The 223705-nt window shown below is 64.1% G+C and carries 213 protein-coding genes, 1 tRNA gene, 1 pseudogene and 2 riboswitches (1 of these 217 cut by a window edge); of the genes and pseudogenes, 125 read left to right on the top strand and 90 right to left on the bottom strand.

Features of this window, described 5'->3' with window-relative positions:
* From AZSI13_RS01220 to trxA, 4 genes are all read right to left on the bottom strand, one after another.
* Positions 1–32 carry the beginning of a hypothetical protein gene (locus AZSI13_RS01220; RefSeq protein WP_109039359.1) on the bottom strand. The gene continues 1597 nt to the left of window position 1, outside the view, so only the first 32 of its 1629 coding nucleotides appear in the window; its start codon is at positions 30–32; the stop codon falls past the left edge of the window.
* Between the two features lie 111 nt (positions 33–143).
* Complete coding sequence (gene rpmE, locus AZSI13_RS01215) at positions 144–359, bottom strand: 50S ribosomal protein L31 (protein ID WP_109039358.1); 216 nt, start codon at positions 357–359, stop codon at positions 144–146.
* 110 nt (positions 360–469) lie between these two features.
* Positions 470–1732: a transcription termination factor Rho gene (gene rho, locus AZSI13_RS01210; protein WP_109039357.1), complete on the bottom strand. Its 1263-nt coding sequence runs from the start codon at positions 1730–1732 to the stop codon at positions 470–472.
* 289 nt (positions 1733–2021) lie between these two features.
* Positions 2022–2348: a thioredoxin TrxA gene (trxA, locus tag AZSI13_RS01205; RefSeq protein ID WP_109039356.1), complete on the bottom strand. Its 327-nt coding sequence runs from the start codon at positions 2346–2348 to the stop codon at positions 2022–2024.
* A 228-nt stretch (positions 2349–2576) separates the two neighbouring features.
* On the opposite strand from trxA, the gene fdxA reads away from it, so the two are divergent.
* The 6 genes from fdxA to AZSI13_RS01175 all read left to right on the top strand — a co-directional run bounded on the left by fdxA (position 2577) and on the right by AZSI13_RS01175 (position 12416).
* Positions 2577–2900: a ferredoxin FdxA gene (gene fdxA, locus AZSI13_RS01200; RefSeq protein ID WP_109039355.1), complete on the top strand. Its 324-nt coding sequence runs from the start codon at positions 2577–2579 to the stop codon at positions 2898–2900.
* Between the two features lie 21 nt (positions 2901–2921).
* On the top strand, positions 2922–5732 hold the full coding sequence (locus AZSI13_RS01195) for a PD-(D/E)XK nuclease family protein (RefSeq protein WP_109039618.1): 2811 nt from the start codon (positions 2922–2924) through the stop codon (positions 5730–5732).
* Positions 5725–9150 (top strand): exodeoxyribonuclease V subunit beta, encoded by a 3426-nt coding sequence (locus AZSI13_RS01190; RefSeq protein WP_109039354.1) that lies wholly within the window; start codon positions 5725–5727, stop codon positions 9148–9150. The genes AZSI13_RS01195 and AZSI13_RS01190 overlap by 8 nt, the downstream gene beginning before the upstream one ends.
* 166 nt (positions 9151–9316) lie before the next feature.
* Positions 9317–9766, top strand: a complete 450-nt coding sequence (locus AZSI13_RS01185; RefSeq protein WP_109039353.1) for a CBS domain-containing protein — start codon at positions 9317–9319, stop codon at positions 9764–9766.
* A gap of 305 nt (positions 9767–10071) precedes the next feature.
* Positions 10072–11739: a long-chain-fatty-acid--CoA ligase gene (locus AZSI13_RS01180; RefSeq protein ID WP_109039352.1), complete on the top strand. Its 1668-nt coding sequence runs from the start codon at positions 10072–10074 to the stop codon at positions 11737–11739.
* Between the two features lie 83 nt (positions 11740–11822).
* On the top strand, positions 11823–12416 hold the full coding sequence (locus AZSI13_RS01175) for a hypothetical protein (protein WP_109039351.1): 594 nt from the start codon (positions 11823–11825) through the stop codon (positions 12414–12416).
* Between the two features lie 198 nt (positions 12417–12614).
* Here the strand turns inward: AZSI13_RS01175 and AZSI13_RS01170 are convergent, their stop codons facing one another.
* The 16 genes from AZSI13_RS01170 to AZSI13_RS01095 all read right to left on the bottom strand — a co-directional run bounded on the left by AZSI13_RS01170 (position 12615) and on the right by AZSI13_RS01095 (position 26730).
* On the bottom strand, positions 12615–14714 hold the full coding sequence (locus tag AZSI13_RS01170) for a TonB-dependent receptor (protein ID WP_235609587.1): 2100 nt from the start codon (positions 14712–14714) through the stop codon (positions 12615–12617).
* A gap of 213 nt (positions 14715–14927) precedes the next feature.
* A riboswitch (cobalamin riboswitch) is annotated at positions 14928–15187 on the bottom strand.
* Positions 15188–15284: 97 nt separating this feature from the next.
* Entirely contained in the window at positions 15285–15629 is a 345-nt protein-coding gene (locus tag AZSI13_RS01165; protein ID WP_109039349.1) for a ferredoxin, read from the bottom strand.
* 4 nt (positions 15630–15633) lie between these two features.
* Positions 15634–16629: a precorrin-3B C(17)-methyltransferase gene (gene cobJ, locus AZSI13_RS01160; protein ID WP_109039348.1), complete on the bottom strand. Its 996-nt coding sequence runs from the start codon at positions 16627–16629 to the stop codon at positions 15634–15636.
* A gap of 41 nt (positions 16630–16670) precedes the next feature.
* The gene (locus tag AZSI13_RS01155) at positions 16671–17078 is read right to left on the bottom strand and encodes a cobalamin biosynthesis protein (RefSeq protein WP_109039347.1); all 408 of its coding nucleotides are present in this window, start codon (positions 17076–17078) and stop codon (positions 16671–16673) included.
* Positions 17075–17860 (bottom strand): cobalamin biosynthesis central domain-containing protein, encoded by a 786-nt coding sequence (locus AZSI13_RS01150; RefSeq protein WP_109039346.1) that lies wholly within the window; start codon positions 17858–17860, stop codon positions 17075–17077. Before AZSI13_RS01150 ends, AZSI13_RS01155 begins: the two co-directional genes overlap by 4 nt.
* A gap of 2 nt (positions 17861–17862) precedes the next feature.
* The gene (locus AZSI13_RS01145; protein WP_109039345.1) at positions 17863–18342 is read right to left on the bottom strand and encodes a GNAT family N-acetyltransferase; all 480 of its coding nucleotides are present in this window, start codon (positions 18340–18342) and stop codon (positions 17863–17865) included.
* The gene (gene cobI / locus AZSI13_RS01140; RefSeq protein WP_109039344.1) at positions 18335–19114 is read right to left on the bottom strand and encodes a precorrin-2 C(20)-methyltransferase; all 780 of its coding nucleotides are present in this window, start codon (positions 19112–19114) and stop codon (positions 18335–18337) included. Before cobI ends, AZSI13_RS01145 begins: the two co-directional genes overlap by 8 nt.
* 3 nt (positions 19115–19117) lie before the next feature.
* A complete protein-coding gene (cbiE, locus tag AZSI13_RS01135) occupies positions 19118–20398 on the bottom strand; it encodes a precorrin-6y C5,15-methyltransferase (decarboxylating) subunit CbiE (RefSeq protein ID WP_109039343.1) in 1281 nt (426 codons plus the stop codon).
* On the bottom strand, positions 20391–21542 hold the full coding sequence (locus tag AZSI13_RS01130) for a cobalt-precorrin-5B (C(1))-methyltransferase (protein WP_109039342.1): 1152 nt from the start codon (positions 21540–21542) through the stop codon (positions 20391–20393). The genes cbiE and AZSI13_RS01130 overlap by 8 nt, the downstream gene beginning before the upstream one ends.
* A 7-nt stretch (positions 21543–21549) precedes the next feature.
* Positions 21550–22233 (bottom strand): precorrin-8X methylmutase, encoded by a 684-nt coding sequence (locus tag AZSI13_RS01125; protein ID WP_109039341.1) that lies wholly within the window; start codon positions 22231–22233, stop codon positions 21550–21552.
* Between the two features lie 3 nt (positions 22234–22236).
* Entirely contained in the window at positions 22237–23229 is a 993-nt protein-coding gene (locus AZSI13_RS01120; protein WP_109039617.1) for a sirohydrochlorin chelatase, read from the bottom strand.
* A 9-nt stretch (positions 23230–23238) separates the two neighbouring features.
* Positions 23239–24042, bottom strand: coding sequence for a precorrin-4 C(11)-methyltransferase (gene cobM / locus AZSI13_RS01115; RefSeq protein ID WP_109039340.1), 804 nt, complete (start codon positions 24040–24042; stop codon positions 23239–23241).
* Between the two features lie 10 nt (positions 24043–24052).
* The gene (locus tag AZSI13_RS01110; RefSeq protein ID WP_109039339.1) at positions 24053–24964 is read right to left on the bottom strand and encodes an energy-coupling factor ABC transporter ATP-binding protein; all 912 of its coding nucleotides are present in this window, start codon (positions 24962–24964) and stop codon (positions 24053–24055) included.
* A complete protein-coding gene (gene cbiQ / locus AZSI13_RS01105; protein ID WP_109039338.1) occupies positions 24961–25719 on the bottom strand; it encodes a cobalt ECF transporter T component CbiQ in 759 nt (252 codons plus the stop codon). Before cbiQ ends, AZSI13_RS01110 begins: the two co-directional genes overlap by 4 nt.
* Positions 25709–26056, bottom strand: a complete 348-nt coding sequence (locus tag AZSI13_RS01100) for an energy-coupling factor ABC transporter substrate-binding protein (protein ID WP_109039337.1) — start codon at positions 26054–26056, stop codon at positions 25709–25711. Before AZSI13_RS01100 ends, cbiQ begins: the two co-directional genes overlap by 11 nt.
* Positions 26053–26730 (bottom strand): energy-coupling factor ABC transporter permease, encoded by a 678-nt coding sequence (locus AZSI13_RS01095; RefSeq protein ID WP_109039336.1) that lies wholly within the window; start codon positions 26728–26730, stop codon positions 26053–26055. Before AZSI13_RS01095 ends, AZSI13_RS01100 begins: the two co-directional genes overlap by 4 nt.
* A 135-nt stretch (positions 26731–26865) precedes the next feature.
* Positions 26866–27080, bottom strand: a riboswitch (cobalamin riboswitch).
* A 181-nt stretch (positions 27081–27261) separates the two neighbouring features.
* Between AZSI13_RS01095 and ahpC the strand changes: the two genes are divergently transcribed.
* Both ahpC and ahpF read left to right on the top strand, forming a co-directional pair.
* A complete protein-coding gene (gene ahpC, locus AZSI13_RS01090) occupies positions 27262–27831 on the top strand; it encodes an alkyl hydroperoxide reductase subunit C (protein WP_109039335.1) in 570 nt (189 codons plus the stop codon).
* 235 nt (positions 27832–28066) lie between these two features.
* Positions 28067–29629, top strand: coding sequence for an alkyl hydroperoxide reductase subunit F (ahpF, locus tag AZSI13_RS01085; RefSeq protein WP_109039334.1), 1563 nt, complete (start codon positions 28067–28069; stop codon positions 29627–29629).
* 211 nt (positions 29630–29840) lie between these two features.
* Here the strand turns inward: ahpF and AZSI13_RS01080 are convergent, their stop codons facing one another.
* From AZSI13_RS01080 to AZSI13_RS01060, 5 genes are all read right to left on the bottom strand, one after another.
* Positions 29841–31133 carry a diguanylate cyclase gene (locus AZSI13_RS01080; RefSeq protein WP_109039333.1) on the bottom strand — a complete coding sequence of 431 codons (1293 nt, stop codon included), beginning with the start codon at positions 31131–31133 and terminating at the stop codon, positions 29841–29843.
* Complete coding sequence (locus tag AZSI13_RS01075) at positions 31130–31888, bottom strand: ABC transporter substrate-binding protein (protein ID WP_109039332.1); 759 nt, start codon at positions 31886–31888, stop codon at positions 31130–31132. The genes AZSI13_RS01080 and AZSI13_RS01075 overlap by 4 nt, the downstream gene beginning before the upstream one ends.
* A gap of 460 nt (positions 31889–32348) precedes the next feature.
* Positions 32349–33545, bottom strand: coding sequence for an amino acid aminotransferase (locus AZSI13_RS01070; protein WP_109039331.1), 1197 nt, complete (start codon positions 33543–33545; stop codon positions 32349–32351).
* Between the two features lie 171 nt (positions 33546–33716).
* On the bottom strand, positions 33717–36263 hold the full coding sequence (locus tag AZSI13_RS01065) for a transporter substrate-binding domain-containing protein (RefSeq protein ID WP_109039330.1): 2547 nt from the start codon (positions 36261–36263) through the stop codon (positions 33717–33719).
* A gap of 131 nt (positions 36264–36394) precedes the next feature.
* Positions 36395–37111: a DUF554 domain-containing protein gene (locus AZSI13_RS01060; RefSeq protein WP_109039329.1), complete on the bottom strand. Its 717-nt coding sequence runs from the start codon at positions 37109–37111 to the stop codon at positions 36395–36397.
* A gap of 125 nt (positions 37112–37236) precedes the next feature.
* Here AZSI13_RS01060 and AZSI13_RS01055 point away from each other — a divergent pair, with 125 nt between their 5' ends.
* From AZSI13_RS01055 to AZSI13_RS01045, 3 genes are read left to right on the top strand one after another with little or no spacing between them, the layout of a single operon-like run.
* Positions 37237–38115: a LysR family transcriptional regulator gene (locus tag AZSI13_RS01055; RefSeq protein ID WP_235609586.1), complete on the top strand. Its 879-nt coding sequence runs from the start codon at positions 37237–37239 to the stop codon at positions 38113–38115.
* 46 nt (positions 38116–38161) lie between these two features.
* A complete protein-coding gene (locus tag AZSI13_RS01050) occupies positions 38162–39247 on the top strand; it encodes an RNA methyltransferase (protein WP_109039328.1) in 1086 nt (361 codons plus the stop codon).
* Complete coding sequence (locus AZSI13_RS01045) at positions 39244–39729, top strand: hypothetical protein (protein WP_109039327.1); 486 nt, start codon at positions 39244–39246, stop codon at positions 39727–39729. Before AZSI13_RS01050 ends, AZSI13_RS01045 begins: the two co-directional genes overlap by 4 nt.
* A 70-nt stretch (positions 39730–39799) precedes the next feature.
* On the opposite strand, the gene AZSI13_RS01040 is transcribed toward AZSI13_RS01045, so the two are convergent.
* A complete protein-coding gene (locus AZSI13_RS01040) occupies positions 39800–40774 on the bottom strand; it encodes a ParB/RepB/Spo0J family partition protein (protein WP_109039326.1) in 975 nt (324 codons plus the stop codon).
* A 593-nt stretch (positions 40775–41367) separates the two neighbouring features.
* Between AZSI13_RS01040 and ilvB the strand changes: the two genes are divergently transcribed.
* Positions 41368–43086, top strand: a complete 1719-nt coding sequence (gene ilvB, locus AZSI13_RS01035; RefSeq protein WP_109039325.1) for an acetolactate synthase large subunit — start codon at positions 41368–41370, stop codon at positions 43084–43086.
* Position 43087: 1 nt separating this feature from the next.
* Positions 43088–43405: an acetolactate synthase small subunit gene (gene ilvN / locus AZSI13_RS01030; protein ID WP_109039324.1), complete on the top strand. Its 318-nt coding sequence runs from the start codon at positions 43088–43090 to the stop codon at positions 43403–43405.
* An 82-nt stretch (positions 43406–43487) separates the two neighbouring features.
* Here the strand turns inward: ilvN and AZSI13_RS01025 are convergent, their stop codons facing one another.
* Positions 43488–44657, bottom strand: coding sequence for a mandelate racemase/muconate lactonizing enzyme family protein (locus tag AZSI13_RS01025; protein WP_109039323.1), 1170 nt, complete (start codon positions 44655–44657; stop codon positions 43488–43490).
* A 137-nt stretch (positions 44658–44794) separates the two neighbouring features.
* Between AZSI13_RS01025 and AZSI13_RS01020 the strand changes: the two genes are divergently transcribed.
* Positions 44795–45682, top strand: coding sequence for a LysR family transcriptional regulator (locus tag AZSI13_RS01020; RefSeq protein WP_109039322.1), 888 nt, complete (start codon positions 44795–44797; stop codon positions 45680–45682).
* Between the two features lie 47 nt (positions 45683–45729).
* On the opposite strand, the gene AZSI13_RS01015 is transcribed toward AZSI13_RS01020, so the two are convergent.
* The gene (locus tag AZSI13_RS01015) at positions 45730–46668 is read right to left on the bottom strand and encodes a LysR family transcriptional regulator (protein WP_165833259.1); all 939 of its coding nucleotides are present in this window, start codon (positions 46666–46668) and stop codon (positions 45730–45732) included.
* A 106-nt stretch (positions 46669–46774) separates the two neighbouring features.
* Here AZSI13_RS01015 and AZSI13_RS01010 point away from each other — a divergent pair, with 106 nt between their 5' ends.
* From AZSI13_RS01010 to AZSI13_RS01000, 3 genes are read left to right on the top strand one after another with little or no spacing between them, the layout of a single operon-like run.
* Complete coding sequence (locus AZSI13_RS01010) at positions 46775–48313, top strand: efflux transporter outer membrane subunit (protein ID WP_109039320.1); 1539 nt, start codon at positions 46775–46777, stop codon at positions 48311–48313.
* Entirely contained in the window at positions 48310–49482 is a 1173-nt protein-coding gene (locus tag AZSI13_RS01005; RefSeq protein WP_109039319.1) for an HlyD family efflux transporter periplasmic adaptor subunit, read from the top strand. Before AZSI13_RS01010 ends, AZSI13_RS01005 begins: the two co-directional genes overlap by 4 nt.
* A complete protein-coding gene (locus AZSI13_RS01000; RefSeq protein WP_109039318.1) occupies positions 49479–51071 on the top strand; it encodes a DHA2 family efflux MFS transporter permease subunit in 1593 nt (530 codons plus the stop codon). The genes AZSI13_RS01005 and AZSI13_RS01000 overlap by 4 nt, the downstream gene beginning before the upstream one ends.
* 13 nt (positions 51072–51084) lie before the next feature.
* On the opposite strand, the gene AZSI13_RS00995 is transcribed toward AZSI13_RS01000, so the two are convergent.
* The 3 genes from AZSI13_RS00995 to AZSI13_RS00985 are packed head-to-tail and all read right to left on the bottom strand — an operon-like array spanning position 51085 to position 52979.
* Positions 51085–51453: a DUF1304 domain-containing protein gene (locus AZSI13_RS00995; protein ID WP_109039317.1), complete on the bottom strand. Its 369-nt coding sequence runs from the start codon at positions 51451–51453 to the stop codon at positions 51085–51087.
* 43 nt (positions 51454–51496) lie between these two features.
* Positions 51497–52393 (bottom strand): GIDE domain-containing protein, encoded by an 897-nt coding sequence (locus AZSI13_RS00990; protein WP_109039316.1) that lies wholly within the window; start codon positions 52391–52393, stop codon positions 51497–51499.
* A 13-nt stretch (positions 52394–52406) separates the two neighbouring features.
* Complete coding sequence (locus AZSI13_RS00985) at positions 52407–52979, bottom strand: LemA family protein (RefSeq protein ID WP_109039315.1); 573 nt, start codon at positions 52977–52979, stop codon at positions 52407–52409.
* 140 nt (positions 52980–53119) lie between these two features.
* Between AZSI13_RS00985 and AZSI13_RS00980 the strand changes: the two genes are divergently transcribed.
* The 3 genes from AZSI13_RS00980 (at position 53120) to AZSI13_RS00970 (ending at position 56497) form a co-directional block, all read left to right on the top strand.
* On the top strand, positions 53120–53548 hold the full coding sequence (locus tag AZSI13_RS00980) for a universal stress protein (RefSeq protein WP_109039314.1): 429 nt from the start codon (positions 53120–53122) through the stop codon (positions 53546–53548).
* A 211-nt stretch (positions 53549–53759) separates the two neighbouring features.
* Positions 53760–56126, top strand: a complete 2367-nt coding sequence (locus tag AZSI13_RS00975) for a heavy metal translocating P-type ATPase (RefSeq protein ID WP_165833267.1) — start codon at positions 53760–53762, stop codon at positions 56124–56126.
* A 164-nt stretch (positions 56127–56290) separates the two neighbouring features.
* Positions 56291–56497, top strand: coding sequence for a heavy-metal-associated domain-containing protein (locus tag AZSI13_RS00970; RefSeq protein ID WP_109039313.1), 207 nt, complete (start codon positions 56291–56293; stop codon positions 56495–56497).
* A gap of 89 nt (positions 56498–56586) precedes the next feature.
* Here the strand turns inward: AZSI13_RS00970 and feoB are convergent, their stop codons facing one another.
* The 7 genes from feoB to AZSI13_RS00935 all read right to left on the bottom strand — a co-directional run bounded on the left by feoB (position 56587) and on the right by AZSI13_RS00935 (position 63407).
* Positions 56587–58374, bottom strand: a complete 1788-nt coding sequence (feoB, locus tag AZSI13_RS00965) for a ferrous iron transport protein B (protein WP_109039312.1) — start codon at positions 58372–58374, stop codon at positions 56587–56589.
* A gap of 7 nt (positions 58375–58381) precedes the next feature.
* On the bottom strand, positions 58382–58630 hold the full coding sequence (locus AZSI13_RS00960) for a FeoA family protein (protein WP_109039311.1): 249 nt from the start codon (positions 58628–58630) through the stop codon (positions 58382–58384).
* Positions 58631–58742: 112 nt separating this feature from the next.
* Entirely contained in the window at positions 58743–60188 is a 1446-nt protein-coding gene (locus AZSI13_RS00955) for a 4Fe-4S binding protein (RefSeq protein ID WP_109039310.1), read from the bottom strand.
* Complete coding sequence (locus AZSI13_RS00950; protein ID WP_109039309.1) at positions 60164–61018, bottom strand: FTR1 family protein; 855 nt, start codon at positions 61016–61018, stop codon at positions 60164–60166. The genes AZSI13_RS00955 and AZSI13_RS00950 overlap by 25 nt, the downstream gene beginning before the upstream one ends.
* Positions 61019–61028: 10 nt before the next feature.
* Entirely contained in the window at positions 61029–61376 is a 348-nt protein-coding gene (locus tag AZSI13_RS00945; protein WP_109039308.1) for a cupredoxin domain-containing protein, read from the bottom strand.
* 9 nt (positions 61377–61385) lie between these two features.
* Positions 61386–62852: a carbohydrate porin gene (locus AZSI13_RS00940; RefSeq protein WP_109039307.1), complete on the bottom strand. Its 1467-nt coding sequence runs from the start codon at positions 62850–62852 to the stop codon at positions 61386–61388.
* A gap of 3 nt (positions 62853–62855) precedes the next feature.
* Positions 62856–63407 (bottom strand): iron transporter, encoded by a 552-nt coding sequence (locus AZSI13_RS00935; protein ID WP_109039306.1) that lies wholly within the window; start codon positions 63405–63407, stop codon positions 62856–62858.
* 472 nt (positions 63408–63879) lie between these two features.
* Between AZSI13_RS00935 and AZSI13_RS00930 the strand changes: the two genes are divergently transcribed.
* Positions 63880–65211, top strand: coding sequence for a DUF2325 domain-containing protein (locus tag AZSI13_RS00930; RefSeq protein WP_109039305.1), 1332 nt, complete (start codon positions 63880–63882; stop codon positions 65209–65211).
* A 33-nt stretch (positions 65212–65244) separates the two neighbouring features.
* Here the strand turns inward: AZSI13_RS00930 and AZSI13_RS00925 are convergent, their stop codons facing one another.
* The 9 genes from AZSI13_RS00925 to AZSI13_RS00885 form a co-directional block, all read right to left on the bottom strand.
* Positions 65245–66168: a C-GCAxxG-C-C family (seleno)protein gene (locus AZSI13_RS00925; RefSeq protein WP_109039304.1), complete on the bottom strand. Its 924-nt coding sequence runs from the start codon at positions 66166–66168 to the stop codon at positions 65245–65247.
* 327 nt (positions 66169–66495) lie between these two features.
* The gene (locus AZSI13_RS00920) at positions 66496–67761 is read right to left on the bottom strand and encodes an EAL and HDOD domain-containing protein (protein ID WP_109039303.1); all 1266 of its coding nucleotides are present in this window, start codon (positions 67759–67761) and stop codon (positions 66496–66498) included.
* Positions 67762–67764: 3 nt separating this feature from the next.
* Positions 67765–69009, bottom strand: coding sequence for an EAL and HDOD domain-containing protein (locus tag AZSI13_RS00915; RefSeq protein WP_109039302.1), 1245 nt, complete (start codon positions 69007–69009; stop codon positions 67765–67767).
* A gap of 9 nt (positions 69010–69018) precedes the next feature.
* A complete protein-coding gene (locus AZSI13_RS00910; RefSeq protein ID WP_109039301.1) occupies positions 69019–70413 on the bottom strand; it encodes a phosphomannomutase/phosphoglucomutase in 1395 nt (464 codons plus the stop codon).
* Between the two features lie 31 nt (positions 70414–70444).
* Positions 70445–71437, bottom strand: a complete 993-nt coding sequence (locus AZSI13_RS00905; protein ID WP_109039300.1) for a hydrolase — start codon at positions 71435–71437, stop codon at positions 70445–70447.
* The gene (locus AZSI13_RS00900) at positions 71437–71865 is read right to left on the bottom strand and encodes a nuclear transport factor 2 family protein (protein WP_109039299.1); all 429 of its coding nucleotides are present in this window, start codon (positions 71863–71865) and stop codon (positions 71437–71439) included. Before AZSI13_RS00900 ends, AZSI13_RS00905 begins: the two co-directional genes overlap by 1 nt.
* Positions 71866–71870: 5 nt before the next feature.
* On the bottom strand, positions 71871–72878 hold the full coding sequence (gene waaF / locus AZSI13_RS00895) for a lipopolysaccharide heptosyltransferase II (RefSeq protein WP_109039298.1): 1008 nt from the start codon (positions 72876–72878) through the stop codon (positions 71871–71873).
* 26 nt (positions 72879–72904) lie between these two features.
* Positions 72905–73093 carry a zinc-finger domain-containing protein gene (locus AZSI13_RS00890; protein ID WP_109039297.1) on the bottom strand — a complete coding sequence of 63 codons (189 nt, stop codon included), beginning with the start codon at positions 73091–73093 and terminating at the stop codon, positions 72905–72907.
* Positions 73094–73120: 27 nt separating this feature from the next.
* Entirely contained in the window at positions 73121–74041 is a 921-nt protein-coding gene (locus AZSI13_RS00885) for a branched-chain amino acid transaminase (protein WP_109039296.1), read from the bottom strand.
* A 66-nt stretch (positions 74042–74107) separates the two neighbouring features.
* Between AZSI13_RS00885 and AZSI13_RS00880 the strand changes: the two genes are divergently transcribed.
* Genes AZSI13_RS00880 through mnmA form a run of 3 tightly spaced genes read left to right on the top strand, consistent with a single transcriptional unit; the run spans position 74108 to position 76274 of the window.
* Positions 74108–74560 (top strand): NUDIX hydrolase, encoded by a 453-nt coding sequence (locus AZSI13_RS00880; RefSeq protein ID WP_109039295.1) that lies wholly within the window; start codon positions 74108–74110, stop codon positions 74558–74560.
* Positions 74557–75153: a hypothetical protein gene (locus AZSI13_RS00875; protein WP_109039294.1), complete on the top strand. Its 597-nt coding sequence runs from the start codon at positions 74557–74559 to the stop codon at positions 75151–75153. Before AZSI13_RS00880 ends, AZSI13_RS00875 begins: the two co-directional genes overlap by 4 nt.
* The gene (gene mnmA / locus AZSI13_RS00870) at positions 75150–76274 is read left to right on the top strand and encodes a tRNA 2-thiouridine(34) synthase MnmA (protein WP_109039293.1); all 1125 of its coding nucleotides are present in this window, start codon (positions 75150–75152) and stop codon (positions 76272–76274) included. The genes AZSI13_RS00875 and mnmA overlap by 4 nt, the downstream gene beginning before the upstream one ends.
* Before the next feature lie 59 nt (positions 76275–76333).
* Here the strand turns inward: mnmA and AZSI13_RS00865 are convergent, their stop codons facing one another.
* Together AZSI13_RS00865 and AZSI13_RS00860 are read right to left on the bottom strand one after the other, a co-directional pair.
* Positions 76334–77947: a methyl-accepting chemotaxis protein gene (locus AZSI13_RS00865; protein WP_109039292.1), complete on the bottom strand. Its 1614-nt coding sequence runs from the start codon at positions 77945–77947 to the stop codon at positions 76334–76336.
* Positions 77948–78231: 284 nt separating this feature from the next.
* Positions 78232–78840 carry a glutathione S-transferase gene (locus tag AZSI13_RS00860; protein WP_109039291.1) on the bottom strand — a complete coding sequence of 203 codons (609 nt, stop codon included), beginning with the start codon at positions 78838–78840 and terminating at the stop codon, positions 78232–78234.
* A 202-nt stretch (positions 78841–79042) separates the two neighbouring features.
* On the opposite strand from AZSI13_RS00860, the gene purB reads away from it, so the two are divergent.
* The 4 genes and pseudogenes from purB to AZSI13_RS00845 all read left to right on the top strand — a co-directional run bounded on the left by purB (position 79043) and on the right by AZSI13_RS00845 (position 81777).
* Positions 79043–80410, top strand: coding sequence for an adenylosuccinate lyase (purB, locus tag AZSI13_RS00855; protein WP_109039290.1), 1368 nt, complete (start codon positions 79043–79045; stop codon positions 80408–80410).
* A gap of 13 nt (positions 80411–80423) precedes the next feature.
* Positions 80424–80681, top strand: coding sequence for a hypothetical protein (locus tag AZSI13_RS17155; RefSeq protein WP_133247240.1), 258 nt, complete (start codon positions 80424–80426; stop codon positions 80679–80681).
* Positions 80682–80738: 57 nt separating this feature from the next.
* Complete coding sequence (locus tag AZSI13_RS00850) at positions 80739–81056, top strand: DUF2322 family protein (RefSeq protein ID WP_109039289.1); 318 nt, start codon at positions 80739–80741, stop codon at positions 81054–81056.
* Positions 81057–81307: 251 nt separating this feature from the next.
* Positions 81308–81777 (top strand): annotated as a pseudogene (locus AZSI13_RS00845) (cytochrome c).
* Positions 81778–81877: 100 nt separating this feature from the next.
* Here the strand turns inward: AZSI13_RS00845 and AZSI13_RS00840 are convergent.
* From AZSI13_RS00840 to queA, 6 genes are all read right to left on the bottom strand, one after another.
* A complete protein-coding gene (locus tag AZSI13_RS00840) occupies positions 81878–82627 on the bottom strand; it encodes a cytochrome b/b6 domain-containing protein (RefSeq protein WP_109039288.1) in 750 nt (249 codons plus the stop codon).
* Positions 82628–82740: 113 nt separating this feature from the next.
* Positions 82741–83688: a protein translocase subunit SecF gene (secF, locus tag AZSI13_RS00835; RefSeq protein ID WP_109039287.1), complete on the bottom strand. Its 948-nt coding sequence runs from the start codon at positions 83686–83688 to the stop codon at positions 82741–82743.
* Positions 83689–83706: 18 nt separating this feature from the next.
* Entirely contained in the window at positions 83707–85575 is a 1869-nt protein-coding gene (gene secD / locus AZSI13_RS00830) for a protein translocase subunit SecD (protein ID WP_109039286.1), read from the bottom strand.
* A 62-nt stretch (positions 85576–85637) separates the two neighbouring features.
* Positions 85638–85970, bottom strand: coding sequence for a preprotein translocase subunit YajC (gene yajC / locus AZSI13_RS00825; RefSeq protein ID WP_109039285.1), 333 nt, complete (start codon positions 85968–85970; stop codon positions 85638–85640).
* Between the two features lie 87 nt (positions 85971–86057).
* The gene (tgt, locus tag AZSI13_RS00820; protein ID WP_109039284.1) at positions 86058–87176 is read right to left on the bottom strand and encodes a tRNA guanosine(34) transglycosylase Tgt; all 1119 of its coding nucleotides are present in this window, start codon (positions 87174–87176) and stop codon (positions 86058–86060) included.
* A gap of 134 nt (positions 87177–87310) precedes the next feature.
* Positions 87311–88345 carry a tRNA preQ1(34) S-adenosylmethionine ribosyltransferase-isomerase QueA gene (gene queA, locus AZSI13_RS00815; RefSeq protein ID WP_109039283.1) on the bottom strand — a complete coding sequence of 345 codons (1035 nt, stop codon included), beginning with the start codon at positions 88343–88345 and terminating at the stop codon, positions 87311–87313.
* A gap of 208 nt (positions 88346–88553) precedes the next feature.
* Here queA and AZSI13_RS00810 point away from each other — a divergent pair.
* Positions 88554–88638, top strand: a tRNA-Leu gene (locus AZSI13_RS00810).
* 486 nt (positions 88639–89124) lie between these two features.
* Positions 89125–90039, top strand: a complete 915-nt coding sequence (locus AZSI13_RS00805; protein ID WP_109039282.1) for a 1,4-dihydroxy-2-naphthoate polyprenyltransferase — start codon at positions 89125–89127, stop codon at positions 90037–90039.
* 42 nt (positions 90040–90081) lie between these two features.
* On the opposite strand, the gene cobA is transcribed toward AZSI13_RS00805, so the two are convergent.
* The gene (gene cobA, locus AZSI13_RS00800; RefSeq protein ID WP_109039281.1) at positions 90082–90879 is read right to left on the bottom strand and encodes a uroporphyrinogen-III C-methyltransferase; all 798 of its coding nucleotides are present in this window, start codon (positions 90877–90879) and stop codon (positions 90082–90084) included.
* A 223-nt stretch (positions 90880–91102) separates the two neighbouring features.
* On the opposite strand from cobA, the gene AZSI13_RS00795 reads away from it, so the two are divergent.
* From AZSI13_RS00795 to AZSI13_RS00755, 9 genes are all read left to right on the top strand, one after another.
* On the top strand, positions 91103–92740 hold the full coding sequence (locus AZSI13_RS00795) for a cytochrome D1 domain-containing protein (protein ID WP_109039280.1): 1638 nt from the start codon (positions 91103–91105) through the stop codon (positions 92738–92740).
* A gap of 76 nt (positions 92741–92816) precedes the next feature.
* Complete coding sequence (locus AZSI13_RS00790; protein ID WP_109039279.1) at positions 92817–93164, top strand: c-type cytochrome; 348 nt, start codon at positions 92817–92819, stop codon at positions 93162–93164.
* Positions 93165–93561: 397 nt separating this feature from the next.
* Complete coding sequence (locus AZSI13_RS00785; RefSeq protein ID WP_165833258.1) at positions 93562–95802, top strand: TonB-dependent receptor; 2241 nt, start codon at positions 93562–93564, stop codon at positions 95800–95802.
* A 1-nt stretch (position 95803) separates the two neighbouring features.
* Positions 95804–97039: a sialidase family protein gene (locus tag AZSI13_RS00780; RefSeq protein ID WP_109039277.1), complete on the top strand. Its 1236-nt coding sequence runs from the start codon at positions 95804–95806 to the stop codon at positions 97037–97039.
* Positions 97039–97548 (top strand): TlpA disulfide reductase family protein, encoded by a 510-nt coding sequence (locus tag AZSI13_RS00775; protein ID WP_109039276.1) that lies wholly within the window; start codon positions 97039–97041, stop codon positions 97546–97548. The genes AZSI13_RS00780 and AZSI13_RS00775 overlap by 1 nt, the downstream gene beginning before the upstream one ends.
* Entirely contained in the window at positions 97545–98252 is a 708-nt protein-coding gene (locus AZSI13_RS18125) for an energy transducer TonB (protein ID WP_109039275.1), read from the top strand. Before AZSI13_RS00775 ends, AZSI13_RS18125 begins: the two co-directional genes overlap by 4 nt.
* A 23-nt stretch (positions 98253–98275) precedes the next feature.
* On the top strand, positions 98276–98995 hold the full coding sequence (locus AZSI13_RS00765; RefSeq protein WP_109039274.1) for a MotA/TolQ/ExbB proton channel family protein: 720 nt from the start codon (positions 98276–98278) through the stop codon (positions 98993–98995).
* A 10-nt stretch (positions 98996–99005) separates the two neighbouring features.
* Positions 99006–99419, top strand: a complete 414-nt coding sequence (locus tag AZSI13_RS00760) for a biopolymer transporter ExbD (RefSeq protein WP_109039273.1) — start codon at positions 99006–99008, stop codon at positions 99417–99419.
* A 96-nt stretch (positions 99420–99515) separates the two neighbouring features.
* Complete coding sequence (locus tag AZSI13_RS00755) at positions 99516–99911, top strand: hypothetical protein (protein WP_109039272.1); 396 nt, start codon at positions 99516–99518, stop codon at positions 99909–99911.
* A 101-nt stretch (positions 99912–100012) separates the two neighbouring features.
* Here the strand turns inward: AZSI13_RS00755 and AZSI13_RS00750 are convergent, their stop codons facing one another.
* From AZSI13_RS00750 to AZSI13_RS00740, 3 genes are read right to left on the bottom strand one after another with little or no spacing between them, the layout of a single operon-like run.
* On the bottom strand, positions 100013–100510 hold the full coding sequence (locus AZSI13_RS00750; protein ID WP_109039271.1) for a copper chaperone PCu(A)C: 498 nt from the start codon (positions 100508–100510) through the stop codon (positions 100013–100015).
* 34 nt (positions 100511–100544) lie between these two features.
* Positions 100545–101168, bottom strand: coding sequence for an SCO family protein (locus tag AZSI13_RS00745; protein ID WP_109039614.1), 624 nt, complete (start codon positions 101166–101168; stop codon positions 100545–100547).
* A gap of 7 nt (positions 101169–101175) precedes the next feature.
* Positions 101176–101652, bottom strand: a complete 477-nt coding sequence (locus tag AZSI13_RS00740) for a hypothetical protein (protein ID WP_109039270.1) — start codon at positions 101650–101652, stop codon at positions 101176–101178.
* Positions 101653–102016: 364 nt separating this feature from the next.
* On the opposite strand from AZSI13_RS00740, the gene nosZ reads away from it, so the two are divergent.
* The 14 genes from nosZ (at position 102017) to nfsB (ending at position 115597) form a co-directional block, all read left to right on the top strand.
* Complete coding sequence (nosZ, locus tag AZSI13_RS00735) at positions 102017–104125, top strand: Sec-dependent nitrous-oxide reductase (RefSeq protein ID WP_235609585.1); 2109 nt, start codon at positions 102017–102019, stop codon at positions 104123–104125.
* Positions 104106–104303, top strand: a complete 198-nt coding sequence (locus AZSI13_RS17805; RefSeq protein WP_235609584.1) for a hypothetical protein — start codon at positions 104106–104108, stop codon at positions 104301–104303. Before nosZ ends, AZSI13_RS17805 begins: the two co-directional genes overlap by 20 nt.
* Positions 104304–104385: 82 nt before the next feature.
* Positions 104386–104697, top strand: coding sequence for a c-type cytochrome (locus tag AZSI13_RS00730; RefSeq protein ID WP_109039269.1), 312 nt, complete (start codon positions 104386–104388; stop codon positions 104695–104697).
* Between the two features lie 137 nt (positions 104698–104834).
* The gene (locus tag AZSI13_RS00725) at positions 104835–105566 is read left to right on the top strand and encodes a c-type cytochrome (protein WP_109039268.1); all 732 of its coding nucleotides are present in this window, start codon (positions 104835–104837) and stop codon (positions 105564–105566) included.
* A 203-nt stretch (positions 105567–105769) separates the two neighbouring features.
* On the top strand, positions 105770–106753 hold the full coding sequence (locus tag AZSI13_RS00720; RefSeq protein WP_109039267.1) for a hypothetical protein: 984 nt from the start codon (positions 105770–105772) through the stop codon (positions 106751–106753).
* The gene (gene nosD / locus AZSI13_RS00715) at positions 106750–108150 is read left to right on the top strand and encodes a nitrous oxide reductase family maturation protein NosD (protein ID WP_109039266.1); all 1401 of its coding nucleotides are present in this window, start codon (positions 106750–106752) and stop codon (positions 108148–108150) included. Before AZSI13_RS00720 ends, nosD begins: the two co-directional genes overlap by 4 nt.
* The gene (locus tag AZSI13_RS00710; RefSeq protein WP_109039265.1) at positions 108147–109028 is read left to right on the top strand and encodes a 4Fe-4S dicluster domain-containing protein; all 882 of its coding nucleotides are present in this window, start codon (positions 108147–108149) and stop codon (positions 109026–109028) included. The genes nosD and AZSI13_RS00710 overlap by 4 nt, the downstream gene beginning before the upstream one ends.
* 1 nt (position 109029) lies before the next feature.
* A complete protein-coding gene (locus AZSI13_RS00705) occupies positions 109030–109995 on the top strand; it encodes a NapH/MauN family ferredoxin-type protein (protein WP_109039264.1) in 966 nt (321 codons plus the stop codon).
* Between the two features lie 190 nt (positions 109996–110185).
* The gene (locus AZSI13_RS00700; protein ID WP_109039263.1) at positions 110186–111055 is read left to right on the top strand and encodes an ABC transporter ATP-binding protein; all 870 of its coding nucleotides are present in this window, start codon (positions 110186–110188) and stop codon (positions 111053–111055) included.
* Entirely contained in the window at positions 111052–111486 is a 435-nt protein-coding gene (locus AZSI13_RS00695) for a protein NosL (RefSeq protein ID WP_109039262.1), read from the top strand. The genes AZSI13_RS00700 and AZSI13_RS00695 overlap by 4 nt, the downstream gene beginning before the upstream one ends.
* Before the next feature lie 18 nt (positions 111487–111504).
* The gene (locus tag AZSI13_RS00690; protein WP_109039261.1) at positions 111505–112332 is read left to right on the top strand and encodes an ABC transporter permease; all 828 of its coding nucleotides are present in this window, start codon (positions 111505–111507) and stop codon (positions 112330–112332) included.
* Positions 112332–112859: a TlpA disulfide reductase family protein gene (locus AZSI13_RS00685; RefSeq protein ID WP_109039260.1), complete on the top strand. Its 528-nt coding sequence runs from the start codon at positions 112332–112334 to the stop codon at positions 112857–112859. Before AZSI13_RS00690 ends, AZSI13_RS00685 begins: the two co-directional genes overlap by 1 nt.
* Positions 112860–113101: 242 nt before the next feature.
* Positions 113102–114811 carry a YbaL family putative K(+) efflux transporter gene (gene ybaL / locus AZSI13_RS00680; RefSeq protein WP_109039259.1) on the top strand — a complete coding sequence of 570 codons (1710 nt, stop codon included), beginning with the start codon at positions 113102–113104 and terminating at the stop codon, positions 114809–114811.
* 132 nt (positions 114812–114943) lie between these two features.
* Complete coding sequence (gene nfsB, locus AZSI13_RS00675) at positions 114944–115597, top strand: oxygen-insensitive NAD(P)H nitroreductase (protein WP_109039258.1); 654 nt, start codon at positions 114944–114946, stop codon at positions 115595–115597.
* A gap of 92 nt (positions 115598–115689) precedes the next feature.
* Here the strand turns inward: nfsB and icd are convergent, their stop codons facing one another.
* Together icd and AZSI13_RS00665 are read right to left on the bottom strand one after the other, a co-directional pair.
* Positions 115690–116916, bottom strand: a complete 1227-nt coding sequence (gene icd, locus AZSI13_RS00670) for an NADP-dependent isocitrate dehydrogenase (RefSeq protein WP_109039257.1) — start codon at positions 116914–116916, stop codon at positions 115690–115692.
* A 283-nt stretch (positions 116917–117199) separates the two neighbouring features.
* A complete protein-coding gene (locus tag AZSI13_RS00665; RefSeq protein WP_109039256.1) occupies positions 117200–119440 on the bottom strand; it encodes an NADP-dependent isocitrate dehydrogenase in 2241 nt (746 codons plus the stop codon).
* A 201-nt stretch (positions 119441–119641) separates the two neighbouring features.
* On the opposite strand from AZSI13_RS00665, the gene aceK reads away from it, so the two are divergent.
* The 13 genes from aceK to AZSI13_RS00600 all read left to right on the top strand — a co-directional run bounded on the left by aceK (position 119642) and on the right by AZSI13_RS00600 (position 134759).
* A complete protein-coding gene (gene aceK, locus AZSI13_RS00660) occupies positions 119642–121429 on the top strand; it encodes a bifunctional isocitrate dehydrogenase kinase/phosphatase (RefSeq protein ID WP_109039255.1) in 1788 nt (595 codons plus the stop codon).
* Between the two features lie 3 nt (positions 121430–121432).
* A complete protein-coding gene (locus AZSI13_RS00655; RefSeq protein ID WP_109039254.1) occupies positions 121433–122146 on the top strand; it encodes a pseudouridine synthase in 714 nt (237 codons plus the stop codon).
* Positions 122085–122264 carry a hypothetical protein gene (locus tag AZSI13_RS00650; RefSeq protein ID WP_109039253.1) on the top strand — a complete coding sequence of 60 codons (180 nt, stop codon included), beginning with the start codon at positions 122085–122087 and terminating at the stop codon, positions 122262–122264. Before AZSI13_RS00655 ends, AZSI13_RS00650 begins: the two co-directional genes overlap by 62 nt.
* Positions 122265–122439: 175 nt before the next feature.
* Entirely contained in the window at positions 122440–122814 is a 375-nt protein-coding gene (locus AZSI13_RS00645) for a DUF192 domain-containing protein (protein WP_235609608.1), read from the top strand.
* Entirely contained in the window at positions 122811–123371 is a 561-nt protein-coding gene (locus tag AZSI13_RS00640) for a chorismate lyase (protein WP_109039252.1), read from the top strand. The genes AZSI13_RS00645 and AZSI13_RS00640 overlap by 4 nt, the downstream gene beginning before the upstream one ends.
* A 47-nt stretch (positions 123372–123418) precedes the next feature.
* On the top strand, positions 123419–124006 hold the full coding sequence (locus AZSI13_RS00635; protein ID WP_109039251.1) for an SRPBCC family protein: 588 nt from the start codon (positions 123419–123421) through the stop codon (positions 124004–124006).
* Between the two features lie 157 nt (positions 124007–124163).
* Complete coding sequence (locus AZSI13_RS00630) at positions 124164–124469, top strand: STAS domain-containing protein (protein ID WP_165833257.1); 306 nt, start codon at positions 124164–124166, stop codon at positions 124467–124469.
* 88 nt (positions 124470–124557) lie between these two features.
* Entirely contained in the window at positions 124558–128370 is a 3813-nt protein-coding gene (locus AZSI13_RS00625) for a response regulator (protein WP_109039249.1), read from the top strand.
* A 32-nt stretch (positions 128371–128402) separates the two neighbouring features.
* Positions 128403–129455, top strand: coding sequence for an HD domain-containing phosphohydrolase (locus AZSI13_RS00620; protein ID WP_109039248.1), 1053 nt, complete (start codon positions 128403–128405; stop codon positions 129453–129455).
* A complete protein-coding gene (locus AZSI13_RS17670) occupies positions 129442–130569 on the top strand; it encodes a SpoIIE family protein phosphatase (RefSeq protein ID WP_109039247.1) in 1128 nt (375 codons plus the stop codon). Before AZSI13_RS00620 ends, AZSI13_RS17670 begins: the two co-directional genes overlap by 14 nt.
* Positions 130566–131177, top strand: a complete 612-nt coding sequence (locus AZSI13_RS00610; RefSeq protein WP_109039246.1) for a biliverdin-producing heme oxygenase — start codon at positions 130566–130568, stop codon at positions 131175–131177. Before AZSI13_RS17670 ends, AZSI13_RS00610 begins: the two co-directional genes overlap by 4 nt.
* 22 nt (positions 131178–131199) lie before the next feature.
* On the top strand, positions 131200–132645 hold the full coding sequence (locus tag AZSI13_RS00605; RefSeq protein ID WP_235609583.1) for a sigma-54 dependent transcriptional regulator: 1446 nt from the start codon (positions 131200–131202) through the stop codon (positions 132643–132645).
* Complete coding sequence (locus AZSI13_RS00600; protein ID WP_109039245.1) at positions 132633–134759, top strand: cache domain-containing protein; 2127 nt, start codon at positions 132633–132635, stop codon at positions 134757–134759. The genes AZSI13_RS00605 and AZSI13_RS00600 overlap by 13 nt, the downstream gene beginning before the upstream one ends.
* Positions 134760–134783: 24 nt before the next feature.
* Here AZSI13_RS00600 and AZSI13_RS00595 read toward each other — a convergent pair whose 3' ends face one another.
* From AZSI13_RS00595 to fdhE, 3 genes are all read right to left on the bottom strand, one after another.
* Positions 134784–135884: a hypothetical protein gene (locus AZSI13_RS00595; RefSeq protein ID WP_109039244.1), complete on the bottom strand. Its 1101-nt coding sequence runs from the start codon at positions 135882–135884 to the stop codon at positions 134784–134786.
* 27 nt (positions 135885–135911) lie between these two features.
* Entirely contained in the window at positions 135912–137033 is a 1122-nt protein-coding gene (locus AZSI13_RS00590) for a DUF4034 domain-containing protein (RefSeq protein WP_109039243.1), read from the bottom strand.
* Between the two features lie 194 nt (positions 137034–137227).
* Positions 137228–138100, bottom strand: coding sequence for a formate dehydrogenase accessory protein FdhE (gene fdhE, locus AZSI13_RS00585; protein WP_109039242.1), 873 nt, complete (start codon positions 138098–138100; stop codon positions 137228–137230).
* A gap of 495 nt (positions 138101–138595) precedes the next feature.
* Between fdhE and fdnG the strand changes: the two genes are divergently transcribed.
* From fdnG to AZSI13_RS00540, 10 genes are all read left to right on the top strand, one after another.
* Entirely contained in the window at positions 138596–141649 is a 3054-nt protein-coding gene (gene fdnG / locus AZSI13_RS00580; RefSeq protein WP_109039241.1) for a formate dehydrogenase-N subunit alpha, read from the top strand.
* Between the two features lie 13 nt (positions 141650–141662).
* Positions 141663–142556 carry a formate dehydrogenase subunit beta gene (gene fdxH, locus AZSI13_RS00575; protein WP_109039240.1) on the top strand — a complete coding sequence of 298 codons (894 nt, stop codon included), beginning with the start codon at positions 141663–141665 and terminating at the stop codon, positions 142554–142556.
* Positions 142553–143173, top strand: a complete 621-nt coding sequence (locus AZSI13_RS00570) for a formate dehydrogenase subunit gamma (RefSeq protein WP_109039239.1) — start codon at positions 142553–142555, stop codon at positions 143171–143173. The genes fdxH and AZSI13_RS00570 overlap by 4 nt, the downstream gene beginning before the upstream one ends.
* 99 nt (positions 143174–143272) lie before the next feature.
* A complete protein-coding gene (gene fdhD, locus AZSI13_RS00565) occupies positions 143273–144226 on the top strand; it encodes a formate dehydrogenase accessory sulfurtransferase FdhD (protein ID WP_109039238.1) in 954 nt (317 codons plus the stop codon).
* Positions 144227–144239: 13 nt separating this feature from the next.
* Positions 144240–145274, top strand: a complete 1035-nt coding sequence (moaA, locus tag AZSI13_RS00560; protein WP_109039237.1) for a GTP 3',8-cyclase MoaA — start codon at positions 144240–144242, stop codon at positions 145272–145274.
* Between the two features lie 285 nt (positions 145275–145559).
* Positions 145560–146102, top strand: a complete 543-nt coding sequence (locus AZSI13_RS00555) for a HEPN domain-containing protein (RefSeq protein WP_109039611.1) — start codon at positions 145560–145562, stop codon at positions 146100–146102.
* A gap of 89 nt (positions 146103–146191) precedes the next feature.
* Positions 146192–147631, top strand: a complete 1440-nt coding sequence (locus tag AZSI13_RS00550; protein WP_109039236.1) for an SEFIR domain-containing protein — start codon at positions 146192–146194, stop codon at positions 147629–147631.
* A 73-nt stretch (positions 147632–147704) separates the two neighbouring features.
* On the top strand, positions 147705–148055 hold the full coding sequence (locus AZSI13_RS17140) for a hypothetical protein (RefSeq protein WP_133247239.1): 351 nt from the start codon (positions 147705–147707) through the stop codon (positions 148053–148055).
* A 234-nt stretch (positions 148056–148289) separates the two neighbouring features.
* Positions 148290–148961: a dihydrodipicolinate reductase C-terminal domain-containing protein gene (locus AZSI13_RS00545; RefSeq protein WP_109039235.1), complete on the top strand. Its 672-nt coding sequence runs from the start codon at positions 148290–148292 to the stop codon at positions 148959–148961.
* A 181-nt stretch (positions 148962–149142) separates the two neighbouring features.
* Positions 149143–149778, top strand: coding sequence for a carbonic anhydrase (locus tag AZSI13_RS00540; protein ID WP_109039234.1), 636 nt, complete (start codon positions 149143–149145; stop codon positions 149776–149778).
* A 227-nt stretch (positions 149779–150005) separates the two neighbouring features.
* Here AZSI13_RS00540 and leuE read toward each other — a convergent pair whose 3' ends face one another.
* The 5 genes from leuE to xseA all read right to left on the bottom strand — a co-directional run bounded on the left by leuE (position 150006) and on the right by xseA (position 154802).
* Positions 150006–150659, bottom strand: coding sequence for a leucine efflux protein LeuE (gene leuE, locus AZSI13_RS00535; protein ID WP_109039233.1), 654 nt, complete (start codon positions 150657–150659; stop codon positions 150006–150008).
* Between the two features lie 89 nt (positions 150660–150748).
* Entirely contained in the window at positions 150749–151753 is a 1005-nt protein-coding gene (gene clpX, locus AZSI13_RS00530) for an ATP-dependent Clp protease ATP-binding subunit ClpX (protein ID WP_109039232.1), read from the bottom strand.
* A 57-nt stretch (positions 151754–151810) separates the two neighbouring features.
* Complete coding sequence (locus AZSI13_RS00525; protein ID WP_109039231.1) at positions 151811–152527, bottom strand: 2'-5' RNA ligase family protein; 717 nt, start codon at positions 152525–152527, stop codon at positions 151811–151813.
* A 177-nt stretch (positions 152528–152704) separates the two neighbouring features.
* On the bottom strand, positions 152705–153292 hold the full coding sequence (locus tag AZSI13_RS00520; RefSeq protein ID WP_109039230.1) for a superoxide dismutase: 588 nt from the start codon (positions 153290–153292) through the stop codon (positions 152705–152707).
* Positions 153293–153404: 112 nt separating this feature from the next.
* A complete protein-coding gene (gene xseA, locus AZSI13_RS00515; RefSeq protein WP_109039229.1) occupies positions 153405–154802 on the bottom strand; it encodes an exodeoxyribonuclease VII large subunit in 1398 nt (465 codons plus the stop codon).
* 399 nt (positions 154803–155201) lie between these two features.
* Between xseA and AZSI13_RS00510 the strand changes: the two genes are divergently transcribed.
* From AZSI13_RS00510 to AZSI13_RS00475, 8 genes are all read left to right on the top strand, one after another.
* The gene (locus AZSI13_RS00510; RefSeq protein ID WP_109039228.1) at positions 155202–155807 is read left to right on the top strand and encodes a MotA/TolQ/ExbB proton channel family protein; all 606 of its coding nucleotides are present in this window, start codon (positions 155202–155204) and stop codon (positions 155805–155807) included.
* A 13-nt stretch (positions 155808–155820) separates the two neighbouring features.
* Complete coding sequence (locus tag AZSI13_RS00505; protein ID WP_109039227.1) at positions 155821–156240, top strand: biopolymer transporter ExbD; 420 nt, start codon at positions 155821–155823, stop codon at positions 156238–156240.
* A gap of 4 nt (positions 156241–156244) precedes the next feature.
* Positions 156245–157336: a tetraacyldisaccharide 4'-kinase gene (gene lpxK, locus AZSI13_RS00500; RefSeq protein WP_109039226.1), complete on the top strand. Its 1092-nt coding sequence runs from the start codon at positions 156245–156247 to the stop codon at positions 157334–157336.
* The gene (locus AZSI13_RS00495; RefSeq protein ID WP_109039225.1) at positions 157287–157463 is read left to right on the top strand and encodes a Trm112 family protein; all 177 of its coding nucleotides are present in this window, start codon (positions 157287–157289) and stop codon (positions 157461–157463) included. Before lpxK ends, AZSI13_RS00495 begins: the two co-directional genes overlap by 50 nt.
* A gap of 20 nt (positions 157464–157483) precedes the next feature.
* The gene (gene kdsB / locus AZSI13_RS00490) at positions 157484–158263 is read left to right on the top strand and encodes a 3-deoxy-manno-octulosonate cytidylyltransferase (RefSeq protein WP_109039224.1); all 780 of its coding nucleotides are present in this window, start codon (positions 157484–157486) and stop codon (positions 158261–158263) included.
* 195 nt (positions 158264–158458) lie between these two features.
* The gene (gene adk, locus AZSI13_RS00485; RefSeq protein ID WP_109039223.1) at positions 158459–159112 is read left to right on the top strand and encodes an adenylate kinase; all 654 of its coding nucleotides are present in this window, start codon (positions 158459–158461) and stop codon (positions 159110–159112) included.
* 16 nt (positions 159113–159128) lie between these two features.
* Positions 159129–160397 carry a 6-phosphofructokinase gene (locus tag AZSI13_RS00480; RefSeq protein ID WP_109039222.1) on the top strand — a complete coding sequence of 423 codons (1269 nt, stop codon included), beginning with the start codon at positions 159129–159131 and terminating at the stop codon, positions 160395–160397.
* A 119-nt stretch (positions 160398–160516) separates the two neighbouring features.
* Positions 160517–162586 (top strand): sodium-translocating pyrophosphatase, encoded by a 2070-nt coding sequence (locus AZSI13_RS00475; RefSeq protein ID WP_109039221.1) that lies wholly within the window; start codon positions 160517–160519, stop codon positions 162584–162586.
* A 397-nt stretch (positions 162587–162983) separates the two neighbouring features.
* Here AZSI13_RS00475 and AZSI13_RS00470 read toward each other — a convergent pair whose 3' ends face one another.
* From AZSI13_RS00470 to AZSI13_RS00460, 3 genes are all read right to left on the bottom strand, one after another.
* Positions 162984–164312, bottom strand: coding sequence for a ferric reductase-like transmembrane domain-containing protein (locus AZSI13_RS00470; protein WP_109039220.1), 1329 nt, complete (start codon positions 164310–164312; stop codon positions 162984–162986).
* 43 nt (positions 164313–164355) lie between these two features.
* On the bottom strand, positions 164356–165051 hold the full coding sequence (locus AZSI13_RS00465; RefSeq protein ID WP_109039219.1) for a DUF599 domain-containing protein: 696 nt from the start codon (positions 165049–165051) through the stop codon (positions 164356–164358).
* Between the two features lie 100 nt (positions 165052–165151).
* Complete coding sequence (locus AZSI13_RS00460) at positions 165152–165790, bottom strand: HNH endonuclease (RefSeq protein WP_109039218.1); 639 nt, start codon at positions 165788–165790, stop codon at positions 165152–165154.
* Positions 165791–166336: 546 nt separating this feature from the next.
* Between AZSI13_RS00460 and AZSI13_RS17425 the strand changes: the two genes are divergently transcribed.
* Positions 166337–166762 (top strand): TonB family protein, encoded by a 426-nt coding sequence (locus AZSI13_RS17425; RefSeq protein WP_165833256.1) that lies wholly within the window; start codon positions 166337–166339, stop codon positions 166760–166762.
* 114 nt (positions 166763–166876) lie between these two features.
* Here the strand turns inward: AZSI13_RS17425 and AZSI13_RS00450 are convergent, their stop codons facing one another.
* Complete coding sequence (locus AZSI13_RS00450) at positions 166877–167425, bottom strand: NUDIX hydrolase (protein WP_109039216.1); 549 nt, start codon at positions 167423–167425, stop codon at positions 166877–166879.
* A 281-nt stretch (positions 167426–167706) separates the two neighbouring features.
* Between AZSI13_RS00450 and motA the strand changes: the two genes are divergently transcribed.
* The 24 genes from motA to motD all read left to right on the top strand — a co-directional run bounded on the left by motA (position 167707) and on the right by motD (position 195432).
* Positions 167707–168564, top strand: a complete 858-nt coding sequence (gene motA / locus AZSI13_RS00445; protein WP_109039215.1) for a flagellar motor stator protein MotA — start codon at positions 167707–167709, stop codon at positions 168562–168564.
* Between the two features lie 24 nt (positions 168565–168588).
* On the top strand, positions 168589–169536 hold the full coding sequence (gene motB / locus AZSI13_RS00440) for a flagellar motor protein MotB (protein ID WP_109039214.1): 948 nt from the start codon (positions 168589–168591) through the stop codon (positions 169534–169536).
* A gap of 51 nt (positions 169537–169587) precedes the next feature.
* A complete protein-coding gene (locus AZSI13_RS18280; protein ID WP_109039213.1) occupies positions 169588–170808 on the top strand; it encodes a methyl-accepting chemotaxis protein in 1221 nt (406 codons plus the stop codon).
* A gap of 30 nt (positions 170809–170838) precedes the next feature.
* Complete coding sequence (locus AZSI13_RS00430; RefSeq protein WP_109039212.1) at positions 170839–171204, top strand: response regulator; 366 nt, start codon at positions 170839–170841, stop codon at positions 171202–171204.
* A 49-nt stretch (positions 171205–171253) separates the two neighbouring features.
* The gene (locus AZSI13_RS00425; RefSeq protein ID WP_109039211.1) at positions 171254–173770 is read left to right on the top strand and encodes a chemotaxis protein CheW; all 2517 of its coding nucleotides are present in this window, start codon (positions 171254–171256) and stop codon (positions 173768–173770) included.
* A 16-nt stretch (positions 173771–173786) separates the two neighbouring features.
* Entirely contained in the window at positions 173787–174290 is a 504-nt protein-coding gene (locus tag AZSI13_RS00420) for a chemotaxis protein CheW (protein ID WP_109039210.1), read from the top strand.
* Positions 174291–174388: 98 nt separating this feature from the next.
* On the top strand, positions 174389–177241 hold the full coding sequence (locus tag AZSI13_RS18340) for a methyl-accepting chemotaxis protein (RefSeq protein WP_109039209.1): 2853 nt from the start codon (positions 174389–174391) through the stop codon (positions 177239–177241).
* Positions 177242–177314: 73 nt separating this feature from the next.
* Positions 177315–178193 carry a CheR family methyltransferase gene (locus AZSI13_RS00410; RefSeq protein WP_109039208.1) on the top strand — a complete coding sequence of 293 codons (879 nt, stop codon included), beginning with the start codon at positions 177315–177317 and terminating at the stop codon, positions 178191–178193.
* A complete protein-coding gene (cheD, locus tag AZSI13_RS00405) occupies positions 178168–178815 on the top strand; it encodes a chemoreceptor glutamine deamidase CheD (RefSeq protein ID WP_109039207.1) in 648 nt (215 codons plus the stop codon). Before AZSI13_RS00410 ends, cheD begins: the two co-directional genes overlap by 26 nt.
* Positions 178816–178829: 14 nt before the next feature.
* Complete coding sequence (locus AZSI13_RS00400; protein ID WP_109039206.1) at positions 178830–179864, top strand: chemotaxis response regulator protein-glutamate methylesterase; 1035 nt, start codon at positions 178830–178832, stop codon at positions 179862–179864.
* An 80-nt stretch (positions 179865–179944) separates the two neighbouring features.
* A complete protein-coding gene (locus AZSI13_RS00395) occupies positions 179945–180250 on the top strand; it encodes an STAS domain-containing protein (RefSeq protein ID WP_109039205.1) in 306 nt (101 codons plus the stop codon).
* Positions 180251–180257: 7 nt separating this feature from the next.
* A complete protein-coding gene (locus AZSI13_RS00390; RefSeq protein ID WP_165833255.1) occupies positions 180258–182018 on the top strand; it encodes a SpoIIE family protein phosphatase in 1761 nt (586 codons plus the stop codon).
* Between the two features lie 299 nt (positions 182019–182317).
* Positions 182318–183286, top strand: a complete 969-nt coding sequence (locus AZSI13_RS00385) for a chemotaxis protein (protein WP_109039203.1) — start codon at positions 182318–182320, stop codon at positions 183284–183286.
* Between the two features lie 20 nt (positions 183287–183306).
* The gene (locus AZSI13_RS00380) at positions 183307–184245 is read left to right on the top strand and encodes a chemotaxis protein (protein WP_109039202.1); all 939 of its coding nucleotides are present in this window, start codon (positions 183307–183309) and stop codon (positions 184243–184245) included.
* 18 nt (positions 184246–184263) lie between these two features.
* Positions 184264–184653: a chemotaxis response regulator CheY gene (gene cheY, locus AZSI13_RS00375; protein ID WP_109039201.1), complete on the top strand. Its 390-nt coding sequence runs from the start codon at positions 184264–184266 to the stop codon at positions 184651–184653.
* A gap of 3 nt (positions 184654–184656) precedes the next feature.
* The gene (gene cheZ, locus AZSI13_RS00370) at positions 184657–185523 is read left to right on the top strand and encodes a protein phosphatase CheZ (RefSeq protein ID WP_109039200.1); all 867 of its coding nucleotides are present in this window, start codon (positions 184657–184659) and stop codon (positions 185521–185523) included.
* 11 nt (positions 185524–185534) lie between these two features.
* Positions 185535–187424, top strand: a complete 1890-nt coding sequence (locus AZSI13_RS00365) for a chemotaxis protein CheA (protein WP_201262272.1) — start codon at positions 185535–185537, stop codon at positions 187422–187424.
* A 198-nt stretch (positions 187425–187622) separates the two neighbouring features.
* Positions 187623–188762 carry a flagellar biosynthesis protein FlhB gene (gene flhB / locus AZSI13_RS00360; protein ID WP_109039199.1) on the top strand — a complete coding sequence of 380 codons (1140 nt, stop codon included), beginning with the start codon at positions 187623–187625 and terminating at the stop codon, positions 188760–188762.
* Complete coding sequence (flhA, locus tag AZSI13_RS00355) at positions 188755–190839, top strand: flagellar biosynthesis protein FlhA (protein ID WP_109039198.1); 2085 nt, start codon at positions 188755–188757, stop codon at positions 190837–190839. Before flhB ends, flhA begins: the two co-directional genes overlap by 8 nt.
* Positions 190836–192230: a flagellar biosynthesis protein FlhF gene (flhF, locus tag AZSI13_RS00350; protein ID WP_109039197.1), complete on the top strand. Its 1395-nt coding sequence runs from the start codon at positions 190836–190838 to the stop codon at positions 192228–192230. Before flhA ends, flhF begins: the two co-directional genes overlap by 4 nt.
* Positions 192223–193113, top strand: a complete 891-nt coding sequence (locus AZSI13_RS00345; RefSeq protein ID WP_109039196.1) for an AAA family ATPase — start codon at positions 192223–192225, stop codon at positions 193111–193113. The genes flhF and AZSI13_RS00345 overlap by 8 nt, the downstream gene beginning before the upstream one ends.
* A gap of 13 nt (positions 193114–193126) precedes the next feature.
* Positions 193127–193867 carry an RNA polymerase sigma factor FliA gene (locus AZSI13_RS00340; RefSeq protein WP_109039195.1) on the top strand — a complete coding sequence of 247 codons (741 nt, stop codon included), beginning with the start codon at positions 193127–193129 and terminating at the stop codon, positions 193865–193867.
* Positions 193860–194600 carry a flagellar motor protein gene (locus tag AZSI13_RS00335; protein WP_109039194.1) on the top strand — a complete coding sequence of 247 codons (741 nt, stop codon included), beginning with the start codon at positions 193860–193862 and terminating at the stop codon, positions 194598–194600. The genes AZSI13_RS00340 and AZSI13_RS00335 overlap by 8 nt, the downstream gene beginning before the upstream one ends.
* Before the next feature lie 4 nt (positions 194601–194604).
* Positions 194605–195432, top strand: a complete 828-nt coding sequence (motD, locus tag AZSI13_RS00330) for a flagellar motor protein MotD (RefSeq protein ID WP_109039193.1) — start codon at positions 194605–194607, stop codon at positions 195430–195432.
* A gap of 96 nt (positions 195433–195528) precedes the next feature.
* On the opposite strand, the gene AZSI13_RS00325 is transcribed toward motD, so the two are convergent.
* The 3 genes from AZSI13_RS00325 to flgA form a co-directional block, all read right to left on the bottom strand.
* Positions 195529–195993, bottom strand: a complete 465-nt coding sequence (locus AZSI13_RS00325; protein ID WP_165833254.1) for a flagella synthesis protein FlgN — start codon at positions 195991–195993, stop codon at positions 195529–195531.
* A gap of 43 nt (positions 195994–196036) precedes the next feature.
* Positions 196037–196330 (bottom strand): flagellar biosynthesis anti-sigma factor FlgM, encoded by a 294-nt coding sequence (gene flgM / locus AZSI13_RS00320; protein ID WP_109039191.1) that lies wholly within the window; start codon positions 196328–196330, stop codon positions 196037–196039.
* A gap of 138 nt (positions 196331–196468) precedes the next feature.
* Positions 196469–197164 carry a flagellar basal body P-ring formation chaperone FlgA gene (flgA, locus tag AZSI13_RS00315; protein WP_109039190.1) on the bottom strand — a complete coding sequence of 232 codons (696 nt, stop codon included), beginning with the start codon at positions 197162–197164 and terminating at the stop codon, positions 196469–196471.
* A gap of 213 nt (positions 197165–197377) precedes the next feature.
* Here flgA and flgB point away from each other — a divergent pair, with 213 nt between their 5' ends.
* The 12 genes from flgB to AZSI13_RS00255 are packed head-to-tail and all read left to right on the top strand — an operon-like array spanning position 197378 to position 208635.
* Complete coding sequence (gene flgB / locus AZSI13_RS00310) at positions 197378–197791, top strand: flagellar basal body rod protein FlgB (RefSeq protein WP_109039609.1); 414 nt, start codon at positions 197378–197380, stop codon at positions 197789–197791.
* Positions 197792–197802: 11 nt separating this feature from the next.
* Positions 197803–198210: a flagellar basal body rod protein FlgC gene (gene flgC, locus AZSI13_RS00305; RefSeq protein ID WP_109039189.1), complete on the top strand. Its 408-nt coding sequence runs from the start codon at positions 197803–197805 to the stop codon at positions 198208–198210.
* 21 nt (positions 198211–198231) lie between these two features.
* Entirely contained in the window at positions 198232–198918 is a 687-nt protein-coding gene (locus AZSI13_RS00300) for a flagellar hook assembly protein FlgD (RefSeq protein WP_109039188.1), read from the top strand.
* 15 nt (positions 198919–198933) lie between these two features.
* Positions 198934–200328 carry a flagellar hook protein FlgE gene (gene flgE, locus AZSI13_RS00295; protein ID WP_109039187.1) on the top strand — a complete coding sequence of 465 codons (1395 nt, stop codon included), beginning with the start codon at positions 198934–198936 and terminating at the stop codon, positions 200326–200328.
* Positions 200329–200385: 57 nt separating this feature from the next.
* Positions 200386–201129, top strand: coding sequence for a flagellar basal-body rod protein FlgF (flgF, locus tag AZSI13_RS00290; protein WP_109039186.1), 744 nt, complete (start codon positions 200386–200388; stop codon positions 201127–201129).
* Positions 201130–201144: 15 nt separating this feature from the next.
* On the top strand, positions 201145–201927 hold the full coding sequence (gene flgG / locus AZSI13_RS00285; protein WP_109039185.1) for a flagellar basal-body rod protein FlgG: 783 nt from the start codon (positions 201145–201147) through the stop codon (positions 201925–201927).
* Positions 201928–201944: 17 nt separating this feature from the next.
* Positions 201945–202613 carry a flagellar basal body L-ring protein FlgH gene (locus AZSI13_RS00280; protein WP_109039184.1) on the top strand — a complete coding sequence of 223 codons (669 nt, stop codon included), beginning with the start codon at positions 201945–201947 and terminating at the stop codon, positions 202611–202613.
* A gap of 46 nt (positions 202614–202659) precedes the next feature.
* Positions 202660–203769 (top strand): flagellar basal body P-ring protein FlgI, encoded by a 1110-nt coding sequence (locus tag AZSI13_RS00275; protein ID WP_109039608.1) that lies wholly within the window; start codon positions 202660–202662, stop codon positions 203767–203769.
* Positions 203770–203810: 41 nt separating this feature from the next.
* A complete protein-coding gene (gene flgJ / locus AZSI13_RS00270; protein WP_109039183.1) occupies positions 203811–204854 on the top strand; it encodes a flagellar assembly peptidoglycan hydrolase FlgJ in 1044 nt (347 codons plus the stop codon).
* Positions 204855–204911: 57 nt separating this feature from the next.
* Positions 204912–207134: a flagellar hook-associated protein FlgK gene (gene flgK, locus AZSI13_RS00265; RefSeq protein ID WP_109039182.1), complete on the top strand. Its 2223-nt coding sequence runs from the start codon at positions 204912–204914 to the stop codon at positions 207132–207134.
* Between the two features lie 29 nt (positions 207135–207163).
* The gene (flgL, locus tag AZSI13_RS00260; protein ID WP_109039181.1) at positions 207164–208159 is read left to right on the top strand and encodes a flagellar hook-associated protein FlgL; all 996 of its coding nucleotides are present in this window, start codon (positions 207164–207166) and stop codon (positions 208157–208159) included.
* A complete protein-coding gene (locus AZSI13_RS00255) occupies positions 208159–208635 on the top strand; it encodes a hypothetical protein (protein ID WP_109039180.1) in 477 nt (158 codons plus the stop codon). The genes flgL and AZSI13_RS00255 overlap by 1 nt, the downstream gene beginning before the upstream one ends.
* 38 nt (positions 208636–208673) lie before the next feature.
* Here the strand turns inward: AZSI13_RS00255 and fliR are convergent, their stop codons facing one another.
* From fliR to fliF, 14 genes are all read right to left on the bottom strand, one after another.
* Entirely contained in the window at positions 208674–209459 is a 786-nt protein-coding gene (gene fliR, locus AZSI13_RS00250; protein WP_109039179.1) for a flagellar biosynthetic protein FliR, read from the bottom strand.
* Complete coding sequence (gene fliQ / locus AZSI13_RS00245; protein WP_109039178.1) at positions 209456–209725, bottom strand: flagellar biosynthesis protein FliQ; 270 nt, start codon at positions 209723–209725, stop codon at positions 209456–209458. Before fliQ ends, fliR begins: the two co-directional genes overlap by 4 nt.
* Positions 209722–210477, bottom strand: a complete 756-nt coding sequence (fliP, locus tag AZSI13_RS00240) for a flagellar type III secretion system pore protein FliP (RefSeq protein ID WP_109039607.1) — start codon at positions 210475–210477, stop codon at positions 209722–209724. Before fliP ends, fliQ begins: the two co-directional genes overlap by 4 nt.
* A gap of 2 nt (positions 210478–210479) precedes the next feature.
* Positions 210480–210947, bottom strand: a complete 468-nt coding sequence (gene fliO / locus AZSI13_RS00235; protein WP_235609581.1) for a flagellar biosynthetic protein FliO — start codon at positions 210945–210947, stop codon at positions 210480–210482.
* Between the two features lie 174 nt (positions 210948–211121).
* On the bottom strand, positions 211122–211568 hold the full coding sequence (gene fliN, locus AZSI13_RS00230) for a flagellar motor switch protein FliN (protein WP_109039176.1): 447 nt from the start codon (positions 211566–211568) through the stop codon (positions 211122–211124).
* Positions 211561–212565: a flagellar motor switch protein FliM gene (gene fliM, locus AZSI13_RS00225; RefSeq protein WP_109039175.1), complete on the bottom strand. Its 1005-nt coding sequence runs from the start codon at positions 212563–212565 to the stop codon at positions 211561–211563. The genes fliN and fliM overlap by 8 nt, the downstream gene beginning before the upstream one ends.
* Before the next feature lie 25 nt (positions 212566–212590).
* Positions 212591–213124, bottom strand: coding sequence for a flagellar basal body-associated protein FliL (fliL, locus tag AZSI13_RS00220; protein ID WP_109039174.1), 534 nt, complete (start codon positions 213122–213124; stop codon positions 212591–212593).
* 58 nt (positions 213125–213182) lie between these two features.
* Positions 213183–214238 carry a flagellar hook-length control protein FliK gene (locus AZSI13_RS00215; protein WP_109039173.1) on the bottom strand — a complete coding sequence of 352 codons (1056 nt, stop codon included), beginning with the start codon at positions 214236–214238 and terminating at the stop codon, positions 213183–213185.
* A gap of 74 nt (positions 214239–214312) precedes the next feature.
* A complete protein-coding gene (gene fliJ, locus AZSI13_RS00210) occupies positions 214313–214765 on the bottom strand; it encodes a flagellar export protein FliJ (RefSeq protein WP_109039172.1) in 453 nt (150 codons plus the stop codon).
* Between the two features lie 50 nt (positions 214766–214815).
* Positions 214816–216231 carry a flagellar protein export ATPase FliI gene (fliI, locus tag AZSI13_RS00205; protein ID WP_109039171.1) on the bottom strand — a complete coding sequence of 472 codons (1416 nt, stop codon included), beginning with the start codon at positions 216229–216231 and terminating at the stop codon, positions 214816–214818.
* Between the two features lie 21 nt (positions 216232–216252).
* Entirely contained in the window at positions 216253–216939 is a 687-nt protein-coding gene (locus AZSI13_RS00200) for a flagellar assembly protein FliH (protein WP_109039170.1), read from the bottom strand.
* 12 nt (positions 216940–216951) lie between these two features.
* Entirely contained in the window at positions 216952–217953 is a 1002-nt protein-coding gene (gene fliG / locus AZSI13_RS00195) for a flagellar motor switch protein FliG (protein ID WP_109039169.1), read from the bottom strand.
* Positions 217943–218584 carry a flagellar M-ring protein FliF C-terminal domain-containing protein gene (locus tag AZSI13_RS18120; RefSeq protein ID WP_268807482.1) on the bottom strand — a complete coding sequence of 214 codons (642 nt, stop codon included), beginning with the start codon at positions 218582–218584 and terminating at the stop codon, positions 217943–217945. The genes fliG and AZSI13_RS18120 overlap by 11 nt, the downstream gene beginning before the upstream one ends.
* Entirely contained in the window at positions 218538–219665 is a 1128-nt protein-coding gene (gene fliF, locus AZSI13_RS18115) for a flagellar basal-body MS-ring/collar protein FliF (RefSeq protein ID WP_268807481.1), read from the bottom strand. The genes AZSI13_RS18120 and fliF overlap by 47 nt, the downstream gene beginning before the upstream one ends.
* A 177-nt stretch (positions 219666–219842) precedes the next feature.
* On the opposite strand from fliF, the gene AZSI13_RS00185 reads away from it, so the two are divergent.
* The 4 genes from AZSI13_RS00185 to AZSI13_RS17785 form a co-directional block, all read left to right on the top strand.
* Positions 219843–221048 (top strand): PAS domain-containing sensor histidine kinase, encoded by a 1206-nt coding sequence (locus AZSI13_RS00185; protein ID WP_109039168.1) that lies wholly within the window; start codon positions 219843–219845, stop codon positions 221046–221048.
* 9 nt (positions 221049–221057) lie between these two features.
* The gene (locus tag AZSI13_RS00180) at positions 221058–222503 is read left to right on the top strand and encodes a sigma-54 dependent transcriptional regulator (RefSeq protein ID WP_109039167.1); all 1446 of its coding nucleotides are present in this window, start codon (positions 221058–221060) and stop codon (positions 222501–222503) included.
* A gap of 52 nt (positions 222504–222555) precedes the next feature.
* Entirely contained in the window at positions 222556–222879 is a 324-nt protein-coding gene (gene fliE, locus AZSI13_RS00175; RefSeq protein ID WP_109039166.1) for a flagellar hook-basal body complex protein FliE, read from the top strand.
* 150 nt (positions 222880–223029) lie between these two features.
* The coding region (locus AZSI13_RS17785; protein ID WP_235609580.1) for a tetratricopeptide repeat protein at positions 223030–223705 on the top strand (676 nt) is incomplete at its 3' end.

The following is a 223705-nucleotide window of genomic DNA, read 5'->3' as shown; positions in this document are numbered from 1 at the left end:
CAGGGGTGGCGCGGTGCAGGGCGGTCGATCATGGCCGGGAGCGGGAGGCGTGTCGGAAGTCTGGCTTGGGAATAAAGCAAAAAAGGCAGCCTGGGGCTGCCTTTTTTCTGCGCGGCGCCGGGCGCCGGTTTGTCCGGAAAAGCTTAGGCGGACTTGCGCAGGTTGCCGAACTTCTGGTTGAACTTTTCAACGCGGCCGGCGGTGTCCACAATCTTCTGCTTGCCGGTGTAGAACGGGTGGCAGGAGGAGCAGACTTCAATGGTCAGCGGCTTGCCCATGGTGGACTTGGTGGTGAAAACGCTGCCGCAGGAGCAGGTGACCTGGATGTCGTTGTATTCGGGGTGGATACCGGGCTTCATGGTGTGTCCTTTCGAGTCTCTCGGCCGGCGGATGTGACCGGCCCCTGGAAAACGCGGGATTATCCCTGAACTTTCCAGCGGTTGCAAATTTTTGTCGGGGGCGGGGTGGCTTAGCGGCCGCCGCGCATGGCGTCGAAGAACTCGCCGTTGGCCTTGGTGGCCTTGACCTTGTCCAGCAGGAATTCCATCGCTTCCAGGTCGTCCATGTTGTAGAGCAGTTTGCGCAGCACCCACATCTTCTGCAGCACGTCGGGCTTCAGCAGCAACTCTTCGCGACGGGTGCCGGAGCGGTTCACGTTGATGGCCGGGTAGATGCGCTTCTCGGCCATGCGGCGATCCAGGTGGATTTCCATGTTGCCGGTGCCCTTGAACTCTTCGTAGATCACGTCGTCCATGCGGGAGCCGGTTTCCACCAGGGCGGTGGCGATGATGGTGAGGGAGCCGCCTTCCTCGATGTTGCGGGCAGCGCCGAAGAAACGCTTCGGCTTCTGCAGGGCGTTGGCGTCCACGCCGCCGGTTAGCACCTTGCCGGAGGCGGGCTGCACGGTGTTGTAGGCGCGGGCCAGGCGGGTGATGGAGTCGAGCAGGATGACCACATCCTTCTTGTGCTCCACCAGGCGCTTGGCCTTCTCAATGACCATTTCGGCGACGATGACGTGGCGGGTGGCCGGTTCGTCGAAGGTGGAGGCCACCACTTCGCCGCGCACCGTACGCTGCATTTCCGTCACTTCTTCGGGGCGCTCGTCGATGAGCAGCACGATCAGCTGCACGTCGGGGTGGTTGGCGGTGATGGCGTGGGCGATGTGCTGCAGCATCACCGTCTTGCCGGATTTCGGCGGGGCCACCAGCAGACCGCGCTGGCCCTTGCCGATGGGGGCGATCATGTCGATGACGCGGGAGGTGGTGTTCTCCTCGGCGCGAATCGGCCGCTCCAGGTGCAGGTGGGCGGAGGGGTGCAGGGGCGTCAGGTTCTCGAAGAGAATCTTGCTCTTGCAGGCTTCCGGCGCCTCGTAGTTGATCTTGTCTACCTTGACCAGGGCAAAGTAGCGCTCGCCATCCTTCGGGGTGCGGATCTCGCCCTCGATGGTGTCACCGGTGTGCAGGTTGAAGCGACGGATCTGGGAGGGGGAGACGTAGATGTCGTCGGTGCTGGCCAGGTAGGAGGTTTCCGGGGAACGCAGGAAACCGAAGCCGTCGGGCAGCACTTCCAGCACGCCGTCACCGAAGATGCTCTCGCCCTTCTTCGCATGTTTCTTCAGCAGGGCGAAAATCAGCTCCTGCTTGCGCAGCCGGTTGGCGCCCTCGATTTCATTGGTCGTCGCCATTTCCAGCAATTGGCTGACGTGGAGGTTTTTCAGTTCGGATAGATGCATGGCGTAGGGGAAGTGTCGAGCTTCAGGAAGGGCGCCGGGAGGCCGCGTTGAGGCGACGGGACGTGACGATGGGAGCGGAGAAAGGGTAGGGATCGTGGGCGCGGTTTGGGGCCGGGCCCGGTCAGGGCTGGAACGACAGGTGCGGGGGACGGAATTGCTTGCCCGGAGAACCCGGAGCGTTGCAGCCTGAAAGTCTGAAGGGATGTCGGGCGCTTTGGTCTTTGCGTATTCCCCGGAGGGGCGCCGCGATCTTTTGGCTCAGAACTTTCAGGCTGGGAGCGTAATGGCTTTACAGATTGCTGTCAATAAAGGCAGCCAGCTGGGATTTGGACAGGGCGCCGACCTTGGTGGCCTCGACATTGCCGCCCTTGAACAGCATCAGGGTGGGGATGCCGCGGATGCCGTATTTGGCGGGGGTGTTCTGGTTGTCGTCAATGTTCAGCTTGGCGACCTTGAGCTTGCCGGCGTATTCGGTGGCCACTTCGTCCAGGATCGGGGCGATCATCTTGCAGGGGCCGCACCATTCGGCCCAGTAGTCCACCAGCACGGGTTGCTGGGACTGCAGCACTTCGGCCTCGAAGCTGTCGTCGGTGACGTAATGGATGTGTTCGCTCATGGAAAAAAGCCTCGTCGGGAGTCTAACTCTTTGGGGATTCGGGGGAAAATGCCTGGCCCCGGCTGGGGTGGGCAGGTTGGAACGGGGCTATCCTAACGAAAAACCCCGGGCATGGGAAGTTGCCATAAACTTCGCCTCCCGGTCTCCGACACGGTGGCCGGGGCAGGGTTCCCGCCTTGTTTTCATCAGGCAGGTCAGGATTCCGTCATCCGATATCCGGAGGCCCCCATGGCATATGTCGTCACCGAGAACTGTATCCGTTGCAAATACACCGATTGCGTGGATGTCTGCCCCGTGGACTGCTTTCGTGAAGGGCCGAATTTCCTCGCCATCGACCCGGAAGAATGCATTGATTGCTCCCTCTGTGTTCCGGAATGCCCGGCCGAAGCCATCTTTGCCGAAGACGACGTTCCCCTGGCCCAGCGCCACATGATTCCCCTCAACGCCGAACTGGCCCGCCAATGGCCTGCCATTACCGCCCGCCACGCAGCCCCGCCCGATGCCGATGACTGGAACGGTCAGACCGGTAAATTTCCCCTGCTGGAGCGTTGAGTCCATTTTCTGATGTCCGCCATGAGCTCATTCCTGACCCAAGAAGCCCTCCCTGCCGGGCCCGATTTCCTTCCCCGCGTTGCTGCCCGTCTGCTCGAACAGGGTGCGGCCCGGGGGCTTGGCCTCAATCTTTCAGGCCTGCGGGTCTGTGTGCCCGGCCTCCCCCTGGCCTCCCTGTTGCGGCGCGAGCTCGGCCGGGTGGCGGGGCAAGCCCTGCTGTTGCCGGTATGCGACACCTTGGCCCGCTGGGCCGGTGCCCAGCCCCAGGACCCGGCCCCCTTGCCCGACAGCCAGCGCCTCCTGCTCTTGCGCAGCGCCCTGGCCGAGCGGGGCTGGTTCGACGACGGCATCCTCTGGGGCGTGGCCGCCGAGATGGCGGCCCTCTTCGATGAACTGACGACCCACGCCCTGGCCCTGCCGGAAGACGAAGGCGCCTTCCTGGCCCAGCTGGAAGCGGCCTACCACCTGCGCAGCAGCGTTCCCCTGGCCTTCGAGGCCCGTGTGGTGCATGAACTGTGGCGGGTTCTGGCCGGGCTTGGCCGACCCGACGCACCCGGCGCCTATGCCCTGGCTCTGGCCCGCCTGGCCGGCACGGCGACTGCCCCCCTGGCGGTGGTGCTGGATGGCCCGCCGGAAAATCTGCCCCCCGCCGAACGGGCCTTCTACACCCGTTACGCCGAATCCCAGCCCGTGCAACTGTTTTATCCCCTGGCCCGGCAGCATGATGATGCCCCCCTGATGACCGTGCTGGCCGCTGCCTGGCCCCCCGTTGCCGGCAACGAGGAGGGTGCGCCCTTGCTGGAACGTGCTGCGGCCGCCGCGGGGGCCCAGCCCGCCAGCCCTCTGGCGGGGCACTTGCAGATTCTTGCTGCCCGGGGCCGGGAGCAGGAGGCTCGGGGCGCTGCCGCCCAGGTGCTGCAATGGCTGCAGGCCGGCAAGCGGCGTATCGCCCTGATCGCCCAGGATCGCCTGGTGGCGCGTCGGGTGCGGGCCCTGCTGGAGCGGCGCCAGGTACTGGTGGCCGACGAAACGGGCTGGAAACTCTCCACTTCCCGAGCCGGTGCCGTGCTCGACGGTCTCCTGGAAACCCAGGCCGGCGGTGCCTATTACAAGGACGTGCTGGACCTGCTGAAATCCCCCTTCCTCTTTGCCGGACAGCGGGACAACGCGCGCAAGGCCGCGGTTTTCGCCCTGGAGCGCCTGGTGCGGCGCAGCGGCATCCGTGCCGGCCTCTCGCCCATGCGCCACGTGCTGGGGGCAGTGGAACAGCCCACGGCGGCTCAGGCTCGGGCCAAGGAACTGCTTGATCGCCTGGAGGCCGCCCTCAAACTCCTGGCTGGCCGAGAACAGGCCCTGCCGGAGTGGCTGGGGCGCCTCGACAAGGCCCTGGATGCCCTGGAGGCCCGGCCCCGCCTGCTGGCCGATGCGGCCGGCGCGGTCATCCTGGATCTCATTGGCCGGCGCCGGGAGGAGCTGGCGGAGAGCCGGGACCGTTTCTCCTTCCACGTCTTTCGCGACTGGCTCAACCGGGAGCTGGAGAGCGAAGTGTTCCGCGACCTCTCCATTGATAGCCCGGTGTTCATGACCCACCTGGCCGCCACCCGGCTGCGGCCCTTTGAGGCCGCCGTGCTGCTGGGGGGCGACGCCGGCCGGCTGAAGCCCACGGAACCCTCCGCCGCCTTCTTCAACCAGGGCGTGCGCCAGGAACTGGGGCTGCCCACCCGGGCCGTTGCCCAGGAACGCCTGCGGGCCGACCTGGCCCTGCTCCTGGCCCATGTTCCCGAAGTCACCGTCACCTGGCAGGCCGAGCGGGATGGCGAGCCCCAGCTACTGGCGCCCGAGCTGGACCGGCTGGCCGCCCTGCACCGCTTTGCCTGGCAGGTGGAATTGCAGGGCAGCGTCGCGCCCCTGGCCGATCCGCCGGAAGGTGACGACGCCCGGCCCGGCCCCAGTCGCCAGCGCCGCCCGGTGGTGCCTGTCGACGCCCTGCCAACGCGCATCTCCGTCAGCGGCTACAGCGCCCTGGTGGGCTGCCCCTATTGCTTCTTTGCCCGCCATGTATTGCGCCTCAACGAACTGGATGAAGTCAGCGAGGAAATGGAAAAGCGGGATTACGGCCTGCTGGTGCACAAGGTGCTGGAACGCTTCCACGCCCAGCACCCGGTCCTTGCCAAAGTGCCGCAAGACGAGGCCCTGGCCGCCCTGCAGCGCCTCACCCAGGAGGTCTTCGCCGGTGCCCTGGCCCACAACTACCTGGCCCTGGGCTGGCGCCTGCGCTGGGAAAGGCGCCTGTCTGCCTACCTCGCCTGGCAGCGGGAGCGGGAACAGCAGGGCTGGCTTTGGCAGGCGGCGGAAACGGAACAGCGGCGCAGCTTTGCCCTGGCTGACGGCGGCACGGTGGAGCTGTACGGCCGCATCGACCGTACCGACAGCGGGCCGGACGGCCTGTCTCTGCTCGATTACAAGACCCGCAGCCGCCAGTCCATCAAGGCCGGCCTGGCGGAAGACCTGCAACTGGCGGCCTATGCCGCCCTGGTGGGAGAAGATGCCGCCGAAGCCGCCTACGTGGTGCTGGACGACGACAAGGTGGAAGCCCTGGCTGCCAGTGCCGACCTGCAGGCCGATGCCCAGGCCCAGGTCACCCGCCTGGTGCGGGTCATGGAAGGTCTACGGTCTGGCGCGCCCCTGCCCGCCCACGGCGCCGAGGGCCTTTGCGCCTATTGCGAAATGGCCGGCCTGTGCCGGCACGAACATGTGAACGAGATGTCCGATAACGTTGCCAACGCTGCCGATACTGGCATGGCCGGCGCCGGGGAGGCCTGCCATGACTGATCCCCGCCAACTGGTTCTGGATGCCCTGGACCCCCACCGCTCGGTGGTGGTTGAAGCCTGCGCCGGCAGCGGCAAGACCTGGCTGCTGGCCTCCCGCATCGTCCGCCTGCTGCTGGAAGGTGCCGCCCCCGGCGACATCCTGGCCATCACCTTTACCCGCAAGGCGGCCCGGGAAATCGAGGAGCGCGTCATGGGCTGGCTGCGGGATCTGGCGGCCATGCCTGAAGCCGAGGCCGTCCAGTTCCTTGCCGAGCGCGGCATGACGGCGGATGCGGCCCTGCTGCGCCGGGCCCGGGGCCTTTACGAACGGGTGGCCGATGCCCAGCCGCCCCTTTCCGTACACACCTTCCACGGCTGGTTCCTACAGCTGGTGGCCGCCGCACCCCTGGCCTCCGGCCTGGCCGGCAGCAGTCTGGTGGAATCCAGCGGCCGCCTGCTGGAAGAACTGTGGCAGAGCTTTGCTGCCGAACTTCAGGCCGACCCTGAAGGCGAGCTGGCCGGCCACTTCACCGCCCTCCTGCAAATCGCTGGTCTGGATGGCACCCGGGGCCTGCTGATGCGCCTGGTGGGGCGGCGGGCCGAGTGGCTCAGCTACACCGGTGGCCGCCCGGATGGCGTGGCCCATGCCCTTGAGGAACTGCAGACCCTCCTGGGGGTTGGCGAACCAGGAGAGGGCCTGGCGGCCTTCTTCGTGGCCGACTGGGAGGCGGATTTCCATGCGTACCTGGGTTTTCTCGAGCAAAGCGACACCAAGACCGACCAGGCCCTGGTGGTCCCCCTGCGCGGTGCCCTGCAACCAGGGGTGGCGCCCGAGGCTGCCTTCGAGGCCCTGGGTGGCGTGCTCCTGACCCAGAGTGGCACCCTGCGGGCGCGCAAGCCGAGCGGTGCTCTGGACAAGCGTTTCGGCAGTGACGGCGCGGCCCGCTTCCTGGCCCTACACCAACGCCTGGGAGAATCCATCCTGGCCACCCGTGAGGTGTTGCGTGCCGAGCAGATCCTTGCCTTCAACCGTCATGGCCTGAGCCTGGGCGCTGCTTTTCTCGAACGCCTGGAAAAGCACAAGCAGGCCCGCCGCCTCATTGATTTTGTCGACGCCGAATGGCAGGTGCTGCAACTGCTGCGGGACGATTCCCACGCCGCCTTCCTGCAGGCCCGGCTGGACGCCCGCTACAAGCACATCCTGCTGGACGAGTTCCAGGACACCAACCCCCTGCAGTGGCAGATCCTCCTCGCCTGGCTGGATGCCTACCGCCCGGGGGATGGCCTGGAGCCGCCCCGCCTGTTCCTGGTGGGGGACCCGAAGCAATCCATCTACCGTTTTCGTCAGGCCGAGCCCCGGCTCTTCGCCACGGCGGCGGATTTTCTCGAAGCCAACTTTTCTGCCCGCCGCCTGGCCCAGGACGCCACCCGGCGCAACGCCCCGGCGGTGGTCGAAGTGGTCAATGCCCTGTTCGGCGCCGAGCCGGCCTTTACGGGCTTCCGCCCCCAGGATTCCCTGGCCGCCGGCCTGCCGGGGCGGGTGGAACTGCTGCCCCTGGTCAATCTCGCCGAAGAGGGGGAGGCGGCGGAAGGGGAAGGCGGCGAAGCCGCCGCCCAAAACGACCTTGCCGGCCTGCGTAATCCCCTGACCACCCCGGCTGCCACCGCCGGCGATCCGCGACGGGAGGAAGAGGCCGCCCGGCTCGCCGCCCGCCTGCTGGAGCTCAAGGCCACCCTGCCGGTGCGGGATGGTGGGGGGGAGCGCCCCCTGCGCTGGGGCGACGTCATGCTGCTGGTGCGCAAGCGCACCCAGTTGGCCGCCTACGAGCGGGCCCTCAAGGCCGCCGGCATTCCCTACCTGGCGGCCTCCCGCGGGGGGCTACTGCACACCCTGGAAGCCCGGGACCTGGCCGCCCTGCTGGAGTTCCTGGTGCTTCCCGCCGCCGACCTGGCCCTGGTGCAGGTGCTGCGCAGCCCCATTTGTGCCGTGGACGAAGCGGACCTGTTGATACTGGCTACCCTGGGGCCCGGTTCCTGGTGGGAGCGTCTGACGGGCCTGGCGATGCGGGGCGAGGCGCCGCCGCGCCTGGCCCGGGCCCATGGCCTCCTGGCCGGCTGGCTGGCGGCGGCCGACGTGCTGCCGGGCCACGATCTGCTGGACCGGGTCTTCCACGAAGGGGAAGTCCTGGCCCGTTACCGGGAGGCGGTGCCCGAGGCCCTGTGGCCCGGGGTGGAAGCCAATCTCCTGGCCCTGCTGCAACTGGCCCTGGACCTGGATGGTGGCCGCTATCCCAGCCTGCCCCGCTTCCTCGACGAACTGACCCGCCTGCGGGAAGCCGACCCCGATGAAGCGCCGGACGAAGGCATCGTCGAAGCGAGTGATGGCCAAGGCGGCGACGACGACCAGGGCCGGGTGCGCATCCTCACCATCCACGCCGCCAAGGGCCTGGAGGCGCCGCTGGTCTGGCTGCTTGATGCCAACACCGGCGCCGGTGGCCAGGCCGATGCCTGGAACCTGCTGGTGGATTGGCCGCCGGAGGCGGAGCGGCCCACCCATCTTTCCCTCTACGGCCGCAAGGACGAGCGGGGCGCCGCCCGGGAACCGCTGTTTGCCGGCGAAGCCGCCCTGGCCGAGCGGGAGGAACTGAATCTGCTCTATGTGGCCATCACCCGGGCCAAGCAGATGTTCGTCGCCAGCGGCAGCGCCCCCAAGGGCGGCCGCACCGGGGGCGAGTCGCCGGAGAACAGCCCCTATCAGCGCCTGTTGCGGGCTCTGGAGAAGCTGGCCGGGCCGGTGGAGGCTGGCATGTCGCCTGCTTACGGTGATCTGGTGGTCGGAGGACATGTCGGCCAGGCGGTGATTGAAAATGCCGCAGCCTCTGATCCGTCGCCCTGCCTCCTGCCTGGGGCGCCGGCTGCCGATCTCTTTTCTGAATTGCCCGAGCTCCCGCCCATCGGCGAGCGCCGCCTGGGGCCGGGGGACGATGCCCTCCATGGCATCCTCCTGCATGGCTGTCTCGAACGGCTGACAGCGGGCCTGCCTCTGGAGCCCGACTGGTGGCGCCGGGCTGGCGGGGCCACGGCCACGGAGGCTGGCGCTGCAGAAGCAGTGCGGGTCGCCGAGCGGCTGATGGCGATGCCTTCCCTGGCCTTCCTTCTCGATCCTGCCCTGCCTGCCCGCAACGAGGCGGAAATCTGTGATGGCGAGGGCCGGGTGAAGCGGGTGGATCGTCTGGTGGAAACGCCGGAGGCGGTGTGGGTGGTGGATTACAAAAGCTCTGGTGCCGACACCAAGCGCCTGGCCGAATACCGGCGGCAGGTGGCGGAGTACCGGGAGCTGCTGACGCCCCTTTATGCGCCGCGGCCGGTGCGCGCCGCCCTGCTGTTCGGCGACGGCGAACTGCGGGAGGTCGAGGAAAACCTGACGGATCTGCCCTGACTTGCCCGGAAATCCGGGGCCGTTTGGGGTAAACGCCACTTTCCCTTGGGCGGGGGATGCACTACCATCCACGGACTGAGCAGAACCCTGCCGATTCCGGGGCCCTCCCCGGGGGCCGGAAATCTATAAGCGAACAATCAGCGAAACTGCGACGAGGGGAACGAACATGCATGTGCGGGACATTCTGGCGATCAAGGGCACGGTGCTTTTCACCACCATGCCCCATCAGACCCTGGACAACGCCGTGGCCACCATGGCCGAGAACGACGTAGGCTCCCTGGTGGTGATGGGGGGCGGCAAGATGGTGGGCATGCTCACCTTCCGCGAGGTCCTCAAGGCCGTGCACAAGGTGCAGGGCAAGCTGGACGGGGTGAAGGTGGAAGACGTGATGCTCAAGGCGCCCATCGTTGCCACGCCGGACATGGAAACCAATGAGCTGCGCCATCTGCTCATCGACCACCACCAGCGTTATGTCCCGGTAATGGACGGCACCACCCTGATGGGCGTGCTCTCCTTCCTGGACGTGGCCAAGTCCGTGCTGGAAGAGCAGAACTTCGAGAACAAGATGCTCAAGAACTACATCAAGAACTGGCCGGACGAGGAAGGCACCGCCTGACCCTGGCCGGCTGCTGATGCCGACACCACTGCCCGCCGCGCGGAAACGCCGGCGGGCAGTGTGCGTTTACCGGCCGCGACAGCCTGCCCGGTCAGGCGCCAGCCCTTGCTGACTCCTTTTGAAAACCCTGTGATGACCAGGGTTTTGGCGGCTTGTTGGCAACTTCCGGGCACTTCCTGAGGGGAAACCCTGTCCCTCTACCAAGGGCGCCAAAGTCGGGTTACAATGAATTCAAACGGTCGTTTGAACCGTTCGCATAAACCGATAAAAATACCCTTGGCCCAAGCCATAGGAGGAGACTCGAAATGGAAAAGATCTGGCTGCGGAGCTATCCGCAGGACGTGCCGGAATTCATCAACGTCGATGAATTCCAGTCCCTGGGGCAACTCTTCGAGCAGAGCTGTGCCCAGTATCGGGAGCGGGTGGCCTACATCAACATGGGGGTCGGCATCACCTATGGCGAGCTGGACCGCCTTTCCCGGGATTTCGCCGCCTATCTGCAAGGGGCGCTGAAGCTGCCCCAGGGGGCCCGCGTCGCCCTGATGATGCCCAACCTGCTGCAATACCCGGTGTGCATGTTCGGCGCCCTGCGGGCCGGCTATGTGGTGGTGAATTGCAATCCCCTCTACACCCACCGGGAACTGGAGCACCAGCTGAAGGATGCCGGGGCCGAGGCCATCGTCATCGTCGAGAACTTCGCCCAGACCCTGCAGCAGGCCATGCCCCAGTTGCCGCAACTGAAGCACGTGGTGGTCACCTCCCTGGGGGACATGCTGGGCCTGGCCAAGGGTACCGTGGTCAATTTCGTCGTGCGCAACGTCAAGAAAATGGTGCCGGCCTGGAGCCTGCCCGGCCACGAAAAATTCAAGGCCGCCATGGCCCGGGGTAAGGGGGTGGCGCTACGCCCGGTGCACATCGGCCACGATGACATCGCCTACCTGCAATACACCGGCGGCACCACCGGCGTGGCTAAGGGGGCCATGCTGCTCCACCGCAACATCATCGCCAACCTGCAGCAGGCCCACGCCTGGATCGAGCCCTTCCTACACAAGGACCAGCAGCTCATTATCACCGCCCTGCCGCTGTACCACATCTTCTCCCTGACGGCGAACTGCCTGACCTTCCTCAAGATCGGCGCCACCAACGTGCTGATCACCAATCCCCGGGACATTCCCGGCTTCGTCAAGGAACTGGGGCAGTACAAGTTCACCGTTATCACTGGGGTCAATACCCTGTTCAACGCCCTACTCAACAACCCGGATTTCGCCAAGGTGGATTTCTCTGCCCTGCGCGCAGCCCTGGGGGGCGGCATGGCGGTGCAGAAGGCAGTGGCCCAGAAGTGGAAGCAGGTCACCGGCAAGCCCCTCATCGAAGCCTACGGCCTCACCGAAACCTCGCCGGCGGCCACCATCAATCCCCTGGACCTGCCTGAATTCAACGGTGCCATCGGCCTGCCCATCTCCTCCACCGAAATCGCCATCCGCGATGACCAGGGCAACGACCTCTCCATTGGCCAGGCGGGGGAAATCTGCATCCGTGGGCCCCAGGTGATGAAGGGCTACTGGCAGCGGCCGGAGGAAACCCAGATGGTCTTCTACGGCGACGGCTTCCTGCGTACCGGCGACGTGGGGGTGATGGACGAAAAAGGCTTCGTGCGCATCGTGGACCGCAAGAAGGACATGATTCTGGTCTCCGGCTTCAACGTCTATCCCAACGAGGTGGAGGCCGTGGTGGCCATGCACCCCGCCGTGGTGGAAGTGGCGGCCGTAGGCGTGCCCGACGAGCGTTCCGGCGAAGCGGTGAAGGTCTTCGTGGTGGTGAAGGACAAGTCCGTCACCAAGGAAGCCATCATTGCCCACTGCAAGGAAAACCTCACCGGCTACAAGGTGCCCCACCTGGTGGAATTCCGCGACGAACTGCCGAAGACCAATGTGGGCAAGATCCTGCGCCGGGCCTTGAAGGAAGCCGCCTGATCCTCTAGCCCCGGGAGCCGGGCGCCAGCCTGGCATCCCTTTTGCAATAAGCCTCCGTAAAGAATTTCAGCGGAGGCTTTTTCATGTTCGTGAGCGGCACCTCGCTCGCCCTGCCCCAGGCGGCCTACCAGGCCCAGGCCCGGGCGGGGAATACGCCGGAATCGGCGTCCCAACAGGCCTTGCCGAGCCTTGCCTCGGTACTGGGCCGGATCTCGGGCGGCACTCTGGATAGCCGCCCGGTAGACGGCGGCCAGGTGGAGGCAGCACGGCAGTGGATGTCTTCCGAAGTGGCGAGTTTTGCCGCCGAGGTCGGCAAGAAATTCCGCGACGAAGGCATCCGCACCTCGCCGGAACCCATGCTGGCCGTGGGCTCCGATGGTCAGGTGACGGTGGTGAACAACCAGCCCGACCGCATCCAGATCGAGCGCCTCTTCGCCAACGATGCCGAACTGACCCGGCGCTTCACCTCCCTGGCCGCCGCCGCGGAAACCGTGCAGACGGCAGACAAGCAACAGGAATTCACCGAGCAGTACCAGGCTCTGGCCAGCGATCCGAAGGCCCAGAAGGCCCTTCTGGCGGAGCAGGCCAACAGCGCCGGCAGCCTGCGCTTCCATCTGGTGCTGACGCCCCACGGGCCCGAATATTTTTTCCCCGGGGTCTTGCGCGCTTCGGCCTGACGTGCCCATCGGCTGGCCTGCCTTTTTTTGCGGCAGTGCAAGGTAAACCCAGTGCTGATGCGGCCTTGGGGGGTGTGTCCCCAAGCCCCCCACAGGGTTATCCACAGGAATTGTGGATGAGTGGAAAGGTGGGGGCACAAAAAAAGGGCTGCATTGCGGCCCTTTTGTCTTGCTACAAAGCGCAGCGGCGGAACCGGCTCAGAACTTCATCCGCAGGCCCAGGCGCAGGGTGCGGGGCTCCAGAGGGTGCACCAGGCGCCCGTCGATGCCGTTGCCGCCGTTGCAGGCGAAGCCGTCGGCGCGAGAGCAGGCACCGCCCCAGTATTCGATGTCGTTGGCCTGACGGTCGAACAGGTTGAGGATGTCCAGCGTGACTTGGGTTTTGCTATCCAGTCGATACCCCATTTTCAGATTGGCCATCCAGAAGGCGGTGGATTTCTCCGTGCCCGTTTCCTCCAGGGCATAGGCCCCCAGGTAGCGCAGGCGCAGGCCGCCGAACCAGGAGCCCTGCTGGTCGTAGCTGAAGGCCAGGGAGGCAGTGAGGGGAATGGCGTTGGGCACCCGGTCACCGCCGTTCACCGGCTCCCGGAAACGGGCCCGGGACAAGGCCAGATCCGCATCAATCAGCCAGCCGCTCCCCAGGGCGAAGTAGTTGGCCCATTCCACGCCATAGCGACGGGAGGCCCCCTTGGGCTCGGTGATGCCCTCGTCGCCGATGAACACCAGTTCCGAATCCAGATTCATGCGCCACAGGGAAAGGCTGCTCTGCCAGCCCGGCATGACGGTGGTGCGCAAGCCCACTTCGCTGCCCTGGGTGCGCACCAGCAGGGGCACAGCCGCCATGGGGTTGCCGCTCTTCGGGTCGGTGCGGCCGGTGGCCCCCCGGGCGTCGTTGCTGTGGAAGCCCCGGCCCCAGTTGGCGTAGTACTCGGTGTTGCCTTGGGCGCCGAACGGCCCCAGCACCAGGCCCAGCTTGGGACTGGTCTGGCTACCGCTGACCTTGCCGCCATTGCTCATGTTGAAAGTACCGGCCAGGGGCGTCACCTCGGCCTCGATGCGGTCATGGCGCAGGCCCAGGGAGGTGCGCAGCCAGGGCAGCCACTGGGTCTTGGCTTCGCCGAAGATGGCCGTGGCGGTTTGCCGGATGCGGTCCTGGCGCACCGTGTTGGTCCGCTGGCGCAGTACCGTGTCGTAGAGGCCGACGCTGTCGATGTCGTCCCGGCGCAACTGGCCCCCCAGGGTGATTTCGGTATTGCGGGCGGCGGGGCCGAGGAACCAGCTGCGGCTGGCCTGGCCGCCCCGCACGGTGCGCTTGTCCGCCTGTTCGTGCTGGTCGCCCTGGGGGCCGTTGATGAAGCCCGAGGGACTGCTGAAGAGGTTGAGGCCGTAGTCGATGACGTAGGCGCTGGCCTTGGTGGCCGTATCGGCGCCGAATTGCTGGCCGGTGGCCGCCCACTCGCCGGAGAGGCTGTAGCGGTGGGTGGTGCCGCCGTCCCGGGGCAGCAGGGTGCCGTAGCGGCGGATCTCGCCGGAGAGAATGGCCCGTTCCGGCACATGTTCGGTGGCCGTCCAGCGGGCCTCGTAGGCCAGGGCGGAAATGGCGAAGCCGTCCGTGGCCGTGCCGGAGGAGAGGCGCAGCACCGCATTGTGCCGGCCGAGGCGCTCCGGCTGATCCCAGGGGCCGTCATTGCCGGAGACTTCCAGGGCGCCGAGCAGGGTGAGCTGCCCCAACTCCTTGCTGCCGGCGGTGAGCAGGCGGCGGTAGCCGTTCTGCCCGATGCCCAGGTCGGCGAAGCCTTCCACCCGGCGCCGGTAGTCGATGCGGGCCGAGCCGGTGGCAGAGAAGTCCCCGTCCTCCACGGCGTAGACGCCCTTGCGGTATTTCACGCCACTGACCAGTTCCGGCATGAGGAAATTGAGGTCCATGTAGCCCTGGCCGTGGGCGTGGCTGACCATGTTCACCGGCATGCCCAGAACGGTGGTGGTGAAGTCGCTGCCATGGTCCAGATTGAAGCCCCGCAGAAAATACTGGTTGGCCTTGCCGTCGCCGGAGTGCTGGGTGACCACCAGGCCGGGCACGGTTTCCAGCACTTCGGCCGGGCGCAGCAGGGGCCGGTTGGCCAGCTGCTCCGCGGTGACCGTGCCTTCCGTGGCCGAATCGGCGATGCCGACCAGGTTGTGCTGGTCGGCATGGACCGACACTTCCTGAAGGGTTTGCACGCCACCGGCCTGGGCCTGGGTGGCGGCCAGCAGGAAGGCCAGGGTGGTGAGACGATGGTGCCGTGGCCGGGCAGCCAACGGGGCGGTCGGGCCGCCAGGGCCAATAGGGCTAATAGGGCCAATAGGTTGAACCGAGGTCAAGCGGGTGTTTTGCATGAAAGACTCCCTTGGGGCGATCCGGCCGATCTCGGGAGCGGGCAGGGGAAGACAAGGCGTCAGCCTGCCTTCCATCGCGGCCCGGCTCCGTCTGCATCCCCGCAGCCGGTCGCCTGGTTTGGCGCCCCTCCCGGGGCACCCTGAATATCAGCAGGCCGGTCTCCGGGCTCGCGAGTCTTGAGCGGTCGCCTTCCCATGGGGCAGGCCCGGCGGAGCGTTGCTCCGATGGATCCGCGGACCACAGTGGCTGCGCCTTCCGGAGAGGAAGGGGCATGACCGTTCCGCACTCGCTTACCGTTGCGGGGGCAGCCAGGGCTTGGCAGCGAAGATATCGCCGCGCACCCTGTTCCCGTTTCACCCGCGTTGCCGCGGGCACCTGCTGGTTGGTGTTGCTACTGGCCCGGAGTGCAACTGATCAATGCCGCGGCCTCCGGGCGGGGCCGCTGCTGTGCTTGTTGTGGTGTGCCTTTGCGTCTGCCGAAGCCAGGTCGGCTAGGCGCATTCTCCCGGGCCCTGGTGGAATACCAGCTCCGCTACCGGCTCGCCGTCCCGCAGATGCTCGCTGACGATGCGGTCCATGTTTTCCGAGGTGACGTTGTAATACCAGGTGCCATCTGGCTGCACGCACATCACCGGGCCGCCGCGGCAGGCGGCGAAGCAATTGACGCGGGAACGCTTGACCCGCGCCTCGCCCTCAGTGAGCCCGGCCGCCCGGAGCTTCTCGCCCAGGCTGTCGAAGAGGGCCTGGCCCTCGCCGTTCTCGGTGCAGCGGGGGCCGGTGCACACCAGCAGATGGCGGCGGTAGGCGCCGATCTTGGGTTTGATCACGTCGCTCATGGGCTCAGGCCTCGGCGCCCGTTTCTTCCTCGTCCTCGGCTTCGGGACCGGCGGCCAGGGCGGCGGCGATGTAGTCCTCGGGCAGGCGGTATTCCACAGCCAGTTCGGCGGCGCTCTTGCCGCTGTCGCGGATGGCTGCCAGCCAGCCGTTGAGGCCGGTGGACAGCGACCGGCCGGCTTGTTCGCCGCCCTTGGTGGAGCGTTCACCCTCGGCCACGTCGTACTTGTTGGCATAGCCCCGGGGCGTGACCATCAGGCCGTCCCGGATGAAGGTGTTGGAGTTGCCGATGAGCACGGTGGACAGCATGCCGATGTCGGCCTCGGCCATCTTCTCCAGGGTGGTGAATTCCAGGCGCTGCTTGGGGCGGAAGGCGCTCTTGACGATGGCCACCGGGGTCTTGGGATCGCGGTGGCGCAGGAAGATGCGCTGGGCTTCCTGGATCTGGCGGGTGCGGCGGCCGCTCTTGGGGTTGTACAGGGCCACCACGAAATCGGCGTAGGCCACCGCATCCAGGCGGCGGGCGATGGTGGGCCAGGGCGTGAGCAGGTCGGAGAGGGAGATGGCGCAGAAGTCGTGGGTCAGGGGCGCGCCCACCAGGGCGGCGCAGGTGTTGAGGGCGGAAGCGCCCGGCACGATTTCCACCTCGATGTCCGATTCCGGGGTCCAGCCAGCCTGGAACAGCACTTCGAAGGTGGGGCCGGCCATGCCGTACACGCCGGCGTCGCCGGAGGAAATCAACGCCACCTTCTTGCCCTGTTTGGCCCGCTCCAGGGCTTCGATGGCCCGGTCCAGTTCCTCGGTCATGGACTTCTTGATCACTTCCTTGCCTTCGATCAGGTCGGCCACCAGGCGCACGTAGGTGACGTAGCCGATGATGGTGTCGGCTTCGGCGATGGCGGCCCGGGCGCGGCCGGTCATGTGTTCCACGGCGCCGGGGCCCAGGCCCACCAGCATGATCTTGCCGGTCTTGGCCGGGGCGTTGGTTTGAATGTCGGTCATGAAATCGTTCCTCGGAAATTCAGTGAATGCAGTGGTCGGGCTCAGGGCAGCAGGGCGATGGAAACGGTGGCGTTGCGCCCGTCTGGTCCCCGCAGCTTGTGTTTTTCGATCAGCAGCCGGCTCATGTCGGTGCCGGCGGCCAGCAGGGCGGCAGCCTCCGAGACGGAGGGCGTGCCGGTGTATTTGCGTACCGTCTCCGACGGATTGGGCACGGGCACGGTGGCCAGCACTTCCGGCGGGTAGAAGGTGAGGGTGAGGCCGAAGCGTTCGGCAAAAGCCAGCAGGCCCACCTCGTCCGCCTTCAGGGTGATGCTGGCGCCGGCCGCCACCTGTTCCGGGGCGAGGCCGGCGGCGGCCAGGGCTTCCTGCACGGCTTGTGCAATGGTCGCCTCCGGGGTGCCCCGGTCGCAGCCCAGGCCCAGCGCCACTCTGCGGCTGCCCAGGCTCAAGCGCCTAGCTCCACGGGCGGCCGGTAGGTGACCAGGCGGCCTGCCAGGCGGGGCGCCAGTTCCGGCGGCAGGGGACGGTGGCTGATCCACAGTACGGCGGCGAAGGCCTGCAGGTCCACGTCTTCCAGGCGGCTGAACTGCTTGATGTTGGCGGGCACCGGGCCGCTGCGGCCGTTGGCGTGGCGCGGCCACCAGTCGGGGCTGCCGGCTTCCTGCACCAGGGCCACGGGTTCGTCGTTCACCACGGCGGCGCTGGCCTTCACCACTTCGTCGTGGGTGGCCTCGAAGGTCCAGCCCAGCTCCCGGCCCAGCAGGTCCACGCCCAGGGTCTGGCGGGAATCGGAGGCGGTGGTGAGTACCGGGGTGGCGCCCAGGCTGGCCGCCAGCGTGCCGGCCAGGGCGTTGGCGCCGCCCAGGTGGCCGGAGAGCATGGGAATGGCAAAGCGCCCGGCCTCGTCGATCACCACCACCCCCGGGTCCTGTTCCTTGTCCTTGAGGTGGGGGGCGATGAGGCGCACCAGGGCGCCCAGGGAAACGATGGCAACGATGCCGTCGAAGTTGGCGAAGAGGGCGGGAATCTGGTCGCCGGTCTTGCCGCTGTAGGTGGTTGCTGCGCCAGGAGTGTTGGCAACTGCAGCTTCCGCCTCGGCCCGGAATTTCTCCGGGGCGAACAGGCGGGCGCCGGGCAGGGCCGCCACCACCTTGCCCGCCAGGGCGATGCCGTGGCGGGTGATGGAGACGACGGCGATTCTCTCGTTGGGGAAGGGGAGGTGTTGGGTCATTTTTATTGTGAAGTTGCTGCCGGGTTGGGGAAAGGCGGGTGTTGCATCGGCACATAACGCACGCCGTTGCGCTGCTGAGCTTCGGCGGTGGGCGTAAAGCCCAGGCGTTGATAGACCGGTACTGCGTATTCGGAGGAATTGACCGTCCCCGGCATAGCCGGATCGAGGTGGGATTCCAGGGCCTGCCACAACTGGCGGGCGATGCCCCGGCCATGGGCGGCGGGGGCGACGAACAGGTGATGCAGGTGGGCCGGCCGGTGTAGCGTCACAACGCCGAGCAGCTGGCCCTGCTCCTCGGCGCACAGGTAGAGGTAGTCCCCATCGCAGAGCAGGCCGGCAATGGCAGCCGGACTGAAGGTGGCGAGGAAGGGCTGGGCCGCCGGGGCGCTGCCATCGGCGACGAAGTAATGGGTCAGGCTGCCGATGAGGGCAGCAATGGCCTCACTATCCGCCGGCGTGGCAGGACGGATCAGTTCAGGCACTGACCGCTTCCTTGCGCTTGCGGCAGCCCCGGCGCAGTTCGCCGCGCTGGCGCTTGGGGTTCTGCACCAGCATGAGGGAGAGGTAATTCACCTTCTCGCCCTTGAGGGAGGCCACGTCGCGCACGATGCGCTCGTCGGGGGAACCCACCTTCTCGATGAAGCAGCTGGTGGACAGCAGCTCGCGCCGTTCCAGCAGCTCCAGCACCTCATCCACCAGGGGCTTCACCTTGAGCAGCACCAGGGTGTCGAACTCGTCCAGCAGGTGGTCGATGACCTCCACGCCGTAGGCGGCGGGGATCACCGCCAGGGTCTCGTCTTCCTCGGCCAGGGTGGTGCCGGTGGTGGCAGCGGCGGCGGCAAAGGAGGAGACGCCGGGGATGGTTTCCACCTCAACTTCCGGCACCAGCTCCCGCACCACCCGGGCCAGGTGGCCGAAGGTGGCGAAGGTGGAGGCATCGCCTTCCACCAGGAACACCAGGTCCCGGCCTTCGCCCAGCAGTTCCACGGTACGGGCGGCGGCCCGGGCCCAGGCCTTGGTCAGGATCTCGGCATCCCGGGTCATGGGGAACACCAGTTCCTCGGCGTCGGCGGGCACGTCCAGGCCGCCCCGGGTGACGATGGAGAGGGCGTAGGAGCTTTCCTCGGCCTTCTTCACCGGGTAGAGCCAGCGGGCATTACCGTTGAGCACGGCCCAGGCGCGGCGAGTGATGAGGTCGGGGTCGCCGGGACCCAGGGAGGCGCCGATGAGGCGGCCGTATTTTTTGTCGGTCATGGTTTAGCTCTTCTTTGCGGTGACGATCCAGATCGGGTTCTGGGCGGCCATGCGGTGCATGTCCAGGATGGGCTGGCTGCGGCTGGCCTGGAGCTGGGTGACGTCCCAAGTTGCTCCGGAGGCTGCCAAAGCCGTAGTGGCGGTGGCCAGGTTTTCCAGAGTGACGAAGTTCATCACCAGACGGCCATGGGGCTTGAGGCGACCCAGGATCAGGTCGATGAGGGCCGCCAGTTCGCCGCCGGAACCGCCGACGAACACTGCATCCGGGTCGGGCCAGGTCTCCAGCCCTTCCGGTGCCTTGCCGTGGCGCAGGGTGTAATTGGTGGCCTGGAAACGCAGGGCATTTTCTTTCGCGTTGGCGGCATCGCCCTCGTTCTTTTCGATGGCATAGACGTGGCCGTGGCGGCACAGGCGGCTGGCCTCCAGGCCGACGGAGCCGGAACCGGCGCCGATGTCCCACACCACGCTGTCGGGCTTCAAGCCCAGCTTGGCCAGGGATAAAGCCCGGGCTTCCAGCTTGGTGATGAGGCCCTTCTCGGGCTGACGCTGGACGAAGTCCAGGTCGTCGAAACCGAAGATGGCGCGGGGGGCAGCCACCTGGCGTTCCACCAGCACCACATTGGGGTCGGGGAAAGTCATGGCGGCGGCCTGTTCCAGGGATAGGTCGGGGAACAGCTGTTCCTCCGGCAGGGCCAGCTTGGCGGCCACCGAGAGGCGGACCTCCTCGCCATAGCCCGCGGCCAGCAGCGCCCGGGCCAGGCGGGCCGGGTTGTTGTCCGGGCCGGTGAAGGCGGCCACCTTGGGGTATTCGGCGATGGCGCGGATCAGCTTGTAGAGGCCGTTCTCCGGCGTGGTGCCGAACTGCCATTCGCCCGCATCGGCGGTGTGGCAGGTGGAGATGCGGTAGTCCTGCCAGGGCCGCTGGAAGCGGGCGAAAGCCAGTTGCAGGGTGGAGGGGGCGGGCAGCACGGTGACCGCGTCGGCTCCCAGCTTGCCCACCAGATAGCTGGCCATGCCGTGGCAGAGGGGGTCGCCGGTGGCCAGCACGACAGTGTGCAGGCCGTCAGTGGCTGCTTGTTGAATCCAGCCGGGCACCTGGCCCAGCTTGCCGTCCATGTCCTTCAGGGAGGCGCTGGCGGGCAGGTGGGCTTGCACCAGGGCCAGGGTGCGGCCGGCGCCGACGATAAGGCCGGCAGATTGCAGGCCGTGGCGGGAAGAATCGGGCAGGCCGGCCCAGCCGTCGTCCAGGATGCCAAGGACGGTGCAGTACGCTTGTTTAGACACTTTCGCCCTCTTCGACGCGGCAGATGAACTGGCCTTCGAAATCGCAGACCAGCACGGTGAGTTGGTAGGGACCCGGGTGGCAGGCCCGCAGGCTCTGCATGGCGTGGATGGCCAGGGCCCGGTGGAAGGGCACGGTGAGGCCCAGCAGGGCCAGTCGCTCGGCGGCGAAGCGGGCCGTCTCGGCGTTGCGGATTTCCTCCACCAGATCGGCGGGGGCGCCCACTTCGGTGGCGCAGGCGGCCAGCAGGTCCCGGTCGATCTCCTGCTTCCAGGCGTGGGTCACGGCCAGGCCCTGGCCCATCTTGGTCAGCTTGCCCACCATGGCCCCGATGTAGACGTGCTGCATCTGGCGCTTGATGGCGCTCTGGAAGGCGGCTTTGACGAAGTCGCCCATCTGCACGAAGCAGGATTCCTCCAGCTGGGGCAGCTGCTTCATGGCGAACTTTTCGGTGCGGCCGCCGGTGGTGAACACCACGCTGGTCTGGCCCTGACGCGCCGCCACGTCCACCGCCTGGACCACACTGGCGCGGAAGGCGGCGGTGGAATAGGGGCGGACGATGCCGGTGGTGCCGAGGATGGAGATGCCGCCCAGAATGCCCAGGCGGGCATTGAGGGTCTTCTTCGCCATCTCCTCGCCGCCGGGTACGGAGATGGTCACTTCCAGGCTGTCGCCGGCTTCGAGAATGGGGGCGCCGGCCCGGGCCACGTTGTCGCTGATGTTGCGCCGGGGCACCGGGTTGATGGCCGGGCCGCCCACTTCCAGGCCCAGGCCTTCCTTGGTCACGATGCCGACGCCGGGTCCGCCCTTGAGGATGACCTTGCCCTGGCCGTCGGCAATGCGCACCACGTCGGCGGTCATGTGGGCGCCGTGGGTGGCGTCCGGATCGTCGCCGGCGTCCTTGATGCTGACGGCGTGGGCATGGTCGCCGTCCACGGCACCGTTGTTGATGGCGAACTCCTGCTCGTTGCCGTTGGGCAGGCGGCAGACGATCTTCTCCGGCACCCGGCCCTGGACCAGGCCCAGGGTGGCGGCCACTGCCGCCGCCGCCGAGTTGGCGCCGGTGGTGAAGCCGGTGCGGTTGCCCCGCTCCCGCTTGGCCGTGCCCTTGCGGACCTTCTCTGCCTTGGGTGAATCCGTGCTCATGCCAGGCTCACGCTGCGGCCTTTTTCTGCTCGGCTTCGGCCAGGGAAAGCAGGGCGTGGATGGCCGCTACCACCAGGGTGGAGCCGCCCTTGCGGCCCTTGATGGCGACCCAGGGCACCTCGGTGACGGTCATCAGCAGGTCCTTGGATTCAGCGGCGGAGACGAAGCCCACGGGCATGCCGATGACCAGGGCGGGACGCACGCCTTCTTCCCTGATCAGGCGAATCAGTTCGATGAGGGCCGTGGGAGCGTTGCCGATGCCGACGATGGCGCCGTCCAGCTTGCCTTCCCGCTGGGCCTTGCGCATGGACTGCACGGCCCGGGTGGTGTCCTGGGCCTGGGCCTCGGCGATCACGTCCGCGTCGGAAATGTAGTGGTGGGTGGTGAGGCCGAAGTGCTTCAGGCGCGGCTTGGAGAGGCCGACGCAGATCATTTCCACATCGGCGACGATAGGCGTGCCGCCCTTCAGTACGGCCTGGAAGCCGGCCTGCATGGCCTCCGGGTGGAAGGCGGTGAGGCCGTTGAATTCGAAGTCGGCGTTGGCGTGGATCATGCGCCGCACCAGGGGCCATTGCTCCTCGGTGTAGGCGTGGGGGCCGGCTTCGGCGTCGATGATGGCGAAGGAATCGTGCTCGATGGCACGGCCGGCGGCGGTGAGCTGTTCGGTGACGACGTTGCTGTGCTGGTTCATGGCTTACCCGTGGGAGTGGTGATCGTGGGAATGATTGTGGCCATGGCAGTGCCCATGACCATGATCGTGATCATGTTTATGCCCATGTCCATGGCCGCAGGTGCCTTGGGCAGGGGGGGGATGGGCGTGGTCATGGTCGTGGGTGGTGGTGTGGCTGTGGTCGTGCAGATGCTCGTCCTCGGCGGCCAGGCGGTATTTGCAGCCGTCGCATTCCAGCAGGCTGCCTTCGGGCAGCGCATCGCCGCCCACCTTGCTGTCCAGCAGCTCGAAGATGCCCTTGTCGAAACCGAAGTGGGTGCCCAGGGCGAAAGCCACCTGGGGGTACTGGCGCTGCAGGCGCTCGGCCTGGGCCTTGATGCGCTCCATGAGCACGCCGGTGAACAGATAGACCGGAACGATGGCCACCTGGGTCATGCCCAGCTTGACCTGGCGCTGCACGGCGGTTTCCAGCCGGGGCCAGGTGACGCCGGTGAAGGCAATGTCCACCAGCTCGTGGTCGTTGTCCTCGAAGATCCAGCGGGCCATCTTGGCCAGCTCGCCGTTGGCGCCGGCGTCCGACGAACCGCGACCCAGCAGGATGACGCCGGTGGTGCAGGGGTCGGGCATGTCCAGCTGCTTCATCAGCCGGTCCAGCTGGCCCTGCAGCACCTCGAAAATCTCCCGGCCCATGCCCAGGTGGCGCACCACCTGGAATTCCACGCCCGGGTGGCGGGCCCGAGCCTCTTCCACGGCGTGGGGTAGTTCCATCTTGACGTGGCCGGCGGCGTTGAGAATGAAGGGAATCACTACCACGCGCTTGGCGTCGTTGCCGGCGGCCCGGTTCAGGCCTTCATCCAGCAGCACCTCGGCGTGCTCGATGAAGCACACCTCGATGCGCCAGCCGGGGTGGCGCTCCCGCCACTGGGCGGCGAAATGGAGGATTTCCTTGTTGCCGTCCCGGTTGCGGGAACCGTGGCCGACCAGGAGCAGGGTGGTGTCTTGGGCACTGAAGGTCATGGTCATTTCTCAGGAAGCCTCGCCCACGCTGGCCTTGCGGAAGCGGTGGGTGAAGCTGGGGTCGTAGAGCTTGGAGCGGGCGATGTCTTCCCAGTCCCGGGCGCCGAGGGCCGGGCTGGCGATGATCATGGCCTGGGCGGCGATCTTCTCCGCCTGGCACTTTTTCTTGATGTCCGCAATGGTGCCGCGCACGATCTTTTCCTCCCCGGGCCAGGAGGCCTTCTGCACCACCAGGATAGGCGCATCCTCGGGCCAGCCGGCGGCCAGCAGGGCGCGCTGCACCTCGTGCAACAGGGTGATGGAGAGGAAGATGCACAGGGTGGAGCGGTGGGCCGCCAGGGCCTCCAGCTCTTCGCCGGGAGGCATGGGGGTGCGGCCGGCGACCCGGGTGAGAATCACCGTCTGCGTCACTTCCGGCAGGGTCAGGGTCTCGCCAGCGGCGGCAGCGGAGGCCAGGGCGGAGGAGACCCCGGGCACCACGGCCCAACTCACCCCGGCGGCATCCAGGGGCCGGGTCATTTCCACCAGGGCGCCGTAGAGGCCCGGGTCGCCGGTCTGCAGGCGGATCACGGTTTCATGGCGGCTGGCGGCGTCGAGCAGCCAGGCGGTCATCTCCTCCAGGGTCATGTCCTTGGAGTCGCGGATGTCGCAGCCTTCGGGGGCGTAGAGGGTGGCGGCCTGGTCCACCAGGGAACCGGCGAAGAGGATGGCGCCGGCCTGCTCCAGCAGGCGGCGGCCCTTGACGGTGATGAGGTCGGGGTCGCCAGGGCCGGCGCCGACGAACCAGATCTTGCCGAGGGGGGCTTGGGTCATGGGGTTTCCTTCATTCCTGTTCAGCGGTCTTGGCGAGGGGGGCCGCGTGGCGGGGCGTTTCCGGCAGCGGCCCTTGCTGCAATTCGGTCAGCAGGGCAGTGCAGCTGGGGAGGTGGCGGGTGTCGCCCAGCAGCCCGTGCTGCTGCAGTAGGCGTTGCAGGCCGATCACGGCGGGCAGGCGCAGGCCCAGGGCGGCCAGCTGGGCTTCGTGTGCGGCCAGTTGGGGCGCCGCAAAGCTGGCAGTGCAGCGGCCGGCCGCCATGAGGTGGATGCGGTCGGCCCAGCGATAGGCAAAGTTGATGTCGTGGGTGGCTAGCAGCAGGGTCATGCCCCGCTGGTGCAGGCTTTCCAGCACCGCCAGCAGTTCTTCCTGCATGGCCTGGTCGAGGCCGGCCATGGGTTCGTCCAGTACCAGCAGTTCCGGCTCCATGGCCAGTACGCCGGCGATGCAGACCCGCTTCTTCTGGCCGAAGCTGAGGTTCTGCACCGGCTTGTGGGCCAGGTCTGCCATGCCCACGGCCTGCAGGGCGGCCTCCACCCGGGCGGCCACGGTGGCCTCGTCCAGGCCCAGGTTGAGGGGGCCGAAGGAGACGTCCTCCCGCACGCTGGCGGAGAAGAGCTGGCGGTCCGGGTTCTGGAAGACCATGCCCACCTTGCTGCGCAGGGTGCGCAGGCCGGCGCGGCTGTAGTCGAGGGGGGCGCCGGCATAGCGCAACTGGCCGGATGCCGGGCGCAGCAGGGCGTTGCAATGCTGGAAGAGGGTGGTCTTGCCGGAGCCGTTGGCGCCGATGAGGGCGTTGCGGCTGCCCCGGGCAATGCCCAGGGAACAGCCGTGGAGGCCGGTGCTGCCATCCGGGTAGCGGAAGGAAACGTCCTCCAGCTCCAGCAGGGGCGCGTTCGCGGTGCCGGGGGCGGCGCTCATGGCGTGACCATCCGTGCTGCCCAGGCCAGCATGACGAGGGCTGTCGCACCGCTGCCCGCCAGGGCGATGTCGCGGCGGGCGTGGGGGTGGGGCGTGGTGAGAAATCGCAGGGGGCCGTCGTTGTTGCGGGCCAGGGCCGCCAGGTGCAGGGCCTGGGCCCGTTGCCAGATCTGCACCGTCAGGTTGGCAGCCATGCCACCCAGGGAGCGCAGGGTCTGGCGCCGGCTGCCGTAACCGAGGCGGGCCGCCTGGGCCGTGCGCATGTCCTGCACGGCGCCGCTGAAAACGAAAAGGGTGCGGTAGCACAGCACCATGATGTCCAGCAGCACTTCCGGGGTGCGCAGGCGGCGCAGCAGGGCAATGAGATCGGTGAGGGGCGTCGTCAGCACCAGGAAAAGCAGGGCGGCCAGCCCGGCCAGGGAACGGCCCGCCACGCCGGCCGCCAGTGCCTGGCCATCAGGGCTGGCATGCAGGCCCAGCCCGCCCTGGGCCTCCGGAGCGACGGAGACCGCCAGGGAGAGGGCACTGATGGCGAGGAAGAAGAGGGCCGGCGCTGCCACCCGCAGGTAGAGGCCCGGCGCCACCCGGGCGCCGCCCAGCGTGACGGTCGCCAGCAGGGCGGCGATACCGAGGCCGGCGGCGGGCCGGTGGGTGACGATGAAGGCCGCCACCAGGCCGCCCAGGGCAAAGAGACCCTTGGCCGCCGGGGCCACGCCGCGCCAGCGATTGGCGTAGGCGGACTGCTCAATCAGCACGGGTGTCCTTGGCCGCGGTGTTGCGGTCGGCAGCTTCGGCCTGCTCCCGGCGCAGCTTTTCCCGGGTGCGGGCGCAGCCCAGGTAGTAGCCGATGAAGCCGGCCCCCATGGCTGCCTGCAAGGCGAAGAGCAGGGAGGCAATTTCACCGCTGGCCGGCTCCAGCAGGGGCTGGAACCAGGGGGCGTAGTCCGGGGCGATCTGGCCGATCAGGGCCTGGGCCTGGTTGTCGGCGCCGCCGAAGATATCCCCGCCTTCCGGGCGTTCCACCAGCCACAGGGGCAGGGCCGAGAGCAGGGCCACCAGGGCCAGCAGGATCAGGTTGGGGTAGCGCTTCATGCCAGGCCCTTCGCATCCGGGGCGACGCCCATGTCACGCAGCTCCTGGGCGTTGAAGCGGGCCAGGGCGTTGAAGATGACCACCGTCAGCAGGCCTTCGCTGACGGCCAGGGGAATCTGGGTGACGGCGAAGATGCCGGCGAATTTAAGGAAGGACGTGGTGAAGCCGCCTGCCGGATCGGGAAAGGCCCAGGCCAGCTGCACCGAGGTGGTGACGTAGGTGAGCAGGTCCGCCAGGCTGGCGGCGAGGAAGATGCTGACCGCCAGGGAGGCCCGCAGACGCCGGGCCAGATGGAAAATGCCATAGGCGGCGAAGGGCCCCACCACGGCCATGGAGAAGATGTTGGCGCCCAGGGTGGTGAGGCCGCCGTGGGCCAGCAGTAGGGCCTGGAAAAGCAGTACCACGGCGCCGATGGGGGCCATGGCAGCGGGGCCGAAGAGTACGGCACCCAGGCCCGTGCCGGTGGGGTGGGAACAGCTGCCGGTGACCGAGGGCAGCTTTAGGGCCGAGAGGACGAAAGTGAAGGCGGCGGCTACCCCCAGCAGCATGCGCTGCTCGGGATTTTCGCGGATGCGGTGGTTCACGGAACGAATGCCCCAGGCGACAAAGGGGGCGGCGGCGACGCTCCAGCCCACGGCGTGTTCGATGGGCAGGAAGCCTTCCATGATGTGCATGAGTCTCTCCCTCGGCGAGCATGACAATGGCGCACCAGGCGGGGGAGTTGTGGCAGGTCGGATAAAGGGCCGCGGCGGATGGAGCAATGTGAAGGCGGCAAATCACCAGAACCGTTCCCGTCACCCCGGGGAATGGTGCATCTTGTGATGTCAGGCCGGTCTTCTGGCTTGCCTTCATTCTTCCCTGCCGGCCTTCCCGTGGTGAACCACAGTGGCGTGAGGCAGCGTCGTCTGGCTTACAGCAGCGGGGGCTGCGCCGGAATGGCTGGGGGTGTTCCCAGTGTCACCGGCTTCCCGTTTCACCGATCCCGCGGAAGGCGGGGCTCGGCACCTGAATCGGGGCGGATGATAGCCCAGGCGGACGCCGGGCCGCAATGCAGGGGGGCCAATAAGGCGGGGTTGCGATAGTCGGTAACTATCTTAAATATGAATACAATCAATTAGAGTAATTTTTTACGGGCGCTTAAGATTCATCCCATCGCAGCACCCAACCCCAACGCTGCTTTGTTCAAACCACTAGGAGAACTAACGATGACGACTTCCCTGATCAACACCCAGATCCAGCCCTTTACCGCCAACGCCTTCCACAACGGCAAGTTCATCACCGTTTCCGACGCCGACCTGAAGGGCAAGTGGTCCGTGATGATTTTCATGCCGGCCGCCTTCACCTTCAACTGCCCCACCGAAATTGAAGACGCCGCCGACAACTACGCCGAATTCCAGAAGGCCGGTGCCGAGGTCTACATCGTGACCACTGACACCCACTTCTCCCACAAGGTGTGGCATGAAACCTCCCCCGCCGTGGGCAAGGCCAAGTTCCCCCTGGTGGGCGACCCCACCCACCAGCTGACCAATGCCTTCGGTGTGCATATCCCCGAAGAAGGCCTGGCCCTGCGTGGCACCTTCATCATCAACCCGGACGGTGTGATCAAGACCCTGGAAATCCACTCCAACGAAATCGCCCGTGACGTTTCCGAAACCCTGCGCAAGCTGAAGGCCGCCCAATACACCGCCGCCAACCCCGGCCAGGTGTGCCCCGCCAAGTGGAAGGAAGGCGCCAAGACCCTGGCTCCCTCCATCGACCTGGTCGGCAAGATCTAAGGAACCTACTGCGCGGGCCAATCGCGGCGTTGCGCGGTACTCGGAAGCTCGCCTACCTACAGGTATGTCTCGCTTCCTCCGTTCCGTGCGCCTTGCGCTTGGCCCGCTCGCTATGGTTCCTCGCACTTAGGTTCCCCCGGGTTAGCCCCGGGGGGATTCCAGCGGCAAGGCGCCTGCCTTCATTGCAAACGCCAGACACCTTCCCACTGCAATCCAGATTCTTAGGGAGAACACCATGCTCGACACCGATATCAAGACCCAGCTCAAGGCTTACCTTGAAAAACTCGTCCAGCCCATCGAACTGGTGGCCTCCCTGGATGATTCCGCCACCGCCCAGGAAATGCGCGGTCTGCTGCTCGACATCGCCGAACTCTCCCCCAAGGTCACCCTGCGGGAAGACGGCAATGCCAGCCGCCGCCCCTCCTTCGGTATCGCTCAGGCCGGGCAGCCGCCGCGCATCCACTTCGCCGGCATCCCCATGGGCCACGAATTCACTTCCCTGGTGCTGGCCCTGCTGCAGAGCGGCGGCCACCCGCCCAAGGTGGAGGCTGACGTTATCGCCCAGATCAAGGGCCTGGAAGGCAAGTTCAGCTTCGAAACCTACATCTCCCTCACCTGCCACAACTGCCCGGACGTGGTGCAGGCCCTCAACACCATGGCCGTGCTCAACCCCAATGTGGAAGCGGTGATGATCGACGGCGGTGTTTTCCAGCAGGAAGTGGAAGACCGCCAGATCATGGGCGTGCCCTCGATCTACCTCAACGGCCAGGTCTTCGGCTCCGGCCGCATGGAACTGGGCGAAATCCTGGCCAAGGTGGATACGGGCGCTGCCGCCCGGGATGCGGCCAAGCTTTCCGACAAGGAAGTGTTCGACGTGCTGGTGGTGGGGGGCGGCCCGGCCGGCGCTGCCGCCGCCATCTACGCGGCCCGCAAGGGCATCCGCACCGGCGTGGTGGCCGAGCGTTTCGGCGGCCAGGTGCTGGACACCCTGGGCATCGAGAACTTCATTTCCGTGAAGGAAACCGAAGGCCCCAAGCTGGCCATGGCCCTGGAACAGCATGTCCGCGACTACGAAGTGGACATCATGAACCTGCAGCGCGCCACGGCCCTGAAGCCCGCCGCCAACGGCCAGCCCGCCGAAGTGACCCTGGCCAACGGTGCGGTGCTGAAGAGCAAGACCGTGATTCTCTCCACCGGCGCCCGCTGGCGTGAAATGAACGTGCCCGGCGAAGCCGAATACCGCACCAAGGGCGTGGCCTACTGCCCCCACTGCGACGGCCCCCTGTTCAAGGGCAAGCGCGTTGCCGTGATCGGCGGCGGCAACTCCGGCGTCGAGGCCGCCATCGACCTGGCCGGCATTGTCGCCCACGTCACCCTGCTGGAATTCGGCAAGGAAATGCGGGCCGACGCCGTGCTGCAGAAGAAGCTGCGCAGCCTGCCCAACGTCACCGTCATTACCGAAGCCCAGACCACGGCAGTGACCGGCGACGGCCAGAAGGTGAACGGCCTCCAGTACAAGGACCGGGTCAGCGGCGAGGAAAAGACCGTCGCACTGGAAGGCATCTTCGTGCAGATCGGCCTGCTGCCCAACACCGATTGGCTCAAGGGCGCCGTCGAACTCTCCGACCGGGGCGAGATCGTCATCAACGCCAAGGGCGAGACTTCCGCCGAAGGCGTCTTCGCTGCCGGCGACTGCACCACCGTGCCCTACAAGCAGATCATCATCGCCATGGGCGAGGGTGCCAAGGCCAGTCTCTCGGCCTTCGACCACCTGATCCGCACCTCGGCCCCGGCCTGAGTGGGGCCCGCCGCAGCGTCGGCGGGCGGTGCGGGATGAAACGGTTTTGAAAATGTAGTGGCCTGGAGAGGTAAGCGGGATGCGGCATTTGCCCGCATTGCCGCTGAAAATGAATAGGGGCGCGGTACCTGGAAGAGGTCCGCGCCCCTATTGCGTTTGCGGGGTGTTTTTAGTCGTGTGACCGGAAGACTGGGGTAGGCGCCTGGGCAGCCTACTGGCGCTCCACCACCATCAGTGATTCGGCAACCACGCGATCACGGCCGGTTTCCTTGGCCTGGTAGAGGGCAGCATCGGCCCGCTTGAGCATGGGTTCGTATGTGCTTTCCCCCGGCGCAAGAAGGGCTGCGCCAATGCTGATGCTGTAGTGGATCTGGCCGCAGCCGGTATCCACCGATTGGTCGCGGACCCGCTGCCGAATGCGCAGGGCGACCTCGATGGCGCCCTCCAGCCCGGTATTGGGCAAGAGCAGGGCAAATTCCTCTCCACCCAGTCTGGCCAACAGATCGGTGGCCCGGGAGGGGTCGGCAACGAGGGTGGAAAAATTGCGCAGCACCAGATCCCCGGCGGCGTGTCCCCAGGTGTCGTTGATGTGCTTGAAATGGTCCAAGTCCATCATCAGCACGGACAAAGGGGTCCCATCCCGTCGTGCGCGCTGGATTTCCAGGTGGGCCTGTTCCATGAATTGGCGGCGATTGGCCACCCCGGTCAGGGGGTCGGTGCGTACCAGCTGTTCCAGCCGTTGATTCGCTTGCTGCAGGTCGCAGGTGCGTTCGGCCACCTGCTGCTCCAGCCCCTTGTTGATCTCCCTCAGGGCGGCATAGTGGGCGATACGCTCCTCCTCAAGCCGCTTCAACATGCGGTTGAAGGCGTCTTCCAGCTGGGTCAGTTCATTGCTCTGGGTTTGTTGCAGGTCGAGACGCCACTTCTTCCCCAAGGAGTCGAGATCAATCGCGGTGACGGCTTCCGTGAGCTGCCGCAGGGGGGCGCCGAGGTGACGACGGAAGGCCCAGAGAAACAGCATGGTCAGGGCCGTACTTTTGATCAGGGCGCTGATCATGATCATCTGGAAACCGATCCGAAGGCGCTCGAAAACGACGTTGCCGGATGTTTGAAAACTGACATCCGCCAAGAAAACATCCTCACCCGAAAAGTGGTGATACAGCTTGAAGGTGTGGGTGACCTGCCCACCGATGGCCTGTTCCGTGGTGTCGTTGATCAGCGTGTGTCCGCCGGCATCCACCAGGCGCATACCGGAAATGTTGGGCAGGTCCACGATGCCTCGGTGCAAGGCTTCCAGTTGCTCGGAATTGAGCTCCCAGAGGGCGGTGGTCAATGCCGGGGCAAAGGTGCTTTCCACACTGGCCAGTTCATCGGCGATGGCCTTGCGGGTGGACATATATTCGATGCCCATCTGGGTCAGCGTCACCAGCAGCGTAATGGCGAAATAAATCGACAGCACTGACTTGAGCAGCTGCCAGGAGAGCGAATGCGGGTCGATTTTCATTGCTTGATGACGAAGTATTCTTCGATGTACTTGCGATAGATGGCCGCGTAACGGCCATCGCGGCGCATGGCGGCCAGTTCGCGGTTGAATGTGTCGCGAATCCGAGCATCGATGAATGCCGTTTTGTAGGGCGTCGGTGGAAACAAGGGAAAGGCATCATATTCGGCACTGCGCGGCGCCTTACCCTCGGCGATGAGCTTTTCGCGGTAGAAGCGAAAGATGCTTTCGTCAATCACGGCAACATCAATCCGGCCGAGCAGCAGCATCAGTACCTGGGTTTCCTGGTTGGCCATTTCCTTATAGTTCGGGTTGGCCGCAACGACCCGTGCAAAGTCTGTGCCCAGGTATTTCTGGGCGTTCTGGAAGCCCACCACCGTTTTGTCCCGGAGATCCTCAAGCTTGAGCAACTTGTGCTGACGCGCCTTCAAGGTGAAGGCGCGGTTGTGATACTGCATGAAATTGTCGGAGTAGTTGGCTTCCAGCCCGGAGCTCTCGCGGATGATGGCGGTGCCATCCACGCGCTTTTCGGCAAACAGCTCAAAGCCGCGCCCAATGGGGGCGTAGACCGGCACCACGACATGGCCGCTGGCCTTCAGGGCTTCACGCACGATGTCTACCACGATGCCGTCACCCTTCTCAAACACATAGGGGGGCGTGTATTGAGAAAAGATGATCTTTAACTCGCGGGCCTGGACCTGGCTCCAGGAGAGGGCGGAGACAAGCAGGAAAAATACGCAAAAAAGTCGGCGATTCATGCGTATTTCCCCCTTGTATGGAATTTTAGATATTACTTAAGTATACCTACGGCAAGGCGAACGGATAAATAACTACGTCATGATTTCGAGCAGTGTTGTACCCAGCCGGCCGTGCTCGGCAGGGCCCTGGTTCTGCTCGGCTCTCACGTTGATAACCGGCTGGATTGGGGGCGCTTCAGCAGTTGGGAGCGGCACTGGCCTCTCCTCGGCATCTCTTCTTCCTAAAACTGGGCGGCTGGGATTGCGCAGGCCAGGCAAGGGTGAGGGAAATGGTCTTGATACCCCCATGTAACGTCGGCCAAGCGCCTGACCAGGGTCAGGGGGCTGCCATGCCCTTAGGGGGTAAATAGCCTTCTCGGGCGCCATCAGGCTAGGCCCAAAGAAGACAGCCCTTCTGGCATGTGCTTGCCGGAAGGGCCGTCTTCTTTCCTTCTCCCGGCAGGCCGCCGGGAAATTTTGTTTAGCCCTGCAGCACCGCCGCCATGGCCTCGGCCACGTAATTCACGTTGCCGGTGTTGAGGCCGGCCACGCACATGCGGCCGGAGCGCACCAGGTACACGCCGAATTCCAGCCGCAGGCGATCCACCTGCTCGGGGGAGAGGCCGGTGTAGCTGAACATGCCGCGCTGCTTGAGGAAGTAGGAGAAGTCCTTGCCCGGCACCCGGGCAGTCAGCACATCAAACAGCTTCTGACGCATGGCCTGGATGCGTACCCGCATTTCATCCACTTCCTTGACCCATTGGGCGTGCAGGGAGGCATCGTTCATCACCTTGGTGGTGACCTTCTCGCCGTGGATGGGGGGGCTGGAGTAGTTGCGGCGCACGGTGAATTTCAGCTGGCCGAGGACCCGGCCGGCTTCCTCGGCGTCCTTGCAGACCACGGAGAGGCCGCCGACCCGCTCGCCGTAGAAGGAGAGGTTCTTGGAGAAGGAGTTGCTGACCAGGAAGGGCAGCTTGGCGTCAGCCAGGGCGCGGATGGCGTAGGCGTCTGCTTCCAGGCCGTCGCCGAAGCCCTGGTAGGCGATGTCGAGGAAGGGAATGAGGTTGCGCTCGGCGACGATGGCGATGACCTGCTGCCATTGCTCCCGGGAGAGGTCCACGCCGGTGGGGTTGTGGCAGCAGGGGTGCAGCAGGACGATGCTCTGCTCGGGCAGGCCCTTGAGACAGGCGACCATACCGGCGAAGTCCACGCCGCCGGTCTGGGCGTCGTAGTAGGGGTAGTCATGCACGGCCAGGCCGGCACCTTCGAAGATGGAGCGATGGTTGTCCCAGGTGGGGTTGCTGACCCAGGCTTCGCTCTTGGGGAAGTAGCGCTTGAGCAGGTCGGCGCCCACCTTGAGGGCGCCGGAGCCACCCAGGGTCTGGATGGTGGCGATACGGCCGGCCTTGAGGGCCTCGCTGTCGGCACCGAAGAGCAGCTTCTGCACCACGGCCCGGTAGTCGGCGGCGCCTTCCATGGGCAGGTAGGAGCGGGGGCCGGATTCGGCGGCGATGGCAGCCTCGGCGGCCTTCACGGATGCCAGCAGGGGAATGTTGCCGGCCTCGTCGTAATAGAGGCCGATGCCCAGGTTCACCTTCTTCGGGTTGCTGTCCTTGTGGAAGGTTTCCACCAGGGTGAGGATGGGGTCGCCAGCGTAGGCATCGACGTGTTCGAACATGGGCGGTTTCCGTAGGTGCGTGGGGCGGCGCATCGGGCCGGCCCCGGGTGAAAAAAGGCTATTGTAGCTGCCCTCGCCGCCGCCGGAGGGCGTGGTGCTCCGGGCAGCGAGGTAGGGGCAAGGTGGGCGCGGCGCAGCAAGCGCCTTGGCGGGGGTTGCGGGGGGTGGGAATCAGGCGTCGGCCGATGGCCGCGACGGGCGGGGCAGCCAGCGCAGCAGGATGGCGTAGAGCATGTCCGGGTCCACCGGCTTGGGCACGAAGTCGTTCATGCCCGCCGCCAGGCAGCGTTCCCGGTCTTCGCCGAAGGCGTTGGCGGTCATGGAAATGATCGGCAGGGTGGCTCCCCCGGGCAGTTCGCGAATGCGCCGGGTGGCTTCCAGGCCGTCCATGTGGGGCATCTGCATGTCCATGAGGATCAGGGCGTAGGGCGTGCCCGTCGGGTGGGCCATGCGTTCCACCGCCACCCGGCCGTTCTCGGCGATATCCACTTCCAGCCCGGCGAATTCCAGCAGTTCCCGGGCCACGTCCTGGTTGATCTCGTCGTCTTCCACCAGGAGGATGCGCTGGCCCCGGTGATGGTGCAGCAACGCTTCCTCCGCCGAGCCGCTGGCCGGCTGCTGGTCGGCCAGGGCACAGGCCGCGGCTCCTTTCTTCAGGCGGGCGGTAAACCAGAAGGTACTACCGATGCCGGGCTGGCTTTCCACCCCCGCATCGCCGCCCATGATCTGGGCCAGGCGCTTGGTGATGACCAGGCCCAGGCCGGTGCCGCCATAGCGGCGGCTGGTGGTGTCGTCGGCCTGCTGGAAGGGGGCGAAGAGCCGGGCCTGGGCCTCGGCAGCGATGCCGATGCCGGTATCTTCCACTTCGAAGCGCAGGAAAACGTCGTCTTCGTTGTCCTCCAGGCAGCGGATGCGCAGGGTGACGCTGCCCTGTTCGGTGAATTTCACCGCGTTGCCGGCGTAGTTGAGCAGGGCCTGGGTGAGGCGGGTTGGGTCCCCCAGCAGGGTCTTGGGCAGGGGGGCGATGTCCGACTTGAGGAAAATGCCCTTTTTCCGGGCGGCCTCGGCCAGCATGGAGAAAATATGGCTGATGATGCGGCCCAGCTCCGTTGGTTGCTCTTCCAGCACCAGGCGCTCCGCTTCGATCTTCGATAGATCCAGGATGTCGTTGATGATGGCCAGGAGGTGGGCGGCGGAGGTGTCGATCTTCTCCAGGCGGTCCCGCTGCTGGGGCGTCAATTCACTCTTCTTGAGAATGTGGGTGAGACCCATGATGGCATTCATGGGGGTGCGAATTTCATGGCTCATGTTGGCCAGGAAGGCGCTTTTGGCCACATTCGCAGTATTCGCCGCATCCCGTGCCTGGGCTAGTTCAGCGGTGCGTTCGGCCACCAGTTCTTCCAGGTGGTGGCTGTAGTTGCTGACCTGGGCCTCGAGGCGCTTGTGCTCGGTGATGTCCCGGGCCAGACCCAGTACGCCTTCCAGATGGCCTTCTCCATCCAGGATGGGGGTCTTGATGGTTTCCAGCAGCCGCTCCTCACGGTCCGCGGCATGCATCACCCATTCCTCGTTAACCTGGGAGGTGCCGGCGGTCATGGCGGCCCGATCCTTGTCGCGGAAGAAGTCGGCCAGTTCCCTGGGGACCAGATCGTAGTCGGTCTTGCCGATGATCTCCTGTTCGCCGAAGCCCATCATGCGTTCGAAAGCCGGGTTGCTGGCGAGGTAAACGCCGTTGGCATCCTTCATCCACAGGGGGTCGGGAATGCCTTTGAGCAGGGCGTGGAGGTGGCTGCGCTCCCGCTCCAGCTCGCGGGTGCGCCGCTTTACCAGCCCTTGCAGCAACCGTACCCAGAGAGTCAGGCCGATGCCGGCGACGAGCAGTACCAGGAGACCGATGCCGAGGTACTCGATATAGCCTTGCAGGCCGCCGCCGGGAACCGCTTCTCCCATCCATTTCTCTTCCAGGCGGGCCTTTTCCGCCGGGGTGATGAGGGCCATGCCCTTTTCCACTTCGGCCAGGGTGGTTTCCTCCCCCTTCCGGGTTGCCCGGTGGAACTGGCCTTGATAGAGGTCGAAGGCCTTGCGGAAGAACTGCTGCAGATCCTGGCGGTAGAGGTAGAAATTGGCCGGGTATTCATCGAGGCAGAAAATCTTGATTTCCTCGGCCATGGCGGCGTCGATGATGGCCTGGTAGTTGCGGTACTGACGAAGGTTTTCGATGCCCTGCCGCTGCAACTCCTCGATACAGGCATCACCGGCCTGGACGCCGATGAGGAAGCCCTTCAGGTTGTCGGTGCCGCTGATGCCGCCAATGGAGCGGTGGTGGTAAATGCCCACCGGCAGGGTGGCGTAGGGCGAGGAAAACGCGTAGAGGCTCTCCCGGCCCGGGGTACGGTAGATCATGTCGATCACGTCCGCCTGGCCCTCTGCCATGAGGCGCTGGGCATTGGCCCAGTCTGTCGGCACCAGTTCCACCTTACGGCCGGTTTTCTGCTCCCAGAGCTGCCACAAATCCACCAGATAGCCCTGGGGGTAGCCTTCCGCATCGCGGAAAAGATAGGGTGGGTAGTTGTCGTCGCTGGTCACCCGCAGGGGTGGCGTTGCCGCCTGGGCTGCCAAGCTACATGCCAGCAGGGTGAGAATCGCCAGGCGGGCGGCCAGCCGTGGCCAGGTACGGCGGAGGGCGAAAAAGCGGGAGAGGAATGGGGGCATGGGCATGGTGGACTCGGCCCCGCCGGAACGGTTCCGGCGATGGGGGAACGTCTATATGCCCACTGTAATCCCGAATGGCATCAGGTAACACCCCGACTTGCGGGGAGCGTGCAAAGGCTTGGTGCAACGGCCGGGTGTCAGAGAGGAAGGCGCGCCCAGAGCGCCGCGCAGGGCATCACCAGAACCAGGGAGGGCAGCATGTTCACGATGGGAAAGAACTTGATGCCGCAGATCCTCAGGCCCGTGGCCAGCATGATGACGCCGCCTACGGCGGAAAAGTCGGCCAGCAGCTCCGGCGTGGTGAGGGGCATGAGCAGGCTGGCACCAAAGAAGAGGGCGCTCTGGATGGCCAGCTGGGGAATGAAGGCCAGGGCTACAGCAAAGCCCAGGTCGGCGGCGAAGATGAGGGCGGTGAACAGGTCGAGGATGGATTTGGCCACCAGGATGTTGGCCTCCCCGGTCATGCCCTCGTGGGTGGCACCGAAAATGCCCATGCCGCTGGCGCAGAAGAGCACCAGCAGGGTGACGAACTTGGCAACGAAGCCCTCCACCCGGGGATTGCCCTTTTCCGCCGGCCAGGTGACTTCCACCTGGTGCTGGGCCCAGCCGATGGCCTTTTCCAGGCCCCGTTCCAGGTACAGCAGTTCGCCGATGAAGGCGCCGGCCAAGAGGGCCAGGGCCACAGCGGGAATGGTGTGCACCTTCTGCATCAGCACGGTGCCGATGGCGGCGGAAATGATGCCGCAGGTGAGGGGCAGGGCTTCCCGCACGCGGCGGGGCAGGCGCCGGCCGAGCAGGGCGCCGGCCAGGCCGCCGCCGATCAGGGCCGCGCTATTGACCAGGGGTCCAAGCATTGGGGTCTCCGTGGGTTGGGAGTAATTAATATTCTTTTGATATTTTATTTGCTGTGAAAATCGAAGAAAAATACTGTTTTCAGAAAGTTTCATATCGCTATTGATATGGATTGCCGGGGGAATTCATGGACCTGAAGCGCATGCACTATTTCTGCACCATTGCCGAGCAGGGGCAGATCAGCCGTGCCGCCCGCTTGTTGCACATGGCTCAGCCGCCCCTCAGTCAGCGCCTCAAGGAATTGGAAGAAGAATTGGGGGCAGCCCTGTTTCACCGCCGGGGCCGCAGCCTGGAGCTGACTGAGGCGGGTCAGCTTTTCTACCGTCGCGCCCGGGATATCCTGCGGGCCGTGGAAGTCTCCCGGGAGGAGGTTGTGCGCCTTTCCTCCCAGGCTGCGCCGGCCTTCCGCATCGGCCTGTCACCCACCTGCCGCGCGCCCTGGCTGGCCCGCTTCGATGCCCTGCAGGCCCTCTTCCCGGAGCGGCAGCTGGGGCTGGTGGTGGGGGATTCCAGCTATCTGGAGCGCCTGCTCGATGCGGGCCAGTTGGACGTGGCCTTCATGCAGCCGCCCCTGCTCCCGGAAAATTTCACGATCCACCGCCTGCTCACCAGTCCCACCGTGGCGGTGGCGCCCCGGGGGCTGCTGCCGGATGATTGCACGGCCCTCACCCTGGACGAACTGGCTCGCCACGCCCTGCTGCTGTTGCGCCGCTCCGTCGGTGTCGGCAGCTATGAACGCCTCTTGCACCTCTTTCAGGAGGCCAGCCTGACGCCCCACGTGGCTCTTTACAGTTCCGATGCCAGCCTGCTCTGGGAACTGCTGGATCAGGGCTTTGCCGGCCTGGCCATCCTCCCCGCTTCCGAATCCGGCCATGGCGGCAATAACTATCAAGTGCTGCCCATCGACCTGCCCTTGCCGGAATACCATCTCTCCCTGGTCTGCCGGCCCGGGGGGCTGGCGCCGCCGCTCCTGGCGTCCCTCCTGGCCCTCTGGGCCGCGTCCTGAGCGGGGGGAGGCAGGCCGCCTCAACCCGGTGTAGCATTCGCCTCCCATGCGAATCGAAGACCTCCGCCAACGCCTGCAAGGCCTGGGTGCCAAAACCTGCCACGAAGAGCGGGTGTTGCGCGCCTGGCTGCAGGCCCGCCCCCTGGATGCGGGCGGCAAAATGCAGCCCGCCGAACACTACCTGCCCCTGAAAATCCGCGAGGCCCTGCCGGCCCTCACGGCAGAGCTTGAAGGGCTGGCGCGCCTCCATTCCGAGCACCCCGGGGAGGATGGCTCGGCCCGCCTGCTGGTGGCCCTGGCCGACGGCCAGACGGTGGAAAGCGTGCTGCTGCCCCGGGACGGCCTCTGCGTTTCCACCCAGGTGGGCTGCGCCGTGGGCTGCGTCTTCTGCATGACGGGGCAGGCAGGTCTGCTGCGCCAGCTGGGCAGCGCCGAGATCGTCGCCCAGGTGGTGCTGGCCCGGCGCCAGCGCAAGGTGAAGCGGGTGGTTTTCATGGGCATGGGGGAACCCTCCCACAACATGGACAACGTGCTGGAAGCCATCGAAACCCTGGCCCTGTATGGCGGCATCGGCCACAAGAACCTGGTCTTTTCCACGGTTGGCGACCGGCGGGTGTTCGAGCGCCTGCCCCAGGCCAAGGTGCAGCCGGCCCTGGCTCTTTCCCTGCACACCACGGATGCGGCCCTGCGGGCCCGCCTGCTGCCCCGGGCCCAAGCCCTGGACCCTGCCGAACTGGTGGAACTGGGGGAGGCCTACGCTCGGGCCACCGGCCACCCCATCCAGTACCAATGGACTCTGATCCGGGGCGTGAACGACAGCCAGGCGGAAATGGATGGCATTGTCCGTCTGCTCACTGGCAAATACGCCCTCATGAACCTGATTCCCTACAACAGTGCGGGGGACTCGGGATTTACGCGGCCCGACTGGGAAGAAGCCCGGGCGCTGGCCCGACAGCTGCACCAGCGCCACATCCTGACCAAGCTGCGTAACTCGGCGGGCCAGGACATCGACGGCGGCTGCGGCCAGTTGCGGGCTCGCAACCTGGAACAGCCGGCGCAGGCTGCCGTGCGGCCCGTACGCCTGCACGGGCGGGGGGAGCGCAATCACGGCGATGAAAGGAGTGAGCCATGAAACGGTTTGGTTTGCAGTGGGCCGTCGGCCTTTGCCTGGGCCTGGCCCTGATGGCCCCTCCTGCCTGGAGTGCGCCGGTAGATCCGGCGACTGAGGTGGAAGTGGTGGCCGCCGAGTTCGGCCTCTTCGAGGAGCGCAAGGGCGATCTGGTCTTCACCCCCGCCGAGGTGGTGCCCCATGTACTGGGCCAGCGTTACGGTTGGGTCATTGAAGTGAAGACAAAGAAGCGTTCCCTCAATGTCACCGAGGAATACGTGGTGCCCCATCCCAATCAGGGCTCGCCCACGGAGCTGGAGGTGGCGCGCAATCTCGGGCTCTCCAACGACAAGCGCATTCCCGTCAGCCAGCGCATCCTGCGGCCCCAGGACGACCACATCTACGCCGAATGGTCTGTCGGACCCAACGAACCGGTGGGCCACCGCCGCTTGCAGGTTTTGATCGACGACCGGGTGGCTGCGCGTTTCGAGTTTGACGTCAAATAGGCGACGCCAATTAAGAGCGCCCGGTGAAGAGCGCCCGGTGCTGCTGCCCGGGCTGCCTTGGTCTGCGCCTTCAGAAAGGCGGGTTGCCTTCACCCTTGAGGGCCAGGAATTCGTCGATCAGGCGTTCCAGCACTTCCTCTTCATCCTCCGGCGCCAAGCCGAGAATTTCCGCCACCAGACGCACCTTGCCAGGATTGACCCGGGGCCGGGCCGGTGCAGCGGGGCCTGAAGACGTCATGGCAGCAAGCGGTGCTGCGGGCGGGGCTGCCGGGGCCTCTTCCCAGGGGGGCAGGTCGCTTCCCGGGGTTGGGCTGGTAAGGCTGGCAGGTGCAGGCGCCGCTACGGGACTGGGGGCGGGTGTATCGGCTTCTGCTTCTTCCTTTTTCTTCTTGCCGCGACGCACGCCGGCTTCCACCAGCACGGTTTCCACGACCTGCTTGGGTACCTTCTCCCCTTCGGGCAACTGGGCGATCTGCCCCAGCAGGGTTTCGGCCCGGGCCTCGTCCTTGCGGGCCAGCTTGTCGAGTTGCAGGGCGGTGCTGGTGCTGGTGATCTTGCCCGTTTCCAGCAGGGCACTGACCTGGGGCGTGAGTCGGGCGGCAGCGGTGGCCTGGGCCAGCCAGTTGGCGCTGCGGCCAAACAGGGTGGCGGCTTCTTCCGGGGTCGGATAGGCGTCGGTGACGGCTTGCAGGGCATTGGCCATGTCCAGGGGGTCCAGGGCGGCACGCACGCCCAGCCCCAGGTTTTCAAAGACCTGAACTTCCTTCGCCTCAGCGTCGGAACAGTTGCGGATCAGGGCTGGTACCCGGGCTTCCCCCGCCAGCTGGGCGGCCCGCCAGCGGCGCTGGCCGACGATGAGCGTGTGGCGGCCGTCCGGGCCGGCGGGCTGCACCACCAGGGGGTGGATCATGCCCTTCTGGCGGATGGCATTGACCAGGCCTTGCAGGGCCGTGTCGTCCAGATGCTGGCGCACGTGCCGGGAATCGACAGTGATGCGGTCGATCTCCAGCCACTGGAATTCGATAGGGGTGTCTTTGAAGGCCATGGGGGCGCCGCCGGGAAAGAAAAACGGTGGGAGCGAAGGCTCGGGGGCGCGCATGTTCTCCGTTTTTTTTATCCATTTCAAGGCTTGACGCGGGGCTGAAAAAGCGCACAAAACGGGGAGGAGAGGGGATATGACAGCCTTGCCCGAAAAATGAGCGGAGTAAGGCGCTTCCTGTGCTGGAGCGGGTTTCGCGGAGGCATCCCCAGGACGCCCACAGACTTATCCACAGAAAATGTGAATTTCCTGTTGCACCTCATGAAACAAATTCTGCATAATCATTCGATCAATTTTTTACCCTCTTCGTCCCTCGTCGCGATTTCCACCATGCAACGCTCCGCCTGCCTCGACCGTTCTGCCGCTCTGTCCCTCCGGGCAGGCGTGGGCGCGTCCATTATTGGCGGCGGTGTGGTCGTACGCGCTGTAGTAAGCGTAGTAGTAGGCCACGTGCGCGCCGCAGGGGTGGACGAAATCCGGTAAAGAAACCAACCGAATTCCCAACGAAACCCCCGCCGGCGCGACAGCCCGGCGGGGGTTTCGTTTTCTGGGACTCCCCGCCGGACCGAAAAGCCGGATCACCCAGGAGAAACCCAGCCATGCACAGTACCGCCCCCCAACTTTCCCCCGCCGAGGAAAGCGCTTCAGCGCCGGAAACCCTCACCGGTGCCCAGATCGTCGTCCGCCTGCTGGAGCGCCAGGGCATCACCACCCTCTCCGGCATCCCGGGGGGCGCCATCCTGCCGTTCTATGATGCCCTCTCGGCATCAACGAAAATCCGCCACGTGCTGGCCCGCCATGAGCAGGGCGCCGGCTTCCTGGCCCAGGGCATGGCCCGGGCCACCGGCCAGCCCGCCGTCTGCCTTGCCTCTTCCGGCCCCGGTGCCACCAACCTGCTCACCGCCATTGCCGACGCCAAGCTGGATTCCATCCCCCTGGTGGCTATCACCGGCCAGGTGCCCCGCAGCATGATCGGCACCGATGCCTTCCAGGAGGTGGATACCTACGGCCTCACCATCCCCATCACCAAACACAACTTCCTGGTGAACTCCGCCGAGGAACTGCTGGAGGTGATTCCCCGGGCCTTCACCCTGGCTGCCTCCGGCCGTCCCGGCCCGGTGCTGGTGGATATTCCCAAGGACGTGCAGGCCCAGGCCATCGAGGTCAGCCAGTGGCCCGCCCCCGGCGGTCGCCAGGACCTGCCGGCGCCGGATATGGCCGCCATCGAGAAGGCCGCCGCCATGATCAATGCCGCCGAGCGGCCCATCCTCTACCTGGGCGGCGGCGTGGTGCATTCCGGTGCCGCCGCTGCTGCCGTGGCCCTGGCCGAAAAAGCCTCCCTGCCCACCACCATGACTCTCATGGCCCTGGGTGCCATGCCGGTGGACCATCCCCTCTCCATCCACATGCTCGGGATGCACGGCCCCCGTTACACCAATCTGTTGCTGGAGGAGTGTGACTTGCTCATCGCAGTGGGCGCCCGTTTTGATGACCGGGCCACCGGCAAGGTGTCGGCCTTCTGCCCCAAGGCCCAGATCATCCACATCGACATCGACCCCTCCGAACTGGACAAGATCAAGAATGCCCACGTCGGCATCACCGGCGACGTGGCAGAGGTGCTGGAAAAGCTCTCGCCCCTGGTGGAACCCCACCTGCGCAAGCGTTGGCTCACCCACATGGGCGACCTGCGTTCCCGCTTCCCCCTGCAGCGGCCCAATCTGGAAGACCCGCGCAGCCACTACGGCCTGATCCAGGCGGTGGCCGATTGCCTGGACGACTCCGCCACCATCGCCACCGACGTGGGCCAGCACCAGATGTGGGTGGCCCAGGCCTACCCCCTGCGCCGACCGCGCCAGTGGCTGACCTCCGGCGGCCTGGGGACCATGGGCTTCGGCGTGCCCGCCGCCCTCGGCGCCGCCCTGGCCGAGCCGGAGCGCACGGTGGTCTGTTTCACCGGCGACGGCAGCATCCTCATGAACATCCAGGAAATGGCGGCCATCCGTGAGACCGGCGCCAACCTCAAGATCGTGTTGATGAACAACGACGCCCTGGGCTTGGTGTATCAGCAGCAGGAGCTGTTCTACGGCAAGCGCTACTTCGCCTCCAAGTTCTCCGGCCAGCCGGATTTCCTCAAGATCGCCGAAGGCTTCGGCCTCGATACCCTCAACCTGGATACGGTGGACGACCCCCGGGCCGCCCTGCGGGAGGCTTTCGCCCGGCCCGGCCCCTGCCTCATCCATGCCTTCATCGACATGAACGAGAAGGTCTACCCCATGGTGCCCCCCGGCGCCGCCAACACCGACATGATTGGAGGCTGAGATGAACGCCGTCAGCAAGAACGAAAACGCCGCCCTGGCCCATCCCCAACGCACCGTGCTGGAGCTGGAGGTGAATAACCACGCCGGGGTCATGTCCCACGTGGTGGGCCTGTTCTCCCGCCGTGCCTACAACGTCGAAGGCATCCTCTGCCTGCCCGTGGGGGACGGCCGCTATAGCCGCATTTGGCTGCTGGTGCTGGAGGACCGGCGCCTGGAGCAGATGATCAAGCAGGTGGAAAAGCTGGAGGACGTGCGTAGCGTGCGCCGCCATGGGGCGGACCATGCGGTGTTCGAGCGGCTGGAGGAGTTTTTCCGCTGATCCCTTGCATGGGGGATTGATCGCAGACGGCACAAGGCCGGCGGGGAAAACCCGCCGGCCTTTTTCATGGCAGCCAGGCGGATCAGGCTTCGCCCAGGGCCTTCATCTCGGCGTAGAGGTCGGCCTTGCCTTCGAAGCCGATGCCCGGCAGTTCCGGCAGGGTGACGATGCTGTCCTTCACCTGCACGCCGTCGGGGAAACCGCCGAAGGGCTGGAACAGGTCCGGGTAGGATTCGTTGCCGCCCAGCCCCAGGCCCGCGGCGATGGCCAGGGACATCTGGTGGCCGCCGTGGGGAATGCAGCGGGAGGGGCTCCAGCCGTGTTCCTTGAGCATCTCCAGGGTACGCAGGTATTCCACCAGGCCGTAGGAGAGGGCGCAGTCGAACTGCAGCCAGTCCCGGTCGGCGCGCATGCCGCCGTAGCGGATCAGGTTGCGGGCGTCCTGCATGGAAAAGAGGTTCTCGCCGGTGGCCATGGAGCCGTCGTAATGGTTGGCCAGCTCGGCCTGGAGGGCGTAATCCAGGGGGTCGCCGGCTTCCTCGTACCAGAACAGGTCGTACTGGGAGAGGGCCTTGGCGTAGTCGATGGCGGTGGGCAGGTCGAAGCGGCCGTTGGCATCCACCGCCAGCTTGCAGCCGGCGGGCAGGATGGAGAGCACGGCTTCGATGCGCTTCAAGTCATCGGCCAGGGTGCCGCCGCCGATCTTCTTCTTCACCACCTTGTAGCCCCGGTCCAGATAGCCCTGCATTTCGTTCTTCAGGGCTTGCAGGTCCTGGCCCGGCCAGTAGTAGCCGCCGGCGGCGTAGACGAAGACCTCCCGCTTGGGCGTGCCGTTGCCGTAGCGTTCGGCCAGCAGCTGGTAGAGGGGCTTGCCTTCGATCTTGGCCACGGCATCCCAGATGGCCATGTCCACCGTGCCCACGGCGACGGAGCGTTCGCCGTGGCCGCCGGGCTTTTCATTGTTCATCATGCAGGCCCACACCTTGTGGGGGTCCAGGTTGTTGCCGGATTCATCGAGCAGGGAATCGGGGGCGGCTTCGAGAAGGCGGGGACGGAAGCGTTCCCGGATCAGGCTGCCCTGGCCGTAGCGGCCGTTGGAATTGAAGCCGTAGCCCACCACCGGCTTGCCATCGCGGATGACGTCGGTGACCACCGCCACCAGGGACAGGGTCATTTTGGAAAAGTCGATGTAAGCGTTGCGGATGGGGGAGGAGATGGGCCGGGTCACTTCCCGGATATCGACGATGCGCATAGGGCTTTCCTTCTCGGAGCAGTTGGCAGGGGCCGGCGGGGCGGCGAACGAGACGAAGGTTAGTCCCTCTTCTGTGGTTTATAGTTAAGCCATATTCACAACATTGATGAATAAAAGTTATCAATGAGAGGCTCCCCATGAACACCGCTTCCGAACTGGAATTTTTCGTCCTCCTGGCCCGCCAGGGCAGCCTGGCCGCCGCCGCCCGAGAACTCCACCTCACCGCCCCGGCCCTGAGCAAGCGCCTGGCCCTGCTGGAAGCCCGCCTCGGCGTGCGACTGGTGCAGCGCACCACCCGGCGCATGAGCCTGACGGCGGAAGGGGAGGTGTTCCTGGCCCGGGCCCGGACCATCCTGGAAGACATCCGGGAGCTGGAGAACGAGGTGGCCGGTAGCAAGGCGGCGCCCCGGGGGCGGCTGCGCATCAATGCCACCCTGGGCTTTGGGCGCAGCCACATCGCGCCCCTGGTGAGCGAATTCGTGCGCCTTTACCCGGCGGTGGAAGTGCAGCTGCAACTCACCGACCGGCCCCTCAATCTGGCGGAGCAGGGCTTCGACCTGGGCTTGCGCTTCGGCGAGCCGCCGGACGCCCGCCTGGCGGCGCGCAAGATCATGTCCAACCGCCGCTTCGTCTGCGCCTCGCCCCACTATCTGGAGGCCCACGGCGAGCCCCAAGCGCCGGAGGAACTGGCCCGTCACGCCTGCATCATCCACCGCCAGAACGACGAGGATTACCACCTGTGGCGCTTCGCCAAGGGCAAGGAGAGCGTGGCGGTGAAGGTGCGGGGCGGGCTGTCGAGCAACGACGGCGACGTGGTGCAGCAGTGGGCCCTGGAAGGCCAGGGCCTGGTGGTGCGCTCCGAGTGGGATGCGGCCAAGTACCTGGAGAGCGGCCGCCTGCGGGCGGTGCTGGCCGACTGGTCCCTGCCGCCGGCGGACCTCTACGCCATCTACCCGCCCCGCCTCAATCTCTCGGCCCGGCTGCGGGCCTTCCTGGATTTTCTGGTGGAGCGCTTCAATCCCTGATTGAAGACCGCACTCAACCCGACTGCGGCCTGCTTTGAAGTCCGGGCTCAATCCTTGAGGCAGGGGCGCGGGGCGGTGAGTTGCAGGCCAGGCAGGTGCTCCAGCTTTTCCCCCATGAAGTCGATGAAGGCCCGCACCTTGGGCGAGAGGCCCCGGCGGCTGGGGTACACGGCGCTGATTTCCGTCGGCGGCCCCTCCCACTCGGGGAATATGCGCACCAGGTTGCCGTCCTCCAGCTCCCGGCGCACCAGCATGGCGGGCAGGATGGCGATGCCCAGGCCGGCCACCGCCGCATAGCGGATCACCCCCGGGTCGTTGGCCACCAGATGGGGGCTGAGATAGACCTCCCGTTCCTCATTGCCGTTCTGCAAGGGCCAGTAGTAGCGGCCATGGCGGGAAAAGCGGGAGAGGGTCAGGGTCGGGTGGCCGGGGATTTCCTCCGGGCCGGCAGGCGTGCCGTGGGCTTCCAGATAGCCGGGGCTGGCGTAGAGGTAGAGGCGGCTGCGGCCCAGCTGGCGGCTGGCGTAGGAGGAATCGGTCTGGGGGCCGATGCGCACCGCCAGGTCGAAGCCTTCGGCCAGCAGGTCCACCGTGTCGTTGCGCAGTTCCAGTTGCAGGTTGATCTCCGGGTACTGGGCCAGGAATTCCGGCACCAGGGGCACCAGGGCCCCCATACCGAAGGAGAAGGAGGCGGAGACCCGCAGGGCACCCCGGGGCGCTTCCCGCATGCGGCCCACGGCGTTGTCCGCCTCCTCCAGGTCCTGCACGATGCGGCTGCAGTACTCGTGGTAGGTGGCGCCGGCCTCGGTCAGGGCGACGCGGCGGGTGGTGCGCTGCAGGAGCCGGGTGCCCAGGCGTTCCTCCAGCTCCTGCACCTTGCGGCTCACCGTGGTCTTGGGCAGGTCCAGGGCCCGGGCGGCGCCGATGAAGCTGCCCTGTTCCACCACCTTGGCGAAGATCAGCAATTGGTTGAAATCGGTCTGCATGGTGGATTGTCCTCCCAGTGGAACAATGTTTCCCGAAATAGGTAGCTTATCCCGACGTACGGGGCGGCGTACAGTAGCCTTCCGTTCTTCCCGGTAGCTTTCCCCCATGGCTGCATCCCCCGTTTTTCCGGCGTCCCGGCCCCAGGCGCCGCGTTCCGCCCCGCTCCTGGTTTCCTTGGTTACACTCCCGCTCCTGCTGGCCCTGGCCGGCTGCGCCACTCCCGGCGATAGCGCCCCCCATGGCCATCTGGCCGAGGCCGCGCCCCTGGCCACCCGCCTCAGTCAGGGCGACGCCCCCTGGCCCCAGGAGCGCTGGTGGACGGCCCTGGGCGATGCCCAGCTGGACCGTCTCATCGACACCGCCCTGGCCGAGGCTCCCTCCCTGCAGGTGGCCGAAGCCCGCCTGCGTCAGGCCCAGGCCCAGGCCGATGCCTACGGCGCGAATCGCCAGCCCAGCGCCGAGATCGGCCTGGATGCGACGCGGCAGCGTTACACCGAGACCGGCGCCATTCCCCCGCCCCTGGCCGGCAGCACCCGCACTTCCGGGCGCCTGGCCGTGGATTTCGCCTACGACCTGGATTTCTGGAATCGCAACCGCAGCCTCTTCCAGTCCGCTCTCTCCCGGCAGCAGGCCGCCGCGGCGGAAGCCCAGGGCGCCCGCCTGATCCTCGCCGCCGCCCTGGCCCGGGCCTACGGTGATCTGGAGCGGCTCTCTGCCTTGCAGGACGTGGCCCGGGATCAACTGGCCCAGCGCCAGCGCCTGCTGGAACTGCAGCAACGGCTCCTCGCCGCCGGCCTGGTGGCCGAAAGCGACACGGCCCTGGCCGAGAGCCAGGCCGCCGCCGCCCGCCAGGAAGTGCAGGCTCTGGCCGAGCAACTGACCCTGCAAGGCCACACCCTGGCCGCTCTGGCCGGCCAGGGGCCGGACTTTGCCGCCAGCCTGCAGCGCCCGGCTTTGCAGCTGGGTTCCACCGCATTACCCAGCGTGCTGCCCGCCGACCTGCTGGGTCGGCGCCCCGATTTGGTGGCGGCCCGCTGGCGGGTCGAAGCCGCCCGGGGCGGCAGCACCGCTGCCAAGGCCGAGTTCTACCCCAATGTGAACCTGCTGGCCTTCATCGGCTATTCCAGCATCGGCCTTGGCAATCTGCTCAAGTCCGCCAGCGGCATCGCCGGCCTGGTGCCTGCCATCAGCCTGCCTTTGTTCGACGGCGGCCGCCGCCGCGCCAATCTGGAAGGGGCCCACGCCGACGAGGACCTGGCCCTGGCCCAGTACAACCAGACCCTGGTGGAAGCGGTGCGGGACGTGGCCGACCAGGCCGCCAGCCTCCAGTCCCTGGCCGGCCAGGCCCGGGAATCGAACCTGGCCCTGAGCCAGGCCGGGCGGGCCCGCAACCTGGCCCGCCAGCGCTTTGCCGCAGGCCTGGCCAGCGAAGGCGCCGCCCTGACGGCGGAGACGCCCTGGTTGGAACGGCGCCGGGCCGAAGCCGACCTGCGCCAACGCCAGCTGGCCGCCCGCATCGGCCTCATCAAGGCCCTGGGCGGCGGCTACGGCGCGGCCCTGCTGCCTGCTGCTGCCACTCAAAACACCAACGACAACACGCACGCCCAACCCCAACAGACCGCCCTGCGGAGCAACGAACAATGAGCGCACAGAACACCCCGACCGCCGCCCCCAACAACGGCCGGCGCAAGCAACTGCTGACCCGGCTGGCCGCCGCCTTCGCCGTGGCCGGCCTGGCCTACGGCGCCTGGTGGGCCTTGGTGGCCCGCCACCACGAACACACCGACAACGCCTACGTGGGCGGCAACCTGGTGCAGGTGACGCCCCAGACCAGCGGCACCGTGCTGGCCATCCAGGCCGACGACACCGACTTCGTCCAGGCCGGCCAGCCCCTGGTAAGCCTGGACCCGGCCGATGCCCGGGTGGCCCTGGAGCAGGCCGAGGCTGACTTGGCCCAGCAGGTGCGCCAGGCCCGCAACCTCTTCGCCGGCCGCAGCGCCGCCGCCGCCCAGGTGGCTCTGCGGGAAGCCGAACTGCGCCGCGCCGAGGACGACTTGAAGCGTCGCCAGGCGGTGGCCGACAGCGGCGCCGTGGCCAAGGAAGAGTTGGAACATGCGGCGGCCGCCACCCATACCGCCGCCGCCGCCCTGGCCACTGCCAAGGAACAGCTGGCCGCCAGCGACGCCCTCACCGAAGGCACCACGCCGGAACATCACCCCAGCGTCGAACGGGCCGCCGCCAGGGTTCGGGAAGCCCATCTGGCCATGACCCGGGCCATGCTGCCGGCGCCGGTCTCCGGCTACGTGGCCAAGCGCAGCGTGCAGGTGGGCCAGCGCATCCAGCCGGGCACGCCCCTGATGGCCATCGTCCCCCTGGACGGCCTGTGGGTGGAGGCCAACTTCAAGGAAAGCCAGCTGGCCCACATGCGCATCGGCCAGCCGGTGAAACTCCATGCCGACGTGTACGGCTCCAGCGTCGAATACCACGGCAAGGTGGCCGGCCTGGGGGCCGGCACCGGCGGCGTCTTCTCCCTGCTGCCGGCCCAGAACGCCACCGGTAACTGGATCAAGGTGGTGCAGCGGGTGCCGGTGCGCATCACCCTGGACCCCAAGGAACTGGCCGAGCATCCCCTGCGCCTGGGCCTTTCCATGCTGACCGAGGTGGATCTGAGCGATGAATCCGGCCCGGTACTGGGCACCGCGCCCCGCAGCGAGCCGGCCTACCAGACCCAGGCCTTCGGGGTCGAAGACAAGGCGGCAGAGCAGCGCATCGCCCGCATTATCGCCGCCAACCTGGGCAAGGGCCGCTCATGAGCCAGGCTGCCTCCGGGAGCGGGGCCAACACGGCAACCTCGCCGGCCAGCCCGCCGGCCCCGCCGCCGCCCCTCACCGGCACCTCCCTGGTGGTGGGCACGGTGGCCCTGTCCCTGGCCACCTTCATGAACGTGCTGGACACCACCATCGCCAATGTGTCGATCCCTGCCATTTCCGGCGACCTGGGGGTGTCCTCCTCCCAGGGCACCTGGGTCATCACTTCCTTCGCCGTGGCCAACGCCATTGCCGTGCCGCTGACCGGCTGGCTGACCCAGCGCTTCGGCCAGGTGAAGCTGTTCGTCACCTCGGTGCTGCTCTTCGTCCTGGCCTCGGTGTTGTGCGGCCTGGCCCCCAACCTGGAGCTGCTGATCGCCTTCCGCATCCTCCAGGGCGCCGTGGCCGGGCCCATGATTCCCCTTTCCCAGGCCCTGCTGCTCTCCTCCTACCCGGTGGCCAAGAGCGGCATGGCCCTGGCCATGTGGTCCATGACCACCATGGTGGCGCCGGTGGTGGGGCCCATCCTGGGGGGCTGGCTGTCGGACAACGTCTCCTGGCCGTGGATTTTCTACATCAACGTGCCCGTGGGCCTGTTCGCCGCCTGGATCACCTGGCAGGTCTATCACAAGCGTGAAAGCCCGACCCGCATCGTGCCCATCGACAAGCTGGGCCTGGCCCTGCTGGTGCTGTGGGTGGGGGCGCTACAGATCATGCTGGACAAGGGCAAGGAGCTGGACTGGTTCAATTCCGGCGAGATCGTCGCCCTGGGCCTTACCGCCCTGGTGGCCTTCGCCGTCTTCCTGGTGTGGGAACTGACGGAGGAGCATCCGGTGGTGGATCTTTCCCTCTTCACCCGGCGCAATTTCGTCACCGGCACCGCCACCCTGTCCCTGGCCTACGGCCTCTTCTTCGGCGGCCTGGTACTGATTCCCCTGTGGCTGCAGACCCAGATGGGCTACACCGCCACCCTGGCGGGCCTGACGGCGGCGCCGGTAGGCATCCTGGCCCTGCTGCTGTCGCCGGTGATTGGCAAGTCCCTGCCCAAGGTGGACCCGCGGCTCATCGCCAGCGCCAGCTTCATCATCCTGGCGGCGGTGTCCTTCCTGCGTTCGGGTTTCACCACCGGGGCCGATAACTTCACCGTGGTGCTGCCCCAGATCATCCTGGGGGCGGGCATGGCCAGCCTGTTCCTGCCCCTCACTTCGATCCTGCTTTCCGGCCTGCCGCCCCACAGCATTCCAGCGGCCTCGGGTCTCTCCAACTTCTGCCGCATCACCGCCGGGGCCTTCGGCACCTCCATTGCCAGCACGGTGTGGGAGGACCGTACCACCCTGCACCACGCCCAGCTGGTGGAACACCTGACCCCCTACGACACCGCGGCCCTGCAGGCCCGGGACGGGCTGGTGGCCGCCGGCCTGTCGCCGGAGCAGACCCTGGGCACCCTGGATCGTCTGGTCACCGGCCAGGCGGGGGTGCTGGCCCTGGACGAGTATTTCTGGATTTCCGGCTTCCTCTTCCTCAGCTTCCTCGCCGTGGTCTGGCTGGCCAAGCCCCAGAAGGGCGTGGCTGTGGGCCCGGGAGCCGACCACTGAGGCCGTCAGGGACTTAGGCCGCCAGCAGGTTGAGGCCCAGAGCCAGGGCCCCGGGCAGGGCCTGGACGAAGAGGATGCGGCGGTTGGCGGTGGCGGTGCCGAAGAGGCCGGCCACCACCACGCAGCCGAGGAAGAAACAGCGGATGGAGAAACCGGCCTCGCCCGCCAGCACGCCCCACAGCAGGCCGGCGGCGAGGAAGCCGTTGTAGAGTCCCTGGTTGGCCGCCAGGACGCGGGTGGCCGCGGCGAATTCCGGCGTCAGGCCGAAGGCCTTGCGGCCTTTCGGGGTGTTCCACCAGAACATCTCCAGCACCAGGATGTAGGCGTGGAGCAGGGCCACCAGCAGGGTGGCGACGGCAGCAGCGGTGCTGAGGATGGTCATGCTGTCTCCTTTTGGCCTGGGCGGTGCCCGTTATTTTTATTGCTTATTGTAGTTGCCAGACCCAGGGCAGGGCGACCAGGGCGGCGAAGAAGACGGTGAGGTGGAACAGGGCCCACAGGCCGTAGCGGCGGGCCAGTTTGTCCGGGCAGAGATTGGTGACGAGGTAGAGCCGGCCATCGGCGGGGCGGCGCATCAGGTGCAGGTCGGGCTGGGCGCCGATGTCGCGGCGCATTTTTTCCACCTCCCGGCGGGCCGCCTGGCGGGCCAGGGCCCATTCCTCCATGTCCAGCTGGCCGTCGCCATTGAGGTCGAAGCGGCGGTGCAGTTCCTCCGGGTCCTTCTTCCACTCGGCGAGCAGCAGCTTCAGTTCTTCCGCCGGGTCCAGCAGGCCGTCGCCGCCCGTCAGGGTGCGGAATTCCCCCAGGGCGTAGAGCGGGTCGCCGGGCCGCAGCTGCCATTCGGTATGGCGGTAATCCCCTTCGCTCCACTGACGCTTGTGCCCGGTGTGGATTTCCGCCCCCGCCGGGTCTACGGCGCATTGGCCGCTGCCGTCATCGACGATGAAGGAGGCGTGGCTTTCCTCCTGGCTGATGGTGCGCCACTTGTTGTCCGAATCCTTCTGCTCGGTGATGTTGCGGAACCACAGACAGGGGCTGGCACTCAAGGGGGAGCGCAGGGGCAACCCGTCCAGGGGGCGGCCGCTGCCCTGCAATTCCACGTAGCCCTGGGCGGCGGAAGCGATGCGGGAAGTCGGGGTATCAGCCATGGCCCGGCGCCGTTTCAGGGCGCCGACCCAGGCGAAAATGCTGATCAGGGCGATGAGGGCCAGGCAGGCCATCCACCCCGTCGGGGATTCGAACTGGGCGCCGATGGCCAGCAGGGCCAGTTGGGCCCCCGAGGTGACCCACTGGCCGGTCTGCCAGTGCCGCTTGAAATCCACGGGGGGAGGGCGCTCAGCTGAACAGCTGCTTCATGTCCACATCGGCCTTTTCGGCGGCGGAAAACTCCAGCAGGGGATGGGCATCGAAGCGGAAGAGGCGGGCAATGACGGCGTCCGGGAACTGTTCCACCCGCACGTTGTTGAGATTGACGGCCTCGTTGTACAGCTCGCGGCGGTCGGCAATGGTGTTTTCCAGGGCGGTGATGCGCTGCTGCAGCTGCATGAAGTGCTCGTTGGCCTTCAGCTCCGGGTAGGCCTCGGCCACCGCGAAGAGGCGGCCCAGGCCCATGCGCAGGGCGCCTTCGGCCTCGCCCAGGGCGCCCACGTCGTGGGCTTCCCGGGCCTGCTGCACCTGGGAACGGGCTTCGATCACCCGTTGCAGGGTGGTCTGCTCGAATTCCTTGTACTGCTTGCACACCTCCACCAGCTTGGGCAGCTCGTCGTGGCGCTGCTTGAGCAGCACGTCGATGTTGGCCCAGGCCTTAGCCACGCCGTGCTTGAGGGTCACCAGACCGTTGTAGAGCATGACGCCATAGACGAGAACGACGGCGATGACGCCGAGGGTGAGCAGGTTGCCTGCGCTCATGTTGCCTCCAAGCAGTTTGGGTTAGGACGCAATCATACCGTGCCGCCGGGTCTGGTGGCTTTGCCGCCGCCGCCCCATAATGCGGGCGAACCGCGACGGGCGCGCCGTTGCCAAGATGTGCCGAATCTGGAGAGTGACTGATGCTTAAGTTTTTGCTGGCGGTGGATGGTTCCGAGTGTTCCCTGCGGGCGGTGGATCACCTGATCTCCCGCCTGTCCTGGTACCGGGAGGTACCGACGGTGCACCTGCTCTATGTGCATCCGCCCATTCCCGATGGCCGCGTGCTGCGCCAGCTGGGCCACGAAACCCTGGAACGCTACTACCGGGAAGACAGCGAGGAACATCTGACCACTGCCGAGGCCAAACTCAAGGCCGCCGGCGTGGCCTACCAGCGCCACATCCACGTGGGCCAGCCGGGCCAGGTGGTGGCCTACCAGGCCAGCGAGCTGGGCGCCGACCTGATCATTCTCGGCACCCACGGCCGCACCGCGGTGGCTGGCGTGCTGATGGGCTCCGTCGCCACCCGGGTGCTGCATGAATCCCCGGTGCCGGTGCTGCTGGTGAAGTGAGGCCTGTTGCCGGGCTGTGCCGCAGCCCGGCTGTACCTGAAGGATGGGTGGCCTTCTGTAACTGGCGGGGTGTCGGGATCGTCTCCATAATTCCCTGCTAATGTTTGATGCCGAGTGCGCCATGTCCGATCCTGCTGCTCCTGTTCCCTCTGCCCCCCCCGCTACTGCTTCCGTTCCTGCCGCCAGCCGTTTGGATCTGCCCATCGCCGGCATGACCTGCGCCGCCTGTTCGGCCCGTATCGAGAAGGTGCTCAACCGTCTGCCCGGCGTGGAAGCCAGCGTCAATCTGGCGGCGGAGCGGGCCAGCGTCGCCTTGAGCGGCGGGGAAACCACGCCCCAGCGGGTGGTGGAGGCCATCGAGAAGGCCGGTTTTTCCGTGCCGCCGGCCACGGTGGAACTGGAACTCACGGGCATGACCTGCGCTGCCTGTGCGGCCCGCATCGAGAAGGTGCTGAACCGGCTGCCCGGCGTTGAAGGGGCGGTGAACTTGGCCGCCGAGCGGGCCCGCATCCGCTATGTGCCGGGCCTGGTGGATACGGCCCGGCTGATCAGCGCTGTGGAAAAGGCCGGCTTCGGCGCTCGGGTGGCCAGCGACACTACCCGGGAAGAGGAAAAGGCCCGCAAGGCCGCCCTCTACGCCGCCGAGAAGCGGCGCTTCTTCATTTCCGCCCTGCTCACCCTGCCCCTGGTGGCCCAGATGGTCACCATGTTCGGCCCGGCGCCGGAACATGGCGTCGGCGGCCATAGCGACCTGCTGCCCCGCTGGCTGCAACTGCTGCTGGCCACCCCGGTGCAGTTCTGGATCGGCTGGCGCTTCTACGACGGCGCCTACAAGGCCCTGCGGGGCGGCGGCGCCAATATGGACGTGCTGGTGGCCCTGGGCACCACCATGGCCTACGTCTTTTCCCTGGTGGTGACCCTCTTCGGGCTGGAGCATCAGCACGTCTATTTCGAGGCTTCCGCCGCCGTCATCACCCTGGTGCTCCTGGGCAAGCTGCTGGAAGCCCGGGCCAAGGCCAAGACCACCGCCGCCCTGGAAGCACTGGTGCGCCTGCAGCCCAAGACCGCCCGGGTCGAACGCCATGGTGAGCTGGTGGAACTGGACGTGGCCCTGCTCATTCCTGGCGACATCTTCATCGTCCGCCCCGGCGAAGCGGTGCCGGTGGATGGGGAGGTGATCGAGGGCGCTTCCAGCGTCAATGAGGCCATGCTCACCGGCGAGTCCATGCCCGTCGGCAAGCAGGCGGGCGACGCCGTCTTCGCCGCCACCAGCAACGGCCAGGGCATGTTGCGCTGCCGTGCCACCGGGGTCGGCGAACATACGCTGCTGGCCGGCATCATCCGCCTGGTGGCCGAGGCCCAGGGCTCCAAGGCGCCGGTGCAGCGGCTGGCCGACCAGATTTCCGCCATTTTCGTGCCGGTGGTCTGCGCCATCGCCCTGGTCACCTTCAGCCTGTGGTGGTGGCTGGGTGGCGACTTCACCACCGCCCTGGTCAATGCGGTGGCGGTGCTGGTCATCGCCTGTCCCTGCGCCCTGGGGCTGGCCACGCCCACCGCCATCATGGTGGGTACCGGCCGGGGCGCCGCCGCCGGCATCCTGGTGAAAAACGCAGAAGCCCTGGAGCGGGCGGAAAAACTGAAGGTGCTGGCGGTGGACAAGACCGGCACCCTGACCCGGGGCGAACCGGCGGTGACTGACATCGTTGCATTGGGCGCCAGCGAAGACGAGGTGCTGGCCCTGGCGGCGGCCCTGGAGCAGGGCTCGGAGCATCCCCTGGCCCGGGCCGTGCTGGCCGAACAGAAAGCCCGGGGGCTGACGATGCAGGCGGTGAGCGGTTTTGCCGCTGTGGCCGGCCACGGGGTAGAAGGGACGGTCTCCTCCCGGGCCCTGCTGCTGGGCAGCCCATCCTGGGCGGCGGAGCGGGGTGCCACGGTGGAGAATGGCGTCCTTGCTGCCTTGCAGGGGCAGGGCAAGACGGTGGTGGTGCTGGCCGAATCGCGTGGGGATGGCGCCCGGGCCCTGGGCCTCATCGCCATCGCCGATCCCCTGCGGGAAAGTTCCAAGGCCGCGGTGGCTCGTCTGCAAGCGTTGGGCGTGGAAGTGGTGATGCTCACCGGCGACAACCGGGCCACGGCGGCGGCCATTGCCGCCCAGGCCGGTATCGCCCGTTTCGAGGCCGAAGTATTGCCCGGCGACAAGGCGGCGGCAGTGCAGAAACTGAAACAGGGCGGCCGTCTGGTGGCCATGGCTGGCGACGGCATCAACGACGCCCCGGCCCTGGCCGCGGCCGACGTTAGCTTCGCCATGGGCGCCGGTTCCGACGCCGCCGTGGAGGCCGCCGACCTGACCCTGGTGAAGAGCGACCTCATGGGGGTGGCCCACGCCATTGCGCTCTCCCGGGCCACCCTGTCGAAGATCCGCCAGAACCTGTTCTTTGCCTTCATCTACAACGTGCTGGGTATTCCCCTGGCCGCCTTTGGCCTGCTCAACCCGGTGGTGGCGGGCGCCGCCATGGCCCTGAGTTCGGTGTCGGTGGTGAGCAATTCCCTGCTGCTGCGGCGCTGGTTGCCGAAGTAAAAGGCGTTAGCCACAGAGGACACAGAGTTCACAGAGGAGTCTTTGTCGTGGCTAATGTGTGTTCTTCGTCGATAGTCGGCCTTGAAGCATCCGACGGTTTTAAACTCTGTGTTCTCTGTGCCCTCTGTGGCCAGGCTTTTTGGAAAGAGTAGAAAGAGGATTTCATGGAAACAACGACCATTCCCGTCGGCGGCATGAGCTGCCAGAAATGCGTGGCCTCCCTCACCGGCGTGCTGTCCAAACTGCCCGGGGTGGAAAAGGCTGAAGTGGTGCTGGAGCCGGGCCAGGCCACCGTCACCTATGATCCCGCCCAGGTGGCCGTGGCCCAGCTGCGGGAAGCGGTGGAGGATGCAGGCTTCGACGCGCTCTAAACTGTCTGCCTGAAGTCAAAAAAAAACCGAGGGGCGCCTTCAGTGGGCGCCCCTCGGCTTTTGTATCTCTGCTAAGACCTAGATAAGGCCTAGAAACCCAGGGCCCGGGCCCCTTGATAGAAGGCGAAGCTGACGCCCCAGGCCAGGGCCAGGGGCCAGACCACGGCGAAGAGGGCGAAGCCGTTGCTGCGGGATTCGGCCTTGAGGGTGGCGATGGTGGACAGGCAGGGGGTGTAGATGAGGGTGAACAGCATGAAGCTGTAGGCCTGGACCCAGTCCATCTGCAGGGCCAGATGCTGGGTCAGGGCGTCGCCCTGGAGGCTGTAGATGACGGCCAGGGAACCCACCACCACTTCCTTGGCGACGAAGCCGAAAATCAGGGCCACGGCCAGCTGGTCGCTGATGCCCAGGGGGGAGAGCAGGGGCTCCATCCAGTGGCCGATGATGCCGGCGTAGCTCTCCGGTCCGGCCTCTTCCACGCCCATGGGGAAGTGGGTCAGGACCCACACCAGCACCACCCCGGCGATGATGATCTTGGTGGCCCGGGTGAGGAAGTGCCGCACTTCCAGCCAGCCCCGCACCAGCACCTGGCGCAGGGTGGGCAGGCGGTAGGGGGGCAGTTCCAGAATGAAGGGCTCGTTGGAGCGGAAGTGCTTGCGGAACAACAGGGCCGTAACGATGGCCGTGGCGAAGCTGAAGAGGTAGAGGGAGAACAGGGCCAGCCCCGCCTGGCTGGCAGGGAAGACGGCGCTGATGATGAAGAGGAAGACCTGCATCCGCGCCGAGCACAGGGATAACGGGATGATCAGCATGGAAAGCAGGCGTAGCGGCCGGGAGCGCATCACCCGGGTACCCATGACCGCCGGCACGTTGCAGCCGAAGCCCATCAGGAGCATGACGAAGCTGCGCCCATCCAGGCCCAGCCTGGCCATCAGGGCATCGGTGAGGTAGGCGGCGCGGGAGAGGTAGCCCGTATCTTCCACCACCGCCATGAAGAGGAAGAAGAGGACGATGATGGGCACGAAGGCGGCCACGGTGGCGATGCCGCTGTAGATGCCGTCCAGCAGGAAGCCCCGCAGCATCTCCGGGGCGCCGGCCAAGGCCGGGTCCAGGGCGTTGGTGCGCAGGGTGTCGAACAGCCATTCCATGCCATCCTGCAGGGGCGCGCCCAGCCAGAATACGGCCTGGAAGAGCAGGAACATGGCGAAGAAGAACAGGGGCAGGCCCAGCCAGGGGTGCAGCACCAGCCGGTCCAGCTGGTCGGTGAGGTTGTCCGACAGGCGGGGTGGCACTTCCACCGCGGCCTCCATGATGCGGCCCATGGTCTGCTCGATGGCGTCGTCTGACTCCAGGGAGCGGCGCACGGTTTCCAGCTGTACCGGGCGGGCCGTATCCAGAGTCTTGGCCAGGGTGCGCTGCACTTCCCCCTGCTGGTCGCCGTATTTGGCGCTGAACAGCACCACCGGGATACCCAGTTGGGCCGCCATTTCCTGCACATTGATGCGGATGCCGTATTGGCGGGCCTCGTCGGCCATGTTGAGGAGCAGCACGCAGGGCAGGCCCAGCTGCCGCACCTGCAGGGCCAGGGAGAGCTGGCGCTCCACCTGCACCGCATTGACCAGGATCACCGCCAGGTCCACCGCGTTGTTTTCCAGGAAGTGGCGCACCACTTTCTCGTCGTCGGAAAAACCGTGCAGGTCGTAGAGACCGGGCAGATCCACCAGTTCGACCATGTGGCCGCCCAGCAGGATGGGGGCGGCCAGCAGGTCCACGGTGACGCCGGGCCAGTTGCCGACCCGGGCCGAGGCGCCGGTGAGACGGTTGAAAAAGGTGGATTTGCCCGTGTTGGGCATGCCAAGCAGGGCGACGCGCTTCATCGCCGGCTCAGACAGCAACGTGGATTTGCAGGGCGTCCTGGCGGCGGATGATCACATCCGTAGTGCCCAGGCGGATGTGCAGGGGGCCGGAAAGAAAGCCCCGGCGCATCACCCGCAGGCGTTTGCCGATGCGAAACCCCAGGGCTGCCAGGCGCAGGCCCACTTCGCTGCCGGCATGAATGGCGGAGATGGTGGCTTCCTGGCCGGGGTTCAGTTGGGAAAGACGGGTAGCGGGGGCGGTCTGCAGGGAGTTCATGCCAGGTCGGGTCGTCTTCCGTTCCCGATCTGAGAACGGTTCTTATCTTAGCTGCATCATACTCCCATTTTCAGGGCGGGGGAGCATTTCCCCGCCCTGGCTTCCCGCGGGCTTACCAGACCCAGAAGACCACGTACCAGATCAGGCCGATGAGGGCCGGCGCCAGGGTATAAACGGCCAAGGCCGGCAGGCGGCGCTGCCAGACTGGGGTGGCTTGGCAGATCAGGCGCAAGCCCAGCCACAGGCTAAAGCCGACGCCGGCGCTGAGGATGGCGATGCGGGCATCCGGCACCCAGGGCAGGATCACCCGTTCGCCCTTCAGCTGGCTCAGGGTGAGCATGGACAAGCCGAGGAAAACATTGGCGCCGGCCAGGGGCACCAGGCCCAGGGCCAGGCGGCGCCAGGGCAGGCGGGGGCTGCCGGCGAGGCGGGCGGCCAGGGCGATGGCGCCCTGCAGGCTGAGGGCGATGGCGGTGCCGCCCCCCAAAATGTAGGCCAGGATGCACAGGCCGTCGAGCCAGGTGAACACGTCACCGACTTCCGGGTAGTGGGTGAGCAGCCACCAGGGCGCGTTGTCCTGCAGCAGTAGGAAGGAATCCCGGTCGATGAGCCAGTTGGCGGCGGCGGTCTTCAGCTGCACGAAGAGGGGACTGACGGTCCAGTGGAAGGCCGCGGTGGCAATGCCGAGGACGCCGAAGAGAAGCGTCAGGGCTTCGCCGGTGGCGATCTGCTCCGGCTTGCTGGCTAGGATTTCCGCATCGGGGCGGCGGGGTGACAACACCACTGCGTCCCGGTGGCCGGCACAGCGACCGCAGGCGTGACAGTCGGAAGCGCTGGTCATGCGGCGGATATCCACCAGGGGGGCGCAATTCACCGGGGTGCCAGGGGCCGGGGCGGTATCCCAGGCGGCCCGGTCCACCCGGAAATGCACCGGGGCGATGCGGGAGAGCAGAGAGAACACGCCGGAGGCCGGGCACAGGTGGCGGCACCACACCCGCTTGCCCTTGCCGTAGAGCAGACCCACCGCGACGGCGGCCACGGAAGAGCCGCCCAGCACCAGCAGGGCAGCCTTGGGGTATTCATAGACGCTGACCAGCTGGCCGAACACCGTGGTGCACACGAAGGCGACGAAGGGCCAGCCACCCCACTTGATCCAGCGGGGGATGGGCAGGTTGAGGCCGCGCCAGCTAATCCATTCAGTGAGGGTGCCTTCAGGGCAGAAGACGCCGCACCAGAGGCGGCCGACGAGCAGCATCGAGACCATGACGAAGGGCCACCAGATGCCCCAGAAGAGGAACTGGGCGAAGAGGGTGAGATTGTCGAGGATGCTGGAGCCTTCCGGCGGCAAGGGCAGGAAGGCGGGGGTGATGACCAGGCCGAAGTAGAAGACCACCACTGCCCACTGGATGGCGCGGATGGCCCGGGCGTGGCGCTGCATGGCCAGCCCCAGGGCTTGCAGCCCGGCGGCAATGACCCGGGGCCGGGTCTGCCGGCCCCGGGGGGCCGTGGTCGGGGAAGGAGGCAAGTCGGGGTTCAGGGAACGGCTTTGGGCTGGCATGACTCGGCTCGCACGGGGAGGTTGGGGGTGAAGGATTTCAACCGCAGGGCCACGTAGCCCCAGTACAAGGCATAGGCCAGCAGCAGCATGCCGGTGGGCTGGGCCCGGTAGCCGGCGAAAAGGGCGAGAATCTGGCCGGCACCGCTGCCGTCGTTGAGCAGGTTGGAGCTGTCCCACACCAGGTCGATCAGGGTGGGCAGACGGTCGATGCCGATCAAACGGTCCACCGCGGCCCCCAGCAGGGCGCCGGCGGTCACCAGCAGCACCACTTCGCTGATGCGGAAGACGGTGCGGTAGGAGAAGAAGCGGGAGCCCCGGGCTACGGCCCAGGCGGTTAGGGCGGCGATGGCGAAGCCCAGGGCGGCCATGCCGTAGACCCCCAGCAGTTCGCCGGCCGGCCGTTCTGCCGCCATGCCATAGAGGAAGACCACGGTTTCCATGCCTTCCCGGCCGATGGCCAGGGCTGCCACCAGGGCTACGCCGAGGCGGCCGCCGGTTTCGGCGGCACGGCTGGCGCCGGCTTCCAGTTCCCGCTTCATGGCGGCGCCATGGCGGCGCATCCACATCACCATCTGGGTCATCAGCACGCAGGCCAGCAGCAGCATGCCGACCTGAAACAGCTCCAGGGCCTCGCCGTCGAGCCAGGTCTGGGCGCCGTAGGCGAGAAAGGCCAGGGCCACGGCCAGCAGGGTGCCTCCGGCGACGCCGCTCCACAGTGTGCGGCGCAGGCGGGGGGCGTCTTCCTGGCGGGCGATCCAGGCCAGCAGCACACCCACCACCAGCATGGCTTCCAGGCTTTCGCGCCAGACGACGATCAGGGCATTGAGCATGGGGGCTTCCTTACTTGGCGATGAGCAGGCACTCGGCGGTATCCGGGTGGAACTCGCCGAAGATGCGGTAGGTGCCGGGTTGCAGCGGCTGAACGACGACGAAGGAACTGGCCCCCGGGGCCAGGACCTTCTCCATGCGGGGCTGGGTGCTTTCAAATTCCTCGGGCCCGGGGCCCTCGTTGCGGAACATCAGCTTGAACTTCACGCCCGCTGGCACTTCCAGGCGGTTGGGGATGAGCTTGCCGTCCTTGGCCACGATCTGGAAAGCCGGCAGTTCCGCCGCCGCGGCCGGGCTCGGCGCCGAGAACAGGGCGACGGCCAGGAGCAGGGCGGGAATGACGATGGAGGTCAGTCGCATGGGGCTTCCTTAGAAGGTCAGCTGGGCGCGTACGCCGAAGATCTTGATGCCCTTGGCTGCAGCATCGCCGCCGGGGCGTCCCAGGTACTGCAGGTCGGGCGACAGCTCGAACTGCTTGTTGATGCGGTAGCGGTAGTACAGTTCGGCCACCCGCTCGGCACCCGTGGCGTTGAAGCCGTAGTCGGGAATGCCGTCGTTATCGGCATCGACGAAGGCGGAAACGCCGGAGAAGTCCTTGCTGGTGTGCAGCATGCCGAGGGCCAGGCCCAGGGAGTCGCCACCGCGATCCCAGTAGGAACCGCCCAGTTCGGCGCCGACGGTGAGGGCCTTGTCGAAGCGCACGTTGCCGGTGATCTGCTGGCCGTAGCGGCCGAACAGGGTGACGGCGTCGCCGACCCGCTGGTCCAGGGAGAGGCCGAGGCCGGAGTGCTTTTCCACCTGGCCGCCGAAGGAGAGGGCCTGGCCGTTACGCCAGTAGTAGGCCCGGTAGTTGCCGGTCAGACCGCCAAAGAACTTGCGTTGGGTCTCGGCCTGGAAGATGACCATGGGCGAGCTGAAGGAACGGGTGTAGGTGGAGCCGTTGGGGCCGGCACCAAATACGCCCATGGAGAGGCGCCAGGTTTCGGGCTTCTGGGTTTCGTTGTAGTAGGAAACACGGAATCCGGGGGAGAAGCCGTTGGCATCGACGCCGATGTCGCCGCCTGCATCCAGCAGCGGGTTATGCACGAAGACGGTGTTGAGGAACTGGCGGGTTTCGTCGTTAGCGGCCGCGTTCTGGTCGAAGAAGACGAAGGGGTCCATCTTGCCGAAGTTGATCTCCAGCTTTTCCCGGGAGCGGGGCTTGTAGCCGCCGAAAGGCAGGGGAATGGTGGCCTGGTACCAGGCCTGGCCCAGCACGGCCACGNGGCCCTGGCCGAGGCGGAACTGGGCGAAGATGCGGCTCTCGGTATCGCCGATATTGGCCAGGGGCAGGGTGACGAAAACGTCGCCCCGGTAGTTGAGCTGGCTGTTGCTGGCAGTAGCGCCCTGGGGCAGGCCACCGGGGCGCTGGGCCACGGTGGTGAGGCTGATGCCGGCGGTGATGCCTTCGAGGGATTCCACCGTGCGGGCAGCCTTGAGCATGTCCAGGGACTGGAATTCGACGGCCTTCAGCCGGGCGGTGATTTCCGGCTCGTACTGGCTGACGTCGTCGCTGTCCAGGCCCTTGGTGATGCGGGCGTTGTGCTCTTCCAGGGACTTGATCCGCTCTTCCAGCGCCACCGGGCCCTTGGCTGCGGGGGGCGTCTGGACCTGCTTTTCCAGCTCGGCATTGCGCTTCTCGAGCTTTTCCAGGCGATCGTTCATCTTTTCCAGCAGCTTGATCAGGTCGGCCTGGCTGGGACCCGGGGCGGCCATGGCCGGCACGCTTCCGGCCAGCAGGGCCGCCGTCAGGAGCGCCAGAGGGCGTCGACGGAAGCGTTGTTGAGTGGCAGCCATGGCTTAGTACCCACCCTTTTTGCCGATACCGACGAAGGTGAATTCGTTTTCGATTTCAAAGGGCTTGAACCAGGGGCGCACTCCGGTCAGGCGGTCGGTGTGGCGACCGAAATGGCCGTGCTTGTTTTCGGTGGGCGGCAGGATGGTGTACTTCACCTTGTACTTGCCGGGGCCGAAGAGCTTGATGTTGTCGCCGTAGTGGGGGCCGTCGTTGGCCACCATGGCCATGAATTCGCCGGAAGTCTTCTGGTCGGAGCCGATCTTGCTCACTTCGTACTTCACCACCAGGTAGGGAATCCAGTGACCTTCCTCGAAACCGTTGGGGTTGTTGGCCAGGGCGCGAATGTCGGCTTCGATGTGGATGTCGGATTCTTCGGCCTTACGCATCATGCCGTCCGGCTCCATGTTCACCGCCTGCAGATAAACGGCAGAAATTTCCATGCCGTAACGCTGTTGCGGCGTGCCGATGGGGTATTCCACGGCGGCAGCGGAGAAGGACCAGGCGGCGGCAAGCACCAGCAGCAGGCGGGAGGGAGAGAAACGGGACAAACGCATGGAAGACTCCTGAGCGGGTTATGGCCTTTTCGGGCTCTGCTTTTGGGTTTGAAAAATGAAAATTTGGCTCCACCGACGTAAGGTGGTTATTGCAAATCTAATTAAGAATGATTCTCGAGTCAATTATTTTTCTTACGTCAGATACCTGACTTAAGTCTGACGTAATTGTCAGGTTTGCCGCTGCTGCTATTCGCCATGTTTTTCAATGTGTTGTGATCTTTATGCGAAACGATTTAGCCAATTCCACCGTTGTCCATACACATAGAAGGGGTAATGAATTGGCTCTCTAGCCTGTTGGTTTTGTCTTGATCTGGCGAAGGTCGTATTGCCTTAATAATAATAATCGTTATCATTTGGTGCGGGTGTGGCAGCCCGCTCATCAGGGGGCTGGGAGCTCTCGTTCTGCCTGGATGTGGTGCCACTCATTTCCCTGCCGCCGTTTTGTGCCGGCGCATTCCTAGAAGGAGCGATCGTGATTCCGTTCAGCAAAAAAGGCTTCGACCTCGCCTTGCCCGATAGCCCCCTGGCCACGCCTGCCATCACCGCTATGGAGCCTGAAGCCGTGCCGCCGCCAGCCTTGCCTGCCGGCTCCCGTCGCAAGCGTCTGTGGGAATTGAAGCATCAGCACCATTGCCCGGTGATCGGCACCTGCCTGCCCTTGGATCTGCTGCGCAAGCTGGCCTTACGGGCCAAGATTCTGGCGCCGGGAATGTCCGACTTTGCCTTGCATACCCAGGCGGTGGGATTTTCCGAGCAGCGCACACCATTTGCGGAACTGATGCAGCAGGAGCTGGAGCGGCGCTATAACCTGACCGTGCAGCGCTTCCGCAATGCCCGGGCTGGTGATGAGGTCTATCGGCTGTGGCGCGAGGCCGTGGCTCTGGGCCAGGTGGCCGATGCCCTGTGGGCCGCCTGGACCCATCCCCGCTGCGATAGCGAAACGGCCCAGCGCATCTACGGCGACATCCACATGCTTTCCCACCAGGCTGGGGCAGCCCATCAGGCCGATGTGAATCGACTCAAGCGCCTTGAGGTGGACAATGCTGCCCTCAAGGTGGAGCTGGCGGTGCAGCGGGAACGGGGTGGGCAGCGTCTGGCGGAAAAGGTGCAGGAAACAGAACTACTCAAGCGCCAATTGGCGGAAATGGAGGTTTTTGCCTGCGAGCGCGAGGCCCTGGGACAGCGGGTAATTGAACTCGAAGCCCGCATCCGGGCCCAGGATGGCAGCGAAAGTGGCCAGCGCAGCCGGGCCGATGCCCTGGCGCTACGCCTGGTTTCTGCTGAAGACCGTGCCAACGCGGCAGAGGCCCGGGTGCGGGATCTGCAGCAGCAGCTGGAGGAACATCACAGCGATTTGCGGGCTGCGGAACAGGCCATGGAGTCCTGGCTGCTGCTGGATGGCGAGCCGGATGCGGGCGACCATGCCTGCGCCCTATCGGCGGCCTGCGGCCAGAGTTGCGGCAGGAACGGTACCATTCCGCGGCTGGAGGGGCGCAATGTGCTTTGCGTGGGTGGCCGGCCGGGGCTGGTGGAAACCTATCGTCGGCTGGTGGAGCGGCTGGGCGGGCGCTTTGCCCATCACGATGGCGGCCTGGAGGACAACCCGCGGGTTCTCGATGGGGTATTGTCGGCAGCCGATGCGGTGATCTGCCAGGCAGGCTGCATCAGCCATGGTGCGTACTGGAAGCTGAAGGACCATTGCAAACGCAAGGGCAAGCCTTGCGTCTATCTCAAAGGTGCCGGGGTATCCAGCTTCGTCCGCGGCATTTCCGAAGTGGCTGAGGCGCCGGTGGAGCCGTCATGAGGTACCGGTGATGCCATTGCAGCAGGCAAGGCCTTAGCGAATGTCTGCCTGGGGCAGCAGGTCCTGGGCCAGGCGGGTGGCGATGATCACGTACTCGCGGCATTGGGCATGGAGGTGGTCATCCCGGTACATCCGCTGGCCATCCGCGCTGTCCAGATCGCAGCCCATCAGCTCGGCACAACTGCAACTGCCGCAGGCCGCCTTGAATTCTTCGGTGAAACGGCGGATCGCCTGGTAGTTGTCGCCGACCCCGCTGGCCGGGTCGTCACGTCCCAATGCCAAGCTGAGGGCCATCACTCCGCCGGAGTGGGCGCCACAGGCTCCCCACGAGCGGGATTGTCCGCTACAAAAGCCGGAGGCGATACGGGGAATCCAGGGTGAATCCAGGCCCATATGGCGTGAAAGGGCGAGTAGGACGCTCTCGGCGCAGTGAAAACCGGTATCGAAGTAGATGGCCGCTTCGCAGGCCGGGTCCGCCTGGCCAGCAGGTACGCCATCGTCCCGCACCAGTTCGCTCCGGGCAAGGGAGCGGTGCAACAGGGCGGTCTGCTCCGGGTCGAAATCATCCTGTCGCAGCGCTTCGACGAGGGCTGCTGGCACGGCGTCCGCTCCGGTGTTTGTGAAGCCCAGGGTTTCGTAATAAGTTCGGCCACTGGCAGTGAGGGTGTACAACTCCCTCAGGCCCAAGGCGTAAGCATGGTCGAGGACATGCTGGTAGAGCTGGCGGGCGATGCGCCGCTTGCGGAAGCCGGGTCGCACCAGGAGCGAATGCAGCAGACCGACCTCTTCATCGCAGGGGTCCAGGCCACCGACACCGATGAGTCCGGCATCCGAATCGGCGACGTACAGAACGTCTTCCTGCCGCAGTCGGTGCGTGGGTTCCCCGGCATGGGCCAGGGAGAGCAGGGCATGGATGGCTGTCCGGTCAGTACCGGCGGCTTGGCGAATCTGGAACATGCTTGCCTCCTCCTCGTCCGCGGGAAAAGCGGATGGTCAGTGTGCAGCAGGGATGCCGGATAATGGGCTTGCGGCTAGGCAAAGGTGTTGCCTGAACGGGGGGTGGGGAGCCGTCAGACAACTCCTTCATTGGATTGGATTTTTAAACCAAGGCAAGGCATGGCGCAACTTGCAGTGCACCATCAATAAGCTTTATTCCTAGAGGAATGCGGCAGCGGTGCGGGGTATTGGAATGCCTGGGGAAGCGCGGAGAAACGCTGGGTGATGCATGGCCAGTGTGGGCCATTGCAAACCAATGCAAGCCAATGCAAGCCGGACTATCCCGACCTAGTTGGCCTGCTCTTCGCCGATGGCCCGGGTCCAGGCTAGGGCCAGGGAGAGCGAAAGATTGACCCGCTCGGCGGTCAATCCGGGCAATTGGGCCACCAGGGCCGGCACATGGCTCATGTCTTCGCTTTCCAGGGCCTCGACCAAGCGTAGCAGCAGCCCGAGGGAGCCTTGATGGCGCAGTAGGGCTTGCTTGACGTCGGAAGCGAGGTTGGAGATCTGGCCCAGGATTTCCTCCATGGATGGACCAAAAAGAGCCGGTGTCAGGGAGAGAATGCCGGTTAGAAAGGCCCGGTCGGCGAATTCCCGATCCCCTTCCATATGGCTCTCCGCCAGCAGTTCCAGCAGACGGGCCCGGGTGGCCGCCAGCTGTAACAGAGGGGAGAAACCGCCGCCGCCGCTAGGGTCCGTGTACAGCAGCAGTTGCAGCCAGCGCTGCAACTGGCGCCGGCCCAGCAGGGTGATGGCGTGGCGCAGGGAGGTGATGCGGGTACGGGCCCCGACGGCGGCGGAGTTGGCCATGCGCAGAAGGTTGATGGAGAGCCCCGGCGCCTGCTTGAAGGTCTCCTCCAGCAGGGGTGTATCGGAATCGTCCAGTACCTGGGAGAGCAATTTCAGCAGGGAGACGCGGGATTGGCCGAGCTTGCGTCCGGCGATGACCATGGGTCGGGCGAAGTAGTAGCCCTGGAAAAAGTGGAAGCCCAGTTGGTGGCAGTGTTCCATCTGCTCCCGGCTTTCCACCTGCTCTGCTAGGAGCCGGGCAGGGGTGCGGGAGAGGGCCTGGACCAAGGGCGGCAAGGCCTCGGGGGCCACGGCGGGAATGCAGACCTTGGCGATATGCATCAGCTCCAGCAGCGGCAGCATGGCCGGGGTGACGGCGACGATGTCGTCCAGGGCCAGCATGAAACCCTTGTCCCGCAATTCTTGGCAGCGCTCCAGGATTGGCGGCGTGATTTCCACCGTCTCGAGGATTTCCAGGACCACCTTGTCCTTGGGCAGCAGCTCGACCGCTTCGCTGAGGAGAAAGTCGCCATCCACGTTGATGAAGGCTCGCTGGGCACCCAGGGCGTCGGCGAGGCCCAGCTCGGCGAAAGCATGGGTAATGACGGTGGCCGTGGCGGCCATGGGGTTGCTGACGATGGCCCGGTTGGGTGCCGGCCCGCTGCGGAACAGTAGTTCGTAGCCGTAGAGGGCTTGCCGGGCATCCAGAATCGGCTGCCGGCCCAGGTAAATGGGAGTGGCGCTGCTGGAGCCGGCGTTGTCCATGGGTTAGTTTTCCCTGGCGAGTTGGTTGGCCCAGGCCATGGCCTGGGCGAGGCACTCGGTGAGCAGGGCGCCTCGCAGACCGGGGATCTGGGCAATCAGGCCATCGAAGGTGGCATCCCCGTCGGCCTTTTCCAGTTGCTCTGCCAGGGCCAGCAGCCGCCCCAGGTCGCCCTTGTATTCCACTAGGGCCTGCTTGACGTCCGGCGGCAGGGGCAAGGGCGTGACGATGTCACCGATGGGCTGGCCGGTCACCGCCGGCAACAGGGAGAGGATGCCGACCATGAAGGCTCGGTCCGGCAGGTCCTTTTGCCGGGGCATGAACTTCTGGGTCACCAGTTCGAGGAAGCGCCCCCGGGTGGCGGCCAGCTGCAGCAGGGGGCCGACCTCGCCGCCCTGGGGGTCGGCGTAGAGCAGCAGTTGCAGCCAGCGTTGCAGCTGGTTGCGGCCCAGGATGGTGATGGCATGGCGTACCGAACCGATGCGCACCGAGAGGCCGCTGGCGCAGGAATTGGTAAGGCGCAGCAGGTTCAGGGTGAGGCCCGGCTCGCCCTTGAAGGAACGCTCCAGGGCGGAGGTGTCCGCATCCTTGAGGATCAGGTCCAGTAGCCGCATGACCGTCATCGCCGAGTGGGTCAGCTTCTTGCCGGAAATAAGGGTGGGGCGGGCGAAGTAATAGCCCTGGAAATACTCGAAGCCGAGATCGAAGCAGTGCTCCATCTGGGCCCGATCCTCGATTTTTTCCGCCAGCAGCTTTTTCTGCAGGGGCCGTAGCTTGCAGGCCAGGAGAAAGAGCTGATGGTTGTCCAGCAGCTGGTGGTCCACCTTGAGGATTTCCACTTCCGCGAGCAGAGGCAGGTCGTTGGCGGCAAACTGGGCGACACCGCCCAGGGCGAAGGTGAAACCCCGCTCCTTCAGCTCCCGGCATCGGGCCACCAGTCGCTCGTCGGCGGGGGTGTCTGCCGGTAGTTCGAGGACCACGCTCTCCCCCGGCAGCACTTCTACCTCGGGGCCGAGGACGAAGTCCGGCGTGGCGTTGATATAGGCCTTGTACTGACCCAGCACATCGCCCAGGGACATTTCCCCGAATGCGTTGGCGACCACCTGGGCGGTGGCCATGCGGCCATCGTTCACGGCAGCTCGGTCGGTGCCACTGCTGCGGAATAGCAGCTCGTAGGCAATCAGCTTCTGGTCCCGGTCCAGAATGGGCTGGCGGGCCAGGAAAATGTCGTCGTCGAGGGGCGGATTCATGGTGCAGGATCAGAAAGGCAGGGCCAAGCCGGGCCAGATGGCCGCTAGTTCACGGCGGAAATCGGCCTGGATACGGGCCAGGGCCTCGGCGTTGTCAGCCTCGAAGCGCAGCACCACCACCGGGGTGGTGTTGGAGGGGCGGGCCAGGCCGAAGCCGTCGGCGTACTCCACCCGCAGGCCGTCGATGGTGATGATTTCCCGGGCACTCTCGAACTTGGCATTGGCCTTGAGCTTGTCCAGCAGGGTGAAGGGTTCGCCTTCAGCCATCTTGATGTTCAGCTCCGGCGTGCTGGTGGCGTTGGGCAGGCCCTTCAGCACCGGGTTGGCGTCGGCGGTCCGGGCCAGGATTTCCAGTAGGCGGGCGCCGGTGTAGAGGCCGTCGTCGAAGCCAAACCAGCGTTCCTTGAAGAAGACGTGGCCGCTCATCTCGCCAGCCAGGGGGGCGCCGGATTCCTTCAGCTTTTTCTTGATCAGGGCGTGGCCGGTCTGCCACATCACCGGCTTGCCACCGTGCTCGCGAATCCAGGGGGCCAGCAGGCGGGTGCATTTGACGTCGTAGACGATCTCGCCGCCAGGGACCCGGGATAGGACGTCGGCAGCGAAGAGCATCAGCTGGCGGTCGGGGAAGATCACTTCGCCGTCCTTGGTCACCACTCCCAGACGGTCGCCGTCGCCGTCGAAGGCGATGCCAATCTCGGCGTCGGTTTCCTTCAGGGTGCGGATGACGTCGGCCAGATTCTCCGGCTTGGAGGGGTCCGGATGGTGGTTGGGGAAGTTGCCGTCCACCTCGCAGAAGAGGGGCACGATCTCGCAGCCGAGACGCTGGAACAGTTCCGGCGCCACCGCCCCGGCGACGCCGTTGCCGCAATCCATGACGATCTTCATGGGGCGGGCGAGCTTCACGTCGGCGAGGATGCGTTCCACGTAGGCCGCCTTGACGTCGGCCTGGGTCAGCCTGCCTTCGCCTTGGGCCAGATCGCCGGCTTCGATGCGGCGCTTCAGGGCCTGGATGGCTTCGCCGGCCAGGGTCTCGCCGCCGATGACCATTTTCAGGCCGTTGTAGTCCGGCGGATTGTGGCTGCCGGTGACGGAGACGCAGGAGTGGCAGCCCAGGTGGTGGGCGGCGAAATAGGTGAGGGGGGTGGGCACGCAGCCGATGTCGATCACGTCCACCCCGGCGGCGCGGATGCCGTCGGCCAGGGCGCCGGCCAGTTCGGGGCCGGAAAGGCGGCCGTCGCGGCCCACGGCGATGGCCGTCTGCTGCCGCTCCCGGGCCAGGCTGCCGAGGCCGTGGCCGATGGCACGGACGACTGCCGGCGTCAGGCTCTTGTCCACAATGCCGCGGATGTCGTAAGCCTTGAAGATTTCGGGAGGGAGGAAGGGCTGGGCGTGGGTGGCGTTCATGGGTAACGGGGCGGGATCGTTGGTGCGTCGATTAGCGGTGTTGCGCAAAGAAATGCAGCAGGCGGTCGGGCAACCAGCTCAGGCGGCCGGGCAGGGCGCCGCTGACGAAGCCCACATGACCACCCTGGAGCGGTTGTTCCAGGTGAACTTGCAATGATACCTGCTTAGGCCCGGGCAGGGCATGGGCGGGCAGGAAGGGGTCGTTGGCCGGGTTGATCACCAGGGTGGGGACCCGAATGCCGGGCAGCAGCGGCTTGCTCGAGGCGCGCTGCCAATAATCGGCGACACCGCTGAAACCGTGCAGGGGGGCGGTGACCACATCGTCGAAGGCTTCCAGGCTGCCGGCGCGACGCATGGCGGTGCCGTCGAAAAGCCCGGGAAAGCGCGCCAGTCTGACCTCGGCGCTACGTTTCAGGGTGTGCAGGAAGTGGGCGCTATAAATCCGGTTGAAGCCGCGGCCCAGGGCCAGGCCGCAGGCTGTCAGGTCCAGGGGCGGGCAGATGGCCGCGGCACCCTGCACCACGTCGCCGGCCAGGAATTCCTGCTCCCCCAGCCATTTGAGCAGGGCATTGCCACCTAGGGAGACGCCGGCGGCAAACAGGGGCCGCCGTGGAAAGCAGGCCTTGAGGCGGCGCAGGATCCAGTCGATCTCGGCGGAATCGCCGGAATGGTAGGCCCGGGGCAGGCGGTTCAGTTCGCCGGAGCAGCCGCGAAAGTGGGGGACTACGCTATCCCAGCCCAGGGCGCTGGCCGCCCGGGTGAGGGCAGTGGCGTAGTGACTGCGGGAACTGCCTTCCAGGCCGTGAAAAAGTACCAGCAGTGGCGCTGTTGCGGCGGAGCCCAGGGGCGCGGAGGTGGCGGGCGTAGCCCAATCCAGATCGATGAAATCGCCGTCCGGCGTTTCCCAGCGCTCCCGCCGGTAGTCGGGAGCCGCCGGTTTGATGAGCAGCGGATAGATGGTTTGCAGATGGCCGCTGGGCAGCCAGCGGGGTGGGCGGTAGTCCGGCAGGCGGCCGGGAGCCATCAATGGAGAGTCCGGGGCGTGTCGCCGGCGAGGATGTCCTCTTCCGGCGCCATCGAGGCGTGGCGGGCCAGCAGACGCCAGCCATCGGCGCCCCGCACGTAGATATGGGTCACCACCACGTCGCCGGGAGGCTCCTGGCCATCGGCCGGGTAGTAGGTTTCCGTCAGGCTGCGCACCGCCGTCAGGGCGCTCTGCCAGCTCTGGCGGTCACCCACCTGGGCGCTGAGGCTGGGCATGACCGAGAAAATTTCCTGCCAGCCATGGCGCACCTGGCCGTGGCCGGAGAGGCGTTGGCCGCCAGGGTGGATGCAGAGGATTTCGTCGTCTTCGGCCCAGAGGGCCATCATGGCCTCCAGATCGCCTTTCTCCAGCGCCTCGTAGAAGGCGGTTTCCACATCGTCGGGGCTGGCGTAGCGCAAGGTGTCCATGGGCGTCAGGCGGGCAGGGTGGCCAGCACTTGTTCGGGGGAGAGATCCTGCAGGCAGCGCAGATGGCCCAGGGGGCATTCCCGCTTGAAGCAGGGGCTGCAGTCGAGCTGCAGGCTGAGGATCGTCGCCTGTTGGCTCAAGGGAGGCGTGAAGCCGGGGGAAGAGGACCCGTAGAGGGCCGTCAGGGGGCGGCCCAGGGCGGCGGCCACGTGCATCAGGCCGGAATCGTTGCAGACCACATGGTCCGCCAGGGAGAGCAGGTCCACCGCCTGGTCCAGGCTGGTGGCGCCGCAGAGGTTGCGGGCCGTGCCGGCACTGGCGGCGGCAATGGCGTCGCCGACCGGCGCATCCTTGCCGGAGCCGAGCAGCCAGATGGTCCAGCCCCGTGCGGCGGCTTGCCGGGCCAGGGCGGCGTAATGGGCCTCGGGCCAGCGCTTTGCCGGGCCGTATTCGGCGCCGGGGCAGCAGGCCAGCAGGCGGGCTGGGCGTGCCAGCCCCAGGGCAGCGAGGGTGGTGTCCTGGGCCTCGGGGGAGGATTGCAGGCGCGGTTCCTCAATCGGCCGGGGGGGCTGCTCGCCGGGGGCTTCCGCCAGTTGGGCGAAGCGCTCCACCATCAGGGGAGTGGCGGCCTTGTCCAGGGTATGGCGGCAGTTGAGCAGGCCGTAACGGGCCTCACCAGTGAAGCCCACGCGCAGGGGCACGCCGGCAAAGGCGGTGACCAGAGAGGACTTCAGGGAATTGGGCAGGACCCAGGCGGCGTCATAGCCCCGGGCAGCCAGTTGGCGACCGAGGGCCCAGCGGGCCTTGAGATTGAGTTCACCGTGGGCGAAGGGGTTATCCAGGACTTCCCGGATTTCCCCCATGCGGGTGAGCACGGGGGCGACCCAGCGGGGAGCCAGGGCATCCAGTTCCAGCCCCGGGTGGCGTTCCAGCAGGCGCCGGAACAGGGGCTGGGCCATGACGGCGTCGCCGATCCAGGAAGGGGCGACGATGAGCCCGCGACGCAAGGTCATCGCCTCTCCTCCTTGGAACGGCCGGGTCAGTGGTGACCCTTGGGGGCTTCGCCCTTGAAGACGTAGTGGGTGCTGCAATAGGGGCAGGTTACTTCGCCGGTCTTCAGTACGTCCAGAAACACCCGGGGGTGCTGGCTCCACAGGGGCGCGTTGGGGGTCGGGCAGTGCAGGGGCAGGTCGTCGGCGGTGACTTCGACGGTCAGGTTGTCGGCCATGGTCGGTCTCTAACGGTTGCGCAAGGATTAAACGAAGGCCAGCCAGTCGGCGTGGGCGGCGGAACGGCCATTCACCACGTCGAAGTACTTTTCCTGCAGGGCCTTGGTGACGGGGCCGCGATGGCCGGCGCCGATCTGGCGGTTGTCCAGTTCGCGGATGGGGGTCACTTCAGCGGCGGTGCCGGTGAAGAAGGCTTCGTCGGCGCAATAGACTTCGTCGCGGGTAATGCGCTTTTCCACCACTTCGATACCCATCTCACCGGCCAGCTGGATCACGGTGGCGCGGGTGATGCCTTCCAGGCAGGAGGTCAGGTCCGGGGTGTACAGCTTGCCGTTCTTGACGATGAAGATGTTCTCGCCAGCGCCTTCACAGACGTAGCCTTCCGGGTCCAGCAGCATGGCTTCGTCGTAGCCGTCGGTGAGGGCTTCGTTGTTGGCCAGGATGGAGTTCATGTAGTTGCCGGAGGCCTTGGCCCGCACCATGGTGATGTTCACGTGGTGGCGGGTGAAGGAGGAGGTCTTGATGCGGATGCCGCGCTGCATGCCTTCCTCGCCCAGGTAGGCGCCCCAGGGCCAGGCGGCAATGATGACGTGCACCTTGGCGCCACGAGGGGAAACGCCCATCTTCTCGGAGCCGTAGAAGGCCAGGGGGCGGATGTAGCCGGATTCAAGCTTGTTGGCGCGGATCACTTCCTTCTGGGCTTCGTTCAACTCTTCCTGGCTGTAAGGCAGGGCCATCTGGAAGATATGGGCGGAACGGGCCAGGCGCTGGGTGTGTTCCTGCAGGCGGAAGATCGCGGTGCCCTTGTCGGTCTGGTAGGCCCGGACGCCCTCGAATACGGCCATACCGTAGTGCAGGGAGTGGGTGAGGGCATGGGTGGTGGCTTCGCGCCAGGGCACCAGTTTGCCGTCTTGCCAAATGAAACCGTCGCGGTCCGACATAGACATGTTGAATCTCCGTTCGCTGCGTGTTCAGTAANNNAAAATGCTCGCTTTGCGCAATTCGGAAAGCCCATGGCTCCTGTCTGGAAACCCAATGTCACCGTGGCCGCCGTCGTCGAGCGGGAAGGCCGTTTTCTCCTGGTGGAAGAAGAGACGGATGACGGCCTGCGTTTCAACCAGCCCGCCGGCCATCTGGACGAGGGCGAATCCCTGGTCGCCGCTTGTGTCCGGGAATGCCTGGAAGAAACCGCCTACCATTTCCGTCCGACGGCCCTGGTGGGGGTTTACCAGTGGCCGCGGCCGGCCGGCGATATCACCTACCTGCGCTTTGCCTTTGCCGGCGAAATCACCGGTTTCGAGGAAGACCGGGCCTTGGATACGGGGATCATCGGCGCCCGCTGGCTGACTCTGGAAGAGGTGCGGGCGACGGCCGAGCGGCACCGCAGCCCCCTCATTCTGCGTTGCATCGAGGACTATGCCGCCGGCAAGCGTTATCCCCTGGAACTCATCACCCATTACGGATGAAGCGCCTGCTGTGCTTCCTGGCGGCGCTGCTGCCCACTCTGGCCGGCGCCGATACGGTGGAGGTCTGCTACAACTACGGCTGCAATGTGGCGGCCGAGGTGACTTTCAGCGCCACCCAGCTGGCTCCCGTGGAGGCCCAGTTGCGGCGGGCCGGGGAGGCCAGTTCGGAACGCCTGATCCTGGCCGAGGTGCTGGGGCGGCTGTACCGCCTGGCCGGCACCCAGACCCCCATCTGGCGCGATAAAGGCGGCAATTCGGAAGATGACGAGGTGGAAGGGCGCATGGATTGCATCGACCATTCCACCACCACCACCCACTTCCTGGAGCTGCTCCAGGCCCGTGGCTGGCTGCGCTTCCACCGTGTGCTGCCACGGCAGATGCGACGGCGGGGGCTGATTTTTGAACACTGGACGGCCATCGTCGAATCCCGGGACGATGGCGAGCGATTTGCAGTGGATAGCTGGTTTTTTGATCACGGCGACCCGGCGGCCATCATTCCCCTGGCCGACTGGCAGGATGGTCATGATCCCGATATCCGCCACCGGGTGGCAGAAGCCATCCAGGAACAGATGGAAAGACAGGTGACACAATGAATGTAGTAGAACCCAAAGGCACCGTGGTGGTCGGGCTTTCCGGCGGGGTGGATTCCTCCGTCGCTGCCCTGTTGCTGAAGCGCCAGGGCTGGAAGGTGGTGGGCCTCTTCATGAAAAACTGGGAGGACGACGACAACGAGGAATACTGCTCCTCCCGCCAGGACCTCATCGACGTCATGAGCGTGGCCGACACCATCGGCATCGACGTGGAAGTGGTGAACTTCGCCAAGGAATACAAGGAGCGGGTCTTCGCCGAATTCCTCAAGGAATACCAGGCTGGCCGTACCCCCAATCCGGACATCCTGTGCAACTCGGAAATCAAGTTCAAGGCCTTCCTCGACCACGCCATGCAGCTGGGGGCAGACAAGATCGCCACCGGCCACTATGCCGGGGTGCGGGAAGTGGCCCATCCTGCCGGCGTCGGCGTCGAGTACCAGCTGCTCAAGGCGGAGGACGGCACCAAGGACCAGAGCTACTTCCTGCACCGGCTCAACCAGGCCCAGCTCTCCAAGACCCTCTTCCCCCTGGCTGACTGGTACAAGCGGGACGTGCGCAAGCTGGCGGTGGAATCGGGCCTGCACGTGGCGGCGAAGAAGGACTCCACCGGTATCTGCTTCATCGGTGAACGGCCCTTCAAGGATTTCCTCATGCGCTACCTGCCGCCCCAGAAGGGCGAAATCCGCGATCTGGACAGTGGCAAGGTGCTGGGTGAGCACGATGGCATGACCTACCACACCATCGGCCAGCGCAAGGGTCTGCATATCGGCGGCCTGGCTGGCGGCCAGAAGGCCAACGGCGAGCACGATGCCTGGTTCGTGGCGAAGAAGGACGTGGCCAGCAACATCCTCTACGTGGTCCAGGGCCACGATCATCCGGCCCTGCTTTCCGGTCAGCTGGAAGCCCAGGACCTCTCCTGGGTCGCTGGCCGGGCGCCGCGGCCCCACTGGGTCTATTGCGCCAAGACCCGTTACCGCCAGGAAGACGCTCCCTGTGAAGTGGAGCGGGTGGATGGGGAGTCCTGCCTGATCGACTTCGCCGAACCCCAGTGGGCGGTGACCCCCGGCCAGTCGGTGGTGCTCTACGAATCCCGGGTCTGCCTCGGTGGTGGTGTCATCCGCTGATCAGCCCTGGCATCGACAAAAAAGGCCGCTTCCCGGAGCGGCCTTTTTTTCGGCTGTACTCAGACCCGATAGCAGGCCAGCTCCTGGTGCATGCGCTCGGCCAGCTGGTCCAGCACCCTGGCCGCATCCGCCGTGGAGTGGGCGGTGGATGAGTTTTCGTCGGTCATCTGGGCGATGCGCTCCACCTGCTGGGCGATGCTGGACATGGCGGTGCTCTGCTCGGTCAGGGCTTCTGAAATATCGCCCACCGTATCCACTACGGTGCGGGCGGAATCGCGGATGCGCTGGATGGTATGGCTGGCCTGGCTGGCGCCGGCAACACCGTTTTCCACCTTGGCCACCGCCGTGTGCATGCCGCTCACCGCCTGCCCTGCACCGCTCTGCATGGTTTCGATCATGGTGGCGATTTCCTGGGTGGAGAGGGCGGTGCGTTCTGCCAGCTTGCGCACTTCGTCGGCCACCACGGCGAAGCCGCGGCCCTGTTCGCCGGCCCGGGCCGCTTCGATGGCGGCGTTGAGGGCCAGCAGGTTGGTCTGGTCGGCAATGCCGCGGATGACCTCCACCACGGCGGAAATCTGCTCGCTCTGGCTGCGCAGCTGGTCAATGGTGCCGGAGGCTTCTCGCACCGCATCGGCGATGGCATTGATATCGGCGACGGTTTGGCTGATCACGCCGCCGCCTTCCTCCGCGGTCTGGCCTGACTCGCTGGAAAGGCTGTTGGCGTCCCGTGCCCGGTCGGCCACGTGGTTGATGCTGACGGTCATCTGCTCCACCGTGGCCGCCATGCCGGAGGTGGATTCGGACTGGTAAGCCGCGGCCTGGGATATTTCCTGGGCCGCCAGGGAGACCTGCCCGGCGCTTTCCCGGACGCCGCTGGCGCTGCTCATGATGCTGCGAAAACTGTCCTGTAGACGCTCCAGCAGCCGGTTGAAGGCAGTCAGGGTGCGCCCCACCTCGTCATTGCGGCGAATGCTTACCCGGTGGGTGAAATCCAGCGTCGCCTCGATGCGGGTGACGGTCTGCTCCATTTCCGTCAGGGTGTGGATCACCGCCCGGTAAATCGTGATCCCCATGATGGCGATAAGCAGCACGGCTACGGTCGAGGCGGCCACCATTTGCCAGGTCGCTGCCTCGCCGGCGCTTCGGGCGTCCCGAATGTAGCCCTGGCTCAACTGGTCGTTGTATTTGCGATGGGCCTCAAGAGCCGAGAGCAGCTCCCGTCCCTTCTCCGATACCGTGGTACGGGCCATTTCTCCGGCTTCGTCATGTTTTCCCTGGGCAAAGCGAGCCGCCGTGTCATCCAGTGCCTTCAACAAGGTCGCCAGGGCAGCCTTGTCAGCTGCATACAGCCGCCGGTCTTCGTCGTCCGCCAGCAGGGCAGCATAATTGACCATGGCCTTTTCCAGTTCGCCCCGCCGGGCTTGCATTCGCCCCTGCTCTTCGGCGGCGGCCTTGGCGTCGTGGGCAGCAAGGAATTGCAGGGTATTGGCGCGCAGGCGCAAGTACGCAATGGAGGCATTGTCCAGTTCGACAATGCTGGGCACCACGTTGGTAGCTATGGCTTTGGCCCGGGCATTGCTCTGCAAAAGGCGGCTGATGCCGATGCCGCTGACCAGGACCAAGGCGGCGATGGCGGTGGCGATGATGAGGAGCAGGCGCTTGGCGATGGTCATGGTGGTCTCCTGGTTGTCGTCGGTGCCGGGAAGGAGCGGGGGTACGGCACTTTTGTCCGGTTCAGACCTGACATTGGGGAGAAAATTCCATGGCCCTGAAATGCCTGGAAATAGCCTGAGATGACCTTAAGCAGCCCGAACCAGCCTGCAGGAAAGACGGAAGAGGCCAGGCATTCTCCAGTACTCAGCCTGGACTCAACCCCAACCCGGCCTGGAAATGCAAAAGGCCGCCCGGAGGCGGCCTTGCGGAGATGGCGGAAGCGGCGGTAAGCCGCAATATCCGCTTAATCGTGGGGTACGGTGTCGATGAAGGAAGGACGCTGCATCAGCTTGTCGAAGACCCGGACCAGTCCCGGCCGGCTGCTGCGCCAGTCGAGATCGGGGAAGCGGAAGTCCAGGTAGCCGAGGGCGACGCCGACGGTGATGTCGGCGAGGGAGAAGTGGGTGCCCATACACCAGGGATTTTCACCCAACTCACTGGCCATGTAGTCCAGGGCACGGCGAACCTTTTCCTGCTGGCGCTCGATCCAGGCGGAGCTCTTTTCCCCTGCCGGGCGCTTGGCTTCCAGCACCGCGGTGACGCCGGCTTCGACCAAGCCGTCGGCCAGGGCTTCCCAGCGTTTGACCTCCATGCGCTCCCGGTTGGGGGCAGGCATCAGCTTGTTGTTGGGGGTGACGTTGTCCAGATACTCGACGATGACGCGGGAATCGAAGAGGGGCGTGCCGTCGTCCAGGATGAGGACGGGAATCTTGCCCAGGGGATTGTGGTCGGGTACGTGACTGTCCGGGGTCCAGGGCGATTCGATGGCAAATTCGGCCTCGATCTTCTTTTCCGCCAGCACGACCCGCACCTTGCGGACGAAGGGGCTGGTGTAGGAGCCGATCAGTTTCATGGGTTTCTCGTTTTCTGTTCTGTGCTGCTGGGTGTTGCCGAGCGGCGCCGGGCGCCATTCGCTTGGGGGTTGCCAGTATAACACCGCCGCCTTGCGGCCTTTGCCAAGCAGGTCACATTGCCATGCTCACCTGGGAGTGTGTTTGCCCATACCTTGGCCCGGCAGGTAAAATTCCGCTCTTGGCTCAACCGGAAACCTTTCCATGTCTCTTCACGCTCTCACCGCCCTTTCTCCCCTGGATGGCCGCTACGCCGGCAAGGTGGACGCCCTGCGTCCCCAGTTCTCCGAATACGGCCTGATCCGCCGCCGCCTCCAGGTGGAAATCGAATGGCTCAAGGCCCTGGCGGCCGAACCCCATTTCGCCGAAATTCCGGCCTTCTCCGCTGCCACCATCGCCGAGCTGGATGCCCTGGTGGCCGGCTTTGGCCCCGAGCAGGCCGCCGAGGTGAAGGCCATCGAGGCCACCACCAACCACGACGTGAAGGCCCTGGAGTACTGGATCAAGGACAAGACCAAGGCCAATGCCGAAGTCACCAAGGTCACCGAATTCATCCACTTCGCCTGTACCTCCGAAGACATCAACAACCTCTCCCATGCCCTCATGCTGAAGGCCGCCCGGGATGAGGTGATGCTGCCCTCCCTGGACAAGGTCATCGGCCGCCTGCGCGACCTGGCCCATGAACTGGCCGACGTGCCCATGATGAGCCGCACCCACGGCCAGCCGGCGACGCCCTCCACCATGGGCAAGGAACTGGCCAACGCCGTCTATCGCCTCAACCGGGCCCGCGTTCGCATCGCCGATGTCGGCCTGCTGGGCAAGATCAACGGTGCCGTCGGCAACTACAACGCCCACCTGGCCGCCTACCCCGGCTTCGACTGGGAAGGCTTCGCCAAGCGCTTCGTCGAGAGCCTGGGCCTGGAATTCAATCCCTACACCATCCAGATCGAGCCCCATGACGCCATGGCCGAGCTGTATGACGCCTTCGCCCGCACCAACACCATCCTCATTGACCTGGACCGGGACGTCTGGGGCTACATCTCCCTGGGCTTCTTCAAGCAGAAGGTGAAGGCCGGCGAAGTGGGTTCCTCCACCATGCCGCACAAGGTCAATCCCATTGACTTCGAGAACTCCGAAGGCAACCTGGGTTTGGCCAACGCCGTGCTCAAGCACCTCTCCGAGAAGCTGCCCATCTCCCGCTGGCAGCGCGACCTGACCGACTCCACCGTGCTGCGCAACATGGGTGTCGGCCTCGGCTACGCCCTGCTTGGCTACGATTCCCTGCTGCGCGGCCTGAACAAGCTGGAAGTGAATGCCCAGGCCATGCACGACGACCTCAATGCCAACTGGGAACTGCTGGCCGAGCCGATCCAGACCGTCATGCGCCGCTACGCCGTGCCCCAGGCCTACGAGAAGCTCAAGGAACTGACCCGGGGCACCCGCGTCACCCGCGAAGGCATGCAGACCTTCGTGCAGTCCCTGGAAATCCCGGAAGCCGCCAAGGCCGAGCTGCTCAAGCTGACACCCTGGGACTACACCGGCAAGGCCGCCGAACTGGCCAAGCGTATCTAAGGTATCCAGGCCCATGCGCTGCCCCCGTTGCGACCAGCCCCTGGCCGACCGTCGGAGCGACCTTTGCCCCGATTGCCTGGAGGCGCGGCAGAAATCCATGCTGCGGGGCGCCCGTCAGGGCGTCCTGGTGGGCCTGACGGTTGGCCTGGTGCTGGCCGGAATCATGCTCGGCTACTACGGACCGGAGCGGGGCATCAAGGCCATCGCCTTCGGCCTGGTGTCTGCTCTGGCCACCACCGGCCTGCTGCTGGGCATGGTGCGCAACCGCTGAGGCGGTGCCTGCCAATGCCTCCGGCGCCACGCAACCCCTTATTGCAAGAGACCTGTCATGAGCTTTGCTGAAAACCTGAAGAAACTGCCCGGCATTTCCCATCTCGCCGCCATCAATCTGCTGGATGCCGAGGGCAATACCGTGGCCACCATCGAGAACAAGCCCGGCAGCGCCGGTTCCGTGGCGGTGTACAACCATCTGGCCCAGACCTTTGGCGCCATCACGCCCCAGGCTGCCCAGAAGGGCATCGAGATTTACGCCGAGCACAGCGAGGATGCCAAGCTGCACCCGGGCAAGCACCCCAATATCGACCGCCTGATCCAGCTGGCGGCCGAGGGCAAGACCCTGCGGGCCAAGCACGTCTTCGCGGTGTAACTGTTGTAAAAATCAGCTTTTCGGAACGGCCCTGCGGGGCCGTTCTGCTTTGGGGGGAACGGCGTGCTTGCCCGGTATTGGCGTTGTTTGCGGGAGGCTTTCCCATCTTGCCGGGGACTGTGTCGGGGAATGGCCGTACCGGGCTTCCTGGCCCTATGCCATTGCCTTATGGTCGTATAATTCCGGGGTTCGTCGTACCGTCGGTGGCGACGCTGCCGCCGGCATTCCAACCACAACACGAGAGAGATGACATGAAGAAACTGCCCAAGCTGCTGCTCGCCCTTTCCGCCCTGGCCCTGGCTGCCAGTGCCTCCGCCCAGGTCAAGCCCGAGGACGCCATCAAGTACCGCAAGGCCGGCTACGCCTATATGTCCTGGAACATGGGCAAGATCAAGGAGAGCACCATCGACAATCCGGCGGCCTTCAACAAGGATCAGGTCCTGGCGGCTGCCCGTACCATTGCCGCCATTGCCAACTCTGGCATGGGCGCCCTTTACGTGCCCGGCTCCGACAAGGATGTGGGCAGCCAAAGACCCGGGTCAAGCCCGAGTTCTTCAAGGAAGGCGAAGAAGTGGGCAAGATTGCCCGGGCCTTCAACGCCGAAGCCAACAAGCTGGCCGAAGTGGCCGCTGGCGGCGATATCAACGCCATCAAGGTCCAGTTCGGCAAGACCGGTGAGACCTGCAAGTCCTGCCACGACAAGTATCGCGTCAAGGACTGACCGTTACTGCCGCACTGTCGACGTTGCCAAAGGCGGCGGGCAGGGCAAAGAAAAAGGCCGCCTTCGGGCGGCCTTTTTCATGGGGATGAGGCGGCTTGCTTTACCAGCTCGGCGTGGCCGGTGCGCTGGCGGGCGGCGGTGGAGGCGGTGCGATCCAGCTGCCGGAAGCGCCCCACACCGCCAGGGCGGCCAGGGCCAGGGCGGCGATGAGGGCCACCAGGCCGCCCCCCCGGGCAGGGGAGGGGGCGGTGGGTGTGCCGGAAGGCGTGGTGATGGCGGATGCGGCCGAATGCCCGGGCGGAATTTCCTTCCAGCCGGTGAGCATGGGTTTCACCAGATTGTCCTTCTTGATGCGCACGTAGAAGACGATGGCTGCCACATGCACCCCCGCCAGCAGGATGATCAGGCTGCCGATGCCTTCGTGCAGCTCGGTCAGGCTGTCGGAGAGATCCCGGCTGATGAGGTCCATCAGGGGGCCGCGGAAGGCAATGTCGTCGTTGGCAAAGAGGCCGCTGCCCACTTGCAGCAGCAACAGCCCCAGCAGGCCTAGCACCGAAAGGGCGCCCAGGGGGTTATGGCCCAGGCCCTGCCAGCGTCCTTGCAGATAGGCCTTGATGGCGCCGGGGGTCGGCAGAAACTGGCTGAAGCGGGCGTAGGTGGAGCCGGCCACGCCCCACACCAGGCGGAAGGCCAGCAGGCCGACGATGGCCAGGCCCAGCTTGCCGTGGACGAAGATGGCGTTGCCACCAAGCTGCCCGGTGATCACCGCGGCAGCCACCAGGCCGGCCAGGGACCAATGGAAGAGACGGGTGGGCAGGTCCCACACCTTGATGCGTTGGGGAGTCGTCATGGAGTTGTCTCTCCGCGAATAAGAAAACGGGCCGCCCGTTGCCGGGCGACCCGCTGGATTGTAGCGCCCCGGGGGTGCTGGGGCTGTTGCCAAGTGTAACGGTCTGGCTGCCCTTAGACGCAGGCGCCGTCGTCGCTGACGTTGGGGTCCTTGGCCTTGGGCACCTTGATGAACTGCTCCCGGGAGACGCCCAGCCACATCACCAGGGGGGAAGCCACCAGCACTGAAGAGTAGATGCCGAAGCAGATGCCAATGGTCAGGGCCATGGCGAAGTAATGCAGGGTCTCGCCCCCGAACACCAGCATCGACAGCACCATCATCTGGGTGGAGCCGTGGGTGATGATGGTGCGGGAGATGGTGCTGGTGATGGCGTGGTCCAGCACTTCCGGGGTGCTCATGCCGCGCACCTTGCGGAAGGTTTCCCGCACCCGGTCGAAGACCACCACGGATTCGTTTACCGAGTAGCCCAGCACGGCCAGTACCGCCGCCAGCACCGAGAGGGAAAACTCCCACTGGAAGAAGGCGAAGAAGCCCAGGATGATGATGACGTCGTGCAGGTTGGCGATGATGGCCGAGACCGAGAAGCGCCACTCGAAGCGGAACGCTAGGTAGATGACGATGCCAATGATCACCACCAGCAGCGCCATGGCGCCGTTCTCGGCCAGTTCCTTGCCTACCTGGGGGCCGACGAATTCGACCCGGCGCAGGGACGCGGAGCCGTCTTCGGCGGTCAGGGCGGCCATGACGCTTTCACCCAGCTTGGCGGTGTTCTGGTCGGACTTCAGGGGCAGTCGGATCAGCACGTCCTGGGAGGAGCCGAAGTTCTGCACCGAGTAGTCGGAAAAGCCCGACTTGCCCAGGGCGCCACGAATCTTCTCCAGGTCGGCGGCCTGCTGGTAATTCACCTCGATCAGGGTGCCGCCGGTGAATTCCACCGACAGGTGCAGGCCCCGGGTGGCGAGGAAGAACACGGCCAGCAGGAAGGTGAGCAACGAAATGACGTTGAACACCAGCGCATGGCGCATGAAGGGGATGTCTTTGCGGATCTTGAAAAATTCCATTTTTATCTTCCCTTCGGCTTACTTGCCGGCGTCCAGCTCAGGCTTCCAGACCTGGCCGATAGCCACCTTTTCCAGCTTCTTGTGGCGGCCGTAGATGAGATTGACCAGGGCCCGGGAAACCACCACGGAACTGAACATGGAGGTCAGGATGCCCAGGCAGTGCACCACGGCGAAGCCCCGGATGGGGCCGGAGCCGAAGGCCAGCAGGGCCACACCGGCGATCAGGGTGGTGACGTTGGAGTCCAGGATGGTGCCGAAGGCCCGCTCGTAGCCGGCCGCAATGGCCGCGTGGGGGCTGGCGCCGTTGCGCAGCTCTTCCCGTACCCGCTCATTGATCAGCACGTTGGCGTCAATGGCCATACCCAGGGTCAGGGCGATGGCGGCGATACCCGGCAGGGTCAGGGTGGCCTGCATCAGGGAGAGCAGGGCCACCAGGAAGAGCAGGTTGGCTGCCAGGGCCAGGGTGGAGATGAAGCCGAACATCAGGTAGTAGGCCATCATGAACACGGCAATGGCGATGAAGCCCCACAGGGTGGAGTGGAAGCCCTTGTTGATGTTCTCGGCGCCCAGGGAGGGGCCGATGGTCCGCTCTTCGACGATGTCCATGGGGGCCGCCAGGGAGCCGGCCCGCAGCAGCAGGGCGGTGTCATTGGCTTCCACGGTGCTCATCTTGCCGCTGATCTGCACCCGGCCGCCACCGATCTCGCTACGGATCACCGGAGCGGTGACCACTTCGCCCTTGCCCTTCTCGATGAGCAGGATGGCCATGCGCTTACCCACGCTTTCCCGGGTCACATCCTTGAAGATGCGGGCACCGGCGGCGTCCAGGGTGAGGTGCACGGCGGGTTCGTGGTTCTGGCTGTCGAAACCGGGCTGGGCGTCAGTGAGACGGTCACCGGTCAGTACTACCTGCTTCTTCACCAGCAGGGGCGAGCCGCCCCGTTCGCTGTAAAGCTCGGTGCCGAAGGGCACCTGGCCGGAGAGAGCCGCTTCCAGGGCGCCCGGGGTGTCGTCCACCATGCGGATTTCCAGGGTGGCGGTACGACCCAGGATGTCCTTGGCCTTGGCCGTATCCTGCACGCCGGGCAGTTGCACGACGATGCGGTCCAGGCCCTGCTGCTGGATCACCGGCTCGGCCACGCCCAGCTCGTTGATACGGTTATGCAGGGTGGTGATGTTCTGCTTCAGGGCGAAATCCTGGATACGCTTGATGGCCGTCGGCTTGAGGCTGCCGGAGAGCTTGAAGTCAGCGCCATCCATGGCTTCGGCGAAGGCCAGGTCGGGCTGGCTTTCCTCCAGGACCTGGCGGGCCTTGGCCCGGGTCTCGGCATCGCGGAACTTGATGGACACCACGTTGCCATCCCGGTTGATGCCGGCATGGCGCAGGTTCTTGTCCCGCAGCACGGTACGCAGATCGGCGGAGAGGGAGTCGAGGCGCTTGGTGATGGCGCCCACCATGTCTACCTGGAGCAGGAAGTGCACGCCGCCCCGCAGGTCCAGACCCAGGTACATGGGCAGGGCACCCAGGTTGGTCAGCCACTTGGGGGAGGAGGAGAGCAGGTTCAGGGCGACCACGTACTGGGCGTCCTGGGGATCCGGGTTGAAGGTCTTTTCCAGCAGGTCCTTGACCTTGAGCTGGGTGTCGGTGTCCTTGAAGCGGCTCTTGACGCCGTTGCTGTCGAGGAAGACGCCTTCGTGGGCGATGCCGGCGCCTTGCAGGGCGGCTTCGACGCGGGATAGCAACTGCGTGTCGGACTTCAGGGTGGCGCGGGCCGGGGAAACTTGTACGGCCGGGGCTTCACCGAAGAAATTGGGCAGGGTGTAGAGGAAACCGATCACCAGCGCGACAACGACGGTGATGTATTTCCAGAGCGGATAGCGGTTCATGGGCGGTTCCTGGGGGACCGAAAAAAGCGAAGGGCCGGACGAATCCGGCCCCGGGGAAGGGCTTACAGGGACTTCAGGGTTCCCTTGGGCAGCAGTACGCCAACGGCGGGCTTCTGCACCACGACTTCGGTGTTGGGCGCGATTTCGACGTGGATGTAGGCGTCGCCCACTTTGGCCACGCGGCCGACAATGCCGCCCTGGGTGATGACTTCGTCGCCCTTCTGCAGGGCATCCACCATGGCCTTGTGTTCCTTGGCCTTCTTCATCTGGGGCCGGATCATCAGGAACCACAGCACCACGAACATCAGGATGATGGGCAGGAACTGCATCAGACCCCCGGTGGGGTCGGCGGCCTGGCCTGCGGCGGCCTGGGCGTGAGCGGCGCTAATCAGCACGATTTCTTACTCCTTGATTGCTTCAAAAGTGAACGCGGCATTGTACCACCGAGCCATGGGGCGGACGCCCGGCACGGTCCCGACGGTTTACGCCGCACAGGCCCCACGGGCGCGGTCCCGATGGAAGCTCTCCATATGGGGTTGCAGTCGCCCTTCTTCAATAGCGGCGCGCAATTCAGCCATCAATACCTGGTAGTAGTGCAGGTTGTGGATGGTGTTGAGCATGGAGCCGAGGATTTCCCCGGCGCGGAACAGATGGTGCAGGTAGGCCCGGCTGAAATTGCGGCAGGTGTAGCAGTCGCAGGAAGGGTCCAGGGGGCCGGTGTCCTGGCGGTGGATGGCGTTCTTGATCTTGAGGTCGCCGTAGCGGGTGAACAGGTGGCCGTTGCGGGCGTTGCGGGTGGGCATGACGCAGTCGAACATGTCGATGCCCTGGCTCACCGCATGCACCAGGTCTTCCGGCGTGCCCACGCCCATCAGGTAGCGGGGCTTGTGGCTGGGCAGCTTGGGGGCGGTGTGGGCCAGGATGCGGGCCATGTCTTCCTTGGGTTCGCCGACGGAAAGGCCGCCGATGGCCATGCCGTCGAAGCCCATGGCGTCGAGGCCGGCCAGGGATTCGTTGCGTAATTCTTCGTACATGCCGCCCTGGACGATGCCGAAGAGGGCGTTGCCGTTGCCCAGGCGGCGGTGCTCGTCGATGGAGCGCTGGGCCCAGCGCAGGGAGAGGCGCATGGACTTGGCCGCCTCGTCCAAAGTGGCCGGGTAGGGTGTGCATTCATCGAAGATCATGACGATGTCCGAGTTCAGCGTGTGCTGAATGCGCATGGACTCTTCCGGCGTCAGGAACAGCTTGGCGCCGTCGATGGGGGAGGAGAACTTCACCCCCTCTTCGGTGATCTTGCGCAGGGCGCCCAGGGAGAAGACCTGGAAGCCACCGGAATCGGTGAGGATGGGCTTGTCCCAGCCCATGAAGTCGTGCAGGCCGCCGTGGGCCTTGACGACTTCCAGACCCGGGCGCAGCCACAGGTGGAAGGTGTTGCCGAGGCAGATCTGGGCGCCGATGTCGTGCAGGGACTGGGGCGTCATGGCCTTGACCGTGCCGTACGTGCCCACCGGCATGAACACCGGGGTCTGCACCACGCCGTGGGCCAGGGTCAGGGTGCCGCGACGGGCCTGGCCGTCGGTCTTGAGAAGTTCGAACTGCATGGACGTATTCCTAAAAGCGTTTTTGCCACAGAGGACACAGAGATCACAGAGTAAAACCGGCTGCCGCCATTTGCGGCAGGGGATGGGTCTGGTCCTTCTCTCTGTGCTCTCTGTGTCCTCTGTGGCTTATTGAATCAATGTTCTTCCCGCTCCAGCAGCATGGCGTCGCCGTAGCTGAAGAAGCGGTATTTTTCTGCCACTGCGTGGGCGTAGGCTGCGCGGATGGCGTCCATGCCGGCGAAGGCGGAAACCAGCATCAGCAGGGTGGAGCGGGGCAGGTGGAAATTGGTGACGAGCCGATCCACCACCTGGAAGCGGTAGCCGGGGGTGATGAAAATGTCGGTCTCGCCGGCCCCAACTCGCACCAGGCCATCGCCGCAGGCCGCCGATTCCAGCGTGCGCAGGGAGGTGGTGCCCACCGCCACCACCTTGCCGCCCCGTTCCCGGGTCTCGCGGATGGCGTCTGCCGTGGCCTGGGGCACTTCGTAGCGTTCGCTGTGCATCTTGTGGTCGGCCACCAAATCCACCCGCACCGGCTGGTAGGTGCCGGCGCCCACGTGCAGGGTCACCGCCGCCTGACGTACCTCCTGGGCCGCCAGGGTGGCCAGCAGTGTTTCGTCGAAATGCAGGCCTGCGGTGGGGGCGGCCACCGCCCCCGGGTTCTTGGCATAGACGGTCTGGTAGCGGGATTCGTCCTCGGCCTCGGCGCCGTGTTCAATGTAGGGCGGCAGGGGCAGGCGGCCGTGGCGCTCGGCCAGGTCCCACAGATTGCCGTCACCTTCCACTTCCAGGGCGAAGAACTCGTTGTGGCGGCCGGTGCATACCAGGGTAAAGGCCTCTTCCAGGATGAGGCGGGTGCCCGGCTTGGGCGACTTGCTGGCACGTACCTGGGCCAGAGCGTGGCGCTCGTCCACGATGCGTTCCAGCAGCACCTCGATCTGGCCGCCGGATTCCTTCTGGCCGAAGAAACGGGCCTTGATCACCCGGGTGTCGTTGAACACCAGCAGGTCGCCGGGCTGTAGCAGGCCGGGCAGGTCGGTGAAGCGCCGATCCGTCAGCCGGGGGCCGTCCACGTGCAGCAGGCGGCTGGCGGTGCGTTCGGATGCCGGGTGCTGGGCGATCAGCTCCGGCGGCAGGAGGAAGTCGAATTGGTCGACGGTGAGGCTCATGGTCTTGCGTAATCTCAATCGGGCTGGCGGTAGGGCCAGTGTGTTGGTTGCGGCGGCAATGGTGCGGGTAACGTCGGTGGCGGACGGTCAGGCAAAAACAAAGGCCGGTGACAAAGGCCGGTGCGGCGCTTGTGGGGGCGGAATGAATCGGTGATAATGCGCCCCTCGATTTGTAGCGCCCGTCCGCCTGTTCTGGCCGGACACCCATGCCGGGATGGCGGAATCGGTAGACGCAGCGGATTCAAAATCCGCCGCCGCAAGGTGTGAGGGTTCGAGTCCCTCTCCCGGCACCACGGTAATTCTTCCTCGTTTCTCGTCTTTCCCCGTCGCTTTTCCTGTTTCGCTTCAGCATCTGTCCGGTGCCGTTCGCGGCGCCTGTTTTCGCTTGTGCGCCACTGCTTGCAGCGGTTTGCCGAGTTTTCCTGACCTTCCCGTTTCCAGGAGGACTCAGGAAAAGGCGGGATTGTCTCACAGGAGCCATGCCGGCCCCTAGCGCCTGCCTTCCCTCCCGCGCTTCCGTCCACTCCGGCCCTGGCGCTTGCCGCAGCTGGCCCGGCCAGCGGCGGAAAAGCCGCGGCCGGTGTGGCAAAGGACCTGTCACCCGATCCAACTGAGGCCGCCAGTACCCTGCTGCCGGCTCGGTGCCACGCCGCCTGGCGGCCTCATCTTGCTTTCGCCGGAAGGTCTGGCGGCCGCTCTTTTTGACCTGGCGGATACCCAAGTGGCGCCCTGCGCCGGTACACTGCCGCCGTCCCGCCCATCCATTGCATTGTCTTGCCATGTCCGTTGCTGCCATTCCCCTTCCTTCCCGACGCCAAGCCTGGTGGCAGGCCCTGCGGCCCCGTACCCTGCCCGTGGCTGCCGCGCCCGTTCTGGCGACCTGTGCCCTGGCCTGGTCGGAGAGTGGCCGGCTGCACTGGTTGGCCGCCCTGGTCACCCTGGTGGCGGCCTTGCTTATCCAGATCGGCACCAATCTGCTCAACGACGTGGGGGATTTCGAACGCGGCACCGATACGCCGGACCGCCTGGGCCCGGCCCGGGCCACGGCTATGGGCTGGCTCAGCCCCGGTCAGGTGAAACGAGCGGGTTTCTCCGCCCTGGCCGGCGCCTTCCTGCTGGGGACCTATCTCGTCTGGCTGGGGGGCTGGCCCATCGTCCTGCTCGGCTTGGCCTCCCTGTTTTGCGGCTGGGCCTATACCGGTGGGCCCAGGCCCATTGCCTATGGGCCTCTGGGGGAAGTCTTCGTCTGGGCCTTTTTCGGCCTGGGGGCGGTGCTGGGCACCTACTACCTGCAAACCGGCGGCGTCAGCCGGGCAGCCTGGGCCCTGGCCCACATGCTGGGCCTGTTTGCGGCGGCGGTGATCGTCGTGAATAACACCCGGGACCGGGCGGGGGATGCCCGGGCGGGCAAGCGGACCCTGGCGGTGCGCTTGGGCCTGACGGCTTGTCGGGTGGAATATGGCCTGCTGATGCTGCTGCCCTTCGTGCTGCTGGGCTGGCTGGCGGCGGCGGGGCACCATCTGGCGGCGGGATTGCCGCTGCTGGCCTTGCCGCCGGCCTTGATGCTGGTGGTGCGTTTTGCCCGGCTGGCGCCGGGCCGGGAACACAACCGTCTGCTGGCACAAACGGCCCAGTTGCAGCTTTTCTTTTCCTGTCTGCTGCTCCTGGGCTGCCTGTTTGCGCCGCTGCGCTGATGGCCCGGCGAGGCCTGCCTTGAGCGCTTGCCTTAAGCAGCCTTAGCCAAGCTGGGATGCGGCTTCCGGCTCGAACCAGTGGAGCCGGGACTGTAGCTCCAGCACGCCGCCGACGAAGATCAGGGCCGGCGTGGTGATGCCCGCTTCCTGTACTTTCCCTTCCAGGGTGGCCAGATCGGCCACCACCACCCGCTGCTGCCGGGTCGTGCCCTGCTGCACCACGCCAGCCGGCGTGGTGGGCGGCAGGCCGTGGGCGATCATCTGGCGGCTGATTTCACCTAGTCCGCCGATACCCATGTAGAACACCACGGTCTGTTTGGGCCGGGCCAGAGCCTGCCAGTCCAGATTGACCGTGCCATCCTTCAGGTGGCCGGTGGCGAAGACCAGCACCTGGGCGTGGTCCCGGTGGGTGAGGGGGAAACCGGCGTAGGCGGCGCAGCCGGCGGCGGCAGTGACCCCGGGGACCACCTCGAAGGGCACGCCATGACGGGCCAGGATTTCCAGCTCCTCGCCGCCGCGGCCGAAAATGAAGGGGTCGCCGCCCTTGAGGCGGACGACGCGCCGGTACTTCTGGGCCAGTTTGACCAGGAGATAGTTGATTTCGTCCTGGGGCAGGGTGTGCTTGGAGGCTTCCTTGCCGGCGTAGATGATCTCGGCGCCGGGCTTGGCCAGGTCCAGGATGCCGTCGCCGATGAGATGGTCATAAACCAGGACATCCGCCTCGCCGATGAGGCGGGCCGCCCTCAGGGTCAGCAGATCGGGGTCGCCGGGGCCGCCGCCAACCAGATAGACGGTGCCGGGCAGGGCAGAGGGATTGCGGTTCGGATCGGGCATGAGCATTCGATTTTTCTCGTTAGGCTGCGGAGCATAGCCGGGGATGGGGATGGGCTTCAACCTCAAATCCGGCCTCAGGAGCTACAGGCCCCACTCTAGTGAATAACCCTACTTTTTGAAGTTGATTCGCATCAAGGATTTGGCCATGTCGTGAGCGCAATCTCCTGCCATCCCCTGAGCAATGAGGGGGTACTGGTTTGCTGATAATTCCTATTGAGGAGAGGAAAGCATGAAAAAGGGAGTTAGTGCCTTTATCTTTACGGCCCTCGCGGCCGCCATGGGTTCCGTATTCGCTGCTCCGGCCGCGAATCAGGGCCTGGACAAGGATGCCAAAGAGGCATCCGCCAAGATCTACTTCGAGCGTTGTGCCGGTTGCCACGGCATGCTGCGTAAGGGTGCCACCGGTAAGAATCTGGAACCGGCCAACACCCAGAAGCTCGGCCAGGCTCGCCTGGAAAAGATCCTGACCTACGGTACCGAAGGCGGCATGCCCAACTTCGATGACATCCTGTCCAAGGATGAAATCAAGAACATGGCCACCTACATCCAGCAACAGCCTGACGTTCCGCCCGAGTGGGGCATGAAGGAAATGAAGGCCAACTGGAAGGTGCACGTACCGGTGGCCCAGCGTCCCACCAAGCAGATGAACAACATCAATCTGCAGAACGTTTTCTCCACCACCCTGCGTGACTCCGGTGAAGTGGCCCTGATCGACGGCGACACCAAGAAGATCTGGGGCATCGTCAAGACCGGCTACGCTGTGCACATTTCCCGCACCTCCGCCTCCGGTCGCTATGTGTACGTGGTTGGCCGTGACGGCCGTCTCGACCTGATCGACATGTGGTTCGAGAAGCCCACCATCGTCGCCACCCTGAAGGCTGGCCTGGAAGCCCGTTCCGTTGATACCTCCAAGTTCAAGGGCTGGGAAGACAAGTACGCCATCGTTGGTTCCTACTGGCCGCCCCAGTACACCATTCTCGACGGCATGACCCTGGAGCCCCTGAAGAACGTCTCCACCCGCGGTATCACCGTGGATGGCGAGTATCACCAGGAGCCCCGCGTGGCCTCCATCGTTTCCTCCCTGATCAAGCCCGAGTGGGTGGTGACGGTGAAGGAATCCGGCCTGGTCAAGCTGGTGGATTACTCCGACGTGAAGAACCTGAAGGAAACCACCATCGAAACCGCCAAGTTCCTGCATGACGGCGGTTGGGATGCCACCAAGCGTTACTTCCTGGTTGCCGCTAACGCCTCCAACAAGGTGGTGGTCGTCGATACCAAGGAAGGCAAGCTGGCTGCCCTGGTGGATACCAAGCCGAAGCCCCACCCCGGCCGTGGCGCCAACTTCGTGCATCCGAAGTTCGGTCCCGTGTGGTCCACTTCCCACCTGGGTTCCGATGTCATCAGCCTGATCGGTACCGATCCGGACAAGCATCCCCAGTTCGCCTGGAAGGTTGTCGCCGAGCTGAAGAACCACGGTTCCGGTTCCCTGTTCGTCAAGACCCACCCGAACTCCAACAACCTGTGGGCCGATGCGCCGCTGATGCCGGAAAAGGATGCTGCCGAATCCGTTACCGTGTATAGCATCGACCAACTGGGTAACGCAGATGCCAAGCCTGAGGTGATCAACGTCGCCAAGATGGCCGGCCTGCCGGAAACCAAGGGTGTGAAGCGCGTGGTGCAGGCCGAGTACAACGAGAAGGGTGATGAAGTCTGGTTCTCTGTTTGGACCGGTAACAAGACCGAACCTTCCGCTGTCGTGGTGCTGGATGACAAGACCCGCAAGTTCAAGAGCGTGATCAAGGATCCCAAGCTGGTTACGCCCACGGGCAAGTTCAACATCCACAACACCCAGCACGACGTGTACTAAGCAAATCGCTGCTGTTGTTGTCTAATGAACCGGGGGCCTAAGGCCCCCGGTTTTTTATTGGCCGAAGGAGACAGACATGTTCCGTTCATTGATTTCCCCCGCAGGATGCCTGCTGGCCGCCACCTTGCTCGGTACTCTGCTTTCCCCCGCCCGGGCAGGGGAGGGTGTTCCCCAGTCGATGCTGGACCTGGCCGAACGCAGCCGTTGCCTGACCTGCCATGAGGTGGATGAGAAGGTGCGGGGTCCCGCCTGGCGCGATGTGGCCAAGCGCTACCGCGGCGATGCCGCTGCCGAAGCCCGCCTGCTGGTGAAGGTGCGGGAAGGTGGTAGTGGCGTCTGGGGCGACGACTTCATGTCCCCCAACAAGCGGGTCAGCGACGAAGACCTGCAAACCCTGGTGCGCTGGATTCTTTCCCTGCCCTGAATCCGCTATTACCCATTTCTCCTGGGAAAGCCTCCCGGCGCCGGCGTGGCTAGTGCCTCCGGCTACCCCTGGCATAGATCTGCCAGGCAGGGCTTTTTGCGGTTTCTAACACCGTTTTTTCCCGCCCCCGCCTGATGTTTCTCCTGGGGAGGGGACGGCAGGGATTTCTTGTACTTTTCCCTGCTTCGCCCCATCCCCCCGGATGGCCTCTTTGTCATTTCCCTTCCCTGGCCCCGGGGCCGCGCCGGGATTTGATTTTCATCAGGTGCTGCGACATTCAGTCGCATTCCGGCAAAGCCCTTACTTGCCTAGAATCCGTCACGAATTCAGATCAATTGAAGCAGTTACGGATTAGAGGCGACTTATGCAGCATTTTCCCGGACGGACCCGGTGGTGGATGATGGCAGTGCTGGCCGCTGGCCTGCAGGCCGCCGCCCAGGCTGAAGAGAGCGCCATGCTGCGCGAAGTGGCGGTGCAGAGCGGCCGTTCCAGTGTGGTGGACGGCAATCCTTCCGCCAGTGCCCAGGTCACCGCCGAAGACATGCGCGACATCAACGTCACCAATGTGGAAGATGCCCTGCGCTACGTACCCAGCCTGCACGTGCGCAAGCGCTACATCGGCGACCGCAACAGCATTGTCGCCAGCCGTACCTCCGGCACTCAGCAGAGCGCCCGTTCCCTGGTCTATGCCGACGGTTTGCTGCTCTCCAACCTGCTGGGCAACAGCTTTGCCTACCCGCCCCGCTGGAACATGGTGGGGGCCGAAGAAGTGGAAAGCATCGACGTGCTCTACGGCTCCTTCTCCGCCCTGCTGCCCGGCAATGCCGCTGGCGCCACGGTGCTCATGACCACCCGCCAGCCCCAGCAATTCGAGGCCCATGCCCGGGCCCAGGTCTTTACCCAGCACTATTCCCTCTACGGCACCGATGCCAGCTTCGGCGGGCATCAGGAACAGGCCTTTCTTGGCGGCCGGGAAGGGGCCTTGTCCTGGTCCCTCATGCTCAATCACCTGGACAGCAAGAGCCAGCCCATGAGTTTTGCCACCGCCGCCAGCAAGGGCGCTGCCCTGGGCGGCGATGCCGTGGTGTCCTCCGGCTTCTATCGGGACAAGGACCCGGCAGGCAAGGATCGGGTGATCCTCGGCGCCACCAGTATCGACCGCAACTTCCAGGACATCGCCAAGCTCCGCGTGGCCTACGACTTTAGCCGGGATACCCGGGCCGCCGTGACCCTGGCCCAATGGCGCAACGATTCCTACAGCAACAGCCAGACCTACCTGCGCGGTGCTGCCGGCAACGAAATCTGGTCCAGCGCCAGCGGCAATGTGAATATCGACGGGCGGCGCTACGGCCTGGCCGCCTCTGCCTTTGCCCCCTCCGACCGCAATGAGGAAAACCGCCTGCTCGGCCTGACCCTGGAGAGCCGGCTGAATGCCCAATGGCGGCTGGAAACGGCCGTTTCCAAATACGACACCCTGCGGGATGTCACCCGGGCGCCTACTGTCACCCGCCCCGCCGCCGATGCGGGCGGTGCCGGCAACATCACCTTTGCCGATGGCACCGGCTGGCAAAACCTGGATCTGCGGGCCGTCTGGACGCCCGCCGGCAGCGGCCACAAGGTCACCTTTGGCTATCACTACGACGAATACACCCTGCGCAGCCTTCGCTACGGTGCCGCCAACTGGCGTCGGGACGGCAGTGTCGGCGCCATGAACAACCTCAGCGAAGGTAAAACCCGCACCGATGCCTTCTACGTTCAGGACGCCTGGAAACTGGCCCCCCGCTGGGAACTGACCCTGGGCCTGCGCCACGAAAACTGGCAGGCCTACGATGGCCGCATCTTCACCACCACCCTGGGTGACAACCGCTTTGCCAGCCGCAACCAGGGCTTCACCTCGCCCAAGGCCTCCCTAGCCTGGCAGGCCACCCCGGACTGGCTGCTGCGGCTCTCCCTGGCCCAGGCTTACCGGATGCCCACGGTCAGTGAGCTGTTCCAGACCGAGAGCCGGGGCAACGCCACGGCCATCAGCGATCCCAACCTGAAGCCGGAACACGTCTTCTACAAGGATCTCACCGCCGAAGGCAGCGCCCTGGGCGGCAACCTGCGGGTCTCCCTGTTCGAGGAAGTGGTGCGGGACGCCCTCTACAGCCAGACCGACATCAATCTGGTGACCAGCAACCAGAACGTGGACAAAGTGCGGGCCCGGGGCTTCGAAACCGCCTATCAAGCCAAGAACGTCGGCCTGGCCGGCCTGGACCTGGGGGGCAGTCTGACCTACACGGATGCCAAGATTCTCGAGAACCACCGCCTGCCTGCCAGCCAGGGCCGGGTCATGCCGCGCATTCCCGACTGGCGCCTGAGCCTCTTCGCCGCCTATCGCATCGATGAGCGCTGGACCGCCTCCGCCGGCCTCAAGTACAGTGGCCGCCAGTTCAATACCCTGGATAATTCCGATACGCACCAGGACACCTTCGGCGGCACCAGCAAGTACACCACCCTGGATACCCGGCTGAGCTACCGCTTCCACAAACTCATGTCCGCCTCCATCGGCATCGACAACCTGACCAACGAGAAGTACTACGTCTTCCACCCCTATCCCCAGCGCACGGTCCATGCCGAACTGCGCATGGATTACTGAGATGCCGATGAAGCTCCCGGCACTCCTGCTCCTCAGTCTTGGCCTGGCCCTGCTGCCGGCGGCCCGGGCCCATGAGGGTCATGGCGAAGCCGCTCCCCGCCCCATGGCTGCCGCCACGCCGACGGCCAAGCCCAGCCTGGCGATCGGTGCGGATATGGATGCCCAGGGCGGCCTCTGGGTGGCCCGGGTGGAGGCCGGCTGGATCAAGGTCAGCGTCTCGCGGGATGGCGGCCGCAGCTTTTCCGCACCAGTCACCGTCAATCGGGAAGTCGAAAACATCTACGCCGACGGCGAGAACCGCCCCAAGCTGCGGGTGTTGGCCGATGGCACTGTTTATGTCAGTTACACCCGGGCGCTGGCCAAGCCCTATTCCGGCATGATCCGTTTTGCCGTATCGCGGGATGGCGGACGTAGTTTTTCCGCCCCGGTGGATGTGAACGACGATGGCGAGGGCAGCCACCGCTTCGATGCCCTGCTGGCGGACGAGCACGGCACCGTCGTGCTGGCCTGGCTCGACAAGCGGGAAGGCGCTGCCGCCGCCAAGGGTGGCAAGACCTACGCCGGATCGGCCGTCTATTACGCCCTTTCCCAGGACGGCGGCCGTACCTTTGCTGCCAACCGCAAGCTGGCCGACCACTCCTGCGATTGCTGCCGCATCGGTCTGGCCTGGGATCGGGATGGCACCCCCCTGGCCCTCTGGCGCCAGATCTTCGGCCGCAACACCCGCGATTTCGCCCTGGCCCGCCTGCCTCTGGCGCCGGACCAGGCCCCCGAGGCGCCCCAGCGGGCCAGCGACGACAACTGGGCCATTGACGCCTGCCCCCACCACGGCGGGGATCTGGCCGTCGATGCCCGGGGGCGTTACCACCTGCTCTGGTTCACCCTCGGCAGCACCCGCCAGGGCCTGTTCTATCGCCATAGCGACGACGGTGGCCGCAGTTTTTCCGCACCTGTACCGGTGGGCGACCCGGAGCGCCAGGCCGGGCATCCAGCCCTGCTACTCGACGGCAAGCGAATCCGCATCGTCTGGCGCGACTTTGCCGGCAACCGCTTTCGCCTGCTGGCCATGACCTCCAATGATGGCGGCGACCACTGGCAGCCGGCCCGGGTGCTGAGTGAAGCGGTTGGCCCGGCCGACTATCCCCGCCCCCTGATGACCTCCCGGGGTGGCCTGGTGCTGTGGCATACCGCCCAGGGTCTGCAAGTGCTGCCCCTGGATAGCGGGGAGGCCCCCTGATGGCCCGCTTCGGATGGCTGCTTTACCTCCTGTTGGCCAGCACGCTCCATGCTGCCCCCGGCACCCGGGATGGCAAGGGCAGTGGGGCGGAAATGGTGCGCCCCTTTGTTGCCGGCAGCCTGGCCCGGATGGTTGCCGACCGGGCCGGCAAGCCTTTCATTCTCGGTTTCTGGTCTCTGGACTGTGTCCATTGCGGCGAGGAGATGAAGCGCCTGAAGGCCCTCAAGCAGCGCTACCCCGGTCTGGATCTGGTGCTGGTTTCCACCGACGGCGAGGTTGAGCCTTCCGCTTTGGCAGCCCACCTGCAGGCTGCCGGCCTGGGTCGGACCGAACAATGGGTGTTCGCCGACCCCATCCCCGAGCGCCTGCGGCAGGAAATCGACAAGCGCTGGTACGGCGAACTGCCCCGCACCTATCTTTATGGGCGTGACGGTCAGGTGAGCGCTGTCTCCGGCCTGCTCAACGACGACGTCTTGGCGCCCTGGCTGAAACGGAATCTCACCCGATGACTGTGCTTTCCCAGTCCCTTTCTCAAGTACCGCTGCCGCTTGCCGGGCCAGCCGAGCCCTGGCCAAGTCTTTCCCGGGGGCGGCGCCAGCTGGTGCTGCTGGCCGTGCTGGCGCTGCATGGCGGGCTGTTGGCCTTTGCCCTGAGCCCCCCCCCGCCGGTGACCACCACCATGGTGCCGGCCCCGGTGACCGTGCGCCTCATCGAGGCCCGGCCGGCGGAGCAGCCCCGGGTGGTGCCGCCCACGCCGCAGCCCACTCCGCCCAAGCCGGTCAAGCACGAGCCCCGGCCGGTGCCGGTTGCCTCTCCGACTCCCCGGGCTGCTGCGCCGGTCCTGGCGGCAGCCCCCAGTGCCGCCGCCAGCAGCGATTTTGCCGTGGCCGAAGCGCCCCGGCCGGCGCCGGTGGCGGCACCGGTCGCCCATACCCCGGCCCGTTTCGACGCGGACTACCTGCACAACCCGAAGCCCGTCTATCCGCCCCTTTCCCGTCGTCTGGGCGAGGAGGGCAAGGTGCTGCTGAAGGTCCGGGTGACAGCCCAGGGCACGGCGGAGCAGGTGGATATTCAAACCGGCAGCGGTTACGCACGGCTTGATGCCGCCGCCCGGGATGCCGTACTGCGCTGGCGTTTCGTGCCGGCCCGCCGGGGCGATGAGCCGGTGGCCGCCAGCGTCATCGTGCCCATCACTTTTGCCCTCGACGGCTGATTCAGATTTTTCAAGGAGTTCCCATGAACACCCAACTCGGTCTTTCCCATTTCTGGGCCCAGGGCGATGGCGTTTCCCACACCGTGGCCCTGCTGCTGCTTTTCCTCTCGGTGGCGAGCTGGTGCGTCATTGCCGGCAAGTTTCTCGCCCACTGGCGGGCCTCCCGGACCCAGGCCCGGGCCCTGGCGGCCTTCTGGAGTGCCGATTCCCTGCCTGAAGCCCTGGAGGCCATCCGTTTGGAGGACAAGAGCGGCATCCTCACCAGCCTGGCCCTCTCCGGCGCCCACGCTGCCCAGGCCCATGAGCAGCACGCCGCCCGGGGTATCGGCGCCGGGGTCAACGCCAGCGAATTCGTTACCCGCTGCCTGCGCCAGAGCATCGTCACCTCCCAGGCCCGTATCGAGCAGGGTCTGACCTTCCTGGCCTCCGTTGGCTCCACCGCCCCATTTATTGGCCTCTTCGGCACGGTGTGGGGGATTTACCACGCCCTGGTGGGCCTTTCCGGTTCCTCCCAGGTGGTGCTGGATAAGGTGGCCGGCCCCGTCGGTGAGGCGCTGATCATGACTGCCGCCGGCCTCTTCGTCGCCATTCCGGCCGTGCTGGCCTACAACGCCTTCACCCGGGCCAACCGGCTGGTGCTGGCCCAGATGGATGGCTTTGCCCATGACTTGCACGCCTACCTGACCACCGGCGTCCGCCTTTCCAGCACCGGGCCGGTGAGCGCCCTGGTGCGGGCCGCCTGAGGAGCGCCCCATGGCATTCGGTTCCTTCAACGAAGGGGGCAGCACCCAGCCCATGGCGGAGATCAACACTACGCCGCTGGTGGATGTGATGCTGGTGCTCCTGGTCATTTTCATCATCACCGCCCCCCTGCTCAACCAGGCGGTGCCGGTGGATCTGCCCAAGGTCAGCGCCAGCCCGGTGGAAGACAAGCCCCAGGTGATCCAGCTGGCCCTGGACGGGGAAAACCGGGTTTTCCTCAATGGTGAGGCCATCCATGGGGAAGTGCTGGCCCAGCGCCTGGAAAGCCTGGCCTCCCCGGCAGCGGAGCTGCACTTCCGTGCTGACCGGGGCACCCGCTACGAGAAGGTGGCGGAGGTCATGGCCACGGCCCAGCGAGTTGGCCTGGTGAAGATCGCCTTCGTTACCGAGGCGCCGCCCCGCTGATTGACTGGCTGACCCATCTGCGGTCAATTCTTACTTGAACTCCCGGGATTTATTTCCCACTATGAAAGTTGAGGGGAAACTTTCCGGGAGGCTGCCATGAATCTGCAAAGCCTGGCCAAGGCCGTTGAGTTGCGTTTTGCCTGTTCCTGCGAGGTGGTCGCCCGGGAGTTGCGCTCCTATCGCGGGCGCAGTGTCCTCTCCATCCATTACGACACCCCCTGGGTGCCCCATACTTGGGAAGATTTCGTCCGCTACGACGACCAGACCCGGGCCAATATCCTCGAATTCCTGCGTTTTGAACTGGGTGTCTCGGAGGCCGTGGAAGTGGTCATCGAACATGTCGCCCGCGCCCTGCGGGTGCGCTGGATGCCGGTGGGCGCCTGTGGCGTGATGCAGGTGCCGGACCCGCCCCTGTATTTCGAACGTACCCATCAGCTGGATAAATACCGCACCGACGAACATATCTTCGGCCGCAAGCTACCCCATTTCTAAGGCGCGGGCAGGGCTGCTCTGCTGTAGTGCCCAGCCACCAATGAGAAGGGGCGCCCGCAGGCGCCCCTTCTCATTGGTGGCAAAAGCCGGGAATCAATGCATCAGTGCTTCATGGCCCCGTGGCCCTGGTGCCCCATGTCTTCCGGCTTGGCGGCCTGGACCTGGATCTTGCGCACCGGGGCTTCGATCTTGGTGCTGGAGCCATCGTCCAGCTTCAGGGTGATGGGCACCACGTCGCCTTCCTTGAGGTCCTGCTTCAGGCCGATGAGCATGACGTGCAGGCTGCCGGGTTTCAGTACGGCCTCGCCCTTGGCTTTGATGTCGATGTCCGGCACCGGGCGCATGCGCATGACGCCGTTGTCGTTGATGTGGTTGTGCAGCTCCACCACCTTGGAAACGGGGCTTTCGGCCTTCACCACCTTGCGGTCGGCGTTGGAAACGTTCTTGATGACCATGAAGGCGCCGGTGTTGGGGGTGCCGGTGGGAACCAGGCGCACATGGGGGTCTTCCACCTTGATGGCCTCGTCGGCGAAGGCCGGCAGGGTGACCAGGGCAGCACAGGCCAGGGCGGCGGTGAGCAGGCGGGTGGGCAGTTTCATGAGGTTCTCCTCTGTTGGATGTTCGGAAAAGAAATCAACGGGCGGGTGGCAGCAACTTGCGCAGGGCAGCGGCCATGGCTTCCGGCGTGCTGCCGTGGGGCAGGGAAGCGGCCAGGCGGCCGTCCGGGGCGATGAGGTACACGAAGGAGGAGTGGTCCACCACATAGCCGCCTTCGGATTTGATGTCCTGCCGGGCATAGCTGGCGCCGTAGGCCCCGGCAACGGCGGCGACTTCGGCCGGGCTGCCGGTGGCGCCAATCATGCGGGGGTGGAAGAAGGCAGCGTATTCCTTGAGCCGGGGCAGGGCATCCCGCTCCGGGTCTACCGAGATGAACAAGGGTTGGACCTGGGCCAGTTCTGCCGGGGTGAGCAGGGCCAGTGCCTCGCCCAGGGCCGCCAGGGAGGTGGGGCAAACATCCGGGCAGTAGGTGTAGCCGAAATAGAGGGCGATGACCTTGCCACGGTAGCTTTGGCTGGCAAGGGGGCCGTCGGCGGTTTGCAGGGTGAAGTCGCCGCCCTTGGGCGGAGCCGCCAGGGTCAGACCGCCAGGGGCGGACGGTGCCTCCCGGCCGCAGCCGGCAAAGGCGAAGGCAGCCAGGACGGCAATGAGGAGGAGGGAGGTCCGCAAAAGGGCCGGGGTGCGGTGATGGGCAGTCATGGTCGAATCAGTGGGCATCCGGCGCGCCGGAAGAGAAGCGGAAGGGTACGGCAATGCTGCGGCCGCCGCTTTCCACCAACACGGTGGCCTGCCAGGTCATGGTGCCGGTAATGCAGACGGGCAGGTTGCCCTGGCCGGTGAAGCGGCCGGGGGCATTGCCCGGGCTGAGCACGGGGCGGTTGAAGCCCATTTTCATGTCGATGCCGGTGAAGTCCACTTCCACCTTGCGCGCTTCGATTCCAGAGATACGGGCCTCCAGGGTCAGGGGCTTGAGGGCCGGTACCGGGTGAGGGCTGATGCTGAATTCCAGGCTGCCACCGCCAGGAATGTCTGTACGACAAGGGCCGGCGTTCAGGTCACAGTCGGCGAGAGGGGCGGCTACATCACTCTGGGGCGTCAGCAGGGGGGCCAGGGTATAGCCGAGCCCGCCCAGGGCGATGACAGCAGCGAGAATGGCCAGGTCGTACAGAATCTTTTTCGACATGCGTGGGTTCGGAGGCGGGAGCGGAAGTTGGGATAAGTGGGGCGACGTGCGGAACTTGGCGGCGGTATGGCAAAAAAACGACCGTACGGCCCCTGCGGGGGAGCGCCGATGCGGCTGAAACCAACCGCCATGCAGCTTGAATCCTGACACGGCGAGCGGAAGTCCGCTACCGGCGCGGCTCATGGCTGAATTCTCGGTCCCCGGCCATTTTCCCAATTTAACCTGCATCAAAGTTTAGAACGGGGGGAGCGCCGATGATGTGCGACATATTGCCGCAGTGCGGGTGCGCACCCCATGGCGCCTTGGGTAATAGCAGAGAAATTTCCTTTATTTATCAACGGGAGAGTCAAAAATGAAGACTCGTATGAAGCAGACCGTTGCCATGCTGGTTGCAGCAGGCGTCGGTTTCGCGGCAGCGGGGGCTGCCACGGCAGCAGAGTCCCTGCAGGACGTGATGAAACGTCGCAGCCTGTCCCAGCAGGACCTGCTGGCAGCGGCCAAGACCTACGTTCCCACCGGTAAGCGTGATGAATTCGTCGCCTTCTCCTCCGGCGGTCAGTCCGGCCAGGTGATCGTGTATGGCATTCCGTCCATGCGCATCCTCAAGTACATCGGCGTGTTCACCCCCGAACCCTGGCAGGGCTACGGCTACGACGAGAACTCCAAGGCCGTGCTGAACCAGGGCATGATCGACGGCAAGCAGATCACCTGGGGCGACACCCACCACCCGGCCATCTCTGAAACCGATGGCAAGTACGACGGCCAGTTCCTCTTCATCAACGACAAGGCCAATCCCCGTCTGGCGGTGATCGACCTGCGCGATTTCGAGACCAAGCAGATCGTGGTCAACCCGATCTTCAAGTCCGAACACGGCGGCGCCTTCGTCACCCCGAACACCGACTACGTCATCGAGGCTGCCCAGTACGCTTCCCCGCTGGAAAACAAGAAGTTCTACCCCCTCGAAGAGTTCAACGAGAAGTACCGCGGCGGCGTCACCTACTGGAAGTTTGACCGCAAGGAAGGCCGCATCGATCCGAAGCAGTCCTTCTCCCTCGAACTGCCCCCCTACAGCCAGGATTTGTCCGACGCTGGCAAGGGTCCGTCCGACGGCTGGTCCTTCACCAACTCCTTCTGCTCCGAGCGCTATGTGGGCGGTATCGAGAAGGGTCGTCCTCCCTATGAAGCCGGCTGTTCCGCCAAGGACACCGACTATCTGCACGTGATCAACTGGAAGAAGGCTGCCGAACTGGTCGCCAAGGGCATGGCCAAGAAGATCAACGGCCATAACGTCCTGGCAATCGAAACTGCCGTCAAGGAAGGCGTGCTGTTCCTGATTCCGGAACCCAAGTCTCCCCACGGCGTCGACGTGACCCCGGACGGCAAGTTCATCACCGTTGCCGGCAAGCTCGACACCCACGTGTCCGTGTATTCCTTCGACAAGATCCAGGCCGCCATCAAGGCCGGCAAGTTCGAGTCCAAGGACGCCTACGGCATCCCCGTGATCGCCATGAAGGACGCGCTGCACACCCAGGTGCAACTGGGCCTCGGCCCCCTGCACACCCAGTACGACTCCAAGCAGTGTCTGGCCTACACCTCCCTGTACGTGGATTCCCAGGTGGTGAAGTGGAACTTCTGTGAAGGCAAGGTTCTCGACAAAATCAGCGTGCACTACAACATCGGTCACCTGATGACCATGGAAGGTGACTCCGCCGATCCCAAGGGCCGTTACCTGGTGGCGCTGAACAAGCTGTCCATCGACCGCTTCGTGCCCGTCGGTCCCCTGCACCCGCAGAACCACCAGCTGATCGACATCAGCAACGACAAGATGCAGCTCCTGTACGACATGCCCCTGCCGCTGGGCGAGCCGCACTACGTTGTCGCCATCGATGCCGCCAAGCTGAAGCCCGGCGTCCGCTACAAGGTGGGTACCGACTCCCGCACCGACAAGCCGCACCCCGGCGCCGTCCGTGCCGGCGAGGAAGTCACCACCAAGAAGGGCAACAAGATCGAGGTCAAGGGTACCCTGATCCGTTCCCACATCACCCCGGAAACCATCGAGGCTGAAGTTGGCGACGAAATCACCATCCACCTGACCAACCTCGAACGTGCCCAGGACGAGACCCACGGCTTCACCGTCTCTACCTACAACGTCCATGCTTCCGTCGAGCCGGGCAAGACCGTCACGGTCAAGTTCAAGGCCGACAAGGAAGGCGTCTATCCCTACTACTGCACCGAGTTCTGCTCCGCGCTGCACCTGGAAATGCAGGGCTACCTCCTGGTCAAGCCGAAGGGCTGGAAGGCGACCAAGAGCGCCGGTGAAGAGAAGGCCATCTACACGGAAGACGACTACAAGAAGCAACTGAAGAAGGTTGCTGATACCCAGGCCGTCATCGACTCCGTGGTCGGCTACATCACCTCCGTGAATTACAAGGACTTCCCGGATGTGGTCNAACATGATGGACGACGCCGTTGATCAGCTGAACAAGATCAAGGACGCCAAGGCCAAGCATGAAGACGCTGCCAAGAAGAAGGACTGGAACCAGGCCACCCTGTGGGCTGAGCAAGTCTGGCAGTACCAAGTGAAGGCTGCTGACCTCGGTCTGCGCGCCAAGACCTACCTGGAACAGAACGGCGCCAAGAAGGTGAAGTAATCCGCCGGATTTGATTCAGGTAATAGCTGTTGAACACGGGGAGCATCACCATGCTCCCCGTTTCTTATGAAAGGGAATACCCATGAAAAAACTGGTGCTTTTCACCGCCCTGGCCGGCCTGCTGGCTGCCCCCGCCTTCGCCGCCGACGGCGCCAAGCTGTTCACCGAGAAGACTTGCAATGCCTGTCACGGTGCTGAAGGCAAGAAGCCCCTGATGCCCACTTATCCGAAGCTGGCCGGCCAGAACGCTGGCTACGCCGAGCAGCAGATGAAGGACATCAAGAGCGGCGCCCGTAACAACGGTCAGACCGCCGCCATGAAGGGCGTCATGCATCTGGTCAACGACGAGGAAATGAAGGCCATCGCCGAGTACCTCGCCAAGCTGAAGCCCTGATCTTCCGCTGGTTCAAGGCCACGGCCGGGCAGTAGCGCCGGCCGAAGTCTTTTCGGATTGACTCGCATCAAATACAGGCCCCGCCGGGCCGCCATAGCATAAGCACATATCAAATTTCTCTCTGTAAGGGGATTCAAATGAAAAAGCTGATCATCGCCACCTCCCTTTCCCTGCTCGCCCTGGGTGTGGCCAACGCCGGTCCCCCGGCGCCCCACCAGGGTGGTATCGAGTCCAAGGACTACAAGTGGAACGCCCAGGAAGGCGAAAAGATCGAAGCCCTGAAGCTTAAGGGTGACAAGAAGCGCGGCCAGGAAGCCTATGAAGTCTGCGGCGCCTGTCACCTGCCTTCCGGCGCCGGTCGTCCTGACGGAACCTTCCCCCAACTGGCCGGCCAGCACACCACCGTGCTGATCAAGCAGATGGCCGATATTCGTGCCGGTCTGCGTGACAACCCCACCATGTACCCCTTCGCCGCCACCCTGACCGATCCTCAGGAACTGGCTGACGTCGCCACCTACATCGAAGGTCTGTGCATTCCTGTTGACCACGGCAAGTACGAGGGGGCCGATGCCGCCCTGCAGCTGGCCAAGGGCAAGGAATTGTACGAGAAGGAATGTCTGGAGTGCCACGGCAAGAACGGTGAAGGCGTCAAGGACAAGTTCTACCCCGTGATTGCCGGCCAGCACTACAAGTACCTGCTGCGCCAGATGACCGAAATTCGTGACGGCCATCGCCGTAACGCCAATCCGGACATGGTGAAGGTCATCAAGAAGTACTCTAACGACCAACTGGTGGCCATCTCCGCCTACCAGTCCAGCCTGACCATGCCTGGCTCCATGTGCGCTGCCAAGCCCGGCAAGAAGAAGTAATCGCGTAAGATGCGGTACCGGGATTTCCCTTGAGGGGAAATCCCGCGGCGAGGAGCGGGCGGCAGCTGTGCCGACCTTCTCCCGCCAAACTTCCTGCGGGAAGCACAATACGGCGAATCAGGGAACGCCGACCTAAAAGAAGAACTACACCATCCTGCGGCCGTCGCCGGTAAGCGGGGCTGCTTTTCGAGAGACAGCAGAACATGGATACCCAAACCAAACAGACTCGCCTGGTTCAGGGACTCACCCTGATCGCCCTGGTGGCCATGGTGGTCGCCTATTTCGCCCCCATCTGGTGGGTTTCGCTCACCGCCCCGAACTACCCCAAGGATGCCTTCCCGGACGGCATTCGTATTCACTTCCATTTCGACGGTGTCTATAACGGCTGTAAGGCTGCCGGCGCCGGTACTCGCATGGCCAATGAAATCATCCAGCAGGATCTGGATGAGCACACCGAGCGCTACAACCCCATCCTGGATGCCAAGAAGGATGTGAACAAGGGTGCCCAGGGCCTGGACTGCGTACATGAAATGAACACCATCAACCACTACGTAGGCATGTTCCCCATCGCCACGGGTGCCCCGGTTGAAAAGCCCCTGGCCAAGTTCTTCTTCGGCTTCTTCGCCGTGATGCTGGCCGGTTTCATGGTGACCAAGCGCAAGACCCGCCTGCTGGTGCTGTCCGCCGGCTTCGCCGCGGTGGCCGCCTGGATGCTGGTGGATCAGTATGTCCTCGGCCACCTGGCCTCCCACGTGGAAGCCTATGTGCAGGAAGCTGGCACCTTCTTCAAGGAACCGGACAAGATCAAGGCCTGGGGCGACAACGTCACCCTGATCAGCCATGTCGTCATCGTCGGCCTGCTACTGGTCATGGGCATTGTCATTGCCGGCGTCGCCAAGATCCGCAACTTCAGCCTGCTGCTGGCCCTGGTGCCGGCCTTGCTGCCCGTTTTCTTCGTCATCACCTATGCCGCCTGGCTGTGGTTCTTCGGCCACAACCTGCACCCGTGGGGCGCCTTCACCGTGAAGCCTTTCATGCCCACGGTGTTCGGCGAAGGCAAAGTGGCCCAGTTCTCCACCTATTCCTATCCCTATTGGGGCTATGGCCTGCTGGTCCTGATGTTCCTCAGCCTGGCACCGGCCCTGCTGATTCGTCGCAAGCAGATGCGCGAGGGGGCTGCAGAGTGAGCCGCCGTGGCCGGTGGCTGCTTTCTGCCGCCGCCGTTCCCCTGTTGGTCTGGGCCGCCGTCAGCCTGGCTGTTGGCGACCCGGATTATGCGCTGAAGGCCCTGGGGGCCCTGGGTGGCGATACACCGGCCAAGGCGGCCGATGACGGCATGGGCAAACCCGGTGGCAGTTCCTGGGGGGCATCCGGCGAGAAGGTGCCGCTGCCTACCGCACCCCATGTGGCCGGTATTCCCTGGCTGCAGGAACTGGTGAACCAGGCGCCGGAAGGTGGTGTTCTGAAGCTGGCGGCCGGTACCTATTCCGGTCCGGTCGTACTCAACAAGCCCCTGACCATCGAGGGTGACGGCAAGGTCATCATTGATGGCGGTGGCAAGGGTACGGTCTTCGTCATCGATACCAGTGATGCCGTGTTGCGGGGCGTTCAGCTCACCAACTCCGGGTCTTCCCACGACAGTGACGACGCCTGCCTCAACGTGCGGGGCGACCGCAATGTGGTGGACCGGATTCGTATCACCGACTGCCTTTTCGGTATCGACCTGAAGCAGTCCAACGACAACAAGATCACCAGCAACTACATCCGTTCCAAGCCCTTCGATCTTGGGGTGCGTGGTGATGGCGTACGCCTCTGGTACAGCAAGAACAACCTGCTGGAAGGCAACGAGATCGAGGATTCCCGGGACATGGTGGCCTGGTATTCCGACCACAATACCTTCCGCAACAACGTGGGCAGGCGCAGCCGCTATTCCATCCACTTCATGTTCGCCCACGAGAACACGGTGGAAGGGAATCGCTTCTACGACAACGCCGTGGGGGTGTATCTGATGTACACCAACGGTGCATACATTCGTAACAACACCATTTCCCATGCCACCGGCGCCACCGGCATGGCCGTGGGCCTGAAAGAGGCCAGCAACACGGTCATCGAGGGCAACGAAATTCTCTATTGCTCCACCGGCATCGGCACCGACCTCTCACCGTTTGAACCCGATTCCAAGACCGAAGTGCGCAAGAACCGCTTTGCCTATAACGGTATCGCAGTGAGCTTCGTCTCCGACCGGGAAGGCAGCATCTTCGAGAGCAATGTCTTCGAGGGCAACCTGGCCGACGTGGCCGTGGCCGGGGGCGGCGGTGCCGCCCACAACCGCTGGCATGGCAACCACTGGGATGCCTACCAGGGCTTCGACCGCAACCACGACGGCATCGGCGACACCCCCTACGAGGACTACGCCTACGCTGACCGCCTGTGGATGGAAATTCCCTTCGCCCTCTTTTTCAAGAGCGCGCCCATGATGGAATCGCTGGATTTTCTCGAGCGCCTGGCGCCCTTTTCCGATCCCGTGCTGATGGTGCGGGACGAGGCCCCTGTGTTCAAGAATCCCCGGAGGAACGCAAAATGAGCGACACCCAACCGGAAAGCGCCTCGGCTCCCGAGGCTGAAAGCAAGACCGGCCGGCCCCAGGGCTCGGCCAAGCAGCGCAGTGCCCGCCGCCGTTTCATGCGCAGCGCTGCCCTGACCGGCGGCATTATCGGGCTGGCCATGTTGGGCTATCTGCCCGTGGCCCGGGCCAGCCACGCTCGTCTGCGTCCGCCAGGCGCCCTGGACGAGAAGGATTTCCTCGCCTCCTGCATCAAGTGCGGCCAGTGCGTGCAGGTCTGCCCGGTGCAGGCCATCAAGCTGGGGGATCTGACCGACGGCTTCGGTATTGGCGCCCCCCACATTGATGCCCGGGAGCAGGCTTGTGATTTCTCCTGTGATGCCGGCCAGTGCATCCTGGCGTGCCCCACCGGGGCCCTGACCTACGACAAGCCCGGCTTTCTCACCCCCCGGGCCGGCGCACCCCTGGCCCACCTGCCCATCCTCAAGGCCAAGGAAAAGGACGCGGAGCCCACGCTCAACCTCAAGGAACGTATGGGGCTGGCCCGGCTGGCTCAGCCGGAAATCTGTCTCGCCGTCCAGGGCAAGGGCTTCAAGGGCCAAGCCCGGGGCGCTGCTTTCAAGGGCACCATGCGTTACATGGATGTGGATCGCTGGAAGCCCATTCCGGTGCGCGACCACCCCTATGAGCGTGATCTGTGCGACCTCTGCGTCACTGAATGCCCTATCAAGGACGCCATTCAGCTCAAAGTTGTGGACAAGGGAGATGGCCTTAAGCGGGCGGTTCCCGAAGTGCTGGAGCAGTGCATCGGCTGCGGCGTCTGCGAAATGATCTGTCCGGTGGAATCCGGCGGGCAGGCGGCCATTGTCGTTGACCAACGCCAGACCTGGGGAGCCTGAGATGAAGACTTTCAAGGAAAAGCTCCTGGTCATGCTCGGCCAGGATTCAAAGAAACCGGCTTCCTACAGCCCGGAAGCGGAACAGATCCACAAGCTGAAGCGCCTCAACAAGGCCGACTTCGAGGCCATGAAGCAGCACACCCGGGAGCACCAGCTGGTGCAGAACAAGTGGCGCAACCGCCGCTGGGCCGTGCTCATCGCCGTGAACCTGCTCTTCGTCGTCTCCTTCTGGCTCGATATCCAGATGCTGGAAGGGGCCCTGACGGCCTCGCGCTTCGTCGGCTTCCACCTCATCGACCTCAACTCCGCCCTGCAGGTGATGCTGGCCCACAAGCACATCATCGTGAACCTGCTGATCGGTACGGCCACGGTGTTCTTCCTCTGGGTCTTGCTGGGGGGGCGCACCTTCTGCTCCTGGGTCTGCCCCTACCATCTCATCGCCGAGTGGTTCGAGGCGCTGCACTTGAAGCTGGTGGAAAAGAAGCTGGTCACCGACCATGAGTTCCATCGGGGTGCCCGCACCGTCTTCTGGGTGCTGTTCTCCCTGCTGGCCATTGTCACGGGTTACACCGTGTTCGAGACCCTGTCGCCAACCGGCATCCTTTCCCGGGCCCTGATCTATGGCCCGAGTCTGGCCCTGGGCTGGGTGTTCCTGCTGCTCATGTTCGAGGTGTTCTATTCCCGCCGGGCCTGGTGCCGCTACGTCTGCCCCATCGGGCTGACCTACGGCATGGTGGGCACCATCTCGCCGGTGCGCATCGTCTATCGGCTGGACAAGTGCTTCCATGAAGGGGATTGCCGCAAGGTCTGCCTGGTGCCCCACGTTCTCGACGTGGTCATCAAGGGGCGGGCCGAGGAGGCGGTGATGGCCATCGGTCCGGATTGCACCCGTTGCGGCCTGTGTGTCGATACCTGCCCGAGCGGTGCCCTGACCTACGGCGTAAAGGGCCTCGACAAGCTGCTCTGAGGCCAGGCTGGGCGCCGGCAATATGGCGCCGGCAGCCGCTCCCGGACTCGTCATTTCTTCGGAGAGGCTGGCGTAAAGCCAGTCTCCCGGGGAAAATGGCGCAAAGCACGACAATTATCAAAGTGGTCCGGAACGCTTTCCTTCATGCTGGCGCCTGGCCCATCAACGCTGAGCGAGGAACGCTGATCCCATGATCCGCTTCGACAACGTCACCAAGACTTTCAAGAAAGCCCCGGTGCTGGCCGGGGTCAGCCTGGACATTCAACTGGGCGAGCGCATTGCCCTCATCGGCTCCAACGGGGCCGGCAAGACCACCCTGATCCGTTGCCTGCTGGGGGAATACACCTACGGCGGCGAAGTGGCTATCGACGGCAAGGCACCCCGGGCTCACCGGGCTGACGTGCTGGGTAAGGTGGGCTTCGTGCCCCAGTTGCCGCCACCCCTGAAAATGCCTGTAGGCCAGCTGGTGGGGTTTGCCGCCGCAGTCTGCAAGTCCGATCCCCAGCGCATCCACGCCATCGCCCAGCGCCTGGGCCTGGATGTGGAGTCCATCGCTGCCCGACCCTTCAACCGCCTTTCCGGCGGCATGAAGCAGAAACTACTGATCGCCATTGCCCTGGGCCGCGACGCCCAGGTTTTGGTGATGGACGAGCCAGCCGCCAACCTGGATCCGGAAGCCCGCCACATCTTCTTCCAGCTTCTGGCCGAGCGGCAGGAAAACTGCACCATGATCATTTCCAGCCATCGCCTTGATGAAGTGGCGGCCCTGGTGAACCGGGTGATCGAGATGGACATGGGCAAGGTGGTGCTGGATGACCGGGTGGCCGACGATTCGGGTATGGATGCCTTGCTCGACTGCCATGTGGACCTGCGCCGGGCTGACCCGGCCATCGCCAAGGCCCTGGAAGGCTGGGGGTTCGTCCCCCGCAACGAGGGCCTCTCCTGGCATGGTCAGGTGGCAGGGCCGGATCGTCTGCGCTTCCTCGGCATGGTGTCGCGCTATGTGGGTCTGCTGACCCGCATCGACATGAAGGAGGTCACCGGAGTGACCCTGCAATGAAGCGCCGTACCTTCCTCTTTACCGTGCCTGCCGGAGTTTTTGTCTCCCTTGCCGGTTGTGGCGGCCAGCCCAGCAGCGGGCCGGTAGAGATCAAATGGGACCGGGACGGCTGCACCCGTTGTGGCATGGCCATCAGCGACAAGTTGTACGCTGCCCAGATCCGTGATCCCCAGAGCAAGAAGGTCTACAAGTTCGACGACTTCGGTTGCGCCGTCTTCTGGAGCGAGCACCAGCCCTGGTCTTCCGATCCCCGTGCCGAATTCTGGGTGGCAGATTCCCGGGACGGCCGCTGGCTGGAAGCCCGCAAGGCCTATTTCGTTTCCGGCAAGCGCACTCCCATGGCCTACGGCTTTGGCGCCGTGGCCGAGAAGGCGGAAGGTAGCGTCACCTTTGATGAGGCGAAGAAGCTGGTTCTCGCCAAAGGCAAATAAAACTCAGGGAAAACAACAATGCAAACCCTCTGGCTCACCGCCAAACTCGATATCGTGGAATCCCTGCGGGCCCGCTGGTTCCTCATCTACAGCCTGGTCTTCGGCGGCATTGTCGCCCTGCTGTTCGCTTTCGGCCTGACCGAATCCCGGGTGCTGGGCTTCATTGGCCTCTCCCGCCTGCTGGTGACCTACATCCAGCTGGCCATGGCCATACTGCCCATCTTCGTGCTGATTACCACCGTGCGCTCTGTGGCCGGTGACCGGGAGGCGGGGGTTTTCGAATACCTGCTTTCCCTGCCCGTCGGCCTGGCGGCATGGTTCTGGGGCAAGTTCCTGGGCCGCTACGTCACCATTTTCCTGCCGGTCTTCGTGGCCATGCTGGGCGCCGTGCTGTGGGCACTGCTCAAGGGTATCGAAGTGCCCTGGGGCATGTTTGTCTATTACACGGCCCTGCTGGCCGCCATGGGTTGGTGCTTCCTCGGCATCGGCATGTTCATCTCCACCTTGGCCCGCAGCACCGACGTGGCCCAGGGCACGGCCTTCATGGTCTGGCTGTTCATGCTGGTCTTCCTCGACCTGATCCTGCTCGGCGTGCTGATCCAGGGCCAGGTCAGCCCGGAGACGGTCATCGGCATCGCCCTGGCCAATCCCCTGCAGGTCTTCCGCACGGCAGCCCTGGCCCTGTTCGATCCGCAGCTGATCGTTCTCGGCCCCTCTGCTTACGTCATCCTCGACACCTTCGGCGTGACCGGCTACAAGGTTTATGCCCTGGCCTACCCGGTGCTGCTGGGTAGCGGCGCAGCCTTTGCCGGCTTTCTCACCTTCCGCAAGACCGACTTGCCGTGATGCGACCTATCACTATTCAACGTTGCTCATGGCGCTACGCCGCCGCTTTGGCGGCAGCGTTGCTGTTCAGCCCCCTGGCAGCTCAGGCGGAGGATATGCCCTCCGCCGCACCGCTGTTTGCCGCCAGCTTTCCCGATACCGCCGGCCACAAGGCTTCCTTCGAGCAATACCGGGGCAAGCCCCTGGTCGTCAATTTCTGGGCCCGCTGGTGTGGCCCCTGCCGCAAGGAAATCCCCGATCTGGTGGCGATCCAGACCAAGTACAAGTCCAAGGGTCTGACCATCGTCGGTGTGGCGGTGGAAGAGGGGCGGGAGGCGGTGAAGGAATTCGCCTCGGCTTACGACGTGAATTACCCGGTGGTTGTCTCCGGGCTGCAACCCGGGCTGGACCTGATGCGCCAGCTGGGCAATGACAAGGCAGGTCTGCCCTATACGGTTATTCTCGATCGCCAGGGCCACATCGTCGCGAAGAAGCTGGGCGGCATGAAGCTGGAAGACCTGGAAAAAGCTCTGGCGCCCTTGTTCTGAGGGCTGGTGCCCGCTGTCAGGAGTGGGTGCCGCTCCAGCAGAGGTCGTAAGGACTGCGGTTTTCCCCAGTGCGGGCTTGCCCCGATCCAGCCCGGCGGCGCTTCGTGGGAAAATGGTACCTTGCCGGGCGGGTGGACTGCGCGTGTCGGCCCGTTCCCGGAAGCCGTCCCGGGAGGGGCGTGCGTGTCCGCCGCTTTGGCGTTAGGCTTTCTCCAGCCCCCCTTCCTGCCAAGGACCGCCCCATGCCCCACGACATTAGCCTCATCACCACCGTGGCCGCCGGCTTCGGCCTGGCCATGATTCTCGGCTTCATTGCCGCCCGCCTGAAAATTCCGCCCCTGGTGGGCTATCTGGTGGCCGGCATCATCATGGGCCCCGCCACGCCGGGCTTCGTTGCCGATGTGGAGCTGGCCGGACAACTCGCTGAAATCGGCGTCATGCTGCTGATGTTCGGCGTTGGCCTGCACTTTTCCCTGGAAGACCTGATGAACGTCCGCCGCATCGCCGTGCCCGGCGCTGTGGTGCAGATTACCGTGGCCACGGCCCTGGGGGCTGCGGTAGCCATGTGGTGGGGTTGGTCCTTCGGTGCCGGCCTGGTCTTCGGCCTGGCCCTCTCCTGCGCCTCCACCGTGGTGCTGCTGCGGGCCCTGGAGACCCGGGGCATCCTGGATTCCATGAATGGCCGCATCGCCGTGGGCTGGCTGGTGGTGGAAGATCTGGTCTGCGTTCTGGTCCTGGTGCTGATGCCCCCCCTGGCCGGCCTGCTGGGCGGTAGCCCGGCCGATGGTCACGACGCTGGCGGCGGCAACCTGTGGAGCACCCTGGCGGTGACCCTGGCCAAGGTGGGTGCCTTCATTGCCCTGATGCTGGTGGTGGGGCGGCGGGTTTTTCCGCGCATTCTCTGGGCTGTGGCCCGTACCGGTTCCCGGGAGCTGTTCACGCTTTGCGTCATCGCTGCTGCCGTGGGTGTGGCCTATGGTTCGGCCAAGCTGTTTGGTGTCTCCTTCGCCCTCGGTGCCTTCTTTGCCGGCATGATGATGCGGGAGTCGGATTTCGCCCACCGAGCGGCGGAAGAGTCCCTGCCCCTGCGGGATGCCTTCTCGGTGCTGTTCTTCGTTTCCGTCGGCATGCTTTTCGATCCCCAGGTGTTGTTGCAGCAACCGGGCAAGGTGCTGGCCGTGGCCGCCATCATCATCGTCGGCAAGACCGTGGCCGCCATCGCCCTGGTCCTGGTCTTCCGTTATCCCCTCAATACGGCCCTGACGGTAGGCGCCAGCCTGGCCCAGATCGGCGAATTTTCCTTCATCCTGGCGGGGCTCGGGGTTTCCCTAGGCTTGTTGCCGATGGCCGGCCAGAGCCTGGTGCTGGCCGGGGCGCTGATTTCCATTGCCTTCAACTCCGTGGTCTTCGCGGCCATTGCTCCGGCTCGCAAGTGGGCTCTGGCCCATTCCGCCCTGGCGCGACGACTGGAAATGCGGGATGACCCGACGGCAGCACTGCCCGTCTCGGTGGAGGAGCATTTCCTCTCTGGTCAGGTGGTGTTGGTGGGCTATGGCCGGGTGGGTAAGCGCATCGCGGCGTCCCTGGACGAACAGAGGATTCCCTACGTGGTGGCCGAGCAGCATCGGGAAGTGGTCGAAAAGCTGCGGGAACGCGGCATTCCTGCTGTTTCCGGGGATGCCTCCGACCCCCTGGTGCTGGTCCAGGCCCACATCGCCAAGGCCGGTCTGCTGGTGGTGGCCACCCCGGATACCCTGGATGTGCGCAAGATCGTGGATATCGCCCGGACACTCAACCCTGCCATCGAGGTGGTGCTGCGCACCCATTCCGAACAGGAGGCCGAAATGCTGCGCCAGGAGAACCTGGGCACAGTCTTCATGGGTGAGGACGAACTGGCCAAGGGCATGAGCCGCCATGTGTTGGCTCGCATGGGGCGTGGCGAGGCCGCCTGAGGCGTTTGTTCCGGGGCGCCGGGCCGGTTTGATGGATTGAGAGCAAGGGCGGGATTTCCCGCCCTTTGCTTTCCCCCGACCGAACAGTATGCTGCGCCCCTCCGTCCTTCCGAATATCCTCAGGAGTTGTCGATGAATATTGCCCAGGTTGCCACCCGCCGTTACACCACCAAGGCCTTCGATCCCGCCCGCAAGATCAGTGCTGATGATCTGGCCGCCCTGCGCACCCTGCTGCGTAATGCTCCTTCTTCGGTTAATTCCCAGCCCTGGCATTTCGTCATTGCCGGCAGCGATGACGCTCGGGGACGCATCGCCGATACCCTGAAGGTCGATTTTCCCTACAACGAGGCCAAGGTGCGCAACGCCTCCCACGTGGTGGTGCTGTGTGCCCGGGAATCCCTGGATTCCGCTCATCTGGCCGCCATTCTCGAACAGGAGCAGGCTGATGGCCGTTTCGCCACGCCCGATGCCCGGGCCGCCCAGGAGAAGAGCCGTGGCTTCTATGTGGCCCTGCACCAGCAGCAACTGAAGGATGAGGCCGCCTGGATGGATCGCCAGGTCTATCTGGCCCTGGGTACGTTGTTGCTTGGGGCCGGTGCTCTGGGTATCGACGCCTGTCCCATCGAGGGGTTCAGCGACGCTGCGGTGGATGCGGCCCTGGGCTTGAAGGAAAAGGGGTTGCACAGTCGCGTGATGGTGGCCCTGGGCTACCACAGTGAGGAGGACTTCAATGCCCGTCTGCCCAAGTCCCGCCTGCCCGAACAGGCTGTCATTACCGAGATTTGAGCGGTCAAGAGGCGTGTGTCACGCGCGTCGCCAAACGCCCTAAAGAAAAAGCCCCGCCATGGCGGGGCTTTTTTACGGCGGTATGCCGTGGGTCACATGCGGGCGATCATCGCATCGCCGAACTCGGAACAGGAAACCTCCGTTGCTCCTTCCATCAACCGGGCAAAGTCGTAAGTCACGACCTTGTCGCCAATGGCCGCTTCCATGGACTTGATGATGAGGTCCGCCGCTTCTTTCCAGCCCATGTGACGCAGCATCATCTCGGCCGAAAGGATCAGGGAGCCGGGGTTCACCTTGTCCAGGCCAGCATACTTGGGGGCTGTGCCGTGGGTGGCTTCAAAGCAGGCGTAGTGGTCGGAGATGTTGGCGCCAGGGGCGATACCGATGCCGCCCACCTGGGCCGCCAGGGCGTCGGAGATGTAATCGCCATTGAGGTTGGTGGTGGCGATTACATCGTATTCTGCCGGGCGCAGCAGGATCTGCTGCAGGAAAGCGTCGGCAATGGCGTCCTTGATGACGATGCCGTTGGGCAGTTTTTGCCACGGTCCGCCGTCGATCTCCACACCGCCGAACTCGCGCTTGGCCAGGGCGTAGGCCGTATCGCGGAAGTTGCCTTCCGTGAACTTCATGATGTTGCCCTTGTGCACGATGGTCACCGACTTGCGGCCGTTGTCGATGGCGTACTTGATGGCGGCGCGTACCAGGCGCTCCGTGCCTTCCACGGAGATGGGCTTGATGCCGATGCCGGAGGTTTCGGGGAAGCGGATCTTCTTCACCCCCATCTCCTCCTGCAGGAACTTGATGACCTTCTTGCAGGCATCGGTGCCGTTAGCCCATTCGATGCCGGCGTAGATGTCCTCCGTGTTCTCGCGGAAGATCACCATGTTACACAGTTCGGGCTGCTTCAGGGGGGAGGGCACGCCCTTGAAGTACTGCACCGGGCGCACACACTGGTAGAGGTCCAGCTCCTGGCGCAGGGCCACGTTGAGGGAGCGGATGCCACCGCCCACCGGGGTGGTCATGGGGCCCTTGATGGAGACCGAGTATTCCTTGAGGGCATCGAAGGTTTCCTTCGGTAGCCATTCGTCGGCGCCATAGATCTGAGTGGATTTCTCGCCGGCGTAGACCTCCATCCAGTGGATCTTCTTCTGGCCGCCGTAGGCCTTGTCTACTGCCGCATCCACCACCTTGATCATCACCGGGGTGATGTCCACACCGATGCCGTCGCCTTCGATGAAGGGGATGATGGGGTTATTGGGAACGGGCTGGCCGGCTACGATTTTTTGACCGCCCTGAGGGACTTTGATGTGTGAACTCATTTCCTTAGCTCCATGAGAGATGAGAGTGTTGTTTATTGTTGTCCGGGCCTTTGCGTTGAAGGCCCGGGTCAGGCGTCGTGGCGCGCTGATCGGTTCATTATGGGGTAAAAGACGGGGCCGGGACCAGCCCCCAAAGTCCCTTTGGAAATGAGGGACTTTCCCCGAACGCACAAGTCGCTGAGAGCGTCTGCGGCGGGGGGGGCCGTGGCGTACAGGCAAAGAAAAACCGGACAGACCGCCGGGAGGCGGTGTGTCCGGTTGGTATGCCGGGAAAGGCTGGCAGTTAGGCGGTGCGGGCGGCCTTCAGGATGCTGTTGAAGGTGGCGCTGGGGCGCATCACGGCCTTGCACTTCTCGGCGTCGGCCAGGTAGTAGCCGCCGATGTCAGCCGGCTTGCCCTGCACGGACTTGAATTCAGCCACGATGTTCTGCTCATTCTCGGCCAGAGACTTGGCCAGGGGAGCGAACTTGGCGGCCAGCTCCTTGTCCTCGGACTGGGCAGCCAGGGCCTGGGCCCAGTACAGGGCCAGGTAGAACTGGCTGCCCCGGTTGTCCAGCTCGCCGGTACGGCGGGAGGGGGACTTGTTCTCGTCCAGCAGCTTGCCGGTGGCTTCGTCCAGGGTCTTGGCCAGCAGCTTGGCCTTGGCGTTGCCGGTCTTGATACCCAGGTCCTCGAGGGACACGGCCAGGGCCAGGAACTCGCCCAGGGAATCCCAGCGCAGGTGGTTTTCTTCCACCAACTGCTGCACGTGCTTGGGAGCGGAGCCGCCGGCACCGGTTTCGTACATGCCGCCGCCGGCCATCAGGGGAACGATGGACAGCATCTTGGCGGAGGTGCCCAGTTCCATGATGGGGAACAGGTCGGTCAGGTAGTCGCGCAGGATGTTGCCGGTGACGGAGATGGTGTCCAGGCCCCGGGCGACACGTTCCAGGGTGAAGCGCATGGCGCGCACCTGGGACATGATGTGGATTTCCAGGCCGCTGGTGTCGTGATCCTTCAGGTAGGTTTCCACCTTCTTGATCAGTTCGGCTTCGTGGGGACGATAGGGGTCCAGCCAGAAGACAGCGGGCATGCCGGAGTTGCGGGCACGGGTGACGGCCAGCTTGACCCAGTCGCGGATGGGGGCATCCTTGACCTGGCACATGCGCCAGATGTCGCCGGCTTCCACGTTCTGGGTCAGCAGCACTTCGCCGGTGGCCAGATCGACAATGTTGGCGACGCCGTCTTCGGCGATCTCGAAGGTCTTGTCGTGGGAGCCGTATTCCTCGGCCTTCTGGGCCATCAGACCGACGTTGGGCACGGTGCCCATGGTCTTGGGGTCGAAGTTGCCGTGCCACTTACAGAAGTTGATCATCTCCTGGTAAATGCGGGCGAAGGTGGATTCGGGCATCACGGCCTTGCAGTCGTAAGGCTTGCCGTCGGCACCCCACATCTTGCCGCCGCCGCGGATCATGGCGGGCATGGAAGCATCCACGATCACGTCGTTGGGGGAATGGAAGTTGGTGATGCCCTTGGCGGAATCCACCATGGCCAGACGGGGGCGGTGTTCCTGGCAGGCGTGCAGGTCGCGGATGATCTCGTCGCGCTTGGACTCGGGCAGGGTGTCGACCTTCTCGTAGAGATTGGCCATGCCGTTGTTGACGTTGATGCCCAGCTCTTCAAACAGCTTGCCGTGCTTCTCGAAGGCTTCCTTGTAATAGATCTTGACGCAGTGGCCGAAGACGATGGGGTGGGACACCTTCATCATGGTGGCCTTCACGTGCAGGGAGAAGAGGATGCCGGACTGGCGGCAGTCTTCCAGTTCCTTCTCGTAGAAGTTGCACAGGGCCTTCTTGCTCATGAACATGGAGTCGATGATCTCGCCGTCCTTGAGGGCGACCTTCGGCTTCAGCACGATGGTCTTGCCGCTCTTGGTGGTCAGCTCCATCTTCACGTCACGGGCCTTGTCCAGGGTCAGGGACTTTTCACCGTGGTAGAAGTCGCCGTGGTCCATGTGGGCCACGTGGGTCTGGGACCAGGGCTTCCATTCGCCCATGGAGTGGGGGTGCTTCTTGGCGTAGTTCTTGACGGCGGCGGGGGCACGGCGGTCGGAGTTGCCTTCGCGCAGCACCGGGTTCACGGCGGAACCCAGGCACTTGCCGTAGCGCACCTTGAGGGCCTTCTCTTCTTCGGTGCTGGGGTTTTCCGGGTAGTCGGGAACGGCGTAGCCCTTGGCTTGCAGTTCCTTGATACAGGCGATCAGCTGGCCCACGGAGGCGCTGATGTTGGGCAGCTTGATGATGTTGGTGTCGGGCAGCAGGGTCAGCTTGCCCAGTTCGGCCAGATTGTCGGGCACCTTCTGGTCGTCGCGCAGGAAGTCGGAAAACTCGGCCAGGACGCGAGCGGCGACGGAAATGTCGCTCTTGGTGATCTCCACACCGGCGGGTTCGGTAAAGGTCCGGATGACCGGCAGGAAGGCACAGGTGGCCAGCAGCGGTGCCTCGTCCGTGAGCGTGTAGATGATCTTCGACTTACCAGCAGACATGCTTAATCCCTCGCATAGTTCGTAGGTTAAAGGTGCAGACAAACTCTTATATATATTATATCACTCCATGGAACCTTATTGCGCCCCGTGCAATGGCGCCGTCCCTGTCATGCCGGAGTAATGGCGCTGGCTGCGCCGCGGGCAGGGCGGTAGGCCGGGCCGGTGCTAAGATTTCCGCTTTCCCACGTCTGCCTGCCGCCGATGGACTTCTCCGCCCCCCAGAATCCCCTGGCCAGCCCTTCCGCCGCCACGGCCAACCGTATTGCCATCGCCCTCATCGAAGGCTTCAACAAGCACTACCGCCTGTTCCGCCAGACCAGCCGGGAGGCCAAGTTCCGCTTCGAGGCCGGGGACTGGCAGGCGGTGCACGCGGCCGTGAAAGACCGCATTCGCTTCTACGACGACCGGGTGGAGGAGTGCGTCGAGCGCTTGCGGGACGAATTCAAGGCCGAAAGTCTGGATGACGCCACCTGGCAGCAGGTGAAGCTGCTCTACATCGGCCTGCTGCTCAACCACAAGCAGCCGGAACTGGCAGAGACCTTCTTCAACTCGGTCTGCTGCAAGATCCTGCACCGTACCTATTTCCACAACGACTTCATCTTCGTGCGGCCGGCCATCTCCACGGAGAACATCGAGTCCAACCCGCCCACCTATTCTAGCTACTACCCGGGGGATGGCGGCCTGCGGCAGACCATGCGCCAGATCATCCTGGACTTCGACTGGCAGCGGGATTTCGAAGACCTGGAGCGGGACGTGGATTACCTTTACCGCACCATCCAGCGCCATCTGGGCGGTGAGCTTCCCGCCCGGGAGGCCAACTGCCAGATCCAGGTGCTGTATTCCGCCTTCTACCGCAACAAGGGCGCCTACATCATTGGTAAGGCCATCAACGGCAACCAGGAATATCCCTTCTCCATCCCCGTGCTGCACGGCAAGGGGGGCAAGCTCTATCTGGATACCATCCTGCTCGACGCCTGGCGCATCTCCATCCTCTTTTCCCTCTCCCGGGCCTACTTCATGGTGGATATGGAGGTGCCCTCGGGCTACGTGCAGTTCCTGCGCGCCATCATGCCCGGCAAACCCCGCTCCGAGCTTTACACCATGCTGGGCCTGGGCAAGCAGGGCAAGACCATGTTCTTCCGCGACCTCATCTACCACCTGCGCCATTCCGAAGATAAGTTCATCATCGCCCCCGGCATCCGCGGCCTGGTGATGCTCGTATTCACCCTGCCGTCCTTCCCCTACGTCTTCAAGATCATCAAGGACGTCTTCGGCAGCTCCAAGGAAGTGGACCACGCCACGGTCAAATACAAATACCAGCTGGTCAAGCAGGTGGACCGGGTGGGGCGCATGGCCGACACCCTGGAATTTTCCAACGCCGCCCTGCCGCGCGCCCGTTTCGACCCGGAGCTGCTGGAGGAACTGCGGCGCCAGGTGCCCTCCCTGATCGAGGAGGATGGCGACGACCTGGTCATTCGCCACCTTTACATCGAGCGTCGCATGACCCCCCTCAACATCTACCTGGACAGCGCCGATGGCGACAAGCTGGAACATGCGGTGAAAGACTACGGCAACGCCATCCGGGAACTGGCCATCGCCAACATCTTCCCCGGCGACATGTTGTGGAAGAACTTCGGCGTCACCCGTTACAACCGCATCGTCTTTTACGACTACGACGAAATCGAATACATGACCGACATGAACTTCCGTGCCATTCCCGAAGCGCCTTACCCGGAAATGGAAATGTCCAGTGAGCCCTGGTACACCGTGGGCCGCCACGACGTCTTTCCGGAAGAGTTCGCCACCTTCCTGCTCGGCTCCCTGCCCGTGCGCAAGGCCTTTGTCAAACACCACCGGGACCTGCTCGGGCCGCGCTTCTGGCAGGAAGCCCAGGAGCAGATTCGCCAGGGGCGGGTGGAAGACTTCTTCCCCTACCCGGAGGAGCTGCGCTTCTGCAACCTCTATGGCACTGCCGGCGGAGACGCTTGATCCATGGCCCGTATCCTCCTCTTCAACAAGCCTTATGGTGTCCTGTCCCAATTCACGCCGGAAGGCCGCTGGCAGGGCCTGAAGGACTACCTGGACCTGCCAGGGGTTTATCCCGCCGGCCGTCTCGATGCCGACAGCGAGGGGCTGCTCCTGCTGACTGACGACGGTGCCCTGCAGGCCTGCATCGCCGACCCCCGCTACAAGCTGGAAAAGACCTACTGGGTGCAGGTGGAGGGGGTACCCACTGAAGCCGCGCTGCAAGCCCTTCGCCAGGGGGTGGCCCTGAAGGATGGCGTCACCCGGCCCGCCCAGGCCAGGCTCATGGAAGAACCGCCCGGGTTGTGGCAGCGGGAGCCGCCCATCCGCTATCGAGCCGCCATTCCCACTGCCTGGATCGAGCTGAAAATCCGTGAGGGCAAGAACCGTCAGGTCAGGCGAATGACAGCCAGCGTCGGCTACCCTACGCTCCGGCTCATCCGGGCCGCCATCGGCCGGGCTTCCCTGGACGGCCTGGCGCCGGGGGCGTGGCGCCTGATGCAGGGCAGCTTTGCGGACTTGGCGCCGGAAGGCGCGTCCCTGCCGCAAGCTGGGCGCCGTTCCCGACCGGCCGCCACCCCTGCCGCAAAGGCACTTAAAAAATCTGACGGAGTTCCCCATGAAAAAAGCCCTGCTGCTCGCTCTGACCCTGGCCTTCGGCCTCGGCGCCACCGCCGCTGAGGCCGCCACCCATCATCACGGCAAGAAGGCGGTCCATGCCAAGCATGGCAAAAATGCCAAGCACGCCCATGCCAAGCACCACAAGGCAGCCAAGCCCCGCGCCAAGCACCACCACTGATGTTGCCGCCGATCCTGCCGGGGGCGCTGGCCCCCCGCCGGGTGGCCTATAATCCCGGTCCATGATGACCGTCCTTTCTTCCTCCCCCTGCGCTGTCTTGCGCACCCTGCGCCGCTCCCTGCCGCTCCTGCTGTCTCTTGCCGGTCTCGGCCTGAGCGCCGGTGCCGCCGCCGAAATGGGCCGACTGGAGATCACCGCTGGCTTCCACCGCATCGAGGCGGAAGTGGCCTACACCGATCCGGACCGCCAGCAGGGCCTGATGAACCGCCGCAGCATGGGCCAGAACCAGGGCATGCTGTTCGTCTTCCCCTTTCCGGCCCGCCACTGCATGTGGATGCGCAATACGCTGATTCCCCTCTCCGTCGCCTTCCTCGACGAACAGGGCCGCATCATCAACATCCGCGACATGCAGCCCCAGACCGAGAACAGCCACTGCGCCGACCAGGATGCCCGTTTCGCCCTGGAGATGAACCAGGGCTGGTTCTCCCAGCGCGGCCTGAAAGCCGGTCTCTCCCTCGGCGGCATCAACCGCGCTCCGGCGCCCCGATGATCCCCGCCGCTGCCGCCTGGCGGCCGGCCCTGCTGCAACGGGGGCGGGCGCCACAGCCGGCCCTGCGCCCCTGGCTGGAAGAGCGGGGTTCCCTGACCGCCCGTATCAAGGCCCACTGCCGCGACTTCCGCGTGCAATGCCTGCGCCAGTGCCTGGAGCCGGTGGGGGTGGAAGAGGCAGCCAGCCTGGGCTTGCCCATCGGCACCCGGGTCTGGGTGCGGGAAGTCCTGCTGCTGGCCGACGGCGTGCCCGTCGTCTTCGCCCACACCGCCATGCCCTGGCAGCCCCGCCATCCCTTCGACACCCGCTTCGGTGCCCTGGGACAGCGTTCCCTCGGCAGCCTGCTCTTTGCCGACCCGCGCATTGCCCGGGGGCGCCTGGAATTCCGCGCCCTGGATGGCCGCCACCGCCTCTACCGGCGTGCCGAGGCCAGTCTGGGCACCCAGCCGGAGCGCCTGTGGGCCCGGCGTTCCCGCTTTGGTCGCGGGGCCAAGGGGCTGCTGGTGAATGAAGTCTTCCTGCCGGCCATCCTGGCCTTGATGCCCCGTCCCGCCTAAAGTACGTACGTCAGAACCCGGTCAGCGGGAGTGGCAAAAATGGCGACATGAATGCTTGTCGCCGTCATTGCCTGTGGGTTTTGCCCGCCCTGTTGCCCGCCCTGCTGGCGGCACCCCGGGTTGCCATGGCCCAGTCTGAGGAACCCCTGGTGGATGAGAACAGCATCCAGGTGCGTCGCCAGGGGGAGGTCTGGATCGTCGAGGCGCGTTTCACCGCGCCGGTGGCTCCTGGCCTGGCCTGGGCTGTCCTCACCGATTTTGACAACATGGCGCGCATCGTCAGCAATCTCAACGCCAGCCGCGTCGTCAGCCGTCAGGGCAATGTGCTGCAGGTGGAGCAGAAAGGGCGGGCCCGCTTCGGCCTCTTCTCCGTCGCCTTTGAATCCCTGCGCGAAATCACCCTGACACCCCGCCGGCGCATCCAGGCCCGGGGCCTTTCCGGCAGCGCCAAGCAGTTCGAAAGCGACATGACCCTGGCGGCGGAAGGGGAGGGCACGGTCTTCACCTACCGGGTGGAGATGGTGCCCGATTTCTGGCTGCCTTCCCTTCTGGGACCCTCTCTCCTGCGCCACGAAATGGCCGAGCAGTTTTCCGCCCTGGTGGCCGAAATGCAGCGCCGTAGCACGCCACGCTGATTCGTTGACGAGCGCCCTTGACGACGGTGTAAAGGGGGAGCTTAATTGTCGACATAGGCCAAAGGTCTTATGTCAAAGGGGTTGGTTTTGCCCTTCACGGCCCCTTATAACGATAAGTACCCCATACCTCAGGGGTATGCAGGGAGTTGTGCCGATCATGCAGAGCAATGTCTTTCATCAGGGGGATGACGGCCATCTGGCCATGCACCCCCGTCTCGATTATTCCAACACCATGAGTTTCCACCACGGCTGCAACAGTGTGCTGTCGGATGGAGCCGTCTCCTGTCTGCGGCTGGACTGCAGTCAGCTGATTTATATCGACAGTTCGGGCATCGGGGCCCTGATGGTGGTCAATGACCGGGCTACCCGGGAGGGGAAGTCTCTGGAACTCCTCAACTGCAACGGTGACGTCAAGAAAATCCTCAAGCTGGTGAATCTGCACAAGCTTCTGACCATCGTTTGACCAGCCCTGTCAGGGCCGGTCGCGAGGCGGTTTCAGCCAGAGATCAACAGCAGCAGGGCGGAACCCCCGTTCCGTTCGTCAGAGGTGCATGGTGAACGATAAGCAGGAAATGGATGCAGTGGCCGGTGCAGGTATCGCACCGGATGAGGAGACGCGCCTGCAACTGTTGCAGGAGGCCCTGGAACGATGTGCCGCCGAGCCCATCCACCATGCCGGCGCCGTCCAGTCCTACGGCGCCTTGCTGGCCTACGACACAGAAGGCGTGGTGCGTATCGCCAGCGCCAATCTGGACAGTTTTCTTCCCCTGGGGGCGGCGGCGGTCATTGGTCGTCCGGTGGTGGAGGTCCTGGGGCTTGAAGGCGTCAACAGCCTCGAGGATGCTCTGGCCAAGGGGGTGCAGCAGCGCCCCACGGTACCCGTGCTGATCGATGTGCCGGGCGGAGATTTCCTGACCTCGGTGGTGCATCCGAGCGATGGCCTGAAAGTGGTCGAACTGCGCCATTTCCGCACCGAGGACTGGCAGCCCTGCGAAACCCAGTTCCTGCCCGTGCGGGACGCGCTCTGGCATTTCGACCGGGAGCACGACCTGCTCCAATACTGCCAGTTCGTCAGCGAGGAAATCCTCAAACTCACTGGCTTCGACCGGGTCAAGGTCTATCGCTTCGACCACAAGTGGGATGGCGAGGTGGTGGCCGAGGCGCGCAACGAGGTGCTGCCGGCCCTGCTCGGCAATCATTTTCCGGCCTCCGACATTCCCCCCCAGGCCCGGGCCCTCTATGCCAAGAACCTGCTGCGGGTCCTGGAAGATACGGAATCCTCCCCGGCGCCCCTGCTGCCGGGTCTCAATCCCCTGACGGGGCAGCCCCTGGACCTGTCGTTCTCGGTGCTGCGGGCCATGTCCCCCATCCACCTGGAGTATCTGCGCAACATGGGGGTGCGGGCCACCATCACCATCTCCCTCATGCAGGGCGACAAGCTGTGGGGCCTCATTGCCTGCCACAGCGTCTCGCCCCGACGGGTGCCCTACCACCAGCGTGAACTCATCGAGTTCGTGGGCAAGACCATTTCCCTCAAGCTGGCCAGCATCGAGTACTCCCGCAACAACCAGTACCTGGAAAAGGTACGGGAGACACTGCTGGTGCTGACCCAGTCGATTCGCGGTGCGGACGGCATCGAGCGTGGCCTGAAGCTGATGGAATCCGACTATCTGCGGCTGGCGGGGGCCTCCGGCAGCGTCATCGCCTTTGACGAGCACGTCTATCACATTGGCAAGACCCCGGGGAAAAAGGAAATCCGCTCCCTGACCGAATGGCTCAAGCCGCGCCTGCCGGAGGATGGGGTCTTCCATACCGACTCCCTGGGGGAGGGCTACAGTCCTGCCCGCAACTACGCCCATGTGGCTTCCGGCCTGCTGGCCATTTCCCTGGACGCCCATTTCCGCGGTTACATCCTCTGGTTCCGCCCCGAAGTGGTGCGAGAGATTTCCTGGGCTGGCAATCCCGAAAAGCAGCTGGTCACCGACGCCGCCGGCCCCCGCATCGAACCGCGCCGTTCCTTTGCGCAGTGGGTGCAGACCTCCCGCGGCCAGTCCCTGCCCTGGAGCCCCGCCGAGCTGGATGCGGTGAAGATCCTCTCCCTTTCCGTACTCCAGGTACTGACCCGGGAAGTGCTGCGGGCCAAGGAGGCGGCGGAGCTGGCCAACCGGGCCAAAAGCGACTTCCTGGCCACCATGAGCCACGAAATCCGCACCCCCATGAATGCCATCATCGGCCTGACCTATCTGTGCCTGCAGACCTCCCTCACCGGCCAGCAGAGCGACTATCTGGGAAAGGTCCATGATTCCGCCAAGGCCCTGCTGCGCATCCTCAACGACATTCTCGACTTTTCCAAGATCGAGGCTGGCAAGCTGGAGATGGAGTCCGTCCCGTTCCATCTGGATGACGTGTTGGAAGGCCTGGCCACGGTGGTTTCCGTGAAGGCCCGGGAGAAGGGCCTGGAATTCCTCATGGAAACCCAGGTGGACATGCCCCCCGTGCTGATGGGTGATCCCTTGCGGCTGGAGCAGGTGCTGGTCAATCTGTCCGGCAATGCGGTGAAGTTCACCGAGCAGGGCGAAGTGGTGGTCAGCTCCCGCATCGACGATCGCCAGGCAGACGGCATCACCGTGACCTTCGCCGTCCGTGATACCGGGGTCGGGCTCAGCGCCGACCAGCTGGAGCATCTCTTCCAGCCCTTCCAGCAGGGCGACAGTTCCACCACGCGCCGCTATGGCGGCACCGGCCTGGGCCTTTCCATCAGCCGCCGCCTGGTGGAAATGATGGGGGGCAAGCTCCAGGTGGAGAGCGATCCCGGGCAGGGCAGCACCTTCTTTTTCTCCCTGCCGTTCTCCCTGCCGCCGGACAGCCGCGCCGAGCGCCCCGGGCTGCCGGACCTGCGGGGCTTGCGGGTGTTGCTGCTGGAAGCCAGCCCCGGTGCTCGCAAGGTGCTTTCCGGCTACCTCAATGCCTTCCACTTCCAGGTGGCGGAGATGGACAGCCGGACCAATGCCATGGCCGAGCTCGCGGCAGCCACGCTGCGCGGCGAACCCTACGACCTGATTTTTGCTGACCTGCAGACGGTGGGGCTGGATGCCCCGGCCCTGATACAGCTGCTCCACCAAACCCTGAGCAATGCTCCCGTGCCTCGTCTGGTACTGGTTGCCGCCATGGGGGACCAGGCGGTGCCGGTGGAAGGCAATGGGGTGGATGGGATTCTGCAGAAGCCCTTTACCCAAAGCCGGCTCTTCAATGTGGTGGCCCGGGTTTTCGGTCGCCCCGAAGCGGCCGGTCGCCTGCCTGCCCAGCGCAGCTTCACTCCCCAGGAGGCCGCTGCCCTGCAGGGGGCCCGCCTGCTGCTGGTTGAGGACGACGACGTCAATCAGGAAGTGGCCCGGCAGCTGCTCCGCAACCTGGGTATCCAGGTCACCGTGGCCGGTGACGGGCAGGAGGCCCTCAAGGTGCTGGGCTCCGGTGCCACTTTCGATGGCGTGCTGATGGATGTGCACATGCCCGTGCTGGATGGTTACCAAGCCACCCGGGAAATTCGCCGCAATGCCGCCTGGCAGGAACTGCCCATCATCGCCATGACCGCCAATGCCATGGCCTCGGATCGCGAGCGTTGCCTGGCCGCGGGAATGAACGACCATATTCCCAAGCCCATTGATCCGGATGTGCTGGTATCCACGCTGCTGCGCTGGGTGGAAGGTCGGGGCGATGTGCCGCTGACGGCGGTGTCGGTACAGGCGTCCGCCGTGCCTTTCCCCATGCTGGAGGGGGTGGATGTGACCGAGGGGGTGTGGCGTACCGGTGGCAATGTAAGCCAGTACCTGGCCCTGCTGGAGCGCTTCCGCCAGAACCAGGGGCGCGCCATTGCCGAGATGATGGCCAGCCTGCATGAGGGAAACCGGCAGGAGGCCCAGCGTCGGGCCCATACCCTGAAAGGTTTGGGGGGAGCTTTGGGGGCGCAGGACTTGAGCCGCACCGCCGCCGCCCTGGAAGACGCGCTGCTGGCGGGGGGTGATGCCGTGGCCCTGGCACCGCTGATTTCCGCCCTGGACGGCAACCTCAGCCACTTCCTCGCCGCCATCGACCACGCCTTGCCCCAGGCGGCTGCCGAAGCGACGGGGGCGGCCGGCCGGGACTTGGATGTGGCCAGTCTGGCCTGCCTGCTGGATCAGGCCATTGGCCGTCTGGAAGAGTTTGATTCCGGTGTGGAGCGCATCATGGCCCTGCTGCATGAGGCCGTGGGGAGCGACGGGGAGGAGGGGCAGGCCCTGGCGGCCCTGGACCAGCTGGTCCGCGCCTATGACTACGAGGCCGCCCTGGAGCGTGCCCGCCGCTGGCGCTCGAGCCTGCCGGGCTGAGCACAACAGCAACAAGAACGGGGGAAGGGACCATGAACAGTCCAGCCAAGTCGGTTCTGGTGGTGGATGACACGCCGGAGAACATCGACATCCTGAAGGGGATCCTGTCCCCCTATTTCACCGTCAAGGTCGCCAGCAACGGCCGCATGGCCCTCAAGGCCGTGGCCAAAGGCACGCCGCCGGACTTGATCCTGCTCGACGTGATGATGCCGGACATGGATGGCTACGAAGTCTGCCGCCTGCTCAAGGCCGATCCCCAGACCCGCCAGGTGCCGGTCATTTTCGTCACGGCCAAGTCCAGCGTCGAAGACGAGACCCATGGCTTTTCCCTGGGGGCGGCGGACTACATCGTCAAGCCCGTCAGCCCGCCCGTGGTGCTGGCCCGGGTACGCACCCATCTGGCCCTGGCCGACCGCAGCCGCCACCTGGAAGACCTGGTGCAGGAGCGTACCGAGAAGCTGCAGCGGCGCACCCAGGAACTGGAGGAAACCCGCCTGGAGATTATTCGCCGCCTGGGCCGGGCCGGCGAATTCCGGGACTATGAAACCGGCCTGCACGTCTTCCGGCTTTCCCACTATGCCAAGACCCTGTCCAAGCACATCGGCTATACGGACTTCGAGGCCGAAGAGTTGATGTACGCCGCCATGCTGCACGACATCGGCAAGATCGGCCTGCCCGACAGCATTCTGCTCAAGCCTGACCGCCTCACGCCGGAAGAGCGGGACGTGGTGAAAACCCACTGCGAGATCGGCGCCGAAATCATTGGCGACCACCCCTGCGGCATCCTGCAGCTGGCCCGCACCGTGGCCCTGACCCATCACGAGCGCTGGGATGGCACCGGCTATCCCCATGCCCTGAAAGGCGAAGAAATTCCCTTGCCCGGCCGGATCACGGCCCTGGTGGACGTGTTCGATGCCCTGACGTCCGAACGTCCCTACAAGCTCGCCTGGGACTTCGACGAAGCCATGGATTACATCCGCGACGAAGCCGGCCATAGCCTCGACCCCTCCCTGGTGGAGCGTTTCCTTGCCGTACGCGACGAAGTGCGTGAAGTCATGCTGGCCTTTACTGATGCCGTCCACTGAGCGCCCCATCATTCTGGTGGTGGACGACACCCCGGAAAACATCGATGTCATCAAGGGCGTGCTGCGCAACGACTACCAGATCCGGCCCGCCATCAGCGGCGAACTGGCCCTGCGCCTGGCCCGGGTGGCGCCCCAGCCGGAACTGATCCTGCTCGACATCATGATGCCGGACATGGACGGTTACGAAGTCCTGCGCCGCCTCAAGGCCGATCCCCAGACCGCCGATATCCCGGTGATTTTCGTCACCGCCCTGGTGCACATCCGGGACGAAGTCCAGGGCCTCGACCTGGGCGCGGTGGATTACATCGGCAAGCCTTTCAGCCCCCCCATCGTCCGGGCCCGGGTGAAAACCCACCTGGCCCTCACGCGGGCCCGCCGGCAACTGGCGGAGCAGAACCAGCGGCTGATGCAGGAGCGGCGGCTGCTTGAAGATGTCCTCACCCGCTTGCGGGAGACCGACCGGTTTGACCCGTCCCATCTGCGTTTCCAGCTGTCTTCGGTGGATCGCAGCAATGGCGACGTGCTCATGGCCGCGACTACACCGGATGGGCGACAACTGGTGCTGGTGGGCGATATTGCCGGCCACGGGCCCCCGGCCGCGGCCAGCGTGCCCCTGATTTCCCATGTCTTTTATTCCCTGGTGGCCGCCGGCGAGGCGACGGAAGTGCTGTTGGAGCAGCTCAACCAGGTCATGTACGAACGTCTGCCCCTGCAGATTTTCATGGCCTTTTCCCTGGTGGAAGTGGCTGCGGGGCGTACCCGTCTGCGGGTCTGGAACGGCGGCCTGCCCGGTTGCTTCTGCTATCGCCGGGAGGGGGGCGTGGAGCCGGTTACGTCGGAATTCTTTCCCCTTGGCCTGCGCCCGGCCCAGGACTTCCGCCAGGACCTGGCGGCGCTGGCCTGGGCGCCGGGCGACCGCTTCTTTCTCTTTTCCGATGGCCTTTCCGAATGCGAAAACCCCCAGGGCCAAGCTTTCGGCGAGGAAGCCGTCATTGCCTTGCTGACCGTCCCGGGCGACGCACCCGACCTGCAAGCGGTGTGGCAGGCCGCGGCCTGCCACCTGGGCAGCGAGGACTTCCGGGATGACCTGACTTTGGTGGAGATTCAGCCATGACCGTGGCGCTTGAACAGGGCGGCGAATTGCGCCGCCATCTGCGGGATGTCACCCATGAGGCCCATGTCCGCCTCAACCGGCACCCCCTGCTGGCCGGGCTGACCCGGCCGGGTTATCCCCAATCCGAGTATCTGGCGGTGCTGGTGGCCTACTACCACGTTTATCGGGCGCTCGAGTCCCGTATTCAGGGCTGGTTATCCGCCAGCGGCGGGGATTTTGACTATTCGGCCCGGGAAAAGTGGCCCTGGCTGGTGGCCGATCTCGCCTGGTTCGGCAAAGTGCCTGAGTTGCGCCGCCCGCCGGCCCTGGCCATCCTGCCCGAGGTGGCGAGCGATGCCGACCTGGTGGGGGTGCTCTACACCCTGGAAGGCTCAACCCTCGGGGGCCAGGTGATATCCACCCATCTGGCCCAGCATCGGGGCTTGAGCGCCACCCAGGGCGCCCGCTTCTTTGCCGGCTACGGCGCCCGGACCGCAGCCATGTGGCAGCAATTCTGGGATTGGGCCGGCGCCCGCTGCGACGATGCGCCGCACCGGGATTCCGCCGGCCGGGCCGCCATCGCCACCTTCGCCTATCTGGAACACTGGCTCGACCACTACGCCGTCTAAGGCGCTGGCCGGGGGCCTTATAATGCCCCCTCCCTGCCGCTTCCCCGCTCCCGTCATGGCGTTCTCCCCCGAGCTTTTTTCTGCTGATGCCGCCGCTGTCCCCGATCCATCGGGGGCTGCGATTTCTGCCGATCGTCCGGCCGACCCCGCCGTGCTGGTGGTGGACGACGAGGAGGGCATGCGCAGCTTCCTCTCCCGCACCCTGGCCATGCGCGGATGGCAGGTGCAGGGGGCGGCCAGTGCTGAGGAAGGGGCAGCCCTGCTCAATGGCCAGGCCTTCGACCTGATCATTCTCGACATCGCCCTGCCGGGAAAATCGGGCCTGGAGTGGCTGAAGGAACTGAAGGCCTCCGGGTTCGCCGGCGACGTGATCCTCATCACTGCCTTTGCCGACATGGAAACGGCCATTGATGCCCTGCGGGCCGGGGCCTCCGATTTCGTGCTGAAGCCCTTCCGGGTGGATCAGATCGTCAATTCCATCAACCGCTGTTTCGAGCGTTCCCGCCTGGCGCGGGAGAACTTCGTGCTGCGCCGGCAGCTGGAGGGCGGCAGCGGCGGGCGGGAGGAAATCGTCGGCGCTTCCGACACCATGTCCCGCCTGCGGGCCCTGGTGCGCCGGGTGGCGCCAACCCCTTCCACGGTGCTGATCCAGGGCGAATCCGGCGTCGGCAAGGAACTGGTGGCCCGGGCCCTGCACCAGCTCTCGCCCCGGGCCGGCCGGCCCTTCGTGGCGGTGAACTGTGCCGCCATCTCCGCCGACCTCATCGAGTCCGAGCTGTTCGGCCACGTCAAGGGCGCCTTCACCGGCGCCAAGGAGGCCCGCAACGGCCTCTTCTACTACGCTCATGGCGGCACCCTGTTTCTCGATGAAATCGGCGAATTCCCCCTGGCTCTGCAATCGAAGCTGCTGCGGGTGCTGGAAGAGCGCAAGATCCGCCCCGTCGGCACCGAGCACGAGGTGCCGGTGGACGTGCGGGTGGTGGCGGCCACCAACCGGGATTTGAAGCAGGAGGTGGCCCAGTGCCGCTTCCGCCAGGATCTTTTCTACCGTCTGGAAGTGATGACCCTGACCGTGCCGCCCCTGCGCCAGCGGGCGGAGGACGTGCCGGAACTGGCCGCCCTGTTCATGGACCGCCTCTCGGTACAGCTGGGGGTGCCGCCCCTGCTGATCTCTCCCGAAGTGGCCCGTGCCTTGTCGGCCTACCCCTGGCCGGGCAATGTGCGGGAACTGCGCAACTTCGTCGAACGCTCCCTGCTTTTCGGTGAATTCCCCCTCGATGCCCTGGGCGGCGAGAGCGGCGGCGCCGAGCCTGCCGGGGTGCCCCCCTCCCTGCTGCTGGCCGAGGTGGAGAAGCGCCACATCCTCGCCGTGCTGGCCCAATGCGGCGGCAGCAAGGCCCGGGCGGCCGACCTGCTGGGCGTTTCCCGCAAGACCCTGGACCGAAAGTGCGCCGAATGGGGCGTCTAGGCCATCCCTTCAGCCGCGAGGGGCGCCAGCGCCTGCAGGCTTCCTTCGCCGGCTCCGTCCGCCTGAAGCTGCTGGCCCTGGTTCTTTCGCCCCTCATTCTGGGGGTGCCGATCCTCCTCCTCATTGTCTGGATCTGGGGTACCCAGGGCTACAACCAGCTGCTGGTGAACAAGGTCAGCTCCGATCTGGTGACCGCCCGCCAGTATTTCGACCGGGTGCAAAGCGGCGTCAGTACGGGGCTGGGCGGCTTTGCCACCTCCCAGCGTCTGGCCAAGGCCCTGGCCCGGCAGCCGGGCAGCGATGTCGAACGCCTGTTGCGTAGCGAGGCCAAGTCCCAGGGCCTGGATTACCTGCTGCTGCTCGACGAGCAGGGGCGGGTGCTGGCCGGCGGGCAGGATGTGCAGGGCAGCGACCGTAGCTTCATGCGGGTGGTCCAGGCGGCGCTCCAGGGGCGCAGCCTGCACGGCCTCGAAGTATTTTCGCCCCAGCAGTTGCAGGCCCTCGGGCCCGATTTGCGCCAGCAGGCCTACTTGCCCCTGGTGGCCACCCGTAATGCCAGCCCCGACCCGCGCACGGCGGAGGAGCGGGGCCTGATGATCCAGGCCGCGGTGCCCATCCTGGCGGAGGACGGCCAGACGGTGGGGCTGCTGGAAGGCGGGGTGCTGGTCAATCGCAACCTGGATATCGTCGATCGTACCAACGCCATCGTCTATCAGGAGGCTTCCCTGCCTCTGGGCAGCCAGGGCACCACCACCCTCTTCCTGGGGGATACCCGCATCGCCACCAACGTGCGCCTCTTCGAGGGGCGGCGCGCCCTTGGTACCCGGGTCTCCCAGGCCGTGCGCGACAAGGTGCTGGGCCAGGGCCAGGTGTGGCTGGGTTCCGCCTTCGTGGTGGATGACACCTATGTCTCTGGTTACGAGCCCCTCTTCAATCTGGCGGGGGAGCGCATCGGCATGCTCTACGTGGGCTTCCTTGAAGCCCCTCTGCAGACCGCCCTGCACGGCGCCCTGGCCGGGCTCTTTCTGCTCTTCCTGCTGGTTTCCGGCCTGGGCACCCTGGCTGCCCTGCGCTGGGCCCAGACCATCTTCCGCCCCCTGGAGCGCATGAACCGGGTCATGGAGCGTATCGAGGCCGGCGAAGAATCCGCCCGGGTCGGCCCCAGCGCCAGCAAGGATGAACTGGGACGCCTCTCCCGGGCGTTCGACCACCTCCTCGATTCCCTTTCCGCCCGCCGCCTGGAGTTGCAGCGCTGGGCCGACGAACTCGATCAGAAGGTGGCCCAGCGCACCGCCGCCCTGGAAGCGGCCAATGCCACCCTGCGCCGGGCCCAGCAGCAGCTGGTGATGAACGAAAAGCTCACCGCCATCGGCGAACTCACCGCCGGCGTCGCCCATGAGATCAACAACCCGGTGGCCGTCATCCAGGGCAACCTGGACCTGCTGCGGGATGTGCTGGGGGAGCAGGCCGAACCGGTGAAAGGCGAAATCCGCCTGATCGACGAGCAAACCCAGCGCATCCGCGCCATCGTCACCAAGCTGCTGCAATTCGCCCGCCCCGGCGACTTCGCCGGCTACGCCGAAGCCATCGACGTGAATGGCGTGGTAGCCGATTGCCTGGTACTCACCCGGCACAACCTCAACAAGGCCGGCGTCAAGGTGGAAACCCGCCTGGAGGCCACCCGCGATGTGGAAATCAACCGGGGCGAGCTGCAACAGGTGCTCATCAACCTGATGATGAACGCCATGCAGGCCATGCCCGAAGGCGGCACTCTCAGCCTGGAAAGCCGGGACATCACGCCCGACGACACCCCGGCCGAAGAAGCCTGGTTCCCCGGCACCCTGCTGCGGGTGCGGGACACCGGCCACGGCATCGCCCCGGCCGACCTGGACCGCATCTTTGACCCCTTCTTCACCACCAAGAAACAGGGTGGCACCGGTCTGGGCCTCTCCATCACCTACGCCATCATCCAGCGCTACGGTGGGCGTATCACCGTGGAGAGCGAGCCGGGCCAGCAGACCACCTTCACCCTGTGGCTCAGGGAAGAGGCCCGCTACACCGAGCAGCCTTCAGCACCGGTGTTCGCGGCGAGGTTTTTGAAAGAGGGGGAGTAGGGAATCAGGCGCCGCCGCTGCTCGTCAGCTTTCGCTACCAAAGCGGACATCGCACAACTCCATGCGGAGATTCTGCGGCCACGCATCTTCAATGACCTGCTGGCCAATTTTGGGGCGCAGCTTCAAGTAGGTTGCCTTGTCGTTTATCCGGCAGGCCAGGGATGCGAAATGGTTCAGGTGCCAGAGACTCTTGGGATAGAGCCGGGTAGTCTCCAGGACGCTCTCCTTTAGGCGAGCCCACGGCAAGATGCCCTGTCGAAGCAGATCCTGGTAGGGATAGGTCTCATCGTCAGCAGCAATGTTGAGCCAGGCGTAGGTGGCTGACTTGCGCTTTGCTTTTGCCGTTGCGGTAGCCTGGTTGGTGAATTCGAGCAACTGTTTTGGGGTGCCGCCCCAGCGGGGGGTCAGGAGTCGTACGTATTCGGCGGGAATGCCTTCGTAATCAGGGAAACGAAGGGCCGCCTTTTTATAGGCGGCCAAGGCTTCCTCCCGATTTTGTCCTTCCCCGACGTAGGTTCGCAGGTAGAGCTGATGCCAGAGGGGGTGATGGGCGGCATAGACCTCGGATTCCTTGAGGATTCCCCTGGCACGGGCAAGCTGCTCCTGGAATACCTGGAGCGCCAAGGGGGCTCGCGGGGCGTTGAAGCTCCGGCCCCTGGCCGACCAGGCCTCTGTGATGGCGTAGTGGGCTTCAATCAGCGCCCGGGCCGTGGAGTTGGGGTGGGTGGTTCGCCATTCCTGCATGACCGCCGCCCACCACTCCGCACCCTGGGATAGATGGGTCAGTGCGCTGAGCGCGGTGTCCAGAGCAGTGGCTTTGGATGCCCCATCCTGCAGTAACTGCGGACGCCCATATTCATCCACCACGGTTTCCAGTACCGCATAGTGTTTCTCCATCAGCTGGATTTGCATGAGCGCGCCGAAGTCGCCATAGAAGTTATTACCGTCGGAGACCTCGGCGATGATTCGCGTCTTGGCGAGAAAGTCGGAAGAAGGACCGTATTTTTTCTCTAGTTGATTCAGGTTCGGAATGCGGATGTCTTCACTGGTCATTGCTGCCGGTGCATTGAGAAGAGCAAATCCGACGATGAGGCTGCCAAGCAGATTGTTCTGGATAGGGGGCATGATCTACGGGGGCTCCAGGGCGAGGGCTCAGGATTTTTCAAAAAAACGGCGCACGCACAGCTCCGGCGGCCAGGCGTAGTGCCAGGCATCGCGATTGGGTTGTTTGCCGATTTTGTTCCACAGGGTGATGAAGGTTTCCCGGTCTCCTGCCATGCAGGCGAAAGAAGCGTAGGCATTGAGATTCCAGCGGCTTTTCGGGTATTGGGTCAGCAGGTTGTCGAAGCCGGCTTTCATCTTCTTCCACGATGCGGGTGTTTCTTCAAACAGGTTGGAGGTGTTGGGGTGATGCTGGCTGACCGCCCAATAGAGGCGGGTATAGAGGGATTGGCGATCCATCGGCTCCACTCTTTCGGTACTCCAGGAGATGAACTTGTCCACCAATTCCAGGGATCCTCCCCACTTGGGAAGGAGTTGGACGGTCATGCCGAAGTAGTGATCGAGATAGGCCGGGTCATTGCCAATCGCCTCATTGAACAAGGCAGAGAGCTTGTCTGGCGCCCATTCCTGGTCTCTCGCCAATGTTAGATAGAGGTCGTACCAAAGGGCGTTGTTTCCAGAGTAAGCGCGGGTGTCCTTGAGGATTTTCTCAGCCTGGGCAAGACGGTCACGAAAGAGCTTCCAACCTTCTTTTGATACCGTATCGGCGTAGCCGTAGCCCCGTGCATCCCAGGCCCGCTGGTGCCAGTAGCTTGCTTCCGTCAGCGCCGCCAGGGCGGATTTGGGATAGGCGGCCTTCCACTTCTGGATCATCTGGTACTGATCCGAGCGTGTGCGGGGGGTATAAACCTGCTGGCTCCAGTTCAGCAGGGCGGGTAGCTTTCGACGCCCGTCCAGAAGCCGCTGGGAAGGGGATTTCCATTCCTTGAATAACTCTTCGAGTATGTGGAATTCACCGCGTTCGGCAAGGCTTAAAAGTGAGGGAATTGCCATCTGCACCATGGAGCCTTCAACCTGATTAAAGGTGTTCTTGGTGCTGGCTAGGGAATCGAAGGGATTAAAGCCTTCCTCGCTGACAGGTGCCGAAGGGGGAAGCGGCTTTGACGGATCGCTGGTCGTGACTTTTCCCTGAGCTTCCGGGGGGAGGGCGATGGCGGCCTCTGCAAAGCAGAGAACCAGTAGGGCGAGTAAGAGGCTGCGGTTGAGATTCATGACCGTGTGGAGGGGGAGGTTGAAATGGCTTGGTGGATGCGGCTCTTTGACCGCGCGCCCACGCCGCTGGATAGGTGTTCCACACTATCACTTCGTCATATTTTTGCGAAGCCTCCGATGTCAGGGCGAAAAAATGCCCCACCGGCATGGCGTGCGGGTGGGGCTGGTCGGGGCTACGACGCGTTAGAGGGGGCTCACTCCCCCATCAGCAAAAACGGATTGATGCCGATCCGCTGGTAATTCTCTTCGCTCACCAGAATGTCCAGGGCCAAGCTGGCCATGTCGTCGGCGATGGGGTCCAGGTTCGGGGCGCCGGGGACTTTCTCGGCCAGCAGCAGCTTGAGGTAGCTGTGGCAGGCGTCGCAGGCTTCGGCCCGGGCGCCGTCTTCGTGGTCGTCGATGGAGCGGTAGGAAATGTCCTTGCCTTCGCCGCAGGCGATGCAGGCGGCGCGTACGTGGTGCCAGGCGGTGTGGCAGAGGCTGCAGTGCAGGTAGCGCAGGCCGCCGGCTTCGGTGCCGACGTGGATGACGCCGGCCACTGGGGCGCTGCCGCAGATGGGGCAGCTGTGGGCGGTGGCCGGGGCGGCGACGCTGGCTGCTTCCAGGCTGGCGGCGTGGCGGGTCCAGGCGATCTGCTGGGCGGCCATGATGAAGGGGGCGGGCAGCATGTCGTCGGCGTCCAGGGTGCCGCCGAGGATGCGGTTGGCCAGGGCTCCCAGGGTGGCGGCATCGGCCAGGGCCAGGGCCTCCAGGGTGGGCAGGGCGGCTTCGGGCACCTGGCTACGCAGTTGGCCGATCAGGGCCTGCAGGTCGGCCTGCCATTGGGCGGCGGGGGGAAAGGCGGCGGAAGGGGCCGCCTGGATCACGGCCTGCTGGGCATCGCTCAGGGTGGCGATGAAGCCGAGCCAGTCGCCCAGGCTGTGGCCTTCGGCCAGTTGCCGCAGACGGGCGGCCCGGCTGGCGAAGAGGGTGGCTGCCTGGGGCAGGCGCAGCGGGGCGGGGGATTGGCCGGGCACCAGGCCGGCGGCAGCCATGGCGGCGGCGGTGTCGTTGTGGATGGGGATCATGGTTCGGTTTCTCCGGTTGAGCGTGGCCCCGGCAGGGCGGGGCGAAAGGTTCCCCCGTGCAAGAAGCGTGCGCAAGGGTGGGCGCGGGTGCCTGGGGCGGACGCTGCCTGGGTCCCGCCGCTGCTGCGAATGCAGTGGAATGGGTGAATGGGGGGGAATGGACTGCGGCGGGTTTGCCGCCGTGCCGTAATCGGCGCCCATTGTGCCCGATTTGCCGGCCCTCGGCCCGGGCTGCCGGGGGGGCTTCCCCCTGCCGCCGGAAAGGCTGTCAGCCCTTGTTATTTGTTGCGCTGCAGCGGGACATTCTGTCCGGAACGGCGAGGCTGGGCTGGGACAGAATGTCCCGCTTTTCTATGCTGCAAGGCACAAAACCCTTGGTTTGACGCGGTTTTTCTCCGTGGCACGAAACCTGCGCTCGGTTCCGGTCAAGTCGCGGGCGGCGCTCCCTGTGGGAAGGGCCGGCCCGGCGGCATCACCGCTTCCAAGGGAGGATCCATGCAAGTTACACGGCGGCAGTTCTTCAAGGTTTCGGCGGCAGGTCTTTCTGCCTCCAGCCTCGTGGCCCTGGGCTTTTCGCCCGCCACTGCCCTGGCCGAGGTACGCCAGTACAAACTGGCCCGGGCCAAGGAAATCCGCAACACCTGTCCCTACTGTTCCGTGGGCTGCGGCCTGCTGATGTACAGCCTGGGCGATGGCGCCAAGAACGCCAAACAGGAAATCATCCACATCGAAGGCGACCCGGATCACCCCGTCAGCCGCGGTTCCCTGTGCCCCAAGGGCGCCGGCCTGCTGGACTTCATCCACAGCCCCAACCGCCTGAAGCACCCCGAAGTGCGGGAGCCGGGCAGCAAGGAGTGGAAGCGCATTTCCTGGCATGAGGCCATCGAGCGCATTGCCAAGCACATGAAGGCCGACCGCGACGCTAACTTCATCGCCAAGAACGCCGACGGCGTGACGGTGAACCGCTGGCTGTCCACCGCCATGCTGACTGCCTCCGCGTCCTCCAACGAAACCGGCATCCTCACCCAGAAGTTCATGCGTTCCCTGGGCATCGTCGGTACCGACGCCCAGGCCCGGGTCTGCCACGGCCCCACGGTGGCCGCCCTGGCTGCCACCTTCGGTCGCGGCGCCATGACCAATACCTGGGTGGACATCAAGAACGCCGACTTCATCCTGATCATGGGTGGCAACCCCGCAGAAGCCCACCCGGTGGGCTTCAAGTGGGCCATCGAAGCGAAGAAGAAGGGCGCCAAGATCATCGTGGTGGACCCCCGCTTCAACCGCTCCGCCGCGGTGGCCGACGAGTACGTGCCGATCCGCGCCGGTTCCGACATCGTCTTCCTGGGTGGCCTCATCAACTGGCTGATCGCCAACGACAAGATCCAGTGGGATTACGTCAAGGCCTTCACCAACGCCAGCTTCATCGTCAATGAAGGCTTCCAGTTCGAGGAAGGTCTCTTCTCCGGCTACGACGAAGCCAAGGGCAAGTACGACCGGGGCTCCTGGAGCTACGAGCTGGATGCCAAGGGCCAGGCCAAGACCGACCCGACCCTGCAACACCCGCGCTGCGTGTGGAACCTGATGAAGGCCCACTACGCCCGCTATACCCCGGAAGTGGTCACCGACCTCACCGGCAGCCCGAAGGAAGGTTTCCTTTCCGTCTGCAAGCACCTGGGCGAGTGCAGCACCCCCACCAAGGTCTCCACCATTCTCTACGCCCTGGGCTGGACGCAACACACCGTGGGCGCCCAGAACATCCGCACCATGGCCATGGTCCAGCTGCTGCTGGGCAACATCGGTATGCCCGGCGGCGGCGTGAACGCCCTGCGCGGCCACTCCAACATCCAGGGCCTTTCCGACCTGGGCCTGTTGTCCACCAACCTGCCGGGCTACCTGACCCTGCCCAACGACAAGGCCCACCCGACCTTCGCCGATTACATCGAGAAGACCGCGCCCAAGGCCCTGCAACCGGGCCAGTTGAACTACTGGGGCAATACCCCCAAGTTCTTCGTCAGCCTGCTTAAGTGGTTCTGGGGCGACAAGGCCACCAAGGAAAACAACTGGGGTTACGACTGGCTGCCCAAGTGGGACAAGATGTACGACGTGCTGCAGGTGATGGACCTGATGCACCAGGGCAAGGTGAATGGCTTCATCGTCCAGGGCTTCAACCCCCTGACCTCCTTCCCCGATTCCCGCAAGACCGCCGAAGACTTCGCCAAGCTGAAGTACATGGTGGTGATCGACCCCATCACCACCGAGACTTCCTCCTTCTGGCAGAACCACGGCGAGATCAACAACGTGGATACGGCCAGCATCCAGACCGAAGTCTTCCGCCTTCCCTCCACCTGTTTTGCGGAAGAAGACGGCGCCATCGTCAACTCCTCCCGCTGGCTGCAATGGCACTGGAAGGGCGCCGACGCCCCGGGCGAGGCCAAGACCGACCAGGAAATCCTGGCCGAGTTGTTCATGGCCCTGAAGAAGCTCTACCAGGCCGAAGGCGGCACCGTGCCCGAGCCCATCCTCAACCTCTCCTGGCCCTACAAGAACCCTTACGATCCGACCCCGGAAGAGCTGGCCAAGGAAATGAACGGCCGTGCCCTGGCGGATGTGCCCGATCCCAAGAACCCGGGCCAGTTCCTGGTCAAGAAGGGCGAGCAGATCCCCGGCTTCGCCGTGCTGCAGGACGATGGTTCCACCATGTCCGCCTGCTGGATTTTCGCCGGCAGCTGGACCCAGGCCGGCAACCAGATGGCCCGCCGCGACAACACCGACACCGGCCTGGGCAACACCCCGGGCTGGGCCTGGGCCTGGCCGGCCAACCGCCGCATCATCTACAACCGGGCCTCCTGCGATCCTTCCGGCAAGCCCTGGGACCCGAAGCGCAAGCTCATCGCCTGGAACGGCGAGAAGTGGGCCGGCGCCGACGTGCCCGACTTCAAGGTGGATTCCAACCCGGCCGACGGCATGAACCCCTTCATCATGAACCCGGAAGGGGTGGGGCGTTTCTTCTGCACCGACAAGCTGGCGGATGGGCCCTTCCCCGAGCACTACGAGCCCATGGAAAGCCCCCTGGGCACCAACCCGCTGCATCCCAAGGTGGTGAACAGCCCGGCCGTGCGCATCTTCAAGGCCGACAAGGAACGCCTCGGCCAGCACACCGAGTTCCCCTATGTGGGCACCACCTACCGCCTCACCGAGCACTTCCAGTTCTGGACCAAGGGCGTGCGCCTCAGCGCCATCGCCCAGCCGGAGCAGTTCGTCGAAGTGGGCGAGGCCCTGGCAGCGGAGAAGGGCATCAAGGCCGGGGACTGGGTCAAGGTCAGTTCCAAGCGCGGCTACATCAAGGCCAAGGCCGTGGTGACCAAGCGCATCAAGGCCCTGACGGTGAACAAGCAGACCGTGCACCAGATCGGCATTCCCCTGCACTGGGGCTGGGAGACCGTGGCCAAGAAGGGCTTCCTCTCCAACACCCTGCCGCCCGCCGTGGGGGACTGCAACACCCAGACCCCCGAATACAAGGCCTTCCTTGTGAACATTGAAAAGGCTTGAGGAGCAAGAACACATGGCTCTGCAATCTCTCGACATCCTGCGCCGCTCGGCCAGCCCGACGGCGGCCCCCCAGGCCCGCAATCCCCTGGAAGTGGCCAAACTCATCGACGTTTCCGTCTGCATCGGCTGCAAGGCCTGCCAGGTGGCCTGTTCCGAATGGAACGAGCTGCGTGACGAGGTGGGCAGCTGCGTCGGCGTCTACGACAACCCCACCGACCTTTCCGCCCAGGCCTGGACGGTGATGCGCTTCAACGAGGTGGAACAGCCCGACGTCAGCGGCGGCAAGCTGGAATGGCTGATCCGCAAGGACGGCTGCATGCACTGCGCCGACCCGGGCTGCCTCAAGGCTTGCCCCTCCCCCGGCGCCATCATCCAGTACAAGAACGGCATCGTCGATTTCCACCAGGAAAACTGCATCGGCTGCGGCTACTGCGTTTCCGGCTGCCCCTTCAACGTCCCCCGTATCAGCAAGGACGACAACAAGGCCTACAAGTGCAACCTGTGTTCCGACCGGGTGGCCGTGGGCCAGGAGCCGGCCTGCGTCAAGACCTGCCCCACCGGCGCCATCCAGTTCGGCTCCAAGGAAGACATGAAGGAAGTGGCGGAAAAGCGCATCACTGATCTCAAGTCCCGGGGCTATGACCAGGCCGGCCTCTACGACCCGGAAGGGGTGGGCGGCACCCACGTGATGTACGTGCTGCACCACGCCGACAAGCCCGAGCTGTACAGCAACCTGCCCAAGGACCCGGCCATCAGCACCACGGTCAGCCTGTGGAAGGGCCTGCTGAAGCCGGTGGCCACCCTGGGCATCGCCGCCGCCGGCCTGTTCGGCTTCTTCCACTACATCACCGTGGGCCCCAACCGGGCCGAGGATGAACACGAGGCTGAAGAAGAGGTGACCAAATGAAAGAGCAACTGATCCAGCGTTACAACGCCGCCGAGCGCATCAACCACTGGGTGGTGGCGGTGTGCTTCATCCTGCTGGCCATCTCCGGCCTGGCCTTCTTCTACCCGGCCTTCTTCTGGCTCACCGGCGTGTTTGGCACGCCCCAGCTGGCCCGCATCGTGCACCCCTTCGTCGGGGTCGTGATGTTCATCGCCTTCGCCCGCCAATTCTTCCGCTACTGGCATCACAACCTCGTCACCAGCGAGGACGTGAAGTGGATGAAGTCGGTGAAGGAGGTGATGAAGGGCAACGAAGTGGGCGACATCGGCCGCTACAACGGCGGCCAGAAGGGCATGTTCTGGGTGATGGTGGGCTGCATGGCCCTGCTGCTCATCTCCGGCGTCATCGCCTGGCGTCCCTATTTCGCCCTCTACTTCCCCATTCCCCTGATCCGGATGGCCCTGCTGGTGCATGCCGCCAGTGCCGTGGTGCTGATCGCCAGCATCATCGTGCACGTCTATGCCGCCCTCTGGGTGCAAGGCACCATCCGCGCCATGGTGGAAGGGGTGGTCACCCACGCCTGGGCGAAGAAGCACCATCCCAAGTGGTTCCGGGAAATGACCGGCAAGGAATCCTGAGCCTCCCCGAGTCTCTGATTCCCTGACGTACTGGCCGGGGGCGGCGCTTGCTGCCCCCGGCCCTTGCAGCCTCATCTTTGCAGTACAGGACACACGACCATGGCCAGCGAATCCCTGCATCTCCTCATCGGCACCCAGCGCGACGACGAGCTGGAAGGCCCGGAACACGCCACCGTCTGCCGCACCACGGTGCTGCGCCTCAACGGCGGCGAGGCCGAGACTTGCGACGACCACGTGGTGGAAGAGGTGCCCGTGGCCCTGGTCTTCAACGGCATCTCCCACGCGGTGATGCTGGCCACGCCGGACAACCTGGAAGACATGGCCCTGGGCTTCGCCCTCACCGAAGGCATTCTGGAATCGCCGTCCGAGCTGTACGGCGTCGAGGTGGTGGCCGGCTGTCAGGGCCTGGAAGTACATCTGGAAGTGGCTTCCCGCCGCTTCGTCGCCTTGAAAGAGCGCCGCCGCAACCTGGCCGGCCGCACCGGCTGCGGCCTTTGCGGTGTGGAAAGCCTGGATGCCGTGGCCCGGCCCTACAAGGCCATTCAGCGGGGCCTGCTGCTGCCCGTGGGCGCCGTCTCCCGGGCGCTGGAACAGTTGCCGGACTGGCAACAGCTGCACCGCATCACCGGCGCCGTCCATGGCGCCGCCTGGGTTGATGGCCTGGGCCACATCCACACCCTGCGGGAAGACGTGGGCCGCCACAATGCCCTGGACAAACTGGTGGGCTGGATGGCCAAGCGCCGCATCGACCCGGCCTCCGGCTTCGTCCTCACCTCCAGCCGGGCCAGCTACGAGATGGTGCAGAAATGCGCCGCCGCCGGCATCGGCTGCCTGGTCGCCATCTCCGCTCCCACCGGCCTCGCCGTGCGCATGGCGGAGGAGAGCGGCATCACCCTGGCCGGTTTCGCCCGGGGCAATCGCCTGGTCATCTACAGCCACCCGGAATATCTGGCCGCCGAAGGCGTGGCTGCCACCCGCCCCCTGGGCCAATCCCAGGGCAGTGCCGGCCAGGAGCCCCTGCCGCCGCGCTCCGGTGGCCGCACCCTGATGTGAGGCCCGCCCGGCAATGACTTCAGAGCAGGCGCCCCCTGGCGCCCCGCTGCACCAGCCCCCTGGTGGCCTGGTGGATCGCTTTGGCCGGCGCATCACCTACCTGCGCCTCTCCATCACCGACCGCTGCGACTTCCGCTGCACCTACTGCATGGCGGAAGAAATGCAGTTCCTGCCCCACAGCGCCGTCTTGAGCCTGGAAGAAGCCCTGCGCCTGGTGCGGGTCTTCGTTTCCCTCGGCGTCACCAAGGTGCGCCTCACCGGCGGCGAACCCCTGGTACGGCGCAACGTCCTCTGGCTGCTGCAAGAGATTGGCCAGCTGCATGGCTTGAAGGAACTGGTGCTGACCACCAACGGCTCCCAACTCGCCCGCCATGCCGACGATCTGCGCCGGGCCGGCGTCAGCCGCCTCAACATCAGCCTGGATACCCTGCGCCCCGAGCGCTTCCGCGCCATCACCCGCATCGGCGACCTCGCCAAGGTGCTGGAAGGTGTGGAGGCCGCCATCGCCGCCGGCTTCTCCCGCATCCGCCTCAATGCCGTGATGCAGCAGGGCGTGAACGACGACGAACTGGAAGCCCTGCTGGCCTACGCCGTGGCCCGCAACATCGACCTGGCCCTGATCGAGGAAATGCCCCTCGGCGACACCGGCCAAGACCGGCGCCAGACCTACCTCTCCAGCGATGCCGCCCGGGCCCGTCTGGCTGAGCGTTTTGAACTGATCCCCACCCTGGAGAACAGCGGCGGCCCCGCCCGCTACTGGCGGGTCGGCGGCAGCGACAGCCGGGTCGGCTTCATCTCCCCCCATTCCCACAACTTCTGCGACACCTGCAACCGGGTGCGCATCAGCGCCCAGGGCACCCTCTACCCCTGCCTGGGCGACGACGGCGCCATCCCCCTCCTGCCCCTCCTGCGCGCCCATCCCCAAGACGACGCCCCCCTCGGCGCCGCCATCGCCACCGGCATGGGCCTCAAAGCCCAAGCCCACGACTTCACCGCCGCCATGGCCCAGCCGAAGATTCTGCGCTTCATGTCGAGTACGGGCGGCTGAAGACTTCCACTAGGTAATTCTGCGATTGATGGCTGGTAGCGGCCATAAGTGGGCGTAAGGGAAATTGCGCCAATGCAGCCGTTCGCAAAAATTCCGAGTGCATGACATTTGGCTGGCCGACTGGCAGAATCAATGCGACATTGAACCGGGCCGCGTATGACTGCCGTCTATCCCCGAAAATACTGCCGACAATCTAGCGGAGGCCGCTATTGGGAAGTCTCCCAGGCCGCCGTCTTTTTCTGCTTATACGGCATATATGCCATCCACTTCACGTTAGAGATTTACATGTCCCGCGCATACCAAAGTTTTGAGTACGGCATCAAAGACGCTGAGGAACTTCTCGCGCACTTCGACGAGATTAATACCAACCCTCCACCCGCAAACGCCGAAGTACTAAAGCGGGCAGGGCTTGTCATGGCCTTAACCGCCTGGGAAACGTACGTTGAGGATCGGCTTCTGGAAGAAATGAACAAGAAACTTGGTGTGGTCGCAGGGAGTTACGTCGGCGATTTTGTCCTGAAAAAATTGCACACCGATCTGAAGCAATTCCATAACCCCAGTTCGGATAAAACAAAACGCATATTTCAAGAGTACCTTGGCCTTGATGTCACTGAAGGATGGACATGGGCCAACTTTGAGCCAGAAAAAGCGAAGAGTACTTTGAACAGCTGGATCGGTAAGCGGGGGGATGCCGTTCACCGATCTAAGCCCATAAACAACGGCGCTCCTGTCGCGCATCTAATCAAGCGAGACGAACTCGAAAAAGTAATTCGCTTCGTCAAAGAGCTCGTAAAAGCCACTGACACCTATGTCGACGCCAATCTCTAACTTGGCGCATCCTTCGGTCGCTGGACGCTACGCGATAAAGCCGCGCAGCGCCGGTTAGCTCTACGCTATACCTTTGAGGCACGCCCCGTATGAATTCGCCACCTCGGTTATTTATTTCTTATAGCTGGTCAACGTCTGAACACGAGCAGTGGGTCATTGATCTAGCGACGGAGCTAGTAAACAGTGGCGTAGACGTCGTCCTAGATAAGTGGGATTTGCGCGAAGGCCACGATTCCATCGCGTTCATGGAAATGATGGTCACTGACCCATCAATCTCGAAAGTCATCCTCGTATGTGATCAAGTCTACGCAAGCAAGGCCGATGGCAGAGCCGGCGGCGTCGGAACTGAAACCCAGATTATTTCTGCGGAGGTCTACGCGAAGCAGTCGCAGGATAAGTTCGTCGCAGTCATTGCAGAAAAGAACGATGCAGGCAAGCCCTACTTGCCCACCTACTACAAATCACGTATCTACGTTGACCTTAGCGAAAGTGATCGTTATGCAGAGAACTTCGAAAAGCTCCTGCGCTGGATTTTCGACAAGCCGTTATACCTGAAGCCAGAAATAGGGAAACCACCGTCGTTCATCATCGAACCAGATGCGCCAGCGTTGGGAACCAGCGCTCTCGCTAAAAGAGTTATTGAGGGTGTAAAGGCCGACAAAGGCTACATACGCGGCGCCCTAGACGAGTACCTTTCTCTCTTCTCAGAACACCTCGAACGATTTCGCATTTCCCCCGATGAAAGCGAAATGGATGATCGAATAGTGAAGTCAATTGAGGACTTCACTCCTTCTCGCAACGAACTGATTCAGATCGTTACTGCACTTGCACAGTACACAGACCCGCAAGCGTATGTGCCGCGTGTTCATAGGTTCTTTGAATCCATCTTGCCGTACCTTTCACGGCCACCGCATGTCAATCAGTGGAGCGAGACAGATTTCGACAACTTCAAATTCATTGTCCATGAGTTGTTTCTCTATACCATTGCAGTTCTCCTGCGTAGTGAGCATATTGAATCTGCTACATACCTGTTGTCGCAGTCGTACTATGTTCCAGGCAACTCTGATTACGGCAAGAATCCGACGGTTAGCTATACAGCCTTCCGCGAATACATGAAGTCCTTGGAGATTCGAAACCAACGACTCAAAAGCAATCGCCTTTCGATAAGGGCTGACCTACTTGAACAACGATCAAAGACTTCTGGTGTGCAGTTTCGGCATGTTATGCAATCGGATTTCATTTGCTTTCTTCGTGCCGACTTAACGCACACAGATAGCTACGACAGATGGTGGCCAGAGACGCTGCTTTACGCGACCCGGTACTACGGGCCATTTGAACTGTTCGCGAGGTCTACGTCGAAGAGCTATCTATCACGCATCTTGCCGCTCTTGGGTGTTCAAAATCTCGACCTACTTAAGGAAAAGCTCACTGAGCACGCTTCCGATAGAATGAATCTCCCTCGATGGCAGTTTGAATCATTTAGTCCATTGACATTGGTCGGCTTTGACCAACTTGGCACAAAGGTATAACCCAGCGTTGAGGCGTCTACGCGAAAAGCCGCGCAGGCGCCTCAACGCCACGTTAGCCGTTCTGGAGATAGTCATGCCTGCTGCTCGAATTACCGCTGACTACGCTGGCGATTCCAATGTCCCAGCTGATGAAAAATGGAAATTTGTCTTCGATGCCGTAATAGAAGGCGAACGGGTCAAACAACAACATTGCTTCGGCATTTGTACCAACCATGAAGCTGGCTCAATAAAGCGATGGCCATTTATTCTTCGCCCGGCGGCCAAAGGAAGTGCCGAATGGATATTTGACTACGGCACAAACAGCGAATATCCGCCAGAAGTTACAAATATCATCGAACGAGATATTCGCATCGGCAGCTATTTCACGGTTGGAACTGGCTCCAAGGCAGATACATACAGGATTACCCAAGTTGACACCCTGTAGAAATGAGTCGTCGTTATTGCTCATGTGTTTGCGACGCACGGCTACCCATCGTTGCAGGGGACGCTCCGCCTATTGGCGGGGTGCCCCTGAAATCAGACGTTAAGTGTCGTGGGAAAAACCTGTCATCTAACAGTTGTTTTGCTTAACGGCCAGCGATAATCCCCCAGACCCGTAGCCGGGGCAGCACGCCGGAGCTTCGCTATACTCCCGGTTCTCTCTTCCCTCCACCTTCCCATGCAAGTCGTCATCGTCGGTACCGGCAAGCTCGCCAGTGAGCTCCTTGCTTCCCACCAGTTGGGCCATCCCTTTCAGGTTGTGCCCTGGGGCCGGCAGGCCGAGGGCGAACGGGCCATCGTCGTCCATGCTGGTTCGGGGCGGGAGTTGGAGGCGGTGGCGGATTTTTGCCGGGCCACGGCGTCGCCCCTGATTGAGCTTTCCACTGGCTCTGCCCTGGAGCGGGAGGCGCCGGAGTTCCCGGTGGTGCTGTGCCCCAACACCAATATCCTGATGCTCAAGTTCATGGCCATGCTGGAGGCCAGCGGCCATCTTTTCCGCGGTTATCAGGTGGAGTTGCTGGAATCCCACCAGGCGAGCAAAAGCTCGGTGCCGGGGACTGCGGTGGCGATGGCGGCATCCCTGGGGCTGGCGCCCGGGGCCATCCGCTCGGTGCGGGACCCTCTGGTGCAACAGGGGGAACTGGGGATTGCCACGGCGGATTTGCCGCGCCATGCCTTTCACCGCATCCGCATCGACGACGGGGTGTGCCAGGTGCAGCTGGAAACCCGGGTGCAGGGCGACACGCCCTACGCGGCGGGTGTGTCGCGGATTGTCGAGGCGGTGGCGGGCCATGCCCTGGAAAACCGCCTGTATCCGGTGATGGAACTGGTGCAGGCTGGCTGGCTCTAGGGGCGGCGGCGAACTTTTGCGGAGGTCGGCGGTCCAGGAGGGGCGCCGAGTTTCGGTTAGCGGTTCAGCTGGCCTGCCTCCTCAGGCAAGTAGCGCGGCTGGCCATGGCGGCTCCCGATTCAGGCGGTCGGGGCCCGGGCAGCAAAACAACATCGCCTGATCATGATGTGAGGGATGCACTATGCAAAAAATCATCGAAGGTTTTCTCAAGTTCCAGACCGACGTCTTTCCTTCCCGCTCCGATCTGTTCAAGAGCCTGGCGGGGGGGCAGAGCCCCAAGGTGCTGTTCGTCACCTGTTCCGACAGCCGGGTGGTGCCTGAGCTGCTGACCCAGCAGGAGCCGGGGGACCTCTTCGTCATCCGCAACGCCGGCAACATCGTGCCCTCCTACGGGCCGGAGCCCGGCGGTGTGTCGGCCACGGTGGAATACGCGGTGTCGGTGCTCAAGGTGAGCGACATCGTCATCTGCGGCCATTCCAACTGCGGCGCCATGGCCGCCATTTCCAGCTGCCAGTGCCTTGACCATCTGCCCGCCGTCGCCCACTGGCTGCGCTATTCCGACGCGGCCAAGGCCATCATCGCCTCCCAGGAATTCGATTCTCCCCAGGCCAAGGCCGATGCTCTGGTGCGGGAGAACGTCATCGCCCAGCTGGCCAACATCAAGACCCATCCTTCTGTGGCCCTGGCGCTGTCCCAGCGCAAGCTGAACCTCCACGGCTGGGTGTACGACATTGAGCAGGGCGCCATCGACGCCCTGGACGGCAAAACCATGGCCTTCGTGCCCCTGGCGGCCAATCCAGAGGTGCGGGCCTCCTGATTCGGGAGCTGCTCGATGGCCGGTGTGTTGTCGCCGGCAGAGAAAATGAAAACGGCGCCTGGGGCGCCGTTTTCATTTCCACCCTTGAAAAGTGCCTGGAACGGCAAGCGGGACGCGGGCCTGCCTGAAACCCCGCGTCCTGCTTGCCTCTCCGCCATGGCGCGACGAAGAATGGCGTCCCTATTGCCTCTGCGGGCAACCTTGGGTGGCGAATCCGGTGAAAAATCTCAGCGCAGGCTGGCGCCGGCGAGCTTCAGGCCGAAGCCGATGAACAGGCCGCCGACGCTGCCCGTGGCGGTGGCCGAGAGCCGGCGGCGGCGCCGGAAGGCATCGGCCAGATAGCTGCCGCCGAAGATCAGGGCTGAAAGGTAGAAGGCGCTGCAGGCCTGGACGATGAGGCCGAGAATGAGGAAGGACAGCCCCGGGTGGGGGTAATCCGGGGAAACGAACTGGATGAAGAAGGAGATGAAGAATAGGATCGCCTTGGGATTCATTAGGCTGATGAAGAGGGCGGTGCGGAAGGGGCGGGAAGCATCGGCCGGGGCCAGGGGCGCGGTGCTCGTGCTTTCATCCCGGCAGCGCCAGCGCGCCACGGCGGCGCGCAGGAGGCCGATGCCCAGCCACACCAGATAGGCGGCGCCGGCGTATTTGAGGGCCATGAACAGGGCCGGCATGGTGCGCAGCAGGGAGGCCACGCCCGAGGCAGAGAGCACCATCAGGATCAGGTCGCCGAGGAAAATGCCGCAGGCGCCCCGGTAACCGGCGGCCACGCCCCAGCGGGAGGCCACCAGGGTGACATACATGGAATTGGGGCCGGGCAGCAGCACGATGACGATGGTGCCGAGGATGAAGGTGGCCAGGTCGGTGATGCCGTAGGTCATGGGATTCCGGTGGAGCGTGGTTGAGGCGTCAATGGGGTCTGGGGCGGCGCGGCGGTGTCGGTGGGGCGCTGGCAAGGCCCGCCGCGGCCTTACTTGAAGTAGGTGGGGTCTTCGAAGAGGGACTTGATGACCACCTTCTTCACTTCCTTGTGGTCCGGCACGGTGAACAGCACCGGCGTCAGCAATTCCTCGAAAATGCCCCGCAGGCTGCGGGCGCCGGTCTTGTACTCGAAGGCGATTTCGGCGATCTGCTGGAAAACGGCGGTGTCGATTTGCAGCTCCACGCCCTCGCTTTTCAGCAGCTGGCGGAACTGGTGGTAGAGGGAATTCTTCGGCTCGGTCATGACCCGCACCAGCATGGCCTTGGAAAGGTCCTGGAAGCGGGCCACCACCGGCAGGCGGCCGGTGAATTCGGGAATCAGGCCGAACTCGAAAAGGTCGGTGGGCTTCACCCGGCTGTTGAGGCGGTCCAGGATGTTCTGGTTGTCGTCCTCGCCGGTGCCGATATAGCCGAAGCTGTGGCTCTTCTCCATGATCTGCTCCAGGCCGACGAAGGCGCCGCCGCAGATGAAGAGGATGCCCGAGGTGTCGATGTGGCGCCCGTTGGGCAGGCGCACCGGATAGCCTTCCATGATCTTCAGCAGGGCGTGCTGCACGCTCTCGCCGGAGCTGGCCTGGGCCCGGGCTTGTTCCCCCGGGCGGGCCTTGAGCTTGTCGATCTCGTCGATGAAGACGATGCCCCGGCCGGCCTTGACCGTATCGTCACCGGCTTTTTCAAGCAGGCGCTGGAGAATGGCTTCGATTTCCTCCCCCACGTACTTGGTCTGGGCCAGGGAGGTGGCGTCGGTGGTGACGAAGGGCACCTCGAGAAAGCGGGAGAGGGTTTCGCAGAGCAGGGTCTTGCCGGTGCCGGTGGGGCCGATGATGAGGACGTTGCTCTTGTCCAGGCGCACATCGTCGCTGCCCTGGCTGGCCAGTTTGCGGTAGTGGGCATAGACCGCCACGGCCAGGGTGCGCTTGGCCTCGTCCTGGCCGATGACGTACTGGTTGAGGAATTTGACGATGGCGCTGGGGGTGGCGTTCTCGGGCAGCACGGCGGAATCCGGTTGAAATGGCGTGCCGTGACTGTAATCCACGACACGGCACGGCGGCTAGCCTGGGGCCGGGCCGGACGCGGCAAAGAGGCGGTCCAGGGCGCCCGGCGCGGATTCGCGGAAGCCCCTGTCGTCGAGGTGGAAGCGGGCCGCCTCCGTCAGCCGGCCGCCGATGGCGGCGGGCTGGTAGTGCATCAGGCTGAGGTGGCGCACCTCGAGGGTCAGGGGCCGCGTCGGCAGGGCGGCGAGGCGCGCCTGAATGTCTGCCAGGGGATGGGGCGCGGCGTAGAGGCCGAGGGTGAGGTGGGGCCGATAATCCGGGTTGTGCCCGGGTTCCGCATGGTGCGCCGCCAGGGCTTGGCGCAGGCGCGCCACCTGGGCGTGGGGGGCGTCCACGGCCAGATACGGCGCGGCCAGAAAGGTGTCGGCAGCGCCCAGGTGCAGGGTGAACGGGCGGGACTGCAGGGCTGCAAGGGCTGCCAGCTGGGTGTCGAGCTGGCGGCGCGGAAAGTCGTCGTCGACCACGGCGTTGCCCGCGCAGGGAAAGCCGCAGATGGTGAGGGTGATGTGGGGCTGGCGCACGTAGCCCGGCAGCAACAGGGGCGCCAGTTCGGCCTGGAGCCGCCCCACCTGGGCCTGGATGGCCGGGGTATCGGCATCAATGGCCCACAGGGCATAGGCCGGGCGGCCCCGGTGCCAGTCCCGGTAATCGCCATGATGGGCGGCCAGGGTGTGGGCGGCGGTGGGTTCAGGCGGGAGGATCGGCGAGGACATCGGCGAGGACGGAAAGCTGGGCGGAAAATCAGGGTGGAAGATCGGGGGCTGCGGTGATCAGGCTGTTCAGGCTGGCCAGGCATGTGAATGTTACTCAGACACGGCCATAAAAAAACGGGACTGTTGCCAGTCCCGTTTTTCCGGTGCGGAAGGTGATCCGCGCGCTCAGGCCGATGTTCAGGCGAAGTTCTGAGCGGCGAAGTCCCAGTTGGCCAGGGAAGCCAGGAAGGTTTCCACGAACTTGGGACGGGCGTTGCGGTAGTCGATGTAGTAGGCGTGTTCCCACACGTCGATGGTCAGCAGGGGCTTGCCTTCGCCGGTCTTCAGGGGGTTGCCGGCGGCGCCGGTATTGACGATGTCCACGGAGCCGTCGTCCTTTTTCACAAGCCAGGTCCAGCCGGAACCGAAGTTGCCCACGGCGGAGGCGGTGAAGGCCTTCTTGAATTCGTCGAAGGAACCCCACTTCTTGTTGATGGCGTCAGCCAGGGCGCCGGTGGGAGCGCCGCCGCCGGCGGGCTTCATGGAGCTCCAGAAGAAGGTGTGGTTCCACACCTGGGCGGCGTTGTTGTAGATGCCGCCAGCCGGGGCCTTCTTGAAGATTTCTTCCAGGCCCAGGGCTTCGTACTCGGTGCCCTTGATCAGGTTGTTCAGGTTGGTCACGTAGGCCTGGTGATGCTTGCCATAGTGGTAATCAAAGGTTTCTTCGGAAATGTGGGGGGCCAGGGCGTTCTTGGCGTAGGGCAGGGCGGGCAGTTGATGTTCCATCTTATTCTCCGTTTAGTAGGCGGGTTGGTTGGGGTAACCGTCAATTCTAGACAGTCGCAGCACCAGAGACAACGCACCGCGGCGGTGGTTCCCCAATCCGGGTGAAGGACATTCAGGTATCCGGCGCCGCGTCGCTGACCTGGACCTGGCGACGGCCCCGGTGCAGGTGCAGGGTCAACCGCTGCCCGGGGCTCAGGCTGGCGGCGTCGTGCACGGTCTGGCCCTGGGCGTCGAAGGCAATGGCATAGCCCCGGGCCAGCACGGCTTCGGGGTTGAGGTGGGTGAGGCCGGCGGCCAGCCGCTCCAGGCGAGCCCGGCGTGATTGCAGCAGACGCTGCTGCGCACCGGCCAGGCGCAGCCCCAGGGCCTCCAGCCGTGCCTGTTGGGCGGCGGGGCGGGGGCGGTGGCGCAGCAGGCGCTGGCCGGCCCGCTCCAGGGTGAACGCGGCCCGTTCCAGATGCCGGCCCAGGCCCCGTTGCAGGCGTTGGCCCAGGGCTTCCAGCCCCTGGCGTTGCAGGGCCAGGCGCTCCGCCGGGTGCTTGAGACGGCGGGCGGTCCAGTCCAGACGCTGCTGGGCGGCTTCCAGACGGCGGCGGATGCGGCGGCTGAGCTGGTTGTCCAGGCGTTGCAGATGGTTGAGCAGGCCTTCCCGGTCCGGCGCGGCCAGTTCGGCGGCAGCGGTGGGGGTGGGTGCCCGCAGGTCGGCGGCGAAATCGGCGATGGTGAAGTCGGTTTCATGGCCGACGCCGCTGACCACCGGCATGGGGCAGGCGGCGATGGCCCGGGCCACGCCCTCGTCGTTGAAGGCCCACAGGTCTTCGATGCTGCCGCCGCCCCGCACCACCAGCAGCACGTCGGCTTCCCGGCGGGCCGCAGCGGCTTGCAGGGCGGCAACGATCTGGCGCGGCGCCTCTTCGCCCTGGACCAGTGTGGGGTAGAGCACCACGCGGACCTGGGGCGCCCGGCGCGCCAGGGTGGTCAGCACGTCCCGCAGGGCCGCAGCCTGGGGACTGGTGACGATGCCCAGGGTGCGGGGGAAGGCGGGCAGGGGGCGCTTGCGCTCGGCGGCAAACAAGCCTTCGGCTTCCAGCTGGGCCTTGAGGCGCAGGAAGCGTTCATAGAGATCGCCCTGGCCCGCCCGGCGCAGGGCTTCCACATTGAGCTGGAAGTCGCCCCGGGGTTCGTAGAGGGAAACCAGCACCCGGGCCTCGACCTGGAGACCGTTTTCCAGGCGGAAGCCGAGCAGCTGGGCGCGGTTGCGGAACATCACGCAACGCGCCTGGGCCTGCCGGTCCTTGAGGGAGAAATAGGCATGGCCGGAGGCGGCAATGGTGAGATTGGAGATTTCCCCCGCCACCCAGCACAGGGGAAAGGCGCTTTCGAGACGCTGCCGGGCCTGCCGATTGAGCTCGGAGACACTGATGACCTGCTGGGGGGCGACCGGGCTGCTGCGTGACAGGAGGTCGGGCGTGCGGGAGGGATAAGCGGGGGAGGGAGGCAGGGAAGGCATGGCGCCATTCTACGCCAAGGGGCCGGCTGTCCCCAGTCCGGGCGGGGGCTCCGGGCAGATTGGCAAAAGGGCTTGAAAAATAACCCTTGATTCTTTGTGTGAAGTAATAACTATATGATTTTTAATGATTTAAATCCGTACGCCCCTTTTTGCGGCAGCGTAAGAAAAAGCCTTGTCCCAGCCGGGTTTAGCGCATTTGATGACAGGCTATCCACAGGGTTATCCACAGCTTTTGTGGATAAGGCGGGATAAATTCCCCTGCCGTCGCCGCGATTCCCAGTCCCCTCTTGGGAAAACGCCGGTGGGCCTGCCGGCGGTGCGGTTCTGCCGGGCGGGACTTGCCCGAAGCATGAACGGCAGGCTAAAGTTGCGGGCTTAAAAAGACCCTTCGGAGGTTCCGTGTTCGCCATCATCCAGGCTGCGGGCTGGCCCATCTGGCCCCTGTTGTTTGCATCCATCATCGCCCTCGCCCTCATCATCGAACGCCTGGTGGCCCTGCGTCGCGCCAAGGTCCTGCCCGATGGCGTGCTGGCCCGGGTGATCGGCGAAGTGCGCCAGGGCAGCCTCAACGAGGCCGCCATCAATGCCCTGGAACAGGGTTCGCCCCTGGGTCGCGTGCTGGCCGCCGGCCTGCGCAACATCAAGAGCAGCCGCGAAGTGATGAAGGAATCCATCGAGGAGGCCGGCCAGGCCGTTACCCATAACCTGGAACGCTACCTCACCACCCTCGGCACCATCGCTTCCATCGCCCCCCTCATGGGCCTCTTTGGCACCGTGGTGGGCATGATCGAGATTTTCGGCTCCCAGTCCCCCAGCGGCGCCAACCCGATGCAGCTGGCCCACGGTATTTCCATCGCCCTCTACAACACCGGCTTCGGTCTGGTCATCGCCATTCCGTCCATGATCTTCTGGCGCCATTTCCGTGCCCTGGTGGATAGCTTCGTCATCGAGATGGAGCAGCAGGCGGTGAAGCTGGTGGAAGTGGTTCACGGCGACCGTAGCTGAGCGGAGCGCCGACATGCATTTTCGCCGCGGCCGCAACCGGGAGGAGCCGGAGATCAACCTGATCCCGCTCATCGACGTGCTTCTGGTGATCATCATCTTCCTGATGCTCACCACCACCTATGCCAAGTTCTCCGGCCTGGAGATCAACCTGCCCACCGCCGATGCCAGCCAGACGCCGGAGCAGCCCCAGGAGGTGAACGTGGCCGTCACCGCCACCGGCCAGGTACTGGTGAACAAGTCCCCCCTGGCCAACGCCGAGGTGGCTGCCATCGCCGAGGCCCTGCGCCGCGCCGCCGGCAACCAGAAGGACCCGGTCATCGTCATCAACGCCGATGCCAAGGCCACCCACCAGAGCGTGGTGGATGTGATGCAGGGGGCCCAGAGCGCCGGTTATCCCCGCATTTCCTTTGCCACCCAGGCGCCGCAGAAATAAAGGCATGGGCCCAGGCCAGCGGCTGCAGAAATTCTGGTTCCGCAGCGCCCTGCCCCGGCGGGGCGAGGGTGCCCCGGCCTGGGCGGATACCCTGCTGTTCAATCTCCTGACCCCCGTTTCCTGGCTGTTCCGTGGCCTGGTGGCCCTGCGCCGCCAGGCTTATCGGCGCGGATTGCGCCGGGCCGAGCGCCTGCCGGTGCCGGTGGTGGTGGTCGGCAATATCGTTGTCGGCGGTGCCGGCAAGACCCCCCTGACCCTTTTCCTCGCCCGCCAGTTGCGGGCTGCCGGCCGTTCCCCGGGGATCGTCAGCCGCGGCTACGGCAGCCGGGAGGCGGGCGTGCGCGCTGTGGCGCCCCATGATGACCCGGCCCGGGTGGGGGATGAACCCTTGCTGCTGGCGCGGGAGAGCAACTGCCCGGTGTGGATCGGCCGGGATCGCCCCGCTGCCGCCCGGGCGTTGCTGGCGGCCCACCCCGAATGCGACGTGATCCTCTGCGACGACGGGCTGCAGCATTACCCCCTGGCCCGGGACGTGGAAATCGCCGTCTGTGACGTGCGCGGCCTGGGCAACGGCCGCCTGCTGCCGGTGGGCCCCCTGCGGGAGCCGCGGGCACGTCTGGCGGAGGTGGACGCGGTGGTGGGCAACGGCATGGCTCCGGAACTGCTCTTCAAGGCCGGCGAGACAACCCCGCCGCTGTTCCGCATGACCCTGGTGCCGACCCGCTTCCTCAAGCTGCAACGGCCGGAGGAAGGCTGTTCCGTCGAGGCCCTGAAGGGCCGCAAGCTCTACGCCGTGGCCGGCATCGGCCATCCCCAGCGCTTTTTCCGCACCCTGGCCGACCTGGGCTTGCAGGTGGAGGCACGGGCTTTCCCCGATCATCACGCCTACACCGCAGCCGACCTGGAATTTGCCCGGGACGGCGTGCTCCTTACCACCGCCAAGGATGGGGTAAAATGCGCCGCCATCTACGGGGGTGAAGCCTGGGTGCTGCCGGTGGCCGCCCAGGTCAGCCCCGACCTATCCGCTTTTGTTCTGGAGAAAATCAATGGACGCACGGCTGCTGGACATCCTGGTCTGCCCGGTTTGCAAGGGTAATCTGGAGTACCGCAAGGAGCAGAAGGAACTGGTCTGCAAGCCCTGCAAACTGGCCTTCCCCATCCGCGACGACATTCCCATCATGCTCGAGGAAGAGGCCCGCGCCCTGGGCGCCGACGAAGCCTGAGCGACGGACGGAGCCGCATCATGCTGCGCTTCAAGGTCGTCATTCCCGCCCGTTACGCCTCTTCCCGCCTGCCGGCCAAACCCCTGCTGGATCTGGGTGGCAAGCCCATGGTGGTGCGGGTGGCCGAGCGGGCGGCCCTCTCCGGCGCCGAGGAAATCTGGGTGGCTACGGATCACCCGGAGGTGGAGGCGGCCGCCAAGGCTCATGGCCTTCAGGTGCTGATGACCCGGGCCGACCATCCCACCGGCACTGACCGTCTGGCCGAAGTGGTGGCCCTGCGGGGCTGGGGTGACGATACCCTGGTGGTGAATGTGCAGGGCGACGAGCCCTTGATTGAGCCGGAGCTGATCGCCGCCACGGCTTCCCGCCTGGCTACGAGCGGTGCCGACATCGCCACCGTGGCCCATGGCCTGACCGAAGCGGCGGACTTTTTCAATCCCAACATCGTCAAGCTGGTCTGCAAGGCCGACGGGGACGCCCTGTATTTCTCCCGGGCCCCCATTCCCTACGCCCGGGACCACTTTGCCCGGGAAGGGGGCGGCGAAACCTTGCCGCCGGAACTGCCCTCCTATCGACACGTGGGCCTCTACGCCTATCGCGCCGCCTTTCTCAAGGCCTATTCCGGCCTTGCCCCGTCGCCCCTGGAGCAGTTCGAGTGCCTCGAGCAGTTGCGGGCCCTGTGGCATGGCTACCGTATCACCGTGGCCATTTCCGACAGCCTCCCCGCCCCCGGCGTGGACACGCCGGAAGATGCCGCCCGGATGCGCAAATGGTTTGACCGTGAGGGAATTTCCGAGTAATTTTCGCTCCTAAAAAACAGGCCGGAAATTCCCTAGAAACAGGCTTGGAAAGCGGAGTTCGCAGGGTTTCAGAACTCCGGTTGACGCAGTGCTTCCGCACTGTGGCCAGAACAGCGCCAGACCGTACAAAAAACATAATTCCAATCAACGCACTTCTGATCGACTTCACGTCATCGCACACATTCCGAGGACTCCATGCGACTGATTCTCCTCGGCGCTCCCGGCGCCGGTAAGGGCACCCAAGCCCAATTCATCCGCGAAAAATTCGGCATCCCCCAGATTTCCACCGGCGACATGCTGCGCGCTGCCGTCAAGGCCGGTACCCCCCTGGGTATCGAAGCCAAGAAGGTGATGGATGCCGGCGGCCTGGTTTCCGACGACATCATCATCGGTCTGGTGAAGGATCGCCTGCAACAGGACGACTGCAAGGCTGGCTACCTGTTCGACGGCTTCCCCCGCACCATTCCCCAGGCCGAAGCCATGAAGGCTGCCGGCGTGGCCATCGACTTCGTGCTGGAAATCGACGTGCCCGACAGCGACATCATCTCCCGCATGAGCGGCCGTCGCGTGCATGTGGCCTCCGGTCGCACCTACCACGTCACCTTCAACCCGCCCAAGGTGGCCGGCAAGGACGACGAGACCGGTGAAGACCTGATCCAGCGCGACGACGACAAGGAAGAAACCGTCAAGAAGCGCCTGGATGTTTACCACTCCCAGACCAAGCCCCTGGTGGATTACTACGGCAAGTGGGCCGCCACTGGCGACGCCAACGCACCCCAGTATCGCAAGATCGCCGGTGTGGGCTCCGTGGAAGACATCAAGAACGCCGCATTCGCAGCACTGAAGTAAGAGGAGGCGGATCGCCATGGCGGTGAAAAACGCCTTCTACGCCCAGTCCGGCGGCCCCACCGCTGTGATCAACGCCTCCGCCTGCGCCGTCATCGAGACGGCGCGGGCCCATTCGGACAAGATCGGCAAGGTCTTCGCCGGGCGCAACGGCATCGTCGGCGCCCTCACCGAAGACCTGATCGACACCAGCCTGGAGTCCGTCGAGGACATCGCCCGGCTGCGCACGACCCCGGGAGCCGCCTTCGGCTCCTGCCGCTACAAGCTCAAGTCCATCGAAGAGCATCGGGCCCAGTACGAGCGCCTGATCGAAGTCTGCCGTGCCCATGACATCGGCTACTTCTTCTACAACGGCGGCAACGATTCCATGGATACCGCCTGGAAGGTTTCCCAGCTGTCCGAGAAGATGGGCCACCCGCTGATCTGCGTCGGCGTGCCCAAGACGGTGGACAACGATCTGCCCCTCACCGACTGCTGCCCGGGCTTCGGCTCGGTGGCCAAGTATGTCGCCACCTCCATCCGCGAAGCGGGGCTGGACGTGGCCTCCATGGCCCGCACTTCCACCAAGATTTTCGTCCTAGAAGTCATGGGCCGCCATGCCGGCTGGATCACCGCCGCCTGCGGCCTGGCTTCCGGCAGCGGGGTCGATTCCGGCCAGCCGCCCCACATCCTGCTCTTTCCCGAAGTGCCCTTTGACGAGGCTGCCTTCCTGGCCCGGGTGCAGCAGTGCGTGGATCGCTACGACTATTGCACCATCGCCGTTTCCGAAGGCCTGAAAACGGCCGACGGCAAGTTCGTCTCCGAGCAGGGCGGCAAGGATGCCTTCGGCCATTCCCAGCTAGGGGGGGCCGGACAGTGGATCGCCGAGCTGATCAAGGACAAGCTGGGCCACAAGTACCATTGGGCCCTGGCGGATTACCTGCAGCGGGCCGCCCGCCACATCGCCTCCCGCACCGATGCGGAGCAGGCCTATGCCCTGGGCAAGGCGGCGGTGGAACTGGCGGTCTCCGGCCGCAACGCCGTCATGCCTACCGTGCAGCGTCTGGCCGATGCGCCCTATCGCTGGGAAGTGGGCGTGGCCGAGCTGAAGGATGTGGCCAACGTGGAACGCAAGATGCCGGCGGACTTCATCAGCCCCGACGGTTTCCACATCACGGAAAAATGCCGTGCCTATCTGGCGCCGTTGATCGAAGGAGAGGACTATCCTCCCTATAAGAACGGCTTGCCCGATTACGTGCAGCTGAAGAACGTGGCCGTGCCCCGGCAGTTGGGGGATTTCAAGGTGTAAGTGACCCAACACTGCGACCCGCACGGCAGGACAGGTTTGTTTCATGCAGCAAACCGGACCGTAAGGACAGCTAATCGCCCAAACGGCCTGAGCTTTACCACTATTACGGGAGGGAGTTCATGTCATCAGGTCTGTTGTTAGCGCTCGTGTGCGCAGTGTTGGCGGTCCTTTACGGCGCCATTTCAAGCAAGTGGATCCTCAGTCTGCCCGCCGGCAACGAGCGGATGCAGGAGATCGCCAAGGCGATCCAGCAGGGGGCGTCCGCCTATCTCAACCGGCAGTACACCACCATCGGCATCGTCGGTGCGGTGCTCTTCGTCGTCATCGGCATTTTCCTCGCCTGGAATACGGCCATCGGCTTCCTCATCGGTGCCGTGCTTTCCGGTGCCACCGGCTTCATTGGCATGAACGTCTCGGTGCGGGCCAATGTGCGCACCGCCGAGGCGGCCCGGGGCGGCATCGCGCCGGCTCTGGATGTGGCCTTTAAGGGCGGCGCCATCACCGGCATGTTGGTGGTGGGGCTGGCGCTCCTGGGGGTGGCCGGCTACTACGCCATCCTCAAGGCGGGCGCTGCGCCCGGCACGGAAATTCACCATATCGTCGAGCCCCTGGTGGGTCTGGCCTTCGGTGGCTCCCTCATCTCCATTTTCGCCCGTCTCGGTGGCGGCATCTTCACCAAGGGCGCTGACGTGGGCGCCGATCTGGTGGGCAAGGTGGAAGCCGGGATTCCGGAAGATGACCCGCGCAACCCTGCCGTGATCGCCGACAACGTGGGCGACAACGTGGGCGACTGCGCCGGCATGGCGGCCGACCTGTTCGAGACCTACGCCGTGACCGTGGTGGCCACCATGGTGTTGAGTGCCCTCATGCTCAAGGGCGTGCCGGCGGCCAACGACAACCTGGTGGTCTATCCCCTGGCCCTGGGTGGCGTCTCCATCATCGCCTCCATCATCGGCTGTTTCTTCGTCAAGACCACGGAAGGCGGCAAGATCATGGCCGCCCTCTACCGCGGCCTGGCGGTGGCTGGCGTGTTGGCCCTGATCGCCTTCTACCCCATCACCACCTGGATGCTGCCGGAAGGCGTGCCCCTGGCGGATGGCAAGGTCATCGGCGTCAATGCCGTCTTCGGTGCCTCCGTCGTCGGCCTGGTGCTGACCGCCGTGCTGGTGTGGATCACCGAGTACTACACGGGCACCGACTATGCGCCGGTGAAGCACGTGGCCTCGGCGTCCCAGACCGGCCATGCGACCAACATCATCGCCGGCCTCGGGGTGTCCATGAAGTCCACGGCCCTGCCGGTGCTGGCGGTGTGCCTGGCGATCCTGGTTTCCTACAATCTGGCCGGGCTTTACGGTATCGCCATCGCCGCCACCTCCATGCTCTCCATGACCGGTATTGTCGTCGCTCTGGACGCCTACGGGCCGATCACGGATAACGCCGGCGGTATTGCCGAAATGGCCGAGCTGCCGAAGGAGGTGCGCAACGTCACCGATCCCCTGGATGCGGTGGGCAACACCACCAAGGCGGTGACCAAGGGCTACGCCATCGGTTCTGCCGGCCTGGCGGCCCTGGTGCTCTTTGCCGACTACACCCACGCCCTGGAGACGGCAGGCCTCAAGCTTTCCTTCGACCTTTCCGACCACATGGTGATCGTCGGCCTCTTCATCGGCGGCCTTATTCCCTACCTGTTCGGTGCGATGGCCATGGAGGCCGTGGGTCGGGCTGCCGGTTCGGTGGTGGAGGAGGTGCGGCGCCAGTTCCGCGAGGTCAAGGGCATCATGGAAGGCACCGCCAAGCCGGATTATTCCCGGGCGGTGGACATGCTGACCAAGTCCGCCATCAAGGAAATGATCATTCCCTCCATCCTGCCCGTGGCGGTGCCGGTGCTGGTGGGCCTCTTTCTCGGGCCCAAGGCCCTGGGCGGGGTGCTCATGGGCACCATCGTCACCGGCCTTTTCGTCGCCATTTCCATGACCACCGGCGGCGGCGCCTGGGACAACGCCAAGAAGTACATCGAGGACGGCCACTACGGCGGAAAGGGTTCTGACACCCACAAGGCCGCCGTTACCGGCGATACCGTGGGCGACCCCTACAAGGACACCGCCGGCCCGGCGGTGAACCCCCTCATCAAGATCATCAACATCGTGGCCCTGCTGATTGTGCCCCTGGTGGTGAAGCTGATGGCCTGAGGCTTTTCGTTCTGGCGAAGGAGGCGGCTACGGCCGCCTCTTTTTTTTTGGGGATTTTTGTGGTGCACCTTGATCGGCGCATCGTCGGTTGGTTGTACCGGGGCAGTGCTGGGAATGAATGGGAGAAATGAGCGCAATGGGGAGCGGACTGAGCGGGCGGGTTACCGGCTCAGGTGCTAACCTGGAATGGCCTGGAAGGCAATAGGGACGGGGGTCTTGCGGTAGCCGCTCTGGAGAGGCGCTTGCCTGCTGTATTGCCAGGGGGTGATGCCAAAGAATGGCGTCCTGCTTGCCGCTCCGGGGTGGCGTGTTTGAGCGGCCAGGGGTTGGTGAGCCTGGCTGCCCTTGCGCTACGCCAGGGTCGGCAGCAGCTTGCGTCGGCCGCCTCCCCCTGGGCCTAGCGCATGTCGAACAGTTCCTGGTGGAAATCCTGGGGCGACAGCCCCCGGGCCACTAGATCGTCGCGCAGGGTTTGGCCGAAGGCGCTGGGGCCGCAGAACCAGAAATCCCCTTGCTGCCAATCCGGCACCCGTTCGCACAGGGTGGCTGCATCGAGCCGGCCATCCCGGCTGGCCACGACGACGTGCAGGCGCACCCCGGCGGCTACCGCCAGGCTGCCGACCCGGGCGATGAAATCCGCGTCCGGCGCGCTGGTGCTGTAGAAAAGATCCACCTCCTTGCCGTCCGGCGCCAAGGCCAGGGCCTGCATCCGGGCCATGAAGGGGGTGATGCCGATACCGCCGGCAACCCAGGTCTGGCGCGGCTTGCCGCTGTCGAAATCGAAGCGGCCGTAGGGGCCTTCGATGGTCACCAGGTCACCCTTGTGCAGCAGCGCTGGCAGGCGGGAGGTGTAATCGCCGAGGCCCTTGATGAGGAACAGCAGGCGTCCGTCGCCCCGCCAGGCGGAGGAAATGGTGAAGGGGTGGGCGCCCTCCTGCGGGTCGAAGGTGACAAAGGCGAACTGGCCGGCACCGTGGCCGGGCCAGCGGTCCCGCAGGCGCAGGCCCACCTTCAGCACCCGGTTGTCCTGGTGTAGCGCCAGATCCTCGATTTCCCCCACCACCTGCCGCCGAATGCCGACCCGGCCGGCCAGGGAAACACCGGCGCTGATGCAGCCGCCGGCCACCAGCAGCGCCAGGGCCAGGCCGAGGGCCTCGTTCCAGTCGCGGAAGCGTAGCAGTACCACCGAATGGAAGGCCAGCAGCAGATAAATTGGCGCCAGCAGGCGATGGGCCAGGTGGAAGTGACGATAGGGAAAGCGCTTGGCCAGGGCCAGCAGGATGAGCACTACGGCGCCGTAAAAGGCCCATTCGCCGATGTCTTCGGCCAGACCGCGCTGGGACTGGAAAAAACGGAAGAGCTCGATACTTTCCTCGAGCCTCGGCCCCCGGGGCGGGCGTTCCAGCCAGCCCCAGCCCACCGCCCATTTTGGCCCCTTGGCCCATAGCCAGTGGATAGTGGCCAGCACCAGGGCGCTGATGCCCAGCCACTTGTGCAGGCGGTAGGCTTTGTCCATACCGCCCAGCCAGGGCTCGAGAAACACCGGGCGCAGCGCCAGGATCATGCCGATGCTCATGGCGCCCATGGCGAGAATGCCGCTGAACTGCACCATGCTGCCGCGCAGGGGAAAGAAGCCCCGGCCATTCAGGGCCAGGGGATCGGTCAGCCACCACAGGGCAGTCAGGGCGGCAAAGAGGCCGACGTAGGCCAGGCGAATGTTTTTCATGGTTGTCCTCCCCGGCCGGCGGTGCGGATGCCGCCGGTGTCGGCTAGTGGCGCATGGCCAGCAGGGTTTCCGAGCTGTAGTCCCGTCGATAGAGCACGGCCACCACCACTGTGGTCACCATCAGGAAGAGCCCAGGGCTGACCAGCCAGGTGAGGGCGGCCAGGCCGAAGTAATAGGCCCGGATGCCCCGGTTGAAATCGTCCCCGGCAAAACTGTTCACCGCCGCCATGCGGCGGGCGTAGGCCTCGATCTCGCTATCGCTGTCGCAACGGCCGGTGGGTGCGGCGCCCACCATGATGGAGAGCAGGTTGAATTGGCGCAGGGACCAGGTGAATTTGAAATAGGCGACGACGAAAACGCCGAAAAGCAGCAACAGCTTGAGTTCCAGCAGGTCCCGGGAGACTTCCCGGGCGAAGGGAAAGTCAGCGGCCACCGAGACGACCTTATCCAGGGTGCCGAGCACGGCGAAAAGGCCGGCGATGATGTAGATGGTGGTGTTGGCGTAGAAGGAGACGCTGTTCATCAGGTTGCCGATGAGGGAGGCGTCGGTGATGCGTACCTCCCGCTCCAGCAGTCGACGAGCCCACAGCAGGCGGTAGGCATGGCCTTGTCCGACCAGGTTTTCCTGGGCGTGGGGGCCGCGCTCGGCGAAGAAGACGTAACCGACCCAGCACAAGATGAACCAGGAAAGGGCACTCCAGTCGAGCAGGGTGAGATGGGCCAGGGGGCCGTGGGGCATGGGGAATCCGCCAGAAGGTTACCGATGGGGCGATTTTGCCACAGAGCCTGGGCCGGCCCCAGGCGGCAAAGGGTCGCAATGGGCCGTAAGAGGCGGAAACTCAAGCTTGGCGGCTGCGGGCCGGCAGGTGGCGGGCGAGAAATCTCATCTGATCGGCCAGAATGCGTCGGTTGGAGAGAATGAGGAACTCCGCCCGGTTGGGGGCATAAGGCAGGTAATGGAGCGCCATGCCGGCCCGTTCCGGCAGGCGGGCACCCTTCTTCTGGTTGCAGGGCAGGCAGGCGGTGACGACGTTGGTCCAGACATCCAGGCCCCCCTTGGAGACGGGCTGGACGTGGTCCCGGGTCAGGCGGCTGGCCGGGAATTCCCGGCCGCAGTAGGCACAGAGGTGGCGATCCCGATGAAACAGTTCCCGGTTGGAGAGGGGCGGCACATGAGGGTTGAAGCCGTGGCCCGGGCTGTGGCCGCGCAGGGCGATGATGCTGTTGGTGGTGATGAGGGAGCGCTGGCCGCTGCGGCGGGAGAGGCCGCCGCGCAGGGTGAAGGCATTGTCACCCGCATCCCAGGCCACCATTTCCCGGGCGTAGTAGAAGCAGGCCTGCTGCCAGGAAATCCAGCGTTGCGGCAGGCCATACTGGTCGAGCACCAGGATCAGCGGGGTCTCTGCCAGATCCGCCAGGAAGCAGGGCACATCGGACAAGGCGGCGAGGGGGAGCGGTACCGGTACCGGATCGTTCATGGGGAGTCCATAAAAATCATCGGTTTGAGGCAGGGTAACAAAGCCGGCCTGGCTTTCGAAGCGCGGCCTTGTCCCTCGGGGGGGAGTGGCTTTCGGGTATCCTCGCCCTTTTCCCGTTGCCAATTTTCTTCCCCTTCCTTTGTCGTTTGACCGGAATACGGCGCCTGGGCTCCCCGGCGGCCGACCGCAACAGTCATGGACCTTTCTCCTGCCTTCCCCTTAACCCTGCGTCGGGCCTTGCTGGCTTCTCTGGCTTGCCACGGCGTGCTGCTGCTGTGGGGGGATGTGCGGCAGTTGGCGGTTCTTTCATCGCTCCCTGGGGGTAATCGGTCCCTGCAGGCGAGACTGCAGGCCCCGGGTGTCGGCATCAATAAGGGGGAAGCCCCCGGCCGTGCGCTGCGCGCTGGGCCGGGGGCGGTGCTGCAGCGGGGGCTGGAGCCTTCCTCCCCTGCTGTGCCGGAGCAGCAAGGTCCGGTGGTGACAAGGGATTCGCCCCCTGTCTTGGCGGTGTCCGGGGCTTCCCATGAAGCAATGCCGGCGCCCCGGATGACTGGAGGGCGGGTGGTGATGGCCAATGGGGGCGCTTCCGCCGGTACCGCACCGGCGGCGGCCACGGCGGCAGGCGGGGGGGGAGAAGCCTCAGCCGTGCCGGCGGCGCTACCGGCAAGAGAGGGGGCCAGCGGCGATGCCCTGCGCCAATACCGTCTGGCCCTGGCGCTGGAGGCGCGTCGTTTCAAGCGCTATCCCCGCCTGGCCCGGGAGCGGGCCTGGGAGGGCACGGTGGAAGTGGCGGTGCGCCTGGGCAGCGGCCCAGCGTTGGCCAGCCTGGAGCATTCCAGCGGCTACGGTCTGCTGGATGACCAGGGGCTGGAAATGGTGCGACAGGCCCTGGCGGTGACGCCGGTCCCGGAAGCCCTGCGGGGGCGGGAGTGGCGTCTGGTCTTCCCCATCCAGTTCAGTCTCGAGGAATAAGGCCATCCGGCGCTATCCCAGGCCATCCCGGTAGCAGGTGGCGAGCCAGGGGCTGGAGGGGGAGCGTGTGGGGTGGTGGCTGCAAGCGGGCACCCGGGTCGGTGCCGCTGTTCCTTAAAGATAGTCGGCCGGCGGCGGAGGCAGATCCAGCTGATGCAGTCGGAAAATGCCCTGGCGGCGGTCTTCCAGATAACGCTCCAGAGCGAAGCGGACGCTGCGGAAGGCCAGGGCTGACCAGGGGATTTCCGCTTCGGTGAGGAGTGCTGTTTCCAGGCTTTCCTCTCCCGGTTCATGCCGGCCATCCACCAGATGGCCCCGGTAGAACAGGTGGACCTGGTTGATGTGGGGCACATTGACGAGGGCGAAGAGGGGGCCGATCTCCACCTTGGCACAGGCTTCTTCCAGGGTTTCTCGGGCGGCGGCCTGGCTGGTGGTTTCTTCGTTTTCCATGAAGCCGGCGGGCAGGGTCCAGAAACCGTGGCGGGGCTCGATGGCCCGGCGGCAGAACAGCAGCCGGCCTTCCCATTCGGCAATACACCCCACCACCAGCTTGGGGTTGAGGTAATGAATGGTGCCGCAGCTGTCGCAGACGTGGCGCGGCAGGCTGTCCCCCGGGGGAACGCGCAGGCGCACGGAGGCGCCACATTGGCTGCAGAAATTCATGCTGGAATCCGGATGTCGTTTGGCGGAAGTGGCTCAGGAAAGCTGCATTCCAGGAATGGCGCCGATTTTAGCGACTTTTGTCCTCGCCCACGGCGGTGGAGCAAAGATACTATTCCTTTCGGAAGATTTTGCCTGTTTCCAACCCATACTATGATACTTGGGAATAATCGGCGGTTGCGGCAATAAAGACGCCTTTGGCCTGACCGGGGTTGTTGCTAGAATGGCGCGTACGTAACGATTCAATACAGCAGGCCCTGCCGAGAAAGGCAGTGGGGGGGAGCATGTTTCTCATCATTGGTTATGTAGTCATCCTGCTGGCTTCGGTTGGCACCTACGCCATTCACGGCAGCCTGGCGGCGCTGTGGGTGCCGGCGGAGTACATCGCCATCATCGGTCTGGTGGTGGGTTCCTTCGTGGCTGGCAACAGCATGAAGGTCATTAAAAAGACCGTCGGTTCGCTGCCTTCCCTGCTCAAGGGCTCCAAGTACACCAAGACGCTCTACATCGATCTCCTGGCCATGCTCTTCGAGATCCTGGCCAAGGTCCGCAAGGAAGGCCTGATGGCCATTGAAGCGGATGTGGAAAACCCCGATGGCAGCCCGATCTTCTCCAAGTATCCCGACATCGTCAGCGACCACCATGTCCTGGATTTCATCACCGACTACCTGCGCATGATGGTGGGCGGTAACCTCAATACCCTCGAAATCGAAGCCCTGATGGACATGGAAATCGAGACCCACCACCATGAGGTGGAGGTGCCCGGCCATGCCATGGCGAAGATCGCTGACGGCGCTCCCGCCTTCGGTATCGTGGTGGCCGTGATGGGGGTGGTGAACGTGATGGGCTCCGTGGGCCAGCCTCCCGCCGTGCTCGGTAAGATGATCGGCGGCGCCCTGGTGGGTACCTTCCTGGGGATTTTGCTGTCCTACGGCTTCGTTTCTCCCATTGCCAACCTGCTGGAGCAGAAGGCCCACGAGGGCTCCAAGATTTATCAGTGCATCAAGGTGGTGCTGCTGGCTGCGATGTCCGGCTATGCGCCCCAGGTGGCCATTGAATTCGGTCGCAAGGTGCTGTTCTCCGATGTCCGCCCCGGCTTCCTCGAGCTCGAAGAAGAGCTCAAGGCACGTAAGGGTAAGTAAGCCATGAATGTGCGGTAAGCGGCGATGAGCGACGATTCCTCCCGCCCCATAGTCATCAAGCGCGTCAAGAAGGTGGTCGGCGGCCACCATGGCGGCGCCTGGAAATTGGCTTATGCGGACTTCGTGACGGCCATGATGGCCTTCTTCCTCCTGATGTGGCTGCTTGGCTCCACGGCCAAGGGTGATCTGGAGGGGATCGCCGAGTATTTCCAGAACCCCCTCAAGGTTTCCATGCAGGGGGGCTCCGGCTCCGGTGATGCCACCAGCGTCATCCAGGGGGGCGGCCTCGACCTGGCGCGGCAGAACGGCCAGGTACGCAAGGGCGAGGATGCGGCAAAGAACAGTGTGGCCAAAGCCAAGAAGGAAGAAGCCCGCGAGCGGGAACGGGTGATGCTCAAGGAGCTGAAGAAGCGCATCGAGGATGTGATCGACAGCAATCCGGCCATCAAACAGTTCAAAAATCAGTTGCTGCTCGATATCACCAGCGAAGGGTTGCGCATCCAGATCGTCGATGAGCAGAATCGTCCCATGTTCGATTTGGCCGGTGACCAGCTCAAGCCCTATACCAAGGAAATCCTGCGGGAAATCGGCAAGGTGCTGAACGAGGTGCCCAACCGGCTAACTCTCTCCGGGCATACCGATGCCGCCCAGTTCGCCTCCGGCTCCCGGGGTTTTTCCAACTGGGAGCTGTCTGCCAACCGGGCCAATTCTTCGCGGCGTGAACTGATCGCAGCCGGCATGGACGAGCACAAGGTGTTGCGGGTCGTCGGCATGTCTTCCACGGTGCTGTTCGACCGTAACGACCCGCTCAATCCGGTCAACCGTCGCATCAGTATCGTGGTGCTCAACAAGGATACGGAAGAGTCCTTCCTGCAGGAGGCCGGGCCCGATGTCGAGGTGAGTCAGGATGCCCTGCCTGCCTCCGATACCCTGACGCCGGCCAAGGCGCCGCCAGGCCGACCCGGCCAGTAAGATTCTGCAGCTTCAGCCTGACAAACAACTACGACAAGGGGAACGGGTGCGATGAACGGATGGGCCAAACTGGGCGGCTTCGGATTAGTCTGGGTGCTGCTTGTTGCTGCCTGCATGGCGGCCATTGACGGGAGCTTGCGAGGCACGGTGTTTTCCGTCGGTGTGGCGCTGATTGCCGCCGGCTGGATTGTTCTCTCCTTGCTCATCAAGGCACCGGCTGCCACCGATGGCGCCTTTCGCCAGACCTCGCTGGAAGGGGAGGGCGGACGCCTGCTGGCCGATACTGGCAGCATGGTGCTGCAGGCCAACGAGGAATTCCGCATCCAGTTCGAGCAGACCCGGGCGGATGTGGTGCGGACTCAGCAGATTTTCTCCGATGCCATCGGCACCCTGATCCAGAGCTTTACCGAAATGAGCTTGCAGGCCAAGCGCCAGCAGGAACTCGGCACGGGCATCATCAGTAACCAATCCAGTGATTCCGGTGCCACGGATTTCGCGGCCTTTGCCCATCAGACTTCCGAAACCCTCCATGCCTTCGTGGACAGCGTGGTGGCCAATTCCAAGCTGGCCATGGAGCTGGTGGAAATGACCGACAAGATGTCGGAGCAGATGAAGCGCATCACCGGCATGCTCGGCGAAATCGAAGGCATCTCCAAGCAGACCAATCTCCTAGCGCTCAATGCCGCCATTGAGGCGGCCCGGGCCGGTGAGGCAGGGCGCGGCTTTGCCGTGGTGGCCGACGAAGTGCGTGACCTGTCCGGGCGCACCAGCCATTTCAGCCAGCAGATTCGCGGTCAACTGGGGACCATGCAGCAATCCATCGAAGCCACCGAGGCTGCCATCAACAAGATGGCGGCCCAGGACATGACCTTCGCCCTGAAGTCCAAGCAGAGCGTCGAGGTGGCCATGGGCAACATCGAAGCACTGAACCAGCAGACCAGCCTGACCATTGATGAACTCAACCACATTTCCGAGCGCATGGAGCAGAGCGTCAGCCAGGCGGTGGTTTCCCTGCAGTTCCAGGATATGGTGACCCAGCTGCTGGCACACGTGAGCTTACGCATCGAAGCCCTGCAATCCGTCTTCGAGGACATGGGGGCTGTCGCCGCCGTGGCCCGGGATGGTGCCGATGGCCTTTCCCCGGGCCAGGCCCAGCAGCTGCAACAACTGCTGTTCCAGGCCCGCGAACGCCTGGATGGGCTCAAGCAGCGCACCCAAAACAACCCGGTAAGCCAGGAAAGCTTCAATACCGGCGAAATCGAACTCTTCTGACGAACCCTTCTGAATTCCGGAGGCGAACTTATGCCCAAAACCGTACTTGCTGTTGATGACTCCGCTTCCATCCGTCAGATGGTGAGCTTTACCCTGAAAAGCGCCGGCTATGAAGTCATTGAAGCCGTGGATGGCATGGATGGCCTGGAAAAGGCCAAGAGCCGCAGCGTCAATCTGATCCTCACCGACCAGAACATGCCCCGCATGGATGGCCTGACCCTGATCCGTTCCCTGCGTGCCCTGCCCCAGTATCGCACCACTCCCATTCTCATGCTCACCACTGAATCTTCTGATGCCATGAAGTCCCAGGGCCGCGCCGCCGGGGCCACTGGCTGGCTGGTCAAGCCCTTTGACCCGCAGAAACTCGTGGAAGTCGTGAAAAAGGTGATCGGCTGATTGCCCGGCCTCTCACGGCCCCTGTGCAGCCCTTGTCTATGAGGCGAACATGGCAATCGACATGAGCCAGTTCTACCAGGTGTTCTTCGAGGAATCGGCGGAACACCTGGCAGAAATGGAATCCCTGCTGCTCGCGCTGGATGTGGCTGCCCCGGAGGATGAAGACCTCAATGCCATTTTCCGGGCGGCCCACTCCATCAAGGGGTCTTCCGGTACCTTTGGTTTTACCGACCTGACGGAAGTCACCCACGTCCTGGAAACCCTACTGGACCGCCTGCGCAAGCATGAGATTCCCCTGCAGGCTGAAATGGTGGATGCCTTCCTTGAGGCGGGAGACCTGCTGAAGTCCCTCCTGGCAGCCCATCAGGGAGGCGAGCCAGTGGCCCCGGAAGCTTCCGAGGCCGTTTGCCAGCGCCTGCGGCAGTTGACTCAGGATGACAGCGGTGCCGCATCGCCGGCAGCATTGCCAACGGCTTCGGCGACTACTGTAGCGGCGGCATCGACCCCGGTCGGAGTGCCTGCCGAGCCCGGTAGCCATTGCTGGGATATTGAATTCCTGCCCACGGACGCCGCCCTGGCCGCGCCCGAAACCCTGGAAAACTGTCTGGAAGATCTGGGCCGCCTGGGGGCACTTGAAATCCTGGCCCGCCCCGTTGCCGGTCAGCCCGGCCTGTGGCACCTGCGCCTAAGCGGCACGGTGGAGCGCCAGGCTCTGGTGGATTCCCTGGATTTCATCGCCGATAGCGACGCCTGCCGCATCAGCGACAGCCCCGTTGCAGCAGCTGCCGGTAATGAGGCTTTTGGCCTGTTTGATGATGCGCCGGGCACCCCCGACGATGTGCGGGGCTACGGTTTCTTCGAAGATTTGCCGGAAGTTCCCCCTGCGGCTGCCGTGGCAGAAGAAGGGGAGGGCTATGGCTTTTTTGAACCACTGCCCGGTACCACGGCTGCAGGCGAGGCAGTATCTGCCCCATCTGCGGATATCGCCGAGGAAGGTGACGGCTATGGATTCTTCGCCCCCTTGTCCGATGTCGCTCCCGCTCCCGTCGTTGCTCGGGAGGTAGGGGAAGAAGGGGAGGGATACGGTTTCTTCGTACCATTGCCTCTGGCTGCGGATGCCGCCGATGTCGCCGAGGCAGCGCCGGTCAGCTCCCCCGAAACGCCGATGGTTGCCGAGGAGGGCGATGGTTATGGCTTCTTTGCGCCCCTGCCCGACGTTGTCGCAGCCCCTGCCGATGCCGCCCCCGTCTCCCTGGCCGCCATCCCGGTCTCCGCTCCTGCGCTTGCTCCGGCACCCGTCAATGAAGCATCGCCTCCTGCCGTTGCCCCCGCCGCCGAGCGGCGCAGTGAGCCCAAGGCCAAGCCGGCAGCGGTGGCCGCCGGGGATAGCTCGATCCGGGTCGGTGTGGAGAAAGTGGACCAACTCATCAACCTGGTGGGCGAACTGGTCATCACCCAGGCCATGCTGCTGGCGACTGCCCAGCAGATGCAGGAAGCGGCACCGGAGCGCCTGCTCAACGGCCTGACCCAGCTGGAACGCAACAGCCGTGACCTGCAGGAAGCGGTCATGTCCATCCGCATGTTGCCCATTTCCTTCGTCTTCTCCCGCTTCCCCCGGGTGGTCCGGGACCTTTCCGGCAAGCTGGGAAAGCAGGTGGAGCTGAAAATGAGCGGCGAAACCACGGAGCTGGACAAGGGGCTGATCGAAAAGATCACCGACCCCCTGACCCACCTCATCCGTAACAGCCTGGACCACGGCATCGAATCGCCGGAGAAGCGCATCGCTGCGGGCAAGCCGCCGGGTGGCACCATCACCCTCAAGGCCGCCCACCAGGGCGGCAACATCGTCATTGAAGTGGGGGATGACGGCGCGGGCCTGAATCGACAGAAAATCCTCTCCAAGGCGCGGGAGCGCGGCTTGGCCGCCTCTGACCAGATGAGCGACCAGGATGTCTGGGCGCTGATCTTCGAGCCCGGCTTTTCCACCGCCGACCAGGTGACGGACGTTTCCGGCCGTGGCGTCGGCATGGACGTGGTCCGCCGCAACATCCAGGCCCTGGGTGGCCGCATCGAAATCGAATCCATGACCGGCATCGGCACCCGCATGACCGTGCGGCTGCCCCTGACCCTGGCCATTCTCGATGGCATGAGCGTTTCGGTGGGGGAAGAGATTTACATCATTCCCCTTTCTTATGTGGTGGAATCCCTGCAGCCCAAACCCAGCGACATCAAGACCGTTTCCCACCAGGGGCGGGTCATCCAGGTGCGGGGTGAATACCTCCCGGTGGTGGTGCTGCATGAGGTTTTTGACGCAGAGCCGAAGGTTCGTGAGTTCCACGAAGGCATCATGGTGGTGCTCAACTCCGACGGGGCCAAGGCCGCCCTGTTTGTCGATGCCCTGGTGGGCCAGCACCAGGTGGTGATCAAGAGTCTGGAACAGAATTACCGCAAGGTGCGCGGCGTTTCCGGCGCCACCATCATGGGGGACGGACGGGTCGCCCTGATCCTGGATACTTCGGCCCTGGTTTCCATGGCCAAGGGCCAGGTGGCCGACGAGCCGGTCTGAGCGAAGGAGCGAGACATTGGAAAATTACAGCAGCAACGCCGTGGTCGCTGACGAAGACCAGGTGCCCAGTGAATTCCTGACCTTCACCCTGGGTCAGGAAGAGTACGCCATCGATATCCTCAAGGTGCAGGAGATCCGTGGTTACGACATGGTGACGCGGATCGCCAATGCGCCGGAGTTCATCAAGGGCGTCATCAACCTGCGGGGCCTCATCGTGCCCATCGTGGACCTGCGCATCAAGTTCAAGCAGCCCAAGGTGGAATACACCCCTTTCACTGTGGTCATCATCCTCAACGTGATGAGCCGGGTCGTCGGCATCGTGGTGGATAGTGTCTCCGATGTCATCGCCCTGACGCCGCCACAGATTCGCCCGGCACCGGATTTTTCCGCCAGCTTCGATACCCGTTTCATTCTCGGCCTGGCTTCGGTGGAGGGGCGCATGTTGATCGTCACCGACATCGAGCAACTGATGAGCACCCGGGACATGGAACTGATGGACGACGTGGCATCCCAGGGCTGATCAGCCGCCCGGGCGGTACCCGACACAGCAAAACGACAGCGAATAAAGATAGCGAATAGCCGGCCCCACAGGGTGCCGGATCTGACGGAGAGAGCAACATGCGCACCAATCTGCCGGTCACCAACGTGGAAGTGCCCCTGCGGGACGACACCCTGATCGTCTCCAAGACCGATCTCAAGGGCCAGATCACCTACATCAACCGGGACTTCATCGAGATCAGCGGCTTCTCCGAAGCGGAGTTGATCGGTGAGCCCCATAACATCGTTCGCCATCCGGACATGCCGCCCCAGGCCTACAGCGACATGTGGTCCCACCTCAAGGCCGGGCGGCCATGGACCGGCCTGGTCAAGAACCGCTGCAAGAATGGTGACCATTATTGGGTCGAGGCCAACGCCACCCCTATCCGGGAAGGCGATACCGTGGTCGGCTACATGTCGGTGCGCCGCAAGCCTACCCGGGAGCAGGTGGAGGCCGCCGAATCGGCGTATCGCCTGTTCCGCGAGAACCGCGCCGGCAGCCTGCGCATCCTCTGCGGCAAGGTCGTGCGCGGCGGCCCCAGCCTGGGCGCCCGTTTCGCCAATCAATCCCTGGCTACCCGCCTGGGCCTGGGCTTCGGCCTGGCCGTGCTGTTTGCCGTGGTGGTCGGTGTGCTGGGCCTGCGGGCCCTGGAAACCACCAACCAGAGCCTGGAGCAGGCTTTCACTGAGCGGCTGCAGCCCGTTCAGGGCCTGGCTCGTATCGGGAAGCTGGTAGCGGATAACCGGGCCCAGATTCTCCTTGGCCTGCAGCACGAACCCGGTACGGCCCATGCCGCCACCCACGAGCACCCGGTCACCGTGCACACGGACATCATCGCGAAGAACCGGGAAGAACTGACCGCCATCTGGCAGCGTTATCAGGCCGGCATCCGGGGTGATGACCACATCCGTCTCTCCGATGCTTATTTCAGTGCCCGCAAGCGCTACGTGGATGAAGGCATCAATCCGGCCCGCCAGGCCCTGGTGGACGGCAATTTTTCCGAGGCTCAGCGCATCCTCACGGAAAAGATCAACCCGCTTTACGACGAGGTTTCAGCCAAGACCGACGCCCTGTACCAGTTCCACGCCGACGCCGCCCGCAAGGATGCCCAGGCCGCCGACGAACTGAAGAACTCGACGACTGCCACCATCATTGGCGCCATCGTTCTCGTCATCGTCCTGCTGCTGGTTATCGCCTGGAAGCTGGTAGGCGGCATTCTGCGCTCCCTGGCCGATGCCCAGAGCGCCTTTAACGCCGTCAGCCAGGGGCGTTACGACCATCAGGTGGATATCACCCGTGACGACGAGATGGGGCGCCTGCTGCAAGGCATCCAGTCCATGCAGATCAAGCTGGGCTTCGATGTGGCCGAGGCCCAGCGTGTTGCCAATGAAAACCTGCGCATCAAGATCGGTCTCGACAACGTGGCCACTAATGTCATGGTGGCGGACGACCAGCTCAACATCATCTACCTGAACAAGGCGGTACAGGATATGTTCCGCCGGGTGGAAGACGATATCCGCCGTGACCTGCCCGACTTCCGGGCCGACCAGTTGCTGGGTGCCAATATCGACGTCTTCCACAAGAATCCGGCCCACCAGCGGAACATGCTGTCCCGCTTGACCGGTACCCACCGGGCGACGGTGCACCTGGGGGGGCGTACCTTCTCCCTCACCGTGACCCCGGTGGTGAACGAGCGGGGTATCCGCCTGGGTTCTGCCGTGGAGTGGCTGGATCGTACCGCCGAGGTGGCGGTGGAGGCCGAAGTGGCGGACATCGTCAATGGCGCCGCCAATGGCGACTTCACCCGCCGGCTGGTGATAGAAGGCAAGGACGGTTTCTTCCGCCAGCTTTCCGAAGGCATCAACCGTTTGCTGGAAACCAGCCAGCACGGGCTGGACGACGTGGCCCGCATGCTCAATGCGATGTCCCAGGGCGACCTGACCTCCCGTATCGAAGCCGACTATGCCGGTACCTTCGGCCAGTTGAAGAATGATGCCAACAGCACCGCTGAACAGCTGAAGGAGATCGTTGAACGCATCAAGGGCGCCACGGACGCCATCAGTACGGCTTCCCAGGAAATCGCCTCCGGCAACACGGACCTCTCCTCCCGCACCGAAGAGCAGGCTTCCAGCCTGGAGGAAACCGCTTCCTCCATGGAGCAGTTGACCAGCACCGTGAAGCAGAACGCCGACAACGCCCGTACCGCCAACGAGCTGGCCAGCGGCGCCCAGCAGGTGGCCGTTAAGGGCGGTGAAGTGGTGGAGCAGGTGGTGCAGACCATGGGTGCCATCCATCACTCCTCCAGCAAGATTGCCGACATCATTGGTGTCATTGACGGCATCGCCTTCCAGACCAATATCCTGGCCCTCAATGCCGCTGTGGAAGCCGCCCGGGCCGGTGAACAGGGCCGCGGTTTTGCCGTGGTGGCCACCGAAGTGCGCAACCTGGCCCAACGCAGTGCTGCGGCCGCCAAGGAAATCAAGGCCCTCATCTCCGACTCCGTGGAGAAGGTGGAGAACGGCTCCAAGCTGGTGGATTCCGCCGGCCGCACCATGGAAGAAGTGGTGACCTCCATCAAGCGGGTGGCCAAGATCATGGCCGACATCGCCGAGGCCAGCCGCGAACAGTCTGCCGGTATCGAACAGGTGGGCCTGGCCGTGAGCCAGATGGACGAGGTCACCCAGCAGAACGCCGCCCTGGTGGAAGAGGCCGCTGCCGCAGCCGAAAGCCTGGAAGAACAGGCCCGGGGCCTCAAGGAGGCGGTATCCGTTTTCCGTCTTGGTGACGAGGGTGGCGGTCATTTCCGTACCGTTGCCGCCCCCCAGGCACTGCCCCATGTTCAGGAAGAAGTCCGGGTTCCCACTCCCCGTTTCGGCGGCAAGCCGGCGACCAAACTGCCGGCTTCCCTGGATGACGAGTGGGAAGAGTTCTAAGGCCTTCCTTTCCATTTACCGCCTTCCCCGGCAAGCTTGCCGGGGAGCGTTCTAATCCGGGAAAGCGTTCCCCATGACCGAACTCAAGTCCTCCCTGTTCAAGTCTCCCGCCGTCGCCTCGCCGACGATGCGGGAGTTCACCTTCACCAGCGCCGATTTCGAGCGGGTGCGCAAGCTCATTTACCAGCATGCCGGCATCTCCCTCTCCCCGGTCAAGCAGGATATGGTCTATTCCCGCCTGGCCCGGCGCCTACGGGCTACCGGCATCAAGACCTTCAGTGAGTACTTGGACCGGCTGGAAAAAAACCGGGATGCCCAGGAGTGGGAACGCTTCGTCAATTCCCTGACCACCAATCTCACCTCCTTTTTCCGGGAGCCTCATCATTTCCCCATCCTGGCGGATTTCCTGAAGAAGCACGCGGCCAAGCGCCCCCTGAAAATCTGGTGTTGTGCCGCTTCCACCGGCGAGGAGCCTTACTCCATCGCCATCACGGTGCAGGAAGCCCTGGGTAATGCCGCCAGCAATGTTTCCATCATCGCCTCGGATCTGGACACCAACGTGTTGTCCACGGCTGACAAGGGTGTCTACGGCCTGGATCGGGTGGAAAAGATGGCGCCGGATCAGGTCAAGCGCTTCTTCCTGCGGGGCACTGGTTCCCAGGAGGGTTACGTCTGCGTGCGGCCCGAGCTGCGCCGGATGATTACCTTCCAGCGGGTCAATCTGCTCGACCCCACCTGGCCGGTGCGGGGGCCGGTGGATGTGATCTTCTGCCGTAACGTGATGATCTATTTCGATAAGCCGACCCAGTACAAGATTCTTTCCCGATTTGCACCCATGCTGCATCCGGAGGGCTTGATGTTTGCCGGCCATTCGGAAAGTTTCCTGCACGCAGCCGACCTGTTCCGCTCCCTCGGGAAGACCGTCTATGAACTGGCGAGAAAACCGGGATAGTCTGGCTGCGGCGGCTGATGGTGCCGACTACGTCGAGCATCTGGCGGTCAACCGCTATTTCGACCGCAATTTCGAGCGGGCGGCGGCCAAGATACTGCCCGGGGAATATTACGTCTCCCGGGAAGACATGCTGCTCGTCACCGTGCTCGGCTCCTGCGTTGCCGCCTGCATCCGGGACGGGGACTCCGGTATCGGCGGTATGAACCATTTCATGCTGCCGGACATGGGGGGGGACGGGATGATCAGCAGTTCCGCGCGCTACGGTACCTACGCCATGGAAGTGCTGATCAACCACCTGCTCAAGCTCGGTGCCCGCCGTGGCCGTCTGGAGGCCAAGGTTTTTGGCGGCGGCGCAGTCCTGGCCAGTCTTTCTTCCACCCAGGTGGGCGCGCGCAATGCCGAATTCGTCCTCAATTTTCTGAAGACGGAAAAGATTCCCGTGGTGGCCAAGGACCTGCTCGATTCCTATCCCCGCAAGGTTTACTACTTTCCCCATACCGGCAAGGTCCTGGTGAAGAAGCTCCACCGGGTCCATAACGACACCCTGTTCACCCGCGAAAAGGAATACCAGTCCCGTCTGGGACAAGCGAAGGTGGAAGGCGATATCGAGCTCTTTACCTGATTTTCGGCCCAACCATGACTATCCGCGTTCTTGTAATCGACGATTCGGCGGTGATGAGGAAACTCCTCACCGAGTTCATCAATTCCCAGCCCGACCTGGAAGTGGTGGGGGCAGCCCCGGATGCCCCGATGGCCCGGGAAATGATCAAGACCCTCAATCCGGATGTGCTGACCCTGGATGTGGCCATGCCGAAGATGGATGGCCTGGAATTCCTCGAGCGGCTAATGCGCTTGCGGCCCATGCCGGTGGTCATGGTTTCTTCCTTTACCGAGGCCGGTTCCGAGACGACCCTCAAGGCCCTGGAACTGGGGGCAGTGGATTTCATCGGCAAGCCCCGCATGGAGCCCGGCCACTCCTTGGAGGATTACGCCCACGAGCTGGCGGACAAGATTCGCGCCGCCAAGGCCGCCCGCCTGCGGCGGCCGCCGGCTGCCTCTGGGAGCGCCCTGCCGGCTCCGCCAGCCCTGCGCGGTAGCGCCTCCAACAAGATCATGTTTGTGGGGGCGTCCACCGGTGGTACCGAGGCGCTCAAGCACTTCCTGCTGGGCATGCCTGCGGATTGCCCGCCGATCCTCATCGTCCAGCACATGCCGGAGACGTTTACCGCCTCCTTCGCCAAGCGCCTGGATAGTCTGTGCGCTCCCCGGGTGATCGAATCCCGGGGCAATGAAAAGGTGGAGCCGGGGACGGTCTACGTGGCCCCCGGGCATTCCCACATGCAGATTCGCAAGACTGCCAGTGGCTTTGTCACGGAACTGCTGCAGACTCCCCCTGTGAACCGTCACCGTCCGGCGGTGGATGTGCTGTTCCACTCGGCTGCGCAACTGGTGGGGCGTAATGCCGTCGGCGTTATCCTCACCGGTATGGGCAAGGATGGTGCCGTGGGCTTGCTGGCCATGCGTCAGGCCGGCGCCCATACCTACGGTCAGGATGAGGCCAGCTGCGTGGTGTATGGTATGCCCCGGGAGGCGGCCATCATCGGTGCGGTGGAGGAGGTGGTGCCTCTGGACGATATGTCGCGCCGGGTGCTTGCCGGATTGGGCCGTTAGTAGCGGCCGCCGGGGGGAGGGTACTACCTCCGGCCTGATGAAACATGATTGCTGGTTGGCAATAAAAAAACGGGAGTGTTATGCAAACCAAGGTTGAGCAGGAAAATGGCAAGGTAGTGGTCAAGCTCTCCGGCCGCTTCGATTTCAATTCGCACCGTGAATTCCGGGCCGCCTACGAGGAGTTGTTGGGCCGGGCTGATACCCGGGAATTCGTGGTGGATCTGGGGGGGGTCGATTACCTGGACAGTTCCGCCTTGGGCATGCTGTTGTTGCTGCGGGATAAGGTCGGAGCCGAGAACAAGAGCGTTTCCCTGGCCAACTGTAAAGGCAATGTGCGCCAGGTGCTGGATATCGCCAACTTCGGTAAGTTGTTCAAAATTTCCTGACCGACCCATGATGGAGCGAGGGGGGCTGACCATACTCCTGGTGGAGGATGATCCACTCGATGGCGACCTGTCGCGCATCGAGCTGGAGCATTTTGGCCACCGCGTCACCCTGGTGCCCAGCGGTGAAATGGCCTTGGAGTTGTATCCCGAGGTGCTGCCGGACTTGGTAGTGACCGACCTGCGCCTTCCTGGCATGGATGGCTGCGAATTGACCCGGGCGCTTAAGGCCCAGTGCCACCCTCATTGGCTCCCCGTGCTGTTCCTCAGCGGGCTGCAAGCCGAAAAACCCCTGGTGGAGGCCTACCAGGCCGGCGCTGACGACTTCATCGCCAAGCCGGTGAGTCGCCCGGTGCTGGGGGCTAAGCTGCAGTCCTTCCAGCGCCGCATTCTCCTGCAACGCCAGGCCCTGGCACGGGAGAAGCTCCTGCAGCGCTACCGGGACCAGGCTGAAGAAGAAAAGGGCGTCGCCCAGCATCTGATGCACCGCTTGGTGAATGCGGAATTGCTCGGCGATCTGGCGGTCAGCCACTGGATGCGGCCGGCAGAAACCTACAGTGGCGACCTGATCGCTGCTGCCCGTACCCCGGGGGGCGTTCTCCATGTACTGCTGGCCGATGCCACCGGTCACGGGCTGGCCGCTTCCCTGGCCGTCATGCCGGTGACCCAGCCTTTTTACCGGATGACGGAAAAAGGTTTCGGCCTGGATACCATTGCACGGGAAATGAATCGCAAGGTACGGGAATTGTTGCCGACCGGGCGTTTCGTTGCCGCCACCCTGGCTTCCATCGATTCCAGTACCGGCTCCATCCAGGTATGGAATGGCGGCAATCCGCCGCCCCTGCTGATCTCGAGCCGCGACCAGTTGGTGGATCAGGTGTTTGGTGCCACCCACCTGCCGTTGGGGATTCTGGAGGATGAAGCCTTTGATGCGGCGCCGGAAACCCATTTCATCCAGGGGCCGCACCAGCTTGTGATCTATTCGGATGGCGTGGTGGAGGCCGAGAATGCTGACGGGGTCGCCTTTGGTCAGGAGCGCCTGCGTAGCAGCCTGCTCGGCCACGAGCGGGAAAGCCGACTATCCAGCGTTGTCAGCCAGCTCGACCAGCACCTGGGCGACCAGCCGGCTAGGGATGACCTGTCACTCCTTCTGGTGCATTGCTATCACCAGACACCCCGGGCGCCGAGAATTGCCCAGAATGTTTCCCGGGCCCTGCGCAACACCGGCAATTGGCAGGTGGCCATGACCTTGTCCGCTGAAGAGCTGCGAGCCATGGACCCTGTGCCCATGCTCATGGGAGTCATTAACCAGTTCAATTACGGCCGGGTGCATAGCAGCCAAGTATTCCTGATTCTCTCGGAGCTGTTCAACAATGCGCTGGACCATGGAATCCTGCGGCTGGATTCGAGTCTGAAGTGCATGAGTGATGGTTTCGAGCGCTACCTGGAGGAGCGCCAGCGCCGTCTTGCCCAATTGCAGGAGGGGTGCCTGGAGGTGGGGGTAGAGCAGCTGAGTGAGGGCGGTAATGTTCGCCTGCGCATCCGGGTCAAGGATTCCGGTCCCGGCTTCCCCTTTCAGGAGTTGCTGGATTACCTTGTCGCTACCCGCGCAGGCAGTCGCGTAAGCGATTGTTCCTCTGGGGCACCGCACGGCAGGGGAATTCAACTGGTTTCTTCCCTGTGCAGCGATTTGCGCTTCTGCGGCGCGGGTAATGAGGTGATCGCGTATTATGACGCCATCGAATCCGGTTTGGCCGGCGATGGCCAATAAGCTGTCTGAACAAGACACTAGGGAAAACCCTGGGACGGAGACAAAAATCGTGCTTCACGACAAATCCCGTTTAAGCTGACGTATACGCCCTTTCCGCAAGGCGGGACGGGGTTCGCGCGGGTGTGCCCGTGCCCTGCCCGCCGTTCCGCCCGTAAGGTTTTCGATGTATTCTTAGGTTTAGCGCTGTCTTGACGTTAAAAATAACGGCTTTAGCCCCGGAATGACCCATCGCAACTCGGGATTTCCGTGAAATATGCCCTTAAAAAACAATCGTTCCCGCATTTCGAGGGGTAGTGGTCATGTCTGAACTGCTCAAAAGTATTGATGCCCGCACCAAGCTTGCTGGTACCAACAAGCTGGAAATTTTAATGTTTACGCTGGGAACCGATGCGCGCAACGGCCGGCGGGAGACTTTCGGCATCAATGTCTTCAAGGTGCGGGAGGTCATGCGTACGCCGCCCATTACGGCGGCCCCCGAGATGCCTGCCGCTGTTGAAGGCATGGTGAGCCTGCGCGGCGCTCTGGTTCCGGTGGTGGATCTGGCCAAGTATGCCGGCGTGCAGACCGAAACCCCCCGGGACATCATGATCGTCACGGAGTACAACGGCCATACTCAGGGCTTCCTGGTCGAGGCTGTGGATACCATCCTGCGCCTGGACTGGGGCATGATGCGGGTTCCGCCCGAAATGCTGGTGGCCCAGATGGGGGGGCTGGTTACCGCGGTGACCGAACTGGGCGATGGCCGTCTGGTCATGATGATGGATGTGGAAAAGGTACTGTCGGAAACCACCAAGTACGATGACGAGTTCATGTACCGGAGCATCGTTCCCATCGACAAGCCGGAATGTACGGTCTTCTTTGCCGATGATTCCGTGGTGGCCCGCAAGCAGATCGAACGTACACTCCAGGCCATGAACGTCAAGTACGTGGCCTCCATCAATGGCCGCCAGGCCTGGGACGAGCTTGAAAAAGTGGCTGCCTACGCCTCCTCCTTGGGCAAGCCTGTTTCCAGTTTTGTCAGCCTGGTGCTGACCGATATTGAAATGCCGGAAATGGATGGCTATATCCTGACCAAGAAGGTCAAGAGCGATCCCCGTTTCGCCGGCATTCCCGTCATCATGCATTCCTCCCTGTCGGGGATGTCCAATCAGAAGCTCGGCCTTTCCGTCGGCGTCGACGAGTACGTGCCGAAGTTCGAGCCGCAAAAGCTGTCCGAAACCCTGGCTCGGCGCATGGGTGCCACCCTGCCTGCGGCCGCTGAAGCCTGATTCTCCACGGAGCGACCATCATGGATATGTCGGAAAAGAAAAACCTCCTGGAAAGCGTGGATGCGCGCACTCGCCTGGCAGGCTCGAACAAGATGGAAATCCTGCTGTTTTCCCTGGGGACCCGGGAGACCTTCGGGATAAACGTCTTTAAGGTGCGGGAAGTCGGGCGTACTCCCCATATCACCAAGACCCCCAACATGCCGCGCGGTGTGGAAGGATTGATTTCCCTGCGAGGCAACGTCATTCCCGTCCTTTCCCTAGCTTCCTTCCTGGAGCTGGACAATCCGCCCTCGGGGCTCGGCAAGACCATGATGGTGGCCGAGTACTCCAAGCGCACCCTGGGATTCCTGGTGCATGAGGTGGATCGCATCATCCGGGTAGACTGGGAGCGGGTAAAGGCACCGGAAACTGTACTGGCGGCGAATCAAGGGCTGATTACTGCGGTGATCGAGTTGGAGGGTGGCCATCTGGTTTCCATTCTCGACGTCGAGCAAATCCTGGCCAATGCCTTTGGCGAGGCCGTGATCATCGATATCGCCCCGGCCCGGGTGGAGGAGGAGGTCAGCATCTTCTTCGTTGATGATTCCATCGTCGCCCGCAAGAAGATTTCCGAGGTCCTGGACAAGTTGGGGGTCAAGCACAAGCATGCCACCAATGGCATGGAGGCCTGGACCCGGCTGCAGGCCATTGCAGCGCACGCCCAGCAGATGGGCAAGAGCCTGCGCGATGAAATCCGCCTGATCCTGGTGGATGCTGAAATGCCGGAAATGGACGGCTATGTCCTGACCAAGAATGTCAAGGGAGATCCCCGTTTCGATGGCGTGCCCGTCGTCATGCACTCTTCCCTGTCTTCCGAAGCAAACCGTGCCATGGGCAAGGCAGTTGGGGTGGATTCCTATGTGGCCAAGTTCGATGCCGAAGTCTTGGCCGACACCTTGCGCCCCCTGGTCGAACGATAAGAATCAACGGAGTGAAGCATGCCTGATCCCAAAATGAAATTCCTGGTGGTGGACGATTTCTCCACCATGCGGCGCATCGTCCGCAACCTGCTCAAGGAACTGGGGTTTACCAACGTGGACGAGGCCGAAGACGGTGCCATCGCCCTGCAGAAGCTGCAAGGGGGCGGCTTCGACTTCGTGGTGTCCGACTGGAACATGCCTAACATGGATGGCCTGACTCTGCTGCAGACTATCCGTGCCACCCCGAATCTCAAGCATTTGCCGGTCCTGATGATTACCGCAGAAGCAAAAAAGGAAAACATCATTGCCGCAGCCCAGGCGGGCGCCAGCGGCTATATCGTCAAGCCGTTTACCGCCGCTGTCCTGGCCGAAAAGCTCCAGAAGATTTTCGAGAAGATGGGGGGCTGAGCCATGAGCGATGCCAATCTGACCGGCGACAATGCCGACCTGGAGGCCCTATTTGACAGCATTGCCTCTAGCCAGACGGCTCCCGCCGCTCCTGCCCCGGCATCCACGCCGGTAGCTGAGTCGGCTCCAGCGGCCTCCGTCACCGGAGACAGCGATGATTTGCAGGCCCTCTTCGACAGTGTTGCGTCTACTGCCGCCGCTGCCCCATCTCCTCAGGCGAGTGCCGTGGAGGTGCTGGAGGTCGAGGAAGATGGTGCTACCGAGCAAGAGCGTGTTTTCAAGCGGATCGGCCATATGGCCCGACAGCTCCACGATACCCTGCACCAGCTGGGCTACGACAAGCTGTTAGAAAAGACGGTTCATGCCATTCCTGATGCGACGGATCGTCTGGCCTATGTGGCCAACCTGACCGAGCAGGCGGCTTGCCGGGTGCTCAATGCCACCGATATCGCCAAGCCGCTGCAGGATGAGCTTGAAACCAGTTCCCGTGCCCTGGGCGAACGCTGGGATCGGCTCTATGCCAACCAGATGTCCGTGGCAGATTTCAAGGTGTTGGCCGGGGAGACGCGGGCTTTCCTGAAGGATACGGTGCCCCAGAAGTCCGTCGCCACCAATGACCAGTTGCTCGAAATCATGATGGCCCAGGATTTCCAGGACCTGACCGGGCAGGTCATTAAGAAAGTCGTTACTCTGGCGCAGGATCTGGAAAACCAATTGGTTCAGGTTCTGGTGGATGTCATTCCCGATGCCCGCCGCAACGACAACGTCAACAGCCTCCTCAATGGCCCGGTCATCAGCAGTGAAGGCCGCACCGATGTGGTGGTGAATCAGCAGCAGGTCGATGACCTGCTGGACAGCCTCGGCTTCTAAGGAGCAACGCCATGAGCGACTTCGCCGGAATGGAAGACCTGCTACAGGATTTTCTGCAGGAGGCCAGTGACCTCCTGTCCGATGTGGATAACAAGTTGGTGGACCTGGAAAAGGCCCCGGATGACCGGGGACTGTTGAATGACATTTTCCGCGGCTTCCATACCATCAAGGGGGGCGCCGGCTTCCTTAACGCGACGGAGCTGGTGACTCTCTGCCATCTCACGGAAAATCTCTTTGACCGCCTGCGTAATGCCGAGATGCAGCTGACGCCGGAGCTGATGGACATCATCATGGCCGCCACCAAGGGTGTGCGCGACATGTTCGGTGAGTTGTCCGGAGGGGTGCAGCCCCGTCCGGCTCCCGACGAGATTCTTGCTTCCCTGCGTCATGTATTGGATGGCGAGGCCGTTGCTCACGTGCCGGCTGCTGCTCCCCTGGTGGCGGAGGTTGTCGCAGCTCAGGCGCCTGTTGCAGGGGCTCCGGGTGAGCCCGACTGGGTGGCCCTGCATGCCGCAGTGACGGGCGCCGAGGTGCCGCCGGCTCAGGCTGTTGCAGCGGAGGTTGTTGCGGTAGCTGAGGCTGTGGTCCCTGCGCCGGCCCATTTCCCGCCGTCCGGCCGTCGCGTCGCCGACAAGCCCGGTACCAGTAGCGCGCCGGCTGGTCGCCGGGTGGAGGAGCGGGCAGCGGTGCGTGAAAACACCATTCGGGTCGATACGGCCCGACTCGACCAAGTATTGAACCTTTCCGGCGAAATCGGCCTGACCAAAAACCGGCTGACCAGCCTGCGGGCCGATATCCTGGCCGGCAAAAACGACGCCGATACCCTTCATGCCCTGGATCAGGCCGTGAGCCAGCTCGACTTGCTGGTGTCCGACCTGCAGAACTCGGTCATGAAGACCCGTATGCAGCCTATTGGCCGCCTGTTCCAGAAATACCCCCGGATTGCCCGGGACCTGGCTCGCCAGCTCGGCAAGGATGTGGAACTGGTGCTGGCCGGTGAGGAAACTGAGGTGGACAAGACCATGATCGAAGATCTGGCCGACCCCCTCATTCACCTTATTCGCAATGCCGTTGACCACGGTGTCGAGCCATCTGCCGATCGTGCTGCCGTGGGCAAGCCGATCAAGTCCATGGTCCGCCTGGAGGCCCGCCAGGAAGGCGATCACATCGTGTTGATCGTCGCCGACGATGGTCGAGGCATGAGTGCCGAGCGCATTCGTGCCAAGGCCATCGAGAAGGGGCTGATCTCCGAGGAAGAGGCCAATACCCTGGATGAGCGCCAGAGTCTGAACCTCATCTTCCTCCCCGGTTTCTCCACCAAGGCCCAGATTTCCGACGTTTCCGGGCGTGGCGTGGGCATGGATGTGGTCAAGACCAATATCCAGAAGCTTAACGGTGCCATCGAGATTCGTTCCGAACCGGGTAAGGGCTCCGTCTTCATCATTTCCCTACCCCTGACACTGGCTATTCTGCCGGTGTTGCTGGTGCTGCTGGGCGATCAACCCTTTGCGCTCCCCCTTTCCATGGTCAGGGAAATTCTGCCGATCGAGAAGGACAAGCTGCAGGAAGTCGGGGGTAAGGAAACCCTGGTGGTTCGCGGCGAGATTCTCCCTGTCATCTCCCTGGCTCGTTTGCTGGGCTGGCCTCAGGAGCGGGACCCCGAGTACGGGGTGTTGATGCAAACCGCTGAGCGCAGCTTCATTCTCTCAGTGGATAGCTTCGCTGGAAGGGATGATGCGGTGATCAAGTCTCTGGATGACTTCCGTCCCCGGGGTGTGGCGGGTGTCACTACCCTGTCCAATGGTCAGATTGTGCTGATTCTGGACATGAAGGAGTTGCTTTCCGACCTTGGTCAGCATTTGGACATGGGTGGCGGCGCCCGGGCGCTGGAGTTTGCCTAAATCGTGTAAAAGTCCTTAGCAGTCAACGGACTAAGAGGGGGCTTTGGTCCCCTCTTGCTCGTTTACTGGGCGGCAAAACTTGCCGAATCGCCAAAAATAGGCGGCAAAAATCTGAGACTGTTCACAAAAAAAATCGCTTACCTCTTTAATTATTTTGATTTTTTCCTATAATGGCCGTAATCCATCTGGATGCCGGTCATGGCGGAAGAAAGCGATCTCGAGAAAACAGAAGCGCCAACTGGTAGGCGCATTGAACAGGCCCGTGAAGAGGGTCAGGTCCCCCATTCCCGCGAATTGGGGACTTTTCTCGTTTTGATCGTCTCTGCTGCAACCGTTTGGTTCCTCGGTGGCTGGTTCAGCCTGCGTCTGGCTGAAGTCTTCCGGAAAGGTCTGGTGTGGGATCGGCGTCTAGTGGATGAGCCTGAGGCGGCCCTGACCCGCTTCTCCAGTCTGTCCTGGGATGCTGTGGTGGCCTTCTGGCCCCTGATTCTGGCTTTGGTGCTGGCTGCCCTGGCCTCGCCCTTTCTGCTGAATGCCTGGAATTTTGCTCCCAAGGCATTCACCCCCGATCTGAATCGCCTCAATCCCCTGAATGGCATCAAGCGTATCGTCTCCTGGAATGGCCTGGCCGAAATGCTGAAGGCCGTCGCCAAGGCCGGTCTCATCGGTGGTGTGGCCTTCTGGGTGATCTGGCGCGAGCAGGATCAGCTATTTCAATTGCTGTCCCTGCCGCTGGAATCCGGCCTGGCCATGGCCGGGGACATGATTTCCTGGAGCTTCTTGCTCATCGTTGGTGCCATGTTCCTGATTGTGGCGGCTGATGTGCCCTTCCAGCTCTGGCAGTACTACGACAAGTTGAAAATGACCAAGGAAGAGGTCAAACAGGAACACAAGGAAATGGAAGGGAGTCCCGAGGTCAAGGGACGGATTCGCCGCCTGCAGCGGGAGGCTGCCCAGCGCCGCATGATGAGCGCCGTGCCCAAGGCCGATGTGATCGTGACCAACCCGACCCACTTTGCCGTGGCGCTGGCCTACAGCGCCGGCATGCGGGCACCGAAAGTCGTCGCCAAGGGCGTCGATGTGGTGGCCCTGCGTATTCGTGAGATTGGCGCCGAACATGGTGTGCCGCTGCTGGAAGCGCCTCCCCTGGCCCGCGCCCTATATCGTTTTGCCGAGCTGGAGGATGAAATTCCCGGTGCGCTGTATAACGCGGTGGCTGAGGTCCTGGCTTACGTTTATCAGCTCAACCGCTACCGGGAAGCCGGAGGTAGCTATCCGGTGCCGCCCCGGGATTTGCCCATTCCCGACGACATGATGGTGGAGGCGGCCAATGGCTAGTAATACGGCAGCTACCTTGAACGGTCTCCTTGGGCGTCTGAACCCGCGCCAGCTGGCCGGTCCCGTCCTGATCCTGATGATCCTGGCGATGATGGTCCTGCCGTTGCCAGCATTCGTCCTCGACGTCTTCTTCACCTTCAATATCGCCCTTTCCATTATCGTTCTGCTGGTGGCGATCTATACCCTGAAACCCCTGGATTTCTCGGTCTTTCCCACCATCCTGCTGGTCACGACCCTGCTGCGCCTTTCCCTCAACGTGGCGTCCACCCGGGTGGTGCTGCTGCACGGCCATACCGGCCCTGATGCGGCGGGCAAAGTAATTGAAGCGTTTGGTCACTTTCTGGTAGGCGGCAACACCGCCGTCGGTATCGTGGTCTTCCTGATCCTGGTGATCATCAACTTCATGGTGATTACCAAGGGCGCCGGTCGCGTGGCAGAAGTGGCGGCCCGTTTCACCCTGGATGCCATGCCCGGCAAACAGATGGCCATCGATGCCGATCTCAATGCCGGTCTGATTGGTGAAGACGAGGCTCGTCGCCGTCGGGGCGAGGTGTCATCCGAGGCCGATTTCTACGGTTCCATGGATGGTGCGTCGAAATTCGTGCGGGGCGATGCCATGGCCGGCATCGTCATCATGCTCATCAACGTCATCGGCGGCCTCATTGTCGGTGTCCTGCAACACAATATGGATGTGGGTGCTGCGGCCAAAAACTACACCCTGCTGACTATCGGTGACGGCTTGGTTGCCCAGATTCCCGCCCTGATCATTTCCATCGCTGCCGGCATGGTGGTGACCCGGGTTGGTGACGATCAGGACATCAGCACCCAGTTTCTTTCCCAGATGTTCGCTAACCCCCGGGTGATGTGGATTACCGCCTCCATCCTCGGCATCATGGGCCTCATTCCGGGGATGCCCAACTTTGTCTTCATCTTCCTCGCCCTGCTCCTCGGTGGTCTGGGCTACCTTATCTCCCAGCGGGCAGAACGGGCGCAGGCAGCGCCGGTGCCGGTGCAGGCACCGCCCGCGCCAGAAAACATGGAAGCCAGCTGGAACGACGTGGCTCCGCTGGATGTACTGGGTCTGGAAGTGGGCTATCGCCTGATCCCCCTGGTGGACAAGACCCAGGACGGCGAATTGCTCCGCCGCATTCGTGGCATCCGCAAGAAATTCGCCCAGGATGTTGGTTTCCTGGTCCCGCCGGTGCACATTCGCGACAACCTGGAACTACGTCCCAATGCCTACCGCATCTTGCTGAAGGGGGTGGAAGTGGGCGGTGGCGAAGCCTTTCCTGGCCAATTCCTGGCGATCAACCCAGGGCGAGTGGCCGGCACGGTGGCTGGTACTCCGACGACGGATCCCGCCTTTGGACTGCCGGCCGTGTGGATCGAGTCGGCCCTGCGGGAGCAGGCCCAATCCTACGGCTATACCGTGGTGGATGCATCCACTGTGGTGGCTACCCACCTCAATCACCTCATCCTTTCCCACGCCGCCGAGCTGCTTGGCCGTCAGGAAGTGCAGCAGTTGCTGGACCATCTGGCCAAGGAAATGCCGAAGCTGGCGGAAGATCTGGTGCCGAAGGTCATTCCGCTGGGAACGCTGCAGAAGGTGCTGCAGAACCTGCTGGAGGAAGGGGTGCATATCCGCGACATGCGCACCATCATCGAATCGTTGGCCGAGCACGCCCCCCGTGGGCAGGATCCGGAGGTGCTGACCTCCGCCGTTCGTGTTGCCCTGGGTCGGGGCATCATCCAGCAGCTTTACCCGGGAACGGCCGAAATGCAGGTCATGTCCCTCGATCCACAGCTCGAACGCATCCTCGTCCAGGCCGTGGCCGGTGCTGGAGAGGGCAGCATGGAGCCTGGTCTGGCCGACACTCTGATGCGTGAAACGGCTGCTGCCGCCCAGCGCCAGGAAGAGTTGGGCCTGCCGGCTGTCCTGCTTGTGCCTGCCAGTATTCGCAGTCTTCTTTCCCGCTTCCTGCGGCGTACCGTGAGCCAGCTCAAGGTCATCGCCCACAGCGAAGTTCCTGAATCCAAAATAATTAAAGTCACCTCGCTCATCGGGGGCAGATCATGAACGTCAAAAAATTCATTGCCGCCAACGCCCGGGACGCCCTGCGCAAAGTCAAGGAAACCCTGGGTCCCGACGCCATCATCCTATCCAACCGCGGTGTGCCTGGTGGTGTGGAAATCATGGCGGTCGCATCCCGGGACATGGCCATGATCGTACCCGGCCCGTCCCGCGACGAAGTGGCGGTGGAAGACTATAAGGTTAGCCTGTCCGGCATGCCGCGCCGTGAGCCGGCTACGGTCTCTCGACCCGCCCCGGCCCCCAGGGCTGCGGAGATGCCTGCCGTCTCACCGGCCTCCGCTCCCCGTAACCATGCGGCAGCGCCGTCCGTCCAGCCTGCTCCTGCCGTGACCCGTCCCACTCCCCGTCCGGCCCCCCGGGCTGAAGCCCCTGCCCGCCAAGCCACTGGCAGGGCCTCAAGGGAAGAGGAAGAAATTCCCGCCGCCGTGATGATGGAAGAAATCCGGGCCTTGCGTAAAATCGTCGAGCAGCACATGGCGGGCTTTGCCTGGGGCGAGACCGCCCGCATGGCACCGGTGAAGACCGAGATGCTGCGTTCCATGCTGGATGCCGGCTTCTCACCTCGGTTTTCCCGCGAGCTGTTGGCCGAACTGCCCCCGGAACTGGATGCCTCCCAGGCCCAGGCCTGGATCAAGGGGGCGGCAGATCGTTCCTTGCTGACCATTGGCAACGATAACGACATCATCGACCGGGGGGGCGTCTACGCCTTGGTCGGCCCTACCGGTGTCGGCAAGACCACCACTACCGCCAAACTGGCTGCCCGTTGCGTGGTGCGGCATGGTGCCGACAAACTGGCCCTGGTGACCACCGATGGCTACCGGATCGGCGCCCATGAGCAACTCCGTATCTACGGCCGGATTCTCGGTGTTTCCGTCCATCTGGTGCGGGATGTGGCCGACCTGCGCAGCACCCTGGATGAGCTTTCCCACAAGCACATGGTACTCATCGATACCATGGGTATGAGCCAGAAAGACCGTCTGGTAGCCGAGCAGATTTCCATGCTGATGGGGGCCAACGGCCACGTTCGCCGCCTGCTCTGCCTGGCCGCCACCAGTCGTGGCGACACCCTGGATGATGTGATCGAAGCCTATCAGGGCGAAGACCTGGATGGTTGCATCCTCACCAAGGTGGATGAGGCTGCCAGCCTGGCTACGCCCCTGGACGCCATCATGCGCCACGGTCTGAAACTGCACTACGTTTCCAACGGCCAGCGAGTGCCGGAGGACCTGCATCTACCCAACCGGGCCTACCTGCTGCACCGGGCCTTCAAGGATTTGCCTGAAAGCTCTCCTCATCGCTACGACGGCGTCGAACCGGCCCTGATGATGGCGAGTGCCGGTCTGGCGACCGGAACCTACGGAGGCCGCCGTGGCTGAATTCCGGGGTGACCAGGCGGCCGGCCTGCGGCGCCTGTTCGGGCGCGCCCAGTTGCGGGTGGTGACCTTCGCTGCCGGCTGTGAAGGGGTTGGCAAGAGTGGTGCGGTCGCCAATCTGGCGGCGGCATTGGCACGCCAGGGCAAGGAAGTCCTGATTCTTGACGAAAATGTTGGGGACGATGACCAGGCCAGCCTGTTCGGGGTGCCGGCCCGCCACGATCTGGCTCATGTGGTGAATCGGGAAAAGCATCTCGACCAGGTTCTGGTTTCCGCCATGCCTGGTGTGCGCCTGCTGCCGGCTGCCCGGGCCGTGAAGAAACTTTCCCGCCTCAACCTGTCCCAGCAACAGGCGCTCATTGAAGGCCTGGGTGAGATGGAGCAGCCGGCCGATGTGATCCTGGTAGATACGGCAGTGGATCACCAGCTCGGGTTTTCTCCCCTCGGTCTGGCGGCTCAGGAGACCGTGGTGGTGCTTTCTGCCACAGGATCGGCCATCACCGAAGCCTATGCCCTGATCAAGAAAATGAGCCTCGGATATGCCCGGCGGGATTTCCGTATCCTGGTTAACAAGGTAAAGCACCCGGCGGACGCTGAAGCGATTTTCGACAATATTGCCCAGGTGGCGGCCCAACGTCTCCATGTGCAGCTGGATTACGTTGGCTGCATTCCCCAGGACGAAGCGCTGAAGCAGGCGGCCCGGCTTTCCCAGCCGGTAGTCAGTGCCTTCCCCGACGCCCCTTCGGCGAGGGCCCTGCGGGGGTTGGCATCCGACATGCTGCATTGGCCTCAGTCCGGTACGGAAGGGGGCGGACTCGAACAATTCGTGCAACAGCTGCTACACTTGAGCCAACGCATTACGCCGAGTCCTATCCACGCTGGATAGCTTTATCGCCCATATGTACAACGCCGCTGGTCAGCTAGACAAGGGACAGCTCGTCCAGCGTTTTACCCCGCTCGTCAAGCGTATCGCCTACCACCTCATGGCCCGGCTCCCCGCCAGTGTCCAGGTGGAGGATCTGGTCCAGAACGGCATGATTGGCCTGCTTGATGCCATGGATCGTTTCGAGATGGGGCACGGCGCTCAGTTCGAGACTTATGCCGCCCAACGTATACGCGGTGCCATGCTGGATGGCCTGCGGGAAAACGACTGGCTGCCCCGGGGCTTGCGTCGCGACCTGCGTCGCATTGAGCAGACGATTACCCAACTGGAGCAAGAGCATGGTCGGGTTCCATCGGAGCGCGAGCTGGCCGATGCCCTGGGAATGTCCCTGGCCGATTACCAGAAAATGCTCGGAGAAGCCCGCGGCCACCAGCTGCTGTATTTCGAGGATTTCACTGAGGATGGTGAGGAGGGCTTTCTCGAGCGCCATCTCACTGATCACGAAGCCGACCCACTGCATCACCTGGAAGCCCAGAATCTCCGAGAAGTCCTCGTTGCCGGCATCAATGACTTGCCGGAACGGGAAAAGTTGATGATGGCGTTGTACTATGAGCAGGATTTGAACCTTCGGGAAATCGGCGAAGTTATGGGCGTCACCGAATCCCGCGTCTGCCAGTTGCATAGCCAGGCCGTTGCCAGGTTGCGAGCCAAGGTGCTGGGCGAGACTTCAGGAAAGAAGAAAAAACACCATGGATAGCATCAGCATTATTGGTTTGATCCTGGGGCTTGGCGCCATCATCGGCGGCCAGGTGCTGGAAGGTGGTCATATTGGCTCCCTGGTCCAGCCCACTGCCGCCATGATCGTTGTGGGGGGCACCTTGGGGGCGGTCATGCTGCAAAGTCCCGCCCCCACCTTTGTGCGGGCCTTCAAGATGCTCAAGTGGGTGTGGATTCCCCCGGTGGTGAATCACGCCCGAATGATCAACAACATTTCTGAATGGAGCCATGTTTCCCGCCGGGAAGGCCTCCTGGCCCTGGAAGGCTTCATTGCCCAGATCCGCGACCCGTTTATCCAGAAAGGCTTGCAGTTGCTGGTGGACGGGGCTGAGCCGGAGCGTCTGCGGGAGGTGCTGGAAGTGGAAATCGGCACCTATGAGGAGGAACTCAAGGCCGGTGCGAAATTCTGGGAATCTGCCGGCGGTTTTTCACCCACCATCGGCATTCTTGGGGCGGTGATGGGCCTCATCCACGTGATGGAAAATCTCTCTGATCCGTCCAAGCTTGGTGCCGGCATTGCCGTTGCCTTCGTTGCCACCATCTACGGTGTGGGTCTGGCCAACCTGGTGTACATCCCCATGGCGGGCAAACTCAAGGCCCATATCGGCCGTCTGGTGGTTATTCGCGAAATGCTGGTGGATGGCCTGGTGGGTATCGCCAACGGCGATAATCCCCGCATTATCGAAAGTCGCCTGCAGGGCTATGTGAGCTGAACCCATGGGGCGCCGCAATAGAAAACACGCGGAAGAGCACGAGAATCTGGAGCGTTGGCTCGTTTCCTACGCCGACTTCATCACCCTGCTCTTTGCGTTTTTCGTCGTCATGTACGCCATCTCCTCGGTCAATGAGGGCAAGTACCGGGTGCTCTCCGACTCTCTGGTTTCAGCCTTTCGCAGTGCTCCCATCGTCGATGGCGGTGCAGTGATGGTAGTGCCTACCCGCTCACCGGGTAGTACCGTCAAACAGGTGGTGGTGAAAGAAGACCCCAAGCTCACCGAGGCCAAGCAGCAGCAGCGGGACAAGATGCGCAACGTGGCCAAGGATATCTTTGCCGTATTGGCGCCGCTGGTGCAGCAAGGCAAGGTTCGGGTCCTCGAAACCTCCCGAGGTGTCACGATCGAGATCAACGACAGCATTCTTTTCTCCCCGGGGCAGGCCCAACTGGAGCAAGCTTCTGTCCGTGCGATGCGGGCGGTGGGCGAAGTGCTGGCAAATACGGATTTCCCAATTACCATCGAAGGCCACACCGACAACGTGCCTATTCGTACCGCCCAGTTCCCCTCCAACTGGGAGCTGTCGGCGGTCCGGGCCACGACGGTGTTGCGGCTGTTCGTCGAGGCTGGCGTCATACCGGAGCACCTGACGGCCATTGGCTATGGCGAAACCAGGCCCGTAGAAGGCAATGAAAGCATCGAAGGGCGTGCCCGCAATCGCCGGGTGAGCATCCTCATTGATTCGATGCAGCCGGAAAAGGCCATGCCCATTAGCCCGCCGCCACAAACGCCGGCGGCATCCCCAGTTCCCCCCGCGGTGCCTGTCCGTTAAGGTCTGGGCAGGTACGAGCCAACAAGCTGCCTTTTTAGGGCCTTGTTGAAAACCAAGCGGGGGATGGTGAGCGTCGGTGACGCCTGAGTGCGGCCCTTAGACGGCGTCGATGATGCGGCGGCCGGAGAGCTGGGTAGGTTGGCCGTCGCGGCCGTAGAGATTGTTCTGGTTCTGGGTGGAGAGGAGTGCGCCCAGCACCTGCTGATTGGCCTGAAGACGCAAGGCAATCAGTTTCCCGTTCAGCAGGTTGAGTTCCCGCGCTTCATTGACGCAGGCCTTGAGGCGGGCCCACTGCTGCCGTACTGCGGCATCCTTGGGATTGGCTGCCAGCCAAGCTTCCATACCCAGGCGATCGGCCCCCAGGCCGGTCGCTGCGAGCTGCTTGTTGCGCTGCTCGCCATACAGGTTCAGGCGATCCACCAAGGCGGCCTTTTCTTCGCCGATGGGGCCCAGTGCCTCGGTATCCCCGTCAGTTAGGGCCTGCTGCTCCCGGGTCAGCAACTTGATGAACGCGACCATGGCCGCCACTTCATCCGTAAGCGTGCCCAGTAAGGTCGGCATCGGTGCATTCATGGCAAATGGATGGGGTCAACGCCTGGGGCGTTCAGGCCCGGCTTTGCTTGCCCAGCAGTTCCTGGGCGGAACTGATGAGGCTATCAGCGATGGCGCCAGCGTTGATGGTAAAGCGCCCTTCGGCAATCGCCTGCTTGATGGCGGCTACTTTGGCACTATCCACCGGACTACCGGAGGACTCCCGGGTTTCCAGGGATTGCATGCGGCCGGACAGACTCAACTGGACGTCGCTGGACTGGTTGGCAGGAGCCTGGGCCTTGGGCGAACGCTTTGCGGTATCGGCTCCGGTCAGGCCGGTTGGGGCGAGGGAAGCGTCGATTTTCACGGCAGAACCCTTTCAATGTCTTCATCTTGCTGAAATAAACGGCACCGGGGCGGAAAACTTGAGGCCATGCCGACACATATAGCGCTTAGTCCGAATTGTACTCCATGCCAGACCTGCGATGGGTTGGCCGATCCTGGACTACTGGCTGATTTCAATGATGCCGACGCCGCGGGCGATACCGCTCACCGTTTGTCCGCTATTGAGGCGAACCTGGGCAATTTGCCCCTCGGAAGCGTTATTCATGGCCCGCCCTTCGCTGGTGACGGAAAAGCCGGTGCCTTGGGAGACTACCTTGACGGTCTGGCCTTGCTGGATGAGCAGCGGTGCCATCAGTAGATCGCCACGCAGGGGCTGGCCGGCGGCAATGCCGTTGCGAACCGTCTTGCCCAGGGCCTGCTGTACATCGGTGACGACGCCGTTGGGTAGCCCGGCCAGATCGCCGCTCTGGGTCATGAAGTCGTTCATGGTGAGGACCTGCCCGGGAGAGAGGGGGCGGGCGGTGACCAGGTAATTGGTCGTGACGCTGATCTGGGTGGGCACGTAAATGGTCCAACCGGCCGGGCCCAGGCAGCGTACGCCAACGGATACCCGGCCCCAGAGCCGCGCCCCGGGCGGCAGGAAGGCTTCGACGGCAGGGCAGGGGGCCAGTTGGGTGCGGCTATCCAGGGGGGAAATGGTGAATTGAACCCGGCCGGGAAGGCCTCGGGTCTGGGTGCGCAGAAATTGGTCCACCGCATTGGAGATGACATCGGCGGTCTGGGCCGGTGCCAGGGCCGGTGCCAGGACGAGGAACAGCGCCAGGGCGCGCAGAAGGCGGGGCAGGTAGCGATTCATGGCCCTTATTGTGCACCAGCTGGCGCCTGGAAGATATCCGGAAGGCCCCGGTGCGGCAAAAGTTGCCGAGGTTCCGCGGCGGTGGCGTGGCGGGCCGTTTCGGGTCGAACCACCTGTGGTGGCAGGGCTGCTCCGCTTCTTCCTGTATTTCTAAAATATGGCACGGAATGTGCATTGAACTGGCAGCTCAATACTTATTTCCAGGTGGCCGCCATGGTCAGCAAGCTCGATCAAACCATCAACTTCCATCGCCAGGCTCTCGGTCTGCGTGCCTATCGGCAGCAGGTCCTCGCTACCAACATCGCCAACTCCGATACCCCGAACTACAAGGCTCGGGACATCGATTTCACTTCCGCCTTGCAAAACGCCCTGGCCGGCAAGAATGCCAGCGACCTGCAGCTGTCCACCACCGCAGCCCGGCATCTGCCCGGCACCGGCAATTCCGGCCCGGCCTCATTGCAGTACCGGACAGTGCATCAGCCCAGCGCTGACGGTAACACCGTGGATATGGACGTGGAGCGGGCAAAGTTCGCCGAGAACGCCATGCAGTACGAAGCCAGTCTGCAATTCATCGGTGGCCAATTCAAGACCATGCTGACGGCCATCCAGGGCCAGAGCGGCCAGTAAGGAGATAAGCCATGAGTATCTTCAACATGTTCCATGTGGCTGGCAGCGCCCTCACTGCCCAGTCCGTACGCCTCAATGCCGTGGCCTCCAACCTGGCCAACGCCGACAGCATCACTAGTGCCGACGGTCAGCCCTACCGTGCCAAACAGGTGGTATTTGAAGCCACCCCCATGGGCAGCAGCGACGCGGCTCAGGGCGTGCGAGTCAAGCAGGTGGTGGAAAGCGCCGCCCCGCCCCGCATGGTTTACGACCCGAAAAACCCGGCTGCCAACAATGAAGGGTATGTCTCCATGCCCAATGTGGATGCGGTGGAGGAAATGGTGAACATGATTTCCGCCTCCCGTTCCTATCAAAGCAACGCTGACGTCATGAACACGGCCAAGACCCTGCTCATGCGCACCCTGGCTATGGGCCAGTAACTAAATAACTAGGAGATTGCCATGGCCACCAATGCTGCCAATTCCACGACCACGGATCCCTATGCCTATCTGAACGGGGTTTCCACCAACAAAACCACGGGAAAGACCAAGTCGACCTCGGACGACATTCAGAGCCAGTTCATGACCATGCTGGTGACCCAGCTGCAGAATCAGGACCCGCTCAATCCCATGCAGAGCGCCGAGATGACCAGCCAACTGGCCCAGATCAACACGGTGAGTGGCATTGAGAAGCTCAATTCCACCATGGAAAAGGTGCTGAACATCTACGACGACGGCCAATCCATGCAGGCTGCCTCCATGCTCGGCAAGAATGTCCTGGTGCCGGGCGGCAATATTGGCCTCACCGACGGTGTTGCCGTCGGCGGTTTCGAGCTGGAAGGGGATGCAGACAAGGTCACGTTGACCGTCAAGGATGCCAACGGCCTGGTGGTGCGAACTGTCGAAATGGGCAAGGCCACTGCCGGCAGCCACCTCTACGCCTGGGACGGTAAGAACGATGCCGGTACCGTGCTGGCCAACGGCTCCTACACGGTGTCGGTGGCGGCGCTCAAGGGCACCAACAAGGTCACCTCCCAGCCCCTGCAGGTTGGCACGGTAAATGCTGTAGTTCGGGGGAGCAGTGGCTTCCAGCTGGATGTAGGCACCGGAAGCCTGATGAATTTCGACGACGTGCGGCAGATTCTGTAAAGGCAGGAGAACGACATGGCATTCCAACAAGGCTTGAGCGGCCTGAATACCTCGGCCAAAGCACTGGATGTGATCGGCAACAACGTGGCCAACTCCAGCACTGTCGGCTTCAAGATGTCCGATGCCCACTTTGCCGACGTCTATGCTGCCTCCCTCGGCGCCGGCGGCGCCAGCCAGGTCGGTATCGGTACCAACCTGGCCGGGATCATGCAGCAATTCACCCAGGGCAACGTTTCCACCACCAACAACACCCTGGATGTAGCCATCAATGGCAACGGCTTTTTCCGCCTGAGCAACAACGGCACCATCAGCTACAGCCGCAACGGCCAGTTCCACCTGGATAAGAACGGCTATATCGTCAATGACCAGAATCTGCGTCTGACCGGCTATCCGGCCGCCGGCGATGGCACCATCCGCCCCCAGAATCCCAAGGAACTGCAGCTGACCCCCGACCTGCTGAAGCTCTCTCCGGTGGCAACCGGGCAAAGCAAGGGCGGTAGTATCCTCGGCGCCGAAGTCAGCGTGAACCTGGACTCCCGGGTTTCCCCGCCGACCGTGCCTTGGGACTTCACCTCGATGTCCGGCTCCAAGGTGCCGACCATCAGCCCCAGCATGTACAACTACTCCACGGCCATGTCGATCTACGACACCCTGGGGAATCCCCACACCATGACCTTGTACTTCGCCAAGAGCGATGACCCGGCCGACCCCGTCGGTACCTGGAACATGTACGGCAATGTGGATGGCACCGAAATGTCCGCCGCTGGCGGCGATGTGCCCAACCTGGAAACGCCGATCAAGGTGACTTTCAATTCCCTGGGCCAGATGGAACCCCTCACCGATGCGGCCGCCACGCCGGGTCTGACCACCGGCATCCAGGTCAGCATCGACCTGGAAAATGTTGCCACCAATCTGAATCGCCCGTCCTGGGGGGCCAGTAGCTGGGGCACCGCCGGGGCTTCTCCGATTGCCCCATTTACCTTGAACCTGGCCGGTACCTCCCAATACGGTGCTGCTTTCTCCACCGGTCGCCTGGTGCAGGACGGTTACACCTCCGGCAACCTGTCCGGCTTGAACATCGGCAATGACGGCGTGGTGCAGGGCCGCTACAGCAACGGCCAAACCCGCAACATCGGTCAGATGGTGTTAGCGAACTTTGAGAACCCCAACGGCCTGCAATCCATCGGCGGTAATCAGTGGATCGAAACCTCCATCTCCGGTCAGCCGACAGTGGATGCGCCGGGCTCCGGCCGTCTGGGCCAGGTGCAATCCAACGCCGTGGAGGAGTCGAACGTGGATCTGACTTCGGAATTGGTGAAGATGATTACGCAGCAGCGTAACTATCAGGCAAATTCCCAGACCATCAAGACTCAGGATCAGATCATGCAGACCATCGTCAATCTGCGCTGATCCCTGAACTGATTGAATACCGTACTGACCCTGAACTAACCGACTACCGAGCCCTCCATGGACCGCCTAATCTATACCGCCATGACTGGCGCCAAGCATGCCTTCCTGCGGCAGGCCGGCGTGGCGCACAACCTGGCGAACGCGGCGACCACCGGCTACCGTTCCCAGGAGCATCATTTCCGGGCGGTGCAGGTGCAGGGCGAGGGTTTCCCGACCCGGGCCTTCACCGTGGATGCCTCGGTCAAGGATGTGATGGACCAGGGTCCCATGAGTTACACCGGCCGCTCCCTGGACGTGGCCGTCCAGGGCAAGGGCTGGATCGCCGTGCAGGGGGCCGACGGCAAGGAAGCCTATACCCGGGCCGGCAGCTTCGATGTCAATGCCAACGGCCAGCTGCAGACCAAGGAAGGCCAGAACGTGTTGGGCGAAGGCGGCCCCATCACCATTCCGCCGGATTCCTCGATTTCCGTGGCCCCGGACGGCACCATTTCCGTGGTGCCCACCTTCGGCGTGCCCAACACCACCAACGTGGTGGGGCGCGTCAAGCTGGTCAATCCCCCGGAAGACCAGCTGGAACGCGGTGCCGATGGCCTGTTCCGCCAGAAGAATGGCCAGCCGGCCAATCTGGACGCCAATGTGCGCCTGGCCCCCGAAACCCTGGAAGGCAGCAATGTGAACGTGGTGGATGCCATGGTGAACATGATCTCCATCGCCCGCCAGTTCGAGATGCAAATGAAGATGTTGCAGAACGCCGATACCAACGCCCGGGCTGCCAGCCAGCTCCTGACCGTGACGCGTTAAGCCTAGGATACGACCATGATTCGCTCCCTCTGGATTTCCCGCACCGGCCTTGATGCCCAGCAGATGCAGATGGATGTGATCGCCAACAACCTGGCGAACACCTCCACCAATGGCTTCAAGAAGTCCCGCGCCGTCTTCGAGGACCTGCTCTACCAGACCCTGCGCCAGCCCGGTGCCCAGTCTTCCCAGCAGACCCAGATTCCCGCCGGCCTGCAGCTGGGTACCGGTGTGAAGCCCGTCTCCACCGAGCGCATTCACACCCAGGGCAACCTGCAACAGACCGGTAACGGCCTCGATGTGGCCATCAACGGCGCCGGCTTCTTCCAGATCCTGATGCCGGACGGCTCCACCGCCTATACCCGGGATGGCTCCTTCCACAAGGATAACCAGGGCCAGATGGTGACCGCCAGCGGCTATCCGCTGCAGCCCAGCATCACCATTCCCCAAAATGCCCTGTCCCTGACCATCGGCAAGGACGGCACGGTGAGCATCACCCAGCCCGGCAATACGGCATCGGTGCAGATCGGCGCCATCCAGCTGGTCAGCTTCATCAACCCGTCGGGCCTGCAGAGCGTTGGCGAAAACCTCTTCCTCGAAACCTCCGCCAGCGGCACGCCCACGCCCAACACCCCGGGCACCAACGGCCTGGGGGTGCTTAACCAGAACTATGTGGAAACCTCCAACGTGAACGTTGCCGAGGAACTGGTGACCATGATTCAAACCCAGCGGGCCTATGAGCTCAATTCCAAGGTGGTCTCCACCTCGGACCAGATGCTGGCCCGCCTGACCCAGATGTAAGACCGGGGAGAACGACCATGACCAAGCCCCTTCTTGCCGCATTTGCCACCCTCCTGGCCCTGCTGGGAGGTTGCGCCTCGGTGCCGCCCACCAACGTGCATCAGCCCATGACCATCCGGCCCCAGCCCCGGGCCGACCTGGCTTCCAACAATGGCGGCATCTTCCAGCAGAGCGCCAGCCGGCCCCTGTTCGAGGATCGCCGGGCGAGGTTCGTCGGCGATACCATCATCGTCAACATCGTCGAGAACACCCAGGCCTCCATCAAGGGCAATACCAGTGCCGAGAAGACCGGCGCCATCAACGCCTCGGTGACCGGGCTGACCGGCGTGCCCGGCAAAACCTTCCAGGGGCTGAATGCCCAGGCCAGCAGTTCCAATACCTTCTCCGGCAAGGGCGAATCCGGCAGCAGCAACGTGTTTACCGGCACCATGACGGCGACGGTGATCGAAGTGCTGCCCAACGGCAACCTGCTGGTTTCCGGCGAGAAGCAGGTGGCGATTGGCCAGGGCCAGGAATTCATCCGGGTTTCCGGGGTGGTCAATCCCTACCAGGTCACGGCGGCCAATACGGTTAATTCCTCCCAGATGGCAGATGCCCGGATCGAGTACAAATCCTCCGGTTTCATCAACGAAGCCCAGGTCATGGGGTGGTTGGCACGATTCTTCCTTTCCTTCCTGCCGTTCTAGGAGAAAACGCAGGAGAAGGATCATGGACGGAAAATTCGGCAAAACCATGCGGGGGGTGGCAATTCTTGCCGCCGCCCTTTTGCCGCTGTTGCCCCTGCCGGCCCAGGCCGAGCGGATCAAGGACCTGGCCAGCGTTCAGGGGGTCCGCTCCAACCAACTGGTCGGTTACGGCCTGGTGGTGGGCCTGGATGGCAGCGGCGACCAGACGACCCAGACCCCCTTTACCGTCCAGAGCATCATCAACATGCTCTCCCAGCTCGGCATCACCATGCCGCCGGGCCAGTCCCTGCAATTGCGTAATGTGGCCGCCGTCATGGTCACCGCAACCCTGCCAGCCTTTGCCAAGCCCGGCCAGCAGATCGACATCACGGTCTCCTCCATGGGTAATGCCAAGAGCCTGCGGGGCGGCACCCTGGTCATGACGCCCCTGAAGGGCGCCGATGGCAATGTCTACGCCATGGCTCAAGGCAACGTGCTGGTGGGCGGTGCTGGAGCTTCCGCCGGTGGCTCCTCCGCCCAGATCAATCACCTGTCGGCCGGCCGCATTGCAGGCGGGGCGACGGTGGAACGCAGCGTGCCTACCCCGGTGGGTCAGGGGCCCTATGTGCATTACGAACTGAATACCACGGACTTCGGTACCGCCCGCCGCATCGTCGATGCCATCAACAAGGAAATGGGCCGCGACTTTGGCGCTGTAGCCCAGGCCCTGGATGGCCGGGTGATCCAGGTGCGGGCGCCGGAAGACACCAATGCCCGGGTCGCTTTCCTCGGCCGGGTCGAAAACCTCGATGTTCAGCCCATGAAGCAGCCGGCCAAGGTCATCGTCAATGCCCGTACCGGTTCGGTGGTGATGAACCAGGCGGTGACGGTGGATAACTGCGCCGTAGCCCACGGCAACCTCAATGTGGTGGTGGGCAACCAGGCCAACGTTAGCCAGCCCAATGCCCTGTCCGGTGGCCAGACGGCCGTGACCAACAACGCGGATATCCAGATCAAGCAGGACAACGGTGCCCTGCAGAACGTCAAGGCCAGTGCCAACCTGGCCGACGTGGTGAAGGCCCTGAATGCCCTGGGGGCCAATCCCCAGGATCTGCTGGCGATCCTCCAGGCCATGAAGGCGGCCGGCGCCCTGCGGGCCGAGCTGGAAGTGATCTAAGGCGTGACCCGGCGCCCGGACACGCCTAAAATTCGCCTGCCATGAAAGCCGACGACTTCTCCACCAACCGCCTGGCCGCCGATGTGCGGCAGACGGAGGACCTGCGCCTGAAGCTGAAGCAGAGTCCCCGGGAGGGCCTGAAGAAGGTGGCCCAGGAGTTCGAGTCCCTGTTCCTCAACATGATGTTGAAGAGCATGCGGGATACGCTGCCCCAGGACGGGATGTTCAGCAGCGATCAGACCCGCTTTTACACCTCCATGCTCGACCAGCAGCTGGCCCAGAAGCTCTCTTCCTCCGGCCAGTTGGGTTTTGCCCGGCTGATCGAGCAGCAGATGGGGCGGTTCCTGCCGCCGGACCCCGAAGGGGCTGCGGATGGCGCAGCAATTGGCGTTGGCGGCCAGGGAAGCGTTGGCAATGGCCTCTCCGAAAGCGCCGCGGCCGCCGGCATGTCGCCGGAGCGGATGCAGCAGGCCCTGCTGTTGGCCCGGGAGCGCATTGCCCAGAAGACTGCTGCGAGAAATGCTGCCCAGGCGGCCAATGCGGGGGCGGCGGCTGCCGTGACGGCAAATCCTGCCGCGGCAACCGACGAATCTGCCGCTTCGGCCGGTGCTGCCGGTGCCGGCGGCAAGGACTTCGTCAATCGCCTGTGGCCCCACGCCGTATCGGCCTCCCAGGCCACCGGGGTGCCGGCCCATTTCATGGTGGCACATGCCGCCCTGGAAACCGGCTGGGGCAAGTCCGAGATTCGCCGGGCTGACGGCAGCCCCAGCTACAACCTGTTCGGCGTCAAGGCCGGCAAGGGCTGGCAAGGCGCCACTGTGGACGCCACCACCACCGAATATGTGGGCGGCGTGGCCCAGACCACCAAGGAAAAATTCCGGGCTTACGGCTCCTATGCCGAAGCCTTCCGTGATTACGCCAGCCTGTTGCAGCGGCCCCGCTTTGCCGGTGCCCTGGGGCAACAGGATGGCATGGAGTTTGCTCGATCCCTGCAACAGGCAGGTTACGCGACGGACCCGATGTACGCCGAGAAGCTGGGGCGCATCATCAACGGTCCCACCCTGCGCCAAGCCCTTCAGGGCTGACCTGCCTAAATTTTCGCTGCAGTTTGCCGTTGAATACGGCAGGAATCGAGGTGCGTCATGTCCAATGGATTATTCGGTATCGGTATCACCGGCATCAGCGCCGCCCAGGTCGGGCTGCTGGTCACCGGCAACAACATCGCCAACGTCGATACCCCGGGCTACAACCGCCAGCGCATCGGCCAATCCAACAATATTTCGATTGCCACCGGGTCCGGCTATATCGGCATGGGCACCCGAGTGGATACCGTCACCCGTATCTACAATCAGGTTATCACGGACCAGATCAACCAGTCCCAGACCAAGGCCAGCGAACTTTCCAAGTACTACGACCAGATCAAGCAGATCGACAACATGCTGGCCGACGACAAGGCCGGCCTGTCGCCCACCCTGCAGGATCTCTTCAAGGGCGTGCAGACCGTGGCTTCCAACCCGGCCCTGACCACCTCCCGGGATTCGCTGATCTCTTCGGCCCAGACCTTTTCCTCCCGCCTGCAGAATCTGGAATCCCGCCTCAGCAGCATGTACGCCGGGGTTAACGGGCAGCTGGAAAGCACTGTATCGGCCATCAATTCCTACGCCCAGCAGATTGCCGAGCTGAACGAGCGCATCATCGTCGCCCAGGCGGCGGTGAACCAGCCGGCCAACTCCCTGCTGGATCAGCGGGATCAGCTCGTCGCCGAACTGAACAAGGAAGTGGCAGTGACCACGGTGGAGGAATCCAACGGTGCCTTCAGCGTCTTCATCGGCACCGGCCAGCAACTGGTGGTGGGCACCCGCGCCAACTCCCTGCAGGTTCGCCCCTCGGCCGCCGACCCCCAGCGCATGGCTATCGGCCTGACCACTGCCACCAGCTCCCAGGAAATGCCTGAGTACCTGTTCACCGGCGGCAACCTGGGCGGCCTGCTGAGCTTCCGTTCCGAATCCCTGGACAAGGCCGCCAATGCCCTGGGCCAGGTGGCTGTCTCCGTGGCCCTGACCTTCAATGCCCAGCACGCCCTGGGCCAGGACATGCTCGGCAACATCAACGTGCCGGCCGACGCGGACTTCAACGCCAATTTTTTCAATATTTCCGATCCCCGGGTCTGGCCCAATGCGCTGAACAAGGACAAGACGGTCGAAATGACTGCCAGCTATGTTCAGCCGCCGCCCCTGGTACTCAATGGCGGGGCCTTCAAGATGGCCTACGACTCGGTTTCCGGGACCTATACGGTGAGCAGTGCCTCCGGTGCGGCACCGTCGCCCTGGTCCGATACCAACCTGAACAACCTCATGCAGCAGGTGTACGACGATACCGGTACCACCCTGGACATGAGCAGCGGCCATTACGCCACCAACATCACGGCCAGCGACTACCGGGTGAGCTACGACGGTACCGACTATACTGTTACGCGTCTCACGGATGGGGCGAAGTGGGATTCGGCTACTTTGGGTGGTGTAGGTCCATTGGCCGCAAAAATTGCGGACAGTGAAGGAATTAATATCCGCTTCCCAGAATTGAGTGTTCCTGCTTCAGCCTCCCCCCAGCCGGGCGATTCTTTTTTGATTCAGCCGACCCGGGAAATTGCCCGCAACATCTCGGTGAACAAGGCCTTGGCGGCCGATACCCGCCTGTTTGCCGCTGGCCAGCCGGTACGCACCGGTTCCGCCAATGCCAATACGGGGAGTGGCGTCATTTCCGCCGGCAACGTGGTGGCTGGTTATACGGCGCCGACGGCCGGCAGCACCGGCACCGTGAAGATGACCTTCAACGGCGGCAACCTGGACTTCTCTGTGAACGGCGCTGGTGCTACCTTCGACGTGACCTACACCGACGCCACCGGTACCCATACGGTCAATGGTGCCTCGTCGATCCCCTATACCAATCCCTCCACCAAATACACGATCAACGGCATCAGCTTTGAAATCAGCGGCAATCCGAAGGACAGCGACACTTTTACCCTGGACCGCAATACCGGCGGTACTTCGGATGGCCGCAATGCCAACCTCCTGGGCCAGTTGCAGACCCAGGGAACGGTGGATGGCGGTGCCTCTTCCTACCAGGCAGCCTATGCCCGCCTGGTCAGCAACATTGGTAACAAGACCCGGGAAGTCCAGGTCACCCGGGATGCCCAGCAGGCCCTGGCGGACCAGGGCATCTCCGCCCGGGAAGCCCAGTCCGGGGTCAACCTGGATGAAGAAGCTGCCAATCTGCTGAAATTCCAGCAGGCTTACCAAGCCTCCGCCAAGATGATGACCATCGCTTCGGAGCTTTTCAGCACCGTGCTTTCCATCGGCCGTTAATGACCGGTGTGTTTTAGGGAGCTGCCACCATGCGCATCAGCACCAACATGATCTTCAATTCGGGAACCTCCGGGATCCTGAACAACCAGGCCGCCCAGCTCAAGACCTACAACCAGATCGCCACCGGCCGCCGCGTCGTCACGCCCGAGGACGACCCTGTCGCCGCCTCCCAGGTTCTAGTCAATATCCAGGCCCAGGAAGTAAACAAGCGCTACATGGAGAACCAGGGCCAGGCCAAGGACAGCCTCAAGCTGGTGGAAACCCAGCTGAACACGACGGTCAATACCATGCAGGAAATCCTGGACAAGACGATCCAGGCCGGCAATACCACCCTTAACGATGCTAACCGCTCAGCTATCGCCACGGAACTGGAGGAGCGCCTGAAGGAGTTGGTGTCGGTGGCCAACAGCCAGGACGGCAACGGCCATTACCTGTTCTCTGGCTATCAATCCACGGTACGCCCATTCAATGTCAGCGGCACCTCGGGGCCCTATTACAGCTTTGATCCAACGGACCTGACCCTGCCGGCCAACAACTACGTCTCCTTCAACGGCGACCAGGGAACCCGGGAACTGCAGGTGGATGCCTCGCGCCAGATGCCCATCAGCGAATCCGGTGCCGATATTTTCATGCGGGTGCGGGACCGTAACGGCAACGTCTCCAACCAGAGCATCTTCGATACCGTGCAGAATCTGGTGGATACCCTGAAGAAGCCGGTGGCCAATGATCCGGTGGCCGCCGCGGCCCTGCCGGGGGAAATCAGCAAGGCCCTGGACAATCTCTATGCCTCCAAGGACAACGCCGTGCGCGTTCGTTCCTCCGTCGGCGCCCGCCTCAGCGAGCTCGATTCCCTGGGCGAAGCCAGTTCCGATATCGACGTCCAGTATTCCTCGATCATTTCCAACCTGCGGGACCTGGACTACGCCTCCGCCCTGTCGGATCTGAGCAAGCAGCAGGTGCAATTGCAGGCTGCTCAGAAGGCCTTCACCACGGTTTCCAGCCTCAACCTGTTCAGCATGCTCTGATGCGCAGCGCGAGCGTACTGGCGGCGGCGCTGGTCCTGGGCCTGGCCGGCTGTGCCAAGTGGGACAGCCTGGGCGGGCCTTATCCGCATAAATCCACCCTGGTGCCGGCGGCCGAATTCCGGCTCACCGAGACCATTTCCTACTCCCTGGAAAAGCTGCTGCTGGCAGGGGCTGGTGCCTGGGTGCTGTACAACGTCTATGATCCCCTGGCGCCCAACTGGGAGCTGGTGGAAGCCAAGGTGGCGGACGACGTCTACGTCTTCGATCTGAAAATGAAACGCTTCCATACCGGCGGTTCCGGGGAAGCCATGCTGGTCATCAAGCGCCGGGCCGAGCAATTGCGCCGGGAGCAGGGGTTTGCCAGCTATCGGGTGGTGGATTACTACGAAGGCATCGAGTCTTCGACACCGGTGGCCCAGCGCTATGCCCAGGGCCTGATCCAGATGGCCGGCAAGAACACCGCGCCGGCCCGCTGAGACATATCAGCCCATTGGGGCCATGGCTCCGTCTGCCATCAGCGCTTGATGGGCGCCAGCACCGTCAGGGTAAGGCGGAATCCTTCATCGAACAGGCGAGTCAAGGGCTCCACCATATAAGGCAGGCTGAGGGCCAGGATGCCCAGGCCGATGGTCAGGGTGACGGGAAATCCCACCGCCATCAGGTTGAGCTGGGGGGCGGCCCGGGAGAGGATGGACAAGGCCAGGTTGGTGATTATCAGGGCAATGACCACGGGTAGGGACAGCAGCAACCCGATGCGGAAAATCTGGGTACCGGCTTCCGCCAGGTTGAGCCAGAGCCCGGCAGTCACCGAAGGGGTGGCGATGGGAATGGTGCGGAAGCTGTCCGCCAGGCCGGCAATCATCAACAGATGGCCATTCAAGGCCAGAAATACCAGGGTGGCACACAGGGTGACCACCTCTGCCACCACCCCGGTCTGGGCCGTATTCTGGGGATCGTAGAGTGTCGCGAAGCCCAAGCCCATCTGAAAGCTCATCAGTTCGCCGGCCATGGTGATGCCGGCAAAAATCAGGCGCATGACAAAAGCCAGGGACAGGCCGATCAGGATCTGCTGGGCCAGAATGGCCAGGCCGATGCCCGAGGCCGGCTCCATGGGGGGCAGGGGAGGGACGGTGGGAACGATGGCGGCGGCCAGAGCCAGGCCCAGTATCAGCCTGACCCGCCGCGGCACGGCCGCATTGTTGAAGACCGGAGCCGCGGCAACGAATGCCAGGATGCGGATCAGGGGGAAGATGAAGGCCGCGATCCAGGCGTTGAGCTGGGCCGAGGTGAAGCTGATCATCCGATGAGACTCGGAATGCTGGAAAAGAGGCGCTGGATGTAGTCGGTCATCATCTGCAGCATCCACGGCCCGGCGAACACCAGGGTGAGGAACATGGCGATGATCTTGGGCACAAAGGAGAGGGTGGTCTCGTTGAGAGAGGTGGCTGCCTGGAAAACGCTGATCAGGAGACCTACCACCAGGGCCACGATGAGCACCGGAGAGGAGACCAGGATGGTGATTTCCACGGCCTGGCGGCCGATATTCATGACGGTTTCGGGGGTCATGTGGCGAAACTCTGGACCAGGGAACCAAGGATCAGATGCCAGCCATCCACCAGCACGAATAGCATCATCTTGAAGGGCATGGCCACCATCACCGGCGACATCATCATCATGCCCATGGACATGAGCACGCTGCCCACCACCATGTCGATGATGAGGAAGGGGATGAAGATGATGAAACCGATCTGGAACGCCGTTTTCAGCTCGGAGGTGACGAAGGCGGGCACCAGGATGCGCAGAGGGACTTTATCCGGGCTCTCGATGTTCTTGATGTTGGCAAAGCCGGCAAAGAGGGCGATATCGGCCTCCCGGGTCTGCTTCAGCATGAAGCCCCGCACCGGCTGCTCGGCCCGTTCCAGGGCCTGCATGAAGGTGATCTTGTTTTCCGCCAGGGGAACGTAGGCTTCGGTATAGACCCGGTCAGCCACCGGCGACATGATGAAAAAAGTAAGGAACAGCGCCAGTCCCAGCAAGACCTGGTTGGGGGGCGTGGTCTGCAGGCCCATGGCGTGGCGCAGCATGGAGAGAACGATGATGATGCGGGTGAAGGCAGTCATCATCAGCAGCACGGCGGGAATGAAGGTGAGGGCCGTCAGGGTTAGCAGGGTCTGGATGGACAGGGTGTAGTTCTGTCCGCCGCCAGGGGCCGGGCTGCTGGTGAAGGCCGGTAGGCCGCCGGCCTGGGCCATGGCCGCCAGAGGCGCCAGAAGCAGGCTGAGGAATACGATCAGGGAGGGAATGGAGCAGCGTTTCATGGTCATTCGGGCGGGTTGTTCTTGCGGGCCATGACCTGGTTCAGCCAGTGGGCGAAGGAGGGCTGGCCCGGCGAACCCGGCAGGCCCTGGGGCAGCTGGCCCTTGGGCAGGGTATGCAGGGTGCGGAACTGGCCTGGGGCCATGCCGATCACCAGCCAGGTGTCTTCCACTTCCACCAGCAGGATGCGCTCCCGGTTGCCCACGGCGATGCCGCCAAGCAGTTTCAGGGGGCCCTGGCCAAAGGGGCGGCCGCCGTAGATACGGCGCATGAAAAAGGTGGCAGCGACCAGCAAGCCAAGCACCACTAGCAGGCCGAACAGGGCCTGCAGCACGCTGCTGCCGGAGATGCCGGGAGGTGGCGCGCTGGCGGCTGCCTGCTGCTGTCCCCAGGCGAGAAGCGGCAGGACGCCGGTTAGGGCACCGAGGATTCGTGGGGAAAGGCGGGCGAGGCGGAGCAAATGGGCTGGCACAAAGGTGTCCGGCAACGGGAAAAGGCTGGGTAAGTGCCCGGCTGAGCGGGAGAAGCGGCCCGGTTGGGCCGACCTGGGAAAACGGCCTCTATGGTAATCCATGCCCCAAAAATAAAAAACCGCCGCACTGCAGGGCGGCGGCGGTGGCGCGGGCCGGAGCCGGCCAGGGGCAGCTCAGCGTCCCAGCTTACGCATGCGCTCCGAGGGGGTGATGATGTCGGTGAGGCGGATACCGAACTTGTCGTTCACCACCACCACTTCCCCCTGGGCGATGAGGGTGCCGTTCACCAGCACATCCATCGGCTCACCCGCCAGGGCATCCAGTTCCACCACGGAACCGTGGGCCAGTTGCAGCAGGTTCTTGATGGTGATCTTGGTCCGTCCCAGTTCCACGGTGAGCTGCACCGGGATGTCCAGGATCATGTCCAGTTCCCGCATCATGCCGTTCTGCTGCTCGGCACCACCGAAAGACTGGAAAATGTCGGCCGGCTGGGCGGCCGGGGCAGGGGCGGCGGCAGTTTCGCTTTCGGCGATGGCCTGCTCGGCCATGGCTGCCGCCCAGTCGTCTTCGCCGATGGCGTCGGCGATATCCTGGGAATTCTCGGTATTTTCGTCAGCCATTGGCTTCTCCCTGCGGCGCATCGGGATTATCCGCCGCGATAAATCGTTCCACCTTGAGGGCGTACTGGTTACTTTGCTGGCCGTATTTGCATTCCATGATGGCGACGCTATCGACTTCCACCATCAGGGTTTCGGGAATGATTACGGGAATGACGTCGCCAGGTTTCATTTTCAGTACCTGGCGCAGGGAAACGGTGGCATGGGCCAGGTTGGCCACCAGCTCTACCTCGGCGGTCTGCAACTGCCGCCGCAGGGTGCCGACCCAGCGTTTGTCCGTGGATAGCTGGTCGCTCTGCATGGTGCTGTAGAGCAGGTCGCGGATCGGCTCCACCATGGAGTAGGGCATGCAGATGTGCATGTCGGCGGTGGCGCCGCCGAATTCCAGGGTAAACGAGGTGGAGACGACGATTTCCGATGGTGTGGCGATGTTGGCGAACTGGGAGTTCATTTCCGAGCGGATGTACTCGAACTTCAGTTCGTGCACCGGCTTCCAGGAACGTTCGTATTCGGCGAAGACCACATTCAGCATACCCTGGATGATGCGCTGCTCGGTGGCCGTGAAATCGCGGCCTTCGACCCGGGTATGAAAGCGGCCGTCGCCGCCGAACATGTTGTCCACTACCAGGAAGACCAGGTTCGGATCGAAGATGACCAGGGCCGTACCCCGCAGGGGCTTCACCGAAATCAGGTTGAGGTTGGTGGGCACCACCAGGTTGCGGATGAATTCGCTGTACTTCTGCACCTTGATCGGCCCCACCGAGATTTCGGCGTTGCGGTGCATGTAGTTGAAAAGGCCGATGCGCAGGTAACGGGCGAAACGCTCGTTGATCAGCTCCATGGTGGGCATGCGCCCACGCACGATGCGCTCCTGGGTACCCAGGTTGTAGGCACGCACGCCGGCCTGAGCATCGTCCGAATGTTCGGGTTCGTCGCTCTCGCCGGTCACGCCCTTGAGCAGGGCGTCGACCTCTTCCTGGGACAGGAAATCCTGGGACATCGCTTTTCGATCGCTCTCAGTTTGCCTACTGAATGATGAAGGAAGTGAACAACACTTCCTTGACCGGAGTGTCCTTGGCTTTGGAGTTGGGCTCCAGCACCGTATTCATCTGCTGGCGAATTTCCAGGGCCAGCGCCTCCTTGCCTTCCGTCGTGACGAGATCGGAGCCCTTCTTGCTGGACAGCAGCAGCATCACGGTATTGCGCAGTTTGGGCATGTATACCTTGATCTTCTCGCCAGCCGCAGCATCGTCCAGTTCAATGGAAATGGCGACCTGCAGGTACTGCTCTCCCTGGTCGGGCATCAGGTTCACGGTAAAAGTTTCCAGGGCCACGTAAACCGGCTGGGCTTCCTTGCCGCTCTTTTTCTTTGGCTTGGCGGCGGTTTCGCTGGCCACTTCTTCCTCGTCGTCGTGGCTGGAGGACTTGAGCATGAACAGGGCGCCACCGCCGATGGCACCGAGCAGGACCACCGCGGCAATGATGATGATGAGCAGCTTGCCCTTCTTTTTCGGGGCCTGTTCGCCGTCAGCGGCCGGTTTTGCCTCGGCTTTCGCCATAGTGGACTCCTCTGTTCGTTATGCCGCTTGAGCGGTCGTGATTATGTTCGGTGCAGGTTCAGACGAAGGTGTCGACCAATCCGTTGCCCTGGCGGATGGCCTGGGTCCCGGAGGTGGATGCAGCGCCGTTGGGCGAGTCGTCAAGTATACCGCCTGGGCTGCCTGCCCGGGCGTTGCCGCCCTGGCTCTGTTGGGCCTGCTGCTGTTGCTGCTGCTGGAAAGATTGGCTACTGACATTCGCCTGGCCCAGTTCCAGTCCGGCGGAACTCATCATTTCCCGCAGGCGGGGCAGGGCGGCTTCGATGGCTTCCCGCACCTCTGCGTGGGGTGAGGCGAAGACAGCAGTGGCTTGGTCGCCCGTGATCTTCAGGCTGATTTCCACCGGGCCGAGCTGGGGCGGGTTGAGGCTCAGCTGGGCAGTCTGCTTGTCCTGGCCGGCCATCCAGACGATCTTCTGGCTGAATTCCTGACCGAAGGCGGGATCACGCACTGGCGTATCCACTCGGGCCTGAATGGCTGCGGTGTTGTTGGTGTTGGGGCTGCCGTGGGCCTGGTGGGCGCTATGCACGGCGGCCGGCGCTTCGGGCATGACCGGGGCGGAAATGTCGGCCTTGGCTTCGGCCTGCTTCAGGGTGGCATCAAAAGCGGCAAATTTTGCCGATTTGCCGTCCTGGGCATCATTGCCGCCGGCATTGGCACCGTTGCCGCCCTGGGCGTTGAGGCGCAGGTTGTCGCCGACTGCGCTGCCCAGGGCATCACCGCCGATGGCCGCTGCGCCTTTGCCGGCGCCGGATAGAGCATCGCCGCTGGCTTCCGTTTTGATGGCCGTGTTCTGGCCGGGCGGGGGGGCCAGGGAGAGGGCGGCAAACAATGCCGAGAGGTCGCCGGAAGGTGTTTCGCTCTCTTCCGAGGATTCTGCAACCGGGGTGATCGGGAGCCCGGGGCCGTCGGCACCGGCGCCGATCTGGGCCAGCAGCAAGGCTGCAAAATCCGCGCCGATAGTGCCATTGCCCTGCAATGAAGCAAGGGCGTCGGCGGCACCGGCCCCGGAACTGGCCGGTGCGGCCATGGGGGCGACGGAGGTGGGGGGGGCGCTAATGACAGGGCTGGGCATGGTTTTCTCTCATCCGCAATCGGAAGTTGCTGGACTTGAGCAAGCAGCGTGCCAGTGGCCACCTGGGCGGGGAGTCAGGTGCCGTCCGGGCGCTCATCCAGCCGCTTGCGGGCGGAGAATTCATCCTGCTGTTTCTGTTCCTGCTTTTGTTCCCGTGCCGCTTCCGCCGCCAGATGACGGTGGGCCAGGGTGTCGATGGCTTTCAGCTTGTGGTGCTGGGTCAGCCATTGGGCCTGGCCTTCGGCAGTGTGTTGCTCCGACGTCAGGACCACCACCCGCTGCTGGGCGATGGCTTCGTCGATGCGCCCGATGAATTCCTGGAAATTGCGCCAGCTGGCTGGGGAAAGGCCCTGGCCGGCAGCCTGGCGGAAGCGCTCGGCGTACTCGTCCCGATACTGGACGAGCATGTTGAGCTTGGCCTTGGTGTCCTGCTCCGCCGCAATGCGTCGCCCCAGCTCCTTGGTGGCGTCGTCGGCCCGGGTCTGCATCAGTTCCAGCAGCGGTTGCAGGGTGAAGGGCTTGGTCATGGGAGCGTCCGGTGGTTTGTCCCCATTCTAGAACATGGGGCCGACCGGTATCAGACGGTGGGGAAAATCTGCTGCAACAGGCCCAGGGTCTGTTCGTAGGAGGAGCGGTCGGACAAATCCTGCTGCAGGAAGCGTTCCAGCACCGGCATGAGCTGAATGGCCTGATCCACCATGGGGTCCGAGCCAGGCACGTAGGCGCCCACGGCGATCAGGTCCCGGGAACGCTGGTAGCGGGAGTAGAGCTGCTTGAAACGGCGCACCAGATCGAACTGGCTGGGCGGAATGAGGCTGACCATGGCCCGGCTGATGGATTGCTCGATGTCGATGGCCGGGTAATGGCCGGCATCGGCCAGCAGGCGATTGAGCACAATGTGGCCGTCCAAGATGGCGCGCGCCGAGTCGGCGATGGGGTCCTGCTGGTCGTCGCCTTCGGCCAGCACAGTGTAGAAGGCAGTGATGGAACCGCCGCCGTCAGGGCCGTTACCGGCCCGTTCCACCAGTTGGGGCAGGCGGGCGAAGACGGAGGGCGGGTAGCCCCGGGTCACCGGTGGCTCGCCGATGGCCAGGGCGATCTCCCGCTGGGCCATGGCGTAGCGGGTGAGGGAATCCATGATCAGCAGCACTTGCTTGCCCTGGTCGCGGAAGTACTCGGCCACGGCGGTGGCGTAGGCGGCGCCCTGCAGGCGCATCAGCGGGCTGGTGTCGGCCGGGGCAGCGATGACGGCAGAACGGCGCCGGCCTTCGTCGCCGAGAATCTGTTCGATGAACTCCTTCACTTCCCGGCCCCGTTCGCCGATCAGGCCGACGACGATGATTTCGGCCTCGGTATAGCGGGCCATCATGCCCAGCAGCACCGATTTGCCGACGCCGGAGCCGGCGAAGAGGCCCATGCGCTGGCCCTGGCCGACGGTGAGCAGGCCGTTGATGGCGCGCACCCCCACATCCAGGGTACGGCTGATGGGGGCCCGGGACATGGGGTTCACCGGCCGGCTGTGCAGGGGGCGCAGGGCTTCGGCGTTGAGGGGGCCGAGGCCATCTAGGGGACGCCCGGCGCCATCCACCACGCGGCCGAGCAGGCTCATGCCGACGGGCACCAGCTTGCCTTTGTCCGCCGAGCGGCGCCGGTAAGGTGCCGTCTTGCCGATCAGGGGCGGGGGCGAAGGGGTTTCCAGAGCCACCACGGTGGCCCCGGGAGAAAGACCGTAAACGTCGTCCGACGGCATGAGGAAGAGCTTTTCGCCGTTGAAGCCGACCACCTCGGCCTCCACCGAGGATCCGCCGGGGGGAATGACCCGGCAGGAACTGCCCAGGGGCAGCTTGAGGCCGGCGGCTTCCATGACCAGGCCGTTGATCCGCGTCAGGTGCCCGGAAGGCAGCAGGGGATGGGCATTGGCGGCCGCCTCGGTGCAGTTTTCGAGGAACTGCTGCCAGAGGGCGAGGGAGGAGGGCGGGGGGGCGGAATTCACGACGGGGGCTTGTCTGGGGAACTAGCCCTGGAGCCAGTCCTGCTGGGTGCCGATGGATTCGAGAACACGCTTCCAGCGGGTTTCCAGGCTGGCGTCGATGTCGCTGGCACCGGCCTGGACACGGCAACCGCCGGCCGCCATTTCCGGGTCTTCCAGCAGGCGCCAGCCACCGTGGCTGATCTGGTCGCCCAGTTGCTCCCGCAGCAGGGCGGCATCCTTCGGGTTCAGGGTCAGGCTGGGATGGCCGTGGCTTACCGGTAGGGCAGCCAGGGCTTCCCGGACCACCGGCAGGATCAGTTCCGGCTTGACCTTGAGGGCGCTGCGAGTAAGCTGGCGGGCGATTTCCAGGCCCAGGGCGAGCAGCTGGTCGGCAACCTGCTGGTCGAAGGTCTGCAGGGACTGGGCCAGACTGTGCATGAGCCCGTCCAGCCGCTCCGCTTCGGCCTTGGCTTGGGCCGCCCCTTCTTCGTAGCCGGCCTGGTAGCCGGCCTCATGGGCCTCATTGTGGATGCGCTCAATGTCCTCTGCTGTCGGCAGGGGGACGGCTTCCACCGGCTCTTCGTGCACCGGGGGCGCCACGGGCTCCGGTTCTGGAGCGAACGCCGCCTCTGGTTCGGGTGCAGGCGGGGGCTCGGGCGGCGCATCGAAGGCCGCCAGTTCCCAGCGCTCGTAGGCGGTCAGTTTTTCCTTGGGGATGTAGCCGGTCATAGGGGCTGGCGCTTAAATCATTTCCTCGCCGCCCTTGCCACCCAGGACGATCTGGCCTTCGTCGGCCAGGCGGCGGACGATCTTGAGGATTTCCTTCTGCTCGGCTTCCACTTCCGAGATCCGTACTGGCCCCTTGGCTTCCAGGTCTTCCCGAAGCATTTCGGCGGCCCGCTGGGACATGTTCTTGAAAATCTTCTCCCGCAGGTTTTCCGAGGCGCCCTTCATGGCCAGGATGAGGGAGTCGGACTGGATTTCGCGTAGCAGCAACTGGATGCTGCGGTCGTCCAGGTCCAGCAGATTTTCGAAGACGAACATTTCGTCGAGGATTTTCTGAGCCAGGTCCGGGTCGTATTCCCGCACCGAGTCGATGACCGAGGTTTCGTTGGCCGATCCCATGAAGTTGAGGATTTCGGCCACGGTACGCACCCCGCCCATGGCGGATTTCTTGATGTTGGCGGAGCCGGAGAGCAGGCGCAGCATGACATCGTTGAGTTCCCGCAGGGCGGCTGGCTGCACGCCTTCCAGGGTAGCGACCCGCAGGATGACGTCGTTGCGCAGGCGCTCCGGGAACATGCTGAGGATTTCGCTGGAATGATCGTGTTCCAGGTGCACCAGAATGGTGGCGATAATCTGGGGGTGCTCGTTGCGGATCAGGTCCGCCACGGTGCTGGCGTCCATCCACTTCAGGCCTTCAATACCCGAGGTCTCACCGCCCTGAAGAATGCGGGAAATGAGATTGGAGGCCTTGTCGTCGCCCAGGGCCTTGGTCAGCACATTGCGGATATAGGCGTCCGTATCCACATGCACGGCCGCGTGTTCGTGGTGGATGGTGTGAAATTCCTCCAGCACCGATTCCACCCGGGCCCGGGGCACGGTGCGCAGGCTGGCCATGGCGTGGCCCAGCTTCTGCACTTCCCGGGGGCCGAGCTGCTGCAGCACGGAGGCGGCATTTTCCTCGCCGAGGGCGATCAGGAGTATGGCGGCCTTTTCCAGGCCATCTTCGCTAGCCGGCATTTGCGCCTATCCAATCCTTGATAATGTTGGCCACCGCCTTGGGATCGGCGTTGGCGATTTCCCTGGCCTTGTGTAGCTTGCCCTCGTAGGTGGCAAGGATGGCATCGCCGCCCATGGCGGTGAGATCCACTTCCACGCCCTCTTCGTCCTCGTCGCCTTCTTCCAGCTCTTCCGGCGGGGCCGGGGGCGGGAACATGGTGCGCAGGATGGGGCGGACCACGGCCAGCAGAATGTACAGGACGATGGCGCCGATGAGCAGGTACTTGATCAACTCCTTGCCCACGTCAGGCGTCACGAACTGCTTCCAGACCGGCGGCTCCTCGGCCTTCTCCACCGGGGTGAAGGCGGCATTGGCGACGGACAGGGTATCGCCCCGCTCCTTCGCATAGCCCATGGCTTCACGCACCAGGTCGTTGATCTGCTTCAGTTCGGTCTCGTTGAGGGGGCGGGTGGTCGGCTTGCCGTCTTTGGCCACATCCTTCTTGTTGTTGACCACCACCGCGACGGAGAGGCGTTTGATGACCCCCACCGACTGCTTGACGTAGCGAATGGTCTTATCCACCTCGTAGTTGATGGTGGAATCCTTACGCGTATTGATGGGCTGGCCGGCGGAATAAATGGGCGCCTGCACGCCGGCGGCGTTGATCTGCCCCGGTGGCGGCGGTAGCAGGCTGGCCGGGCACGGCCGGTGAAGTAATGGGGGCGGTGGCGGGCACCGGCGGCTGGTTGGTCAATGCCCCGGGAACGCCCTGGGCGGGCGGGTTGACGTTGGCTGTTTCGGAGGTCTGCTGGCTGCGGATGCTGATGTCCGGCGGCGTCGTGTTGGGCCGGTAGCTTTCCGCCGTCTGCTCGGTCTGGGAAAAATCAACGTCGGCGGCCACCTGCACACGGGAGTTGCCGGTGCCGACGACCGGCGCCAGGATGTCGTCGATACGCTTGATGACGCTGGCTTCGACTTCCTGCACGTACTTGATCTGGGTGGGGTCCAGGCCTGCCTCGATGAGCTTGCTCTTCAGCTGGGAGATCAGGTTGCCGTTCTGGTCGATCACCGTCACGTTGGACATGGGCAGCTGGGGCACGCTGGAAGAGACCAGATGCACGATACCTGCCACCTGAGCCGGTTCCAGGGTGCGGCCGGGATGCAGATGCACCATTACCGAGGCGGTGGGTTTCTGCTCTTCCCGCACGAAGACGGAGGGCTTGGGAATGGCCAGGTGTACCCGGGCGGCCTCGACGGCGGCGACGGACTGGATGGTGCGGCCCAGCTCGCCTTCCAGGGCGCGCTGAAAATTGACCTGTTCGGCGAACTGGCTGATGCCGAACTTCTGGTTTTCCATCAGTTCGAAACCGACGCCGCCGCCCTTGGGCAAGCCCTGGGTGGCCAGGCGCAGGCGGACTTCATGGACCCGCTCCCCGGGCACCAGAATGGCGCCGCCGCCTTCCGTGAATTTGTAGGGGACGTTGAGCTGCTCGAGGGCGGTGATGATGGTGCCGCCATCCTTCTCCGTCAGATTGCTGAACAGCACCTTGTAATCGGGCTGCCGACTCCACAGGAAAGTGCCGATGAGCAGGGCGGCGATGGCGGCGACCGCCACCATCAGGGCGATTTTCTGCTGGTTGCTCAGCCGGCCCAGGGCTTCGCGAACTTTTTCGCTGAGCCGGTTGAAGGGCTGGGAGGCCGGGCTATCTACAGTATCCTGGGTTGCCGCCATTGATGAGTATGTGTTGTGCTGAGCCTGAAATGGGGAGCGCTGGCCGGAGGCGGAGATCAGGGGAGTCATCCCTCCGCTTCTTCAATAATCAGCTAATAATCAAGCAAAAAGCGAAATTTTTTCAGAAATATTCTATATTGTATCCGCTTATTGCAATCAACTCTCGTCTTCTTTCCCATGTCCCCATCGCTGCCGGAGCCGGTGCAGGAGCGCCCGGACGCCAAGGCCCAGGAGCTGCAAAAGGCCTTTGACGTTTTCAACCAAGTTTCCCAGGAACTGACCCAGGCCTACGAGGCCCTCCAGGGGCGTGTCACCTCCCTGACGGCGGAACTGGCAGTGGCCAATGGCGAGCTGCTGCGCCAGTACCAGGAAAAGGAAGCGCTTTCCGAACGTCTTTCCCTGCTGCTCAATGCCCTGCCGGCCGGTGTGGTGGTGCTGGACAGCGCTTCCCGGGTGACCGAGTCCAACCCGGCGGCCAAGGCCATGTTTGGTGAAAATCTGGTGGGCGAGGAGTGGTCCGGCGTGGCCGGGCGCAGCCTGGCGCCGACCCCGGCGCCGGAAGAGTGGCAGGTGGGCGGGCGGCGTGTGAGTATTGCAGAAAGTCCCCTGGATTCCGCGGGTGGCCGGATTTTGCTGGTTCACGACATTACCCATGCCCATGAAATGAAGGCCAACCTGGAGCGCAACCAGCGCCTGGCGGCCATGGGCGAGATGGCGGCTTCCCTGGCCCATCAGCTGCGCACTCCCCTGGCCACCGCCCTGCTCTACAGCAGCAACCTGGGGAAGCCGGATCTGGCGGAAGAGGCCCGCACCCGCTTTGCCGACAAGGCCACCGAGCAGTTGAAGCGCCTGGAGCGACTGATCCAGGATGTGCTGCTGTTCGCCCGGGGCGAGAGCATCGGCCGGGAGGCGATTCCCGTAGCGGCCCTGGTGGCGGAGGCTGAACACGCGGTGGAGCCCCTGATGAAGCGCCACGGCGTGGAATTCCAGGTCCGGGCCGAAGTGGGGGATTTCATCATCATGGGCGGGCGCAAGGCCATTGCCGGCGCCCTCACCAATCTGTTGGAAAACGCCTTGCAGGTCTGCGAAGGTCAGGCCGACCGGCCTCGCCGGGTGGATCTGGAGGCCCGCATCGAAGCCGGTCGCGCCTACCTGCAAGTACGGGATACGGGCCCGGGGATTGCCCCGGAAGCCCAGTCCCGGATTTTCGAGCCTTTTTTCACCACCCGGGGCCAGGGGACGGGACTTGGCCTGGCAATTGCTCTGGGAGTGGCACGAGCCCACGGCGGGACCATTGCGGTCCGCTCCCGGCTCGGCGAAGGTTCTGAATTCACTATTGAGCTGCCGGCCGGTCCGGCCAGCCGATTTGTTGCGGAAAGCTAGGAAACACCGATGGCGAACAATCTGCCCATCCTGGTCGTGGAAGATGATCCCAACCTGCGGGAGGCCGTGGTCGACACCCTTGAGTTGGCCGGGGAAGCCGTGCTGGCCGCCCCTTCCGGGCCCGATGCCCTGCGCCTGCTGGCCGAGCGGCCGGTGGCTATCGTCGTCAGCGACGTGCGCATGGAGCCCATGGACGGCATTACCCTACTGAAGGAAATCCGCGGCCATTACCCCCATTTGCCGGTCGTGCTGATGACGGCCTTTGCCGACGTAGACCGGGCGGTGGAGGCCATGCGGGCTGGTGCCTGCGATTTTCTTCTCAAGCCCTTCGAGCCCAAGGCCCTGCTGGAGCATGTGGCCCGTTACCGCCTGCCCGCCATGGGTGAGGATTCCGACGTGGTGGCCGTGGATGCGGCTTCCCGCAATCTCTTTTCCCTGGCGGCACGGGTGGCTCAGACCGATGCCACGGTGTTGCTGACCGGTGAATCCGGCGTCGGCAAGGAAGTGGTGGCGCGCTACATCCACAACCATTCGGCCCGGCGCAAAGGGCCTTTCGTCGCCATCAACTGCGCGGCCATTCCCGAAAGTCTGTTGGAAGCCACCCTCTTTGGTTATGAGAAAGGCGCCTTTACCGGCGCCAACCAGGCCCAGGCCGGCAAGTTCGAGCAAGCCCAGAATGGCACGCTGCTGCTCGACGAAGTGACCGAAATGCCCCTGGCCCTCCAGGCCAAGCTACTGCGCGTACTGCAAGAGCGCGAGGTTGAGCGGGTCGGCGGCAAACAGCCGGTACGCCTGGATATCCGCGTGGTCGCCACTTCCAACCGGGACATGGCGGAGGCGGTGACCAAAGGTATTTTCCGGGAAGACTTGTACTACCGCCTCAACGTGTTTCCCCTGCTCATTCCCTCCCTGCGGCAACGACCGGACGATGTGGTGCCCCTGGCCCGGCATTTTCTTGCCGATCAGGGCGGCAAATCTGGCCGCCCCGGGCTGATGCTGACCCCCGAGGCCGAACAGGCCCTGAGGAGCCACAGTTGGCCCGGCAATGTGCGGGAACTGGTCAATGTCATCCAGCGGGCCCTGATTCTGGCTCCCGGCGACCAGGTGGATGCCCTGCACCTGCATCTGGTTGCCCGTCCCGCACCGCTTGCCCAAACCCTGCTGGCACCGATGCCGGCGGCCCCGATGGCAGCTCCGGCTCCTGCCCCGAGTTTCATCGAAATGCCTGCGGTGGCGGCGCCAGCCGCTCCGCTCATGGCGGTAGAGGAAGAAGGGCTTCAGTCTGGTGGCAAAAAAGCCGATAGTATTAAGGACTGGGAGCGGGAACTGATTTTGGAAACCCTGGCGGCCGTCGGTGGCTCCCGTAAACTGGCCGTCGAAAAACTGGGAATTTCCGAGCGTACCTTGCGTCATAAGCTCAGGCAGTACCGTTTGGCCGGTTATTTGAACGAATGACTTTCAGCCTGGCCTGTCTTTTGCTATAACAGGGTGACTGTTGGAGAAGTACATGGACACCAAAGGTATCGACAATCTGTTGGGCCAGTTGCGGGGAACCGCGGCGGCCGCTGCCGGAAAACCGGTAGATAATGCTGCCCCCGCGGCCGGCGGGGCTGATTTCGCCCAGGTGCTGAAAAATTCCATCGACCAGGTCAATGCCGCCCAGCAGCAGGCCCAGTCCATGGCCCAGGATTTTTCCGCCGGCGATTCCAACGCCAACCTGCATGAGGTGATGATCGCCCTGCAGAAGGCCAACGTGTCCTTCCAGGAGATGGTGCAGGTGCGCAACAAGCTGGTCTCCGCTTATCAGGACGTGATGAACATCCAGGTTTGACCTGGGTGACGCTTGGCAACGACGTGAACCAACGCACTCTTCGGAGTGCGTTTTTTTTAGAATTTATCCGCCATTTTTCCGTACGGTGGGCAGCCCGAAGCTTTTGGGGTGTCCGCGGCGGGGCGACAATGACGAATCCCTCGACTCTTTATGAACGCACCCAATTCGCTGCTCGTACAGGCCATCACACTACAGAACCAAGGGCGGGAAGATGAGGCGGCGGCGCTGTTTCTCAAGTGTCTGGAAGCCAATGCCAACGATGTGGCGGCCATCTATTCCCTCGGCGTGATCTATCTCAAGCGCCGACAGGCGGGCGATATCGTCGGCCTGCTGGAACACGGCAGCCGGGCTGCCCCAAAGTTTGCCCCGGTGTGGTTTGCCCTGGGTGAGGCCTACAAGGAGCTGGGGCGCCGGGATGAAGCGCTGGCGGCTTACGACAACGCCCTGGCGGTGAAGCCGGACTATACCGAAGTGCTCAACAACAGCGGTGCGTTGCTGCGGGAAATGCACCGCCACCACGATGCCCTGGTGCGTTTCAACCAAGTGCTGTCCATCAATCCGGATGATCAAAGCGCCCTGGTCAATTGCGGCATTCTGCTGACCGAGTTCAAGAGCAGCAAAGAAGCCATCGGCATGTTCGAGCGCCTGCTCAAGCTCAATCCCGATTACGACTATGGCCTGGGCCTGCTGTGCTACGAGCGTCTCCACGCTTGCGACTGGGAAGGTTTTGCCGAGGCGGTCCAGCGCATCACGGAAGGGGTGCGGGCGGGCAAGCGGGTGTGCAAGTCCCTCGCCTTCATGGCCATTTCCGATTCGGCGGCCGATC

The sequence above is a fragment of the Azospira sp. I13 genome (assembly GCF_003112695.1).
Lineage (GTDB): Bacteria > Pseudomonadota > Gammaproteobacteria > Burkholderiales > Rhodocyclaceae > Azospira.
Note: the sequence above shows the minus strand (reverse complement) of the source record. Positions and strands in the feature narration are given on the sequence as shown.

Excerpts from the sequence above, each read along its gene's own strand:
- rpmE (WP_109039358.1), bottom strand. The coding sequence starts at position 359 with ATGAAGCCCGGTATCCACCCCGAATACAACGACATCCAGGTCACCTGC.
- rho (WP_109039357.1), bottom strand. The coding sequence starts at position 1,732 with ATGCATCTATCCGAACTGAAAAACCTCCACGTCAGCCAATTGCTGGAA.
- trxA (WP_109039356.1), bottom strand. The coding sequence starts at position 2,348 with ATGAGCGAACACATCCATTACGTCACCGACGACAGCTTCGAGGCCGAA.
- fdxA (WP_109039355.1), top strand. The coding sequence starts at position 2,577 with ATGGCATATGTCGTCACCGAGAACTGTATCCGTTGCAAATACACCGAT.
- AZSI13_RS01195 (WP_109039618.1), top strand. The coding sequence starts at position 2,922 with ATGAGCTCATTCCTGACCCAAGAAGCCCTCCCTGCCGGGCCCGATTTC.
- AZSI13_RS01190 (WP_109039354.1), top strand. The coding sequence starts at position 5,725 with ATGACTGATCCCCGCCAACTGGTTCTGGATGCCCTGGACCCCCACCGC.
- AZSI13_RS01185 (WP_109039353.1), top strand. The coding sequence starts at position 9,317 with ATGCATGTGCGGGACATTCTGGCGATCAAGGGCACGGTGCTTTTCACC.
- AZSI13_RS01180 (WP_109039352.1), top strand. The coding sequence starts at position 10,072 with ATGGAAAAGATCTGGCTGCGGAGCTATCCGCAGGACGTGCCGGAATTC.
- AZSI13_RS01175 (WP_109039351.1), top strand. The coding sequence starts at position 11,823 with ATGTTCGTGAGCGGCACCTCGCTCGCCCTGCCCCAGGCGGCCTACCAG.
- AZSI13_RS01165 (WP_109039349.1), bottom strand. The coding sequence starts at position 15,629 with ATGAGCGACGTGATCAAACCCAAGATCGGCGCCTACCGCCGCCATCTG.
- cobJ (WP_109039348.1), bottom strand. The coding sequence starts at position 16,629 with ATGACCGACATTCAAACCAACGCCCCGGCCAAGACCGGCAAGATCATG.
- AZSI13_RS01150 (WP_109039346.1), bottom strand. The coding sequence starts at position 17,860 with ATGACCCAACACCTCCCCTTCCCCAACGAGAGAATCGCCGTCGTCTCC.
- cobI (WP_109039344.1), bottom strand. The coding sequence starts at position 19,114 with ATGACCGACAAAAAATACGGCCGCCTCATCGGCGCCTCCCTGGGTCCC.
- AZSI13_RS01130 (WP_109039342.1), bottom strand. The coding sequence starts at position 21,542 with ATGAGCACGGATTCACCCAAGGCAGAGAAGGTCCGCAAGGGCACGGCC.
- AZSI13_RS01125 (WP_109039341.1), bottom strand. The coding sequence starts at position 22,233 with ATGAACCAGCACAGCAACGTCGTCACCGAACAGCTCACCGCCGCCGGC.
- AZSI13_RS01120 (WP_109039617.1), bottom strand. The coding sequence starts at position 23,229 with ATGACCTTCAGTGCCCAAGACACCACCCTGCTCCTGGTCGGCCACGGT.
- cobM (WP_109039340.1), bottom strand. The coding sequence starts at position 24,042 with ATGACCCAAGCCCCCCTCGGCAAGATCTGGTTCGTCGGCGCCGGCCCT.
- AZSI13_RS01110 (WP_109039339.1), bottom strand. The coding sequence starts at position 24,964 with ATGAGCGCCGCCCCCGGCACCGCGAACGCGCCCCTGCTGGAGCTGGAG.
- AZSI13_RS01100 (WP_109039337.1), bottom strand. The coding sequence starts at position 26,056 with ATGAAGCGCTACCCCAACCTGATCCTGCTGGCCCTGGTGGCCCTGCTC.
- AZSI13_RS01095 (WP_109039336.1), bottom strand. The coding sequence starts at position 26,730 with ATGCACATCATGGAAGGCTTCCTGCCCATCGAACACGCCGTGGGCTGG.
- ahpC (WP_109039335.1), top strand. The coding sequence starts at position 27,262 with ATGACGACTTCCCTGATCAACACCCAGATCCAGCCCTTTACCGCCAAC.
- ahpF (WP_109039334.1), top strand. The coding sequence starts at position 28,067 with ATGCTCGACACCGATATCAAGACCCAGCTCAAGGCTTACCTTGAAAAA.
- AZSI13_RS01080 (WP_109039333.1), bottom strand. The coding sequence starts at position 31,133 with ATGAAAATCGACCCGCATTCGCTCTCCTGGCAGCTGCTCAAGTCAGTG.
- AZSI13_RS01075 (WP_109039332.1), bottom strand. The coding sequence starts at position 31,888 with ATGAATCGCCGACTTTTTTGCGTATTTTTCCTGCTTGTCTCCGCCCTC.
- AZSI13_RS01070 (WP_109039331.1), bottom strand. The coding sequence starts at position 33,545 with ATGTTCGAACACGTCGATGCCTACGCTGGCGACCCCATCCTCACCCTG.
- AZSI13_RS01065 (WP_109039330.1), bottom strand. The coding sequence starts at position 36,263 with ATGCCCATGCCCCCATTCCTCTCCCGCTTTTTCGCCCTCCGCCGTACC.
- AZSI13_RS01060 (WP_109039329.1), bottom strand. The coding sequence starts at position 37,111 with ATGCTTGGACCCCTGGTCAATAGCGCGGCCCTGATCGGCGGCGGCCTG.
- AZSI13_RS01055 (WP_235609586.1), top strand. The coding sequence starts at position 37,237 with ATGGACCTGAAGCGCATGCACTATTTCTGCACCATTGCCGAGCAGGGG.
- AZSI13_RS01050 (WP_109039328.1), top strand. The coding sequence starts at position 38,162 with ATGCGAATCGAAGACCTCCGCCAACGCCTGCAAGGCCTGGGTGCCAAA.
- AZSI13_RS01045 (WP_109039327.1), top strand. The coding sequence starts at position 39,244 with ATGAAACGGTTTGGTTTGCAGTGGGCCGTCGGCCTTTGCCTGGGCCTG.
- AZSI13_RS01040 (WP_109039326.1), bottom strand. The coding sequence starts at position 40,774 with ATGGCCTTCAAAGACACCCCTATCGAATTCCAGTGGCTGGAGATCGAC.
- ilvB (WP_109039325.1), top strand. The coding sequence starts at position 41,368 with ATGCACAGTACCGCCCCCCAACTTTCCCCCGCCGAGGAAAGCGCTTCA.
- ilvN (WP_109039324.1), top strand. The coding sequence starts at position 43,088 with ATGAACGCCGTCAGCAAGAACGAAAACGCCGCCCTGGCCCATCCCCAA.
- AZSI13_RS01025 (WP_109039323.1), bottom strand. The coding sequence starts at position 44,657 with ATGCGCATCGTCGATATCCGGGAAGTGACCCGGCCCATCTCCTCCCCC.
- AZSI13_RS01020 (WP_109039322.1), top strand. The coding sequence starts at position 44,795 with ATGAACACCGCTTCCGAACTGGAATTTTTCGTCCTCCTGGCCCGCCAG.
- AZSI13_RS01015 (WP_165833259.1), bottom strand. The coding sequence starts at position 46,668 with ATGCAGACCGATTTCAACCAATTGCTGATCTTCGCCAAGGTGGTGGAA.
- AZSI13_RS01010 (WP_109039320.1), top strand. The coding sequence starts at position 46,775 with ATGGCTGCATCCCCCGTTTTTCCGGCGTCCCGGCCCCAGGCGCCGCGT.
- AZSI13_RS01005 (WP_109039319.1), top strand. The coding sequence starts at position 48,310 with ATGAGCGCACAGAACACCCCGACCGCCGCCCCCAACAACGGCCGGCGC.
- AZSI13_RS01000 (WP_109039318.1), top strand. The coding sequence starts at position 49,479 with ATGAGCCAGGCTGCCTCCGGGAGCGGGGCCAACACGGCAACCTCGCCG.
- AZSI13_RS00995 (WP_109039317.1), bottom strand. The coding sequence starts at position 51,453 with ATGACCATCCTCAGCACCGCTGCTGCCGTCGCCACCCTGCTGGTGGCC.
- AZSI13_RS00985 (WP_109039315.1), bottom strand. The coding sequence starts at position 52,979 with ATGAGCGCAGGCAACCTGCTCACCCTCGGCGTCATCGCCGTCGTTCTC.
- AZSI13_RS00980 (WP_109039314.1), top strand. The coding sequence starts at position 53,120 with ATGCTTAAGTTTTTGCTGGCGGTGGATGGTTCCGAGTGTTCCCTGCGG.
- AZSI13_RS00975 (WP_165833267.1), top strand. The coding sequence starts at position 53,760 with ATGACCTGCGCCGCCTGTTCGGCCCGTATCGAGAAGGTGCTCAACCGT.
- AZSI13_RS00970 (WP_109039313.1), top strand. The coding sequence starts at position 56,291 with ATGGAAACAACGACCATTCCCGTCGGCGGCATGAGCTGCCAGAAATGC.
- feoB (WP_109039312.1), bottom strand. The coding sequence starts at position 58,374 with ATGAAGCGCGTCGCCCTGCTTGGCATGCCCAACACGGGCAAATCCACC.
- AZSI13_RS00960 (WP_109039311.1), bottom strand. The coding sequence starts at position 58,630 with ATGAACTCCCTGCAGACCGCCCCCGCTACCCGTCTTTCCCAACTGAAC.
- AZSI13_RS00955 (WP_109039310.1), bottom strand. The coding sequence starts at position 60,188 with ATGCCAGCCCAAAGCCGTTCCCTGAACCCCGACTTGCCTCCTTCCCCG.
- AZSI13_RS00950 (WP_109039309.1), bottom strand. The coding sequence starts at position 61,018 with ATGCTCAATGCCCTGATCGTCGTCTGGCGCGAAAGCCTGGAAGCCATG.
- AZSI13_RS00945 (WP_109039308.1), bottom strand. The coding sequence starts at position 61,376 with ATGCGACTGACCTCCATCGTCATTCCCGCCCTGCTCCTGGCCGTCGCC.
- AZSI13_RS00935 (WP_109039306.1), bottom strand. The coding sequence starts at position 63,407 with ATGCGTTTGTCCCGTTTCTCTCCCTCCCGCCTGCTGCTGGTGCTTGCC.
- AZSI13_RS00925 (WP_109039304.1), bottom strand. The coding sequence starts at position 66,168 with ATGTTCCAGATTCGCCAAGCCGCCGGTACTGACCGGACAGCCATCCAT.
- AZSI13_RS00920 (WP_109039303.1), bottom strand. The coding sequence starts at position 67,761 with ATGGACAACGCCGGCTCCAGCAGCGCCACTCCCATTTACCTGGGCCGG.
- AZSI13_RS00915 (WP_109039302.1), bottom strand. The coding sequence starts at position 69,009 with ATGAATCCGCCCCTCGACGACGACATTTTCCTGGCCCGCCAGCCCATT.
- AZSI13_RS00910 (WP_109039301.1), bottom strand. The coding sequence starts at position 70,413 with ATGAACGCCACCCACGCCCAGCCCTTCCTCCCTCCCGAAATCTTCAAG.
- AZSI13_RS00905 (WP_109039300.1), bottom strand. The coding sequence starts at position 71,437 with ATGGCTCCCGGCCGCCTGCCGGACTACCGCCCACCCCGCTGGCTGCCC.
- AZSI13_RS00900 (WP_109039299.1), bottom strand. The coding sequence starts at position 71,865 with ATGGACACCTTGCGCTACGCCAGCCCCGACGATGTGGAAACCGCCTTC.
- waaF (WP_109039298.1), bottom strand. The coding sequence starts at position 72,878 with ATGACCTTGCGTCGCGGGCTCATCGTCGCCCCTTCCTGGATCGGCGAC.
- AZSI13_RS00890 (WP_109039297.1), bottom strand. The coding sequence starts at position 73,093 with ATGGCCGACAACCTGACCGTCGAAGTCACCGCCGACGACCTGCCCCTG.
- AZSI13_RS00885 (WP_109039296.1), bottom strand. The coding sequence starts at position 74,041 with ATGTCTATGTCGGACCGCGACGGTTTCATTTGGCAAGACGGCAAACTG.
- AZSI13_RS00880 (WP_109039295.1), top strand. The coding sequence starts at position 74,108 with ATGGCTCCTGTCTGGAAACCCAATGTCACCGTGGCCGCCGTCGTCGAG.
- AZSI13_RS00875 (WP_109039294.1), top strand. The coding sequence starts at position 74,557 with ATGAAGCGCCTGCTGTGCTTCCTGGCGGCGCTGCTGCCCACTCTGGCC.
- mnmA (WP_109039293.1), top strand. The coding sequence starts at position 75,150 with ATGAATGTAGTAGAACCCAAAGGCACCGTGGTGGTCGGGCTTTCCGGC.
- AZSI13_RS00865 (WP_109039292.1), bottom strand. The coding sequence starts at position 77,947 with ATGACCATCGCCAAGCGCCTGCTCCTCATCATCGCCACCGCCATCGCC.
- AZSI13_RS00860 (WP_109039291.1), bottom strand. The coding sequence starts at position 78,840 with ATGAAACTGATCGGCTCCTACACCAGCCCCTTCGTCCGCAAGGTGCGG.
- purB (WP_109039290.1), top strand. The coding sequence starts at position 79,043 with ATGTCTCTTCACGCTCTCACCGCCCTTTCTCCCCTGGATGGCCGCTAC.
- AZSI13_RS17155 (WP_133247240.1), top strand. The coding sequence starts at position 80,424 with ATGCGCTGCCCCCGTTGCGACCAGCCCCTGGCCGACCGTCGGAGCGAC.
- AZSI13_RS00850 (WP_109039289.1), top strand. The coding sequence starts at position 80,739 with ATGAGCTTTGCTGAAAACCTGAAGAAACTGCCCGGCATTTCCCATCTC.
- AZSI13_RS00840 (WP_109039288.1), bottom strand. The coding sequence starts at position 82,627 with ATGACGACTCCCCAACGCATCAAGGTGTGGGACCTGCCCACCCGTCTC.
- secF (WP_109039287.1), bottom strand. The coding sequence starts at position 83,688 with ATGGAATTTTTCAAGATCCGCAAAGACATCCCCTTCATGCGCCATGCG.
- secD (WP_109039286.1), bottom strand. The coding sequence starts at position 85,575 with ATGAACCGCTATCCGCTCTGGAAATACATCACCGTCGTTGTCGCGCTG.
- tgt (WP_109039284.1), bottom strand. The coding sequence starts at position 87,176 with ATGCAGTTCGAACTTCTCAAGACCGACGGCCAGGCCCGTCGCGGCACC.
- queA (WP_109039283.1), bottom strand. The coding sequence starts at position 88,345 with ATGAGCCTCACCGTCGACCAATTCGACTTCCTCCTGCCGCCGGAGCTG.
- AZSI13_RS00805 (WP_109039282.1), top strand. The coding sequence starts at position 89,125 with ATGTCCGTTGCTGCCATTCCCCTTCCTTCCCGACGCCAAGCCTGGTGG.
- cobA (WP_109039281.1), bottom strand. The coding sequence starts at position 90,879 with ATGCTCATGCCCGATCCGAACCGCAATCCCTCTGCCCTGCCCGGCACC.
- AZSI13_RS00795 (WP_109039280.1), top strand. The coding sequence starts at position 91,103 with ATGAAAAAGGGAGTTAGTGCCTTTATCTTTACGGCCCTCGCGGCCGCC.
- AZSI13_RS00790 (WP_109039279.1), top strand. The coding sequence starts at position 92,817 with ATGTTCCGTTCATTGATTTCCCCCGCAGGATGCCTGCTGGCCGCCACC.
- AZSI13_RS00785 (WP_165833258.1), top strand. The coding sequence starts at position 93,562 with ATGATGGCAGTGCTGGCCGCTGGCCTGCAGGCCGCCGCCCAGGCTGAA.
- AZSI13_RS00780 (WP_109039277.1), top strand. The coding sequence starts at position 95,804 with ATGCCGATGAAGCTCCCGGCACTCCTGCTCCTCAGTCTTGGCCTGGCC.
- AZSI13_RS00775 (WP_109039276.1), top strand. The coding sequence starts at position 97,039 with ATGGCCCGCTTCGGATGGCTGCTTTACCTCCTGTTGGCCAGCACGCTC.
- AZSI13_RS18125 (WP_109039275.1), top strand. The coding sequence starts at position 97,545 with ATGACTGTGCTTTCCCAGTCCCTTTCTCAAGTACCGCTGCCGCTTGCC.
- AZSI13_RS00765 (WP_109039274.1), top strand. The coding sequence starts at position 98,276 with ATGAACACCCAACTCGGTCTTTCCCATTTCTGGGCCCAGGGCGATGGC.
- AZSI13_RS00760 (WP_109039273.1), top strand. The coding sequence starts at position 99,006 with ATGGCATTCGGTTCCTTCAACGAAGGGGGCAGCACCCAGCCCATGGCG.
- AZSI13_RS00755 (WP_109039272.1), top strand. The coding sequence starts at position 99,516 with ATGAATCTGCAAAGCCTGGCCAAGGCCGTTGAGTTGCGTTTTGCCTGT.
- AZSI13_RS00750 (WP_109039271.1), bottom strand. The coding sequence starts at position 100,510 with ATGAAACTGCCCACCCGCCTGCTCACCGCCGCCCTGGCCTGTGCTGCC.
- AZSI13_RS00745 (WP_109039614.1), bottom strand. The coding sequence starts at position 101,168 with ATGACTGCCCATCACCGCACCCCGGCCCTTTTGCGGACCTCCCTCCTC.
- AZSI13_RS00740 (WP_109039270.1), bottom strand. The coding sequence starts at position 101,652 with ATGTCGAAAAAGATTCTGTACGACCTGGCCATTCTCGCTGCTGTCATC.
- AZSI13_RS17805 (WP_235609584.1), top strand. The coding sequence starts at position 104,106 with ATGATGGACGACGCCGTTGATCAGCTGAACAAGATCAAGGACGCCAAG.
- AZSI13_RS00730 (WP_109039269.1), top strand. The coding sequence starts at position 104,386 with ATGAAAAAACTGGTGCTTTTCACCGCCCTGGCCGGCCTGCTGGCTGCC.
- AZSI13_RS00725 (WP_109039268.1), top strand. The coding sequence starts at position 104,835 with ATGAAAAAGCTGATCATCGCCACCTCCCTTTCCCTGCTCGCCCTGGGT.
- AZSI13_RS00720 (WP_109039267.1), top strand. The coding sequence starts at position 105,770 with ATGGATACCCAAACCAAACAGACTCGCCTGGTTCAGGGACTCACCCTG.
- AZSI13_RS00710 (WP_109039265.1), top strand. The coding sequence starts at position 108,147 with ATGAGCGACACCCAACCGGAAAGCGCCTCGGCTCCCGAGGCTGAAAGC.
- AZSI13_RS00705 (WP_109039264.1), top strand. The coding sequence starts at position 109,030 with ATGAAGACTTTCAAGGAAAAGCTCCTGGTCATGCTCGGCCAGGATTCA.
- AZSI13_RS00700 (WP_109039263.1), top strand. The coding sequence starts at position 110,186 with ATGATCCGCTTCGACAACGTCACCAAGACTTTCAAGAAAGCCCCGGTG.
- AZSI13_RS00695 (WP_109039262.1), top strand. The coding sequence starts at position 111,052 with ATGAAGCGCCGTACCTTCCTCTTTACCGTGCCTGCCGGAGTTTTTGTC.
- AZSI13_RS00690 (WP_109039261.1), top strand. The coding sequence starts at position 111,505 with ATGCAAACCCTCTGGCTCACCGCCAAACTCGATATCGTGGAATCCCTG.
- AZSI13_RS00685 (WP_109039260.1), top strand. The coding sequence starts at position 112,332 with ATGCGACCTATCACTATTCAACGTTGCTCATGGCGCTACGCCGCCGCT.
- ybaL (WP_109039259.1), top strand. The coding sequence starts at position 113,102 with ATGCCCCACGACATTAGCCTCATCACCACCGTGGCCGCCGGCTTCGGC.
- nfsB (WP_109039258.1), top strand. The coding sequence starts at position 114,944 with ATGAATATTGCCCAGGTTGCCACCCGCCGTTACACCACCAAGGCCTTC.
- icd (WP_109039257.1), bottom strand. The coding sequence starts at position 116,916 with ATGAGTTCACACATCAAAGTCCCTCAGGGCGGTCAAAAAATCGTAGCC.
- AZSI13_RS00665 (WP_109039256.1), bottom strand. The coding sequence starts at position 119,440 with ATGTCTGCTGGTAAGTCGAAGATCATCTACACGCTCACGGACGAGGCA.
- aceK (WP_109039255.1), top strand. The coding sequence starts at position 119,642 with ATGGACTTCTCCGCCCCCCAGAATCCCCTGGCCAGCCCTTCCGCCGCC.
- AZSI13_RS00655 (WP_109039254.1), top strand. The coding sequence starts at position 121,433 with ATGGCCCGTATCCTCCTCTTCAACAAGCCTTATGGTGTCCTGTCCCAA.
- AZSI13_RS00650 (WP_109039253.1), top strand. The coding sequence starts at position 122,085 with ATGAAAAAAGCCCTGCTGCTCGCTCTGACCCTGGCCTTCGGCCTCGGC.
- AZSI13_RS00645 (WP_235609608.1), top strand. The coding sequence starts at position 122,440 with ATGGGCCGACTGGAGATCACCGCTGGCTTCCACCGCATCGAGGCGGAA.
- AZSI13_RS00640 (WP_109039252.1), top strand. The coding sequence starts at position 122,811 with ATGATCCCCGCCGCTGCCGCCTGGCGGCCGGCCCTGCTGCAACGGGGG.
- AZSI13_RS00635 (WP_109039251.1), top strand. The coding sequence starts at position 123,419 with ATGAATGCTTGTCGCCGTCATTGCCTGTGGGTTTTGCCCGCCCTGTTG.
- AZSI13_RS00630 (WP_165833257.1), top strand. The coding sequence starts at position 124,164 with ATGCAGAGCAATGTCTTTCATCAGGGGGATGACGGCCATCTGGCCATG.
- AZSI13_RS00625 (WP_109039249.1), top strand. The coding sequence starts at position 124,558 with ATGGTGAACGATAAGCAGGAAATGGATGCAGTGGCCGGTGCAGGTATC.
- AZSI13_RS00620 (WP_109039248.1), top strand. The coding sequence starts at position 128,403 with ATGAACAGTCCAGCCAAGTCGGTTCTGGTGGTGGATGACACGCCGGAG.
- AZSI13_RS17670 (WP_109039247.1), top strand. The coding sequence starts at position 129,442 with ATGCCGTCCACTGAGCGCCCCATCATTCTGGTGGTGGACGACACCCCG.
- AZSI13_RS00610 (WP_109039246.1), top strand. The coding sequence starts at position 130,566 with ATGACCGTGGCGCTTGAACAGGGCGGCGAATTGCGCCGCCATCTGCGG.
- AZSI13_RS00605 (WP_235609583.1), top strand. The coding sequence starts at position 131,200 with ATGCCCCCTCCCTGCCGCTTCCCCGCTCCCGTCATGGCGTTCTCCCCC.
- AZSI13_RS00600 (WP_109039245.1), top strand. The coding sequence starts at position 132,633 with ATGGGGCGTCTAGGCCATCCCTTCAGCCGCGAGGGGCGCCAGCGCCTG.
- AZSI13_RS00595 (WP_109039244.1), bottom strand. The coding sequence starts at position 135,884 with ATGCCCCCTATCCAGAACAATCTGCTTGGCAGCCTCATCGTCGGATTT.
- AZSI13_RS00590 (WP_109039243.1), bottom strand. The coding sequence starts at position 137,033 with ATGAATCTCAACCGCAGCCTCTTACTCGCCCTACTGGTTCTCTGCTTT.
- fdhE (WP_109039242.1), bottom strand. The coding sequence starts at position 138,100 with ATGATCCCCATCCACAACGACACCGCCGCCGCCATGGCTGCCGCCGGC.
- fdnG (WP_109039241.1), top strand. The coding sequence starts at position 138,596 with ATGCAAGTTACACGGCGGCAGTTCTTCAAGGTTTCGGCGGCAGGTCTT.
- fdxH (WP_109039240.1), top strand. The coding sequence starts at position 141,663 with ATGGCTCTGCAATCTCTCGACATCCTGCGCCGCTCGGCCAGCCCGACG.
- AZSI13_RS00570 (WP_109039239.1), top strand. The coding sequence starts at position 142,553 with ATGAAAGAGCAACTGATCCAGCGTTACAACGCCGCCGAGCGCATCAAC.
- fdhD (WP_109039238.1), top strand. The coding sequence starts at position 143,273 with ATGGCCAGCGAATCCCTGCATCTCCTCATCGGCACCCAGCGCGACGAC.
- moaA (WP_109039237.1), top strand. The coding sequence starts at position 144,240 with ATGACTTCAGAGCAGGCGCCCCCTGGCGCCCCGCTGCACCAGCCCCCT.
- AZSI13_RS00555 (WP_109039611.1), top strand. The coding sequence starts at position 145,560 with ATGTCCCGCGCATACCAAAGTTTTGAGTACGGCATCAAAGACGCTGAG.
- AZSI13_RS00550 (WP_109039236.1), top strand. The coding sequence starts at position 146,192 with ATGAATTCGCCACCTCGGTTATTTATTTCTTATAGCTGGTCAACGTCT.
- AZSI13_RS17140 (WP_133247239.1), top strand. The coding sequence starts at position 147,705 with ATGCCTGCTGCTCGAATTACCGCTGACTACGCTGGCGATTCCAATGTC.
- AZSI13_RS00545 (WP_109039235.1), top strand. The coding sequence starts at position 148,290 with ATGCAAGTCGTCATCGTCGGTACCGGCAAGCTCGCCAGTGAGCTCCTT.
- AZSI13_RS00540 (WP_109039234.1), top strand. The coding sequence starts at position 149,143 with ATGCAAAAAATCATCGAAGGTTTTCTCAAGTTCCAGACCGACGTCTTT.
- leuE (WP_109039233.1), bottom strand. The coding sequence starts at position 150,659 with ATGACCTACGGCATCACCGACCTGGCCACCTTCATCCTCGGCACCATC.
- AZSI13_RS00525 (WP_109039231.1), bottom strand. The coding sequence starts at position 152,527 with ATGTCCTCGCCGATCCTCCCGCCTGAACCCACCGCCGCCCACACCCTG.
- AZSI13_RS00520 (WP_109039230.1), bottom strand. The coding sequence starts at position 153,292 with ATGGAACATCAACTGCCCGCCCTGCCCTACGCCAAGAACGCCCTGGCC.
- xseA (WP_109039229.1), bottom strand. The coding sequence starts at position 154,802 with ATGCCTTCCCTGCCTCCCTCCCCCGCTTATCCCTCCCGCACGCCCGAC.
- AZSI13_RS00505 (WP_109039227.1), top strand. The coding sequence starts at position 155,821 with ATGCATTTTCGCCGCGGCCGCAACCGGGAGGAGCCGGAGATCAACCTG.
- lpxK (WP_109039226.1), top strand. The coding sequence starts at position 156,245 with ATGGGCCCAGGCCAGCGGCTGCAGAAATTCTGGTTCCGCAGCGCCCTG.
- AZSI13_RS00495 (WP_109039225.1), top strand. The coding sequence starts at position 157,287 with ATGGACGCACGGCTGCTGGACATCCTGGTCTGCCCGGTTTGCAAGGGT.
- kdsB (WP_109039224.1), top strand. The coding sequence starts at position 157,484 with ATGCTGCGCTTCAAGGTCGTCATTCCCGCCCGTTACGCCTCTTCCCGC.
- adk (WP_109039223.1), top strand. The coding sequence starts at position 158,459 with ATGCGACTGATTCTCCTCGGCGCTCCCGGCGCCGGTAAGGGCACCCAA.
- AZSI13_RS00480 (WP_109039222.1), top strand. The coding sequence starts at position 159,129 with ATGGCGGTGAAAAACGCCTTCTACGCCCAGTCCGGCGGCCCCACCGCT.
- AZSI13_RS00475 (WP_109039221.1), top strand. The coding sequence starts at position 160,517 with ATGTCATCAGGTCTGTTGTTAGCGCTCGTGTGCGCAGTGTTGGCGGTC.
- AZSI13_RS00470 (WP_109039220.1), bottom strand. The coding sequence starts at position 164,312 with ATGAAAAACATTCGCCTGGCCTACGTCGGCCTCTTTGCCGCCCTGACT.
- AZSI13_RS00465 (WP_109039219.1), bottom strand. The coding sequence starts at position 165,051 with ATGCCCCACGGCCCCCTGGCCCATCTCACCCTGCTCGACTGGAGTGCC.
- AZSI13_RS00460 (WP_109039218.1), bottom strand. The coding sequence starts at position 165,790 with ATGAACGATCCGGTACCGGTACCGCTCCCCCTCGCCGCCTTGTCCGAT.
- AZSI13_RS17425 (WP_165833256.1), top strand. The coding sequence starts at position 166,337 with ATGACTGGAGGGCGGGTGGTGATGGCCAATGGGGGCGCTTCCGCCGGT.
- AZSI13_RS00450 (WP_109039216.1), bottom strand. The coding sequence starts at position 167,425 with ATGAATTTCTGCAGCCAATGTGGCGCCTCCGTGCGCCTGCGCGTTCCC.
- motA (WP_109039215.1), top strand. The coding sequence starts at position 167,707 with ATGTTTCTCATCATTGGTTATGTAGTCATCCTGCTGGCTTCGGTTGGC.
- motB (WP_109039214.1), top strand. The coding sequence starts at position 168,589 with ATGAGCGACGATTCCTCCCGCCCCATAGTCATCAAGCGCGTCAAGAAG.
- AZSI13_RS18280 (WP_109039213.1), top strand. The coding sequence starts at position 169,588 with ATGAACGGATGGGCCAAACTGGGCGGCTTCGGATTAGTCTGGGTGCTG.
- AZSI13_RS00430 (WP_109039212.1), top strand. The coding sequence starts at position 170,839 with ATGCCCAAAACCGTACTTGCTGTTGATGACTCCGCTTCCATCCGTCAG.
- AZSI13_RS00425 (WP_109039211.1), top strand. The coding sequence starts at position 171,254 with ATGGCAATCGACATGAGCCAGTTCTACCAGGTGTTCTTCGAGGAATCG.
- AZSI13_RS18340 (WP_109039209.1), top strand. The coding sequence starts at position 174,389 with ATGCGCACCAATCTGCCGGTCACCAACGTGGAAGTGCCCCTGCGGGAC.
- AZSI13_RS00410 (WP_109039208.1), top strand. The coding sequence starts at position 177,315 with ATGACCGAACTCAAGTCCTCCCTGTTCAAGTCTCCCGCCGTCGCCTCG.
- cheD (WP_109039207.1), top strand. The coding sequence starts at position 178,168 with ATGAACTGGCGAGAAAACCGGGATAGTCTGGCTGCGGCGGCTGATGGT.
- AZSI13_RS00400 (WP_109039206.1), top strand. The coding sequence starts at position 178,830 with ATGACTATCCGCGTTCTTGTAATCGACGATTCGGCGGTGATGAGGAAA.
- AZSI13_RS00395 (WP_109039205.1), top strand. The coding sequence starts at position 179,945 with ATGCAAACCAAGGTTGAGCAGGAAAATGGCAAGGTAGTGGTCAAGCTC.
- AZSI13_RS00390 (WP_165833255.1), top strand. The coding sequence starts at position 180,258 with ATGATGGAGCGAGGGGGGCTGACCATACTCCTGGTGGAGGATGATCCA.
- AZSI13_RS00385 (WP_109039203.1), top strand. The coding sequence starts at position 182,318 with ATGTCTGAACTGCTCAAAAGTATTGATGCCCGCACCAAGCTTGCTGGT.
- AZSI13_RS00380 (WP_109039202.1), top strand. The coding sequence starts at position 183,307 with ATGGATATGTCGGAAAAGAAAAACCTCCTGGAAAGCGTGGATGCGCGC.
- cheY (WP_109039201.1), top strand. The coding sequence starts at position 184,264 with ATGCCTGATCCCAAAATGAAATTCCTGGTGGTGGACGATTTCTCCACC.
- cheZ (WP_109039200.1), top strand. The coding sequence starts at position 184,657 with ATGAGCGATGCCAATCTGACCGGCGACAATGCCGACCTGGAGGCCCTA.
- AZSI13_RS00365 (WP_201262272.1), top strand. The coding sequence starts at position 185,535 with ATGAGCGACTTCGCCGGAATGGAAGACCTGCTACAGGATTTTCTGCAG.
- flhB (WP_109039199.1), top strand. The coding sequence starts at position 187,623 with ATGGCGGAAGAAAGCGATCTCGAGAAAACAGAAGCGCCAACTGGTAGG.
- flhA (WP_109039198.1), top strand. The coding sequence starts at position 188,755 with ATGGCTAGTAATACGGCAGCTACCTTGAACGGTCTCCTTGGGCGTCTG.
- flhF (WP_109039197.1), top strand. The coding sequence starts at position 190,836 with ATGAACGTCAAAAAATTCATTGCCGCCAACGCCCGGGACGCCCTGCGC.
- AZSI13_RS00340 (WP_109039195.1), top strand. The coding sequence starts at position 193,127 with ATGTACAACGCCGCTGGTCAGCTAGACAAGGGACAGCTCGTCCAGCGT.
- AZSI13_RS00335 (WP_109039194.1), top strand. The coding sequence starts at position 193,860 with ATGGATAGCATCAGCATTATTGGTTTGATCCTGGGGCTTGGCGCCATC.
- motD (WP_109039193.1), top strand. The coding sequence starts at position 194,605 with ATGGGGCGCCGCAATAGAAAACACGCGGAAGAGCACGAGAATCTGGAG.
- AZSI13_RS00325 (WP_165833254.1), bottom strand. The coding sequence starts at position 195,993 with ATGCCGACCTTACTGGGCACGCTTACGGATGAAGTGGCGGCCATGGTC.
- flgA (WP_109039190.1), bottom strand. The coding sequence starts at position 197,164 with ATGAATCGCTACCTGCCCCGCCTTCTGCGCGCCCTGGCGCTGTTCCTC.
- flgB (WP_109039609.1), top strand. The coding sequence starts at position 197,378 with ATGGTCAGCAAGCTCGATCAAACCATCAACTTCCATCGCCAGGCTCTC.
- flgC (WP_109039189.1), top strand. The coding sequence starts at position 197,803 with ATGAGTATCTTCAACATGTTCCATGTGGCTGGCAGCGCCCTCACTGCC.
- AZSI13_RS00300 (WP_109039188.1), top strand. The coding sequence starts at position 198,232 with ATGGCCACCAATGCTGCCAATTCCACGACCACGGATCCCTATGCCTAT.
- flgE (WP_109039187.1), top strand. The coding sequence starts at position 198,934 with ATGGCATTCCAACAAGGCTTGAGCGGCCTGAATACCTCGGCCAAAGCA.
- flgF (WP_109039186.1), top strand. The coding sequence starts at position 200,386 with ATGGACCGCCTAATCTATACCGCCATGACTGGCGCCAAGCATGCCTTC.
- flgG (WP_109039185.1), top strand. The coding sequence starts at position 201,145 with ATGATTCGCTCCCTCTGGATTTCCCGCACCGGCCTTGATGCCCAGCAG.
- AZSI13_RS00280 (WP_109039184.1), top strand. The coding sequence starts at position 201,945 with ATGACCAAGCCCCTTCTTGCCGCATTTGCCACCCTCCTGGCCCTGCTG.
- AZSI13_RS00275 (WP_109039608.1), top strand. The coding sequence starts at position 202,660 with ATGCGGGGGGTGGCAATTCTTGCCGCCGCCCTTTTGCCGCTGTTGCCC.
- flgJ (WP_109039183.1), top strand. The coding sequence starts at position 203,811 with ATGAAAGCCGACGACTTCTCCACCAACCGCCTGGCCGCCGATGTGCGG.
- flgK (WP_109039182.1), top strand. The coding sequence starts at position 204,912 with ATGTCCAATGGATTATTCGGTATCGGTATCACCGGCATCAGCGCCGCC.
- flgL (WP_109039181.1), top strand. The coding sequence starts at position 207,164 with ATGCGCATCAGCACCAACATGATCTTCAATTCGGGAACCTCCGGGATC.
- AZSI13_RS00255 (WP_109039180.1), top strand. The coding sequence starts at position 208,159 with ATGCGCAGCGCGAGCGTACTGGCGGCGGCGCTGGTCCTGGGCCTGGCC.
- fliR (WP_109039179.1), bottom strand. The coding sequence starts at position 209,459 with ATGATCAGCTTCACCTCGGCCCAGCTCAACGCCTGGATCGCGGCCTTC.
- fliQ (WP_109039178.1), bottom strand. The coding sequence starts at position 209,725 with ATGACCCCCGAAACCGTCATGAATATCGGCCGCCAGGCCGTGGAAATC.
- fliP (WP_109039607.1), bottom strand. The coding sequence starts at position 210,477 with ATGAAACGCTGCTCCATTCCCTCCCTGATCGTATTCCTCAGCCTGCTT.
- fliN (WP_109039176.1), bottom strand. The coding sequence starts at position 211,568 with ATGGCTGACGAAAATACCGAGAATTCCCAGGATATCGCCGACGCCATC.
- fliM (WP_109039175.1), bottom strand. The coding sequence starts at position 212,565 with ATGTCCCAGGATTTCCTGTCCCAGGAAGAGGTCGACGCCCTGCTCAAG.
- fliL (WP_109039174.1), bottom strand. The coding sequence starts at position 213,124 with ATGGCGAAAGCCGAGGCAAAACCGGCCGCTGACGGCGAACAGGCCCCG.
- AZSI13_RS00215 (WP_109039173.1), bottom strand. The coding sequence starts at position 214,238 with ATGCCCAGCCCTGTCATTAGCGCCCCCCCCACCTCCGTCGCCCCCATG.
- fliJ (WP_109039172.1), bottom strand. The coding sequence starts at position 214,765 with ATGACCAAGCCCTTCACCCTGCAACCGCTGCTGGAACTGATGCAGACC.
- AZSI13_RS00200 (WP_109039170.1), bottom strand. The coding sequence starts at position 216,939 with ATGACCGGCTACATCCCCAAGGAAAAACTGACCGCCTACGAGCGCTGG.
- fliG (WP_109039169.1), bottom strand. The coding sequence starts at position 217,953 with ATGCCGGCTAGCGAAGATGGCCTGGAAAAGGCCGCCATACTCCTGATC.
- fliF (WP_268807481.1), bottom strand. The coding sequence starts at position 219,665 with ATGGCGGCAACCCAGGATACTGTAGATAGCCCGGCCTCCCAGCCCTTC.
- AZSI13_RS00185 (WP_109039168.1), top strand. The coding sequence starts at position 219,843 with ATGTCCCCATCGCTGCCGGAGCCGGTGCAGGAGCGCCCGGACGCCAAG.
- AZSI13_RS00180 (WP_109039167.1), top strand. The coding sequence starts at position 221,058 with ATGGCGAACAATCTGCCCATCCTGGTCGTGGAAGATGATCCCAACCTG.
- fliE (WP_109039166.1), top strand. The coding sequence starts at position 222,556 with ATGGACACCAAAGGTATCGACAATCTGTTGGGCCAGTTGCGGGGAACC.